Source organism: Bradyrhizobium sp. Y36 (genome assembly GCF_002531575.1).
GTDB lineage: Bacteria > Pseudomonadota > Alphaproteobacteria > Rhizobiales > Xanthobacteraceae > Bradyrhizobium.
Genome location: NZ_NWTI01000011.1, coordinates 1 through 214,428 on the forward strand (window position 1 = coordinate 1; position 214,428 = coordinate 214,428).

Consider the following 214,428-nt stretch of genomic DNA (forward strand, 5'->3'; position numbering starts at 1 on the left):
AGCCTCCATTGGGAAGCCTTGAATCACTCCGGCTCAGCGGCGACAAGGGGGTTTGAGTACAGAACCTAGATTCTGGTTTTGACGCGTTTTCCTGACGCGAACCGGTCCCCACTTCGCTCGAAAACGCTCTAGCGCTTCGTCAGGCCCTTGCCCTGCATACGCCAGACCAGCAAATCGATGCGGTCCTGGCCGAAGAACGGCTCGTTCTCGAACACGAAGGTCGGCACGCCCCAATGGCCTGATGCGGCGTGATCCTTCTCGTTCGCCGCGATGACCTGCTCGTAGCGATCCGGATCGGCGCTGATCGCGGCGTCCATCGCGGCGAGATCGAAGCCCGCGGCTTCGGCGGCGCGTGCGAGATGATCGCCCTCGTTCCAGCCCGCGACCGAGCCGTCCCACAGCACGCGCGCGATCGCATATGCAAATTCGAGCGCGCGTCCCTCGAGCTGCGCCATGGCGCCGAGCCGGGTCAGACGGTGGATGTAGGGCTGCTCGGCCGCGACATCGAAGGTGGTCTTGTCCTGCACGATCGGATCGGGCCGGGGAAAGCGGAACGGAATGCCCTCGTGCTGTGCGACGCGCGTGCTGTCGAGCACGACATAGCGAATGAAGCTCGGGCTGGCCTTCTTGAAGAATCCGGGCACGCGCACCGCGAGCGGGTAGACCGGCCGCAGGTTCACGGTGAGATCGTATTGCTCGACGAGCTTGAGCGTCTTCGGCAGCGCCAGATAGCTGAACGGACTGCGGAAGGAGTAGAAGAGGTCGACCGACAGGGTCATCGGGCCGGCTCCACGATGCATCCCATCATGCTGCGGGCCACGAGCTTGTGGAACGGCACGATCAGCGAGAGATAAGCCCGCCCGAGCAGATTGTTGGTCCGCACCAATGTGGTCAATGTCACCCGCCGGTCCGCCGCGTCGCCGGCGACGTCAACCACGACGCGGAAATCGAGATGGTAGTCGTCAAAGCCGGCGATCAGCCGCTCCGGTGTTTCGCTCAGGACCGGAAACAGGCCGACCATCCCGTGCGGCGCCGGGGCACCGTCGCCCGACGTCTTCAGCCCGAAGGGCTTCACCAGGATGTTGCGCAAGCGCGTCAGCGCGTCGACCCAGCGCGGCCCGTGCAGCACCATCCGTGTGCAGGCCTCGCGGGCACTCACGCTGGTCGCGCCGACGTCCGCGCGAAATGCGTCGATGAACTGCGCGCCTGCCAGCACCGTGCCGGCGTCGACATCAGGGGTGATTTCGCGGACCGTGGCGATCATGCCGCCAGTTTGCGCGTCAACATCCGGAAGCGCAAGATCAGCAGGCCGGCATAGACGAATGTCCCCACCGAGAACCCGACCCAGACGCCGACCGCGCCCAGCCCCGTGTGGAAGGCAAGAATCCAGGCGACGGGAAAGGAGATGCCCCAATAGCCGATCGCAGCGAACGCCAGCGTCATCCTTGTGTCGTTGAGGCCGCGTAGCGCGCCGCCCATGATGGTCTGGAGCCCGTCGGCGATGAAGAAGGTGGCGCCGACCAGCAGCAGCGTCGCGGTCAGCGCGACCGTGGGCGCGCTGGCTTCTCCGGCGCCGAAGAACAATCGGCCCAGCTCGTAGCGGCCGAGGACGATGGCAAGCGTCAGGGCCGAGACCAGCGCGATGCCGAGCACGGCGGCGGCCAGCCCGGCGCGCTTCACCGCCGCCGGCTCGCCGCGGCCGAAGGCGTGGCCGACCCGCACCGTCGCCGCCATACCGATGCCGAGCGGCACCATGAACAGCACGGCAGTGACCTGGAGCGCGATCTGGTGTGCGGCAATCGCGGTGGTCGAGATCAATCCCATCAGCAGCGCGGCCGAGGAGAACAGGCCATATTCCAGCAGCAGGGAAAACGAGATCGGCGCACCGACCGCGATCAGCTGCCGCATCAGCGGCCAGTCGATCCGCCACAGATGGGCGAGCAGGCGGTAGTCCACGAACGGCTTCCGCCATGCGGCGATGGCGAGAGTCGCGAGGAAGGTGCCGAGATTGACCATCGTGGTCGCAAGCCCGGCCCCGAACAGGCCGAGCTCCGGCAGGCCGAACAGACCGTGGATCAAGGCATAGACCAGCGCGGCATTGACCGGGATCGCGGCTACCGTGATCCACAGCGGTGCCTGCGGCCGGTTCATTGCGCTCATCATGCTGCGCAGTGCGATGAAGCCGAGTGCGGGCGCGATGCCCCAGGCGAGGCCGTTGAGATAGCGCTGGGCGAGCGCGGCCGATTGCGGCAGCTGGCCGAGCGCGATCAGGATCTGCTCGCCATAGAGCGGCGAGGCCATCATAGGCAGCGAGATCAAGAGCGCGACCCATAGCCCGACGCGCAGGGAGTGGCGGATGCGCCTGACGTCGCCGGCGCCGAATGCCTGCGCGGCCAGCGGCGACACCGCCGACATCAGTCCGAGCCCGAAGGTGAAGCTGACGAAGTAGACCGTATGCGCCAACGCCGCCGCCGCCACCGCGCCCTCGCCGAGCCGGCCGATCAGCGCGAGATCGGTCGTGATCATCGCGATCTGTCCGAGCTGCGTCAGCATCAGCGGCACGGCCAGCCGCAGCGTCTCGACGAATTCCTGCGCGAGATGGTTTTGTGGCGCGCCGGTTTGCGGCTGCGCGTGATGTTGGACGGTGTCGAGCATGGCGGCTCATTAGCACAGCCGGGCGACCAAAACATGGCTCGTGAGAACGAGAGGTGAGATGCTCTATCAGCCCGCTCGGTCTCGTGGGCAAAGGCGCATTTGCGCCGTGCCCACGACCTATTCATTGGTCCAAAGAAAGCCGTGGGCACGCTTCGCTTTGCCCACCCTACGAGACTGTGCGAGGAGAACCGACCGTCTCCTGGAAGGAGAGAAGACTCAGCCCTTCCGCTCCGGCACGCGCTTGATCTTCGCGCCCAGCGCGTTCAGCCGTTCCTCGATACGCTCGTAGCCGCGCTCGATCTGGTCGGCGTTGTTGATGGTGGAGGTGCCCTGGGCGCATTCGGCGGCCAGCAGCATCGCCATGCCGGCGCGGATGTCGGGTGAGGTCATGGTCGCGCCATGCAGGCGGCTGGGACCCGCGATGATCGCGCGGTGGGGGTCGCACAGCACGATGCGCGCGCCCATCGCGATCAGCTTGTCGACGAAGAACATCCGGGATTCGAACATCTTCTCGAACATCAGGATCACGCCCTCGCATTGCGTGGCGGTGACGATCGCGATCGACATCAGGTCAGCCGGGAAGGCCGGCCAGGGCTGGTCCTCCAGCTTCGGCACGTGGCCGCCGAAATCGTCCTGGATCTTCAGGGTCTGGTTCGAGGGAACGATGAGGTCATCGCCCTCGACGCGGCAGACGATGCCGAGCCGCTCGAAACCCATGCGGATCGAGCGCAGATGCTCGACGCCGGCACGGGTGATGCGCAGCGGCGAGCGCGTCACGGCGGCAAGGCCGATCAGCGAGCCGACCTCGATGTGATCGGGCTGGATGCGGTAGGTCGTTGCCCCCAGCGTCGCCGGCCCGTGCACGATCATGGTGTTGGTGCCGATGCCCTCGATCCTGGCGCCGAGCGCGACGAGGAAATTGGCGAGGTCCTGCACATGCGGCTCAGAGGCTGCGTTGCGCAGATAGGTGACGCCGTCGGCGGCGACCGCGGCGACCAGCGCGTTCTCGGTTGCGGTCACGCTCGGTTCGTCCAGGAACACGTCGGCGCCGGCGAGCCTGGCCGCGCGGAATTCGAGCCGGTCGGTCGCGGTGACTTTCGCCCCTAACTGCTCCAGCGCCAGCACATGGGTGTCGAGCCGACGCCGGCCGATGACGTCGCCGCCCGGCGGCGGCAGCATCACTTCGCCGCAGCGGGCGAGCAGGGGGCCTGCGAGCAGGATCGAGGCGCGGATGCGCACGCACAGCTCGGGATCGAGGTCGGCCGCGCGGATGCTCTTGGCGTGGATGTGAAGCGTGTTGCGGGCGGTCCATTCCGCGGCCGCGCCGACCGAGCGGATCAGCTCGACCAGCGTCTCGGTGTCGCGGATGCGCGGCACGTTCTCCAGCGTCACCGGATGTTCGGTGAGCAGCGCCGCGGCGATGATCGGCAGCGCCGAATTCTTGTTGCCGGACGGCTCGATCGAGCCCGAGAGCCGGTGACCGCCCTCGACGATGTATTGGATGGGCGCCACGGGATTTCTCCGTCCTGATGGGTTGGGGCGGGCTGCTTTGGAGGCGGAAACTATAGGGAATTGAGCGCGGTAGCAATTGCGCTGGGTGCGGGCTCCAGGGGCCGCCGGCTGCCTTCTGCGGGGGGCTCAGAGCAGGCCGATGATGTTCCCCACCACATAGAGGATCGCGATCAGGATCAGCGCGCCGATCATGACGAAGGAGATTTCGATCGCGATCGCGCCGGTGCCGAGGAGGGCCGCGACGCCGGCGAGGAGCCGCTCTTCCCTGAAGACCAGCGAGAGGACCGACAGCAAGATGGCGAGCAGGCCGAGCGAGATCGCGGTGGCGGAAGCGGCTTCGCTCCAGCTGCGTCCGGCCGATTTCTCGACCTTCGGGGCCTGATACTCGATCCCCTTCACGCGCGCCATCACGCGGTCCTTGATGCGATGGCCGGTGTCGACGATGACCTGGTCCGCCGGCGGCGGCGGAAACACCATCGGCACCACCCAATGCGGCAACACGGCCGCCATCAGCGCCAGCACACCGACAATGCTGCCGATAATGCCGAGACGGCGGGATGGCACGGCGGAGCTGGTCGGTGCAGAGGCGGTCATGGCGTGACACTTCCCGGCCGGGATTGGCCTTGTCATGCCCCTTCGTCGCGATGGCGGGTGGCGAGGTTCAGGGAGCTAGACGGGGCTTCAATTGCGAAGCCAATTGATCGCACCGCCCTCGCCTTTGACTTCGAAGTACATGAGGTCGATGTAGATGGCCGCTGCGAGAACCAGCGCTCGCTCATCTTCGGTCAGGCCGGGGTCCAGATATTCCACGAGAAAACTATCGCGGTCCGTAAACAGTTCAGAGCCGAGGCCGGACCATTTTTTCGCAACGCGCGCGTGCTCGTGCGCTCCGCGCATGAACGGAAATGTCCACACGCGCCAAAATGGCGAGCTGACTTCGAGCAACACTCTCCCCTGCGCATCGCGCACATGGAAGGTCTTGGTGAGAATCGAAAACTGACGCTCGATGGTTCCGATCAGGCGGCTGTCGCGCGAATGCAGCTCCAGACACTGAAAGAACCAGCGGAAGGGATGAATCCCGCGCATGACCTGCTGTCGGGCATTGTCGAAAAAAAGGATCTCAAAAGCGCGCCAATGCCCAAATACCTGGCGCCCCAGGAAGCCGAGAAGTCCCTTTTGCTGCTCGGCCGCATAGAGCAGATCGCGACCATTTTGATCGCAGATGCGGTATTTGTTGCGGGTTTCGAGACCGAAGAGCTCGGCCAATTCGAAGGCCTGCTGCACGTACATTTGGCGCTGGTTAGCTAAAGTCGACAACATTCGCTCGGACCTCTCCCAGTGCCAGCTACGCCATTTTGTCGCAGTGGCCAGTGGGGAGGTTCAGGGGGTGGGATTGGTCTCGCCGCCATGCCCAGGGCTTGTCCCGGGCATCCACGTCTCGTTTCTTCGGAGCAAGGCCGTCGATGGCCGGGACAAGCCCGGCCATGACGCTGTTGCGCCTCAGATATCGATCGTCGCGCTCAGCGAATGTTCCTGGATGAAGTCGCGGCGCGGCTCGACCACGTCGCCCATCAACTTGGTGAAGATGTCGTCGGCCTCATCGACCTCCTTGACCTTCACCTGCAGCAGCGAGCGCACCTCGGTGTCGAGCGTGGTCTCCCAGAGTTGCTCGGGGTTCATCTCGCCGAGACCTTTGTAGCGCTGCAGCGTGATGCCCTTGCGCCCGGAGTCGGTGACCGCCTCGAACAGGTCGGACGGGCCGTGCACCACATGCTCGCTATCCTTCCGCCGCAGCTTGCCGGAGCGGGCATAGACGTCCTGGAGCTTGGGCGCGTACTCGTCGAGCTTGCGGGCTTCCACCGAGCCGAGCAGCGCATCGTCGATGATGGCCGCTTCCTTGACGCCGCGCACGGTGCGCTCGAACAGGAAGCCCTGGCCTTCGACGAATTGGCCGACCCAGCCGCGCTCGACCTCCTCGGCCTGGCTGTCCAGCCGGGTCGCGATATACTGCGCAGCCGCCGCGGCGTTCTCGGGATTGCCGTAAACCGATTTGTTCAGCACGCCGGTGATCGCGGCCTGCTCGACCACCTTGCGGTTATAGCGGCTGTGCAGGTTGCGCAGGATGCTGCGAACGACGCGCGCGTCGTCGACCAGCGCGCGCAGATCGCGCCCCGAGCGGTCGCCGCCGGTGCCGGGGATGTACACGCAGTCGTCGAGGCCGGCGTCGATCAGATAGTCTTCCAGCGCGCGCTCGTCCTTCAGGTATTGCTCGGACTTGCCTCTGGAGACCTTATAGAGCGGCGGCTGCGCGATATAGAGATAGCCGCCGTCGATGATGTCGCGCATCTGCCGGTAGAAGAAGGTCAGCAGCAGCGTACGGATGTGGGCGCCGTCGACGTCGGCGTCCGTCATCACGATGATCTTGTGATAGCGCAGCTTCTCGATGGAGAACTCGTCGCTGATGCCGGTGCCGAGCGCGGTGATCAGCGTGCCGATCTGCTCCGATGACAGCATCTTGTCGGGGCGGACGCGTTCGACGTTCAAGATCTTGCCGCGCAGCGGCAGCACGGCCTGGAATTCGCGGTTGCGGCCCTGCTTGGCGCTGCCACCTGCCGAGTCACCCTCGACGATGAACAGTTCGGACTTGGCCGGATCCTTTTCCTGGCAGTCGGCGAGCTTGCCGGGCAGCGAGGAGACCGAGAGCGGGCTCTTGCGCGTCAGCTCGCGCGCCTTTCGCGCGGCTTCACGCGCGGCGGCAGCCTGGATCACCTTGCCGACGATCATCTTGGCTTCGGTCGGATGTTCCTCGAACCAGGCTTGCAGCGCCTCGTTGAGCACGTTCTCGACCACGGGGCGCACTTCCGAGGACACCAGCTTGTCCTTGGTCTGCGACGAGAATTTCGGATCGGGCACCTTCACCGACAGCACGGCCGTGAGGCCTTCGCGGCAGTCGTCGCCGGTCAGCGCGATCTTTTCCTTCTTGGCATTGGCTTCGGCATAGCCGTTGACCTGGCGCGTCAGCGCGCCGCGGAAGCCTGCGAGATGGGTGCCGCCGTCACGCTGCGGGATGTTGTTGGTGAAGCACAGCACGTTCTCGTGGTAGCTGTCGTTCCACCACAGCGCGGCCTCGACGCCGATGCCGTTGGCCTCGGCGCGCACCATGATCGGCGCCGGCACGATCGCCTTCTTGTTGCGATCGAGATATTTGACGAATTCCTCGACGCCGCCGGAATAGTGCATCTCCTCGCGCCTCTCGACCGCGTGACGCATGTCGGAGAGCGCGATGTTGACGCCGGAATTGAGGAAGGCGAGCTCGCGCAGCCGATGCTCCAGCGTCGCGAAATCATACTCGATGTTCTTGAAGGTCTCGGTCGAGGCGAGAAACGTGACCTCGGTGCCGCGCTTGCCCGGCGCATCGCCGACCGTCTTGAGCGGCGCCACGGCATCGCCATGGGCGAACTCGATATAGTGCTCCTTGTTGTCCCGCCAGATGCGCAGGCCGAGCTTGCTCGACAGCGCGTTGACGACGGAGACGCCCACGCCGTGAAGACCGCCCGAGACCTTGTAGGAGTTCTGGTCGAATTTTCCGCCGGCGTGCAACTGGGTCATGATGACCTCGGCCGCCGAGATGCCTTCGCCCTTGTGGATGTCGACGGGAATGCCGCGGCCGTCGTCGCGCACGGTGACGGAATTGTCGGAATTGAGCACGACGTCGACGCGCGTGGCGTGGCCCGCCAGCGCTTCGTCGATTGCGTTGTCGACGACCTCGTAGACCATGTGGTGCAGGCCGGAGCCGTCGTCGGTGTCGCCGATATACATGCCGGGGCGCTTGCGGACGGCATCGAGACCCTTGAGCACGCGGATCGATTCCGCACCGTATTCGCTCGGATTGGAGGGCTCGTTTTCGGCAGCGGGCTGCCGAGCAGGTTCTGTCATGAGAGGCCTTCGAAATGTCGCCCGAATCAGCGGCGCAAAAGGCGCTGACTTGCAGGCTATTTGTGCCATGAAAGAGGGATTGCGCCTAGCGCAAAGTATGCTGTCGCAACCCTTTGAGCAGATAGGGTTTTTTGGTTGGTTTTCAAGGCGTGGGAAGGCCGATTTCGGGGCCCGTGAAAAGCCCGATTCGAGACCCCGTTCCGGGTCCGCGAAGGCGTGGATTTTGCGGGCACGGAGGCTTGTTCAAGGGGGCCTTGGCGCCGCGGAGCGGGCCGCTGGGTCAGTAGATCTGGTCCGACTTGCTGTCGTCGTCGCTCAGCCTCAGGAACCACGCCTGGCCTGCGGCGAGGGTGATGGTGTCGGTGCGCACCAGATGACCCGACACGTGCAGTTCGTAGGAATATGAGCCGGGCGGCAAGTCCAGCGTTTGCGGATGGTTCAAGCCGCCCTCGATCTTGATGGTTCGATCATCGATCGAAAGCGAAGCCACATCAGGCACGAGATAGCCGAAGATCAGCCGCGCCTGTCCTGGCATTGGCAGGAAGTTGGCCTTGGCCACGGCCTCCGTATTTCGCTGCACGAGGTCGATAATGGTCTCGCCCTTGGCGCGATCAAGCGCCAGCATGCCCGGCCCCTTCGGGGAGGCGAAAACGAGCCGGGCGCGATCGGCGCCGACCATCGCGCCGTCAGGCCTTTCCTGCCAGCCGCGCTTTCCGAGCTCCGTGCGGTAGAAGGAGAGCACGTCGCTGAGGTCCGCGGGCACTTGGGCTTTGAGCTCGCGCCGGAGCGGGACTTCGACGCCGTTCACGCTGGTGCTGCTGAAGCTCGCGTGGCTGGCTCGCGTCGGCACGGGCATGTCGGGGTGGGCATCTGCTGCGGTCAGCGGCTCCTGGGAGCAGCTCACAAGCAGAGTGAGGCTGCAAACCAGCAACCGCCATCGTGCCGGGACCTTGGCCCCGCGCCTTGCCGTCGTCATGCCCGTTCTCCAGGAATGTCGCGCGTTGTGATCTTCGCGCGTTGCGGCGGCCGCGACCCGGTCGCCAGCGCCTCCGATCGACTAGTCGCCTTCCGAACCGCACAGGTTCACGCCTGCCATGACAAGCGCGGATGCGGCATCAGTACATCTGCAGCGGCAGCACGTCGCCGCCCGGACCCACCATGAGGCCCCAGGCGTCGCCGGCGGCGACCGTCAGGGTGTCGGTGCGGGCGGGCCGCCCCGGCACACGCAGCGCGTACTGGTATTTGCCTGGCGGCAGATCCAGCATCGGGCCCTTCGGCGATTGCGGGCCGCCGGCGCCGGCCGCGATCTTGACGGTCTGCTTGTTGATCGTGAGCGAGGCTTCTTTCGGCCCGATATTGCCCAACATCACCTTGGCCTGGCCCGCCTTCGGCATGATGTCGGCCTTGGCGGCGGCATCCGGATTCTTCTGCGCCAGATTGACCGTGGTCTCGTTCCTGGCGCGACCGAGCTTGAGGACGGCCGGGCCTTGCGGCGAGGTGAAGTCGATCTGCGCGCGCTCCGCGGACACGGCCGCGCCGTCGGCCTTTTCCTGCCAGCCCAGCTTGGAAAGCTCCGTGCGGTAGAACGCCAGCACGTCGTTCAGCGGGGCCGGGATGCTGGCCTCCAGCTCACGGCGGAACGGCGTATCCGTGCCCGGCAACTTGGTGGTGGCGAGCGAGGTCGACGACCGCTGGGTCGGTACCGGCAGCGGGGATTCGGTGTCGGGCTTGAGCGGCTCGGAGGATTTCGCCTGCACCTCCGGAATGGGGGCCGGCTTGGCTGCCGCCATCACCAGGGCCGATCCGCTCGCGCTGACACTCACCTTCGGGCCCATCTGCATCACGGTCATCGAGATCGACTTGCCGCCCTTGGAAAATTCCATCACCGCCATGTTCGGCTGATTGATGACGGAGGGCTGCTCCTTCCAGCCGGCCGGATTGAGCGAGGCGCGATAGAATGCGGTGAGCGCCTTGACGCTCGAGGTGGAGGAGAATTCGAGGTGGCCGCCATCGCCTTCGAATTTCACGCCTTCGGCGGTCTCGGGCAGGGGCACCGGCGTCTTGCTGTCGGCAAGCGCGCCGAGTGGCGCATCGGACAGGGCGGCCGCCTGCACCTTGCGCCGCGCTTCGTCGGCGGCGATGACCTGCTTGGCCATCGCCTCGGCGTCCTTCATGAACTTCTCGTCCGCTTCCTTCTTCGCCTTGGCGCGGGCGGCGAGGGCGGATTCCTTCACCTGCGCGGTCAGGCTGACCATGGTGAAATCGTATTTGCGGCCGAGCCGCAGCACGCCGGCTTCATCAGTGTTGGAGATCTTGATCGCCACCTCGTCGCCGGGCGCGAGCGGCGCGCTGCCGTCCTCCTGCCAGCCGCGCGCGGCAAGTTCGCGATGATAGAAGGCGAGCACCGCGGGCAGCTCGGCCATCGCGGCGGCCGACATTTCGCGCTTGTTGGAGCTCGCGCTGCCGAGGCCTCTCGACGTCTTGGTGAACGTCGGCCGCGGCAGGCCGGCGGCGTCGCTGTCGGCCTTGAGCTCGCCGGGCAGGGCGAAGGGCGCGACGCGGATGTCCACGATGGTGCGGCCGTCGTCGCCGCGCGTCAGCGTCAGCATCACCGGCTTCTGCTGGTAGAAGCCGGTCTCCCTGCTGTCGGCGTGGGCGTAATACGCGCGAAAGCCGTTGGGAACGGTCTCATCCAGGCTGGTTGTCCAGCGTGCGGCCGTTTCCTGCGTGAGCTTCTGCCAGCCGATCGCAGCCATCTCGCGGCCGTAGAATTCCGATGTGGCCTCGAGCGCTGCTGGCGCGATGCAGCCCAGAAAGGGTCTCGTGCCATCGAACACGATCTCGCTCGCGCCGTCGGGAAACGGCACGTTGCCGTAGATGCGATCGTCCGTGTAATACACCACGGACTGATCGGGCCGGCCGAGCGCCTGCGTGAAGTGAACGGACAGGCCCTGCCGTCCCTTCTTGAATTTCAGCGTGGTGTTCTTCTCCTCCAGCGGCAGCACATAGGGCACCCAGCCCTCGGCGATCAGGAGTTTTCGCACCGCCTGCGACGTCACGACCGGCGGCGTCGGCACGCGATATTCGACGCGGTAGGGATCGGGGCGCGAGGTGTCCTCCACCGCGCCTTCGAGCTGCGGCAGCGCGTGGACGTCGACGATACCCGCATCGGCGGCGGCTGCGATCGAGCAGCTCGCCACCAAGAAGAGGCCGCATGCAAGCAGCCGCCAGCGTGCCGGGACCTGCGTCCCGCGCGTCATCCTCGACATTGTCACGTCTCCAGGGGCGTGGCGCGGCGCATCGGCTCGCGCGCAATTGCAGGCTGCGACACCGTCGGCGCGGCCTATGACCAGAAGTCGCGGCAGGAACCCGTGAGGTTCAAAGATCGCGCCAGGCTTGGGGGGCTGCGAAGGCTCAGTAAAGCTGCAGCGGTGGCCAGGCGTCGCCGTCTCGCCCGACCGTGAGCTCCCAGGCATCGCCGGCGGCAACGGTGAGGGTCTTCGTGGTGGCTGAGCGGTCGGGCACGCGCAGCTCGTAGGAATACTTGCCGGGCGCCAGATTCAGCGACACCGCGTGCGTGCCGGCGGCGCGCGTGACGGTCCGCGCATCGATCGTGAGCATGGCGTCGGTCCCGCTGATATTGCTGAACACCAGCTTTGCCTGGCCGGGCTCGGGCAGGACGTTCGCCCGAGCCGCCGCATCAGCATTCTTCTGCACGAGATGAATAGCGGTGCCGCCGTCCTTGCGGGCGAGCTCCAGTGCGGCCGGTCCCAGCGGGGAGGCGAAGGCGAGCTGGACGTGATCGGCCGCCGTCTCGGCGCCCTCGGGTTTTTCCTGCCAGCCGAGCTTTCCGAGCTCGGAGCGATAGAAGGTGAGGACGTCGCCGAGCTCCGCGGGCACGCGGGCTTCGAGCCGCGTCCGCAGCGGCGTCTCGACGCCGGGCATCACGGTGGTGTGGATGCCGCGGTAGCTGAAGCGGGTCGGCGCGGGCAGCTTGGCATCGGGGTCCAGCGTGAGTGTCGCCGAGAACAGCGGCGGCAGATTGGACACGAAGGCGCCGGCACTCGCCGCGAGCAGGCAACTTGCGAGCAGGACAAGGCCACACGCAAACAACTGCCATCGTGCCGGAGCTTGCGCCCCATGCCTCGTCGTCGTCATGCCGATGCTCCAAGGATACTGCCAAGAATAGCGCGGGTGTCCGAGATATTCGCGCGATGGCCGCGTGTGGCGGCCTCATGCAGCTAGTCGCAGACGGAAACGGGCGGGTTCAATGCCGCCTCTAGCGCCGGGCGGAGACTCTTCCGCTCTCAACGTCAAACACTTCGCCTCCGGCGCCGATCTCGGCGAAGGCCGCCGGGTCCGCGCCGGTCAGCCAGACCTGCGCGCCGAGCTTTTTCAGCTCGTCGAACAGCGCGGCCCGACGGTTCGGGTCGAGATGCGCCACGACCTCGTCGAGCAGCAGCAACGGCACGATGCCGGTCATCTCCGCGACCAGGCTCGCATGCGCCAGCACGAGGCCGATCAGAAGCGCCTTCTGCTCGCCGGTGGAGGCGTCGCGCGCCGGCATGCTTTTCGGCGCATAGACTACCTGGAGGTCGGTGAGATGCGGACCGTCGGTGGTGCGGCCGGCGATGGCATCGCGGGGGCGGTTGTCGCGCAGGATCAGGCGGTAGCGGTCCTCGACCGAGGTCGCAGTCTCGGTCAGCAGCGCGTTCTCCATCCAGCCGTCGAGCGCGATTTGAGCCGAGGGAAAGGCGGAGGCCTGCGCCCGCGCATTCAACATGCCGGTCAGCCGCGCCGCGGTCTGGCCGCGTGTCGCCGCCACCGCCACCGCAAGCTCCGCAGTCTCGCGCTCGATCGCGTCACACCAATGGTCGTCGTAATTGCGCGTCTCGAGCAGACGGTTGCGCGAGCGCAAGGAGCGCTCCAGCGCGTTGATGCGGCTGGAATGCTCGTTGTCGATGGCCAGCACCAGGCGGTCGAAGAAGCGCCGGCGCTCGGAGGCGGCGCCCATGAACAGCCCGTCCATCGCCGGCGTCAGCCAGACCATGCGGATGTGGTCGCCGAAGGCGCTCGCCGAACCCACCGGTTCGCGGTCGATGCGGCAGCGCCGGCTCACCGCGCTGTCGGCCCGCGGCGCATCGATGCCGGTGCCGAGCGTCGCCAGCCCCAGCGCGCCCTCGACCTGCGCCGACACCGCCCAGGAGCCGTCGCCCTGGTTGTCGGCGACGTCCTCCAGCGTGGCGCGCCGCAGACCGCGCCCGGGTGAGAGAAACGAGATCGCCTCGATGCAATTGGTCTTGCCCGCCCCATTCGGCCCGACCAGCGCCACCAGGTCAGCCGCCGTCTCGAGCCCCCCCGCCCGATAATTGCGAAAATGCGTCAGCGTCAGGCGATGAATGCGGGAGGGGGTCATGTTTCCTTGTCATTGCCGGGCTTGACCCGGCAATCCATCGCCCGCGTCAGCGGGCAATTTCATCATAAAGGTCTTGCCACGCGGGATTGCTCTTCACGATCAGATCGATCTTCCACTCGCGCGACCAGTGCTTCATGTTCTTTTCGGGCTGGAGGGCAGCGGAAATCGTGTCGTGTGCCTCGAAATACACCAGGGTCTTCACCCCGTAGCGTTTGGTGAAGCCGTCCGCCAGGCCTTCACGGTGCTCATAGACGCGTCTGACCAGATTGTTGGTGACGCCGATGTAGAGTGTTCCACCGGGCTTGCTGGCGAGGATGTACACCCAATAAGTCATCTTGTTTGATGGATGGCCGGGTCAAGCCCGGCCATGACGGGAAGAGAAAAAAGCCCCTCACACCCGCATCGGCATCAGCACGTACAGCGCGCTCTTGTCGTCCTTGTCCTGCACCAGGGTCGGCGAGCCCGGGTCGGCGAGCTTGAGCGTTGCGACGTCGCCTTCGATCTGGGCGGCGATGTCGAGGAGGTAGCGGGAGTTGAAGCCGATATCGAGGGCGTCGGAAGCGTATTCGACCTCGAGCTCTTCGGTCGCGCTGCCGGAATCCGGATTGGTCACCGACAGCACCAGCTTGCCCGGCGACAGCGACAGCTTCACCGCGCGGCCGCGTTCGCTGGAGATGGTGGAGACGCGGTCGACCGCGTTCTCGAAGTCCTTCTTGTCGACGACGAGCTCCTTGTCGTTGCCTTGCGGAATGACGCGGCCGTAATCGGGGAAGGTGCCGTCGATCAGTTTCGAGGTCAGCACCACGTTGCCGATGGTGAAGCGGATCTTGGCCTGCGACAGCTCGATCGTCATCTCGGCGTCGGCGTCCTCGATCAGGCGCTGCACCTCGCCGACGGTTTTCCGCGGCACGATCACGCCGGGCATGCCTTCGGCCCCCTTGGGCTGCACGAGGTCGAGCTGGGCGAGGCGGTGGCCGTCAGTGGCGACGCCGCGCAAGGTCGCGGCTTTCGCGGTGCCGGCGGCGTGCAGATAGATGCCGTTGAGATAGTAGCGCGTCTCTTCGGTCGAGATCGCGAACTGGGTGCGGTCGATCAGCCGCTTGACGTCCTTGGCGGCGAGCGAGAAGGAATGCGACATGTCGCCCGCGGCCAGATCCGGGAAGTCATTCTCGGGGAGCGTCTGCAGGGTGAAGCGCGAGCGGCCGGCGCGGATCGCCAGCACGGCGCGGTCGCCGTCGGCCTCCAGCACGATCTGCGAACCATCCGGCAGCTTGCGCACGATGTCGTAGAACATGTGTGCCGGCACGGTGGTGGAACCAGCGGTCGCGGTTTCCGCCGGAAGCGTCTCGGTCACCTCGAGGTCGAGGTCGGTCGCCTTCAGCGACAATTTGGCGTTCTCGGCGCGGACCAGCACGTTGCCGAGGATCGGAATCGTGTTGCGGCGCTCGACCACGCGGTGGACATGGCCCAGTGACTTCAGGAGTTGCGCGCGTTCGACCGTAACCTTCATTGCACTACTCGCCCGATCCCCAAGAGAACTTCACGGAAAACATCATGTTGAAGAAGCCGGGCGGTCGAAAAGCCCGCCGCGGCGCCGCTGACCCCGCCAGCCGGGGTCAGCCGACCGATATGACCAAAGCCGTCAGGGTCGCGCAAGGTGGCGCGGAAAGTCATCCAGTTCAAGGGATTGGGGGCCAGTTCCCCACGATTTACCGCCCAAAACGAAGGCCGCCGCCCAGGCATGGCCGGAGCGGCGGGAGAATGGCGGGAGGCCTAGGCGTTTATTCCTGAAGCTGGCGCTTCAGCGACTCCACCTCTTCGGACAACGCGGTGTCCTTGGAGACCAGGGCCTCGATCTTGCGCACGGCGTGCAGCACCGTGGTGTGGTCGCGTCCGCCGAAGCGGCGGCCGATCTCGGGCAGCGAGCGCAGGGTCAGCGTCTTGGCGAGATACATCGCGACCTGGCGCGGGCGCACCACATTGGCGGTGCGGCGCGAGGAGAGCAGGTCGGAGCGGCTGACGTTATACTGCCGTGCCACCACACGCTGGATGTCCTCGATCTTGATCCGCTTCGGCTCCTGCGGCCGGACCAGATCGCGCACCTCGCGCTCGGCCATCTCCAGCGTCACCGGCTGGTTGTTGAGCTTGGAATGCGCCAGCAGGCGGTTGATCGCGCCCTCGAGGTCGCGGCCGTTATGGGTGATGGTGCGCGCGAGATAATGCAGCACCTCCTCGGGTACGTCGAAAGTCGCATGATGGGTGCGGGCGGCTGCGACGCGCGACTTGAGAATGCCGTGGCGCAGCTCCTCCCCAAGCGAGCCCATCTCGACCACGAGACCGCCGGCAAGCCGCGAGCGGACGCGGTCATCGAGGCTTTCGAGATCGGACGGCGGACGGTCGGCTGCGATCACGACCTGGCGGCCGGCGTCGATCAGCGCGTTCAGCGTGTGGCAGAACTCGGCCTGGGTCGATTTGCCCTGCAGGAACTGGAGATCGTCGATGACGAGCACGTCGATGCCGCGCAGCGCTTCCTTGAACGCCAGCGCCGTCTGCGTCTTCAGCGCGGCGACGAAGCCGTACATGAATTTTTCTGCCGTGAGATACAGCACCTTGCGCTCGTTGCCGGAATTGCCGGCCCAGGTCACGGCCTGGAGCAGGTGCGTCTTGCCGAGGCCGACGCCGGCATGGATGTAGAGCGGGTTGAACATCACGGGGTCGCCGCGGCGACCTTCCGCGACCTGTCGCGCAGCCGCATGCGCCAGCGTGTTGGAGCGGCCGACGACGAAGCTCGCGAAGGTCAGGCGCGGATCGAGCGGCGAGCCGCCGAGCGCGTCATGATTGGCCGAGACCGGCGCGGTCGCGGTCGAGCGCAGCTCGGGCGCGGGCGTACGGCGCGTCTCGACCGGCGCAGGGGCTTCCTTCGGCTGCGCCACCGGGCGCACCGCCGAGCGAACGGTAAGATCGATACGATGCACTTCCGGCATCTCGGCCTGCCAGCACGACAGCACGCGCTCGGCATAATGGGCCTGGATCCAGCTCTTCAGAAAGCGCGTGGGCACCGAGAGCCGCACGCTCTCGTCCTGCACGCCTTCGAGATCCATGCGTGCAAACCAGCTCGTGTAGATGTCTTCGCCAACGTTCGAGCGCAGCCGGCTCTTCACGCGTGACCAGCGATCCTGTTCCATTGTCATCGTCAGAAAACTTCTCTTGAGAGATAAGGTTGCGTGGTGAGCGCCATGCAGGGCTTCCTGTCATGGCGCGACCTCAAGCGAGTCCATCATCAGGCATGGCTCGACCGTTCGGCGGAAATGCGCCGCGGGTCAGATCAGCGATGTCGGAGATGGAGAGTTCGCGAGGTCAGCGCGTACTCGACGCGCCCTCGCACGTCGGAGGCTGAACGCAGGACGGATCGGAGACGGCATCGTTGAGCGATGAAACTTGTGTCAATACCGCGTTGAATCCGTAGGACATGATACCTCCCCGTCCCGCCGTGATCGCTCACGGCAAGGTCCTGCGTGTGAAAGACAACCGCCGCTGAAACGCTTCAGTCGCGGATGTCCCGCCCGTCTGTACTAATCGTCCGCTCGGCTTCGCCGCCTTGCCTGCCGGGGTAGCTTTGCGATGTCTCTCATGCGCACCGGGCGCGAGGCGGGAAGATCCCGCTTGGAGACATTCAGACAAAGAACTACCGTTCCCATATTACTATGGGTTTTGAACCGACATCGCTTGTTGAAGCGTCGCCTACGTGCACATCGCCGCCGATTTGCACGCTCGCCCCGTTTCCTAAACCGCGCTGGTCTGAAGATCGTGGGCGCCGCTGACGACTTAAGGAATACACTAAGCGGAAAGACTCGCAACGAATTGATTCACACTCGAGCCACCAAAAAAACTTGACGTCGGTTAACGTCACGCGCGACTTGTACACAGGCTTCGGAGCAAGTTTTTGGATTCGTGCACAGAATCGAGGACGCCACACCTCATGTGACAATTCTCCGCCACCGCCAAAATTTTTTAACAAAATCTTCATGTGCGCGACGCGCGAGCGAATTTTCCAAATGCTTGCGGTCGCTATGTCGATAAGTGATTAGCGAGACATCGTTTTTTGAGTCTCGTTTCACAGGGTAACTCCTCGATAATGTGCATTCCTGTGAATCTACGGTGTGTAGAACTTTCGTCGTCTGCCGATTCAATTCGAGCCCGCCGCACAGGGGTTTTTGCAACGCGGTGAAAGTTTCCGCTGTTTCAGCACCGGCAAGTAGAACTACGGAACGAAGAATAGCGCAGGCGGTGCAAACCTTCCTATCGAAGATCGGTCGTGCGTGCCCGCTTGCGGGAATATGGCAGGCAACAAAAAAGCCCGGCGCGGTGCCGGGCTGTTTGACGTGTGCGATGATCGATCGGCCGATCGGTCCGCCGTGACTTGGCGGGTTACTTGGCTCGTTACTTCGCGAGCTTGGCGATCTGCGCGGTGAGACGCGAGACTTTGCGGCTGGCGTTGTTCTTGTGAATGATGTTGCGCTGGGCGGCACGCATCAAGGCGGGCTCGGCATTCGCCAGCGCCTTCACGGCAGCGGCGCGATCGCCGGTCGCGATGGCTTCCTCGACGGTGCGCACGGCGCCGCGCATCTGGGTGCGGCGCGACTTGTTGACGGCGGTGCGGCGGGCGATCTTGCGCGTCGCTTTCTTGGCGGAAGTGGTATTGGCCATGGTCTCAATATCCTTTGCGGGTCCGGTCGCGTCTTGGTCGGGTAGCGCCGGCTTGCTTGACCGCGGAATCGACGCTCGGATTTAGGGTGTTCGGTTGCTGGCCGTCCCCGGAACATGAGGCTTCAAAAAGCCTGCAACTGCTCAAAGAACAGCGGCGGCAGGATTGCGCCCGCCGCCAGTTGGCGCCCTTATAGAGAGGGTCTTCGGCACCGTCAACGCTTTCCGGGCTGGAAAAGCGGGCCAGGGAGGCGTGAGCGGGCGCCGTAACGCCCTGAAGAGGTTGAATTTCTGCCGTCGGCCGGCTATTGGCTGGCGGCGTTTAGTCAGGTCCTCCGATCGGACGACCATATAAGGTGAGGCATGATCCGCGGCTTTTTCCGACTGATTGGGCTGTTGCTGCTCGCCGGCGGGTTCATCTTCATGGTCTATGACGGCGCCCGCTGGGTGGCCGACCAGACCCTGCGGTTCACCCGGTTCGGCCAGTTCTGGAACGACGTCAATCAGGCCAGCCAGTCCGCCTTCCGCACCTGGGTCGAGGCCAAGGCGCCCTGGCTCTGGACCTCGGTGATCCGCCTGTTGCTGGATCAGCCGGTCTTTGCCGTCCTCGGCATTCTCGGCATTGTGCTGATGCTCCTGTTCCGCCCGCGGAAACCGCTGATCGGCTATTCCCGGGATTGAACTTCAAGTCCCGCCGGGATTGATCTTCAAGTCCCGCCGGGATTGATCTTCCAATTCCCGGGATGAAGGTTTCAAGCCCTGCGACCGAACCTTGCGAAGGGCGCGGCGTAACAGGGCTGCCCTCGCCACCGTAGATCCCTATATTCCCACTTCATCGCGAGCACGGCGCCCGAGCATCTGGCTCGCGCGACGGACAGCTCGTTTCGGAGACCATCATGCTGTTCATGCGCAAAACCACCGCATTGCCGAGCGCAGCTGAGGCGCTGCCCGGCCGCACGCAAGCCATTCCGACCGCCACCACTCATTTCGTCAACGGCAGCAAGCTCAAGCCGCCTTATCCCGCCGGCCTCGAGCAGGCCGTGTTCGGGCTCGGCTGCTTCTGGGGCGCCGAGCGCAAATTCTGGCAGCTCGGCGACGGCATTTACACCACGGCTGTCGGCTATGCCGGTGGCCACACGCCGAACCCGACTTATGAAGAGACCTGCTCGGGCCGCACCGGCCACACCGAAGTGGTGCTGGTGGTGTTCGATCCGAGCAAGATCTCCTATGCGACGCTGTTGAAGACGTTCTGGGAGAGTCACAACCCGACGCAGGGCATGCGTCAGGGCAACGATGTCGGCACGCAGTATCGCAGCGCGATCTACACGCATTCCGATGCGCAGAAGAAAGCGGCCGACGAGTCGAAGGCGCTCTATCAGAAGGCGCTCGCAGCCAAGGGCCTCGGCGCCATCACCACCGAGATCGCGCCGTCAGGCGAATTCTATTTCGCCGAGGACTATCACCAGCAATATCTGGCGAAGAACCCCGCCGGCTATTGCGGGCTCGGCGGCACCGGCGTGTCCTGCCCGATCGGCGCCGGCGTGAGCGCGTAAGTCGCAAACTTATCGCGCCGCGCGTGTTTCTTACCCTCCCCTGGAGGGGGAGGGTCGGCACGCGTTCGAGCGAAGCGAGATTGCGTGACGGGGTGGGGTGATCTCTCCACTCGGGCACTGTTCGTTGCCGCGAGACTGTCACCCCACCCCGCTCGCGCTGCGCGCGATCGACCCTCCCCCTCCAGGGGAGGGTAAGCCCTTCCGATCCCCGCAAACGCTTTATTAACCATAAGTGGTGCATCACTGGAGCCGTCTCGTTTCGAGGGATAGGTCCGGTGCCAGTTGCACGCGCGTTTCGATCGTCGATCTCGGCAGTGGCCTTGGCAGCGTCCGCCGCGCTGACCCTTGGCGGCTGCATGCAGACCGTCGGCCCCGTCGCGGTGATGCAGCCCCGCGCCGATCTCGACTCCATGGCCTATGGCCAGCCCTACGGCGCTCCGCAGCCGGTCGTCGTTGCCAACAACGGCGGCGGCGCCATCGCGGCGCTCAGCAATTCCTTTGCCGCTTCGCCCGCCCCCATGCCGGTCGGCTACGCCGCGCCGATGCCGGCACCGGCGCGTTACGATGCCTCCTACCATCTCGATGCCGGCGACAAGCTGCGCGTCGTGGTCTACGGCCAGGAGGGTCTCACCAACAGCTACGCCATCGATGCCGGCGGCTCCATCACCATGCCGCTGATCGGCGCGGTGCCGGCCCGCGGCCGCACCACGGCGGGTCTTGCCGGCGAGATCGCCGCGCGCCTGCGCAACGGCTACATTCGCGAACCCTCGGTCGCGGTGGAGATCGAGTCCTATCGCCCGTTCTTCATTCTCGGCGAAGTCACCGCGCCCGGCCAATATCCTTACGTGCCGAACATGACGGTCGAAAGCGCGGTCGCCATCGCCGGCGGCTTCTCGCCCCGCGCCAAGCGCGACGTCGTCACCGTCACGCACACCGAGAACGGCGGCTCCATGCGCGCCGTGGTGCCGCTCGGTACCCCCTTGAACCCCGGCGACACCGTGTTCGTCGGCGAGCGCTGGTTCTAGGACTTCAGCCCGACCCTCCCCTCGTCATTCCGGGGCGCGCGATAGCGCGAGCCCGGAATCCATAACCCCGATCGGGAGTATGGATTCCGGGCCTGCGCCTATCGGCGCATCCCGGAATGACATTCGAGAGAGGCGCGCCTTACTTCAAATGCTTCGCGAAAAATTCCATGCTGCGCGGCCAGGCGATGCCGGCGCTGGTCTTGTCGTAGCTGGCGCGCTCGTCGCAATGGAAGCCGTGCTGGGCGCCGGGATAGATGAAGACCTCGACATCCGGCCGCTTCGACTTGATGGTCTCGACATCGGTCAGGGGGATGCCCGCGTCCTTCTCGCCGAAATGCAATTGCGTCGGCACCTTTGGTGTTTCGTCGGCAAAGCGTACGACGGCGCCGCCATAATAGCCGATCGCGGCCTTGAGGCCGGTCAATCGCGTTGCCGCGACGAAGGCGATGCTGCCCCCCAAGCAAAAGCCGATGATGCCGACCGGGCCCACGCTCTTCACCGCGTCGATCGCGGCCTGGGTGTCACGCAGCATCGCGGCCCAATCGGGACTGGCGACGAACTTGCGCGCCTCCGCGATCTCGTCCGGCGAATAGCCCGACTGGAAGTTCGGCGCGGTGCGGTCGAAGATCGAAGGCGCGATCGCGACATAGCCTTCTCCGGCGAGGCGGTCGCAGACCGAGCGGATGTGGTGATTGACGCCAAAGATCTCCTGGATCACCACGACCGCGCCCTTCGGCTTGCCTGAGAGGTCGGCGCGATAGGCGCCAAGCTGGAAATTGTCGGACGCCGTCAGCTTGATGTCTTGTCCCACGCGGGTTGTCCTTCTTGGTTGCTACGAATTCCTACTCTCTCTCCTCACCAAGAGGAGATATCCCTCACTCCCACATCCAGTTCTCGCCGTAATCCTCCTTCCATCCCGCCAGCCGGCCGTGGCGGAATTGCAGGAACAGGCGGTGGCGGGTGGGGATCAGCCTGCTGCCGCCGATGTTGCGCAAGGCGAGAAAGATCTCGTTGCCGGGCCGCCCCCGCACATATTGCAGGGGTTGCCCGAGGGCGCGGGCGGTTTGCTCGGCATCCATGCCGAAGGCGAGCGGAATGCTGTTCGACGAGGTCGTGACGAAAGGCCGGCGCGCCGGCATCCCGCCGAATGGTTCGGCCGGTGCCGCCGACGACAGCAGCGTCACCATTGCGACCGCCGCCAATATCGCTCGCATCATGGTCCTGCGTCCTGATTGCCCGTCCTATGCCGGCAAGTTCTTCAGGAAAGGCTCGACGGCGTCAACAAAAGCCTTGGGCTGATCGATGTTGACGGCGTGACCGGACGCGGGGATCACGACCTTTTGTGCGCCGGGGATTTTTGCCGCCATGTAGTCGGACGCGGCGAGGAACGGCGTGTCGTCGGCGCCGACCACGATGAGTGAGGGCACCTTGATGTCGGGCAGCAGCTCCATCACACGGGCGTCGCGCTGGGTCAGCATGCCCCGTGCCGCGAGCGCCAGTCCCCTGGCGTCACGATGACTGGCGGTGGCGCGCTCGCGCGTGGCTGACTTCAGCATCGCAAGTCCTTCCCGATCCAGCCTGTCGGCGGTGGCGAGCGCCCGCGCGTTCCAGGCCTCGCGCGCGTCGTCCTTTTTGAAGCCGGGGCCGGTGTCGACGATCAGCAGCGCGCGAACGCGCTCTGGATGGGCGCGGTAGAATGCGAGCGACATGTAACCACCAAGCGACAGCCCGCCGATGACGGCGCGCTTCGCGCCGACGGTATCCAGGATCGCCGCCATGTCGCCGACCGTGAGCGCTTCGCTGTACGCGTTGGGATCATCGGGATAGTCGGACTGGCCGTGGCCGCGCATGTCCCACAGGATCAATGTGTGATCCTTCGCGAACGCGTCGACTTGCCCATGCCACATCGTCGAGGTCGAGGAGTAGCCGTGCGTCAGCAGCAGCGGCGGACCCTCGCCGTGAACCTCATAGTAGATCCCGACGCCCTCCCGCTCGATCTTCGGCATTGTTTCCCGCCCTTTCTTTTCTTTCGCCGCTAACGCGGTGCTTTACCCTCCCCCCTCCAGGGGAGGGTAAAGGTCTGCGTGCGGCTGCACTCTAGCCCTCCAAGTTACCTTGAAGAAACTGCCTGATTGCGATGGCGCGCATGCAGGCGCTCTGCTTGTTGCGTCCAGTCGCTGGACAAAACCCCGCTCTCGCAACGCACAACGTGTCGACGTCGTGTTTGTTTCGACTCGTTCCAAATTGCATTTGCCACGGCAACCGAACGCGATCATTCTTGCGGCCAAGGCGGGCCGCCAGCCCGGTGGGCGTCCGCCATTCAAGTTGCCGCCGTAAGCGGCTTCATGCACCGGCAGGGGAAGACGCCTATGCCAACTCTCACCATCAACGGGCGGAGTCTGTCCGTGGATGCGGCGAACGACACGCCGCTCCTCTGGGCGATCCGCGAGCAATTGCAGATGACCGGCACCAAGTTCGGCTGTGGCGCCGGACTCTGCGGCGCCTGCACCGTGCACGTCAACGGCGAAGCCGTGCGCTCGTGCCAGACCATGGTCGGCGACGTCGCCGGCAAGAAGATCACCACCATCGAAGGCCTCTCCACCAAGGGCGATCATCCCTTGCAGAAGGCCTGGGTCGCCGAGCAGGTGCCGCAATGCGGCTACTGCCAGTCCGGGCAGATCATGCAGGCAGCCTCGCTGCTCGCGAAGAATCCCAATCCGACCAAGGAAGAAGTGGTCGCGCACATGGACGGCAATCTGTGCCGCTGCATGACCTATTCGCGGATCCAGAAGGCGATCATGCGCGCCGCATCCGAGATGCGCACCGCGTCGGCCACCTCCAGCGAGCGGAGGCCCACATGAACGAGCATGTGAAGAACGTGACTCCCGAGATGACCGATCTCAGCCGCCGCTCCTTCCTCGTCGGCACCGCCGCGACCGGCCTCGTGCTCGGCTATGCCGGCGTGCCCGGCATCGATTCCGCGGCCGCTGCGGCGCCGGCCAGTTTCGAGCCCAGCGTGTGGTATTCGATCTCGCCGGATGGTCTCGTCACCGTGACCTGCGGCAAGGCCGACATGGGCCAGCACATCGCTTCCACCATGGCACAGATCGTCTGTGAGGAGCTCGGTGCGAAATGGAGCGACATGCGCGTGCAACTCGCCTCCAACGATCCGAAGTTCAACGATCCCGTGCTCGGCGCGCAGATCACCGGCGGCAGCTGGTCGACCATGATGAACTTCGAGGCGATGAGCCGTGCGGGCGCCGCTGGCCGCATCGCGCTGAGCGAGGCCGCCGCGGCGGCCATGGGCCTGCCGCCCTATTTCAAGGAAGAGCTCGTGGTGCGCGACTCCGTTGTATCGCACCCGAAGTCGAAGAAGCAGATGAGCTTTGCCGAGATCGTCAAGAGCGGCAAGGCGACCAAAACCTTCACGCCGGACGAGCTGAAGGCGATCAAGCTGAAGACGCCCGACCAATACACCATGATCGGCGTCTCGGTGCCGCAGCTCGACATCCCCTCCAAGACCAATGGCACCGCCAAGTACGGCATCGACGTGATGCTGCCGGGCATGGCCTACGGCAAGGTGGTGACCCCGCCGGTGCGCTTCGGCGCCACGGTGAAATCGGTCGACGACAGTGAAGCCAAGAAGGTGCCCGGCTTCATGAAGGCCGTCATCCTCGATGACAAGACCGGAACCACGTCCGGCTGGGTCGTCGCGGTGGCCAACACCTATGCCAACGCCCGCAAGGCGGCGGATGCGCTGAAGATCGCCTATGACGGCGGTCCCAACGCGAAGCTGTCGAGCCAGTCGTTGCTGGATGAGGCCAAGCGGCTTCAGGGCCTGGAGGATTCCGGCCAGTTCTTCGTCAAGGACGGCGATCCCAATGCGGCCTTCGGTTCGGCGGCGAAAGTGGTCGAGGCCGAGTACACCACCAGCATCAATATCCATGCGCCGCTGGAGCCCATGAACGCCACTGCGGAGTTCAAGGGCGACATCCTGCATATCTATTCCGGCAACCAGTTCGCGACGCGCTCCGGCGCGATCGCTGCGGGCGCGGCCGGGATCGATCCCAAGTTCGTGGTGATGCACCAGCATTGGCTGGGCGGCGGCTTCGGCCGGCGACTCGATGCCGACATGATGATCCCCGCGGTGCAGGCGGCGAAGGCGGTCGGCAAGCCGGTCAAGGTGATCTACTCGCGCGAGAACGACATGACGATGGATTTCTCGCGTCCGCTCACCTATCAAAAGGTCAAGGCCGGCGTGGACGGCGACGGCAAGCTCGTCGCGCTCAGTCACGACGTCGTCTCGGCCTGGCCGACCGCGCGCTGGGGAATCCCCGATTTCCTCACGCCTTCGGTCGACAAGAAGGGCCCGCTCGACAGCTTCACGGTCAACGGCGCGGACTTCTTCTACACCGTGCCCAATCACTATGTGCGCGCGATCAAGAACGAGCTCGCGCACAATGCCACGCCGTCCGGCCAGCTTCGTTCGGTGGCACCGGGTTGGACCTTCTGGGCGGTCGAAAGCATGATCGACGAGATCGCGGCCGCCACGGGCAAGGATCCTGCCCAGTTCCGCATCTCGCTGCTCGACGGCGCCGGCAAGAACGACGGCGGCGCGCAGCGCTTGCGCAACACGCTGCTCGCCGCGATGGGACTGTCGGGTTACGGCACCAGGCCATTGCCGAAAGGCGAGGGCATGGGGGTCGCCTGCGTCTCGTCACAGGAGCGCGCGACCGCGAGCTGGACGGCGTGTGTCGCCCATGTCGCGGTGGCGCCGTCGGGAGCGGTGACCGTGAAGAAGCTCACGGTCGCAACCGACGTCGGCACGCAGGTGCATCCCGACAACATCCGGGCCCAGGTCGAGGGTGCGGCGCTGTGGGGCCTGTCGCTGGCGATGTACGAGAAGGCGACGCTGAAGGACGGTGGTATCGAGCAGACCAATTTCGACACCTACCGGCCCTTGCGCATGAGCCAGATGCCCGAGGTCGCGGTTGCCGTGATCGCCAATGGCGAGAAGGCCACCGGCGTCGGCGAGCCCGCGGTGACGGTAGTCGCCCCGGCCATCGGCAACGCCATCTTCAATGCGAGCGGTGCCCGCGTGCGCGCACTGCCGATCACGGCGGAAGCGGTGAAGGCGAGCATGAAGGCGTAAGCCGAACTGCGATTGCCGAATGAGACGATCCGCCGGAGGCAATCTCCGGCGGATTTGTTTTGAGACTGTTTCTCCATAGTCGCTGTCATTCCCCGCGAAGGCGCGCGAAGGCGGGGAATCCAGTAAGCCGTGGCTTCTCGGTTCAAGCCGCGCTGTCTCGGAATACTGGATCGCCCGCCTGCGCGGGCGATGACAGCTGCGCCGAAATTCCCCTTTGTTATCAATGTCGTTCTACTGTGCATGGGGTTGTTTTCGCACTTTTGCTTTGGAGCCCCTGCGGAACCCGAAATCCGTAAAATTGCGCCGAATTCCGCAAAGTTCCATTGAGCACGCCTCTTAAGGGCCAGAGAACCTGATCCGGCTTAGGCTGACGCCAAATCCAGTCCCATGTTTTGGGGAAGTCATGAACGCGCCAGCCAAAACCGCCGCCAAACGCCGGCTTCTGCTCGCCTCCGACCGGAGCGACGAGAGCACCGAGCTCGCCAGCATCCTGAAGGCGGTCGGCGAGGTCTCGACGGTGACCACCCAGGGCATCCCCGAGCAGCCGGCGCGCGATCTCTCCGGCCTCGTGGTCGACATCAACCTGCGTTCGCCCGAGAGCGTGCAGCGGGTGCGCAACAAGCTGCGCGGCGACGCCTATCGTTCGATGCCGCGGCTGTTCGTGCTTGCCGATGCTCTGCATCACGGCACCATGCAGGCTTGGGCGCTCGGCGCCACCGACACCATTTCGCGGCCGCTGCAGGCCGACGCCATCCTTCAGCGCATCCGCGCCGCCTTCCCGGACACCGCCGTCTATGACGCCACCGATCGCGGCAAGACGCTCAACCGCGGCGTCGAGGCGGCGCACGCGGTGCTCGCCAAGATGTTCGAGAAGCTGCCGCTCGGCGTGCCCTTGACCTTCGACGACGTCATCGCCGCCGAGAGCAAGATCCTGAAGGCGATCAAGCACTCCTCGCTGCGCGAATGGCTCACCACGGTCGGCTGCCATCATGTCGGCAGCTATCGCCACTGCCTGTTCGTCACGGGTTTTGCCGTCGCCTTCGCGCAGCATCTCGGCATGCGCGAGGACGATCAGCGCCGCCTGACCCGCGCCGCGCTGCTGCACGACGTCGGCAAGGCCTTCGTTCCCTCCGCGCTGCTCGACAAGCCCGGCAAGCTCACCGATGAGGAGATGTCCGAAGTTCGCCAGCATCCGCGCCGCGGCTATGACGCGCTCGCCGCCCAAGGCGGCTTCCCGCCGGAGATGCTCGATGTGGTGCTGCATCACCACGAATTCCTCGACGGCTCCGGTTATCCCAACGGCCTGTCGTCGAACCAGATCAGCGACATCGTGCGCCTGACGACCATCGTCGACATCTACGCGGCGCTCGTCGAGAAGCGCGCCTACCGCATGCCCTTCACGCATTCGCGCGCGTTCGGGATGATGGAAGGGATGGGCGGCAAGCTGGATCAGCAGCTGTTGCAGGCGTTCCGCCCGGTGGCACTGGGGTCGTTCTGATAATTTAGCCCGTCATTCCGGGGCGCGCGTAGCGCGAACCCGGAATCTCGAGGTTCCGGGTTCGGTGCTCCGCACCGCCCCGGAACGACTGGTGTCACCCCACCATCTTCCGCAGCTCCGCCTTCGCGACCTTCTCCAGCGTCGAGCGTGGCATGTCGTCGACGAGCCTGATCTCGCGCGGCAGCTTGAAGTCGGCGAGCCCCTTGCGGCAGGCGGCCATCACGCGGTCCTGCAGATCGGGCGCGGCACCCGCGACGCCGCCGTGCGGAATGATGAAGACGACGGGCACCTCGTCCAGCATCGGATGCCTCTTCGCCACCACGGCGGCCTCGCGTACGCCCGGCACGACCGCGATCACCTGCTCGATCTCCGACGCCGCGACGTTCTCGCCGCCGACCTTCAGCATGTCCTTGGCGCGGTCGCCGAACTTGATGAAGCCGTTCTCCAGCCGATCGACCCGGTCGCCGGTCAGGAAGAAGCCGTGGTCGTCGAAGCTTTCGCGCGTGGCCTTTTCGTTGTGCAGATATTCGGCGAACAGCGACAGGCCGGGGATGCCCCTGATCGCGAGATTTCCGGTGCCGCCGACCTCCGTCGGCCGGCCGTCATCGTCGGTGATGCGGATCTCGTACTCCGGCGCTGCGCGGCCGATCGACATCGGGATATTGGGCTGATCGACCTCGCCGACGATGCCGTGGGTGATGGTCTCGGTCATGCCCCACCAGCCGATCATCTTGATGCCGAACGCGGCGAAGGCCGGCGGCTCGTTGATCGCGGTGCCCCACAGACGGAATTTGTGATCCCCGGGGATCTCGTGCTCCAGCAACGCCTTCATGCAGAACGGGATCGTCGAGGTCCAGGTCGCGCCGTGCTCGCGCGCGACGCCCCAGAACCGGCTCGCGGAAAAGCGCGGCTGGATCACGCACGTCGCGCCGACCCACAGCGTTGCCAGCATGGAGTAGGCGAGGGCGTTGGTGTGGAACAGCGGCAGATAGGCCTGGTGCACGTCGCTCGCATGCAGGTCTTCATGCGCGGCGTTGATCTTGGCGCCCCACAGCGCGTTGGCATGAGTCCACAGCACCGCCTTCGGCCGCGACGTCGTGCCCGAGGTATACTGCACGCTGCATGGCGCGAGCGGATCGGTTACGCGTTTCGGACGGTCCGCGCTGTCGGCGAACAGGGAGTCGAAACTGTCGCCACGCGAGACCACCTGCGCCGGCGCCACGCCCGCGTCATGCGAGGTCACCGCCATCCAGCGGATGTTGCGGCAGTTCTGCGCGACGATCTCCGCATAGGCCGGCTGGGTGATCGCTGCGACGGCGCCGCAATGATCGGCGAAATATTCGATCTCGGCCGGCGCCGAGCGGGTGTTGGTGGTGACCGCGATGGCGCCGAGCTCGACACAGGCAAACCACGCCAGCATCGCCTCGATGCAATTGTCGAGATGAATGAGCACATATTCGCCCGGCTTGACGCCGCGCCTTGCAAGGCCCGCCGCGAGCGCGCCGACCCGCTCGTGAAATTCGCCATAGCTCCAGCGCCGCGCCGGCGCATCGAACGGCGCCCAGATCAGGAACGGATGATCGCGCCGGACCTCGGCGCGCAGCTTGAGCAGCCAGGGGACGTCGAGCCCGTCGAACGGTCCGACAATTCCGGCGGTCTGATGAACTGACATGGCTCCTCCCCGTGCAGCCTGCATCTTGCTGGCGGCTGTCTTTTGATGATTGCGTCTTCCTGCCATCGGATGACGCGGGGCGCAAATCGGGGATGCGTTGGCGTGCTGTGAGGAGTGCTCTCTTCTCCCTCACGGCCGGGCTTGACCCGGCCATCCACGTCTTGCCACGCGAAGAACGTGGATGCCGGGGCCTTCGCCGCGCCGAAGCGGCTTCGGCCGCGCAGGCGGGACAAGTCCGGGCATGACGATGGAGTATCTTCGCGCCAGGCGAACTTAGTCCTCGTACGACGAGATCTCGATCAGGCTGCCGTCGGGGTCCCGGCAATAGACCGAGCGCAGCGTGCCGCGCGCGCCCTGCTTGGGAACCGGGCCTTCCTCAATCGCGACGCCGTGTGCCTGCAAATGCGCCACCACTTCGTCGGGCGCAGCCGAGGTGAGGAAGCAGAGGTCCTCGCTGCCCGCGGTCTGATGGTCCGCGGTGAACCACTCCACCTTGTCGGCATCGCGCGGCCGGACGTTGATCTTCTGGTTACCAAACACGAGCGAAGTCCGCGGCGCTTTGCCGCCGCCCGGATCGAACACCTTGACTTCCATGCCGAGAATCCTGCGGTACCAATCCGTGGTGACCGTGACGTCGGCGACGTTGATGACAAGATGATCGAGGGCTTCGACCTTGACCGGCATGCCTTATCCTTTCGTCGCGTTGCGCCCCGCGCACTTTCCGCCTGCAGCAAGCTTTGTTACAACCCCACCGACGCCGGTTTCAAGCTATCTGGCTTCAAGAACAACACGTTGGGAGAACCCTTGAGATGATCACTCGCCGTACCGCGCTGGGCCTGCTCGCCGCCAGTCCGCTTGCAGCCACCCCGCTGTCGAAGGCTCTTGCCGCCGATTATCCGGCCCGGCCCGTGAAATGGGTGGTCGGTTATCCGCCGGGCGGGGCGACCGACATCCTGGCGCGACTGATCGGCCAGAGACTCTCGGAAAAGCTCGGCCAGCAATTCGTGATCGAGAACAAGCCGGGCGCCGGCAACAACATCGGCACCGAATCGGTCGTCAACGCCGAGCCCGACGGCTACACGCTGCAGCTGGTCAATCCGGCCAACTACATCAACGCCTCGCTCTACAAGAATCTCAAGTTCAACTTCGTGAACGACATCGCGCCGGTCGCCTCGTTCCAGCGCGTGCCGAACGTGATGACCGTCAACAAGGACGTGCCGGCCAAGAACGTTGCCGAGTTCATCGAATACGTGAAGGCCAATCCGGGCAAGGTCAACATGGCTTCGTCCGGAAACGGCACCTCGGTGCATCTGTCCGGCGAGATGTTCATGGCCATGACCGGCTGCAAGATGCAGCACGTGCCCTATCGCGGCGCCGCGCCCGCGATCACCGACATGCTCGGCGGCCAGGTGCAGGTGATCTTCGACAACATGCCCTCGATCATCCAGCACATCCGGTCCGGCTCGCTCCGTGCGATCGGCGTCACCACGACGGAGCGCTCGCCGCAGCTGCCCGACGTGCAGCCGATCGCCGACACGGTGAAGGGCTATGAGGCCAGCGCACTGTTCGGCATGGGCGCGCCGAAGAACACGCCGAAGGACATCATCGCCAAGCTCAACAGCGAGATCAACACGCTGATGAAGGAGCCCGACATGACCAAGCGCCTGGTCGAGCTCGGCGGCGAGCCGCGGGTGCAGACCCCGGAGGCGTTCGGTGAGGAGATCAAGGCCGAGACCGAGAAGTGGAAAAAGGTGGTCGAGTTCGCCGGCCTCAAGGTCGAGTAGCGATCTTGTGATATCAGGGATTGGAGCCCCGCCGTTCGGCGGGGCTTTTTTCTTGCGTGCGTTGCCTCGTTGATCTGGAATAAAACGGCGCTGCGAAACCTGATAATGATGGCATCCGTAACTCGTGCCAGCTGAAGAGGAGTTGGATCATGCGCAAGACGCAATTGGTGCTGTTGACGTTCAGTGCGGCGGTCCTGGCCGGCTTCGCCACCGTCACGCCGGCGGCCGCGCGCGACTATCCATGGTGTGCCCAGGGCGGTGAATACGACTATCCCGGGGAGTGCTCCTACAGCAGCTATGAACAATGCCAGGCCAGCGTATCCGGCCGGCTGCTGTACTGCGACCGCAACCCGCGCTTCGCCTACGGCCAGGGGCAGCCGCAGCAACCACGGCCGCCGCGGCGCGTGCGGCCCGTCGCGCCTTATTGAGAGCCGCGACCTACCGCTTCGCGTCCGCCTGCTCCGTGCCGGTACACGAGATCAGCATCGTGTAGGCGCGCGCGTTGGCCGCGATGTCGGTGGTCTTCAGCTCTCCCTTGGGCTCTGCGGTCTGGTAGGGCACAACGGAATTGTCGAGGAAGTCGCGCAGCGCGCCGGTCTTGATGGCAAAGTTGATGTTCTCGGGGATATTGCCGGTTGCGACCGCAATCCTGAGATTGTCGAGCTTTCCCGTGACCACGCCGACGATCTGCCCGGTGGTGTCGAACAGCGGGCCTCCGCTGTTGCCGGGCTGCACGGGCGCACTGATCTGCAAGAAACGCGAATCGTTGCGCATGCCGCTGAGCGAGCTCACGATACCGGTGGTCACGGTGAAGTCCGAGCTCAGCAGCCCGCGGTAGGGAAAGCCGATCGCGACCACGGAATCGCCGGAGCGGATTGAGCGATCGCGGATCCGGGCGACCTCCTTGAACGTCGCCGTCGACGGCGCCTGCAAGAGGGCGAGATCGTTGGTTGCATCGCTCGATACGACGCGCAACGCCATTGCCGCCTCGCCGGTCAGATTGCCCTTGAGGTCGCTGCAACCCTCGATCACATGGTTGTTGGTGACGATGTGTCCGTTGGCGCTGACAACGAAGCCGGTGCCGCTCTTGGACTTGACGGGCTTGCCGGCGGGCGGTGAGGCCTGCTTCTCCGCCGTGGCGGCCGGCCTGGCCGCACCCTTGGCGAAGTCGCCGGCCTTTTCGAGCCCGTCGGCTTTCACCTTCGTCACGCAATTGGCCAACGCCGCGATGACCGGCCCGGTCGAGGTCAGGTCGAAATTCAGGACGGCGCGGCCGGCCGTTGCGACCATCAGGCTCGCCTTCTGGAACGTGCGCACGACATTGAGTGGCATGATAGCGGTGAGCATGTTGGACTGATACGCCGTGGCGTACAGCCTGGCTTGCTCCTGCCCGTCAAAGGTCAGGTCGATTGCGGCGTTCTCGCCCTTGTTGAAGCGGTAGCCGGGACTCGCAAACGCGAGCGACCAGGTGCCGGCGGCATTTTGGCTTACGACGAGGATGACGCCGTTCGCGTAGGGCGTCGTCGCGGCGCAATGGGAGAAGGCCCCCGTCTGGTCGTTGCTGAACGCGCCGCCGATCCAGTTGCCGACATTGACGCTGCCGAACGGTCCCGCCGCATGCGCAGCTCCCGCGACGCCAACCTGCAATAAAGACGCGATGACTAAAGATCTGAGCCACATACCAGCCCCCCGGACGCTTTTGGGCGCATCTTATCTGCGGGACCACGGCTAGTGCAACCGGCAGTTGTTTGCTGCGGCGTAAATCCTCTCGCTGCCAATTCGCGCTTGCGTTTACTTTGCATCGCTATATACTTTGCGATACAAAGTATCGGGACGAGCAATCCCGGAAATGCGCTCGGAGCGAGGTTCTGGCGTTGCGCGATCTCGACAAGGCACTGGCCGACATCGTGGCGATCCGCAGTCAGATCGCGGCCGGTACCGCGTTCCGCGGCTACGGCCCGGCGACGATGATCGCGACCGCCGCGGTCGCATTGCTCACCGCAATCCTGCAATTCTGGCTATTGGGCGATCCCACCGGCGAGCCGCTCGGCTTCTTTATCGGCTGGTTCATCGCCGCTGCGCTCTCCGTCCTGATGATCGGAATTGAGATGCGTGCGCGCTCGCACCGCCATCATTCGGGTCTGGCGGATGCCATGATCCATCAGGCGGTCGAGCAATTCCTGCCCGCCGGCGTTGCCGGCGTGTTGCTTGCGGTGGTGATGTGGAAGTTCGCGAGCGAGACGTTATGGCTGTTGCCGGGCCTGTGGCAGATCCTGGTGTCGATCGGCATTTTTGCATCCGTCCGCTCGCTGCCCCGCACCGTCGCGCTCGCCGGTGCCTGGTATTTCGTGTCCGGATTCGCCGTGGTCGTGCTTGCGAGCCAGACCCACACGCTGTCGCCATGGACCATGGGGCTACCCTTCGTGATCGGGCAATCGGTGATGGCGGCCATTCTGCATTTCGCGTCCGGAGACCATGATGTCGAAGACTGACAGCGCACCCTTCTCCTACGAAGGGCTCGACCGCGTGATCCACGAGAAGGCGAGGCTCGGGCTCCTGACCTCGCTGATGGCGCATCCCAAGGGATTGGCATTCGCCGATCTCAAGCAGCTCTGCGGTCTCACCGACGGCAATCTCAGCCGGCATCTTGCCGTGCTCCAGGAGGCCGGCCTCGTCGACGTGACCAAGGGCTACGAGGGCAATCGCCCGCACACCACGTGCCGTCTCACCAAGACCGGCCGCCGCCGTTTCCTCGACTATCTCGCCGTGCTCGAGCGCCTGGTGCGCGACGCCGCCAAGGCCGCCGGCCGCGAGGCGCCGCCGCTCGGCCGCCTCGGCATCCTCTCGACCTGATCTTCCCCTTTTTTTGACCGGAGACTTTGCAATGCAAAGTGATGCATCCCGCAACGAAAAGCTTCATGTCGGCATCATCATGGACGGCAACGGGCGATGGGCGACGCGGCGCGGCCTGTCGCGCGTGCGTGGCCACGAGGCCGGCGTCGAAACCATTCGCCGCATCGTCGAGGCCGCGCCAAAACAGGGCATCGGCACGCTGACGCTCTACGCCTTCTCCACCGACAATTGGCGAAGGCCGAAGACCGAGGTCGCGGCGCTGATGACCCTGCTTCGCTTTTACCTCGCGAATGAAGTCCAGAGCCTGGTCAAGAACGGTGTGCGCCTCACCGTGATCGGCCGCCGCGACCGCCTGCCTGAAGGCATCGCCACGGCGATCTCGCGCGCCGAGGAGGCGACCGCCGATGGTGCCACGCTGCACCTGCGGATCGCGGTCGACTATTCCGCGCGCGACGCCATCCTCAATGCTGCGGCGAAGGCGGCGGCGTTGACCAGCATCACCCGCGAAGCCTTCTCGCAGCTCGTCACCGGCGAAGCCGGCCTGCGCGACGTCGACCTCATCATCCGCACCTCGGGCGAGAAGCGGCTGTCGGACTTCCTGCTCTGGGAGGGCGCCTATGCCGAGCTGCACTTCACCGAGCGGATGTGGCCCGAGTTCGACGCGAGCGATCTCGCCGCGGCGCTGGCCTCCTTCCATGGCCGCGAGCGCCGCTTCGGCGGCCTTCAGGCGATCATGCCCGAGGAGGTGCCGTCGCTCTCGCGTGTGTGACGCGCGGCACACGAAAACGCCTTGTTCGTTTTCATCCGCATGATTGGCAGACGCGTCCAAGCGGATGGAGCGCTGCCTCGGCTAGGTCTGCAAGTCCCAGCAACCTGCCGAAAGCATCACGCATGTCACAGCTGTTTCCGGGAGCGGTCGTCGAGCCGGTCGAACTGGCCGACGCGAAGGGCATGGTCTGCATCAGGACCGCCGGCGCATCCGACGTGGAGAATCTGTCGGTCTATTTCACCGCCCTTTCCACGACGTCACGCAACAAGCGGTTCAGCGGCGCGCGATCTGATCCCGGCGTGATTGCGGCCGAATGCATCGCCAGGAGCATCGACCTCGACAACTTCACCTTGCTCGCCGAACTCAGGGAGGACGGGCAGGGCAGGATCATCGGCGAAGCGCTCTATGCCTACGACGCGAGGGCCCGGCATGGCGAATTCGCCATCTCGATTGCCGATGCCTTCCAGCGCAAGGGCCTTGGTCTTCAGATGATGACGGCGATGGAAACGCGTGCGCTCGATCTCGGGCACGAGATGATTGCCGCCGAGACGGCGCGCACCAATGCCGAAATGCGCGGCCTCGCCAAGAAGGCGGGCTTCAACGACACCGGGCTCGGAGACTGGCAATCGGTCCACCTCGCCAAGCGCCTGTCGCGCTAGTTAGCCCGCGCTGGCGGGCGCAGATGGCCCCCGGCTGGGCCGGGCGGTCACGCCAGCACCAGGGCTGGACTGGATCGACGAATTCTGATGTCGTGGCGGGCGCTCAACCGCTTGTGTCCGCATGCCCTCCTTCAAGACCATTCGTGCCCGTGCCGAGAAGCGCAAGGGCGGGGCCAAGGCCCTGGAAAAGCTGATGCCGGCAAAGCCAGATCTGAAACGGCTTGCGAAGCTCGGCGACGACCGCGTCCTCGCGGAGATGACGAAGCGGGTGTTCTGCGCCGGCTTCGCCTGGAGCGTGATCGATTCGAAATGGGATGGCTTTGAAGAGGCTTTCCTGCATTTCCAGCCGGCGAAGCTCAGCTTCCAGCCCGAGGACTATTGGGAAGGCCTGTTGCGCGATGTGCGTATCGTGCGCAACGGCGCCAAGATCATGTCGGTGCGGGACAATGCCGGCTTCGTGCAGGAGATCGCGAAGGAGCACGGCAGCTTCGGCAAGTTTCTGGCGAAATGGCCCTCGTCCAACGAGATCGGCCTGCTCGATCTCCTGACCAAGCGCGGCAGCCGGCTTGGTGGCAACACCGGGCAGATGCTGCTGCGATTCCTCGGGTGGGACGGTTTCGTGACGTCCGGGGACGTGGTGGTTTGCCTGCGCGATGCCGGTCTCGACATTGCCGAGGAGGTCAAGTCGAAGGGTGATCTTGCCAAGGTGCAGGCGCAGTTCAACGCCTGGGCCGAGGAGACCGGTTTGCCCTATACCTATCTGTCACGGATCTGCGCGCTGTCGGTCGGCGAGAACCGCAGCGAATAACACATACGACAACCAGGGGAAGAACATGGCCAAAGCCTATTGGGTTGCGACTTATCGCGCGATCAAGAACCCCGATGCGATGGCGGCCTATGCCAAGGTGTCGCGCCAGGCCATCGAAGCGGCGGGTGGCCGCGTCGTCGCGCGCGGCATGCCCGCGGCCGTCTTCGAGCTCGGCCAGATGGAGCGCGTCGTTCTCATCGAGTTCGACAGCGTCGCGAGCGCCAAGGCGGCATATGAGAGCCCGGCCTACAAGGCCGCGCACGACCTGCTCGGTGATGGCGCGGATCGCGATATCCGGATCGTCGAAGCTGTCGATTAGCGGACTCGGTCGGCGAATCGTGTGCATCTTGTGGCGATCTCTTGCCGCGCGCGCGGCGGATGGAACGCGCGATCACGAAAAACATTTCACCGGAACATTCGTACGCAGCACCCGTTCGGGAGTCTGAGCCAGGCGACATCGGCGCAGGGAGCGCCTGCTTTGGCTCAACTCACTGAAACCGACGTGACAGAACGGAGCAGCTCATGAAGCTCACATCCGACCAGGTGAAGCAGACCGTCAATCAACTCGGCGCTCAGGTGCTGCCCGATGAGCATCCCGCCATGCCCCAGCTCAACAGCATGTTCGGCGAACACACGTTCTTCGTCGACGAGATGGGCCTCAAGGTGCTCGAGCCCACGGCCTCGCTGGCGGCCGATCGTCAGAGCGGCGAAGTCGTCAGCCTCGCCGATTGGGGCGATTCCGAGCTGACGCGCCTGATGGCGCACGAGCCCGAGCCGACCGGCGTCATCGTGGTGTTCGAGCACATGAGGCATTGAACGGCCGGGCTGAACGATTCCTGGCGGTGGCGGGTTGGAAAATTCCGCCGCCGTCTATCACGGGTTCGGAGCCGGGTTGCCGAAGGGGATGCCGCCGTTCGCGGAGGGCATCTCCAATCCGGCTCAAATGCCCAGCGTCAGCTGCGGCTCCGCATCGTCCCCGGCCTGAAGGGCGGACAGCGAGACCCCGAGCAGCCTGACGCGCTTGGGCAGCGGCATCTCGACCTCGAGCAGGCCGCAGGCCAGCCGCCCCAGATCGTCGCGGGTCGCGACCGCCGCGGCGGCGGATCTGCTGCGCGTGATGATCTCGAAATCGGCGAACTTGATCTTCAGCGTGACGGTGCGGCCGCGATTGCCGGTGGCCTCGCAATGGCGCCAGACCTTGTCGACGAGAGGTCCGAGCTCGGCGGCCAGCGCGCCATATTCGGCAAGGTCGGTCGAGAAGGTGGTCTCAGCGCCGATCGACTTGCGGATCCGGTTGGCCCGGACCGGCCGTTCGTCGACGCCGCGCGAGATCCAATAGTAATAGGCGCCGGACTTGCCGAAATTCGCGTTCATGAACTCCAGCGTCTGATTGCGGATGTCGAGGCCGGTGAACAGGCCGAGCGCGTTCATCTTCGCGGCCGTGGCCGGGCCGATGCCGTGGAACTTGCCGACGGGCAGCGTTTCGACGAAGGCCGCGCCCATTCCGGGGGCGATCACGACCTGACCGTTCGGCTTGCGATGATCGGAGGCGAGCTTTGCCAGAAACTTGTTGTAGGAAACGCCCGCCGACGCGTTGAGACCGGTCTCGGCCTTGATCTTCTCGCGGATGCGCAGGGCAATGTCCCGCGCCAGCGGGATGCCTTGCAAATTCTCCGTGACGTCGAGATAGGCCTCGTCCAGCGACAACGGCTCGATGATCGCCGTGTGCTCGGCAAAGATGTCGCGGATCTGCCGGGAGATCGCCTTGTAGACCTCGAAGCGCGCCTTGACGAAGATCAGGCCGGGACATTGCCGCTTCGCCGTCACCGACGGCATGGCGGAGCGAACACCGAACTTGCGCGCTTCGTAGCTCGCGGCCGCGACGACGCCGCGCTCGGCCGAGCCTCCGACCGCAACCGGCTTTCCGCGCAGCTCCGGATTGTCGCGTTGCTCCACCGACGCATAGAAGGCATCCATGTCGATATGGATGATCTTGCGGAAAGGCGGGGCTTCGCCGATCACAGTGTCGGATTCGCTCATGGAAAGATGATACAATTGCGTAATGATATGCGCGAGGTGAGGGATGTTTCAGCTGTTGGGCTTCGTGGTGGGCGTGGTCGGTATCGGATGGTTGATCGGTGCGACCAATCTTCCTGGCGCGTGGTATGCCGGCCTCGCCAAGCCGGATTTCGTGCCGCCCAACTGGGCATTCCCGGTGGCCTGGACCATCCTTTACATCATGATCGCCATCGCGGGCTGGCGGACCTTTCGCCGCGAGCCGTCAGGCAAGGCCATGCTGGCCTGGGCTGCGCAACTCGCGCTGAACTTCGCCTGGTCGCCGGTCATGTTCACGATGCACCAGATCGGCGCCGCGCTCGTCGTCCTCGTCGGCATGTTCGTCGCGATCGCGAGCTACATCGGCATCGAGGCATCACGAGACAGGCTGGCCGCCGCATTGTTCGTGCCCTACGCAGCCTGGGTCGCGTTTGCCGGCGTGCTCAATGCGGCCATCTGGCGTTTGAATTGAGACATCCGGTCTCGACCAGTTCAAAGAGCAATCTCAGGCTTGTGAGTGGCAAGCATGGTCACGCGGCCTAATATGAGCTCGCGGAGGACAGCCCATGCAATACAGCTCCGAGCTCATTCAGACGATGCGTCAAGCGCTGGAGACGGTGATGGCGAGCGTACCGGCCCATCAATCGGTGTTCGGCCTGAAAGCAGCCGTAGCCGAATGCATCCTGAACGCCGCCGCGCACGGCCAGACGTCATATGACGGATTGGTTTCGTCGGCCTCCGACCAGATCCAGGCGATTGTCGCGATGCTGACGTGAGCTCGGCCTGCAAGGGCGACAAGATTAGCGCCGCGCCAAGCGATGATGAGAACTACGTCTACGCCATAGCCCTCCTTTAAGCTGCTTCGAATGCTCTAGAACCCGCTGAGCGGGTCACCGTTTGGATGCGCGGGCGCCAGCCTTTCGCCGTTCGTCGGCGCAAGCCTCGCGGATCATCCCGCGCAACCACCGATGGGCAGGATCGGCCTCGAGACGGGGATGCCAGGCGAGTGACACCGCGAGCGCGTCGGTCGTCACCGGCAGTTCGAAACTGCGAAGACCGGCGCGCGCCCGTTCCGTGAGACGGGCCGGGACGGCGGCCACATGGTCGGAGGTTCTGATGATTGCCAGTGCGTCGGCGAAATTCGCCACCGCGATCGACACGAAGCGCGTGAGGCCCTGCGCCGTCAGCGCCTCGTCGATCGGACCGGAGAAGCGTCCGCGGCGTGAGACCGAGACATGCGGGAAGGCGGCGAAGCTCTCGGGCGTGACGCCGTCCGTCAGCGGATGGCCGGGACGCACCACGCCGACGAAGCGATCATGGAACAGTGCCTGTAGTCGAATTTCCGGTCCCATGGCGCCGATGACGCCGATATCGGCATCGACACGGCCCTCCCGCAAGGCCTCGACATCTTCTTTGTCCTGATGGGCGAAACGCAGCCGAACCTGCGGCGCCTGTCGGGCAGCGAGCGACGCCAAGGCCGCCCCGAAGGTGCCGACGAAGCCGTCATTGGCACGAATGACAAAGCTCCGGTCCAGCCGGGCGAGATCGAGCTCGTCCTCGCCGCGGACCAGCGCCTCGGCCTCCATCACGAGGCCGTGCAAACGTTCACGCAGCGCTTCAGCCCGCGGCGTCGAAACCAGCCCGCGTCCGGCACGCACGAGAATCGGATCGCCGAAGAGATGCCGGATACGCGAGAGCTGACGGCTCATGGCCGGTGCGGACAGGTTCAGCCGCTGTGACGCCCCCACGACGCTGCCTTCCGAGAGCAGGGCATCTAGGGTTACCAGCAAATTCATGTCGAGTGGCGGGACAGGGCGCTTGGCTGCGGATTTGAGGGGCATGATGGCCGGCGCTCATTCGTGCTTCTGATGCAATCATATAATAGCGTCATTGCACTGTATGCAATATGGGGCCGGCACTATCGAAGGATGAACCCAACCCTCCCGGAAGGGACATCTTCGATTGGACCCCGATATGCCTCAAAATACACATCCCCTGGCGTCGCAGCCGCAGGAAGCGGCACGTGCGGCACCGCAACCGCATCCGCACGTGGTGTATCCCCACCACCGGCTCGTCCGTACGGGCATGGTGCTGACCGGCTTGTCGCTTGCAATCCTGCTCTCCCAGCTCGGCACCAACATCATCAATGTCGCTCTGCCGACCCTGGTGAAGGATCTCGGCGTCGAGTTCAGCGCGGTGCAATGGGTCGTGGTGAGCTATCTGCTCGTCGTCACCGCGCTCATCGTCGGCGTCGGCCGCTTCGGCGACCAACTCGGCAAGAAGCGGCTCTATCTCTGGGGCCTCGCCATCTTCATGGCGACCTCCATCGTCTGCGCGCTGTCATCCAATCTCGCACTCCTCATCGCCGGCCGCGCCGGGCAAGGGTTGGGCGGCGCGATCCTGATGGCGCTGTCCTTCGCCTTTGTCGGCGAGGTCTTCCCCAAGGAGCGCGCCGGTTTCGCCATGGGCGTGCTCTCCACCATGGTGTCCTTCGGCATCGCGCTCGGGCCGTCGCTCGGCTCGTTGGCGCTCGCCGCCTTCGGTTGGCAGGCGGTGTTCTGGGTGAACCTGCCCTTCGGCCTGCTGGCCTTCCTGCTGATCAGCCGGTACCTGCCGAATGCCGTCGATGCGCCGAAGCATCCTGCTCCCTCCGCAGGGTTCGACTGGCTCGGGACGATCCTGCTCGCTCTGACGCTCGGCGCCTATTCGCTCGCCATGACGTTCTCCGGCAAGCAAGGATTCGGCTCGCAGCTGGTGCTGCAGCTCGGTCTCGGCGCTCTCGTCGGCCTCGTGCTGTTCCTCGCGGTGCAGGTCAAGGCGCGTTCACCGCTCCTGAAGCTCTCCATGTTCCGCAATGCGCTTCTCTCGTTGAGCATGGTGATGAGCGTGCTGGTCTATGCAGTGATGATGGCGACGCTGGTGCTTGGGCCGTTCTTCCTCTCGAAGGCGCTCGGTCTCGACACCCGCATGGTTGGCCTCGTCATGACCGTCGGGCCGCTTGCCGCAGCGATCATGGGCGTGCCGGCAGGAATGATCGCGGACCGGATCGGCGCCAAACTCGCCATGGTCATCGGGTTGGCAATCTTTGCGGTCGGCGCCTTGGCGATGTCCTGGGTGTCGCTGAGCGGCGGGGTCGCCACCTATATCTTCGCGATCCTGTTCATCAGCGTCGGCCTTGCCTTCTTCCAGACCCCGAACAATACCGCCGTCATGGCCGACGCCCGGCCCGAACAGCGCGGACTCGTCTCCGGCCTGCTGGCGCTCGCCCGCAATCTCGGCCTGATCACCGGCGCTTCGCTGATGGGCGCGCTCTTTGCCCATGTCGTCGGCGGCGACACCGCGGCCGCCACACCCGAGATGGTGACGGACGGCATGCGCTTCGCCTTCCGCATCGCGGCGGCTATGGCGGCGGCCGCCTTCCTCATCTCCCTCACCACACTTGTCCGGCGTCGGCATCGCGCCTGATCCGGCAGCCAGGGAACACGCACATGCAAAATCATCTTTCACCGACATCGGGCGCCGAGCGCCAGATCCCGCCCGAACGCCGCCTGCGCGTGGCCGAGGTGCGCAAGACAACGCCCATCACGCCACACATGCGGCGCGTCACCCTCGCGTCGACGGCATTGATGAATTTCCCCGTCCGCCGCCCGGCGCAGTGGGTCAAGCTCTTCGTCCCAACAACTGAGAACGAGAAGCCGAGCGGGCGCGCCTATACCATCCGCCACTTCCGCGAAAGCCCGTGCGAGATGGATATCGACTTCGTTCTTCACGGTGACGGGCCGTGCTCGACCTGGGCTCAGTCCGCCAAGCCTGGGGATGTCGTCCAGATAGCCGGTCCGCGGTCCGGCTTCCGGATTGACCCACGGGTCACGCATCTGCTGATCGGTGGCGACGAGACTGCACTGCCCGCCATCGGTGCGATCCTCGAAGCTCTGCCGGCCGGGCTTGCCGTCGAGGCATTCGTCGAAATCCCCGAGGACGCCGACGCCCAGATCATCCACTCGAAAGCCGATGTCGAGGTGGCCTGGCTTCCCCGAAACGGCCGTGACGCGGGGACCGCGACCGATCTTTCCGCAGCGATGATGATGGCGGACCTGCCGGACGAGAACAGCGAGGTATGGTTCGCGGCCGAAGCCTCGGTCGTCCGAACCGTCCGCCGCCACTTCCAACTCGACCGCACCATGCCGCGCAACCGCCTCACGATGTCCGGCTATTGGAAGAAGGGTGAGACGGATTTCCGCGACAGCGACGGAGACCAATGACCGTTCATGGGCGGCGAAGAGGCACTGTCGCCCGGCCGATCGTCGTCGATGTCGCGATGAGGCTATGGCGAGCCATGGTGTGAAATGGCCGGCATTGGGAAATGGCCGGCATTTGGCGCACCCGACACGATTCGAACGTGTGACCTTTGCCTTCGGAGGGCAACGCTCTATCCAGCTGAGCTACGGGTGCAGTGCTCGCTCGTTTAGCCGATTGGGGCGGGGCGGGCAACCGGTTCTCGGCACATTGCGTTCTAAGCCGTTTTGCGTCGGGAAGGGGCCGGAACCGCCGCCGCCTCCCGGCCGAGGCTTGCGAACTCGGCGAGCACCCTTTCGGCGCAGATGACGCGGTTGCGGCCGAGGCGTTTGGCCACATAGAGCGCCTCGTCGGCCGCGCCCAGCAGCCGGTCGGGGCCGCCGTCGACCGCACCGGGAATGTGGCTGGCGACGCCGACGCTGAGGGTGACGTGGTCGCCGGCGCCCGCGGCGCCATGGGCGATCCGCAAGGCCAAGACGGCGCCGCGGATCTCCTCGGCGACGACGCAGGCGCTGTCGCAATCCAGATCGGGCAGGATCAGCGCGAACTCCTCGCCGCCGTAGCGGCTGGCGAGATCGAGCGGGCGCACGGCGTGCCGGCTGACGACGGAGGCGACCGCGCGCAGGCATTCGTCGCCGATCTGGTGGCCGTGGTGGTCGTTGAACAGCTTGAAATGGTCGACGTCGACGAACAGCAGCGCCAGCGGCTTCTGCGTGCGATGGGCGCGGGCCCACTCGCTCATCAGCATCTGGTCGAACGATCGGCGGTTCGACAGGCCGGTCAGACCGTCCTTGGTGGCGAGCTCCTTGAGCGCCATCTCGGCGCGCTTCTGGTCGGTGAGGTCGCGCAGCGTCTCCACCACCGCGATCAGATGTCCGGCCTCATCATGGATGGGGCCGGCGTCGATGGCGAGATAGAGCTGGTTGCCGAGCTTGGGCATCGTGCACCAGTTCTCCGCGGAAAAGCCGAGCCCGTTATGACCCCGCGCGGCATATTCCGAATAGAATTCCGGCAGCTGCTCGGGACGATCGAGCGCGACGAGGTCGGCAAGGCAGGGGCGCCTGGTCTCATAGAAGCCCTGCCAGTGCCTGTTGGTGCCGATCACCTCGGAGGCGGCAAGGCCGGTCAGCCGCTCGCAGGCCCTGTTCCAGATCACGACGCGCCGCTTGGGGTCGATCACGAAGGTCGGCACCACCAGATGCTGCATCAGCCGCACGGCATAGGAGTCCGCGACGTCGACGGACTTGGTCGATCTCTGGCCTGGGGTCTTGGTCGAGGTCTTGGTCAAGGTCTTGGTCAAGGTCTTGGCCGAGGTCTTTCCTGACGGCTTCACCGGCTTTGCCATCACGCCACCGCCGCCACCGGCAAGATTCCGGGCAAGCCGTCGCCAGCGCCGAACAGCTTTCGCACCTCAATGGCGGGCTTCGGCGCGCTGAACAGATAGCCCTGCATCTGCGTGCAGCCGAGTGCGCGCAGCATCTCGCGCTGCGCTTCGGTTTCGACGCCCTCGGCGACCGTGGTCATGCTGCTGGCGGCCGCGATGTTGACCACCGCCTGCACGATCACGGGCGCGCCGCTGCTCTCGGCGATGTCGGCGACGAAGCAGCGGTCGATCTTGATCTTGTCGAACGGGAATCGCTTGAGATAGCTGAGCGAGGAATAGCCGGTGCCGAAATCGTCGAGCGCGATACGCACGCCGATCGAGCGGAGCTGGTGCAGGATCGAGAGTGCGGCCTCGTCGTCGCGGATCAGCACGGCCTCGGTGATCTCGAGCTCGAGCCGGCGCGGATCCAGTCCGGAGGCGGCGAGCGCCCCCGCGATCCGCAGCGCCAGCGTGTCGCATTTGAGCTGTACCGGCGAGACGTTGACCGCGACGCGGATATGCGTCGGCCAGGTTGCGGCCTCGTTGCAGGCCATGCGCAGCACCCAGTCGCCAAGCTCGGTGATCAGGCCGGTGTCCTCGGCGACCGGAATGAACTCCGCGGGCGAGACCATGCCGCGCTCGGGGTGGCGCCAGCGCAGCAGTGCCTCGCAACCGGTGACGACGTTGGTGTGCAGGTCGACCAGCGGCTGATAGTGGATCTCGAAGCCGCCATTCACCAGCGCCTGCCGCAGATCCTGCTCCATGCTCAGGCGCGCCCGCGCGCTCGCATCCATCTCCGGCTCGAAGAAGCGGTGGGTGCGGCGCCCTTCGGCCTTGGCGCCGTACATCGCGAGGTCGGCGTTCTTGACGAGCTGGTCGAGATCGGTGCCGTCCTGCGGCGCCAGCGCGATGCCGATGCTCGCATCGGTGGAGAGCTGATGACCGAGACAATGATAGGGCTGTCGGATCGCCTGGTAGATCCGGGTCACGAACGACAGCACCTCGGCAGAGGACTGGATGCCGGTCTGGATCACCGCGAATTCGTCGCCGCCCAGGCGCGCGATCAGGTCGCCCTCCTTGAGGCAGCCGCGCAGGCGGCTTGCGATCGCCTTCAAGAGCTCGTCGCCGACGTGATGACCGAGCGAATCGTTGATGCCCTTGAATTCGTCGACGTCGATGTAGAGCAGCGCAAACTGATCCCCGCCGGCGACCTTCGCCAGCTCGCGCTCGATCTGCTCGCGGAACAGCGTGCGGTTCGGCAGGTCGGTGAGCGCATCGTAATGCGCCATATGCGCGATCTTGTCGTCGGCCCGGCGTCGTTCGGTGACGTCGTCGATGACGTGAATGAGATAGCGCGGCTCGCCGGCGTCGTCGCGGATGCCGATCCGCGTCGACGTGATGTAGCGCAGCCCCATGCCCGGCATCTGCCAGGCGTGCTCGTCCTTGAACAGTCCCTTGGCCGATTGCAGCGCGCTGCTGTCGTCCGCGGTGATGTGGGCAGCGTGCGCCTCGGGGAAAATGTCGAAAGCGGTCTTGCCCATGACCTCCTGGCGCGACCGGCCGAACAGCTGTTCGGCGACGCCGTTCAGCAGGAGGTATTGCCGCGTGCGGGCATCTTTCACCGTGATCTGCGACGGGATATGGTCGATGATCTCACGCAGGAAGGTGTGGTTGCGGTCGCGCTCCTGCTCGAGACTGCGCCGCTCCGTGATGTCCTCGATCGTGGCGACCCAGCCGCCTTGTGCGAGCGGCGTGTTGATGACCTGGAAGGCGCGGCCGTTGGCGAGCTGATGCGTGCGCGTGGAGACCGTGCCTTCGGCCACGACCCTCATGACGTCGGCGCAAAACGCCTCGACGTCGCCGTCGAACGCATCGCGCTCCTTGCGATGGTACATCGCCTCGCGGATGTGGCAGCCGGGCTTGATGACGTCGTGGGAGAGGCCGAACATGTCGGCGTAGCGGCGGTTGCAGGTGACGATGGTGCCGTTCGCATCGTAGAGGATCAGTCCCTGCGACATGTTGTTCAGGGCGGTGTCGAGCCGCAGCCGCTCCGCCTCCAGCCGTTGCTGCGCCTCATGGTTCTGCCGGCCGATCTGGCGGATGATCAGGTAGAGGATCAGCGCGATGACGGCTGCCGAAAGCGCGGCGGTCGTCACCATGAAGCCGGTCTGCTGGCGCCAGTCGGCCAGCGCCGCGGCCGTGGTGTTGGTGGCGACGATGACGAGCGGGAAGTGCGTCAGCGACGCGGCCGAGCCGAGCCGTTCTTCGCCGTCGATCGGGCTCCTGACGCGAAGCGCCTGCTGGCCGCCCTCGGTCAGCACCTTCTGCATCAGCGGCGCATCCTTGAAGCTCCGGCCGATCAGCTCTTCGCGGTGCGGATAGCGGGCCAGCATCTTGCCCTCGCGATCAAACAGCGAGATCGCCGTGCCCTCGGCGAGCGCGACGGAGGCGAAGTAGTGTTGATAGCTGTCCGGATCGATCCGGCGGACCATCGCGCCGAGGAAGGTGCCGTCCGCGCCGTTCAGGCGGCGCGCGACGATCGTGGTCCATTTGTTGATGATGAAGCTGCGGACGGATTCCAGCAGCACCGGCTCGGACCGCGGATCGGTCTTGAATGTCTGAAAGTAGGCTCGGGACGAAACGTTGATCTTGGGCAGCGGCTGGGCCCGCGACCAGTTGATCAACTCACCGTCGGCATCGTAGAGCGCGATATCGCCGAGATAGGACACGGAGCTGATCTTGCTGCGCAGCATCTGGTTCGCCGCAGATCCGGACATCCGCTCGCGGAACATTGCCGGCGAGGTGATCTCCGTCAGGCTCATCTGTCCGATCAGGTCGGCGGCGACAGCGTCGGAATCCTCGAATTGCTGATCGAAGTGCCGCGCGATCAGCTGCACGGTGTTCTCCAGCTCACGTTCGCGATTGGCCAGCGTGCGTTCGCGAAACTCGCCGACGGCCATGGCGGTCACGCCGAAGATGCCGGCGACCAGAAACACGCCACACAGGGTCAACCACAGGACGGGGCCACGCCGCGTCAAAGCCTCCCAGCCGTTCCTTGCGGCTCGAGACAATCCGGTTGCCACCGTGGAAAAAACCTGGCGCATTCCCCCTCCCTGGAGGAACACGAATACACCGCACAAATGGCCTAAACCTTAGGAAAGCCAGTTACCTAAGCATTAATCGGGTTGCGTGGCTGCGCCCCTATTCAGCGGGGCGGGAATCACGTCGCGGTTGCAGGGCGTGCACCGTCAACGCTGCGTTGCATCATGAATCGTGTGTTAATGCGAGCCGCCGCCCTTGTCGCCGGCCGGATTCCGCAGCCGCCCCACCACGCCCGTCGGAAAGAAATAGACACTGGCGATGAACAGCAGGCCAAGCCAAAGCAGCCAGCGGTCTGGGTGCAGCAATCCCGGCAGCAATGGCAGGCCGGCTTCCGAGGCAGCCTTGGACGCGACGCCCATCAACGACTGCAAATAGTTCTGGGCGAGGATGAAGATGCTGGCGCCGATGATCGCGCCATAGATCGTGCCCATGCCACCGATCACGACCATCAGCAGGATGTCCAGCATGATCGAGAAGCTGAGCGAGGTATCGGGGCCGGCATAGCGCAGCCACAGCGCGTTCAAAATGCCGGCGCCGGCGGCCACCAGCGCGGCGAGGCAGTTGGCGTAGGTGAGATGAAACACCGTGCGGAAGCCAAGCGCCTCGGCGCGAAAGCGGTTCTCGCGGATGGCCTGCAGCACGCGCCCGAACGGCGAGTTCACGACGCGGAGCAAGGCGAGGATCATCAAGGCCGAGACGGCGAACACCAGATAGAAGGTCAGGATGCGGCCGTTGATCTCGAAGCCGAAGAGGCTCTTCGAGATCAGCACCGTGCCGGGGCGAAGCAGCTCCGGCAGCTGAAAGCTTCGTCCGTCCTCGCCGCCGGTCAGCCAGGACAATTGCGAGGCCAGGACCTGGAAGGCGGAGGCGACCGCGAGCGTGATCATGGCGAAGAAGATCGCCGCAACGCGCAGCGAGAACAGGCCGATGGCAAGCGCGAGCAGGGCTGCGAGCGGCAGGCCGACAACGATGCCGGTGGCGACCGCAGCCCAGTTCGGGCCCATGCCGTACAGCGCGATTGCGATCGCGTAACTGCCGATGCCGTAGAACATGGTATGGGCGAACGACACCGAGCCGGTATAGCCGAGCAGCAGATCGTAGGAGGCGACCAGTGCGGCGAAGACGCAGATCTTGGCCGCGACGTTCAGCGCCTTCGCTCCCGGAAACAGGAACGGCGTCGCCGCCAGCGCCAGGATGATGACGACGAGAACGAGCGTGAGGACGCGGCTACGCGGCGGATCGCCTGAGAGGATCATCATCGGCTGGTCACCGCATAGAGGCCGCGCGGCCGCCACATCAGAATGGCGACCATCAGCAGGATGTTGGACACGAGGGCGAGTTTCGGCACCAGGAAGCCGCCGTAGTTGGCGACCATGGCCACGAGGATCGCGCCGATGAAGCAGCCGCCGATCGACCCCAGACCACCAATGATGACGACGATGAAGATCAGCACGGTGAGGTCGTCGCTCATGGAGGCGTGGACCTGCTCGCGATAGAGCGCCCACATCACGCCGCCGAGGCCGGCCAGCGCCGATCCCGTCATGAAGACGCCGAGGAACAGGCGGCGGATGCGGTAGCCGAGCGCCTCGACCATCTCGCGGTTCTCGACGCCGGCGCGGATCAGGAGCCCGAGCTTGGTGCGATTCAGCACGAGCTGGATCGCGATGAAGACGGCAAGGCCGATCAGCATCGCCAGCACGCGGTACTTGGCGATCGCGACGTCACCGAGAATGAAGGAGCCGCGCAGCGAGGCCGGCAGCGGCATCGGGATGATCTGCGGCCCCCACAGCGCATACATCGTCTGCTCGGCGACGATCAGGCCGCCTGTCGTCATCAGGATCTGCTTCAGGTGCTGGCCGTAGACCGGCAGGATCAGCACGCGCTCGACGACGAGGCCGAGCGCGCCCGACACCGCCATCGACAGCAGCGCGGCCGGCGCCAGCACCGCAAGGTTCATCCAGAGCGAATCGGCCTGAATGGAGGCCGCGAACGGCGCCAGCACCAGGGTCGCGACATAGGCGCCGACGGCGATGAAGGCGCCGTGGCCGAAATTGAGCACGTCCATCAGGCCGAACACCAGCGTCAGGCCCGAGGCCATGATGAAGATCATCATGCCCATCGCAAGGCTCGCGGCGGTCAGCGTCAGCCAGGAGGAGGTCGAGCCGATCAGCGGGATCATCAGCAGCGCGAGCGCCACCGGCAGCAGGATCGGCGCGAGATCGCGCTTCGGCTTCGGCAGCGGATCGGTTGCGGCAAGGTCAGTCACTGGGGTGCCTCCAGGCTCAGGCCGAGCAGCCGCTCCTGCAGCGGCACGTCGGCGGCCAGCGCCGCCATCTCGCCGCGGTGGACGATGGTGCCGTTGTCCATCACCAGCACCTTGTCGCCGAGCTCGCGGGCGGCGAAGAAATTCTGTTCGACCAGAAGGATCGTCGCGCCCTTGCGCTTGATCTCCTTCAGGCACTCGATCAGCGCCATCACGATGGCCGGCGCCAGGCCCTTGGTCGGCTCGTCGATCAGGAGCAGCTTGCGCGGCTCGATGATGGCGCGCGCGATCGAGAGCATCTGTTTCTGTCCACCTGAAAGGCTGCCCGCGCGCGACAGCCAGAAGCGGCGCAGCGCCGGGAAGAAGCCGAAAATCCATTCCAGCTGCTTGTCGTCCATCGCAGCATCTCGCGCCGCCAGCACGAGGTTCTCCTTCACCGTGAGATCGGAGAACACCGCCATGCTCTCCGGCACATAGCCGACCCCGAGCCGGGCGATGTCGGGCGTCGCGCGGCTCTCGATACGCATCCCGGCGAGGCTGATCTCACCGCTTGAAGCCTGCCACAGGCCCATGACGGTGCGCAGCGTCGTGGTCTTGCCGGCGCCGTTGCGGCCGAGCAGCATCGTGACCTGTCCTTGGGGGACGGCGAGGTCGATGCCCTGGAGGATGTGGTAGCGGCCGATATGGGTGTGCACGCCGGAGAGTTTCAAGAGATCGGTCATGCGGCGCTCTCTGCAGCAGTCTTGGGAGCAACGCCGAGATAGGCCTCCTGCACGATCGGCGAGGCGATCACCTCGGCCGGGGGGCCGTCGGCGACGAGCTGGCCGTTATGCAGCACGATGATGCGGTCGGCGAGCGAGCGCACCACGTCCATCTTGTGCTCGACCAGCAGGATGATCTTGCTCTTGTCCTGCTTGAGCTGTGCGATCAGGTTGAGCACGACCGGCACCTCGTCGATGCTCATGCCCGCGGTCGGCTCGTCGAACATGAAGACCTTCGGCTCGAGCGCGATCATCAGGGCCACCTCGAGCTTGCGCTGGTCGCCATGCGACAGCGCGGTAGCCGCGACGCCGCGGCGGCTGCCGAGCGCGACCTGGTCGAGGATGGCATCGGCGCGCGCGATCAGGTCGCGGCGCACCATCCAGGGTCGCAGCATGTCGTAATGGGTGCCGTTCGCCGCCTGCACCGCAAGCCGGACGTTCTCCTCCACGCTGAGGTTTGGAAAGAGATTTGTCAGCTGGAACGCGCGTCCGAGGCCCGCGCGGGTCCGCATCGGCGCGGACTGCTGGGTGATGTCGGTGCCGTCGAACAGGATGCTGCCGCTGGATGCGCGCAGCTGGCCCGAGATCAAATTGAAATAGGTGGTCTTGCCGGCGCCGTTCGGCCCGACGATCGCGGTGAGCTCGCCCGGGCGGAACGTGCAGGTCACGCTGTTGACCGCCACATGGCCACCGAAGCGGATGGTGAGGTCGCGGGTTTCGAGGGAGAACGTCATTGAGAATCTACAAATGATGAAACCGAATATATCCGCAGGTCACGCTGCGCTCCCTCCCCCGCTTGCGGGGGAGGGGTGGAGGGTCCACTGGCGAGACCCCCAAAGAGGTGAAGCAAGACGGCTTACCGCTTGTTGCGAACGGGAACGTCCATGTCTTCGATCTTCAGCTCGCGCACCGGCTCGAGGATGGCCCAGGCGACATTCGGATCGACCTTGACCTTGAAGGCGTACATGCTCTGCAGCGCCTGATGGTCTTCTTTGCGGAACACCATCTTGCCCTTCGGCGTGTCGAACTCCAGGCCCTCCATCGCCGTGATCAGCTTCTCGGAGTCGGTCGACTTGGCCTTGGTGACGGCGGCGACGACGGACATCGCGGCAGCAAAGCCGCCCGCGGTGAAGAAGTCCGGCGGCGCATTGAAGCGCTTCTGGTGCTCGGCGACCAGCCAGTCGTTCACAGGGTTCTTCGGGATGTCGTAGTAGTAATAGGTCGCGCCTTCCATGCCCGGCAGGCCCTTATAGGCAGCCAGCGCCGGCAGGATGTTTCCGCCGGTGGACAGCTCGATGCCGTAGCGCTTCGGGTCCATGTCCTGGAGCTTCGCCAGCGGATTGCCGGCGCCGGCCCAGATCACCCAGATCACCTTGCGGCCCGGCTTGTCCTTCAGCGCATCGAACAGGCGCTGGCCGACCGCGGTGAAGTCGGTGGTGCTGGTCGGAGCATATTCTTCCGCGGCCAGCGTCGCGCCGGTCTTGGCGAGCGCCTCCTTGAAGGCGGCGACGCCGTCGCGGCCGAACGCATAATCCTGCGCCAGGGTTGCGACGGTGACGCCCTGCTTGCCGATCGCGACCGCGTTCGAGATCGCGTCCTGCGACGAGTTGCGCGCGGTGCGGAAGATGTAGCGATTCCACTTCTCGCCGGTAATCTGGTCCGCGACCGCGGGCTCGACGATCAGGATCTTTTTGTTCTCCTCGGCGACAGGGAGAATGGCGAGCGCGGCGGCCGACGAGGTCGTGCCGATGGCGATGTCGGCCTTGTCGTCCTGATAGGCCTCGGCGAGCGCGGCCTTGGCGAGATCCGGCTTGCCCTGATCGTCCTTGGTGATGATGACGATCTTGCGACCGTCGAGCGTCATCGTGCCCTTGGTGGCGTATTCAAAGCCCATTTTCAGGCCAGTCTCGGTCTGCTTGGCGTAGGCTTCGAGCGGGCCGGTCTTGCCGTAGATCAGCGCGATCTTGAGATCGTCGGCCTGCGCGGAGGCGCCCGCGCCGAGCGCGAGAATGGTTGTTGTTATGATGAGTGATCGACGCACGATGGTCCCTCCTGATTCAACGTTTCTCGACGACAGCGATTTGCACAAGCTCACGAACATTGCAATCGAACCTTCCGGCCGACCGCGTCGGCCTTTATAGCCTGCATCATTTTTGGGCCCGCCGCGCCTCGCCGGCTCCCTCGGCCTGACGCCGGTCCGACTGCGCCTCGTCGGCGCTTTCGAAAATATGCGGCGCGACGCCGCGCTTCTCCAGGGCTTCGCCGAGCTTGATGCGCAGGAAGCCCGACGTGGTGTAGCGCGACACGCCGGAGTAGAAGCGATCGACCAGGCTACGCACCATGGCCGAATAATCGTCCATCAGCTCCGGCAGGATGGAAAAATTGTCATAATTGACGATGGCGTAGACCCGGCGTCCGAGCGGCGCGAGCTTGGCCTCGACGATCGCTGCGATGGTGTCGATCTCGGCCTTGCTGTGCAGCGGATAGCGCTCGAGATTGACGAAGAACAGGTTCTGCTGCTCGTCCAGCGTGAAGCGCTGGTCGAGCGGGATGGTGAGCAGGCGCTCGCGCAGATCCATCAGGCCCTCGCGGAAGATGCGATCGTCCATAGCTGCGGGATCGTGCGGGATCAGCGGCTTGAAATCCATCAAGCGCAGAATGTCGCGCTCGATGTCGATGCCGGGTGCGATCTCGGTGAGCTCGAGCCCGTCGGGCCTGAGCTCGAACACGCATCGCTCGGTAACGTACAGCGCGCGCTGCCTGCGCGCGGCGGCGAACGGGCCGCTGAAGGTGACGTGCTCGACGTGATCCACGAACTTGCGCGACTTGGCCTCGTCGAGAATGACGAGCTTGCCGTCGTTCACTGCAATGCGTTGCTTGCCCGCGCCGAAGGTGCCGACGAAGATGACTTCCTTGGCGTTCTGGCTGATGTTGATGAAGCCGCCGGCGCCCGCGAGCTTCGGTCCGAACTTGCTGACATTGAGGTTGCCGGCGCGATCGACCTGGGCGAGCCCGAGAAAGGCCGAATCGAGGCCGCCGCCGTCGTAGAAGTCGAACTGATAGGGCTGGTCGATCACGGCCTGCGTGTTGATCGCCGCGCCGAAATCGATGCCGCTCGCGGGAATGCCGCCGATCACGCCGGGCTCCGCCGTCAGCGTGATGAGATCGATGATCCGCTCTTCATTGGCGACCGAGGCGATCCCCTCTGGCATGCCGATGCCGAGATTGACGACGCTGTTGGCCTTGAGCTCGAGCGCGGCGCGCCGTGCGATGATCTTGCGCTCGCTGATAGGCATGACCGGCAGGGAAGCTGCGCGGACGCGGATCTCGCTGGAGAAGGCGGGATTGTATGGCGTGCCAAAAGTCTGCCAGTGGTTCTCGGGCTTTGCCACCACGACGCAGTCGACGAGGATGCCGGGAATTTTCACCTGGCGCGGGTTGAGGCTGCCGGCTTCGGCCACGCGCTCGACCTGGGCGATGACGATGCCGCCGGAATTATGCGCTGCCATCGCGATGGCGAGCGCTTCCAGCGTCAGCGCCTCCTTCTCCATGGTGAGGTTGCCGTCGGGATCGCCCGTGGTGGCGCGGATGATTCCGACATTGATGGGAAAGGTCTTGTAGAGCAGGCACTCCTCGCCGCTGATCGTGATCAGCTCCACGAGGTCCTCGGTGGTGCGGGCGTTCAGCTTGCCGCCGCCGTGCCTGGGGTCGACGAAGGTGCCCATGCCGACGCGGGTGACATGGCCGGGCCGGTGCGCGGCGATGTCGCGGAACAGATGCGTGATGACGCCCTGCGGCAGGTTGTAGGCCTCGATCTGGCCCGCGATCGCGAGCTGCTGCAATTTCGGCGCAAGCCCCCAATGTCCCCCGATCACGCGCCGGACCAGGCCTTCATGCGCGAAATGGTTGAGGCCGCGATTCTTGCCGTCGCCCTGGCCCGCCGCGTAGACCAGCGTCAGGTTGCGCGGCTTTCCTTGCGTATAGGGCGCGTCGCCCTCATGGGAGAGGTAAAGCTCCTCCAGCGCGACCGCGATCTCCTCGGCAAAGCCGATGCCGACGAAGCCGCCGGTCGCCACGGTATCGCCGTCGCGGATCAGCATGACCGCCTCGGTCGCCGTGACGACCTTGCCTTTTTCGGAATTGCGCAAGTAGGGCAGAGCTGGATGATGGCTCACGGCGTTCCTCCCGATCCCCTGGACCGCATGCCGTTGTTGCTTGATCCTATCGCGAGGAGCAGCCGTGGAACAGCTTGCTCCTCGCGACGGACGACATGATCAGGACGTTCAGCCCTGAACTATCTTGCGTGTTTCGGTGGCGAAATAGACCGAGACGATTGTGATGAGCGCGAGCGCGATCATGTAGAGCGAGATCGGCCACGTCGCCGGCGCGTAGGCCGTCATCAATCCCGTCGCAATCAGCGGCGACAGCGCGCCGGCGAAGATCGAGGCGAGGTTGTAGCCGAGCGAGACGCCGCTATAGCGCACCTTGGTGCCGAACAGCTCCGACAGGAAGCTCGCCTGCGGCCCGTACATCGCGGCGTGACCGATGGCGAGGCCGAGCACGATCGCGATCCAGGCATATTGCGGGTTCTTGGTGGCCAGCAGCATGAACAGCGGGAACGACATCAGTGCCGAGAACACCGCGCCGAAGATGTAGATCGGCCGGCGCCCCAGCCGGTCGGAGAGTGCGCCGAAGGCCGGGATGGTGAAGGTCTCGATCGCGGCGCCGATCAAGACGCCGTTGAGCATGTCCTGCTTGTTCATGCCGAGCGATTGCGTGGCGTAGGCGAGCACGAAGGTGGCATAGATGTAGAAGAAGCCGTTCTCGGCGAAGCGCGCGCCCATCGCCAGCAGGATGTTCTTGGGATACATGCGGATCGCCTCGACGATCGGCATCTTCACGTCCTGCTTGGTGTCCTTGACCTTCTGGAACTCCGGCGATTCCGCGATGGTGAAGCGGATCCAGAGGCCGACCAGCACCAGCGCGATCGAGAACAGGAACGGGATGCGCCAGCCCCAGGCATAGAGCTGCGCGTCGGTCAGCATTGCCGAGACCACTGAGAATACCAGCGTGCCGAGCACGAGGCCAAGCGGCGCGCCGAGCTGTGGCCAGCTGCCGTAAAAGCCCTTCTTGTCCGCGGGCGCATGCTCGACGGCCATCAGCACTGCGCCGCCCCATTCGCCGCCAAGGCCAAAGCCCTGGATCAGCCGGCAGGTCACGAGCAGGACCGCAGCCCAGATGCCGGCGGTCTCGTAAGTCGGCAGGAAGCCGATCGCGGCCGTCGCCGCGCCCATGATCAGCAGCGTCAGATACAGCATGGTCTTGCGGCCGATCTTGTCGCCGTAATGCCCGAACACGACGCCGCCGAGCGGGCGCGCGATGAAGCCGAGCGCGTAGGTCGCGAACGCCAGCAGCGTTCCCATCATCGGGTCGAAGGTCGGAAAGAACAGCTTGTTGAAGATCAGTGCGGCAGCGGTGCCGTAGAGGAAGAAGTCGTACCACTCGATGGCCGTGCCGATCAGGCTCGCGGTGGCGACCGTGACGTGCGAGGGCTGTCTCGCCTGAAGCTGATGGACCGAGATCGCTTCACTCATCCTGCGTCCTCCCTGGTTTGAGAATGCGCATGTGCAGCATGCGTCATTGTGCAAAGCGAAGAGCAAGGTCCGCGCCAGATGCGGAGGGTTTGCGCAAATCGGCTGAAAACACGGCAATTCCCGCCGCCACGGACGAACGAGCGGCGCTGCGCCGTGTCCGGAATCCGAGACTCCGGACACGTTCGTGTCTCGAAACTCAGACGGAGGCCGGCCCTGTGGCGAGGCCGAACTTGGCGAGCTTCTTGTAGAAGGTCGCGCGCGAGATCCGCAGCATTTTGGCGGCCTCGGTGATCTGGCCGTTGCTGGCGGCGAGCGCCTGCTCGAGCGTGTGCTTCTCGAATTCCGCTTCGGCCTCGGCATAGGGCACGACTGCCGCGACCGGCCGCTCGGATGCAGCGGGCCTGAGCTCCGTGCCCAGGGGGAGGATGCGCGCGACATCCTCGCCGGTCAGCCGGCCGGAATCGCTGAGGATCAGCGCCCGCTCCAGGATGTTGCGGAGCTCGCGAACGTTGCCCGGCCAGTCGTAGCGCGCGAGGGCGGCGAGCGCGCTCGGGGTGATCTTCGCCTTGACGTAGTCGCCGGAGGCGCTGATGTCCTCGAGCAGCCGGGCGCAGATCTCGGGGAGATCGTCGAGGCAGTCGCGCAAGGGAGGCAACTCGATCGAGAGCACGTTCAGGCGATAATAGAGGTCGGGCCGGAACGCGCCGTCGCTGACGCGCTTGCGCAAATCCACATTGGTCGCCGCGACCACGCGCACGTCGATCTTGGAAATCTTGTCCGAGCCGAGCGGCTCGATCTCGCGCTCCTGCAGCACGCGCAGCAGCTTGGCCTGCAATTGCAGCGGCATCTCGCCGATCTCGTCGAGGAACAGCGTGCCGCCGTCGGCGACGCGGAACTTGCCCTCGCGTCCCTTGCGGTCGGCGCCGGTGTAGGCGCCGGGCGCGGTGCCGAAGAACTCCGATTCGATCAGCGTGTCCGGGATGGCCGCGACATTGACGCTGACGAACGGCTTGTCCGCGCGCGAGGAGGCGTTGTGAATGGCCTGCGCCAGCATCTCCTTGCCCGTTCCGGTCTCGCCGGTGAGCAGCACGGTGACGCTCTGCCGCGCGGCGCGGCTTGCGAGCGCCTTGGCCTGGGCGATGCCGGGCGTCGTGCCGACGAAGTCGGCGAAGGTGAAGCGCGCGGCGCGGGCGTTGGACAATTGCCGCCGCGCCAGCCGCAGATCGCTCTCGAGCTGGGCGACACGGGCGAGCAGCGGCTTCAGGCTTTCGAGGTGGTCATAGAGCACGAAGCCGATCGCGCCGATCACCGTCCCGTTCTCGTCCTCGATCGGCATGCGCGTGACGACGAGCTGCTCGCCGCCGAGCTCCATGATGTCGAGCAGGATTGGCTCGCCGGTTTCGACAACCTTCCGCATCAGGCTGTTCGGAATGATCTCCTCGATCGGCCGGCCCATCGCCTCGCTGATGCGCTTGAGGCCGAGCGCGGCGAGATATTTTTCGTTGACGTAGACGACCCGCCCGCCGCGGTCGATCGCGATCGCGCCCTCGCACAGCTTTTCCAGCCGCTCGAACAGCGTCTCCATCGCGCGCGCACGGAGGTAGGCGGGGTCGCTGATCGAGGGAGAGGCGGACATGACATATCCCGGCGGAAGTCCGCTTGTGTATTACCAAAAGGCCAGCAATTTCAAAGGGGGAAATGGGGGCCTTGAGGTGCCGCCCCATCTCCACTGTCATGCCCCGGCTTGACCGGGGCATCCAGTACGCCGCGGCCTCTCGGTTCAATAACGACTGTCTCTGGAATACTGGGTCGCCCGGTCAAGGCGGGCGACGACAGCGAGACTGGAGCGCCGCTTGCGTCCTACCGCCGATAGCCGCTCGCCCGCGAATAGCCCTGGCGGTTCTGCTGGTGCGGGCGGCTTGCAACGGCCGCGCGCGATTCGCTGGACGCCGGCGTTCCCAGCTTCAGCTCCTCCAGGAAGATCGGGCGGGAGAAGTAGTAGCCCTGCGCGTAGCGGATCTTGGTCGCGGCCTGGAGATAAGCGAGCTCTTCGTAGGATTCGAGGCCTTCGGCGATCACGGTCATGCCGAGCGCTTCGCTCAAGGATTCGATCGCGCGCAAGATGCCCTGGCTGCGCGGGCGCTTATGGATGTCGGTGATGAAGGAACGATCGATCTTGATCTCGTCCGCCGTGATGTCGGCGAGCGCCGACAGCGAGGAATAGCCGGTGCCGAAATCGTCGATCGAGATGCCGACGCCGAGCTTGCGAAACATCGGCAGGATCTCGGCCTGGAAATGATTCTTGGCGACGAAGGCGTCTTCCGTCACCTCGATCATGAAGCGTTGGGGAAAGCCGGTCTCTTCCAGCGCCCGCGCGAAGCTGCGCATGAATTCGGGATTGCCGGCCTGCTTGGCGGCGACGTTGATGCTGATGGTCGCTTCCGGGCCGAACGTCTCGTTGATCAGGTCGATCGATTTGACGATCTCCGCGAGCACGAGGTGAGTGAGCTCGTCGATCAGGCCGAGCTCGCCGGCGAGATTGATGAACGAGCCGGGCGCCTGGATCACGCCTTCGTCGTCGCGCAGGCGTACCAAGGCCTCGATGCCCTTCACGGCCTGCGTGCGGATGTCGACCTTGGACTGGAAGGCGCAGCAGAAGCGCTTCTCCAGGATGGCGAGCCGCAGCGACTGCTCGATCTTCATCCGCGCCAGCGCCTCGCGCTCCATGCTGGAGTCGAAGAAGACGGCCGATCCCTTGCCGTCGTTCTTGACGCGATACATCGCGATGTCGGCATTCTGGCGCAGCGTCTCGAAGCTTCGGCCGTGATCGGGATAGAGGCTGATGCCGACGGAGGTGGAGGCGAACACTTCCGAATTGTCGATGAAGAACGGCGCCGTCAGCCGCTCCAGCGTCGACTGCATGAATTCGGCGACCTCCTCCTGGCTCTGGATCGGGGAGAGCAGCAGCAGGAATTCGTCGCCGGAGATGCGCGACAGCATGTCCGAATCTCGCAAGTCGCGTCCGAGCCGCTTCGACAGCTCGACCAGCAGCGCGTCGCCGACGGCGTGGCCATAATAGTCGTTGATGTGCTTGAAATTGTCGACGTCGAGGAAAGCCAGCGCGAAACGCTCGCTGCCGCTTCTGTCAGATAGCAGGCCGTTGACGCGATGTTCGATTACGCGCCGCGAGGGCAGCCCGGTCAGCTCGTCGAAATAGGCCGAGCGGAACAGCTGGTCCTCGAAATTCTTCTGCTCGGTGATGTCGGAGGATGCCGAGATCAGGAGCTCGCGTCCGGCGAGGCGGACGGGACGATGGGTGGTGAGAAGCACTTGTCGGGCGCCGCTGCCATGAAGCGCCTCCTCGGTGACGACGGGCTGGCCGGCACTCAGAGCCTGACGGCAGGCTTCGCGGCGCGGCGAAAGATCGGGTGAGGGACGGCTGCCGTCCATGCCGAGCTGCGCGGCCGCGGCGTCGTTAACCAGCAGAAGCTCGCCATCTGCATCCTGCACGGTCAGGCCGGCCGGCAGCATTCTAACGATTTCCTTGAGAAATCCGAGTTCGGCTTCACTCGCGCCGGAATATTTGTTGTCGTTCATAGAAGTCATGAATCTTGTTGTTTCAGCGCGTTTTGCAATGAGCACAATCTTGCGTGGTTCCCTCTTAAGTTTGGTTAAGGGCTCCGGAGAAATACGGGGGTGTTTTGGGGGAAACTTGCGACGATGTGAGGTGCGCCGACGATCGTCATTAACAGAGCGTCAACGGCGCGTGCGAAACGGCGGGCAGCCCGCGGGTTGCGCTTTCGCTTGGCGCGCGATGCTATTCGCTTCGCGGGATTCGACATTGCATGATGCAATGCAGCCCGGTCTTCAGATAGGAGATCTCGGTCCTGCCGTCGAAAGCCGACAATGCCGATTTCAGCAGCTTGGTGCCGAAGCCGGGTTCGGACACCTTGTCCACGCTCGGCCCCTCGTTTTCGTCCCAGGTGACGGTCAGGCGGTCGTCGCTGACGGTCCACGAGACCTGCAACAGGCCGCGTGGCGAGGAGAACGCACCATATTTTCCTGCATTGGTGGCGAGCTCGTGAAACATCAATGACAGCGTGACTGCGAGCTTCGGCGGCAGGAACAGCCGATCGCCATTGAGGGTGAAGCGGACGTGGCCGTAGGGGCCGAGCTCCGAGATCAGGAGGTCGCGAATGTCGCAGCCGGCCTTGTCGATCCGCGAGATCAAATCGTCGGTCGCGGCCAGCGAGCGGAGCCGCGGATCGATCCGGGCCCAGACCAGCGGCTGGTCATGCAGCACCTGGTGCAGCACGGCGTGCACGGTCGACAGCTTGTTCTTCAGCCGGTGCTGGAGCTCGTCGACCAGCAGCTTGCGATACTCTTCTTCCTCGATCAGGCGCTTGGAGATCCGGCGCTGCTCCGCCAGCATGGTGCGATAGTGCTCGACGCCCCAGATGGTGAGTGCGCAGACCGCCCAATAGAGTGCAAGCAGGGCAAACCGCGCGCGATCGGCGAAGGCATCGCCGAAATTCACGACGACGCCGAGCACGCCGCCGACGAGCGCGGTCACGATCCCGATCCGGAAGCCGCCGAACGCTGCGGCAAAGAACACGGCCGGAAAGTAGGGCGTGAAGTAGACGTCGGGCCGCACATGGGCCAGCGCCCAGCGTGCCAGCGTCGCAACCAGCAGGCAGGCCGCCGCAAACGCAATGCTCAGCCCGACGGATGGCGGCGCCGCGCCCTGCCAGCCCTTGCGGAATTCGTCGATCAGCTTCCCCATGCGCAGCTCAGTTGCGATAGGCGTTCGAAATTCGATCGGTTCATGAGGATGTTACGCATCCCGCTCGCCCAAGCATAGCTTGCCTTGCCGGAGGCAGGCGGGGATAGTGGCCGCAGCGGCGACGGCAGCGGTCGATGTTCGCCATTTGTCATCAAATCGTTCGAAAACAGGAACATTCCATGGGCAGGCTGGACGGCAAGGTTGCGGTGATCACGGGAGCGACGAGCGGGATTGGATTGCGCACTGCGGAAGTCTTCGTTGCCGAAGGTGCCAAAATTGTGATCGCGGGCCGACGTGTACCGGAAGGCGAGGCGCTGGCGAAGCAGCTCGGGTCGAACTGCGTTTTCCGTCAGACCGACGTGACCGTCGAAGCGCAGATGCAGGCCCTGATTGCACTCGCCGTGGACAAGTTCGGCCGGATCGACTGCCTGTTCAACAATGCCGGCGGCCCGGCGCAGACCGGCGGCATCGAAGGCCTCGAGGTCGAGCGCTTCGACGCGGCGATGGCGACCCTGGTGCGCAGCGTCATGCTCGGCATGAAGCATGCCGCGCCTCATATGAAGAAGCAGGGCAGCGGCAGCATCATCAACAATGGCAGCATTGCCGGACGTCTCGCCGGCTTCTCGTCCTCGATGGTCTATAGCGCGGCCAAGGCGGCGGTGATCCACCTCACCAAATGCGTGGCGATGGAGCTCGGCGAGTCCAATGTGCGCGTCAACGCGATCTCGCCCGGCGCGATCGCGACCGGCATCTTCGGCAAGGCGCTGGGTCTGTCGACCGATGCCGCGGAGAAGACGCCGGCAGTGATGCGCGAGGTCTACAAGACCGCGCAGCCGATCCCGCGTGCCGGCCTGCCCGACGACATCGCCCAGGCCGCAGTGTTCCTGGCCAGCGACGAATCCAGCTTCATCAACGGCCACGACCTCGTCGTCGATGGCGCCATGACCGGCGGCCGCAACTGGAGCCAGCAACAGCAGGGCTACGTCGCGCTGCGCAAGGCGTTCGATCAGGGAGCGTAGGGGCAAATCATATTCTGTCATTCCGGGCTCGCACTTCGTGCGCCCCGGAATGACGGAATTTATCACACCGCCTTCACCCGCACCTTGAGCCCGTCCCGCGGCTTGGGGATCGGCCACATCTGCCAGTCCGGCTTGTAGCCCTCCTCCAGCGACACCTCGATGTTCTGCAGGAAGTGCCGCGCGAAGCATTTCGCCTGCATGTAGGCGAAATGCAGGCCGAGGCACATATGCGCGCCGCCGCCGAATGGGACCCAGGCGAAGCGGTGGCGGTTGCGCTGCGCCTCCTCGGTGAAGCGCAAGGGATCGAAGCGGTCCGGCTCCGGCCAGATGTCCTTCATGTGATGGGTGTAGAGCGGGTTGACGCCGACCGCCGTGCCGGCGGGAATCGTAAAGCCCTTGAAGGTGAAATCGCGCATCGCGCGGCGCGGCATCGAGGGCACCGGCGGCTTGATCCGCAGCGCCTCCTTGAAGGCCATTTCCGACAGCTGCATCTTCTCGAGATCGTCGAAACTGCTCGGCGCGCCCGGCGCGAGCCCGAGCGCCAGAACCTCCGCGCGCAGCCGGTCCTGCCAGTCCGGATTGGCGGCGAGCTCGCCGACAAAGGAGGTCAGCGACGAGGTCAGCGTGTCATGCGCCGCCATCATCAGGAAGCTCATGTGGTCGATGATGTCCTGCTCGGACAGCAGCGCGCCGTCCTCATGGGTGGCGCGGCACAGCTGCGAGAACAGATCATCGCCGCCGTGGTTGCCGCGTCGCAGCGGGATCTGCTCGCGAAAATAGGCGACGATGCGTTTGCGCCCTCTGACGCCGGCGGCCATCTGGGTGCCGGGCAGGGGGCGGCGGATCGGCGCGACGGCAGCCGCGACCATGTCGACGAAGGCTCGGTTGATCTCGTCGACTTCCGGCCCGATATCGGCGCCGAGGAAGGACGCCGCCGCGAGATCCAGCGTGAGCTGCTTCATCGCGGGGTAGAGCTGCATCTCGCCGGGCTTGGCCTTCCATTGCGCGACCCGGGCGGAGATGCCGCGGTCGAGATCGGCCAGATAGGATTTCATCGGCCCCGACTTGAACGCGACCGATAGCGCCTTGCGGTGCAGCCGGTGCTCGTCGAAATCGAGCAGCATCAATCCGCGCGGGAACAACAGGCCGAGCACCTTGTTCCAGCCGTGGGTCGACGAGAACAGCTTCTGCTGGTCGAACATCACGAGTTCGTTGGCCTCGGGTCCGAGCAGCACGACGTTGGTCTCGCCAAACACATGGGTGCGGTAGACCGGGCCGTATTTGGCGCCGTTCGCCTCGATATGGCCTTTGGGATCGGCCAACACCTGAAAGGTCTTGCCGATGATCGGCCAGCCTTCGTCGCCGGGAATGTGCGTCAGCGCGTTGCGTTTGGGCGCGGTGTAGTCGGGCGCCGTTGCGGCCACATTCTGCATCGACATGACGATTGCTCCGGTAGGCAGGCTCCGCGAACATAGCATGGTCCGGCCGCGATAATCTGCGGCCGTCTTGCGCACCAAATCGTCACACCCGCCGCTCGTCGTCCCGGCTTTGCGCTGCACGCGCGCCGGGACGATGAGCTGAGTGCGTCTTATCGCTTCGCCGCTTCTTTCTGCAGATCCGGCGCGTTGACGGCGGGAATGGCGACCCGGCCGGGGCCGGTCACCTTCAGCGCTTCGGCGGCTTTTTCGTTCTCCATGATCTTGGCCATCACGGCCTGACCGGCACGCTCGAAGATCGCGCGGTTCTCGATCACGAATTTTTGCGACCTGCGCAGGCCGTCGATATAGCCGTTGATTTCCGGCACGACGTAGCGCGCGACCATGTCCCAGCTGCGGCGCGTCGCCTCCGGATTGGCCCAGTCGTGCACGAAGCCGATGATGGCGCCGACGCCGCCGGAGACCTGCATCACGTTCTTGATGGTTTTGACCAGATCGTCGGGCGTGCCGATGGTGGACGCCGCGCCCTCGACGAAGGCGGTCTTGTCCACGGCTTCATCCGGCGAAGAGAACGCGGTGAGGCCCGGCCGCTGCAGCGTGCCGACATTATATTCGTTGTGCCAGCGCATCAGCCCGGCGCCGGCCTCCTTGCGGGCCTGCTCGCGGGTCTCGGCGATGTGGAAGGTCAGCAGCACGCGCCAGTCGGCGCGGTTCACTTTCGTACCGTGCTTCTTCGCGGCGTCCTCGGCGAACTGCCATTGCTGCTGCAGCGACATCAGCCCCTGCGTCGTCATCGAGCCCAGCGAGATGATGCCGCAGCCGTATTTGCCGGCGAGCGTCATGCCCGAGGGGGAGATCTGCGACGCCACCACGAACGGCATCTCCTCCTGCAGCGGCAGGATCTGCAGCGCGGCGTCGTTCATGGTGAACCACTCGCTCTTCGCCGTGACGCGCTCGCCGTTGAAGAGGCGGCGGATGATGCCGATCGCCTCGTCCTGGCGGTCGCGCTGCGTCATCGGGTCGATGCCGAGCGTATGGGCGTCAGAAGCCAGCGCGCCGGGGCCGGAGCCGAAGATGGCGCGGCCGCCGGTCATGTGGTCGAGCTGCACCATGCGCTGGGCGACGTTGTAGGGATGGTGATAGGGCAGCGACACGACGCCGGTGCCGAGCTTGATCCGCTTGGTGCGTTCGCCGGCCGCGGCCAGGAACATTTCGGGCGAGGCAATCATCTCCCAGCCTGACGAATGATGCTCGCCGCACCAGAACTCGTCATAGCCGAGCGCGTCCAGCTGCTCGACCAGGTCGAGGTCGCGCCGGAACTGGAGCATCGGATGCTCCCCGATCGGGTGATGCGGGGCAAGGAAGGCTCCGAACTTCAGACGCGCCATGACGTTTTCTCCGGCTTTTGATTTTCTGTTTGTTGAAGCCACAAGGCTACGTGCCCGGGGGCTCGAACGCAATCGCGCGGTGTCCCGTGCTGCGGAATGCAGGCATGCGATGAAGCCGGGTTCTTCGTCATGGCCGGGCCTGGAGCCCGCGAATCTGACCTCCGAGGTAATCGCGACGCCGTCCACGATTTGAAATCATCGGGCAACGATAGTCCCGAGTTCTGCGCCGATGCATCAGATCGTCACGCAACAAGTCGATTCCTCCCGCCGCTGGTGGGTGCTGGCGATCGTCGTGGCTGCCCAGTTCATGTTCGGCGTCGATGCCTTCATCGTCAACGTCGCCATTCCCACCATCGCGGTCGAGCTGCGTGCGACGCCGGCGGAGATCGAATCCGTGATCGCGATCTACCTGATCGCCTACGCGACGCTGGTCGTCACCGGCGGCCGTCTCGGCGACATCCACGGCACGAAGCCCGTATTTCTCGCCGGGGTGCTCGGCTTCACCCTGACGTCGCTGTGGTGCGGCCTCGCGCAATCGGGCGCGGAGCTCATCATCGCCCGGCTGGCTCAGGGCGCGACCGCGGCGCTGATGGTGCCTCAGGTGCTGGCGACGCTGCATCTGTTGTTCACCGACGAATCGCGCGGCCGCGCCTTCGCCATCTACGGCATCGTGCTCGGGCTGGCCGGCGCCGCAGGCTTCCTGCTCGGCGGCCTGTTGATCACTGTCGACCTCGCCGGCAGCGGCTGGCGGTCGGTGTTCTTCGTCAACGTGCCCTGTGGCCTCATCATTGCTTTTGCCGCCTGGCGCATCATGCCGTCGGCGCCGCGGCGATCGGGGACGAGGCTCGATATCAAAGGCAGCTTGGTCCTGTTCGCGGGGCTGCTGTGCCTGATCGGTCCGCTGCTGTTCGGCCACGATGCCGGCTGGGCGCCCTGGCTGTGGGCCGTGATGGCGGCCGGTGGCGTCACCCTGGCCGCGTTCCTGAAGTTGGAGCATGCGGTCGCGCGTGCCGGCGGCCTGCCGCTGATCGACCTCACGCTGCTGGCGGACGCCGCTTTCCTGCGCGGGCTCGGCGCCGCCTTCTTCTTCTTCCTCGCCAATCTGTCTTTCTACCTGGTCATGACGCTGTTCATGCAGCGAGGGCTCAACATCCCGCCGCTTTCCGCCGGCTTGGCCTTCGTTCCGCTTGCGCTCGCGTTCGTCGTAGCATCGCGCCATAGCGGCGCGCGGGCGCGGCATCGCGGCACCAAGGTGCTGATCGAAGGCTGCGCGGTCCAGATCGCAGGCCTCGCCGCGCTCGCGCTCGTCGCAGGCTTTGTCGAGGCGCCGTCGCCGCTCCTGCTCGGCTTCACCATGATTGTCTTTGGCTACGGCCAGGGATTGGTGATGGCACCACTGTCGGGCGCGGTGCTCTCGACCGTGAAGCCCGCCGCCGCCGGCTCGGCCTCCGGCATCTACGGCACCACGGCGCAGATCGGAAATGCGGCCGGAGTGGCCGCAATAGGCGCGGTATTCTTCGCGCTGGAGGCGTTGCAATCAGCGCGCGCAGGTTTTCTGGTCTCGCTCGTGCTGTTTGTGACACTCATCATGATCTGCGCCGCATTTTTGTCGTGGCTCCGCCGCGCATCTGCATGAAGTTGGGGCATTCTGGTTAATACGTGCGGATTCCCCGGGGATTGCCGGTGATTTTCATCGGATTGACAGCGCACGGTCTTTTTATTTTGCAATGCAGCAACTATCTGGTTTGGCTGGACGTTGAACGTCGCCCACCAGGAAGTTGCCGTGTCGTTAGCCAGAAATGTTGATCTGTTGAGACGTCTGCCGAGGCTGGACGGTCTGCGCTTTGCCGAGCTCGGTCGCCGCGCGGATGCGTCCAGTCCGTTGGAAGAGGTCACGGGCTTCGGCGACAATCCCGGAGCCTTGCGCATGTTCGCGTTTGTCCCGGCGCAGTTGCAGAAGCCGCGCGCGCTGGTCGTCGTGCTGCATGGCTGCGGCCAGACCGCCGCGGCTTACGATCTCGGCGCCGGCTGGTCGACGCTGGCTCGGCACTACGGCTTCGCGCTGCTGATGCCCGAGCAGCAGCGCATCAACAACGCCAATACCTGCTTCAACTGGTTCAGCCCGGAAGACACGGCGCGAGGCAGCGGCGAGGCGCATTCGATCCGCGAGATGATCGCGCATATGGCCGGAGCGCACCGCATCGATCCGAGGCAGGTCTTCATCACCGGCCTGTCCGCCGGCGGCGGCATGACGTCGGTGATGCTCGCGACCTATCCGGAAGTCTTCGCGGCCGGCGCGGTCATTGCGGGATTGCCCTATGGCATCGCCTCGAATCTGCGCGAGGCGCTCGACGGCATGTTTCATTCCCCGGCGCGTCCGGCGCGCGAGCTCGGCGATCTCGTGCGGAACGCCTCGGATTACCGCGGCCCCTGGCCGAAGATCTCGGTCTGGCACGGCAGCGCCGATCGCACCGTCAATCCCGGCAACGCCAACGAGATCGTCAAGCAGTGGCTCGATCTGCACGATCTGCCGGAAGCGCCGATGGCGGAGACCAATGTCGACGGCTATCCGCGTCAGGCCTGGTGGGGCAAGGACGGCGAGACGCTGGTCGAGTCCTACGCCATCACCGACATGGCCCACGGCACGCCGCTTGGGCTTGCCGACAACGATCAGCGTTATGGCGTCGAAGGCGCATTCCTGATCGAGGCCGGTATTTCCTCCTCCTATCACATCGCAAAATTCTTCGGCCTCACGGACTGGATTGCCGACGCTGCAAAGGCGGACACCAAGTCGGCGCTCTCGCCCGCGCCGCATCTCGCCCGCTCGATCCGCGCGGCAGTCTCCGAGCAGCAGGCCGCGCCGAAGCGCGAGGAATCCCGCGGCTTCGATCTCGGCCAGATCATCACCCGCGCCCTGACGGCGGCGGGATTGATGAAGTAGCTCCGCCCCCAACTCGTCGTCCCGGACAAGCGCGCCCCAAGCGCGCGCCGATCCGGGACCCATACTCCCAGGACTAAGTGAGGCGCGAAGGCGCAACGCCGAGTCCCCGTAACCACGTCTCCCTGTGGTGATGGGTCCCGGCCTTCGCCGGGCGACAGCGGAATTTGTGGCTACCCCGTCTGATCGATCCACTCGATCGGCGTCGCCGTCACCTCGCCGCCGGAGACTTGCCGCGTCATCGCCGAATAGTGCTTGAAGAAGTCACGCGACTGCAGTGCCTTCTGCGCATCTTCGTCGGCGACGCTGGCGAGATGGAAGTAGTGACCGTCCTCGCTGTTCTTCAGCACGCGATAGCCGATCCGCCCTTTCAGCTCCGGATCGTTGTCGATCGCCTTGATGAATCGACCGATCTCCTGATGCCAGGCGTCCGTCGTGCCGTTTTTGAATTCGTACCGGATCATGAAGTGCTTCATGTGACGCTCCCTGTTCGTCATGTGCGTCATCATCTGCGGCGTGCGAGCGATCCTGCAAGTATGGACAAAATTGATAGTATGGACTTTTTCGAAGCCGCTCCTATTTTGACGTCGCGCACATGGAGGAGACGACATGGCACGAGCGCTTCCCGCACGCAGCTGTCCGGTCTCGGCATTTCAGAAAATGATCAGCGGCAAGTACAAGCTGCGCATTGTCTGGGATTTGAAGGACGGTCCGCGCCGCTATGGTGAGATCCGCAGCGGCCTGCTGCGCGGCGCATCAGGCAGCGCCGAGATCACGCCGCGCGTGCTCAGCCGCGAATTGAAAGCGCTGACGGAGAGCGGCCTGATCGACCGCAAGGATTTCGGCGAGGTGCCGCCAAAGGTCGAGTATCGCCTGACCCGCAAGGGCAAAAGCTTTGTGCCCGTCGTCGCCGCGATCCGCGACTGGGGCGAACGGCACCTCAGTGAAGCGCCGGCGCTCACCGAGGCCGCCGAGTAAGGCGGTTACATCTCGCCGGTGATGAACGGATTGGTCATCCGCTCCTGGCCGATGCTCGAGCCGGCGCCGTGGCCGCAGATGAAGCCGACATCGTCGCCGAGCGGCAGCAGCTTGGTCAGGATCGAGTTGATCAGCGTCGCGTGGCTGCCGCCGGGCAAATCGGTCCGCCCGACCGAGCCGGCGAACAGCACGTCGCCGACATGGGCAAAACGCAAGTCCTTGTTGAAGAACACCACGCTGCCCGGTGAGTGGCCGGGGCAATGCAGGATGTCGAACGAGAGATCGCCGATCGACACGGTGTCGCCCTCGGCGAGCCAGCGGTCCGGCGCAAAATTGCGTACGCCGGTCATGCCGAAGCGCGCGCCGCTCTCGACCACATTGTCGAGCAGGAATTTGTCCGCTTCGTGCGGGCCCTCGATCGGCACCTTCAGGGCATCGCGCAAATCGGCGGCGCCGCCGACATGGTCGATATGGCCATGAGTCAGCCAGATCTTCTCCACGGTGACGCCGGTCTGCTTGATGGCGTCCAGGATCTTCGGCACGTCCCCGCCCGGATCGATCACGACGGCCTTCTTGGACGGCTCGTTCCAGATGATGGTGCAGTTCTGCTCGAACAGCGTCACCGGGACGATGATCGCGCCGGCCTTGGCTTGCGAGGAGTCTTGGGTGTCATTTTGCTCGGTCATGGCGCCACAATGCCGATTTTTGCCATGCCGCCAAGCAAAAGATTCGTGCCAAGGAACAGGAAACGACCCGGGGAACGATCGCTCCCCGGGCTCCCACGATTACCGCTTGATCTGCGCCTTCAACGTCTCCCGGACGACGCCATCGAAGGACGAGGCCTTGGGCGATTTCGCAGCCTGCTCGGCGATGTACTTGTCGCGCTGGCCGACCAGCGCGGTGAGCTTCTCGTTCAAAACCTTGCGCTGCCCGACCTGCTTGGCCACCTCGGCCTCGCGCTGTTCTGGCTTCATGGCGCGCAAATTCTCGGGCAGGTCCGAATCCTTGACCGCGCCGACGTTGGTCGTACCCTTGGCGGCATCGGCGACGAGATCGCCGCCCCCGGTGACCGCTTCGGAGGTCGCCGCAGATCGCTTGTTGATGTAGCTCGCCATGTCGGTGGCGCTGGCCGGCGCGGCCGCCGCGATGCTGGCGGTCTGCCGCATCTTCATCTCGGTGTGCCGCTGCCGCTCGCGCGGACCATAGGGGATCACCGTGTCGTTGAGCTGCTGTTGCAGGATGATGATGTCCTGGTCGTACGGCGTCTCGATCACCACGACCTTGCCGCCGTCCTGCGGGATCGGGATGAAGCGGCCGCTGCCGATCTGGGCGATGTCGCGCCACACCCGCTCGGTGTCACGGGCATCGCCGGCGAGCACGGCATTGACGATGATATCCTTTTGTTTGGCGACCGCGAGCGTGGTCGGATATTTGGTGTCCTGCGCGTAATCCATGTGCGGCGGGGCGTCGCCGACCAGGAAGACGATGTGCCTGACGTCGTTGCCCGCGGTCCATTGCAGCTTGTTGACGGCGACGTCGAGCGCCTCGTTGACGCTTTCGGGCCAGTCGCCGCCGCCGCGCGCCTTCAGCTCCAGCAGATTGGCGTAGAGATCCTGGATATCGCGGGTCAGCTCGATCTTCGAGGTCACGTAATCGTCGCCGATGTCGCGATAGGCGACGAGGCCCATGCGGATGTCGGCGTCCGGATTGGAATCGACGATCGTGGTGGCGATCGACCAGATCTTGCGCTTGGCGCCTTCAATCAGCCGGGCCATCGAGCCCGTGGTGTCGAGCACGAAGGCGACTTCGACGGTCGGCTTGGCGTGGGCGGGAGATAGTCCTGCCGCGAGCGGCATGGTGGCGAGTGCGAAGGCGAGCGAGCACAGTGTGATGCGTGACCTCATGGGTCTCTCCAGTGGTTTCGTCCCTCGGAACCGAGGTTCCACTGGCATCGCGGTGGGCTGAGGCCGGAACGAAGGCGCAACCGGCGCGAAATTGCAGCGTTTCCCGGGGAACCCTGAGCAGGCGGCGCCGGACGACGGCCTGCCGCGCTGCACGCGTCACATCGCCGTCCCAAAGCCCTGTTCGTTTGTCCGTTCCTGTGAACCGCTGGCGCGATCCGGCGTTGCTGTCCGCGCGAAGGACATTCGGGGGACGATTTGGCTCAGGGCGACGACAATTGGTGGCGCGACGGCATCTTCTACCAGATCTATCCGCGCTCCTTTCAGGACAGCGACGGTGACGGCGTCGGCGACCTCGCCGGCATTTTGCGGCGGCTGCCTTATGTGAAGTCCCTCGGCGTGGACGCGATCTGGCTGTCGCCGATCTTCCCCTCGCCAATGGCCGATTTCGGCTACGACATCTCGGACTACACCGGGATCGAGCCACTGTTCGGCACGATGGCGGATTTCGATGCGCTGATCGCGGCCGCGCACGACAACGGCCTGAAGCTGATCCTCGATCTCGTGCCGAACCACACCTCCGACCAGCATCCCTGGTTCGTCGAGAGCCGCGCCTCGCGCGACAATCCCAAGCGCGATTGGTACGTCTGGCGCGATCCTGCGGGCGATGGCGGAGTGCCCAACAACTGGCTGTCCGAATTCGGTGGCAGCGCGTGGGCTTTCGATGAGACCACGGGGCAATATTACTATCATGCCTTCCTCGCCCAGCAGCCGGACCTGAACTGGCGCAACCCGGATGTCCGCAACGCCATCTACGACGTGATGCGGTTCTGGCTGGAGAAGGGCGTCGACGGCTTTCGCGTCGACGTCATCTGGCATTTGATCAAGGACGCCGAATTCCGCGACAATCCGCCGAACCCGCATTATGTCGAGGGCCGGCCGCCGAACGAAAAGATCCTGACACAATATTCCACCGACCAGGACGAGGTGCACGATGTCATCGCCGAGATGCGACGCGTCACGGATGCCTATTCCGCCCGCGTCCTGATCGGCGAGATTTATCTGCCGCTGCATCGCCTGATGGCCTATTACGGCAACGACCTCACCGGCGCGCAGATGCCGTTCAACTTCGCGCTGCTCTCGACCTTCTGGAGCGCGCGCTCGATCGAGAAGATCGTCGACGATTATGAAAAGGCGCTGCCGCGCGGCGCCTGGCCGAACTGGGTGCTCGGCAACCACGATCGCCCGCGCGTGGCGAGCCGCGTCGGCACCGAGCAGGCCCGCGTCGCCGCCATGCTGCTGCTGACGCTGCGCGGCACGCCGACGCTCTATTACGGCGACGAGATCGGGATGCACCAGGTGGCGATCGCTCCGGAGGACGTGCGCGATCCCTTCGAGAAGAACGTGCCGGGCATCGGCGTCGGCCGCGACGGCTGCCGTACGCCGATGCAATGGGATGCTTCCGCATTCGCGGGCTTCTCCGCGGTTCGGCCATGGCTGCCGCTGCCGGAGCACTATGTGCGTGACAATGTCGTCAATCTAGAAGCCGATGCTCGCTCGATCCTCAGCCTCTACAAGCGCCTGATCGGCCTGCGGAAGAGCTGCCCACCGCTGGTCGCAGGCGAGTATCATCCGATCGCCGCACAAGGCGATCTGCTGGTCTATCGCCGCGAGGCCGGGGGCCGGGCGGTGATCGTGGCGCTCAATCTCGGTCCCGACCCGATCGCGGTGACGACGAGCGCGATCCGTTTCGGCAGCACGATCCTGCTGTCGACATTCCTGGATCGCGAGCGCGAAGAGGTCGAGGGCGTGCTCGATCTCAGGGGCAATGAGGGGGTGATCGTATCGCCGCCCTAGCTGTCGTCCCGGACAAGCGCAGCGTGAGGGTGGTCGGGATGGCCACCGCTATCTCCACGTCATTGCGAGGAGCTTTTGCGACGAAGCAATCCAGAATCCCTCCGCGGTAGCTGTCTGGATTGCTTCGCTGCGCTCGCAATGACGAGTGTGGGGGCACCAGCGCCCACATCACCCCGGATGCTTATTTCCCTTCGCCGTATTCCCGTCGATGTCGCTCCGCTTCAGCAGATAATCCAGTCCGCCGACCCGGTACCAGCGATAGCCGTAGGCCTCCAGCACGACCCGGTGCTGGCCGCGCTTGTCGGCGTGGCTGTGGTCTTCGGCGAGCAGGTTGATGAGGTGCGCGCCGGCATCCCCTGACAGCCCGGTCGAAAACGCGACCTCGCGCGGCGTCTCGTCGAGATTGTGCACGAATAGCACCGAATTGTTGCGCCAGTCGTAGCGCATGATGAACACGGCGGGATCGCGCGTGGCGATGATCGTAAAATCGCCCCAGCCGATCTCGGGCACTTCCTTCCGCATCCGCACGATGCGCTCGGTCCAGTTCAGCATCGAGTTGGGATCGCGCCGTTGCTTGGCGACGTTGAGATGCGGATAGCCGTACGGTCCCTCGTCGATCACGGGGCAGGCGGGCCTGTCGCTCTTGGTGAAGCCGCCATGGGGCTCGGTCGACCATTGCATCGGCGTGCGCGCGCAATTGCGTTCGGGCAGCGAGAGGTCGTCGCCCATCGCGATCTCGTCGCCATAGCGGATCACGGGCGTTCCCGGCAGCGTGCACATCAGGCTGTAGGCGAGCTCGAGCCGCCGGCGGTCGCCGCCCAGCATCGGCGCGAGGCGGCGGCGGATGCCGCGGTCGTAGAGCTGCATGTCCTTGTCGGGGCCGAACGATTTGAACACGGCATCGCGCTGCGCCTTGGTCAGCCGTCCGAGATCGAGCTCGTCGTGATTGCGCAGGAAAAGGCCCCATTGCGCCGAGGCCGGCCGCGGCTTGGTCGCCTTCAGAGCCTTCGCCAGCGGGCGCGAATCGGCGGATGCCAGCGCATAGAACAGATGCTGGTTGACGTGGAAGTTGAACATCATGTGCATGCGGTCGGCATCCTTGCCGAAATATTCCATGTCGGTTTCCGGCAGCACGTTGGCTTCGGCGAGGATGATGGCATCGCCCTGCCGCCATTGCAGGAATTCGCGGAACGCGCGCAGCATGTCGTATTGCTCGACCGGCTTCTTCACCTTCGCGCCCTTGGTCGCGATCACGAAAGGCACGGCGTCCATGCGGAAGCCGGAGACGCCGAGCTGGATCCAGAAGCCCATGATCTTCAGGATTTCCGCCTGCACGTGCGGGTTCGAGGTGTTGAGGTCGGGCTGGAAATCGTAAAAGCGATGGAAGTAATAGGCGCCGGCTTCCTTGTCGCGCGTCCAGGTCGATTTCTGCACGCCGGGAAACACCATGCCCTTGTTGGCGCCGGCCGGCTTCTTGTCGGACCACACATACCAGTCGCGATACGGCGAGTTCTTGTCGCGCCGCGCCTCCTTGAACCATTGATGCTGGTCCGAGGTGTGGTTGACGACGAGGTCGATGATGACGCGGATGCCGCGCTGCTTGCAGCCATGGGTGAACTCGACGAAATCGCCGAGCGTGCCGTAGCGGGGATCGACGCTGTAATAATCCGCGATGTCGTAGCCGTCGTCGCGGCCCGGCGAGGTCTGGAACGGCATCAGCCAGATCGTGGTGATGCCGAGGCCGTGGAGATAATCCAGTCGGCGCAGCAAGCCCTTGAAATCGCCGATACCGTCGCCGTTGGCGTCCATGTAGCTGCCGACGGACAGGCAGTAGATCACGCCGTTCTTGTACCAGAGATCGTCGATCATGGGCCGCTGCCTGCGTGGTTCCGCCCGGGTGCGGCGGCTGCGTGATAAGTGTTAAGGGCAAGAGCAGTTCCGCACTCTGCAGTCGTCCCGGGGCGCTCGAAGCGCGAGCCCGGACCCACAGGGAGAAGCTTTGCGATGATTCGGAGTGACTTGCTCGTCCCGGCACCTGCTTTTCGTGGTTATGGATTCTCAGATGCGCAATTGCGCATCATAGCTCGCGCTGCGCGCGTCCCGGAATGACGGGCGGGACGGAATCGGCTATCTTCCGCCCATGGACAGCCCCGCCCGCAACATCGCCCTCGTACCGCCGCCCGACCGTCGCCAATCCGAGACGGCGCTTGCGATCGCGCGCGGCACGTCGCGGCTGTTACGCTCGCTCGGTTTCTCCTGCATCAGCGAATTGCCGCTGCCGTCGGGCCGGCGCGCCGATCTGGTGGCGCTGAACGAGCGCGGCGAGATCTGGATCGTCGAGATCAAATCGTCGGTGGAGGATTTGCGCGCCGACCAGAAATGGCACGAATACCGCGCGCATTGCGACCGGCTGTTCTTCGCCTTCACGCAGGATCTGCCGTGCGAGATCTTTCCTGCGGAGACCGGCCTGATCGTGGCCGACGCCTATGGCGCGCACATGCAGTGCGAGGCGCCCGAGCACAAGCTCGCCGCCGCCACGCGCAAGCAGATGACGGTACGGTTCGGAATGGCAGCGGCGCTGCGCATCAACCGGCTGGTCGATCCGCAAGGCCATGCGGAGTTCTGGGAATGAAGTAGGGTGGGTTAGCCGAAGGCGTAACCCACCTTGTCTCTCAATGCGGACAGCATAGAGGTGGATTACGCCTTCGGCTAATCCACCCTACGAGACCGTCACCGCGGCGCGCGCTTGGCGAGAATGCGCTGCAAGGTGCGCCGATGCATGTTCAGCCGGCGTGCCGTTTCCGAGACGTTGCGGTTGCACATCTCGTAGATGCGCTGGATGTGCTCCCAGCGCACGCGGTCGGCCGACATCGGGTTGGCCGGCAGCTCGGATTTCTCCGCGCTGGTCGACAGCAGCGCGGCGACGACGTCGTCGGCATCCGCGGGCTTGGAGAGATAATCGATCGCGCCCATCTTCACGGCGGTGACGGCCGTGGCGATGTTGCCATAGCCGGTCAGCACGATCGCACGCGCATCCGGGCGCTTCTTCTTCAGCGCCGAGACCACGTCGAGGCCGTTGCCGTCGCCGAGCCGCAGGTCGACCACGGCGAATGCGGGCGCCGCCTTGCCGATCTGGGCAAGCCCGTCCGAGACGGTGTCGCATGACGTCACCGCAAAGCCGCGCGTCTCCATGGCGCGCGACAGGCGCTCCAGGAACGGCTTGTCGTCTTCCACGATGAGCAGCGAGCGATCGGTCTGTTCGTTCAGTTCGGCGATGGCGTTCAAGGTTTTTTCCTCTCTCCAACGCGTCTACATATGGCCTCGCAATCGGGCGGTGCCAAGGCCGCCGATAGTCGATCGGCCCCGTCGTGCGACGCAAGGTCGCGGCCTATCCTATTGTTTCTTCGAGCATCTCGATAGCCTCAAAACGCTCTCGCGGCCACGTGATGTGGACCACCGCGCCGTGTTCCGGGAACGTCCGGTTGGTAAACGAGACCTTGGCGCCGGTGCGCTCCAGCAAGGTGCGCGCGATGAACACCCCGAGCCCCAGGCCACGCCGCTCGCCGCCGCCGTCATCCTGGGGGCGCCGCCGCGACAGATAGGGCTCGCCGATCCGGTTCAGGATGTCGGGCGGAATGCCGGGGCCGTCGTCGGAGATCACGAGCTCGATATTGTCCTTGTTCCACCACGCATTCACCTCGACGGTGGTATGGGCGAAATCGACCGCGTTCTCGACGATATTGCCGACGCCGTAGAGGATCGCCGGATTGCGCGAGCCGACCGGCTCGGACACGGCGGCGACCGCGATCCGCACCTTGATCTCGACGCCGAAATCGCGGTGCGGGGCCACCACTTCCTCGATCAGCTCCGACAGCTTCATGCGGTCGAACGGTGCGTCGGTGGAGAGCTGGGTGATCTTGCTCAGGATGTCGCGGCAGCGCTGGGTCTGCTCGCGTAGCGTCTTCAGGTCGGCGGCGATGCTGGCGTCCTTCACCGTCTTTTCCAGCTCGCGCGAGATCAGGAAGATCGTGGCGAGCGGCGTACCGAGCTCGTGCGCGGCGGCAGCGGCAAGCCCGTCGAGCTGGGTCAGGTGCTGCTCGCGCGTCAGCACCAGCTCGGTCGCGGCCAGCGCGTCCGCGAGCTTGCGCGCCTCCTCCGTCACCTGGAACGAGTAGAGGCTGGTAACGCCGATCGCGAGCACGATCGAGAGCCAGACGCCGACCAGATAGATCGGCGGCAGCACCAGCGGATCGTCGGAATCCCAGGGCAGCGGCAGATGGAAGAAGAACAGCACCGAGGCGCAGGCCACGGCGAGGACGCCGAGGCCGAATGTGAAGCGCGCCGGCAGCGCCGTGGCCGAGATCAGCACCGGGGCGAGGAACAGGAACGAGAACGGGTTCTGCAGGCCCCCGGTGAAATACAACAGGCCGGCCAGTTCCACGATATTCAGCGCGAGCAGTCCGGCCGCCTGCATCGGCTCCAGCCGGTGCATCGGATTGGCTGCGGTCTGGAGTGCCAGATTCAGCGATGCCGACAGGGCGATGATGCTGACGCAGGGGACGATCTCGACGTTGAATTCCAGCCCCTGCGCCACGATGAAGATCGCGGCCAGCTGGCCCAGCACCGCGAGCCAGCGCAGCCGCAGGATCGTATCGAGGCGGATATGCCGCTGCGCATGGCGGAAGTTGGAGGCGGCGATTTCGGTCATATCGGCCAATGTGGCGGTGCCTTCTAAGCTCACAAACGCTGGGCTCGCGGAACCACCGGATTACAAGCCTTGCGCTCCCTGCCGCAATAGCAGAAGAACGGTCAGCATGACGGAGAATGACGAGGCTTCAAGTCGGCCGACTGTCGCGGAGCGCAGCTTGCCCGCGGCGATCGCCGTCGATCACCTCGTCAAGGTCTACAAACAGACCCAGGCCGTCGACGACATCTCCTTTGTCCTGCCGCGCGGCAGCATCACCGGGCTTCTGGGCGGCAACGGCGCCGGCAAGACCACGACCATCGCGATGATCATGGGCCTGGTGCTGCCGACCTCCGGCCGCGTGCAGGTGCTCGGTCATGAGATGCCCGAGCAGAGCGCTTCCGTGCTGGGGCGGATGAACTTCGAGAGCCCCTATGTCGACATGCCGATGCGGCTCACGGTGCGGCAGAACCTCACCGTGTTCGGCAAGCTCTATGCGGTGAAGAACCTCGCCGGCCGCATCAAGGAGCTCGCCGACGATCTCGATCTCACCGATTTCATCGACCGCGCCAACGGCAAGCTGTCTGCCGGGCAGAAGACCCGCGTCGCGCTGGCAAAGGCGCTGATCAACCAGCCCGAGCTGTTGCTGCTGGACGAGCCGACCGCCTCGCTCGACCCGGATACCGCCGACTGGGTGCGGGCGCATCTGGAGCGCTATCGCAAGGACAACAACGCCACCATCCTTCTGGCGTCGCACAACATGCTCGAGGTCGAGCGGCTCTGCGACCGCGTCATCATCATGAAGCGCGGCCGCATCGAGGACGACGACACGCCCGAGGCGATCATGGCCCGCTACAACCGCACCACGCTGGAGGAGGTGTTCCTGGACGTCGCGCGCGGCCGGGTGAACGGGGCGAAGGAGGCGGTGAGGTGAGCAAATCTCTGAATGGCTGCCGTAGCCCGGATGGAGCGAAGCGTAATCCGGGACCGTTCCATCCCGATGTGACGGCGCCGGATTTGGCCTCGTCATTCCGGGGCGCGCAGAGCGCGAACCTGGAATCCATAACCACGGGATCGAGTTTGACGACGACTCGGAGTTACCTGTCTCGCCCTACAACAGCCGCCTGTGGTTATGGATCCCGGGCCCGCGACTACGTCGCGTCCCGGGATGACAGTTTCCATCCGGGCCGCGGATCACCCCCATGACCGACATCTCCGCCCACCGCGGCATATCAGCCCATCGTATCGGCGCGATGATCCTGCGGTATTGGTACCTGCTGCTGTCGTCCTGGCCGCGGCTGCTCGAGCTGTTGTACTGGCCGGCGCTGCAGGTCATCACCTGGGGCTTCATCCAATATTACATCGCCGAGAATTCCAACTTCTTCGCGCGCGCCGGCGGCACGCTGATCGGCGCCGTCATCCTCTGGGACATCCTGTTTCGCGGCCAGCTCGGCTTCTCCATCTCGTTCCTGGAGGAGATGTGGGCGCGCAATCTCGGCAACCTCATGATGAGTCCGCTCCGGCCGATCGAGTTTCTGCTGTCGTTGATGGTCATGAGCCTGATCCGGCTCGCGATCGGAATCATTCCGATGACGCTGCTGGCGCTGTTCCTGTTTCACTTCAACGTCTATGCGCTCGGCCTGCCGTTGATCGCCTTCTTCTGCAATCTGATCTTCACGAGCTGGTCGGTCGGCATCTTCGTGTCGGGCCTCGTGCTGCGCAACGGCCTAGGCGCCGAGAGCATCGTCTGGACCTTGATGTTCGCGATCATGCCGCTCGCCTGCATCTACTATCCCGTCAGCGTGCTGCCGGTTTCTTTGCAATACGTCGCCTGGACGCTGCCGCCGACTTACGTGTTCGAAGGAATGCGCGCGCTCCTGATCGAGAACACCTTCCGCGCCGACCTGATGCTGGCTGCATTGGCCATCAATTCCGTGCTTCTGGTTGCATCTTTTGGGGCATTCCTTGCCCTTCTGCGCAGCGCCAAGCGACAGGGCTCGCTGCTGTCCGGCGGCGAATAGTGTCACTTTCTCGTGGATTCGGGCAGGTTTAGCCGTTTCGGCCACGTAGATGTACGGAACCATGCATTGACGCAATATTACGCATTCGGCAGTATGTTGCGATGCGAAGAGGAAGATAGCGATGCCTATTGGTGAGTTTGGCGGCGCGCCGCCCCTGGCGGCCGAAGGCAGTCCGGTCCTGACGACGCCGATGTACTGGATGTACGAGATGGCGCACGCCGCTCTCAATCCAGCGCGTGCCGTTACGGACGCGACCAAGCTGCTGTTTCAAAATCCGCTCAATCCCTGGACGCGCACCGAGGTCGGCAAGTCGGTCGCCGCGGCCTGCGAATTGTTCGAGCGAACCACGCGCCGCTACGGCAAGCCGGAGTGGGGCCTCAACGACACCGAGGTCAACGGCATCCGCGTCCCCGTCGAGGTCCGCCCGGTGTGGGAAAAGCCGTTCTGCCGGCTGCTCTACTTCGATCGCAAGTTCGCCCGCCCGCTGCGCAGCCCGCAGCCACGCGTGCTGATCGTCGCGCCGATGTCCGGCCATTACGCGACGCTGCTGCGCGGCACGGTCGAGGCCTTCCTGCCCGCGCATGAGGTCTACATCACCGATTGGGCCGACGCCCGCATGGTGCCGCTCAGCGACGGCCGCTTCGACCTCGACGATTACATCGATTACGTCATCGAGATGCTGCATGTGCTCGGCGGCAACACCCACGTCATGGCGGTGTGCCAGCCCTCCGTGCCCGTCGTTGCCGCGGTCTCGATCATGGAGGCGCGGCGCGATCCCTTCGTGCCGACCTCGATGACGCTGATGGGCGGCCCGATCGACACCCGTCGCAATCCGACCGCGGTGAACAACCTCGCCCAGGAGCGCGGCATCGACTGGTTCCGCAACCACGTCATCACCAAGGTGCCGTTCCCGCATCCGGGCATGATGCGCGACGTCTATCCGGGATTCCTGCAGCTCAACGGCTTCATCAGCATGAATCTCGACCGGCACATGGATGCCCACAAGCAGCTCTTCGCCCATCTGGTGAAGGGCGACGGTGACCTCGTCGACAAGCATCGCGAGTTTTACGACGAATACCTCGCGGTGATGGACCTCTCCGCCGAGTATTACCTCCAGACCGTCGACACCGTGTTCGTGAAGCACTCGCTGCCCAAGGGCGAGATGACCCATCGTGGAACACGCGTCGATCCCTCCAAGGTCACGCGCGTCGCGTTGATGACGGTCGAGGGTGAGAATGACGACATCTCCGGTCTTGGTCAGACCGAAGCGACGCACACATTGTGCAGCTCGATTCCCGATCATCGCCGTGTGCATTACGTCCAGAAGGGCGTCGGACATTACGGCGTGTTCAACGGCTCACGCTTCAAGTCGGAAATCGTGCCGCGGATTCATGATTTCATGGTCTCAGCAGCGAATCCCAGCTCGTTGCAGGCACGCGCAGCGGAATAACCTCTCGTTTCGGCTTTCCCGTCGAAAAATCAGGCTCCGCCGGAGGCTCCGGAGGGGCCGAGTTCCCGCCAGATTCGCGGTATTTAGGTAGCCTTATAGGAGTGAGTCCCCCCTCAGCCCTTGGGGGTGTCGCATGCGTCCAGCGGGGGCGAAAAAAGCCGGTTCCGACCCCAGTCTGTAGGGTCTCCCGGACGCCAGACCGCTGTATATTGGGCAAATGATTTGTTTTTGCGCCGAGCGCTTTCCCTGGCGGCGGTTATGGCAGAATCCGGGCGCCCTCCTGCCCCCCGGACTGACAGACATGGCCACTCGCGCTCTCCTCTATCGGCGGCCCCACGAACCGAAGACCCTCGTCATCACCCACGGATCGCAATTTTTTGCCATCCGATTGCGCCGGCATCGCCGCGCGCGCCGCTATACGCTCAGAATTCATCCGAGCGATCGCGAAGCCATCCTCACCATGCCACCGCGCGGCACGCTGGCCGAAGCCAAGGACTTCGCGCAGCGTCACGGTGCTTGGATCGCCGCACGTCTCGGTCGTTTGCCGAAGGCCGCGCCGTTCCAGCCGGGCACGGTGATACCGCTGCGTGGCACGCCGCATCGTATCGTTCATCGCGCCGGCACACGCGGCACGGTGTGGACGGAGGTGCGCGACAGCGGTGAACGCATCCTCTGCGTTGCCGGCGGACTCGAACATGTCGACCGCCGCGTCAGCGATTTCCTCAAGCGCGAAGCACGCCGCGATCTGCAGCGTTCGGCGGAGGCCTACGCCGCCGAGCTCGGTGTCAGGGTCAAGCGCCTCTCGATCCGCGACCAGTCCAGCCGCTGGGGTTCCTGCACCTCGGCCGGCTCGCTGTCGTTCTCCTGGCGCCTGATCCTCGCGCCGCCCTTCGTGCTCGACTACCTCGCCGCGCACGAGGTCGCTCATCTCGTCGAGATGAACCACTCGGCCCGCTTCTGGCGCGTCTGCGGCAAGGTCTGTCCGTCGATGGAGCGCGCCAAGAAGTGGCTCGACACGTATGGCAACGATCTGCACCGGTACGGCGTCGAGGATTAGGGCTCGCTGCTGACGTCTTGAAAGGTGTCATCGCCCGGCTTGACCGGGCGATCCAGTATTCCGAGACGGCGCTGATTGAATCGTGAAGCCGCGGCGTACTGGATTCCCCGCCTTCGCGGGGAATGACGGCGAGAGTGGAGCTGCATCAAGCAACCCTCACGCACTGAAATCGGCGCTCGTCCCCGCCTGCGTGCCTGAAGCCAGATAGGCCGATTGCGACCGCGCGCTGGCCTTCTGCCCCTCGGCCAGCATCGCCTGAAAGGCGGCGTCGAGCTGCTCGCGGCTATAAGCCGTGGACGCGCTTTCGCGCGGCGTCCATTGCGATTGCGTGATCGCGGTGGAAGCCTTCTCGATGGTGCCGCCAAGCCGCTCGGCGTAGTTGTCGGCCCGCCACTGCGCCAGATCGGGTCCACTGAGGCCGGGAGGATCTTCCAGCTTGCCGACCTTTGCGGCCGCCGCGTTGGTCATCGCCGAAGCCCCGCTGTTGTACAGCGTGGCCACCACCTTGCCGTCGACTTTCACCTGGGCGTAGGCGTTCTCCGGTGCATTGTCCGCGACCTCCGATTGAGGGGCACGCGTATCGTGCGTCATCAGCCAGTTCGTCGCCATCAGGTCGCGCAGGACGGGATGATCCGCCGCGGCTATCGGCGTGGCACCTTGCAGCGGCTTGACCTGCGAGACGTCGATTCGGAAGCCGCTGGTCGGTGCGTCAGTCGCATCCGATACCACCGGCTGGAGACTCGATGCCGTGTTTGAAGTGGGCGTTGATGCAGGACGCAGATGAGGCAACGTCATGCTGGATAGACTTGGAATCATGGAACGCTCCCCCGGACTCGCTCAACCTATGAGAGCAAATTCCGGGCCGCTGACGGGACCTTGAAGAAGTTGGTGTTTTTGCTTTCGGGACGTCGCGGGCGCCGGTGAATCTTGCCGCCATAGGCAGGACTTGCCGAAGTGGCGGAGCAGGCTTCCCAGCGCACTTCGGGTGTTCTGAGCGGCCCGTGCAAGCCGTTGATTTCGCTATCCTCGGCTACTGTGCATGGGGTTGTTTTCGCAGTTTTTGTCTTGAGGCCGCAGGCGACCTCAGGCGGAGCCTATCGGTTTCCGCCAAACAGCCGGTCCATCAGCCAGCCATCGAGCCCTGCCGCAGCCTCGGGCCGCACATTGGCGCGTGTGGGGGGCGGCGGGCGATAACCGCCGCTATTCGCCGTTGCCGGTGCGGGCGCCGCCGCTGTCGGCGGCGACACCTGCGATGCGGCCTGCGCGAGATTTGACAGGCCCCAGCCACCGGGCACGCTCGGCAGGGCCGCCACCGGCACGCCCTCGTGCGCCGTCTTCATGAAGCGCGTCCAGACTTCCACCGGCAGGCCGCCGCCGGTGGCCTTCTTCGTCGGCGAGTTGTCGTCATTGCCGAGCCAGACGCCGGTGACGAGATTGGCGGTGTAGCCGATGAACCAGGCGTCGCGATAATCCTGGCTGGTGCCGGTCTTGCCGGCCGCCGGCCAGCCGGGGATCTCCGCCTTCTTGGCGGTGCCCGAGATCAGCGTCTCCCGCATCATCGTGTTCATCATGCCGACATAGCGGGGGTCGATGACCTGGGTGTGCTCGTCCGGCTGGCGCATGTAGAGCAGCTTGCCGCTGAGCGTCCTGATCCGCGTCACGACATGCGGCGCCACCGCGAAGCCTCCGTTGGCGAAGGGCGCGTAGGCGCCGACCAGCTCGACGACCGAGACTTCCGAGGTGCCGAGCGCGATCGAGGCGTTGGGCTCGAGTTTTGAGGAGATGCCGAGCCGGTGCGCGGTGCGCACCACATTCTTCGGTCCAACCTCGAGACCGAGGCGGATGGCGACGGTGTTGAGCGACATCGCCAGTGCTTGCGTCAGCGTCACCGCGCCGAAATATTCGTGGGTGTAGTTCTCGGGTTTCCAGCCCTTGACCTCGATCGGCGCATCCTGGCGCGTCGTGTCCGGCGTCAGGCCCTGCTCCAGCGCGGTGAGATAGACGAACGGCTTGAACGAGGAGCCCGGCTGGCGCTTGGCGGTCACCGCCCGATTGTACTGGCTCTCGGAATAGTTCCGTCCGCCGACCATGGCGCGCACCGCGCCGTCGGGCGTCATCGCCACCAGTGCGCCCTGGCTGACGTTGAACTTGACGCTCTTGGCCGCGAGCTCGTCGATGATGGCGGCTTCCGCAACGCTTTGCAGCTTGGGATCGATCGTGGTCTCGACCTTGATGCTCTCGTCGATCTGGCCGACCAGGTCGTCCAGCACCTCGCCGATCCAGTCGGCGACGTAGTTGACCGTGCCGGCGCCGACCGGCTTCACATTGTAGGAGGGATGGCCGATCGAGGCCTGCGCCTGCGCATCGGTGATGAATTTCGCGTCCGCCATCGCCGCGAGCACGATCTGCGCGCGGGCTTCGGCGCCTTCCGGATTGCGGTTCGGCGCAAGGCGCGAGGGCGACTTGACGAGGCCGGCGAGCATCGCGGCCTCGGCGATGGTGACGCTCCTCGCCGACTTGCCGAAATATTTTTGCGCGGCGGCTTCGACGCCGTAGGCGCCGGAGCCGAAATAGACGCGGTTGAGATAGAGCTCCAGGATCTCGTCCTTGGAATGCTTGCGCTCCAGCCAGATCGCGAGCTCGGCCTCCTGCAGCTTGCGCTGCATGGTGCGTTCCTGGGTCAAGAACAGGTTCTTCGCCAGCTGCTGCGTCAGCGTCGAGCCGCCCTGCGACACGCCGCGATGGAGCACGTTGGTGACGAGGGCGCGCAAAATGCCGACGGGGTCGATGCCGAAATGAGAATAGAAGCGGCGGTCCTCGATGGCGATGAACGCTTTCGGCAAGTAAGGCGGCAGGTCCTTCAGCGCGATATTGGCGCCGGCCATCTCGCCGCGCTGCGCCAGCACGCTGCCGTCGATGCCGACGATCTGGATCGTCGGCGGGCGCTTGGGGATCTCCAGCGACTGGATCGCCGGCAGATGGGCGCCGACATAGATCACGACGCCGACCACGGCGATCACGCCCCACAGGCTCAGCACGGCACCCCAATAGACCAGGCGGCCGAGGCTGAACCCGCCGGATTTCGCGCGCCGTTTGGCGCCGCTGCGGCCGGCTGGTGCCTTGCGCTCGCGCGGCGGCTCGCCGCCGGCATCCTCGCTCTTGCGCTTGGCGGATGGTTTCGTCGATTTCTTCGGCTTGTCCTCAGTCGCGTTGGGAATGCGATCGGCGGCAGTCAGGCGCAGATCGGCGAGCGCCGCCGGCAAGCCGAACATCGGCTCCTTCCGCCCTCCCTTTTTCTTTCCCCACGCCATACGCAAATGCCCGGTCAGCCCGCCCCGCCGCACGCTAGCGGTCGCTGTTTAAGGCCCGGTTACCCCGGCGTTAACGCGCGATTAGGAGGTGGGGCATTCGCACCCCGCAGTTCCGCTCCTTTGGCACCGGAGCTAGGATCGCCGGCACAAAAAGAGGAAGCACGCAGAGGAAACCCACATGGGCCATATCGATCCGACCAAGGAGATCTTCGCGCAGTTCCGGGAGAACGACCGTCCCGGTCCGATCCACATGCTCAACCTGGTGCGGTTGCGGAAAGAGGCGGCCTATCCGGACGGTCGCAAGGCGAGCGGCGCGGAAGCCTATGCCGCCTATGGCCGCGAGAGCGGCCCGGTGTTCGAGCGCCTCGGCGGCCGCATCGTCTGGCAGGGCAAGTTCGAGCTGATGCTGATCGGTCCGCAGGAGGAGCGCTGGGACCATTGCTTCATCGCGGAATATCCGAGCGTTGCAGCCTTCGTCGAGATGATCCGCGATCCCGCCTATCGCGAGGCCGTGAAGCACCGTCAGGCCGCGGTGGAGGATTCCCGGCTGATCCGGCATGCGGTGCTGCCGGTGGGCAAGAACTTTGGGGAGATACCGGAGTAGACGTCTGTCTCGGTCGTCATGGCCGGGCTTGACCCGGCCATCCACGATTTCTCATTCAGTCATTCCGGGTTCGATGCTGTCGCATCGCCCCGGAATGACGGCGATGGAAACTAGCCCGCCGGACCCGTATCCTCCAGGATCGGGCCGAACAGCTCCCAGCGCTCGCCGTTGAACTTCATCATCTGAAGCTGCTTGTTGACGCGGTAGTCGGTCGGCGAGGTGTTGACCTTGATGCCGGGCAGTGCGGTGTCGGTGGCGAAGTCCTTCACCGAGGCGGCCTGCTTCATGACGTTGTCGCGGGTCAGATCGTCACCGCACTGCTTCAGCACATGCACCAGCAGCTGTGCCGTGCTGTAGCCATAGGTGTTGAAGTTCGAGTCCTTGTCGCCGTCGGGATAGTACTTCGCCATGAAGTCGAAATACTTCTTCAGCCCGGCATCGTCCTTCCAGGTCGGATCGAGCGGCTCCTTGCCGTAATTGACGCTGATCAGGCCCTTTGCGGCGTCGAGGCCAGCGGGCTTCAGCACCGCGCCGACCGAGGTGGCGTTGATGTCGACGATCTGAACCGGATGCCAGCCGATTTCGGCGATCTTCTTGATCGCCTGCGCGGCCTGCTTCGGCGTGCTCGCGCTGAAGAACAGGTCGGCGCCGGCGTCCTTGATCTTGAGGATCTGTGAGTCGACGGTCGGATCGGACACCTCATAGGACGCCTCGGTCACGATCATCTTGGCGGCCTTGTCGCCGAGGCCGGCCTTGAGTCCGTTCAGGTAGTCCTTGCCGAGGTCGTCGTTCTGGTAGAGCACGCCGATCTTGGCGTTCGGATGCTCCTTCAGGATGTACTGGCCGTAGATGCGGCCCTCGACGAAGTAGTTGGGATTGAAGCCCATGGTCCACGGAAAGTTCTTCGGGTCGGTGAACCTGGAGGCGCCGGTCGCCGCGAACAGCTGCGGCACCTTCTTGGCGTTCAGATATTTCTGCACGGCCGCGTTCACGGGCGTGCCGATGATCTGGAAGGTCAGCAGCACCTCGTCGCTCTCGACCAGCTTGCGGATCTGCTCCACGGCTTTCGGCGGCGAATAGGCGTCGTCATACTGGATCAGGTTGATCTTGCGGCCGTTGATGCCGCCCTGGTCGTTGATCATCTTGAAATAGGCGGCCTGCGTCTTGCCGATCGACGAATAGGCCGACGCCGGTCCCGAGAACGGCATGGTCTGTCCGATCTTGATCTCGGTGTCGCTGGCGCCTGGATCGTATTTCTTCTGGGCATTGGCCGCTGAAATCGACAGCGCCAGAGCAAGCGCCGTGGCCAGATGCAGCTTTCCATTCCTCATTCGCAATTCCCTCAGTCTGTTTTTGCCGATGATCTCTCGGCGCGCGCTTGCGCGTCCGATGCCACCGCTGAGGGCGAGTGTGGAGGAACGATTGTTGCGATGCAAGGCGGGGGAGGCCCGCAGTTCGTAGGGTGGGTTAACCGCCCGGCTGCACGAAGCGCAGCCGCTGGCGGAACCCACCCTGCGTCGTCCCTAACCCGCGGGTCCGGAGTCCTCGATGATCGGTCCGAACAGCTCCCAGCGTTCGCCGTTGAACTTCATCATCTGCATCTGCTTGTTGACGCGGAAGTCGTTCGGCCCGGTGTTGATCTTGATGCCGGGCAGGGCGAAGCTCGGTGTGAAGTCCTTGATGTTGGCGACCTGCCTCATGATGTTCTCACGCGTCAGATCGTCGCCGCATTGCTTCAGGACCTGCACCAGCAGCTCCGCCACCGAATAGGCATAGGTGTTGACGGTGTTGAGCTTGTCGCCTTCCGGGAAATACTTGTCCATGAAGGCGAAGAAGGCCTTCACGCCGGGATCGTCCTTCCACTGGGGATCGCTGGGCTCCTTGCCGTATTGGGTCGAGATGATGCCCTTGGAGATGTCGAGGCCGGCCGGCTTCAGCGTCGCCGAGATCGGGCTCGCATTGATGTCGAGGATGTGCACCGGCGTCCAGCCGAGGTCGGCCAGCTTCTTGATCGCCTGTGCCGCGAACTTCGGCGTCGAGGCGTCGAAGAACACGTCGACGCCCATCGACTTCAGCTTGACCACCTGGGAGTCGACGGTGGGGTCGGTGACCTCGTAGGAGACTTCTCCGACGACCATGCTGGCGGCCTTGTCGCCGAGGCCGCTTTTCAGGCCCGCGAGATAGTCGCGGCCCATGTCGTCGTTCTGGTAGAGCACGCCGATCTTGGCGTTGGGATGCTCCTTGAGAATGTATTTGGCGTAGATCCGTCCCTCGGAGACGTAGTTGGGATTGTAGGCGATGGTCCAGGGATAGTTCTGGGGATCGTTGAAGCGCGCCGCGCCGGTCGAGGCCAGCAGCTGCGGCACCTTCTTGCCGTTGAGATATTTCTGCACGGCCGCGTTGGCCGCGGTGCCGATCAGCTGGAAGGTGAACAGCACCTCGTCGCCCTCGACGAGCTTGCGCACCTGCTCCACCGTTTTCGGCGGCGAGTAGGCATCGTCATACTGGATCAGATTGATCTTGCGGCCGTTGATGCCGCCCTGATCGTTGATCATCTTGAAATAGGCGGCCTGGGTCTTGCCGATATTGGCGTAGACGGAATAGGCGCCGGAGAACGGCACGGTCTGGCCGATCTTGATCTCGGTGTCGGTTGCGCCGGTGTCGTATTTCTTCTGGGCAAGCGCCTGGCTTGCGGAGAACGCGAAGGCGAGCGTCGCCGTGGCAGCTATGAAGGCTCTGCGATTGTTCATCTTGGTTGTTCCTCCTGACGGAATTTTCGGTCGACGGTCTTTTCCCGTTGATTGCAACGGTCGCCATCGCTGCCGAAGATTGTGGAGGAAGGCTCGACGCTGCGCAAGGATCGCAGCGCTGCGCCGTAGCGTCTCAGGTCAGGAACACTGCCGCCAGCGCGATTGCCGCCGGCAGTGCCTGCACCATCAGGATGCGGCTGCTGACGGTCGCGGCGCCATAGGCGCCGGCAACGATCACGCAAAGCAGGAAGAAAGCCTTGATCTGGAATGCGAAGGCCGGGTTGCCGTGGACGAGGCCCCAGACCAGGCCCGCGGCGAGGAAGCCGTTATAGAGCCCCTGATTGGCAGCCAGCACCTTCGTGATCGCGGCCTTCTCCGGCGTGTTGCGGAAGACCTTCAAGCCCTGCGGCTTGTCCCAGAGGAACATCTCCAGGATCAGGAAGTAAGCGTGCAGTGCGGCGACCAGCGCCACCAGGACATTGGCGATCAAGTTCAAGGTGAGCTCCCCCAAAAGCGTCAGCTTTCGGGTGGACGATAGCATGACCGGCGTGTCAAACGCGACGGCGTGTTTCGATGCAATGGTGCCAGCATGCCTGCGCGATCAATCAAACCGTCTGTAAGCTTTGGCCTCGATCGCCTGGCGACGCCGATCGGGATTGCCCTGCTCGTCACCGATGCCGAGGGTGTGCTGCGCGCACTGGACTGGGAAGACTATGAGCACCGCATGCGCGAGCTGTTGCGCTTGCACTACGGAGCGGTCGATCTCGGTGACCACCCTGCGCCTGCGTCCATGCGGACGGCGCTGTCGGCCTACTTCGAAGGCGATCTTGGTCAGCTCTCGAACGTCACATGGCGCGTCGCCGGCACGCCGTTCCAGCAGAAGGTCTGGACCGCGCTCGCGGAAATCTCGGCGGGTACCACGATGAGCTACGGCGCGCTCGCCGCGAAGATCGAGATGCCCAGGGCCATTCGCGCCGTCGGTCATGCCAACGGCTCCAACCCGATCAGCGTCGTGCTGCCGTGCCATCGGCTCATTGGCGCCGACGGCTCGCTGGTGAAATACGGCGGCGGCCTCGCGCGCAAGCGCTGGCTGCTGCGGCATGAGGGGGTGGAGGTTTGAGGCCCGGCCTGAGGACCTTTCGAGTGAATCGTGCCTGGGGCCGCACCTGCCTCAGGGAGGCCGCCTTGCCGTAACCGAATCCGTCAGACTTTCGACGTCATCACTTTTTGCGCTATTTTCCAGGTCCCGTTCACCTTCAAGCACGACAACAGGTCCGTGAAGGTGCGCGGCGGAAGGCGTAATTTGACCTTCAAAAGCGCGAGCTCTCCGTCAACGTCGATTGACAGGATCTGGTCTTCTCGCTCGAAACCCTGTTGCTTCGGAGCTTTCGTGTTGCGAACCACCGCCAGCCAGGACGCAATCGGCGTCACGCCCACGTCGCCGCCCTCGGCGACCTTCGTCACGGAACTCGAGGGGTGAAATATGGATGCAAATCTCTCGGCATCCATTTCATAGGCGGCATCGAAATAGGTCTGCGCTAGGGAGCGCAAGGCAAGCACGTCCGTGTCCATTGTGATCCTCAAGGCTCTTGCACCGGACTCATTCATGCGGTCCGGGCAGCTGTGTCGAGCGGCGACCCGCCTCGCGCAGAAGAGTTCTGCAGGTCGTCTCCCGTGCTCGCGCAAAACCTACGGCAAGGTCACTTATGAGACTAGTCATCTTGAATGGCATGAGCTCATGAGCAATATTCATGATGATGACAGACGAAATGAACGACCTCGCCACGTTTGCAATCGTGGCCCGTGAACGAAGCTTTACGCGCGCTGCGATGAAACTCGGTGTGTCTCAGTCTGCCCTGAGCCACACAATCCGGAGGCTTGAGCAGCGGCTCGAGTTGAAGCTGCTCGCGCGAACGACCAGGAGCGTTGCGCCGACCGCCGCGGGAGCAGCTCTCCTGGAAGATCTGTCTCCGGCGCTCGAGCAAATTCGGCATGCGCTCGACAAAGCCCGAAGCATTCGGAGCCGGCCCGAAGGTCGTCTTCGAATTGTCATGTCGCGATCGGCTGCGGTGATGGTCTTGCTGCCGCGGCTCAGAGCTTTCGCTGAGGCCTACCCCGACATCGTTCTGGACGTCGTCACCGTCACGGGCCCGGTGGACCTCGTTGCAGGCGAGTTCGATGCCGGCATTCAGCTTGGCGAGTACATTCAAAAGGACATGATCGCCGTTCGTGTCACGCCCGAATTGCGATTGGCTGTGATAGGATCGCCTCGCTATTTCGCCTCACGGCGCATTCCCGAAAAGCCGAGGGATCTGAGCGATCATCGATGCATTACCCTGCGTCTTGCAGGTGGCCCGTATCGCTGGGAGTTTGAGCAAGGACGAAAGTCGGTCACGATCAACGTGAATGGCCCGCTCGTCATTGACGACACTCACCTGGTGATTCAGGCAGCGCTCGCCGGAGTTGGTATCGGACTCGCCTATGAAGAGCAGGTCGCCGAACATATTGCGAAGCGCCGCCTTATTCGGGTGCTGGAGGATTGGACGCCGCCAATTCCCGGCTTCTTCATGTATTATCCCAGTCGTCAGCACCAACCAGCCGCGCTGTCTGCGCTCGTGAACGCGCTACGACACTCTGAACAAAAGTCGGCGCGATCGTAGTCAAGAGGGCAGAGCTCGTTAGCCGCGAGCGCGGGATGACGAGAAAACTCACGCGGCCGGCTGAACCGCCTTGTCGCCGGCCATCACATGGGTCAGCGCGCTCTTGATCGCGGCCTGCCGCGTCGGCGCGTTGATCTGTGCGCCCAGGAGATCGGTGACGTAGAACACGTCGCGGGCGCGCTCGCCGAAGGTCGCGACGTGGGCTGAGGCAATGTTGAGGTTGAGCTTCGAGATCGCGGTGGTCAGCTCGTAGAGCAGGCCGGGCCGGTCGAGGCCGGAGACCTCGATCACGGTGTAGCGGTCGGACCATTGGTTGTTGATGGTCACCTCTGGCTCGATCACGAAGGGCCGCGCCTTGCTGCGCACGGTGCGCCGCGCCACCACTTCGGGCAGGCGCAGCTTGCCTTCCAGCACGTCCTCGATCATCTCGCCGATGCGCGTGGCGCGGCGTCCCTCGTCCTCGTCGCGGTCGTATTCCCGGGAGATCGAGATCGTGTCGAGCGCGCGGCCGTCCGTCGTGGTGTAGATCTGGGCGTCGACGATATTGGCGCCGGCCGAGGCGCAGGCGCCCGCGATGATCGAGAGCAGCCAGGGATGGTCGGCCGCGAAAATCGTCAGCTCGGTGACGCCGCGCACCTCGTCGAAGCCGACATTGATCGCGAGCTTGTGGCCGGCCTGCTCGCTGGAGCGGACGAAGCGGGCGTGGCGGATCTTGCGCGGCAGCTCGACCTTGAGCCAATAGGCCGGATAGTGCCGGCCGATATAGGCGTCGAGCTCCTCCGCCGGCCATTCGGCGAAGGCGTTACGGAATTCGGCATAGGCAGCGGTGAGGCGCTTGCCGCGATCGACCTCCGAGAAGCCGCCCGTGAGCACCGGCTCGGTTTCGTAATAGAGCGAGCGCAGCAGCTGTGCCTTCCAGCCGTTCCATACGCCGGGCCCGACGCCGCGGATGTCGGCGGTGGTCAAAATCGTCAGCAGCTTCATCTGCTCGACCGACTGCACCACGGCTGCGAAATTCTCGATGGTCTTGCGGTCGGAGAGGTCGCGCGACTGCGCGACGGTGGACATCGTCAGATGCTCCTCGATCAGCCAGGCGATGAGCTCGGTGTCGGCGGCGCTGAAGCCGAGCCGCGGGCAGAGCCGCCGCGCCACCTTGGCGCCGGCGATCGAATGATCCTCGGGCCGGCCCTTCGCGATGTCGTGCAGCAGCGTCACGATGTAGATCACCGCCCGATGTTCGGGCCGGATCTTGCGCATCAGGTCGCTGGCGAGCGCGAATTCATCGAGGCCGCCGCGCTCGATGTCCTGGAGGAAGCCGACGCAGCGGATCAGGTGCTCGTCGACGGTGTAGTGATGATACATGTTGAACTGCATCATCGAGACGATCTTGCCGAAGGCGCGGATGAAATGGCCGAGCACGCCGGTCTCGTTCATCCGCCGCAGCACGATCTCGGCGTTGTCGGAGGTCAGGATCTCCATGAACAGCCGATTGGCCTCGGGATTTTCGCGCATCTGCGCGTTGATGAGGCCGAGCGAGCGCGTCACGTCGCGCATCGCATCCGGATGGAAGGCGAGGTTGTTCTTCTGCGCGAGGCGGAAGATGCGGATCAGATTGACCGGGTCGTGCTTGAAGACGTCGGGCGCGGCGACGTTGATGCGGTTGTTGTCGACGATGAAGTCGTCGCTGTCGGGGACGCGCCGCTTCGCCGCGGTCGGGCGCAGCCGCGCCATCATCCGGCTCAGCACCGGGGCGGGCTTGGCCTGCTGGTCCTCGAGCTTGGCGCACAGGATGGCGGTGAGGTTTCCGACCTCCTTGGCGACCAGGAAGTAGTGCTTCATGAAGCGCTCGACGTCCTGCATGCCGGGATGCGAGGTGTAGCCGAGCCGCACCGCGATCTCGCGCTGGAGGTCGAAGGAGAGGCGCTCTTCGGCGCGGCCGGAGTAGAAATGCAGATTGCAGCGCACCGACCAGAGGAAATCGGCGCAGCGGCGGAAGCTGCGATATTCCTGCGCGTCGAACACGCCGCGCTCGACCAGCTCGCTGGTGTCGCGCACGCGGTAGACGTATTTGGCGATCCAGAACAGCGTGTGCAGGTCGCGCAGCGCGCCCTTGCCGTCCTTGACGTTGGGCTCGACCAGATAGCGCGACTGGCCGCCGCGGCGATGCCGCTCCTCGCGCTCGGCGAGCTTGGCGGTGACGAATTCCGAGGCGGTGCCCTGCACCACCTCCTTGTCGAAGCGCGCGACAAGCTCGTCATAGAGCGGCCTGTCGCCGGTCAGGAACCGCGTCTCCAGGATTGCGGTGCGAATGGTCATGTCGCCGCGCGCCTGCCGGATCGACTCGTCCACCGATCGCGTGGCGTGGCCGACCTTCAGTCCCATGTCCCAGAGGCAATAGAGGATGGCCTCTGCCACCTGCTCGCCCCAGGCGGTCTGCTTGTAGGGCAGGATGAAGAGCAGATCGATGTCGGATTCGGGAGCCATCAGGCCGCGGCCGTAGCCGCCGGTCGCCACCACCGCCATGCGCTCGGCGCCGCTCGGGATCGGCGAGCGGTAGAGATGGCGGGTCGACGCCGAATAGAGAATGCGGATGATCTCGTCCTGGACATGGCACAGCCGCTCGGCACAGCGGCGGCCGTGGCGGTCCTTCAGGAGGATCTCCTGCGCCGCGGCGCGCGCCGCGATCAGCTCGGCCTTGAGCAATTGCGCCATGGCCGTGCGGAACGCGTCCTCGCGTCCCTGGTGCTTCTCGGCGAGCGCATCGACTGCGGCGGTGATCCGCGCCGTGTCGAAACGATCATCCACCTCGGGCCTGTGCTCAGTTGCGACGCTGTCCATGTCTCACCGGATATAAGAGGTGACAGGCGCTGTCACCCGCCATTCTCTGGCAATAGTCGTTCCATGCTGGAAAGCTGCGGCTTCGGGCAAATCTGTTCTCAGCCGGGGGGCTTTCAAGGGGCGGATTTTCTCGTTGACCTCTAGATATAACTCATTGAAAAACAATGAAGTTTTGGAGGAGGCTGGGCATGACCAAAATTTCACGGCGCATTCTGTTGGCAGGAGCGGTGGCGCTCGCCATGACGCCTGCGGCTAAGGCGGCAGATGCACTCAAGGAGATCCGCATCGACTGGGCGACTTACAATCCGGTGTCGATGGTCCTGAAGCAGAAGGGCCTGCTGGAGAAGGAATTCGCCAAGGACGGCATCACCGTCACCTGGGTGCAGTCGGCCGGCTCCAACAAGGCGCTCGAATTCCTCAATGCCGGCTCGATCGATTTCGGCTCGACGGCGGGCTCGGCGGCGCTGGTGGCGAAGATCAACGGCAACCCGATCAAGTCGATCTATGTGTATTCGCGTCCCGAATGGACCGCGCTGGTGACATCAAGGGATTCCAAGATCGCCGGCGTGGCCGACCTCAAGGGCAAGCGCGTCGCGGTGACGCGCGGCACCGATCCGCACATCTTCCTGGTGCGTGCGCTGTTAGGGGCGGGCCTCACCGAAAAGGACATCACGCCGGTGCTTCTGCAGCATGCCGACGGCAAGACTGCGCTGATCCGCGGCGACGTCGACGCCTGGGCCGGTCTCGACCCCATGATGGCGCAGGCCGAGGTCGAGGAGGGCGCAAAGCTGTTCTACCGCAAGGCCGACGCCAATACATGGGGCATTCTCAATGTGCGCGAGCAGTTCCTGAAGGATTATCCCGACGCCGCCCGCCGTGTGCTCGCGGTGTACGAGGAGGCGCGGAAGTATTCGCTGGCGAATTACGACGAGCTGAAGAAGACCTTCATTGCGGTGACCAAGCTTCCCGAAGCCGTCGTCGACAAGCAGCTCAAGGAGCGCACCGAGCTCACCCACAGCCGCATCGGCTCGCCTCAGCGCGAGTCGATCCTCGCGGCAGGCCTTGCGTTGCAGCAGGCCGGCGTCGTCGATGCCAAGGTCGACGTCAAGGCGACGCTGGATGCCCTGATCGACGACCAGGTCCCGCTGCCGACGAATTAGTTGGGCAAGGAAGAGGCAAGCGCGCGCACCACACTCCGCCGTCGTCCCGGGGCGCGAAGCGAACCCGGGACCCATAGCCACAGGGAGTGGTTTGAGGCGAAGACGGTCACTGCGAGTCCCCGCAACCATGCCTTCCTGTGGTTATGGATCCCGGATCTGCGCGCGCTTGGGGCGCGCTTGTCCGGGACGACGGCGGAGGCGCGGCAATAGTGGTGTTGCATTCCCCGTCCAGACGCGCTTGCTAATGGCCATGATCTCCGACGCGCCAGCCTTGCAACAGACTTCAGAACCGGCCGAAAGCGCTGCTGCGCCGTCGCGCGTTGCCCGCTATGCGCGGCCGCTGCTGGGGTTGCTTCTGCCGCTGACGCTCGCGCTCGGCTGGGAGCTCGTTGTCTGGCTCGGCTGGTCCAATGGCCGGCTGGTGCCGCCGCCCTCGCGCGTGTTTGCCACCATCGCCGAGCTCGCCCGCTCCGGCGAGCTGGTCCGTCACATCGTGGCGACGCTGTGGCGCGTCTCGCTCGGCTTTGCCTTCGGCGTGGTCGCGGGCACGCTGCTGGGCGCCGTCTCCGGCTATTGGTCGCTGGCGCGGCGGCTTCTTGACCCCACCGTACAAGCCTTGCGCGCGATCCCCTCGCTCGCCTGGGTGCCATTGTTCATTCTCTGGCTCGGCATTTTCGAGACCTCGAAGGTGGTGCTGATCGCGGTCGGCGTGTTCTTCCCGGTCTATTTGGGGGTGATGGGCGCGATCCTCTCGGTCGACCGCAAGATCGTCGAGGTCGGCCGCACCTTCCGCCTCTCGGGCTTTGCGATGATCCGCCGCATCCTCTTGCCCGCCGTGCTGCCGGCCTATGTGGTTTCCTTGCGCGTCGGGCTCGGTCTCGGCTGGATGTTCGTGGTGGCGGCGGAGCTGATCGGCGCTTCCGAAGGCCTCGGCTATCTCCTGCTCGACGGCCAGCAGCTCGGCAAGCCCGCGCAGATCCTGGCCGCCATCGTGATCTTCGCGATCCTCGGCAAGCTCACGGACTGGCTGATCGAGGTCGCCGCCGCGCCGTTCCTGCGCTGGCAGGACGCCTTCGGCCGGGCAAAGGGAGCGTAATGCGATGCTGGCGCTCGACCGGGTCAGCAAGACCTATCCCAACGGCGTCGCGGCGCTCGCCCGCTTCTCCGCCGAGATCAGGCAGGGCGAGATCATCGCCATCATCGGCGGCTCCGGCTGCGGCAAGTCGACATTGCTCCGCGCCATCGCCGGGCTCGATCGCGCCAGCTCGGGCACGGTGACGCTCGACAATGAGGCGATTGCCTCGCCGCACGCCAAGATCGGCATCATCTTCCAGGAGCCGCGGCTGCTGCCCTGGCTCAGCGTCGCCGACAATATCGGTTTTGGCCTCGCCGACCTGGCTGCCCCGGAGCGCCGCGAGAAGGTGGCGCGTGCGCTCGAGCGCGTCGGGCTGGCCGACAAGGCGCAGGCCTGGCCGCGCGAGCTCTCCGGCGGGCAGGCGCAGCGCGTGGCGATCGCCCGCGCGCTGGTGCCGCAGCCTGAAGTGCTCCTGCTCGACGAGCCGTTCTCCGCGCTCGACGCCTTCACCCGCCGCGACCTGCAGGATCATCTGCTCGACCTCTGGGCCGACACGCGCCCGACCTTGATCCTCGTCACGCATGACGTGGATGAAGCCGTGGTGCTGGCCGATCGCGTGCTGGTGATGCGGCCGCGGCCGGGCCGGCTGTTCGACCAGATCGAGATCAATCTCGCCCGCCCGCGCGACCGTCATTCGCCGCTATTCGAGAACTTCAAGCGAAGTGTGCTGACGTCACTCGACCGTTCGCTCGATCGCAGCGTGCCCGACCGTGACGCAACCCAGGGTCCCGGGCAGGCCATGTGGTGGTGACAATGTCCCTCCGAGCCGGTACATCGGAGGGCAATTTCCCGGGAGAGAACAACATGGACGCCGCCCAACTGCGCCAGATGCAGGCTCCGATCAAGGAGCGCTACAAGACCGATCCCAAGACCGCACTGATCACCCTGAAGGCCAAGGGCTCCACCGATAGCGAAGGCATCGCCTGCAAGGTCGAGACCGGCCGCGCCATCGCAATGGCGGGCCTGCATCCGGCGACCGGCGGTTCCGGCCTCGAGCTCTGCTCGGGCGATATGCTCCTGGAAGCCCTGGTCGCCTGTGCCGGTGTCACGCTGAAATCTGTCGCGACCGCGATCGAGGTGCCGCTCAAGACCGGGAACGTCTATGCCGAGGGCGATCTCGATTTCCGTGGCACGCTCGGCGTCGACAAGGAGACCCCGGTCGGCTTTGCCGAGATCCGCCTGCGCTTCGAGGTCGACACCGACGCGCCGCAAGACAAGCTCGATCTCCTGCTGAAGCTCACCGAGCGCTATTGCGTGGTCTACCAGACCATCAAGAACGGTCCGAAGGTCTCGGTGTCGATGCAGCGGATGTGAGGCGACGACCGCAGCCTGACAATCGGTGCCGTGATCTAGGACCGTCGTAGCTCCAGCCTTCCAGAACAATCACGGCCTGTGGTTATGGATTCCGGGCTCGCGCTTCGCGCGCCCCGGAATGACGGACAAAATGCCTTCTATCCGGATCTGCGCTCCGCTTGCCCGGGACGACAAAACAAAAATGTCCCTCGACCTTCACTTCCTCCTCATCCTCCTCCTGCGCATGGCGATCTCGGCGGCGTTCGTCGTGACGGCGTCGATCATCACCGAACGCGCCGGTCCGGTGATCGGCGCGCTGGTCGCGACCTTGCCGATCTCGGCCGGCCCTTCCTACGTCTTCCTCGCACTCGACCACGACGCCGCCTTCATCGCGCAAGGCTCGCTCGCAAGTCTTCCGATCAATGCGGCGACGATCTTCATGTGCCTCACTTACGTCGTGCTGGCGCAGCGGCACACTCTTCTGGTGAGTGGTGGAAGCGCGGTCGCGGTCTGGATCGTGCTGGCTTCGATCATCCGTCAGTTCGACTGGCCGCTCACCGCGGGACTCGCTGCAAATCTGATCGCCTTCGGCATCTGCATCCCGCTGCTGGCGCGCTATCGCTACGTGAAAATGCCGCTGGTGACGCGGCGCTGGTACGACGTGCCGATGCGGGCTGCCTTGGTCGCGACGCTGGTCGCGATCGTTGTCTCAACCTCGGGTTGGGTCGGCCCGCGCATCAGTGGCATCATCGCGCTATATCCGGTGGTGTTCACCAGCATCATGGTGATCCTGCATCCACGCATCGGCGGCCGACCGACCGCCGCCGTGCTCGCCAACTCCGCCTGGGGTTTGCTCGGATTCGGCACGGCGATCGCCGTCTTGCACGTTGCAGTGGTGGCGTTCGGCTCCGTCGTCGGACTGTGTCTCGCGCTCGGCACCTGCATCGTCTGGAATCTGACGCTGTGGGGAATCGGCCGGCGTGTTAAGCGGTAAAGGGTCGCGCATTGAGCGGAAGTGGCCGATTGCGACGGCGCACGCCGCTCCCCACTGATTTTCGATAAGCATATTAGAAATTTGTTTGAACTTGTTGGCTAAGGTGGGTCGTTAGTTCCCGTCCAGTGCTCAATACGTCATCGCGTCCCGTAAAGTTACGGTGCGCATCAATGCACAACCGGATTGATACGGAGAAATTTATGTTCAAGCGCAAGTCGAATTCCGATGCATTGACGTTGATGGCCGCCAAGGTCGTGAGTGCCAACCTGATGGTCGCGGATAACGACCTCAACATTGTCTACATGAACAACGCCGTGACGGAATTGCTTCGCGCTGCCGAGGCCGATCTCAAGAAAGAACTTCCGCACTTCAACGTGAACACGCTGGTCGGGACCAACATCGACGTGTTCCACAAGAATCCCAAGCATCAGCGTCAGATGCTGGCGAGCCTCAACGCGGTGCATCGCGCGACGATCCAGATCGGCGAACACAAATTCGACCTCGTTGCCACGCCCGTCAAGGGCGAGGACGGCAGCCGGGCGGGAGTCGTGGTGGAATGGTCTGATGCCTCGATCCGCCTGCAGAACCTCGACTTCGGCGCGCAAGTCGCCGCCGCGAACCGCTCGCAGGCCGTCATCGAGTTCAACATGGACGGCACGATCATCAATGCGAATGCCAACTTCCTCGGTGCGCTCGGCTATTCGCTGGGCGAGATCAAGGGCAAGCACCACAGCATCTTCGTCGAGCCGTCAGAGCGCGACAGCGCCGCCTACGGCGAATTCTGGGCCGCGCTCAATCGCGGCGAATACCAGGCGGCCGAATACAAGCGCATCGGGAAGGGCGGCAAGGAGGTCTGGATCCAGGCCTCGTACAATCCGGTCTTCGATGAGAAGGGCAAGCCCTTCAAGGTCGTGAAGTTTGCGATCGACGTCACCGCGCAGAAGCTGAAGAACGCCGATCTCGCCGGCCAGATCTCGGCGATCGACAAGGCCCAGGCCGTGATCGAGTTCAACATGGACGGCACGATCATCACCGCAAACGCCAACTTCCTCGGCGCGCTCGGCTATTCGCTGGCCGAGATCAAGGGCAAGCACCACAGCATGTTCGTCGAGGCGTCGGAGCGCGACGGCAGCGGCTATCGCGAGTTCTGGGCTGCGCTCAATCGCGGCCAGTACCAGGCGGCCGAATACAAGCGCATCGGCAAGGGCGGCAAGGAGGTCTACATTCAGGCTTCCTACAATCCGATCCTCGACCTCAACGGCAAGCCGTTCAAGGTCGTGAAATATGCGACCGACGTCACCAAGCAGGTGCTGGTCCGCATGGGCAACGAGCGGGTCCGCGGCATGATGGAATCGGTCGCGGCCGGCTCGGAAGAGCTGAACGCCTCGGTGCGGGAGATCTCCGAAGCGATGACCAAATCCCGCGAAACCGCAATGAGCGCGGTGGATCAGGTCGCCTCCGCGGACGCGCAGGCCCAGCGGCTCACTGAAGCCGCCCAGGCGATGAGCGGCATCGTCGAGCTCATCAACAACATCACCGGGCAGATCAACCTGCTCGCGCTGAACGCGACGATCGAATCCGCCCGCGCCGGCGAGGCCGGCCGCGGCTTCGCGGTGGTCGCCTCCGAAGTGAAGAGCCTCGCCAACCAGGCCAAGCAAGCCACCGACAAGATCGGCCAGGAGATCGGCAGCCTCAACGGCATCTCAGGCGACGTCGTCAGCGCGCTCGGCTCGATCAAGCAGGCGATCAACAATGTCAGCGAATACGTGACCTCGACTGCGGCCGCCATCGAGGAGCAGAGCACGGTGACGAACGAAATGTCGACCAGCATGCAGCGCGCCGCCGCGGAAGCCGCGGCGATCGCGGCAAGGGCGTAAGCTCAGCGCTCGGGAATCGTAGGGTGGGCAAAGGCGCGCGTACTTCGCGCGCCGTGCCCACCATCTCTCTCGATCGCGAAAAATGCGTGGGCGCGCTTCGCTTTGCCCACCCTACGGCACTGCCCCGTCGCCTCACGGCTTCGGCAGCTTGGCCTTCAGCGCATAGAGCGCATCGAGCGCCTCGCGCGGCGACATCTCGTCGGGGTGCAGCGCCTTCACGGCTTCCATCAGCAGCTCCGCTTCGCTCGGCGGCGCCGCTTCTGCGGCGGCGCGCGAGGGCACTGCAAACAGCGGCAGATCGTCCACCAGGGCGCGCGCGGTCTGGCCGCGGTCCTGCGCCTCCAGCTTGGACAGCACGGATTTCGCGCGCGTGATCACGGCCGGCGGAAGGCCGGCGAGCTTCGCCACCTGAATGCCATAGGAGCGATCGGCCGAGCCCGGCAACACCTCGTGCAGGAATATGACATTGCCCTGCCATTCCTTGACCCGTACCGTCGCATTGAACATGCGCGGCAGCTTGGCGGAAAGCGCTGTCAGCTCGTGATAATGCGTCGCGAACAAGGTGCGGCAGCGGTTGCTCTCGTGCAAATGCTCGATCGCGGCCCAGGCAATCGAGAGGCCGTCGAAGGTCGCGGTGCCGCGGCCGATCTCATCCAGGATCACCAGCGCGCGCTCGCCGGCCTGGTTGAGGATCGCCGCGGTCTCGACCATCTCCACCATGAAGGTGGAGCGGCCGCGGGCGAGGTCGTCGGCAGCGCCGACGCGCGAGAACAGGCGGTCGACGATGCCGATCCGCGCTCGCGTCGCCGGCACGAAACTCCCGATCTGAGCAAGAAGAGCAATCAGCGCGTTCTGGCGCAGGAAGGTCGATTTGCCGGCCATGTTGGGGCCGGTGAGCAGCCAGAGCTGGCCGGATTTTTGCGCTGGCGCCGGTGAAAGGTCGCAGGCATTGGCGATGAACGGCTCGCCGCTGCGCTTCAGGGCCTGCTCGACCACCGGATGGCGGCCGGCTTCGATCGCGAAGGCGAGCGAAGAATCCACCTCGGGCCGGACGTAGTTCTCGTCGATCGCCAGCTTGGCCAGCGATGTCGCGACGTCGAGCAGTGCAAAACCTTGCGCCGCCGCGCGCAGATCGTCGCTGATCTCGAGCGCCTTGGCGCAGAGTCGCTCGAAAATCTCGAGTTCGAGCCCGAGCGCGCGGTCGCCGGCATTGGCAATCTTGGCTTCGATCTCGCCGAGCTCCGACGTCGTGAAGCGCACCTGGCCGGCCAGCGTCTGGCGATGGATGAAGGTCGCGTTCAGCGGCGCCGACATCAGCTTGTCGCCGTGCTGCGCGGTGACCTCGACGAAATAGCCGAGCACGTTGTTGTGCCGGATCTTGAGGCCCTTCACGCCCGTGTGGTCGGCATAGCGCGCCTGCATCGAGGCGACCACGAGGCGCGAGGCGTCGCGCAGGTTTCGGGCTTCGTCGAGCGCCGGCTCATAGCCCTGTCGAACGAAGCCGCCGTCGCGCTTGATCAGCGGGAGCTGCTCGTCGAGCGCGCTGGCAAATTCAGATGCGAGCTCGCGCGAGGGCCTTTGCAGCGCGGCCATCACCGCGACGATCTCCTGCGGCGGCTGATCCAATTCGCCAAGTCGCGCCAACGCCTGGTCGGCGGCGATGATGCCGTCGCGGAGCCCGGCGAGGTCGCGCGGACCGCCGCGGCCGACCGAGAGACGGGCCAGCGCCCGCGACATGTCGGGCGCGCCGCGCAATATGCTGCGGATGTCCTCGCGCGCGGCTGAATCGGCAACGAACGTGCCGACCGCATCGAGCCGTCGCGCGATGGCGGGCGCGTCCGTCAGCGGTGCGGCCAGCCGCTGCGCCAGCAGGCGCGAGCCGGCTGAGGTCACCGTGCAGTCGATCGCGTCGAGCAGCGAGCCACGGCGCTCGCCGGCGAGCGTCCGCGTCAGCTCGAGGTTGGCGCGGGTGGCCGGATCGATCGCCATCGTCGCGCCCGAGGCTTCGCGCGCGGGCGGCGACAGCGGCGGGTGCTTGCCGACCTGGGTGCGGTCGACATAGGTGACGGCGGCGGCCGCGGCGGTGGCTTCGAGACGCGTGAGCTGCGCGAGGCCGTCCATGGTCGCGACCGCGAAATAGTCGCACAGGCGCTTTTCGGCGGTGGCGCCGTCGAACACGTCGCGGGTCAGCGGCGTCACTGCCGGCAGCTCGCGCAGGGTCTGTCCGAGCTCGTTGTCGCCATAGAGCGCGTCGGTGACGATGGCCTCGTTCGGGTTGATGCGCGCCAGCGTCGCGGCCAGCTCGCCGCCCGAACATTCGGTGACCATGAATTCGGCGGTCGAGATGTCGATCCAGGCGAGGCCGAAGCGGTCGCCGCCCGCGGAGGAGCGGGCCCGCGCGATCGCCAGCAGATAGTTGTTGGCGCGCGCATCGAGCAGCGTGTCCTCGGTCAGCGTGCCCGGCGTGACCAGCCGCACCACGCCGCGGCGCACGACGCTCTTGTTACCGCGCGCCTTGGCGGCGGCGGGATCCTCGGTTTGCTCGCAGACGGCGACCCGGTGGCCGGCCGAGATCAGGCGGTGCAGATAATCCTCGGATCGCTCGACCGGCACGCCGCACATCGGGATGTCGGCGCCTTGATGCTTGCCGCGCTTGGTCAGGACGATGCCGAGCGTCCTGGAGGCGATCTCGGCGTCCTCGAAGAACAATTCGTAGAAATCGCCCATCCGGTAGAACAGCAGCAAGCCCTGATGCGCCGCCTTGATCTCCAGGTACTGTTCCATCATCGGCGTGACGCGCGCGGTGGCTTCCGCCTGGAGTGCGGGCGTTTCGTCGGGGGGCGGAACGGGGATCGGCTGTTGCATGGTCATGGGCGGCGCAACCTACAAAATTTCACCTCCTGCTCCTATCGCTTTGGCCGGGAAGGGAAGGTTTTCCACGTTGTCCGCACGATGGGATAACGAGTGCAACATATTCAGTCGTCATTCCGGGATGCGCCGGCAGGCGCAGGCCCGGAATCCATAACCCCGGCTTGTGGTTATGGATTCCGGGCTCGCGCTCCGGGCGCCCCGGAATGACGGCTGAGTTTCACGGCATCCAGTCGAATATGCCACCCGCGAAACCGTCAATTGACCTGCCGCGGGCGCGCTCCTAAAACTCCGCCGACATTGAAGAATTCTGGCCGAACCGCGGCATTCAGGGAGAACAACGATGCGTGACGTCTTTATCTGCGATGCCGTGCGGACCCCGATCGGCCGTTTCGGCGGCTCGCTCGCCAAGGTGCGTGCTGACGATCTCGCGGCGGCCCCGATCAAGGGGCTGATGGCCAAGCACCCCAATCTCGATTGGGCGCAGGTGGACGAGGTCTTCTTCGGCTGCGCCAACCAGGCCGGCGAGGACAACCGCAACGTCGCGCGCATGGCGCTGCTGCTGGCGGGACTGCCGGATTCGGTTCCCGGCCAGACGCTGAATCGGCTCTGCGCCTCCGGCCTCGATGCGGTCGGTGCGGCAGGCCGCGCCATCCGCTCCGGCGAGATCGAGCTGGCAATCGCCGGCGGCGTCGAGTCCATGACGCGCGCGCCCTTCGTGATGGGCAAGGCGCAGGAGGCCTTCTCGCGCTCCGCCGAGATCTTCGACACCACGATCGGCTGGCGCTTCATCAATCCGCTCTTGAAGGCGCAATACGGCGTCGACGCGATGCCGGAAACCGGCGAGAACGTCGCCGAGGAATTCCAGGTCTCGCGCGCCGACCAGGACGCCTTCGCGATCCGCTCGCAGCAGCGCGCGGGTAAGGCGATCGCCGCCGGCTATTTCGCGGAAGAGATCATCCCGATCACCATTCCCGGTGGCAAGGCCGGCCCGATCACGGTCGACAAGGACGAGCATCCGCGTCCCGAGACCACGCTGGAAGGCCTCGCCAAGCTGAAGCCGATCGTGCGCAATCCCGGCACGGTGACCGCCGGCAACGCCTCCGGCGTCAATGACGGCGCGGCCGCGATGATCCTCGCGTCCGAAGCTGCGGTGAAGAAGCACGGCCTGACGCCGCGCGCCCGTATCCTCGGCCTCGCCTCGGCCGGCGTGCCGCCGCGCATCATGGGCATCGGCCCGGTGCCGGCGACCCGCAAGCTGATGGAGCGTCTCGGCAAGAAGATCGGCGATTTCGACCTGATCGAGCTGAACGAGGCCTTCGCCTCGCAGGGCATCGCCTGCATGCGCCAGCTCGGCGTCGCCGACGATGCCGATTTCGTCAACCCGCATGGCGGCGCCATCGCGCTCGGCCATCCCCTCGGCATGAGCGGCGCGCGCCTCGCGCTCACCGCCGTCCACGGCATGGAGAAGCGCGGCGGCAAGCTCGCGCTCGCCACCATGTGCGTCGGCGTCGGCCAGGGCGTCGCCGTTGCGATCGAGAAGCTGAACTGACGGGGCGCGTAGCGTCTCGTCTTCCCGGGGCAGCCCGACAGGGCTGAACCCGGGATATCGAGGTTCCGGGTTCGCTCGTTTCACTCGCGCCCCGGAACGACCGGGTGGCTGGGAGACGAGCATGATCATCGAGCGCGAGCAGGACGTCACGGCCGCGGCGCTGGCGGTGATGGAGCGGACGTCGGATCCGCGGCTGCGCCAGATCATGGTCTCCCTGGTCAAGCATTTGCATGGCTTCGTCCGCGACGTCCGCCTGACCGAGAAAGAGTTTCGCGACGCGACCGCCGTCATCGCCGAGCTCGGCAAGCTGACCACCGACAGCCATAATGAAGTCGTGCTGATGGCGGGTTCGCTCGGCGTCTCGCCGCTGGTGTGCCTGCTCAACAATGGCGACCAGGGCAATACGGAGACCGATCAGTCGCTGCTCGGGCCGTTCTGGCGGCTGAACTCGCCGCGGGTCGAGAACGGCGGATCGATCGTGCGTTCTGACACGCCGGGCGCGCCGCTGTTCGTCAGCGCCCGCGTCGTCGACAGGGACGGCCGTCCCGTCGCCGGGGCTGAGGTCGATGTCTGGCACGCCTCGCCGGTGGGCCTCTACGAGAACCAGGACCCCGAGCAGGCCGACATGAACCTGCGCGGCAAGTTCGCGACCGATGCGGATGGACGCTTTTCCTTTCGTTCGGTGATGATGGTCGGCTATCCCATTCCGACCAATGGCGTGGTCGGCCGCCTGCTCGAGGCGCAAAGCCGGCATCCCTATCGGCCCGCGCATCTGCATGCCCTGATCTTCAAGCCCGGATTCAAGGTGCTGATCTCGCAGGTCTACGATCCCGCTGACCCGCATATCGACAGCGACGTGCAGTTCGGCGTGACGCAGGCGCTGATCGGCAAGTTCCAGCGCCACGACACGCCGCATCCGACCGCGCCCGACGTCGCCACGCCCTGGTATTCGCTCGACCACACCTACCGGCTCGAAGCCGGGGAGGCCGTGCTGCCGCGTCCGCCGATCAAATAGCGCGGGCCTGCCGGGCGCGGCATGGCCGCCAAACCCGCTTCCCCAAATTAGTTATATCCTATAATGATTGGCGGAAGTTGTCCGGCCGGACCGAAAATGGCCGGGGAGGAGTTCGCCTATGACATTCATCTATCCCACCGACAGCAACAAGGCGCATCCGCTGCCGCTGTCGCCCGACTACAAGAGCTCGATCAAGCGCGCGCCGAACAAGCCCTTGATCCCGATGCGCCATACGTTGTCCGAGCTGACCGGGCCGGTCTACGGCCATGAGACCGTGCGCAAGGGCGATAACGATCTCACCACCCAGCACGCGGGCGAGCCGATCGGCGAGCGCATCATCGTCCATGGTCATGTGCGCGACGAGGACGGTCGCGGCGTGCCGAACTCGCTGGTCGAGATCTGGCAGGCCAATTCCTGCGGCCGCTACGTCCATGTCCGCGACCAGCATCCGGCCCCGCTCGATCCGAACTTCACGGGCGCCGGCCGCACCGTGAGCGATGCTGCCGGCTACTACCGCTTCGTCAGCATCAAGCCGGGCGCCTATCCCTGGGGCAACCACCACAATGCGTGGCGGCCCGCGCACATCCATCTGTCGGTGTTCGGTCATTCCTTCGTCACGCGCCTGGTGACGCAGATGTACTTCCCGAACGATCCGCTGTTTCCGTTCGATCCGATCTTCAACTCGGTGCCGGACGAGAAGGCGAGGGCGCGGATGGTCTCCTCGTTCGATCTCGAGAACACCCAGCCCGAATGGGCGCTGTGCTACCGGTTTGACATCGTGCTGCGCGGCAAGAACGCCACCCCCATGGAGAACAGCTAAGTGCAGGATAATGGGATCACGCCGTCGCAGACCGTCGGCCCGTTCTTCAAGTACGGCCTGACGCCGACCGGCGAGTACGCCTGGAACGACGCATTCACCAATTCGACGCTGACGCCCGACGTCACCGGCGACCGTATCCGCATCGAGGGCCGCGTGTTCGACGGCGACGGCGTTGCCGTGCCGGATTGCATGCTGGAGATCTGGCAGGCGGACGCGCAGGGCCGCTTTGCCGACCCGCAGGACAAGCGCGCGCTGCCGAATGCGAGCTTCCGCGGCTTTGCCCGCTGCGGCACCGACAAGGACGGCAATTACGCCTTCGAGACCATCAAGCCGGGCGCGGTGCCGGATCCCGACGGCAAGCCGCAGGCGCCGCACATCCTGCTCGCGGTGTTCGGCCGCGGCATGCTGCGGCATCTCTACACCCGCATCTATTTCAGCGACGAGGCCGGCAACGCCGCCGATCCCGTGCTGGGGCTGGTGCCCGCCGATCGCCGCGCCACGCTGACCGCCGTGCGGGACGCCGGCAAGCCGGTCTACCGGCTCGACCTGCGGCTCCAGGGCGACAACGAGACGGTGTTCTTCGACGTGTGAGGCCATGCGTGCCGGGGAGGTCTCTCCTCGGCACCCTGTATCACCCGGCGCATCGACGGAGCGGCCGCGTTGTCTCAGGCCGAAACGTCTCTCCCGCACGCGTGTGCGTCAGCCTCGCTGACTCAAATACCGATAGCGCGACGTCCAAATCCCGTAATTCTGCGGGGTTCGCGCGATGCAATTCCTCCGCGAAGCAATCCGGTATTTACCGTATTCGCCTAGAGTGGCTGCAGTTTAATGCCGTTGCTCCGGATGTTTCATGAAATTTCGTCTGTCCTTGTCCTCGGCGATCGTCGCGTTCGGCATCGTTCTCGCCATCGGTTTTGCCGCCGTGGTTTCGACCAGCCTGTACGCCTTGAAAGAGCTCAAGGTCGGCGGTCCGCTCTATTCCGACATCAAGCTGGGCAACGACCTCATCGCAGACATCCTGCCGCCGCCGGAATATGTCATCGAGGCCTATCTCGAGGCGACGCTGGCCATGCGCGAGCCGGACCAGCTGGCGGCCCACGGCGAACGCCTGGTCCAGCTCCGCAAGGACTACGACGAACGCAAGGCGTTCTGGCTCACCTCCAGCCTCTCGGCCGACCTGAAGACCGCCTTGGTGTCCAAGTCCGACGCCGAGGTGCAGAAGTTCTGGAAGGCGTCGGACCAGCTCCTGCCGGCCCTCAAGGCCAAGGACGCGGCCGCTTCCGAGCGCGCCTATGCGCAGCTCAAGGACGCCTACACCGCGCATCGCGCCGTGATCGACAGCATCGTCGAGAACGCCAACAAGCAGAATGCCGCCATGGAGAAGCTGGCCGCGGACCGCGACAGCTCGATGCTCTATATCCTCCTCGGCGTCTCCGCTGCCGTCCTTGCCTTCGTTGCCGCGGGCCTGCTCGGCGTCGCCCTCGGCGTGGTGCGCCCGATCGTGCGCATGACGGGCACGATGCAGAAGCTCGCGACCGGCGATCTCGCCGCCGACATTCCTTTCGCTGACCGCAAGGACGAGGTCGGCTCGATGGCAGGGGCGCTCGTGGTGTTCAAGCAGGCGGCCGTCGAGAATGCCCGACTGCGCGAGGAGCAGTTGCGGCAGGAGCAGGAGGCGGCGCTGGCCAAGCGCTCCGCCCTGCACCAGATGGCCGAGACCGTCGAACGCGAGACCGGCCGCTCGGTCGACACTGCCGGCGCGGCGACGCAAGGCGTCGAGCGGGCGGCGTCCAGCCTGTCCGAGATCGCAAGATCGCTCTCCGCGCAGTCGCAGGCGGTCGCGGCAGCCTCCACCCAGGCCCTCGGCAGCTCGCAGACCGTCTCGGCCGCGGCCGAAGAGCTGAGCGCCTCGATCCGCGAGATCGCGAGCCAGGTCCTGCGGACCAGCACTGTGACAAAATCGGCGGTCGCCGGCCGCGAGCAGGCGCGCTCGACCATCCAGTCGCTGGCCGGATCGGTGAAGAAGATCGCCGAGGTCTCCGACCTCATCGGCGGCATCGCCGGGCAGACCAACCTTTTGGCGCTCAACGCCACGATCGAGGCGGCGCGCGCCGGCGAGGCCGGCCGCGGCTTCGCCGTGGTGGCGGCCGAAGTGAAATCCCTGTCGGACCAGACCGCCAAATCCACCGAGGAGATCACGCGGTTGATTGCCGAGATCCAGGCCTCGACGCAGGCTGCGGTCGACGCCGTCGAGACCATGGGCGGGCACATCGTCGAGATCGACGGCGTGGCGACCTCGGTCGCCGCCGCAATGGAAGAGCAGGACGCGGCGACCCGCGAGATCTCGCGGTCGATTTCCGAATCGGCGTCCGCGGCGAAGGAAGTCTCGGCCAAGATCGGCAATGTCAGCCGCGACGCCGCGTCCGTGAACGAGCGCGCCGCGGAGGTCAGGCAGGCGATCGCCGGCATGGCGGCCAATCTTGAACAGCTGCGGTCAGTCGTGGTGAGGACGGTGCGCGATTCCACCGCGGCCGCCTGACGCCGGGCACGAGGCCCGCTGCTGGTGCCCGGGAACGTGATCGTGCAGTATGGCGCGGGACAGGGGCATCGTGGTCATGACACCTCCACAATTGCCGGCGGTCGTTGAACCGGCTCGACTGACGGCTGCGCTACGCAGGGGCGGCGTGCTCGATGCCGGCGCGGTGCGCGAAGTGAAGGTGCTGCATCAGCGCGACACCGTCGTGTCGCACATCATCCGCCTCGGCCTGCGCTATGTCGGCGAATCCGCCGGCGCGCCGCAATCGCTGATCCTGAAGACCGCGAATGCCGACTTCGCCGAGAAGCTTGCCAATGGTGGCCGGCACGAGGTCGAATATTACACGCGACTGACGCCGAGCATGCCGCCGGGGCTGGTGCCCCGCTGCTTCGACGGACATTTCGACGAGGACAGCCTCGCCTGGCATCTCTTGCTCGAGGATCTCACCGACAGCCATGAGATCGCGGCGGCTTGGCCGCTGCCGCCGTCGCGCGAGCAGACGACCGCCATCGTCTCCACGCTCGCACGCTGGCATGCGGCCTGGTGGGACCATCCGGGCCTCGGCGACAGCGTCGGCACCTGGGCGAGCCCCGAGGACAGTGCGGCGCGGATGGAGACCTTCGCGGGCCATTACGACCGCTTTGCCGATTCTCTCGGTGACCGCCTCAGCGAGGAGCGGCGCATCCTCTATCGCCGCCTGATCGATCGGTCCGACCTGCTGTCGCAGCGCTACCACTCGCGCCGTCACCTCAGCATCACCCATGGCGATGCCCATGTCTGGAATTTCCTGCTGCCACGCGCCGGTGTTGCCGACACCGTGCGCATCTTCGATTTCGACCTGTGGAGCATCGACGTTCCGACCCACGACCTCGCCTACATGATGGCGATGCACTGGTATCCGGAGCGCCGGCAGGCGCTCGAACGCGCGATGCTCAACCTCTACCACGACGCGCTGATCGAGAGCGGCATCACCGGCTACACGCGCGGCGCGCTCGATCGCGACTACCGCTGGGCGGTGCTCTGGCAGATCACGCGGCCAGTCTGGCAGTGGAGCATCAACATCCCGCCGGTGATCTGGTGGAATAATCTGGAGCGGATATTCGCGGCCGTGGACGATCTGGGCTGCGAGGAGTTGCTGGGGTAGGGCCGCGCCGTTCGCTCGATGCGGTGTGAAGCGCGGTGACGGCTCAACCTTCTCGGTGTCGTCCCTGCGAACGCAGGGACCCATAACCACAGGGAGAGGTTCGGCACGAGACGGGTAACTCCGAGCCTTCGCCAAACGTCTCCCTGTGGTTATGGATCCCGGATCTGCGCGCGCTGAACGGCGCGCTTGTCCGGGACGACAGCGGAGAGTGTCGATCGTGCGGGGCTACTCGATCACCGCATGTTCCGGCCCGGCTGCCTGCTTGCGCAGCGTGGCCTTGGTCGAGCCGATCAGCAGAGCGAGCGGGATGGTGCAGAGGATGAAGATCATCACCAGCTGGTAGTCGTGCGCGAAGGCGATGATCTGGGCCTGCACGCTGACCATCCTGTCGGCCATGGCGCGGCCGGCATCGGTGGACAAATTGATCAGGCCTCGGACATCAGGCATCTGCAGGGCATGGTTGAACGGGTTGATGTGCTCGGACAGGATCGCGTAGGTCCGCCGCGTCCCCTGCGTCAGCTGCGCGATGACGACGGAAATGCCGACCGAGCTCGCGACGTTGCGCATCAGGGTCAGCATCGCGGTGCCGTCGGTGCGCAGATCGTTCGACAGCGTCAGGAACGCCACGGTCGAGAGCGGCACGAAGACGAGGCCGAAGCCGAAACCCTGGATGACGCTGACGGTGACGATCTCCGGCACCTGGGTCAGGTCGGTCCAGCCGGTCATCTGGAACAGCGAGCCTGCGGTCAGCGTCAGGCCGGAGATGATCAGCGTGCGCGCCTCGAAGTAACGCATCATGCGGCCGACCAGCATCATGGCGAAGAAGGTGCCGAAGCCGCGGCTCGCCAGCAACAGGCCGGCGGTGATGATGGGGTAGCCGATCACGTTCTGCATGTAGGGCGAGGCCAGCGCCATGGTCGAGAACAGCACGAGCCCCATCACGATCATGAACATGCAACCGGTGACGAAGTTGCGGTCCTTGAACAGCGCGAAACGGATGAACGGCGTCGAGGTCGTGAAGGAGTGCGCGAGGAAGAAGTAGAGGGCGACGGCGGAGACGATGAACTCGGCGAGGATTTCGTTGGATTCCAGCCAGCCCAATTGCTCGCCGCGGTCGAGCGCGAGCTGCAGCGCGCCGATCGCAACCGCCAGCGCGGCGAAGCCGAAGAAGTCGAACCTGAGGCTGAGATTCTTGTCGGTCTCGTCCATGAAGACGATCAGGCCGAGCACGGTGATGGCGCCGAACGGCAAATTGACGAAGAACACCCAGTGCCAGGAATAGGTCTCGGTCAGCCACGCGCCCAGTGACGGACCCATGATCGGGCCCATCATCACGCCCATGCCCCAGATCGACATCGCCTTGGCGCGCTCCTGGAGTGTGTAATAGTCGAGCATGACCGATTGCGACAGCGGCACCAGCGCCGCGCCGAACACGCCCTGAAGCAGGCGGAACAGCACCATCTGGTTGATGTCCTGCGCGAGGCCGCACAGCACCGAGGCCATGGTGAAGCCGGCCGAGCAGATGATGAAGATGCGCTTGCGGCCGAAGCGGTTGGCGATCCAGCCCACCGGCGCCGTCATGATCGCGGCGGCGACGATGTAGGAGGTTAGCACCCAGTTGATCTGGTCCTGCGAGGCCGACAGCGTGCCCTGCATGTAGGGCAGGGCGACGTTGGCGATGGTGGTGTCCAGCGCCTGCATGATGGTCGCCGTCATGGCGCAGATCGTCACCATGTTCCGGCGCAGGCCGGGGACCATCAAATTGGCGTTGGGGCCGGACATCCGATCAGTCCTCGTCTCGTCAGTCTTTGTCTTGCTGGTCTTTGTCCTGGCTCGCAGTCGCGGACAGGCCGAACAGGCCGGCGAGCGAACGCTGATGGCCGGTGTCGATGGTGGCGTAGACGCTCATGCCGGCCTTCAGCTTCCGCACATATTTGTCGGTCTCGTCGAAATAGATGCGGATCGGCACGCGCTGCACCACCTTGACGAAATTGCCGGTGGCGTTCTGCGGCGGCAGGATGGCGAATTGCGCACCAGTGCCGGGCGAGAGCGAGCCGATCTTGCCCTTGAAGACGTGGTTCGGGAACGCGTCGACCTCGAGCGTGACCGGCTGGCCCTCAGTGACGTGGGTGAGGTCGCTCTCCTTCGGATTGGCGTCGACCCAGGGGTGGGCGACGTCGATGATGGAGAACACCGGCGTGCCGGCGGTGACAAAGCGGCCGAGCTGGATCTGCTCGACCTGCGTCGCCACGCCGTCCATCGGCGCGCGCAGCACGGTGTGGTCGAGATTGCGCTGGGCATCGTCCAGCTTGGCTTTCGCCTGAGCGTAGGGCGGGAATTGCTCGAGCGGCAGATCGGGATTGCCCAGCAGCTGCGTCCTGGCGTTGGAGAGCTGCTGCTTGATGTACTGCGCCTGCGCGCCGGCGGTGACCAGCGCATTCGAGGCGTTGTCGAGATCGAGCTGCGAGCCGTAATTGTTCTTCACCAGCGCCTGCTTGCGCTCGACGTCGCGCTGCTTCAGATCGATGCCCTGCTGGGCAAGGCCGAGCATGTCGCCATAGATCTTGATGTTGGCGACGAGGTTGTCATAGGTCGTGCGCGCCTGCGCGAGCTGCGCCTTGGTCTCCTCTACCGCCAGGCGGAACGGAACAGGGTCGATCTCGAACAGCTCGTCGCCCCGCTTGACCGACTGGCCTTCCTTCACGACCACCTTCAGGATCTTGCCGGAGATGTCGGGCGTCACCAGCACCTTCTGCGCGCCGACATAGGCGTCGTCGGTGCCGACATAGCGGCCGCCATGGAGGTAGAAGGTCAGGCCGCCGATGGCGGCGGTCAGCGGCAGCACGACCAGCAGCAGGAAGCGGCGGTAACGCCGCAGGCCCGCGACCAGGCGACGGCGCGGATCGGTGCCGGCTTTCTTTGTGGGTTTGCCCCCGTCGGCCTTCTGCTCGGGCTGGAACTTGAGGACTTGATCAGCCATAGCGCTGCTCCTTGCGCGCTTGCTCCGCGCCGGATGTCTGGATCGCGGTGCGCACGTTTTCCTTGATGGTTTCGAGCTGGGTCAGGAGGCGATGGGCGTCCGCCGGTGTGATGCCGTCCAGCGCGTTGGCCGTCAGCTCGGACTTCAGCCCGCTCATCCGGCCCAGCAATTGCCGCCCGGCCTTCTTCAGATACAGCCGCTTGACGCGGCGGTCTGAAGGATCATTGCGGCGCTCGATCCAGTCGCTGTCGCAGAGCTTGTCGATCAGGCGCGTCAGCGTGATCGGCTGCATCTCGAGCAGCTCGGCGAGTTCCGACTGCTTCATGCCCTCGCTGCGCTCGACCTTGGCCAGCACCGCCCATTGCGCGCGGGTGATGCCGAACCGCGACGCCTCCTTGTCGGCATAGACGCGCAAGAGGCGGTAGAGCTCGCCAAGGGTGAAGAGGAAATTCTGGTCGACCGACCCGCGGGTCATGAGCTTTGTCTCCAATAAGCTTGAATATAATAAGCAAGCTTACGATTATTCCCACCGCGGATTAGCAGGGGCTGTCCCGCAGCGCGAGCATGGCTGGCAGCCGTTTGCCGGGTCGTGCTTTGGGTTCCCGGTCCCCAATGCTAGAATATCGCCGCATGACCCTCGCAAAGCCGGCTTTTCCCGCACCAGACCACGATCACGGCCGCTGCACCGCGGATGCGCTGGCGCATGCCGAGGAGGTCTGCGAGCAGCGCGCGCAGAAATTCACGCCAATTCGCCGCCAGGTTTTGGCTGCGCTGCTCTCCAGCCACCGCCCGCTCGGCGCCTATGAGGTGATCGACGAACTTGCCAAATCCATGCCGCGGCCGGCGCCGATCACAGTCTATCGCGCGCTCGATTTCCTGATGGCCAACGGCCTCGTGCACCGCATCGAAAGCCGCAACGCCTATCTCGCCTGTGCCGCCCATGACCACGATGCGACCTCGGCGGTGGCGTTCCTGATCTGCGAGCGCTGCGGCCTGGTCGGCGAGATCCCCTCGGCGTCATTCGCCAAGGACCTCAATGCTGCCGCGCGCAGCTCAGGCTTTGCGCCAAAGCTGTCCGTGGTGGAGATCACGGGCGTCTGCGCTCATTGTCAGAAGGCTGCATAAAGCAACAACGGCGCAAAGCCGGTTTTTCGGGAAGACATGTCCTCACCACAACCCATATCGTCCGCCGCACGTCCCCTCAGTGCCGGCGCCATCGCCCTGATGCTCATGCTGTGCCTGACCTGGGGATTCAACCAGATCGCGGTGAAGCTGGTGATGCCTGATATCCCGCCGATGCTGCAGGCCACCATCCGCTCGGCGGGCGCGCTGCCGGTGCTGTTCATCATCGGCACGCTTCGCGGCGTCAAATTCTTCGAGAACGACGGCACGTGGAAGCCGGGCCTGGTTGCCGGGCTGATGTTCGGCATCGAATTCGTGCTGATCTTCCAGGGGCTGCGCCTCACCTCGGCCTCGCGCGCGGTGGTGTTTCTCTACACCGCGCCGTTCTTCGTCGCCCTCGGCTCCTACCAGGTGCTCGGCGAGCGGCTCGGCGCCTCGCAATGGCTGGGCCTCGCCATCAGCTTTGGCGGCGTCGCACTCGCGATCGGCGTGCCGCAGCCCAATGTCGATTCGCATGTTCTGCTCGGCGATCTCATGATCGTCGGCGGTGCGGCGCTGTGGGCGGCCACCACGCTGGTCGCCAAGAGCACACGCCTGCGGTTCGCCGCCCCCGAGAAGGCGCTGGGCTACCAGGTGGCCACCTCGATCCCCATCCTGGGGCTGGCGGCCTGGCTGTTCGGCGAGACCATCACGCACACGCCGGCGCCGCTGTCGCTCGGCCTGATGGCCTTTCAGGCAATCTGGGTGGTTGGAACCACGTTCACGCTTTGGTTCGCTCTGGTGAAGGCCTATTCGGCCAGCAAATTGTCGGCTTTTACCTTCATCACCCCTTTGTTTGGCGTGGTGGGTAGTTATTTCATCATGCACGACACCCTAAGCCTGGCATTCGGGGCGGCTGCCCTCCTTGTAATTGCTGGGCTTTTTCTGGTTAACCGTCCCAGCCAAGTCGCCGCGGCGCCGGCTGATGCATTGCTGAACGTCACCAAAACCTGATATTTGGACCCCATGAACAAGCCCGAAACATCCATCGATTCCGACATCGCGGGGCCCGCACCGCGTCATCGTACCACCCAGGTCAAGGTCGGCGACGTCGCCGTCGGCGGCGGCGCGCCGATCGTCGTGCAGTCGATGACCAACACCGACACCGCCGACATCGACGGTACCATTGCCCAGGTCGCAGCGCTCGCGCGCGCCGGCTCCGAAATGGTCCGTATCACCGTGGACCGCGAGGAAGCCGCGGCGGCCGTGCCGCACATTCGCGACGGCCTCGCCAAGCGCGGTATCACGACGCCGCTGATCGGCGACTTCCACTATATCGGCCACAAGCTGCTCGCGGCCTATCCGGCCTGCGCCGAGGCGCTCGCCAAGTACCGCATCAATCCCGGCAATGTCGGCTTCAAGGACAAGCGCGACACCCAGTTCGGCGACATCATCGAGATCGCCAACAAGAACAACAAGCCGGTCCGCATCGGCGCCAATTGGGGTTCGCTCGACCAGGAACTCCTGACCAAGCTGATGGACGAGAACGCCGCATCCGCCAATCCGCGCGACGTGCGCGCGGTGACGCGCGAGGCCATGGTGCAGTCCGCGCTGCTGTCGGCCGCGCGCGCCGAAGAGCTCGGCATGCCCAAGGATCGCATCATCCTGTCGGCGAAGGTCTCGGCGGTGCAGGATCTGATCGCGGTCTATCAGGACCTCGCCAGCCGTTCCGATTACGCCATCCATCTCGGCCTCACCGAGGCCGGCATGGGCACCAAGGGCATTGTCGCGTCCTCCGCCGCGCTCGGCATCCTCCTGCAGCAAGGCATCGGCGACACCATCCGCATCTCGCTGACGCCGGAGCCCGGCGGCGACCGCACCCGCGAAGTGCAGGTCGGCCAGGAGCTGCTGCAGACCATGGGCTTCCGCACCTTCGTGCCGCTGGTTGCGGCATGCCCCGGCTGCGGCCGTACCACCTCGACCACGTTCCAGGAGCTGGCGCGCTCGATCCAGGATTTCATCCGCGACGAGATGCCGACCTGGAAGACGAAATATCCTGGCGTCGAAGAGCTCAACGTCGCGGTGATGGGCTGCATCGTCAACGGCCCCGGCGAATCCAAGCACGCCAATATCGGCATCTCCTTGCCCGGCACCGGCGAAGCACCGGCCGCGCCCGTGTTCGTCGACGGCAAGAAGTTCCGCACGCTGCGCGGCCCGACCATCTCCGCCGACTTCAAGGCGCTGGTGATCGACTATATCGAGCAGCGTTACGGCCAGGGCGCCAAGGTGCCGGTGACCGCAGCGGAGTAAGCCGCCCGGAATTTGGAATCGTAAGGCGGGTTCGCGATGCGAGCCCGCCTTATTTCTTGCGTGCGTAGCCCGGATGGAGCACAGCGAAAATCCGGGGTTCTGTCCGCGCAAGACCACCGTTCCCGGATTGCGCTTCGCGCCATCCGGGCTACGATGCCTCCCAATCAAGAATGTTCGGGAGACACGCCATGAGCTCACTCGCCGGCAAGCAGGGCCCGCGCTACCGCCACGCCGCGGAAGACGGCGCGCCTTACGAGACGATCGCGGTCGAAAAGCTCACGCCGATCATCGGCGCGGAAATCTCCGGCGTCGATATCGGCAAGCTCGTCTCCGACGATGCGCGCTCCAACCGGCAGATGGACGAGATCCACCGCGCGCTCGCCGAGAACCTCGTCATCTTCTTCCGCGACCAGAGCATCACGCCAAGGCAGCATCTGGCCTTCGGCCGCAAGTTCGGCGAGCTGCATTTCCATCCCGCGGCTCCCCACGAGGATGAAGACCCGGCCTTGATGAAGATCTACGCCGACAAGAATTCGCCGCGGGCGAACGGCGAGGGCTGGCATTCCGACGTGTCCTGCGACCTCGAACCTCCGATGGGCTCGATCCTCTACATCAAGCAGTGCCCGCCGCGCGGCGGCGACACGCTGTTCGCCAACATGTATGCGGCCTATGAGGCGCTGTCGGATCGGATGAAGGCCTATCTCGACGGGCTGACCGCCCTGCACGACGGCGAGCCGATCTATCGCGGGCTCTATGCCAATTACGGCGTCGCCGACAGGCCGAGCTACCCGAACGCGGAGCACCCCGTGGTGCGCACCCATCCGGTCACCGGCAAGAAAGCGCTCTACGTCAACCGCGGCTTCACCCGCCACATCAACGGCATCCCGCGCGACGAGAGCGACGCGATGCTGGCCTATCTCTACCAGCACGCCGAGAATCCGCTGTTCCAATGCCGCTTCCGCTGGACCGAGAACGCCATCGCCTTCTGGGACAACCGCTGCACCCAGCACCGCGCGATGTGGGACTACTGGCCGCACACCCGCTCGGGCACGCGCGTGACGGTGAAGGGGGAAAGGCCTGTGTAGGCGACAATGCCGTAGCGTGAGCCGTTCTTGCGTTGACGTCTCCGCGCTCCGGCGCCAATCTTCCCGAAAACAAATCGGGAGGATTTTCCATGCTTCACGCAGAGGACAATAAATTCCTGACCGAGTCCGGCCCCGGAACGGGCATGGGCGAATTGCTGCGCCGCTTCTGGATTCCGGTGCTCCTCTCGGAAGAGCTCCCCGAGCCCGACGGCGAGCCCAAGAAGATCGTCGTTCTCGGCGAGGAACTGCTCGCCTTCCGTGACTCCCGTGGCGTGGTCGGTGTCATCGACCAATATTGCCCGCATCGCGGCGCCAATCTCTGGCTTGGCCGCAACGAGGAGTGCGGCATCCGCTGCGTCTATCACGGCTGGAAGTTCGATACCGACGGGGCTTGCGTGGACATGCCGACCTCCTATCCCGATCTCAACGCCAAGGATCTCATCCGCATCAAATCCTATCCGGTGCGCGAATGGGGCGAGATGATCTGGGCCTATATGGGGCCGGCGGACTCGATGCCCGAGCTGCCCGATCTCGAAATGGCGCTGCTCCCGGCCTCGCACCGCTACGTCAGCAAGAAATGGCAGGACTGCAACTGGGTGCAGGCGCTGGAAGGCTCGATCGACACCGCGCATTTCACCTTCGCCCATCTGTCCTTCGACAAGGAGGAGAACGAGATCCTTGATATCAAGAAGCACTTTGTGAATCCGATCGCGCGCATGTCGAGCGATCACATGCGCTGGATCGCCGAGGACCCGCGCCCGGTGATCAAGGTCGCTCCGCACGAGGCGGGGCTGACCATCGCTGGCGGCCGGCTCACGGGCGGCGACAACATCTATTGGCGCATCGCGCAGTTCCTGATGCCGTTTCATGCTTATGCGCCGAGCGCGATGCCGGGCGAGAACATTTTTGGCCAGACCTTCGTGCCCGTCACCGACACCAATTGCTGGATCTACACCTATGCCTGGAATCCGGAGCGGCCGCTGACGCAAGCCGAGCGCGACGCCTATGACCGCGGCAACGGCGTGATCGCGGAGGTCGACGACAATTACGTGCCGCTGCGCCATAAGGGCAACGACTATCTGATCGACCGCAAGCTGCAGAAGACCCGGAGCTACACCGGCATCAAGGGCGTGTCCGAGCAGGACGCCGCCGTGCAGGACAGCCAGGGTCCGATCGCCGACCGCACCCGCGAGCATCTCGGCCCGACCGATCTCGGCATCATGCATTTCCGCAAAGTCGTGATGGATCTGGCACGCGCGCTGCAGCGGGGCGAGCCGCCGCCGCAGGCCGCGCGTCAGGATCGCTGTGCGGTGCGCTCCGGCGCCTGCGTCACCAGCAAAGCCAAGGATCTGCCGGCCGTGATGCTGGAACGGTTTGGCGACGTCGCGGGCTTTGTCGGCCGCCCGCAGATCGCAGCAGCGGAGTAACGCGTGGGGCAAGCGCGCAGCATCGTCGCCGGACTGGTCGCCGCGATCCTGTTGTCATCGCTTGCGCCGGCCGGCCGCAGCGAGGCCGCCGTGCGAAAAATCGCGAAGACCGGACCGAAGCAGGCGCAAGCGCCCGCCAAGTGCGAGATGCCGAAATTCCGGATCGTCGTCGACGTCGGCCACACGCCCGAGTCCTACGGCGCGCTCAGCGCGCGCAATGACCCGGAGTTCGGCTTCAATTTCGTGCTTGCAAGACGCATCACGGCAAAGCTCAAGTCCGAAGGTTTTGCGGCAACCCGCCTGCTCGTCACGGACGGCAAGGCGCGGCCGAGCCTGTTCAAGCGGGTCAGCGCCGCCAATGACGGCCGGGCGGATCTCTTCCTCTCGGTTCACCACGATTCGGTGCCGGACAAATTGCTCGACACCTGGGAATTCGATGGCGCGAACAGCAATTTCAGCGATCGCTTTTCGGGCCACTCATTGTTCGTGTCGCAGCAGAACCCGCACTTCACCACCAGCCTGATGCTGGCACGGATGATCGGCCGGCAGTTGAAAGAGCAGGGCCTGCACTATGCCAGCCAGTATACCTTGCCGGTGATGGGCCGCTACCGCCGCCAACTGCTCGACAAGGATGTCGGCGTCTACCGCTATGATGGGCTCGTCGTGCTGTCGCGGACCAGAGGCGCCGCCGTGTTGCTCGAAGCCGGCTCCATCATCAACCGCGACGAGGAGATGGCGATGAACTCGCCGGAGCGGCAGGACGCGGTCGCGGGGGCCGTTGCGGCTGCGATGAGGGAATTTTGCGAGAGGCGGTAGTTTGCTTCGTCGGTTCGATCCGGCGAAGCTACAGCGGCACACCCCTGTACTCCCGGTTCGCCAGGCTCGCCTCCTCCAGATCCAGATCGCGCTCGATCCGGCGCCGCGTCTCGTCGGTGATCTGGCCGTCGCGCAGGAGGTTGTGGATGAATTTTCGTTCGGCGGCGATCAGGTCCCGGGTCAGCGCAGTGCCGGCGGCGGAGACGTCGTGGTGCGTAGGGTCGAGTGAATCAGGCAGCTGAGTGACCCGGATCTCGTGACGCGCACGCAGCAGCCGCATCACCTCGTCGGAGATTTCCTTCTCCTCGGTCAGTGCGTCGAGCGATTTCAACGCGGCATCGAGCGCCTGACGCCGTGCCGTGATCTCGGCCTCATGCTCGGCGACATGCTCGTTGCGGCCGGCCTGTGCGACACCGAGCCAGCGCACCACCGGCGGCAGCGTGAGGCCGACGCCGATCAGCGTCACGAAGATGACCCCGAAGGCCACGAACAGGATCAGGTCGCGGTACGGGAAGGCGTCGCCATCGGGCAGCGTGAACGGCAGCGCCAGCGCGGCCGCGAGCGACACCGCGCCGCGCACGCCGGTGAAGGCGAGCACGAACGGCCATTGCCAGGGCGGCGACGGATCGCGCCGGCGCAGCGATTTGCTGAGCATTCGCGGCAGATAGGTTGCGGGATACAGCCAGGCGAAACGCGCGATCACGATGATCACCAGCACCAGCGCGGTCGCGATCAGGATGTCGTCGAGCGGGAACGTCTTCGATTTCTCGTAGAGCGCGCGCATCTGAAAGCCGGTGAGCAGGAACAGCACGCCTTCGATCAGATAAATCACGAGGTCCCAGAAGAAGATGCCTTGCAGTCGCGTCGCCGAGGAGATCAGCAGCGGGCCGTTCCAGCTCACATAGAGCCCGCAGGCGACGGTCGCGATCACGCCGGAGCCGCCGACATGTTCGGGCAGCCAGTAGGAGACGTAGGGCGTGATCAGCGACAGCGTCAGCTCGACCTGCGGATCCCCGGACCATTTGCGGAAGCGAAGGGAGAGCCAGCCGACGCCGATGCCGAAGGCGATCTCGCTGGCGACGATGAGGAGGAACTCGCCGGCCGCGAGCGGCAGCGAGAAATGTCCGACCATGATCGCGGCCAGCGCGAAGCGATAGAGGATCAGCGCCGTGGCGTCATTGGCGAGCCCTTCGCCCTCGAGGATGACCAGGAGCCGCCGCGGCATGTTGAGCCGGCGCGCGATCGCGAGCGGTGCCACCACGTCGGGCGGTGCGACGATGGCCCCGAGCAGGAAGCCGATGGTCCAGGGCAGGCCGATCATGTAGTGCGTGGCGGCCGCCACCAGCGCCGCGGTGAAGATCACCGCACCGACCGCGAGCAGCACGATCGGGCGCAAATTATTCCTGAACTCGCGCCAGCTCATGGCGACGCTGGCCGAATAGATCAGCGGCGGCAGCACCATCAGCAGCACCAGTTCCGGCGGCAATTCCACCGGCGGCATGCCCGGCACGAAGGCGAGGCCGACGCCGGCCAGCATCAGCAGGATGGCGGGCGCGATGTTGAAGCGGCGCGCGGCAAGCGCGGTGCCCGCCAGCACGGCGAGCAGGATGAGAAAGGTCTGAAATTTCGCTTCCATGGCGGTCTGTCTTGACCCGGAAGCGAGTGCTGCGTCAATGCGCGCGGCTCACGCCAGCCGCTCGGCCACCATGCGCCCGATGCGCGCGAATGCGGCTTCGATCTGCGCCGCATTCGGCGTACCGCCCTGGGTATAGGCCGTGACCAGGATCGGCGTCTCGGGCTTGGACCAGACAACCGCGATATCGCCTGAGGCATCCTTGCCGTTGTTGCCGGTCTTGTCGCCGATGCTCCAGCTTGCGGGGAGGCCGCCGCGCAGCCGGTTCGCGCCGGTCTTGCAGTTCACCATCCACTCCGTGAGCAGGCTGCGCGAGGCCGGCGTCAGCGCCTCGCCGAGCACCAGGCGCCGCAAATTTCCCGCCATCGCCATCGGCGTCGTGGTGTCCCGGGGATCGCCGGGCGGCGAGCGGTTGAGCTCGGGCTCGTTGTGGTCGAGCCGCGAAAGGGTGTCGCCGAGCGACCGCCAGAACGCGGTGAGCGCGGCGGGACCGCCGATCCGCGCCAGCAGCAGGTTGGCACAGGTGTTGTCGCTGAGCTCGACGATCGCCTTGCACATGTCGGTGACCGACATCGCACCCGCCGCGAGATTCTGCTTGGCGACCGGTGCATATTCCAGCAGGTCGGCCTTGCCGTAAGGAATCATCGCCGCGAGCTGCTCTTCGCCGCGATCGACCCGCGCCAGCACGCAGGCCGCGAGCGAGGCCTTGAAGGTCGAGCACATCACGAAGCGCTCGTCGGCGCGCCAGGCGAGCTTCTTGCCGGTCGCAAGGTTCTCCGCGTAAACGCCGATCCGTCCGCCGCTTTCGCGCTCGTAGGATTCGAGTTCGGGCGGCGCCTCCGCGGCAAGCGCCGGAGACGCGGCCATCCAGGCGAGTGAGGCGAGCAGAGAGCGGCGGTCGAGAGGCATGGGAGGCTTTCAGGGGAGGTGGGGTGAATGGACGCGCTATTTGCGCTGTCATTGCGAGCGCAGCCAAGCAACCCAGAATCTCTCCAGCGGAGGAATTCTGGATGGCTTCGTCGCAAGAGCTCCTTGCAATGACGTGTGGCGAGAGTTGGGCTCGTTCTGACGAAGAGAAGACGAGAGTGCCTCCCAACTCGGACAGTGGAAGGCCTTGCCGCCCCTCAATCCCTCAAATCATAACGATACGATTTCGACACGATCTGCCAGCCGTCGGCGAGCTTCATCGCCACCAGATAGTCGGTGAAATAGCGTGGCGGCAGCTGGCATCGCACCTTGATGAAGGCGGTCTTGTCGTCCGAGCGGTCGATGGTGACGATGAAATCCTCGCGCGGCTTGCCTTCGGCCTTGCCGGAGGGACGCTTGCGCACACGGTCGAGCCAGTCGGGCACGGTCAGGACCTGCAATTCGCCCTTCTCGACCCAGCGCAGATCCGCGGAGGGATGGAAGATGGCGCCGAGTTTCTCGGCGTCGCCCTCGTAAAGGCCGTCGAAATAGGATTGCACGACGGATTCGACGCTCGACCGGTTCTGGCTCATGGGTCATCCTTTTGCATGATGGCTTGGGGCGAACTTAGTCGTACGCATCGAAATGCGCTATGGGTGTGTCAGCCATTTGCGCCAGGGCATGCCATGACCGGATCAGAAAAATCGAATGCTCGTATCCTGATCGGCGAATGCTACTGCCGCACCATCAGGTTCGAGGTGGCCGACGCGTTCTCCTATGCGATGAACTGCCATTGTTCGAACTGTCGCCGGACCACCGGCTCGGCCTTCAAGCCGTTCGCCGGCATCGCGCAGGACAAGCTCCGCATCGTCAGCGGCGGCGACCAGCGGCTCATTTTCGGCGACGACACCACCCATGACGCCCATTGTGGGCGATGTGGCTCGCTGCTCTATTCCCGGGTGCGCGAAGGACAATGGGTCCACGTCGCCATGGGAACCCTGGTCGATGCCCCTTCGATCCGGCCCAGCGCCCATATTTTCGTGGCCTCGAAGGCGCCCTGGCACGAAATTACAGACGATCTGCCGCAATATCGGGGGCATATCGGCGATGGCTAAGGAAACTCGGTCGATCCGCCCGCCCGGCCGCGAACCGCGACCGCGCTGGCGCGACAAACGAAGAGGGGCTTTCGGATTGCTGTCGGCGCGGCCTTCGTGACCTCCATCACAAGCGCCGCCACCAGATCCTGCTAAAGCAGTTCCAAAGGGGCTCGAACGTCCCGAACTTCGGAAGTTGTGTCATGCGCAAACTGCTCGGACTTTGCCAGCTTCTCCTCGCCGCAGCGCTGCTGTTCGGCTCTGGTCCCGCTTTCGCGGGCAACCGCGTCGCGCTGGTGCTTGCCAACTCGGCCTACCGGCACGCGCCGTCGCTCGCCAACCCCGTCAATGACGGTGCGGTGATGGCGAAAACGCTGAAGGAGGCCGGTTTCGACGTCGTCGATTATCGGCAGGACCTGTCGGCCCAAGATACCCGGCGCGTGCTGCGCGATTTTGCCGATACGACCCGCACGGCCGACATCGCCGTGGTCTACTATGCCGGTCACGGCATCGAGGTTGAGGGCTCGAATTATCTGATTCCTGTCGACGCCAAGCTCGAGCGCGACACCGACGTTTATGATGAGGCGCTTTCGCTCGACCGCGTCCTCGTCGCCGTCGAACCGGCCAAGCAGCTTCGTCTGGTGATCCTGGATGCCTGCCGTGACAATCCGTTCGGCAAAACCATGAAGCGCACGGTGGCCTCGCGCGGCATCGGCCGGGGCCTTGCCCAGGTCGAGCCGACCAGCCCCAACACGCTGATCGCCTATTCGGCGAAGGCAGGCTTCACGGCACAGGACGGCGACGGCGCCAACAGCCCCTTTACGGTCGCGCTGTCGCGGCATTTGACGACGCCGGGTCTCGATGTCCGCCGTGCCTTCGGCTACGTGCGCGACGACGTGCTCAAATCGACCGGCAACAAGCAGGAACCGTTCGTCTACGGCTCGCTCGGTGGCGAGGATGTGCCGCTGGTTCCGGTCAAGGTGGCGGCTGCCGCGCCGGCAGCGCCTGTGGTGAACCGGCAGGCCGACATGCGCCGCGACTACGAGCTCGCGCTCCAGGTCGGCAACAAGCCGGCGTGGGAAGCTTTCCTCGCCCAGCATCCCGACGGCTTCTATGCCAACCTCGCCAAGCTCCAGATCGACAAGATCCAGGCCGAGCAGGCCCATGCGGCCGCAATCGAGAAGGCAAAGCAGGCCGAGGCCGAGCGCGACCGTCTCGCCGCTCTCGGCGCCCAGAAGGACGCGCAGGCCAAAGCTGCCGCCGATGCAAGGGCCGCCGAGCAGGCCCAGCTCGCCGCGCAGAAGGCGAAAGAACAGGCGCAGCAGCAGGCGGCCGCCGCCGAGCAGCAGCGCATCAATCTCGCGGCGGCCGCGCCGAGCGCCGCACCGGCCAGCACCGCGAGCCCGGCCGGCACCAACGTTGCATCGCTGACGCCGGCAGCCGCGCCCGCCGATCTCAGCCGCTCGGTGCAGACCGAGCTTGGCCGGGTCGGATGTTTTTCAGGGCAGGCCGACGGCAATTGGAGCACCTCCTCGCAACGCTCACTGTCGCAGTTCAACCGCTATGCCGGCACCAAGCTCGACGTGAAGGTCGCGAGCACCGACGCGCTCGATGCGGTCAAGGCCAAGCCGGCGCGAGTTTGTCCGCTGGTTTGCGAGCACGGCTTCAAGGCCGACGGCGACAAGTGCACCAAGATCGTCTGCCGTGAGGGCTATGCGGTCAATGACGACAATGAGTGCGAAAAGCAGCGCGCCGCGAAGCCGGCCAAGCCTGCTACGGCGAAGCGCGACGACGGTGACGAACGTCCCGCGCGGCAGCGTCGACAGGCCGGGGGCGCGGCAGCCGGAGGCTACGGCGCTGCGGCGGGCATTGCCGCTGCAGCTGGTGCCAGCCGTCCCTCGGGTGGCGGCCAGATGTTCTGCAACAGCACCGGCTGCCGCCCGGTCAGCCGTGGTTGCCATCTCGAATATCGCGGCGGTGGCGGTCCCGCCAACGACGCCAATGCCGAGGTCTGCAACTGATGCGTCAAGTCGTCCCGGCAATGCCGGGACGATGTCAGTTCGAGATGGCGCTCGCGGCGATGTTGACCGTCAGGGCCAGCAAGGCCGTGTTGTAGATGAACGAGACGATCCCGTGCGCCGTGGCCGTGCGGCGAATGGTCCTGTCGGTGATGCCGACATCGGAAACCTGCGCGGTCATGCCGATCACGAACGAGAAATAGACGAAGTCCCAGTAGTCGGCGTGATCTTCCTTGTCGCCGCTCGGGAATTGCAGGCCGCCGGGCTTGGCGTTGCGGTAGTAATCATGGGCGTAATGCAGCGCGAAGGTGGTGTGCACGGCGGCCCAGGACAGCGCGATGGTGGTGATCGCGATCGAGAGTTCCGTGGCGCCGCGATGGACGCCGAGTTCGGCGACGATCGCTGCGATGCTCGCAAACGCGCCGATCGCCGTGACCAGCAGGATCACGAAGCGGCCGTCGTCCTGCATCGCGGCACTGCGGCGGATGTGCTGGTGGTCATTGCAAAGCATCATCGCATAGACCAGCACGAGATAGGCCGCGATCAGCGCGTCCCAACCGAGCACGAGCCGCGTTGTCAGCCGGGGTGATCCCGGCAGGAGCAGGCCGACGAGGACGCCGATACCAAGCGATATGAACGTCCGTGGCCGCGCATAAATCAGCCGCATGGGCCGCGACATCTGGCGGAAGCGGACGAGGGCGGGATCTTCCTTCTCAGTCGCCATGATGGTGATGGCTCTCTCACAGTTGCAGCGGCGGCGATCTGCTCCCTCACCCCGCTTTCGGGGAGAGGGGCGGGGCGAGGGGAGCCTCCGCGAGGACGGTGAGAGGCGAAGCTAGGTTTTCGTCAGCTCTTCCGCTCGGCCACGAAGCGCGCGGCGGCCTGCAGCACGGCGGCGCGATCGCCGAAGATCGAGACGGCGCTGTCGGCGCGCGCGAGCAGGTCGCGAACGCGCTGCCTGGCGCCTTCGATGCCGAGCTGGGTGACGAAAGTGGTCTTGCCGAGCACGGCATCGGCGCCGGCGGGCTTGCCGAGCGCGGCCGCATCGCCCTCGACGTCGAGCAGATCGTCGGCGATCTGGAAGGCTTCGCCGAGCGCGCGGCCGTAATCGTCGAGTGCCTGATATTCCTTTTCCGAGGCCTGGCCGAGGATCGCACCGGCGATGCAGCCGTAGCGCAGCAGCGCGCCGGTCTTCATCTGCTGGATGCGGGCGACGTCGATCGGCTCGTTGCCGCCGAAACGGCCTTCACCGGCGAGGTCGAGGATCTGGCCGCCGACCATGCCGCCGATGCCGGCGCAGCGCGCCAGGGCGCGCGTCAGCAGCAGCCGTACATTGGCGTCGCGATGGATCTCGTCGCGGGTGACGATGTCGAAGGCGAGCGTCAACAGGCCGTCGCCGGCGAGGATCGCGGTGGCGTCGTCGGTCTGCTTGTGCAGGGTGGGGCGGCCGCGGCGCAGGTCCGAATTGTCCATCGCCGGCAGATCGTCATGGATCAGCGAATAGCAGTGGATGCATTCCAGCGCGGCGCCCACCAGCAGGGCTGCTTCGCGCGGCACGCCGAACACGGCTGCGCTTTCGACCACCAGGAACGGCCGCAGGCGCTTGCCGCCGTTCAGGCTCGAATAGCGCATTGCGTCCATCAGCCGCTTGGGCCGGGCGATCTCATCGTGCAGGATGTCGTCCGACAGCAGGCGCCCGAGCAGGGCCTCGGTGTCATCAGCGGTCTTGTCCAGACGTTTGGCGAAATCGGACGGGGACGTGCCGGTCATCAAGAAAGGCTCCAGAACTAAAATTCGGCGGGACAATCCTTTATGAGCCCGCCTCAGTCAATCGTTTGGAAGGCCTAAAAAGTGCTGGAAAAGGCCCGAATTATCACAGACTTAATGGCAGGATCCGTGGCCGCGTTTCATTTTGCGCCGGAAAGGTCGATTTGCGCATCGTCAAAATCCTTCTCCTGATGCTCGCGGTTGCGCTGCTTGCGCCCTATGTGATCGCGCCGTTCTACCGCATCGGCCATCCCGTTTCGACGTTGATGGCCTGGCGCTCGCTTCGCGGCGCGCCGATGCAGCGGGAGTGGATCGATCTGGCGGCGATGTCGCCCTCGCTGCCGCGATCGGTGATCGCAGCCGAGGACGCCCATTTCTGCAAGCATCACGGCATCGATTGGGGTGCGCTGCGCGAGGCGATCGACGACGCGAAGGAAGACGGTACGCCGTTCCGGGGCGCCTCCACGATCACCCAGCAGGTCGCGAAAAACCTGTTCCTCTGGCAGGGCCGGGATTTTGTCCGCAAGGCGCTCGAATTTCCGCTGGCTCTCTGGATCGATCTCGTCCTGCCCAAGCCGCGGATCCTGGAGATTTACCTCAACATCGCCGAGTTCGGTCCCCGGGGCCAGTTTGGCGTCGAGGCCGGCAGCGCCTATGCGTTCGGCAAGTCGGCGGAGGACCTTTCGCCCCGGGAGGCGGCTCTTCTGGCCTCGATCCTGCCGAATCCGGTCAAACGCAGCGCCAAAACCCCCGGCCCGGGTGTCCGGCGGCTCGCGGCCACCTATATGGCGCGGGGACAGGCAAGCGCGCTTGCGACCTGCTGGCCGGAAAATCGCTGATTTTGGGCCCATTCCGGGCGTATTTTCCGGCCCAAGAGCCTAGCTTTACGGCCAGCCTTCCTCTATAAGCCCGGCCTTGATCGGCATTCAGCTCGCCTCGTTTTGCGGGTGCTGAGCCGTCCCTTCGTGGACGATGCCCTGATGACACCAATCCCTAGAGGATATTGAAATGGCCGTTCCGAGAAGAAAAACCTCGCCGTCGCGCCGTGGCATGCGCCGCTCGGCTGACGCCATCAAGAAGCCGACCTATGTGGAAGACAAGGACTCCGGCGAGCTCCGTCGTCCGCATCATCTCGACCTCAAGACCGGCATGTACAAGGGCCGTCAGGTCCTGAAGAAGAAAGAGTCCTGAGCTCTCAGGACCTTTCTTCGGGCAGGATGATTTCGCCTGCCTGATTTCGGCCCACCCATGAGATAGACGGTGACGGCGGCGGAGCGAATGCTTCGCCGCCGCATTGTCCTGTCCGGATATCATGATCGAGAAGGCGTTTTGCCGATGGTCGGTTTTCCGCTGCTTTTGATTCCGCTCGCGGTGTACAACATCATCGCCTTCCTGATGCCGACCGTCTCCTTTACGGACGTGCTGTTCAGGGTGCCGATGATCACGGGCGAGGCCTGGCCGGTTACGCTCGCCGATCTCCTGCTCGCGCTGGGCGTCGTGCTGCTGCTGCTCGAAGTGGTCAAGGGCGCGCGGCCCGGATCGAAATTCCTGATGGATCACCTGCTGTCGCTGATCCTGTTCGGCGGAGCGGCCGCCGAATTCGTGATGTGGCCCAAATTCGGCAACTCGACCTATTTCCTGCTGGTGCTGCTCGCGATGGCGGATTTCCTCGGCGGCATTGCCCAGCGCACGCGCCGCCGCGTCACCTACGTCGCGGAAACGACGGTGCCGGCGCCGCGCAAGGCCAAGCGCCAGGCCGAGGCGCCGGCGGAGGATGCGGCGTCCGAGCGCAAGTTCGAGCCGGTGATTGCGCCACAGCCGGCAGCGGTCGAGCCTCCAGCGCCCTCGGCGCAATCCGTCGCGGAATCCGTGCTGATGGATCATCCTGCGCCCAAGCCCTTGCAGGGCGCGACGTCGCCGGAAATTCCCTCGCCGCAGCTTCAGCCGGGTAACGGCACGCCGCCGTCGTCCGACACGCCGCCGCGCTGACCAGCGTCAAGCCACCTGCCGTGTCCGCGCGCTGACGCTTTGCAGCGGGCGCTTGCTGCCATAGGCCGTCATCGCATCCTCGGAAGAGGCGCGCCGCAGCCGGCTGGTCTGGGGTGCGTGCTCGGCATTGGCGATCAACTGTGTGACGAAGCTGGGATCGGGGCGCGACAGCGGTGCCTTGTGGACCCACTGCAATGTCGGCATCAGCGGCACGAGGGCCGTGCCGGCTTGCCGCTCCATCTCTGTCGATCCATCCGCATGCACCATCACAACACCGTTCATCCGCTCGAACTGGCGCGTTTCGGGACATGGGCGCCATTGCATGTGATGTCTCGCAAGGTCCATGCCGGCCGAGCGTAATCGTTCCTGGACCTCTCGGGAACGTGGTTTCCAAATTGTTTATGAACTTTGCCTAGGGTCGAAGGCGAATCTGGCCGTATCCTGTGCCGACTCAGGACTCCCCGCTGTCCCGAAACGAGGCGATTTTGACCCCTGCATTGCCGCAAGCCTCCGACATTCTGGCCGCGCTCGGTCAGGCCGTGTTCGCCTGGGACATCGCCAGCGATGCCATCGTTTGGAGTGACCAGGCCGCGAGCGTCTTCCCGGGCATTCCCGCCGAGCGGCTGGCGACCGGCGCCGAATTCGCCAAGCTGATCGAGCCCTCGCCGTCGCTGCGGACCGCCGTGCTGGCGCAGACTTATGCCGTGCATGGCGCCGACGGCACGCCCTATCGCGTCGAGTACGGCGTCCGCATGAGCGCCGCCGATCCCGTGATCTGGATCGAGGAGACCGGCCGCTGGTTCGCGGGTGCCGACGGCCGCCCGGTGCGTGCGATCGGCTCGGTCCGCATCAACAATGAGCGCCATGCCCGCGACGAGGAACTGACCAAGCTGGCCCGGCTCGATCCGCTGACCGGCGAGCTCAACCGCTCTCACCTGATCGCGGCGCTGGCCGAGGCGATCGAGGAGACCTCCCGCTTCCGCTCGACCGCCGCCTTCATGCTGGTCGGCATCGATCACCTCGCGCGTGTCAACGACGCCTTCGGCTTCGACGTTGCAGACGCGGTGATCCTCGACATCGCCAAGCGTATCCGCTCGCGCCTGCGCGGCGGCGACGTGCTCGGGCGCTTTTCCGGCAACAAGTTCGGCCTGATCCTGAAGAACTGCACCGTCGACGACATGAATGTCGCCGCCGAGCGCTTCCTCACCGGCATCCGCCACGAGGTGGTGCCGACCAAATCCGGTCCGGTCTCGGTCACCGCATCGATCGGCGCCGTCAGCCTGCCGCGCTATGCCCGTAACACCGACGAGGCCGTCAACCGCGCTCATGAGACGCTGGACGCCGCCAAGCGCCGCCGCGCCGGCTCGTTCGCCGCATGGCGCCCCGACGCTGCGCGCGACGCGCAGCGCCGCGTCAACATCCGCGTCACCGACGAGATCGTCACCGCGCTGAACGAGCGCCGCATCAAGCTCGCCTACGAGCCGGTGGTGTCCGCCGCCTCGCGCGAGCGCGCGTTCCACGAATGTCTGGTGCGGATGGACCAGGGCGACGGCCAGGTGCTGCTCGCGCCCGACATCGTGCCGGTCGCCGAACGGCTCGGCCTGATCCGCCTGGTCGATCATCGCGTGCTTGAGCTCGTGGTCGCCGAGCTTGCGGCTGCGCCCGACATCTGCCTCAGCCTCAACATCTCGCCGGATACGACCATGGATCCGGACTGGTGGGCCGGAATCGAATCGCTGATGGTGGCCCATCCCGGGGTTGCCGAGCGGCTGATCGTCGAGATCACCGAGACCGTCGCGATTCAGGACATCGACGACGTGCGCGGATTCGTCACGCGGCTGAAGAATTTCGGCAGCCGCATCGCCATCGACGATTTCGGCGCCGGCTATACATCGTTCCGAAACCTGCGCAAGCTCGGCGTGGATATCGTGAAGATCGACGGTGCGTTCGTGCAGAACATCACCCATTCCGCCGACGACCGCGCCTTCGTGCAGACCTTGATCGACCTCGCCCGTCGCCTCGACATCAGGACCGTGGCCGAATGGGTGCAGGATGAGGAAGCCGCCAACATGCTGCGCGACTGGGGCTGCGACTACATCCAGGGCCGCCTGATCGGACTGGCCTCAGGCGAGCGCCCATGGGGCGCGCCGCCGGAGGCTGTGCTGCCTGCGGCCAGCTGAGATGCCGTAGGGTGGGCCAAGCGAAGCGTGCCCACGACCTCGCTCCAACTCAAGCAGGTCGTGGGCACGGCGCTGACGCGCCTTTGCCCACCCTACGAAATCTCCCTACGCTCCCTCATCCAGCGCCACCAGCTCGCGCTTTCTGCGCAGTGACGGCAGCAGCGGCGCAATCAGCAGCGCCATTGCGAATACGAGGCACACCGCCGAGATCGGCCGTTGCACGAAGGTCCAGAGATCGCCCTGCGACAGGATCAGCGACTTGCGCAAATTGTTCTCCATCATCGGCCCCAGCACGAAGGCCAGCACCAGAGGCGCCGGCTCGTAGCCGAGCTTGCGCATGAAATAGCCGATGATGCCGAACGCGATCATCACATAGACGTCGAACACGTTGTTGCTGGAGCAGTAGACGCCGAGGATCGTGAACAGGATGATCAGCGGGAACAGGATGTTGTAGGGCAGCTTGAGAAGCTGCACCCACATCCCGATCATCGGCAGGTTCAGGATCAGCAGCATGACGTTGCCGATATACATGCTGGCGACGATGCCCCAGAACAGGCCCGGGTTTTGGGTGATCAACAGCGGTCCCGGTTGCAGTCCGTGAATGACGAAGGCCCCGAGCAGCAGCGCCATCACCACATTCGGCGGGATGCCGAGCGTCATCAGCGGAATGAAGGCGCCGCCCGCCGCGGCATTGTTCGCCGATTCCGGGCCGGCGACGCCTTCGATCGCGCCATGGCCGAAACGCTCGGGCGTCTTCGACAGCCGTTTCTCCAGCGCATAGGACGCGAACGACGCCACCACCGCGCCGCCGCCCGGGAGGATGCCGAGGAAGAAGCCGAGGATGGTGCCGCGGCCGACCGGACCGGCGCTCGCCTTCCAGTCCTCCTTGGTGGGCATCAGATGGGTGATCCTGGTGTTGATGATGTCGCGCTTGATCGCCTGCTCGGTGTTGAGCAGCACCTCGGCGACGCCGAACAGGCCCATCACGACGGGCACGAGCCCGATGCCGTCGATCAGCTCCATGCGGCCGAAGGTCAGGCGCGGCTGCGCGGTGATGCTGTCGAGCCCGATCAGCCCGAGCACGACGCCGATGCACGCCATCAGCAGCGCCTTCGGCATCGAGCCCTGCGTCAGGAAGGTGAGCACGACGAGGCCAAGCACCATCAGGCTGAAATATTCGGCCGGGCCGAACGCGATGGCGACGCTGGCAAGCTTCGGCGCCACCAGCATCAGGGCGATCAGCGCGAACGTGCCGGCGATGAAGGAGCCGAAGGCCGAGATGCCGAGCGCCGGGCCCGCGCGGCCCTGCTTCGCCATCTGGTGGCCGTCGATGCAGGTGACGACGGAGGCCGCCTCGCCCGGGATGTTGACCAGGATCGAGGTGGTCGATCCCCCATACATCGAGCCGTAATAGATGCCGGCCATCATGATGATGCCGGATTCCGGCGTCCCCGACAGCGTCACGGGCAGCAGCAGTGACATCGCCGAGATCGGCCCGATGCCCGGCAGCACGCCGACCAGCGTGCCGATGAAGACGCCGATGAAGCAGTAGAGCAGGTTGACCGGCAGCAGCGCGACGCCGAAGCCATGCGCGACGTTGACAAGCGTATCCATGGGGTCAACCGATTCCGAACAGGCCCGAGGGCAGCTGGATCAAAAGCACGCGCTTGAGCACCCACCACATGCCCGATGGCACCAGCACGGCGATGGGAATCGCCAGCGTCCAGCGGACGGGATCGATCAAGCGCAACAGCAGCAGCATCAAGGGGATCGACGACAACAGGAAGCCGAGCGGCTCCAGCACGACGGAGAATGCCGCAAGACAGGCGATCAGCAGGAGCGGCTTGCTCCAGCGCACGTTCTCCCAGCGCGAGGCCAGCGTCGGCCCGCCCTCGGTGATCGCCGCGACGATGATGGATCCTGCGAACACGCACATCAGGATGCCCGTGTAGAACAGCACGTAGCCGGAGCCGGGATCGTTGATGGTGCCGAGCTTGAGCTTCATGCCCGACCAGATCACGAAGCCGCCGAGCCCGAGCCCGATCAGGCCGCCCCAGAGTTCGGAATTGTTGAGGCGGAGCTTGACGTTGGTTTGGTCGGTCATCGCTATCCTCTCGTGCGCCGGACGCAGCGCAGCGCCACAAGTGCGGTTGCGCACGTCTTCGACGTGCTATGGCAGGTGCGCTGCAGAGCCGGGGCCCATGAGTGTGGACGAAAAAGGGTGGGCCCGGCTCTGCGGTGTACCGCAAGAAGCGCTGCACCGCGTCCGGGACACGCTGGTGGCTCGGTCCTACTTCTTCGCGAGCCCGAGTGTCTCGATCACCTTGCGCTCGGACTCGGTGACCTCGACGACGAACTTCTTGTAGTCCTCGGTGTTCTTGTAGTTCGGCACCATGTCGTATTTGGCGAGCGTCGCCACGACGGCCGGATCCTCGACCGCTTTCTTGAAGGCGTCGTGCAATTTGGCGACGATCTTCGGATCGAGCCCCTTCGGGCCGGCGATGCCGAACGGGGAGTCATAGACCATGGGGTAGCCGAGCTCCTTGAGCGTCGGCGCGTCAGGATAGTTCGGCGAGCGCGAGCCGGTCCACACCATCAACAGGCGGAGCTTGCCGGCATCGACCAGGGGGCGCCATCCCGTGGAGTCCGCCTGGAGCATGGTGTGCTGCCCGAGCACGGCGGCGTTGGTCTCCGCGCCACCCTTGAAAGGGACCTGCGTCAGCTTGATGCCGGACATCCCGGCAATCTGCTCCATGCCGATATGCAGCGACGTGCCGGCGCCCGGCGTGGCATAGGTCACCTTGCCCGGGTTCGCCTTCGCGAACTCCACCACGTCCTTCCAGCTCTTGAATTGCGACTCCGCGCTGGTGGTCACACCGAAGGTGTAGCCGGTGAGATGGATGATGTAGGTGAAATCCCTGGCCGGATCCCACGACACGTCCTGCATCAGGGGCAGGCGGAACACGGTGATCGGAATCTGCGAGATGGTGTAGCCGTCCGCCTTCGCGGCGGCCGCCATGGTCGCCGGTCCCACCGTGCCGCCGCCGCCGGCCTTGTTGTCGATCACGATCGGCTGTCCCAGCACCTTCGAGGCGCTGTCGGCGATCGCGCGCATCGAGATATCGGTCGATCCGCCGGCCGGCCACGGCACGATCAGCGTGATCGGCTTGCTGGGATAATCCTGCGCACCGGCAGCGGTCGAGAGCAGCGCGCCCATGACAACATGCATCGCGGCAAATGCGATCGTCTTCAGCCCGTATCGCGGCATCGAAATTCCTCCCTCGCGGCAGCCTCGTCGGGGCCGCCGTCCTTCGTTCTTGTGAGAGGATTGTTCCCGAAATCGAAGGAGAAGAAAAGCGCATTGCGCAGACCGCGGGCAGCGGCGGGTGCAGCAATCCCGGCAGAACCGGAACATGCGACAATTGGTCGTTTGGCCGCGTGCCGAGAGGCGGAATTTGAAGGACCAGCGGCCGCTCTATGCCACGCGCCGCACCGTGTTCAGCGTCTCGATGGTGTGCCCGACCTCCGATGCCGGGCAGGGCTTGCCGAAATAATAGCCCTGCACGGCCGTGCAGCCGCATTCGCGCACGAAGTCGAGTTGCTCCTCGGTCTCCACGCCCTCCGCCGTGGTCTCGACGCCGAGCACCGAGCCGAGGCTTGCGATGGTGCGGACGATGGCCACGCTCTCCGGGCTCTCGCCGAGCGTGCCGACGAAGGAACGGTCGATCTTGATGCGGTCGAACGGAAACTTGCGCAAGTAGCTCAGCGAGGAATAGCCGACGCCGAAATCGTCGAGACTGACACGGACTCCCAGTGAGCGGAGCTGGTGCAGGATCTCGATCGTCGCCTCGCTGTCGTCGAGCAGGGCGGTCTCGGTGACCTCGAGCTCGAGCCGCTGCGGCGGCAGGCCGGCTTCAGCCAGCGCGCTTGTCACCATCGCGACCAGCCCGCGCGAGCGAAACTGCACCGGCGACAGGTTCACCGCGACGGCCACACCGGGCCAGGAGGCGGCGGTCGCACAGGCGCTGCGCAACACCCATTCGCCGATCGGAACGATCAGCCCGTTCTCTTCCGCGATCGGAATGAACTCGGCCGGCGAGATGAAGCCGCGCGACGGATGCTTCCAGCGCAGCAGCGCCTCGAAGCCGGTGAGCTCCGACGAATCGAGCCGCACCTGCGGCTGGAACACCAGGTGGAATTCGCGCGCTTCCAGCGCGCCGCGCAGATCCTGCTCCAGTGCGTGCCGGCTGCGTGCCTCTTCCTCCATTTCGGGCTCGAACAGCTGGTAGGCCCCGCGCCCCTTCGCCTTGGCCTGATACAGCGCGAGGTCGGCGCATTTCATCAGCTCGTCGGCATCAAGCCCGTGGTCGGGCGCGATCGCAATGCCGACGGAGGCGCCGACGTGAATCGACTGGCTTTCCAGCGGCGGCGGACGGCCGATGACTTCGACCAGGCGCCGGGCGAGCTTCTCGGCCGATTGTGGCTGGGGTCCGCGCTGCAGCACGGCGAACTCGTCGCCGCCGAGGCGCGCGACGGTGTCGTGCTCGCCGACATTTTCCTTCAGGCGCGCTGCGACCCAGCGCAGCAGGCGGTCGCCTGCGGCGTGGCCGAGGCGGTCGTTGACGGTCTTGAAATTGTCGAGGTCGAAGCACAGCACCGCCATCGCGCCGCCGGCGATCGCGACCTGGTTCAGCCCCTCGCTCATCTTCTCGCGGAACAGCGTGCGGTTGGGCAGGTCGGTCAGGGAGTCGTGCCGCGCCATGTGCGCGACGCGGGCCTGGGCCTTGTGGCGCTCGGTGACATCCTCGTAGGTGACGACCCAGCCGCCTTGCTCCATGCGCTTGTGATTGAGCTTGATGATGCGGCCGTCGTTCAAATGCCGGTGCAGCGTGTGCTCGCCCTCGCGCAGCCGCTCGACATAGTCGGCATAGAGCTTGGCGCCCGTCGTGTTGGGGTGGATGCCGAGCTCGCAGCTGTGCTCCATGATCTCGCGCATGGAGACGCCGGGCCTCACGACATCAGGCGACAGGCCGTACATCTCGATATAGCGGCGGTTACAGACGATGACGCGCAGGCTCGCATCGAGCATGCACAGACCCTGGCTCATGTTGTTCAGCGCCGCGTCGAAGCGGCGGTACTGTTCGCTCAGCTCTCCGATCGCATGTTCCCGCTCGGTGATGTCCTCGTAGGTGGCGACGAAGCCGCCCTCGGCCAAGGCGCAATAGCGCACCGAAATGACGGTGTTGTTCGACATGCTCCGCCGCATCGGCGAGCAATCGCGGCTCGTGATCCGCGCGCGGGCGGCTTCCAGGATCTGCTGCGGAGTGTATTCCGATGCGAACGCACCGTTCGCCATCGAACGCTCGATCAGCTCGGCGAGGTGCGTGCCGGGGCGGGTCTCCTCTTGCGACAGCCGATAGATCGTGCGGTAAGTGGTGTTGCAGACGCGAAGGCGCATGTCGCTGTCATAGAAGGCGAGCCCGTGCGCCATGTTCTCCAGCGCCGCATCGAGGATGAAGTTCTGCTGCCTCAGCGTTTCCTCGTATTGCAGCCGCTCCGTGACGTCCTCGTGCACGGTGACCCAGCCGCCGTCGGGCAGGAAGCGGGAGACGGTCTGCACCATGCGTCCGTCAAAACGCATCACAAGCAGGGATTTCGCGCGTCTGGTGCGCACGTCCTCCAATCTGGCGCTATGGAATTCGTCGGCCGGCATGCCCGGCAAATTGCCGCGCGATACCCAATGGTCGAGCACCGTACGATGCGAGGCCCCCGGCTTCACGATCGCAGGATCGAGATTGTAGAGATTCAGGAAACGATCGTTGCAGACGACGACGTGGCTGTCGGCGTCGTACATGATGAGACCGTGCGACATGTTCGACAGCGCGTGCTGGCTGCGCTCGGTCTGCACGCGCAATTCTGCTTCGAGCCGGGCGAGGCGGGTGACATCGTCGCAGATCGTCATCCAGCCGCCGCCGGGAAGCGGCTTCAGCTCGAGCGACATGACGAGGCCGGTCGCCAGCCGCTGTTCGGTCCGAAACGGCTTTCCCCCCGCGATCTGTGCGATCCGCGCCGAATAGAGCGCGTCGAGCTCGCTTTCCGGAAAGTTGCCGCGCCCGGCGCTGTGCGCGAGCACCTCGCGGTAGCTCGTGCCCACGCGCACGATGTCGGCCGACATGTCGAACAGAGACAGGTACCGCTGGTTAACCAGCACGATCCGGTTGTCGGCATCGTAGACGCAGACGCCCTGTTCCATATGGTCGAGCGCAAGCTGGCTCAACGCGACCAGGGCTTCCGGCCCCTGCTCGCGGCGTGCACCAAGCTCGTTGTCGCGGGTCGAAATCATGGGATTGGCGGGATCTCGGCGAGCAATAGACTTAACGCAACCCAATTCAGCAGCCGAGGGTAACGAGGAGGGCGGAAAATTCCCTTAAGCGCAGTAGTTTACGGAGGGTGACTGGCGGTGGAGAGCGTATCGGAAATGCGGAGGTGCAGGCGAGAGTTGGCCGAGAGGGTGGGCGGCCAGGTTCGCCGGACGACAAGACAATCTACGGCCCGTACAGCACGAGCTCCGTGTCCGTGAGGTCGCCGAGCTGTGGCCGGTGCGGGCCCTTGAAATATTTGCGGCCGCGCCGCTCGGTGTAGAAACCGACAAGGCCGGGTATCGGTCCATTGGTATCGACTGCGACCGCGATCTTGCCGAGCCGAAGCAGCAGCCGGCCGATACGGCCGGCGCAGGCGGCATATTCCGCCGCGTTCCGGCAATAGATCAATTTCATCGCGGGTGGCGCAATGAAGCCCCGGCGGATGCGCACCGGTTGCAGGATGAAGGGAAACGCTCCCTTCGGCGTGCGGCAGACGAGGCTGAGGCAATTGTACCGCGCATGCCGCGTCAGCAACTCGGTCTCGGCGTCGGAAAGCCCCTCGATCGTCTTGGCATGAGGCGAGATGACCTCGATCTCGCTCCAGCGGGGAACGCGCGTTAGTGCGGGTACCGAGAAGAATATGCCGCGACAATAGGCACGAAAGCCCTGGGTCTCGATGATCGGCCAGGTCCACGGCGCCGGGCTGATGTTGAAATAGGTCACGTCCTTGTGCCGCTGGGCGATCTTGGTCAGCAGCGGAGCGTAGTTGCGGAAGGCCGGATCGACATACCAGCTCGACAAATTGCACTGGATGGCGGTCTCTTCGCCGTTCTTGCGGGCCGTGTAGATCAGTAGCAGCACGCCGACCGGCGTGCCATCATTGTCGAGCATGTAGCCGAAGCGCGGATAGCCCTCCGGTACGGACCGGAAAGCCTGCCGGCGCAGGCCCTGGATCCAATAATTGCGCGACCGGCCCACGAAGCCGCGCGTCAGCAAGTCCGCGACCGCCTCTGCGTCGGACTCGGTGATCTCGCGGCATCTGACCTTGGTATGGATCACGCTCGTCTTACCCGTGGAAATGACCGGCCTCGTGGAGTTTATCTTTTGAACATGGTCTCGGCGGACAGCCGTTTCACACTTTTCCGGATCATGCCCTAGCGCCAGCCTTCGCCATGGGCATCGGCCGTGACCGGCGGCTGCAGGCCCAGGAGGTCCCGCACCTTGGCGGGCCAGGCCGAGAGGTCGGTCCCGTGGGTGTGGAACATGGCGACGGCCAGGCGATCCATGCCGAAGGCGACGCAGCCCGTGTGCGCCGGTTCGCCATCGGCGTCCTGAATGCCCCAGGTCGTGCCGAAATGCTCGCGGTGATAGTTGAAGCTCATGCAGGCGGTCGGCTGCTCTTCCGAGCGCAGCGGGATGAGGAGCTCGAACTTGAGCTGCTGCTGCTTCTGGCTCACCGCCTTCATCTGGCCGACGCGGCCGAAGAACGGATCGCTGGCATAGTCGACGCGGAAGGTGAGCCCGAGATCGGTCGCGATCTTCTGCGCACGCACCATCCAGCGTTCGCGGAAATCGGCGACGTCGTCGGGGCTGCCGATGCAGACATATTCGCGCATCCGGAACGATTGCAGCCGGTCGAGATGCTTCGACGGCTCGCGGCGGAAGCAGTCGGCGGCAACGTCGAAGCGCAGCCCGCCCTTCGGCAATTGGCCACGGCTCGCCGCGATCGGATAGACCGGATAACAGGCGGCCGGTGACAGCACGAGGTCGGCGGGCGACAGCGAGGTGGTCCAGTCGCCGCCGGCATCGAAGCGGCTCACTGCGGCATTGATCTCGCGCTCGGTCCCGTGCAGGCCGCAAACGCAGCCGAGCAGGTTCGGAAAGCTCTTGAGATAGCCGGATTTCTCCAGCTGGGCCCGGCTCATCACCGGCGGGAAGCGCATCACTTCGGTGCCGGCCTCGCGATGGCCAGTGATCAGCGCGGCCAGCTTTTCGACGACGCCTTCATAGAGCGCGGTGCGGGCGTAGACGCCGTCGGCGCCCATGCGATGGAACAGCTTGTCGGCGAGATGATCGAGCGGATCGATCATCTGCGGTGCGGTCGCGGGCGAGTCGGGGAGGACGGCAATGTTCATGGGTCGATGTCCTGCTATTTGAAAATTGTTCTTGTTGGTTCAGTCGCTAGGCAATTAGTCACGAAGGCTTGACGGCACGCCGCTCATCAGCGTCGATGTCGCGGCATTGGCCAGAATGCGGTCGTTGTTGATCATGATCGGGGACGACAGCACGTCGCGCAGGTGCCGGCCCATGGTGAACTCGCCGTCGTTGCGGTAGCCGGAAAGGCCCGCGGTACGCATCGCATGCATCACGGTCTCGACCGCGAGCTCGGAGGCCTGCACCTTTAGAAGCGTGATCGACGACTGGAAGTCGAGCGAGCTCAGCGCGCGTTCGTCATGCTCTGCGCGGGAGAACGCGTCGATGTTGGCCGAAATCAGCGCGCGCAGCCTGGCCAGCGACATCTTCGCGGCGGTGAAATGCGCGGCGGCCGGCGGCATCTGCCCGCCGGACGTGCGGGCCGCTTTGCGGATGAAGGCCTGCGCGCGGGTCACGGCCGCGGCCGCGATGCCGGCCCAGGCGGAGGACCAGCACAGATGCGCGAACGGCGTCATGGTCTGGGCGTGGATCTTGTCGTAGGCCTCCGGGAAGACGCGGTCGGCGGGGCAATCGACCTTCAGCTCGAAGCCGGTCGAGCAGGTGCCGCGCATGCCGAGAGTTTCCCAGCCCTGGGTCTGCTTCAGTGAATAGTCGTCCTTGGCCAGCGCCAGCAGGACCTGGTCGGAAGCTGCGGCGGTGGTGGCGCGGCGGGCGATGGTGACGAGGCCGTCGGCTTCGGCGCCGTAGGAGATCACGGTGGCGTCGCGCACCAGCGAGACGGTGTCGCCGGCATGGTCGACGGCAGCCGCGCTGGCGCGGATGTTGCCGCCGTTCTGGCCTTCGGTGGTGGAGGAGGCGAGCAGCCACTGGTCGCGGGCGACCCGGCGCATCATGGTCTCCATCCAGGGGATGCCGTGACCATGCCTGATGACGCAGGCAACCTTGGTCTGGTGCATCGCGTAGATCATCGCCGTCGAGGCGCAGGCGCGTCCGAGCGTGTAGCAGATGTCGGTGACGTCGTAGATGGAGGCGCCGAAGCCGCCGAACTCGACCGGGATCATGACGCCGAGCAGCTTCTGCTCGCGGGCGACCTCGAAAGCCTTGTGCGGGAAGCGGGCGTTGCGATCGACCTCGTCGGCGTCAGCCGCCGCCGCAGCGGCGGTCCGGGCGGCACGTTCGATCAGGGAAGGGCCCTGCTCGAGGAAGCTGGTCTGTGTTTCGTCGACAGTGAGGACTGCTTCACGCACGTTCATACTCGTCCGCCTCCGGTTTGCCGTTCGAGATCGCCGGCATCATTCGCGACGCCGCTTGAAGCGATCCTCCGGTCATCTTTGCTTGTGAGACGAGGCTACGGATTTAATTCAAATTCGTCGATGAAATAGAGGGTAAACAAAACCCAATTCCGCATGAACAGTTAAGGTCGGGTTGTTTGCATCTGCCGATTTTCGGGCATCGCGTTAGGAATCCGGAAGAAGCCGGAATTTCAGACAATCTGAGTCATCGTTTACTAAGAAACGCGAAGTAATGGTGTCGCCCATTGCGGGAGCGGCGGGCCGCGCCCATCGTAGCCGGAAAGCCGGTCCGACCTTTGACAGACAGACGGGAATTTGCCGATGCACGCCTTTGATACCGAATTGCGCAATCGCATCATCAAGCTGGTGAAGGGCCTGCTCGAACAGAATTCGCTCGGTGCGGACATCACTGCGTCGGCCAAGCTCGTCGATGCCGGCCTGACCTCGATGGACATGGTCAATCTGATGCTCGGGGTCGAAGCCGAGTTCGACTTCACCATCCCGCAGTCCGAGATCACGCCGGAGAATTTCCAGTCGGTCGAGACGCTGGAGCGGATGGTCGCGACCCAGCTGCGGCTGGCGAACGCAGCTTAAGGCGGGCGCGCGCCTCCCACCATCCCCACCATCCCACCACCCCCGTTCCAAAACCCCCGCAAAACTGGCATAGCTTAACCATGTCGCACGTGGCGAACAGGGTGGAGCGGGCATGACGCAGGCGGTATTGGGCATCATCGGCGGCTCGGGCATCTATGACCTGCCGGGTCTCGAGGGTGCGCGCGAAGAGGTGATCGGGAGCCCCTGGGGCGAGCCGTCGGCGCCCGTGCGCCGCGGCACCATCGCCGGCCTGCCGATCGTGTTCCTGCCGCGGCACGACAAGGGTCACCGTCTGTCGCCCTCCGACATCAACTATCGCGCCAATATCGACGTGCTGAAGCGCGCCGGCGTCACCGACCTGATCTCGCTGTCGGCCTGCGGCTCCTTCAAGGAGGAACTCCCGCCCGGAACCTTCGTGCTCGTCGACCAGTTCGTCGACCGCACCCACAAGCGTGAGAGCTCGTTTTTCGGGCGGGGCTGCGTTGCGCATGTCTCGATGGCGCATCCGGTCTCGCCGCGACTGCGCATTCATCTCGCAGCCGCCGCCGAAGCCGAAGGCATCGCGATCGCACGCGGCGGCACTTACGTTTGCATGGAAGGTCCGCAATTCTCCACCTATGCGGAGAGCATGACCTACAAGACATCAGGCTATTCCGTGATCGGCATGACCAACATGCCCGAGGCGAAGCTCGCGCGCGAGGCGGAGATCTGCTACGCAACCGTCGCGATGGTGACGGATTTCGATTGCTGGCATCCCGACCACGATGCCGTCACCGTGCAGGACATCATTCGCGTGTTGACGTCGAACGCCGACAAGGCGAAGGCGCTGGTGTCGCGGCTGGCAAAGGATTTCCCGCGCGAGCACGAGCCGTGCCCGATCGGTTCGGACCGCGCGCTCGACAGCGCGCTGATCACCGCGCCCGAGGCGCGCGATCCCGAGCTTCTGAAGAAGCTCGACGCGGTGGCCGGGCGCATCCTGCGCGGTTGAGGCTCAAGGCGGATTACGAAAAGGCAGAATGCCATGAAGGTCGACGGCAAGCATTTCCGCAGCATCTGGCGTGAGCGTGACGGCTGGTCGGTCGGCGCCATCGACCAGCGGCGGTTGCCGCATGAATTCGTCGTCGCGAGGCTGACATCGTGCGAAGACGCAGCCCTCGCGATCCGCGACATGCTGGTACGCGGCGCGCCGCTGATCGGCGCGACCGCGGCCTATGGCATGGCGCTCGCGATGCGCGAGGACGCGACCGACGCCGGCCTGAAGCGGGCCTATGATACGCTCGTCGTGGCACGGCCGACGGCGATCAATCTGAAATGGGCGCTGGACGAGATGCGCATAGCGCTCGCGCCGGTTGATCCGCTGGAGCGGGCCGAGGCAGCCTACGCCCGCGCCGACGAGATCGTCGAGCAGGATGTCGAGATCAACCGCGGCATCGCCGGCAACGGTCTGAAGCTGATCGAGGCGATCGCGGCGAAGAAACCCGGCGAGACGGTCAACGTGCTGACCCATTGCAACGCCGGCTGGCTCGCCACCGTCGACTGGGGCACCGCGACGGCGCCGATCTATCTTGCGCATGAGCGCGGCATCAAGATCCATGTCTGGGTCGACGAGACGCGGCCGCGCAACCAGGGCGCCTCGCTCACCGCCTGGGAACTCGGCCATCACGGCGTGCCGCATACGGTGATCCCCGACAACACCGGCGGGCATCTGATGCAGCACGGCATGGTCGACCTCGCCATCGTCGGCACCGACCGCGTCGCCGCCAATGGCGACGTCTGCAACAAGATCGGCACGTATTTGAAGGCCCTCGCTGCGCACGACAACGGCGTGCCGTTCTACGTCGCGCTGCCGTCGCCGACGATCGATTTCGCCGTCGATGACGGTATTCGCGACATTCCGATCGAACAGCGCAGCGGCATTGAGGTCACCGACATGACCGGTCGCACCGCTGACGGGCGGCTGGAGACGGTGCGGATCGTGCCGGAGGGCTCGCCGGTCGCGAACTACGCCTTCGACGTCACGCCTGCGCGGCTGGTCACGGGGCTGATCACCGAGCGCGGCGTGCTGAAGCCGGATCGCGCCGCGCTCGCGGCAGCGTTTCCCGAGCGGATCGCGGCTGCAGCGGAGTAGGTTTCGGAGGGTGGGCAAAGGCGCGGAAGCGCCGTGCCCACGATCTGCTGGAGGTAGGCACGCTTTCGCTTTGCCCACCCTACGGCATTTGCGAACTATGTTAGCTTCAGCCCCGTCGCGGCCTCGAGCTCGGCGATCGCCTGCGCGCCGCTCGCTACCTTGATCGTGGTCATGCCCATCGCGCGCGCCGGCTTCAGGTTGACGCCGAGATCGTCGAGATAAACGCATTTGGCCGGATCGACCTTCAGCGTCTCCACCATCAACTTGTAGATGCGCGGGTCGGGCTTGCGCAGGCCGATCTTGGCGGATTCGATGACGTGGTCGAACAGCACCATGACTTCGGCGATGTAGAGCGAACGCCCGGTCAGGCTGCCGATCGCATTGGCCGGGAGGTTGTTGGTGATGCAGCCGGTCTTGAATTGTCCCTTGATGCGCTTCAGCGCCTCGACCATCTCGGGACGCAGATGGCCCTGCAGCAGCGGCAGCACGTCGCGGCCGAGCACCTCCGCGCCGAGTGCGAGCGATTCCGTGGCGAACAATTCGTCGAAGGCATCGATATCGATCTCGGCGCGCTCGAACCTGGCCCAGGCGTTCTCCAGATGGTTGGCCGCATTGGTGCGCCGGATGATGTCGGCCGGCAGGCCGCGCTCGGTCTCGAACCGCGTGAACGCCTCGAAGGGCGAGCTCGTCAGCACGCCGCCAAAATCAAAGATCACCGCCTCGATCGTCAAGATCCCACCCTCGTCAATTCCTTTCCAAGAGGGCTAGCATGCGCTATCGGCAAGGACCAGTCCGAAGCAATCTGCCGCCGCCAATAGCGAAGCGTGTTCCCATGAAGAAGCCTGCCATTCTCGTTGCCGCCGCGCTGCTCGCGACGCCCGCTCATGCCATCGTCGGCGGAGGCACGCCGCAGGCCGACGGCGTCGCGCGTGCGGTCGTCACCATCGTCGGCTCGCGCGGCAATTCCTGCACCGGCACCCTGATCGCGCCGACGATCGTATTGACCGGCGCGCACTGCGTGCCGCCGGGCGCGGACTACAAGATCGTTGATCGCAGCGGTGGCGCACCGCAATTGCTGAACGTGCGCACCGTCGCGATCCATCCCGGCTACAAAGCGCAGGTCCATCGCGCCGGTGCAGACGTGGCGCTGTTGCAATTGGAAATTCCACTCAAGGGAAAATCGGCGGTGCCGGTCGGCGCACCGAATATTCCAATCCGGGTCGGCAGCCGTTTCGTCATTGCCGGTACCGGTGTCACCGTGCGCGGTGACGGCAGGAGCGGCGGGACCACGCGCGTCGCGGGACTTGTCGTCACGGGCCAGCCCGGCACGCTTCAGATCCGCCTGGTCGATCCCGTAACCAACGGTGTTCGCGACGGAATTGGCGCTTGTACCGGCGATTCCGGCGGTCCCGTGTTCGAGGACAGGCCGAACGGTGCCGTGCTTGTCGGTGTCATCAGCTGGGCGACGGGACCGAACGCCGGCGATGGCTGCGGCGGATTGACCGGCGTCACGCCGCTCACGCTCTACCGCGACTGGATCTTGCAGACCGCGCGGAGCTGGGGTGCGGCGCTGTGATTTGACCGCGACTTGATCTATGTCATTTTGGAGCTGAAGCGCGGCGGACGATGATGCCGCGGAGGAAACGCGTCGTCCGTCAAGGGCGGCCACAAAACAACCAAGGCATAGAAGCAACAATGAATGTCGCCGTTCGCGGTCACACCGCTACCAAGCAAGCTTCCGAACATTTCGACGTGCTGATCGTCGGCGCCGGCATCTCCGGCATCGGCAGTGCCTATCACATCGAAAAGCAGCTGCCGGGCACGAGCTACGTCATCCTGGAGACCCAGACGACGTTCGGCGGCACCTGGAGCACGCATCGCTATCCCGGCATCCGCTCCGACAGCGACCTCCACACCTTCGGCTACAGCTTCAAGCCCTGGGTCGGCCCGCCCATCGCAACCGCCGAGGAAATCCTCTCCTACATGAAGGAGGTCATCGACGACAACGATATCGCCCGGCACATCCGCTACGGGCACAAGATCAATTCCGCGAGCTGGTCGAGCGAGCAGAATCTCTGGACCATCGAGGCGACGACGACCGATACTGGCGAAGCAAGGACCTTCACCGCTAACTTCCTCTGGATGTGCCAGGGCTATTACCGCCATTCGGAGGGCTACACGCCCGAATGGAAGGGCATGGATCGCTTCGAGGGAAGCATCGTTCATCCCCAGACCTGGCCCGATGATATCGACCTCACGAACAAGAAGGTCGTCGTGATCGGCTCGGGAGCGACGGCAGCGACGCTGGTGCCGAACATCGCGGACAAATGCGCGCATGTCACCATGCTGCAGCGCTCGCCGACCTATTTCCGGCTCGGCCGCAACGCCATCGAGATCGCGGAGGAGCTGCGCCGGCTCCAGGTCGACGAGGCCTGGATCCACGAGATCGTCCGGCGGAAGATCCTGTTCGAGCAGGATGCCTTTACGAAGCTCTGCGTGTCCAAGCCGGAGCAGGTGAAGAAGGAGCTGATCGGCCAGATCAGCGCCGTGCTCGGCCCGGATTACGACGTCGAAACGCATTTCACGCCAACCTACCGGCCGTGGCGGCAGCGCATTGCCTTCGTGCCGGATGCCGACCTGTTCAAGGGTATCGCGAGCGGCAAGGCGTCCGTCGTCACCGACGAGATCGAATGCTTCGTCGAGAACGGCATCCAGCTCAAATCGGGCAAGCTGCTGGAGGCCGACGTCATCGTCACTGCGACCGGCTTCAACCTTGCCGCGCTCGGCGACATCGCCTTCGAGATCGACGGCAAGCCGCTGGCCTTCGGCGACACCGTCACCTATCGCGGCATGATGTTCACGGGCGTTCCGAACATGGTCTGGGTGTTCGGCTACTTCCGCGCCAGCTGGACGCTGCGCGTCGATCTCGTCGCCGATTTCGTCTGCCGGCTGCTCGGCCACATGAAGGCCAAGGGTAAGAAGAAGGTCGAGGTCAGGCTGCGACCCGAAGACCACAACATGCCGATCCTGCCCTGGATCGATCCGGAAAACTTCAACCCCGGTTACATGATGCGCAACATGAACCTGCTGCCGAAGCGCGGCGACAAGCCGGAATGGCAGCACAGCCAGGATTACTGGACCGAGAAGGACGAGATCCCGAAGACGGATCTGGACGACAAGGCGTTCGTGTATGAGTGAGGGTGTGCGTGGGTGCAGGCTCGTGTGAGGGGCGGCGACACTTGTCACACACGCCGCTGTCGTCCCGGGGCGCGAAGCGAACCCGGAACCCATAATCACAGGCAGTAGTTTTGGAGCGAACTGGTCACTCCGAGTCTTCGCCAAACATCTCCCTGTGGCTATGGTCCCGGATCCGCGCTTCGCTTGTTCGGGACGACACTGGTTGTGGGATCGGCGGCGCGTCAACTCATACGCACTGCGCTAAGAGTTCCGTCGCGTCGCATTCGACGCAATCGCCGCCGCTGCCGTCCGGTTCTCCACGCCGAGCTTCGCGTAGATCTGCTCCAGATGCTTGTCGACCGTGCGGGGGCTGAGGCCCAAAATCTGGGCGATGTCGCGATTGGTCTTGCCTTTGCTGAGCCAGGCCAACACCTCGCCTTCCCTGGTGGTGAGGCCGAGCTCGCTGGTGAATTCCGGCGGCAGCGCAGTGCCGGATTCCCTGGAGAGCCGCAGCAGAAACTCGTTCGGCGCGGTCTCGCCCATGTAGAAGAGCCGAAGCTGCGGATTGCCCGGCAAAGGGATCGCCTGAGACTTCGAGCTGCCCTTGACCTTGGCCCGCTCCAGCCATTGCAGCAGCCCCGTCGACAGGACGAAGTCGTCGGCCTGCGCCCCCTGATGGTCAGACAGCAGTTTCTGCGCCTGCGGTGTCGCCCATAGCAAATGACCCTGGCAGTTGACCGCGAACAGGAAGCGACCGGAGACGTCGAGCGCGGCGCGCGCGCTCTGCGTCAGGCGGGCGTTGCCGAGATGGACGCGAATGCGCGCCAGCATCTCCTCGATCACGATCGGCTTTGTCACGTAGTCGACGCCGCCGGCCTCCAGCCCGCGTACGATGTGCTCGGTTTCGGCGAGACCCGTCATGAAGATGACCGGGACATTCGTAAGATCCGCGTCGCGCTTGAGCCGGCGGCAGGTCTCGAAGCCGTCGATGCCGGGCATCACGGCATCGAGCAACACGATGTCGGGCGTGATCTGGTCGACGATGCGCATCGCGGCCGCGCCGTCGAGTGCCACCATGACCGTCATGCCGGCGCCATCCAGCGCATCGGTGAGCAGCCGGAGCGTCTCCGGCGAATCATCGACAACGAGCGCGATGTCGCGCTTCTTCGCTTCAATGTTCATGCGCATGCAACGTCTTCAATGTGGCCATGTACAGGTCGAGATCGAAGCGATCGACCAGCGATCGCATTTGCGCGACGAAGTCGGCATGCTCCGGATGCTCACTGCCGATCTCGTCCAGCTTCAACTGGATGCCCTTGACGTAGCCGATCTGGCCGAGCCCGATCAGCGCTTCGATGTGCCGCGCCGGCGGCTTCGATCCGCTTTCGGGGCGCCAGAACGACACCGCGATATCGTCCGGGCCGTATTGCCATTCGATCCTGAGAAGCTGGCGGATCGTCTCCAGCAACCGCGGGATGTCGATCGGCTTCATCAAATAGCCGTCGTGGAAGGTCTGTGCCAGCGGCGTGCCGTGGGCCTCCAACGCGCTTGCCGACACCATCAGGATGCGCGCCTGATGGTGGCCGCTTGCGCGCAAGGCCTCGGCCACCGACCAGCCATCCATGGCGGGCATCGAAATGTCGAGCAGGAACAAATCGGGCCGGCAGTGCTGCGCCAGCGCAAGGCAGCCGGGACCGTCGGGGGCGCTGAGCAGGATGAAGCCGAGCGGCGTCAGCACCTCGCGCAGGAGGTCGCGATGCACGGGATCGTCGTCGGTGATGAGGATGGTCTTGCGCGCGCCCTGATAACCGGAGATCGGGGCCTCGACCGGCGCGATGCGCTGCGGGTTGGTGACCTCCGAGAGCAGGATCTTGACCTTGAAGGTCGAGCCGGTGCCGACCGTGCTCGTGACCTTGATATCGCCGCCCATCACGCCGGCGAGCAGGCGGCTGATGGTCAGGCCGAGCCCGGTGCCGGTCTGCGGCTGCGAGACGCCGAGGGCCCCGCGCTCAAAGGGTGCGAAGATGCGCTCGAGATCATCGCCCCGGATGCCGGGCCCGGTGTCGATCACCTCGAACTCGGCCACGGGGCTGCGATAGTGCACGACGAACTGCACGCTGCCGGTCTGGGTGAACTTGATGGCGTTGGACAGCAGATTGATCAGCACCTGCCGCAGCCGCTTCTCGTCCGCATAAACGACGACCGGCAGGTAGGACGGCCGCCGGAACACGAAGTCGATGCCCTTGGCCGCGGCCTGGAGGCGGAACATGCCGACGAGCTGGTCGAGGAATTCGCTGAGCCGCACCTCGTCGCGCGACAGGTACAGCCGCCCCGCCTCGATCTTGGAGATGTCCAGAATGCCGTCGATCAGGCCGGAGAGGTGGTCGGCGCTGCGGCGGACGACGCGGACCTGGTCGCGCGGCTTCGTGCTCAACGTCGTATCCTGCTCCAGCAGCTGGGCATAGCCGCTGATCGCATTCAGTGGCGAGCGCAGCTCGTGGCTGAGGCCCACCACATAGCGGCTCTTGGCGAGGTTGGCGGATTCGGCGACCTCCTTGGCGCGCTGCAGTTCGGCGTCGGTGCGCTTGTGGGCGTCGATCTCCTGGATCAGAAGCGCAGTCTGCCGCCGCGTCTCGGCTTCGGCCGCGCGGCGGCTCTGCTGGGCCAGCACGAACAGCCAGGCCACCACGCCGATGATGATGCTGAGCGAGAAGAACACCTTCCAGAGCACGTCGGAGACGAGCGCGTTCTCGCCATGCACGCTTGCCGACGTTTGCAGATAGATCAGGCCCAGCACCAGGGCGACGAGGCCGGCGGAGACCACGAACACGCCGACATAGTGGCCGAGTTGCGAGTTGATGCGCGCGTAGATCGGCTGCGGCATCAGCTTGCCCAGCGTCTCCGATACCTGCGCCTGAATCCGCGCATGCGGCTTGCAAAGATCGTGGCATCGCGCGTCCAGCGAACAGCACAGGGAGCAGATCGGCCCGGCGTAAGCGGGGCACGAGGCCATGTCCTCCGGCTCGAACGCGTGCTCGCAGATGCAGCACTGGATCGCCTCGAGATCCTGCCAGCTCCGCTTCGGCTTGCGCGCGATGTAGTATCTGCCGTCCGTGGCCCAGGCGATCAACGGCGCGGCAATGAAGGCAACCGCCAGCGCGATGAAGGCCGACAGCGCCTTCGCGGTAGGCCCGAACAGGCCGTAAAAGGCGCTGATCGAGACGATGGTCGCGATCGTCATTGCACCCACGCCGACCGGATTGACGTCGTAGAGATGCGCGCGCTTGAATTCGATCTGCTGTGGCCGCAATCCGAGCGGCTTGTTGACGACGAGATCGGCGACCAGTGCGCCGACCCAGGCGATCGCGACGTTGGAATAGAGCGCCAGAGTTTGCTCGAGTGCCTTGTAGACGCCGATCTCCATCAAAAGCAGCGCCACGATGACGTTGAAGACCAGCCAGACCACACGGCCGGGATGGCTGTGGGTGAGGCGCGAGAAGAAATTCGACCACGCGATCGAGCCGGCATAGGCGTTGGTGACGTTGATCTTCACCTGCGACAGGATCACGAAGGTGCCCGTCAACGCCAGTGCGAGGTCGGGCTGCGACAGCACGTAGCGAAACGCTTCGAGATACATATGCGCCGGCTCGGCAGCCTCCTCGGGCGGTACCCCGTGGCTGAGCGCGAAGAAGGCGAGGAACGAGCCTGCCAGCAGTTTCAGCGCGCCGAGCACGATCCAGCCTGGTCCAGCACTCATCAGCGCCAGCCACCAGGAGGCCCTGGACGCACGGCGGTCGCGCGGCAGGAATCGCAGGAAGTCGACCTGCTCGCCGATCTGCGCCACCAGCGAGAATACCACCGAGGCCGCAACACCGAACAGCAGCAGGTCGAAATGCCCGCTGAGGTCGCCGTGCTCACCGGCAAATTTGCGCCATTCCGTAAAGGAGTGCGGATTGTGCCAGGCGATTGCCGCGAACGGAATGATGTGCAGCACGATCCATAGCGGTTGTGTCCACAATTGGAAGCGGCTGATCAGCGTGATGCCGTAGGCCACCAGCGGGATGATCACGACGGCGCTGATGAGATAGCCGATCGGCCGCGGGATCCCGAAGCACATCTCGAGAGCCGACGCCAGGATCACGGCTTCGATCGCAAAGAAGATGAAGGTGAAGGACGCGTAGATCAGCGAAGTCACGGTCGAGCCGATGTAGCCGAAGCCGGCGCCCCGCGTCAGCAGGTCGATGTCGATGCCGCATTTGGCGGCATAATAGGCGATCGGCACGCCACAGCAGAAGATGATGAGGGAGACCACGAGGATGGCGGCGGTCGCGTTGGTGACGCCGTAGTTCAGGGTGATGGTGCCGCCGATCGCCTCCATCGCCAGGAACGAGATCGCGCCCAGCGCGGTGTTGGCAACCCGGGCGGCGGACCAGCGGCGCGCGCTCTTGGCGGTAAAGCGGAGCGCGTAGTCCTCCAGCGTCTGGTTGGCGACCCACTGGTTGTACTGGCGCCTGACGCGGTCTATTCGCTGCCGCCCTGCCACGCTCTACCCCACTCCCGATACGGACCCCGAGCCCTCGCAAATTCCGTACCAAAAGCCTACGTCGGCATTTTGCGGTGCAGTATACGCGATCTTGCGTATGCTTCCGCTGCCCAGATCCGAGCCATCCTCACGGCGCCAATCGCGTGTTCTCGAACAAAAAGTGGGGTGCTCATGTCGGACGAAGCAAATAAGGGCCTGTTGTCGCCGCTTCGGCGCAAACTATTGATGGGAATGGCCGCCGTGCCGGCCATCACGATGCTGCCGCGGGGGGCATTTGCCCAGGCCCCGGCGACCTCGGCGGTCAACACCACGGGCCTTGCCGTCACCGACACCGAAGTGACGGTCGGCATCCTGCACTCGGCGACCGGCACCATGGCCATCTCCGAAACCGGCTCGATCCAGGCCGAAAAGCTCGCGATCGAGCAGATCAACGCCGCCGGCGGCGTGCTCGGGCGCAAGATCAAGTTCATCCAGGAAGACGGCGCCAGCGATTGGCCGACTTTCGCGGAAAAGGCCAAGAAGCTCCTGGTCAACGACAAGGTCGCCGCGATCATGGGCTGCTGGACCTCGGCCTCGCGCAAGGCGGTGCTGCCGGTCGTCGAGCAATATAACGGCATGCTCTACTATCCGACCTTCTATGAAGGTCTCGAGCAATCCAAGAACGTCATCTACACTGGCCAGGAAGCGACCCAGCAGATCCTCGCCGGCCTGAACTGGATCGCCAAGGAGAAGAGCGCCAAATCGTTCTTCTTCATCGGCTCCGACTACATCTGGCCGCGCACCTCGAACAAGATCGCGCGCAAGCACGTCGAAAACGTGCTGAAGGGCAAGGTTGTCGGCGAGGAATATTATCCGCTCGGCAACACCCAGTTCAATTCTGTCATCAACAAGATCAAGCTGACCAAGCCCGACGTCATCTTCACCGACGTCGTCGGCGGCTCGAACGTCGCGTTCTACAAGCAGCTCAAGGCCGCGGGCATCGACCTCTCCAAGCAGGCGCTGCTGACCATCTCGGTGACCGAAGACGAAATCGACGGCATCGGCGGCGAGAACATCGCGGGCGCTTATGCCTGCATGAAGTACTTCCAGTCGCTCGACAATGCCAACAACAAGGCCTTCGTGTCCGCGTTCAAGAAGATGTGGGGCGAGAAGACCGTCATCGGAGACGTCACCCAGGCTGCCTATCTCGGCCCGTGGCTGTGGAAATTGACGGTCGAGAAGGCCGGCTCCTTCGACGTCGACAAGATCGCCGCGGCCTCGCCGGGCGTCGAGTTCAAGGGCGCGCCGGAAGGCTATGTGCGCATCCACGAGAACCATCACCTCTGGTCGAAGACCCGCGTGGGCCGCGCCAAGCTCGATGGCCAGTTCGAGCTGATCTACGAGACCGCCGATCTCGTCGAGCCGGATCCGTTCCCCAAGGGCTACCAGTAAGGCGCCTGCCAGTAAGGGACGCGGCGTCCGCCGCACCTTCCCTCACGACCAACCCGCTCCCTGGCGTGGATCGCAAGTCCATGCCGCAAGACCCCGCGTCGCGACTCTGCATCGCGACGCGGGACCCTTATCCCCGACGGAGGACATCGATGTTCGGCGACTATTCGCTTGGTGATCTCGGCTCCATCTTCGTCATGCAGGGCTTTGCCGGACTGATCCTGTTCTCGGTCTATGTCCTGATGGCCCTGGGGCTCGCCATCATCTTCGGCCAGATGGGCGTCATCAACATGGCCCATGGCGAGTTCATGATCCTCGGGGCCTACGTCACCTGGATGACCTCCAACCTGTTCCAGGCCTATTTGCCGAGCCTGTTCGCCGGCTACTTCTTCCTCGCGATGATCCTGGCCTTTCTCGCATCGGGCGCGCTGGGAATGCTGGTGGAATGGGCGCTGATCCGGCACCTCTACAAGCGCCCGCTCGATACGCTGCTCGCCACCTGGGGCCTCAGCCTGATGCTGCAGCAGGCCTATCGTTCCGTGTTCGGCGCGCGCGAGGTCGGCGTCGAGCTGCCGCAATGGATGCTCGGCTCGTTGCATGTGACGGACAGCATCGAGGTGCCGATCAACGGCGTCTTCGTGATGTGCCTCACCCTGCTCATCACCATCTCCGTCGCCTACGTCCTCTACATGTCGCGCTGGGGCCGCCAGGTGCGCGCCGTCGTGCAGAACCGCATCATGGCCGGCGCCGTCGGCATCAACACCGAGAAGGTCGATCGCCTCACCTTCGGACTCGGTTGCGGCATCGCGGGGGTCGCCGGCAGCGCCTTCACCATGATCGGTTCGACCGGACCGACGTCGGGACAGCTCTACATCGTCGATACCTTCCTGGTCGTCGTGTTCGGCGGCGCCGCCAGCCTGCTCGGCACCATCGCCTCCGCCTTCTCGATCTCGCAGACGCAATCGACGCTCGAATTCTTCATGTCGGGCTCGATGGCCAAGGTGCTCACGCTGCTCGCGGTGGTCGGCATCCTGATGCTGCGGCCGCAGGGTCTCTTCGCCCTCAAGGTTCGCAAATAACGGGAAGCAGGCAAGTCATGATCATCAACTCACGCTTCTTCAATCGATCCGAACTCATGGGCTTCATTGCCCTGGCCGCGGTGCTGTTCGTGATCCTGCCGCTGACGCTCGACGTGTTCCGCCTCAATCTGGTCGCGAAATACCTGACCTACGCCTTCGTCGCGCTCGGCCTCGTGCTGTGCTGGGGCTATGGCGGCATCTTGAGCCTGGGGCAGGGCGTGTTCTTCGGCCTCGGCGGCTATTGCATGGCGATGTTCCTCAAGCTCGAGGCCTCGAGCGTCGAGAACACCAAGATCCAGTCGACGCCCGGCATCCCCGATTTCATGGACTGGAATCAGATCACGGCGCTGCCGTTGTTCTGGCAGCCGTTCCACAGCCTTACCTTCACCATCCTCGCCATCATCCTGGTTCCCGGCCTGTTCGCCCTGATCATCGGCACGGCGATGTTCAAGCGTCGCGTCGGCGGCACCTATTTCGCGATCATCACCCAGGCCGTCGCCGCCATCCTCACCATCCTGATCGTCGGCCAGCAGGGCTATACCGGCGGCATCAACGGCATGACCGATCTGCGTACGCTCAAGGGCTGGGACATCCGGCCCGACCACGCCAAGATCATCCTGTACTTCGTCGAGGTGGTGCTGCTGTTCGCCTGCATCGGCATCGCGCAGTTCATCCGCCTGACCAAGCTTGGTCGCATTCTGGTGGCGATGCGCGAGCAGGAGGATCGGGTTCGCTTCTCCGGTTACAGCGTCGCCAATTTCAAGATCTTTGCCTTCTGCATGGCGGCGGTCTTCGCCGCGATCGGCGGCGCCATGTTCGCGCTCAATGTCGGTTTCATGTCGCCGTCCTTCGTCGGCATCGTGCCGTCGATCGAGATGGTGATCTACACCGCGGTCGGCGGGCGCATGTCGATCTTCGGCGCGATCTGGGGCGCCATCCTGGTGAATTTTGCCAAGACCAGCCTGTCGGAATCCTTCCCGCAACTCTGGCTGTTCGGTCTCGGTGCGCTGTTCATCGCGGTCGTGCTCGCCTTCCCGAACGGTCTATCCGGGCTGTGGGCCGACTATGTGCAGCCGCGCATCGATCGGCTGTTCGCCTCGCGCAAGTCGAAGTCGGACTGGAACGGCAATTCGGTCGCCGACGGCGCGCCGGCAGAGTGAGGAGGTGAGCATGCTTATCGGTCATCAGCCCAAGGACTTCCTGCTCGCGGTCTCCGGTCTCACCGTCTCGTTCGACGGCTTCAAGGCGGTCAACGATCTCTCCTTCTACGTCGAGGAGAACGAGATCCGCGTCATCATCGGTCCCAACGGCGCCGGCAAGACCACGGTGCTCGACCTGATCTGCGGCAAGACCAGGGCGACCTCCGGCTCGATTCAGTTTCGTGGCAAGGAGCTCACGAAGATGAGGGAGAACGAGATCGTGCAGACCGGCGTCGGGCGCAAGTTCCAGACACCGTCGGTGTTCGAGGACCTCACCGTGTTCGAGAATCTCGAGATCTCGTTTCCGCGCGGCCGCACCGTGTTCGGCTCGCTGACCTTCCAGCGCGACCAGCTCGTGAAGGACCGGGTCGAGGAGGTCGCGGAAATGATCTTTCTCAAGGACAAGCTAAACACTTACGCCGACGAGCTCAGCCACGGCCAGAAGCAGTGGCTCGAGATCGGCATGCTGCTGATCCAGGACCCCGACCTGTTGATGCTGGACGAGCCGGTCGCCGGCATGAGCGTGTCCGAACGCGCCAAGACCGCCGAATTGCTCAACCGCATCATCAAGAACCGCTCGGTGCTCGTGATCGAGCACGACATGAAATTCGTCGAGGACATCGCGCACAAGGTCACCGTGCTGCATCAGGGCCAGATCCTCTCCGAAGGCACCATGGAGAAGGTGAAGAACGATCCCAAGGTCGTCGAAGTCTATCTCGGTCACTAGCGCATGATCCCGGAACGTGGAGTCCGGTTTCCGAACAAGATCATGCGTAAGAAATAAGGAGCGCGTCATGCTGGCAATTTCCGATCTCCATGTCGCTTACGGCCAGAGCGAGGTGCTGCACGGGCTCAACGTCAAGGTTGCGCCCAACGAGATCGTCGCGATCATGGGCCGCAACGGCATGGGCAAGACCACGCTGATGAAGTCTCTCATGGGCATCCTGCCCGCGAAGAGCGGATCGGTGACCATGGACGGCGCCGAGCTCGGCGGCCTCAAGAGTTATGAGCGCGTCGCCAAGGGCCTCGCCTACGTACCGCAGGGCCGCATGATCTTCTCCACCATGACCGTGAAGGAGAACATCGAGACCGGCCTCGTCGTCGCGGGCGAATCCGAGGTGCCGGGCGACATCTACGAGCTCTTTCCGGTTCTGCTGGAGATGAAGGGCCGCCGCGGCGGCAATCTCTCCGGCGGCCAGCAGCAGCAGCTCGCCATTGCCCGCGCGCTTGCGACCAAGCCGAAGGTGCTGCTGCTGGACGAGCCGACCGAAGGCATCCAGCCCTCGATCATCAAGGACATGGCGCGCACGCTCAAGCGCATCCGCGACGAAAAGGGGCTCTCGATCGTCGTCTCCGAGCAGGTCCTGAGCTTCGCCCTCGAGATCGCCGACCGGGTGCTGGTGATCGAGAACGGCGAGATCGTGCGTGACGATCCGCGCGACGCCGTCGATGCCGCGCAGGTCTCGAAATATCTGTCCGTCTAACCAACCGTAGTCAAAGGGGAGCATCTCGATGCCAGAGACACTGATCAAGGTCGATCTCACCAAGTCGGCCTATGAAAATGACATGGTGCATAACCGCTGGCACCCCGACATTCCGATCGTGGCCTGGGTCAACCCCGGCGACGATTTCATCATCGAGACCTATGACTGGACCGGCGGCTTCATCAAGAACAACGATTCCGCCGACGACGTGCGCGACATTGACCTGTCGATCGTGCACTTCCTGTCCGGCCCGATCGGCGTCAAGGGCGCCGAGCCCGGCGATCTCCTCGTCGTCGACCTGCTCGACGTCGGCCCGATGAAGGAGAGCCTGTGGGGCTTCAACGGCTTCTTCTCCAAGCAGAATGGCGGCGGCTTCCTGACCGACCATTTCCCGCTGGCGCAGAAGTCGATCTGGGACATCAAGGGCCTCTACACCTCGTCGCGCCATGTGCCCGGCGTCAACTTCGCCGGCCTGATCCATCCCGGCCTGATCGGCTGTCTGCCCGATCCGAAGATGCTGGAGACCTGGAACAAGCGCGAGGCCGAGCTGATCTCGACCAACCCGACCCGCGTGCCGGGCCTTGCCAACCCACCGTTCGCGGCGACAGCCCATGGCGGCCGCGCCAAGGGCGACGTGAAGGCCAAGATCGGCGCCGAGGGCGCGCGCACCGTGCCGCCGCGCGAGCATGGCGGCAATTGCGACATCAAGGATCTCTCGCGCGGCTCGAAGATCTACTTCCCGGTCTATGTGCCGGGCGCCGGCCTGTCGATGGGCGACCTGCATTTCAGCCAGGGCGATGGCGAGATCACCTTCTGCGGCGCCATCGAGATGGCGGGCTGGCTGCATCTGAAGGTCGAGGTGATCAAGGACGGCATGTCGAAATACGGCATCAAGAATCCGATCTTCAAGCCGTCGCCGATCACGCCGAACTACAAGGACTACCTGATCTTCGAAGGCATCTCGGTGGACGAGGCCGGCAAGCAGCACTATCTCGACGTCCACATCGCCTATCGCCAGGCCTGTCTCAACGCCATCGAATACCTGAAGAAATTCGGCTATTCCGGCGCGCAGGCCTATTCGATCCTCGGCACCGCGCCGTGCCAGGGCCACATCTCCGGCGTGGTCGACGTGCCCAACGCCTGCGCCACGCTGTGGCTGCCGACGGAGATCTTCGACTTCGACGTGATGCCGTCGGCGGCTGGACCCATCAAGCACATCACCGGCGATATCCAGATGCCGATCTCGCCGGACAAGTGACGACGGCGCTTCCTCTCCCCGTTCTTGCGGGGAGAGGGGCTCCGCACACGCGCTCATCAAATGCGTAGGGATCAACAATGCCGGTCTACGAATATCTCTGTGACGATTGCGGTCCGTTCAAGGATCTGCGCCCGATGGCGGAATGCGACGATCCGCAAAGCTGTCCGCATTGCGAGACCATGGCGCCGCGCGTCATTCTGACCGCGCCGAATTTCTTCTGCATGCCGTCAGACAAGCGCAAGGCGCACGCCGTCAACGAGCGCAGCTCGCACGCGCCGCAGACGCTGGCGCAATACAAGGCTTCGCACGGTCCCGGTTGCGGCTGCTGCTCGTCGGGCAAGACGGTGAAGGACAAGAGCTCGGCGGACAAGAAGAAGCCGGCGCGGCTGGTGACCAAGACGAAAAGCGGCGCCAAGGGCTTTCCGACGGCGCGCCCCTGGATGATCAGCCACTAACGCACCTCAAACCAATAAAAGACAGGAGCGCCCAACATGCTTCACGGTGACATCTCCAGCAGCAACGACACGGTCGGCGTCGCGGTCGTCAATTACAAGATGCCCCGCCTGCACACCAAGGCCGAGGTGCTCGACAACGCCCGCAAGATCGCCGACATGATCGTCGGCATGAAGGTCGGCCTGCCCGGCATGGACCTGGTGATCTTCCCGGAATATTCCACGCAAGGCATCATGTACGACTCCAAGGAGATGTACGAGACGGCGTCCATGGTGCCGGGCGAGGAGACCGCGATTTTCGCCGAGGCCTGCCGCAAGGCGAAAGTGTGGGGCGTGTTCTCGCTGACAGGCGAGCGCCACGAGGAGCATCCGCACAAGGCGCCCTACAACACCTTGATCCTGATGAACGACAAGGGCGAGATCGTCCAGAAATACCGCAAGATCATGCCGTGGGTACCGATCGAGGGCTGGTATCCCGGCAATTGCACCTATGTCTCCGAGGGTCCGAAGGGCCTCAAGGTCAGCCTGATCATCTGCGACGACGGCAACTACCCGGAGATCTGGCGTGACTGCGCCATGAAGGGCGCCGAGCTGATCGTGCGCTGCCAGGGCTACATGTATCCGGCCAAGGAGCAGCAGGTCATGATCTCCAAGGCGATGGCGTGGGCCAACAATGTCTATGTCGCGGTCGCCAACGCCGCCGGCTTCGACGGCGTCTATTCCTATTTCGGTCACTCCGCGATCATCGGCTTCGACGGCCGCACGCTCGGCGAATGCGGCGAGGAGGATTACGGCATCCAATACGCGCAGCTGTCGAAACATCTGATCCGCGACGCGCGCCGCAACGGCCAGTCGCAGAACCATCTCTACAAGCTGGTCCACCGCGGCTACACCGGCATGATCAATTCCGGCGACAGCCCGCGCGGTGTCGCGGCCTGCCCGTATGATTTCTACAAGAACTGGATCAAGGATCCCGAGGGCACGCGGGACATGGTCGAGGCGATGACCCGCGCGACGCCGGGGACCGATGAATGTCCGATCGACGGCATCCCGAACGGGTCGTCGGCCTCGAATTATTGAGCTGCGTGCGATCCCCCTTTGATGCGCGGATTGGGAATTTCGCGGTGAAAACCGTGGCGCAGTTGCAACATGATCGCCGGATTCCGCCTTGGTTGCGGATCAAACGGGCGGGTCCGGCCGGTCCGTAGTTCTACGGGACCCCCTCATGGCCTAAGTTCCCTGCCGGAACTGGCTGGGGAGTGTGGCGTGAAGGGCGATAAGCTATCGAGGCGGCACGGTCGGCGCTGCGGCGCTGCTTTGGCCGCCGGCGTCGCCGCGCTCCTGTTGGGGCTCGTCCTGAACGTCTCGCCGGCCCATGCAGCCTGTACGCCTGATCCCGCCACGAGCGGCCAGACTGTGACCTGTACGGGTACCGACACCGACGGCTTTCAGGCCGGAGGCGGTGTCGATAGCCTCAATGTCAACGTGCTCTCAGGCGCGACCGTGAACGACAACGGCGCCGTCTCGATCGGCGTCAACGATACGAGCAGCGTCACCAACAACGGGACCGTGTCAGCAGGTTCGGGCCTCACCGGCATCGCTGTCGGAAATTCCAACACGGTGGTCAACAACAGCATCATCACGGTGCTCGGCAACGGTCTCGGCATCCAGGCCATCAATCAAAACGTCATCACCAATGCCGGAACGATCACGACCGGCGACAACGGCGCCGCGATCTCGGTTGGCGACAACAACACGGTCACCAACAGCGGCGCACTCTCGGTCGGCGTGTCGGGCTTCGGCGTCTTCGCCGGCCAGAACAACACGATCACCAACGCCGTGACGGGGACGATCACGGGGGGCGACGGCGCGAGCGGCATCTTCGCGGTTGGTGGTGCGACCATCACCAATGCCGGCGCGATCACGGTCGGCGATTCCGGAGGGTTCTCAGGCGGCATCCTGGCCATCGGCACCAACAATCTGGTCACCAACACCGCTACCGGCACCATTACGGTCGGGCAAAATGCTGCGGGTATCTTCCTGCAGGGTAACGTCCAGACCGCCAGCAATCTCGGCACGATCACGGCCGGCGACCTTGCCGTCGGCATTGCCGTGCAGGGCGACGATTCCAAGGTCACCAACGGCGGCACGATCAGCGTGGGTGGGAGCGGCTCGGCCGGCATTTCGATGCAGGGGGACCGGGCAACGATCAGCCAAAGCGGCACGATCAATGTCGGCACGGGCGGGGTCGGTATCCTCTATGGTGGCTCGTCCTCCACGATCACCAATGCTGGAAAAATCGCGGGCGCCGACGGTGCCGAAGGCATCGTCGTGCTCGGCGATTCCAACACCGTCACCAACAGCGGAACGATCACCGTCGGCGCGCTCGGCGTCGGCATCGACGCCAGCGCGTTCTCGACGATCAACCAGATCGTCAACACCGGCACCATCACCGTCGGCGCCAACGGCACCGGCATCCTGGTGAGCAACAGCGGCAGCGTCTTCAACTCCGGCACCATCAACGCCGGTGCATCCGGCGCCGTCGCGATCGACTTCTGCGGCTGCGGCAACAACACGCTCACCCTCGGCCCCGGCAGCGTGATCAACGGCCAGGTGCTGGCGTCCGGAACGGACACTTTCCAGCTCGGCGGCACCGGCAAGGGTGCCTTCCAACTCGACCTGATCGGCACCGGTCTCCAGTACGATGGCTTTGCGACCTTCAACAAGGTTGACAGCTCGACCTGGACCGTTACCGGCACCGGCAATCAGGACTGGAACGTGCTGGGCGGCACGCTGATGCTTGCCGGCACCATCAACGGCACCGTGAGCATCGCCGCTGGCGGTACGTTCGGCGGTATCGGTACGGTCGGCACCATCGTCGTCAGCGGCGGCGCGCTGGCACCAGGCAATCCAACCGGAACGCTGAACGTCTCCGGCGATCTCTCGTTCACGTCGGCGTCGAGCTACATGGTGCAGGTCTCGGGCGCCAACAACGGCCTCGCGGTCGTGACCGGCACGGCGACGCTCAATGGCGCGACCGTGGTCGTCGTTCCCATCGGCTCGATTGCGAAGCACTACACGATCCTCAACGCCGGGACGCTGCCCGATACCTTCAATCCCGTCGTCGCAGGCCTGTCGTCCAACCTGCACGCCACGCTCAGCTACGACCCCAACAACGTCTATCTGGACCTTGCGTTGGGTTACGGCAGCGGGCTCAACATCAATCAGCAGAACGTCGCCAACGTGCTGACCAAATATTTCAACAGCACCGGCAGCTTGCCCGTCCCGCTCGCCAATCTTTCGCCGGCGGGCCTGACGCAAGCCTCCGGCGAGTCGGCGACGGGGTCTCAGCAGACGACCTTCGAGGCGATGAACCAGTTCATCAATCTGCTGACCGACGTGTTCGGCTCGGGGCGCGGTGGCTCGCCCGGCGCGACGCCCTTTGCCGACGACCCGAGCGCGAGAGCCTATGCCGCGACGCGCACGAGCGCGCGCGACGCCTTCGCTTCGATTGCCCACAAGGCTCCGGCCGCGTCGTTCGAGCAGCGCTGGGATGTGTGGGCGGCAGGCTTTGGCGGCTCGCAGACCACCGACGGCAATGCCGGCCTCGGCTCGAACAACACGGCCAGCAACGTCTATGGCACGGCCGTGGGTCTCGATTACCGCTTCTCGCCGTCGACGATTGCGGGCTTTGCGCTCGCGGGCGGCGGGACCGGCTTCAACGTCAGCGGTCTCGGTTGGGGCCGCTCCGATCTGTTTCAGGCCGGCGCGTTTGTGCGTCATACGGCCGGGCCGGCCTACATCACGGCGGCGCTCGCCTACGGCTGGCAGGACGTCACGACCAATCGCGTCGTGACGGCTGCCGGTTACGACCAGTTGCGCGCGCAGTTCAACGCCAACGCGGTCTCGGGCCGCATTGAAGGCGGCTATCGCTATGCCATGCAATGGGCCGGCGTCACGCCCTATGCCGCGCTCCAGGCCACCCTGTTCAGCCTTCCCGGTTATGCCGAGTCGGCCGTGGTCGGCAGCAACGTCTTCGCGCTCAACTATGCCGCCAAGGACGTGACCAGCACCCGCACCGAGCTCGGCCTGCGCGCTGATCGCTCGTTCGCCGCGGCTGGCGGCCTCATGACCCTGCGCGGCCGCCTCGCCTGGGCGCATGATTACAATCCGGACCGCACGGCCGCAGCGGTGTTCCAGACGCTGCCGGGGTCGGCCTTCGTCGTGAACGGCGCTGCCCAGGCGCGCGATTCGGCCCTGACCACCGCATCAGCGCAGATGAACTGGATGAACGGTTGGTCCGCATCGGCGACCTTCGAGGGCGAGTTCTCCAACGTCACGCGCTCCTACGCCGGCAAGGGCCTCGTGCGCTACGCCTGGTGAGACGTCGTCACCGCGAGATCAAGCGGGAGGGCACACCCTCCACGGGGGAGGATAAGAAAGAGGCCGCTACTGCTTCTTCTGCGGCGGCTTGCGCGGTGGGCGCGGGGCGGCGGCTGGTGTCGGGATCCCGCTCATCTTGTTGGCGGCCTCGCTGACGTCGAGCAGCGAGCGACGGATGTCCTCGAGATAGCCCGCCGATTTCTTCCTCATGACGTCGGCAAGCTCGCGTAGTCCCTTGATCTTCTCGAACAGCTCGTCGGCCTTGCCGTCGACGAAGCCGGGCATCACACCCTCGACCTTCGTGACCGCCTTGTCGAAACCCGCGAAGGCGCTGTCGACCTTCGCCATGACGGAATCGATCTCGCCACCCTTGCTGCGGAGATCGGCGGTGTAATTTTCGAACGTGCGCAGGCCGTCCTTGATGGCGGGGGCATTGCTGACGATCGTACGGTCGACGCTGTGGAGCGTCTCGACGATCGATTCGGCGTCGCTGAGGTCGGCGGTCAGCACGGGGATGCCGTCCGCGTCCAGCGGCACCGGGGGCGCGGAGGGAGCCCCCCCGATCAGCGAGATCGCGGCAACGCCGGTGAGGCCCTGGAACTCGATGCCCGCCACGGTGTCCTTGCGGATCGGCGCGGTGTTGTCGAGCATCACCAGCGCCACGATCCTGCGCGGATTGTCCAGCTTGATCGACAGGATCTGCCCGGCCGGGACACCGTCGAAATTGACCGGCCCGCCGCGGCGCAGACCGCTGGCGGACCCGCCCTCGAACACCACGCGCAACTGGCTGCGGCTCTGGATGGTGCGCCATTTCTGAACACCGAGCACGCCGCCGAACGCCACGGCGATCACCGCCAGCGTCGCCGTTCCGATCACCAGATTACTCGCGCGTGCCATTCGGTTGCGATTCTACGACCAAAGCGGGGAAGTTGGAAGAAGGCCGCAATGGTAAGTAGGACGAGTTAGCGAAGCGTAACCCGCCGTTTTCGCCTCAATGAGCGGACCGGTTGGCGGATCATGCGGAGCCCGTCATCGGGCCGCGCGTGGCGCGGACCCGTGACCAATCCGCTCCACGCGACATCAATGGCTTGCCGCGCGCTTTGCCGCAGCATTGTTCAGCACGATCAGGGCATCGACGGCCACGCCCGTCTTGATGTTGATCAGGAACGGGTTGATGTCGATCGAGGCGATTCGGTCGCCGGCATCCGCGATCAGATTGGACAGGCCGACCAGCACTTTCACCGCGGAAGCTTCGTGCAAGGCCGGCTTGCCGCGATAGCCGCGCATCTTGATCCCGGCCTTGGTGCGGCCGATCAGGAGCCGCGCCTCGGCCTCGTTCAGCGGCGCGCCGGCGAGCGCGACGTCCTTCATCAACTCGATCTCGATGCCGCCGGTGCCGAACAGCACGACCGGTCCCATCTCGGCATCGAGCGAGGCCCCGACGACGAGCTCGAGCTCGGCCTTGACCTGCTGCGCGATGAGGATGCCGTCGAGCTTCGGCTTGCCCTTCAGCTTCGCGACCCGTGCGGTGATGTCGGCGAAAGCCTTCTTCACCTCGGCTGTGCTGTTCAGGTTCAACACCACGCCGCCGATGTCGGATTTGTGCAGGATATCGGCGCTGACGACCTTTGCGACGACCGGAAATCCGATCTGCTTTGCGATCTTGGCGGCTTCTGCTGCCGTCTGCGCAATCGCCTCCTTCGAGATCGGAATGCCGTAGGCCTTCAGGAGCTTCTTCGAGGCGACCTCGTCGAGCGCGGCGCCGTTGGCCGATCTCAGCGCCTTCTCCAGCACGGCGCGCGCGGCGGGCTTCGAACTCGAGACGATGTCGGGTACCTCTTTTTGCAGCTTCGCATAGGCGAGCAGCGATTTTATCGCGGTCACCGCCCGGTCCATGCCCTGCATGACGGCGAGATGCGGCAGCGACTTGCGCAACGATTTGGTGAATTCGGTGAAGCCGATCGACATCGCGCTGACATAGATTACCGGCTTCGAGGCCCGGCTCGCCATCTCGTTGACGATGCGCAAATTGCGCTCGCGAACCTCGTGCGGGGCCTTCGGCAGCTCGGCATCGATGATGACGATGTCGATGTCGGGATCGTCGATCATCAGCTTGATCGACTTCATGTAGACGGAGGGATCGACCACCGCGGCAAAGCCGGCGTCCAGCGGATTGCCGACGATCGACCCCGGGCCGAGCATCTTGGCCAGCTCGGAGCCGACATGCGGGCTGAGCGGCGCAAAGTTCAGGCCCTCGGCGTAGAAGGCATCCAGCAGCATGCCGCGCTTGCCGCCGGACAGCGTGACGGCGGCGAGCCGGTCACCCCTGGGAACGGCGGAGTGAACGAAGCACTCGGTGGTCTCGATCAGTTCGTCGAGGCCACCCACGCGGATCACGCCTTCGCGCGTCGCGATGGCGTCGAATGTCTCGATCGAGCCTGCCAGCGCGCCGGTGTGCGCCATTGCCGCGGCGCGTCCGCCCTCGGACGAGCCGAGCTTGAGCGCGATCACGGGCTTGCTCGCCGCGCGCGCCGCCTTGCAGGCTTCGCGAAAGGCCTTGGTGTTGCGCACGCCTTCGAGGTAGACGACGATCACCTTGATGCTCGGATCCTCGGCGAAATAGCGCATCAAATCCGGCGTCTCGAGTCCGGCCTCGTTCCCGGTCGTGACCATGTAGCCGACACCGACGCCCCGATCTTCCAGCGCCTGGCGGATCGCCATGACGATCGCGCCGGATTGCCCGGCGATCGCCACCGCGCCCTGTTCCATGGTGACGATGCGGTCGTCGATGTTGGTGAACAGCTTTTCGCCAGCGCTCAGATTGCCGAGGCAATTCGGCCCGGTGACGGCAAGCCCCGTTTCGCGTATGGCCGCCTGCAATTCGGCGGCGAGCTTCTGGCTCTCCTCGTCCTGCAATTCGCTGAAGCCCGAGGTGACGATGGTCGCCGAGCGCGCGCCGGCCGCGGCGGCGTCGCGGATAACCTGCACGGCAAAGCGTGCCGGGACCAGCACCAGGACGTGGTCGGGCTTTTCCGGAAGGCTGGCGAAATCCTTATAGCAAGGCACGCCCCAGATGGTGTCGCGCTTGGCGTTGACCGGATAGAGCCCGCCCTCGAAACCGTATTTGACCAGATTGTTCCAGATGCGCTCGGCATAATTGCCGGGCTTGTCGGTCGCGCCGACCAGCACGATGTTGTGCGGGTGCAGCATGGCGTGGATGCCCTTGACGATGTCTCCGGCATCGGGCGATGGAGACCATGAGCGCTGGGAAACCGATGCGGCAGGCACTTGAGCTTCCATGCGCTTCCCTCACTTCTTGTTCTTGTTGCAACGCGCTGTCGCGCGCTGGCTTCGGAGGCTGATCGTTGCGGGCGCCATGCCGCGAGACGGAATGGGCAAGGTCTGACGACAAGACCTGATCATGAGGCTAGCATCACGAGACTTTTGGCGAAAGTGCGAACGGTCCGGCAAGATGCTAGGAAACCGTGACGCATATTCTCTCAATTGGTGATCATGCCGCTTCTGTCCATCGTGGTGCCGACCCTCGATCGTCCCGACACGCTTCGCCACGCGCTCGCGACCATGGCGTGCCAGCCTGCGCAAGCCGATTGCGAGTTCATCGTTCAGAACAATGGCGGCAATCCCGAGATCGCGAAGATGGTCGCAAACTTCCGGGACGAGCGCTTCAGGCATTTTGCCAGCGAATCCGTCCTGACCATGACCGACAATTGGGAGGCGGCGCTCGGCCATGCCTCGGGCGAGTATATCGCCTTCCTCGGTGACGACGACGGATTGATGCCCTATGCGGGCGCCACGGCAACGGACATGCTGTCCGGCCGGAAGATCGATCTGCTGAGCTGGGATGCCTACAGCTATTACTGGCCGGGCTACTACCATCCGGCCTTCCGCAACCGGCTGCTCGCCGAGATCGATCTGACGTCGTCGGCAAGGCGCGTCTCCTCTCGAGGCGAGCTGGCGCGCATCTTCGGCTTCCAGGCCCACTATGCGCGTCTGCCGATGATCTACAATTCGTTCGTCCGCCGCAGCGTCGTCGACCGGATGCGCGCGGCCTGTGGCCGCTACTTCATCGGCCTCTCGCCCGACGTCGCATCCGGTATCGCCAACGCCGCGCTGACAGAGAGTTTCGTTCGGCTGTCACGGCCTCTGAGCATGGCCGGATTTTCGCAGCACAGCACCGGCCATGCTCTGTTCTTCGAGACCACGAACTTGCTCGAAACGTCACGGGGTGCGCGCGATTTCGGACCCATTGACGACGATCTTCAGCTCCCCGATCTCAATGCTCTCCAGCTCTTCATCGCCAAGGACATGCTCGACCTCAAACGTCTTCTGCTGGCGGATGACGACGGGATGCGGCTCGATTTCAAGGCGCTGGCGCAAGCGCTCGCGACCGATATCAACAATCGACCGCCCCTGTATGACCGGACCGTGCAGACCATCGGCGAACTTGCCCGTATGCACGGCTTCGATGTCGCCGACATCATCATTCCTGTCCGTCTTGCGGATCGGCCGCCCCCCGGACAGGGTACTTCCGTCGTCGGACAGAACCGCGTGCTCTACGAGCTGGATGGTTCTGCGCTCGGGCTCAACTCGATTGCGGATGCCGTGCGCGTGATCGCCCAGTTCGTTCCGGATCAGGCGCCGTTCGATCCGGCTGCTCTGGAGACTGCCGGGCTCGCGCCGGTGCTCGGCCCGGAGGAGCTCGATTTCAGCCGTGGCGGGGCGGGGACCGCCGCGCTGATCGAGGGGTGGAGCGAGCCGGAGCAATGGGGCACCTGGTCCATCGCGAGGAATTGCGTGCTGCGCTTCGCGATGGATCCCATCCCGTCACGGCCGGTCGCGCTCGTGCTGGCGTGCCGGGCGTTCGTTTCGGATGGGAATCCACGACTGCAAGCGATTTGCCGCGTCGGCAACGGACCGCAGCAGCAATTGTCGTTTTCGAGAGGTTCGTTCGCGGGCCAGCGCAGGTTGATGCTCGATCCCGCCGCAATTGCCGCCGACGGGACGCTGACCATCAGCCTGTCGCTATCCGATCCGCGCTCGCCCGCTGATCTCGGCTTGAGTTCCGACGCGCGCCCCCTTGGCATCGGCCTCGAGCGGGTCTGGCTTGATGACGATGCCCGTGCGTGATGAGGGCGCTGATCGCCGCCGGCTCAGTAACGCAACAGGCTCAGCTTGTGGGCGTAGTGAAAGACGACCTGTCTCGCGAGATAGGGCGCGATGGCGCGGCGGATCTGCATCTGTGTCGGATCGAAGCCGAGCACACGGCGCCGCAGGATGCCCATCTCCCTGACGCCGATCGCGTAGGTCGATGCCGTCTTCTGGGCGTCGTGGATTCGGAAGCAGGCGAGAAATCGCGGCAGGCGCACGAATTTGAAACCCGCTTCCTGCGCCCGCAGGATGAAGTCCCAATCCATGGCATAGTGGAAGCTTTCGTCGATCGGCCCGATCTTGTCCCACACGCGCCTGCGCCAGAACATCGTCTCCTGCGGGATGTAGTCGGCATATTGCAGCGCGCGTCCGTCATGGGGCGGCAGTACGGCACGGCCGACCTCGAGCCCTTCGCGATCGACGAAGACGCGATGGCCATAGACGATGTCGACATTCGGGTGCGCCATGAAGTAGTTGGCGACATAGGCCAGCGTCCCCGGCAGCAGCATGTCGTCGCTGTTGAGATAAGCCATGATCTCGCTGTCGACCCCGGCGAAGCCGAGATTGATGGCGTTCGACTGCCCGCCGTCGGGTTCGCTCTTCCAGCTGATGCTCTCGCCGCAGCTCTTCAGGAGATCGACCGTGCCGTCGATGGAGGCGCCGTCCTGCACGTGATAATGCAGGTTCGGATAGTTCTGGCCGACGATGCTCTCGATCGTGGCGCCGAGATATTGCGCCTGGTTGTAGCTCGGCGTGACCATCGCGATCCGCGGCGCGTCGCCGCCGATCGAAGGGGCTGGCAGGAAGGTCGTCAAATTGAGCAGGCGCGGCTGATATTGCTCGAAGGTCCACATCGGCGGGCGGCGCCACAGGCTCCGGAGCGAGGATCGTCTTTGCCCGGCGGCGATGAGATCCAGATTCCTTTCCAGGAGCGCGACGCGATTTTCGAGCTGCTCCAATCGCTGTTCGAGGCGCGGCCTGAACTCGTCGTCCATCTATCGTTCTTTCACAAATCACAACGTACAAAATCAATGGGTCATTCTTACAGGGCTCCGGTCGGCCGCGCCAGTTCACGGTCTCCCGTCAACGCGATTTCCCGGCAGGTCCGGCTTGATTTGAGAGGGCTCGATCGATCCGTAACAGGCGGATTGCGAACGGCTATTCACCTGTTTCAATCGAGGTGGCGTGCAGGACATAGCGCTCCGGGCCGGGCGTAATCGCGTCGAACGGCCAGCATGTCGTGAGCACGAGTTCCACACCCCGCGCGGTGCGATCGATGCCCGACGCGTCGGCATCGACAACGGCCGAATAGTCTGCCCGGTAGCGGAAATGCTTGCCGTCGCGGCGGGTGATCTCAATGACGTCTCCGACGGAAACATTCCGCAAGAACCGGAAATGTGTGTCGCGATGAGCTGCATATACGGCAACTCCGCGTTCGCCGGCATCCGCCGTTTGGTGGATATGGCCGGGCCCGAAAGCGAGCGCCTGGCCGCTGGTGCCTTCCAGAACGATGGCGCTGGCGCCGATCCGCTTCACCTCGATCCGCGCGACCGGCCATGTGTCGGCCCATGACCATGGCTTGATCACCTCGCCCGTCGCAACGCTTCTGTCGAAGGCGCGCTCCAGCAGCATTTGGGCAAGCCACGCCTTGGCATGGATGTAGGCGCCATCGCCGAACAATAAGAGTCCGATCAGGGCCAGAACCAGAGGAGAGGCGAGTCGGGGCATTTGTGTCTGCGCTCGCAGTGACCCAAAAAGACGCGCGCGGCCGTTGTGTACGGGACGGGCGACCGCGCGCGCTAACAGAGGAGTTCGGGGAGACTCCTCTCTCAAGCAGCGTCGGTGAGCAAGGGCCGACGCCGGTTGAACACGAACAGGATCAGGGCGAGCACGAGCAAGACGAAGCCTGCGATCATCTTCAACTCGGCCGATGTCGCCGTCTTGGGCAGGCGGATCGCATCGGGCGCGGCAGGCGCCGGGCGCCGCGCGGCCGGTGAAGTCGCCGCATCGGCATGGCGCTCACGCAGCTGCGTCGGGACCTGCGGGCGCTCGCCAAACACCTTCTCGAAATCCCAGCCGGCGGGCAAGTTGATCGGCAATTCGCTGAGCTTGAGCGCCGCGCCATCGGGGCGGCTCGGCGTCTTGTCGACGGCGACAAGGCTGGTCAGGCGCGTGACGATCTGGTGATCGAGTGCCAGCGCCAGGATCGCCTTGTCGGCATCCTCCGGCGTAAGCTCCCGCATGGCCCGCGCGACCTCCGCGTCACCGATCTTGCGCCTGGCCCAGAGTTTCGACAGGCCCGTGCCCTCAGCGGCATTTTGCAGCGGCAGCGTCACCGACCATGGACGATCCCCGACGCGCCCCTTGATCTCGAGCGAGCCTGCAAGCTTGTCGAGCTTCGCCGCCAGCACCAGCGGCTCGTCGCGATAGACGTCGGGAATGATCGCAGGCGTGACGTCGGCCTTGGCCTCGGAGAATTTCGCGGAAAGGCCGGTCACAGCCGGGTTTTCGAGCTTGGCGAACAAGCCGCGCATGCGCTCCTCGACCTGCTCGACGGAGCCGATATGGGTGAAGGCACCACGGCCGAGCTCGGCGGCGCGGGTCATCAGATAGGTGTTGGGCGCCGACCCGATGCCGACCATGAAGACGCGCGAGCGGCCGCGCATCGCCGTGATGGTTTCGAACAATTGCTGTTCATTGCCGATCGCGCCGTCGGTCAGGAAGACGACCTGGCGAACCATGCCGGTGTCGCCGAGCTTGTCGGCCAGCGCGGCGCGCATCGCCGGCACCATCTCGGTGCCGCCGCGCGCCTGCAACGCGCTCACGAACGAGGTGGCCTCGCCGACATGCGCGGCGTCTGCGGGCACGGAGGCCGGAAACAGCACGTCCATGGTGTCGTCGAAGCGGATGACGTTGAAGCGGTCGGCCGGCTGAAGGCGGGACAGGGCGTAAGTGAGGCTCGCTTTGGCCTGCACGATCGAGGTGCCACCCATCGATCCCGAATTGTCGATCACGAACACGACCTCTCGCGGCAGCGGCTTTTGTGTCGCCTGCTCGGCGCTGGGCGGGGTGACGAAGGCGAGCAGATAGTCGGAATCGCCGACATGCTCGCGGAACAGGCCGATCGAGGGCGCCTTTTCGGCGGCGGGCTTCCAGGTCAGCTCGAAGTCGCGGTCGGCGGGGACGACACCGTCGGCGAGCGTGACGACGCGTGCCATGTTGTCCGGACTCTCGATCTTGACCTTATGATGGGAGCTCTTGACCTCGCCAAGCGCGAAGCCGGCCTTGAGGTGCACCGTGATGGTGGTCGGGTTGACCGGTGCAGAATTGGCGGGATCGAGCACGGGCGGCGAGATGCGGTCGCGGTCCGGCACCGGGTCCGAGGTCGCAGCGCCCCAGCCGGAGCCATCCTTGCGGAAGTCGACGCTCTGGACGATCGGCGCCGGATTGTAGCGCGATCCGACCACCAGCGGCAGGCGGAGCGAATATTCGTTGCCGGATTGATGCACGGGCTCCTGATATTCGATCTGCACCAGCACGGTTTCGCCGGGACCGATATTGGCGACCGAGTTGGTGAAGATGTTCGGCCGTTCCTGTTCGGTGAGCGCGGCCTTCTGACCGGCGCGGCGCGCTTCTTCGTAGATCACGCGGGCCTGCTGCCGCTCCTTGATGTCGCCGACGATGATGCGGTCGCCGACCACCATCTTCAGCGTGTCGACGGCGCCGCCGGTCGCGAGCGGATAGACGTAGGTAGCTTCGACCCAATCCTGGGTGGGGTTGCGGAAGATCTGGGTGACCCGGGCGCGCAGGGTCGGGCCGGAAACCGTGACATCGACGTCGATGCCGAGACGGATCGCTTCGGTGGTGGCGCCGTCGTTCTTCAACAGCAGGCTGCCGGATTTGGCGTCGCCGGGCTGCAGCAGGCTGGCCTGCTCGGTCGTTGCCGACCAGCTCGTCCCGAAGCTGACGAGCAGGGCCACGAAGGCCATCAGCATCACCGCGATGCTCTGCGCGAGAAGAAACAATCCAAGCTTGATCAGCCCCTTCAACACGGGATGATCGTCGGTGTCGGCTGTGTCGTAGGTGTCCATTTGGCTTGCTCCCGAAGGACCGTTTGCTGGCTCCGAGCATTCGCCGGGAAGGGCCGATCTCGCGAGCAGAATGATCGGCAATGTTCCGCCACGGCCGGCCGGGCGCGCCGCGGTCGGGGCGGCCATGTGCGGTTTTGTGCTGGTTTGTCCGGCCTGCTAGAATGGCCCTCCCAAGGCAGGGCTAATGATGCAGACGCAGGACAAACTCACCGACAAGCAGCTTTCGGACGAGCAGAGCCGCGAGATCGCGGAGACCATTCGCGAGGAGCTTGCGAGGCGCCGGATCTCCCGGCAGACGCTGGCCGAGCAGGCCAAGCTCAGCCTGTCGACGCTCGAGAAGGTGCTCGGCGGCCGGCGGCCGTTCACGCTGGCGACGACGGTCCGGCTGGAGCAGGCGCTGGGCGTCTCCTTGCGCAGACATCCCGTCGTGGCGTCGCCTCCGCCTGCCAACGACGTCGCTCCCGACAGCCTCGGCTCCTATGCGCATCGCGCCGTGACCTGGATCGAGGACGTCTACATCACGTTGCGGCCGTCGTTCGGCGACAAGGACGCCATCTTCGCCTACCGCACCGAGATCGTCTGGGAACCCAAGGTCTCCTCGCTGGTTTTCCGCGAAGGCGAGCGGACCGATGCGGCTTATGAGCATACCGGCGAGGTCGCCGTCCCCCATCAGTCCGGCTTCATCTATCTCGTCATCATCAAGCACGGCCAGCACCGCGTGATCACGGTTTCACGGCCGACGGTGTCCGGCGAAATGTACGGCATCATTTCGACGCTGCGCGCGGGCCCCGGCTCGCAGCTCACGCCGATCGCGGCGCCGATCGCCTATGTGCCGCTCCGGAACGTTCCGAAGCCGACATTGGGACGGATTGCGGCGGATGATGCCAACCATGCCTTGTATCGAAAGCACCTGCGCCGCACGGTAGAAGAGCCCTTTGCACTATTTTTGACGTTATAGTCCGCAAGAAATAGTCCTGCTGCGGCCTCGCATGCGTCTATAAGGGGCAACCATGCAGGATGCACCCGGGCGATACGACGGCGGATCTCCGCTATTCTCCATCATCATCCCGCTCGAGTATCATCGCGGGCAATGGGAGCAGTCCTGGCTCGGCTGGACCTCACAGACCGCGGACAAATCGCTCTACGAGATCATCCTGGTCGTGCCGCCGGCTTTCAGGGCGCGCGAGGAGTTGATGGCGCTGGCCGGCAATGAGGCCCGCCTCGAGTTCACCGATTCCGAGCACGATATCGGGCTCTGCGCATTCGGTGCGACCAAAGCCCGCGGCAGCCATCTGTTCTTCACGGAGTCGCATTGCTGGCCCGAGCCCGACGTGATCGAGCAGTGCATCCGTGCCATCGAGGTTCATCCCGACTGGGCCGGCTTCTCCTGCCATTCGGTCCCGATCTGCCACAATCGGCTCTCGAAGGCCGAGGCCGCGATGTACCAGGCCGACATCGAGTTCGGCATGAAGCAGCATCCCTGGCGCAAGGTGCTCGATCAATGCTTCGTGACGCGGCGCGACGTCTATTGGGAATGCGGGGGCCTTCGCGAGGAGCTTGGTCATTTCGCCGAATGGGTGCTGGCTGCGGCCTATCACGCGAGAGGCCATACCATCGGTTATCTGCAAGAGGCGCGCTTTCACCACTATTACGTTGGCGAGATCGGCGAGCTGAAGACGTTCACGCTCGATTTCGTTGAGGGCGAGATCCGCTATCTCGGCGAGGCGCGTCGCGATCCCGGCAACGAGCTGCTCGAAGTGCCGGTCGAATGGGTTGAATGGGCCGCGTTCGACCGATCGCTCGCCCGCGCGGCGTTGGGTGCGCTCGTCCATTACAGTTTTGCAGGCCGCGGCTGGAGGCGGCCCGGCGAAAAATTGCACGCCTTCTGGCATTGGGGTTCGCTTGTCTTGTTCGGTGATCTCCTGGCGCGTCTCTCCGCGCGCCTCGAGGCCTTGCGCGCGCGTGTCGGCCTGAGCGCGCTGACCCTGGTCGGGTCGAGCGAAGCGATCGCGCGGTGGATGAGGCGCTACATCGCCTCGCTGATCCATCTGCAGAGGCTTGAATGCATCCGCTCCATTCGCGACCGCGCCGGGCCTGCGTCGAGATTCCTGGGAGATCACGTTCTCGGGCAAGCCGGCTTCCATGCGCTCGAATCGTCGGCGGGGCACATCTTCCGCTGGAGCGAGCCGCAGGCTGCCGTTCGCATCCAGGGAAGCGCAGGCCGCAATGTCGTTCGCATCCAAAGTCCGGCCCTGCGCGCGCCGCTGCGCGCCATCGGAGCACATTTCTATCTCGACGGCGTGCGCGTGGACGGCGCCGCAATCGCAATCGCCGCCGACAGCTATACGCTCGATCTCGATCTGCCGCCCTCGGGCATCGCCATCCTGGCATGGTCGTGCCCGGTGCTGACAGGCGTTGGCGATTCCCGTCGCCTTGGCCTTGCCGTGGCCTCCATCGAGGTGAGCCAGGATACCGCCGTCTCACTTCAGCCCGAGCCAGGCGAGGGCAAAGCCGAGTTGTCGCCTGTCCGGTGAGGCCGGATCGCGGTCGCACGGGCTGCCCATGACGGGACAATGGACTGCTCCCGTTCGTGCCAGCCGTGACCCTGCAACGGCTGGTCGGGCGTGAAGCAGCCCGCCGCGAGCGGCGTCGCGAGCGTTGCGGAGCTGGCTTCGTCCGGCACGGCATCCAGCTTCAGGTCGAGCAACCGACATGCCTCGGCATAGAGCCGGAAATCCAGTTCATTCCAGGATCGCAGGGTCTCGCGGGAATCCGCGTCGATCGCGGATCGTTGCGGCAGCGGCGTGCGATTGAGGTGAGGCAGGGGGCCGGACGCGCCCCAGCCCATCATCCGCCCGAGCAGCCGCAGAGTGTCCTGCTCGTGTTCGAGGATGCCGGCGAGATCGATCCGCGCCAGATGCCGCAGCGCTGCGTCCTGCAGGCGCGGATATGAAAAAAGAAAAACGGCCTTTCGGCCGTTGTTTCAGCATCGTACGGAGCCGCCCCGGACGAGCGCGGCTCCGGATCTTTCGGCAGGGACATGCGCGAAGCGCTAGCCTCCGGTTTCGGCGCTGATGATATCACCAAACAGCTCCCATTGGCCCTTCTTGAAGCGCCACATCTTGAGCTGCTCGATCGGCGCGAAGTCCGTAGCCGAGGTGTTGATCTTGATGCCCGGGATCAGGGTATCCGGCACGAAGTCTTTCAGGCTGGCCGCCTGCTTCATGACGTTCTCGCGGGTCAAATTGTCGCCCGACTGTTTCAGCACCTGCACCATGGTCTGGGCCGCGGCATAGGCGTAGACGAGATTGGCGTCCGAGATGTTGGCGCCGGGCATGTACTTGTCGATGAAGGTCATGAACCGCTTCATGCCCTCGTCGTCCTTCCACTGCGGATCCGATGCATCCTTCAGGTATCCGGCCGACAGCACGCCTTCAGAAGCCTCGAGACCGGCGGGCTTCATCACCGCGCCGATCGACACCGAGACGTCGGTCATCAGGTGCATCGGCTTCCACTCCAGCTCCGCGATCTTCTTGATCGCCTGTGCCGCGAATTTCGGCGTGGCGATGTTGACGAAGACGTCGGCGCCGGTGCCCTTGAGCTTGACGATATGGGCGTCGATCGACGGCTCCGACGTCTCGTAGCTCTCCTCGGCCACGATCAGCTTGGCGGCCTTGTCGCCGAACACGTCCTTGATGCCGGCGAGGTAGTCTTTGCCGAAGTCGTCATTGGCATAGAAGACCGCGACCTTGGCGTCGGGCTTTTCCTTCAGGATGTACTTTGCGAAGATCTGGGCTTCGACCCGGTAGCTGGGCTGGAAGCCCATGGTCCACGGAAAATTCTTCGGGTCGTTCCACTTGCTGGCGCCGGTGGCGAGGAAGAGCTGCGGCACCTTCTTGGCGTTGTGATATTTCTGCACGGCGGTCTGGGTCGGCGTGCCCAGCGCGTTGAACACCAGGAACACCTCGTCGCTCTCGATCAGCTTGCGGATCTGCTCCACGGTCTTGGGCGGCGAATAGCCGTCGTCGTAGGAGATCCAGTTGATCTTGCGGCCATTGATGCCGCCCTGGTCGTTGATCATCTTGAAATAGGCTTCCTCGGTCTTGCCGATGACGCCGTAGGCCGAAGCCGGGCCGGAATAGGCCTCGACATTGCCGATCTTGATCTCGGTGTCAGTGACGCCGGTGTCGTACTTCTTCTGCGCCTGGGCGGACTGGGTCGCAATCAGCGTCATCGCCGTTGCTGCGGCAAGCAGTGCAAGTTTCTTGTTCATGAAAATTCCTTGGGTGCTTCTTTGGGTTTCTTCTGGGTTGGCAGGCACGTCAAAAAGAAAAAGCGCCCGCGAGGGGCGCTTCGATCAGGCATTGGCGACTTTCTTGTCGACCTCGGAGGCGACCGAGAATTCATTGCGCAAGGTCGGCTTGTGGATCTTGCCGGTGGCGTTGCGCGGCAGCGCGTCAACGAAGCGGATCTGGCGTGGGCATTTGAAGCGCGCCAGATTGGCCGCGCAATGCGCGAAGACGTCGGCCTCGGTCAGCTTCTGGCCTGGCTTGACCGCGACGATGGCAAGGCCGACCTCGCCCCATTGCGGATCGGGAATGCCAATCACGGCAGCTTCGGCGATGGCATTGAGCTGATGCAGGACGTTCTCGACCTCGGCCGGATAGACGTTCTCGCCGCCGGAGATGTACATGTCCTTCCAGCGGTCGACGATGTAGTAGAAGCCTTCCTCGTCGACGCGCGTCGCATCGCCGGTGTGCAGCCAGCCGTCGGTGAAGGAGGTCTTGTTCGCCTCAGGCCTGTTCCAGTAGCCGGGTGTGATGTTGGGTCCCTTGACCCAGAGTTCACCGAGCTCGCCGACATCGGCATCGCTGCCGTCGGGGCGCACGATGCGGACTTCAGTATGCAGCACCGGCTTGCCGGCGGAGCCTGCTTTCCGCGCCGCATCCTCTCGGTCGAGCACCAGCACGGCCGGCGAGGTCTCGGTCATGCCGTAGCCCTGCTGCAGCGCGACGCCGCGCGCTTCCCACACCTTCAGCAGCGGCACCGGCATCGGCGCGCCGCCGACACCACCGACGATCAGCCGGCCAAGGTCAGTCGTCGCGAAGGCCGGGTGTTGCGCCATGAACTGGTAGATCGCGGGCACGCCGAAGAACACGTTGATCCCTTGCGCGGGATCGTTGATCAGGCCGAGCGCGATGCCGGGATCGAAGGCGCGCATGATCATGACGGTACCGCCGGCGTGCAGCACCGGATTGGTGTAGCAATTCAGCCCGCCGGTGTGGAACAGCGGCAGCACGGTGAGCAGCACCGAGGCCGGGCCGATGCAGGCGGGGCCGCCGAGATTGACGCAATTCCAGAAGGTCATGCCATGGGTGATGGTGGCGCCCTTCGGATGTCCCGTCGTGCCCGACGTGTACATGATGGTCGAGACGTCATCGAGCGTGACCTCCTCGGCGCGTGCGAGCGGCTTTGCGGCGGCGATGCCGGCCTCGTAGGATCCGCCGGGACCGAGCAAGAGGCTGGTCGGGATGTTGCAGAGCTTTGCCACGCTCAGCGCCGTCTCGGCGAGATCGGTATCGTGGATCATCACCTTCGGCGCGCAGTCGCCGGTGATGAACTGGAGCTCGGGAACGGTGAGGCGGGTGTTCAGCGGCACGAAGATCGCGCCCAGGCGGCCGCAGGCGAACTGCACCTCCAGCGTATCGGTCGTGTTCAACGCCAGCACGGCGACACGGTCGCCGCGCGCAACGTTCAACGTGGTTCGCAGGAACGAGGCGAGGCGCGAGACACGGCCGTCGAGCTGCGAATAGGTGAAGCGGCGCTCGCTCGCGAGGTCGATCACCGCAACCTTGTCAGGCGTGCGGCGGCCATGGTGGATGATCCAGTCGTAGTAACGAACGGCCAAAATTCCTCCCTCGGCGGTCTTGTGCCGCCCTCTTTCTTATTGCCCGTGCACCATGCCCGGCGTGGCCCTGAGGCCAGCCGGAGTCTGTGCAGCAACGCTTTTTTGCGCCAGAGTTGGCCTGCGTGCGGGGAAAATCGTCTTGCGTTGAGTTGCTAGGCTGCTTCCGCACCGGGGGCCTCCGCTCCAGTCAGCCACTCCGCGCAAGTGAGCCGCCAAGGTTCCAGCCATGGTTGCGGCGACGAATCCGTCCTTGAGGCGAGAGTGCGATGAGAAGCCCGTTCTATACCGCCGAGCATGACGCCTTCCGCGAGGTGATGCGCCGCTTCGTCGAGAAGGAGATCACCCCGTTCGCCCATGAGTGGGACGAGGCCGGCGAATTCCCGCGCGTGCTCTATCGCAAGGCGGCCGAGATCGGCCTGTTGGGACTGGGATTTCCCGAGGAATATGGCGGGATCGCCGCCGACCAGTTCATGAAGATCGTGGCCAGCCAGGAGCTGGCGCGGGCCGGCGCCGGCGGCGTCAGCGCCAGCCTGATGAGCCACACCATCGGCTCGCCGCCGATCGCGCGGGCCGCGCGCCCCGAGGTGAAGGCCCGCGTGCTGCCGCAGGTGTTGGCGGGCGACAAGATCTCCGCGCTCGCGATCACCGAGCCCGGCGGCGGCTCCGATGTCGCAAACCTCCGCACCCGGGCGCGGCGCGACGGGGATCACTACGTCGTGAGCGGCGAAAAGACCTTCATCACGTCAGGCGTCCGCGCCGATTATCTGACCGTTGCGGTGCGTACGGGCGGCGAGGGCGCCGGCGGTGTCAGCCTGCTCCTGATCGAAGGCGACACGCCCGGCCTGTCGCGGACAAAACTGAAGAAGATGGGCTGGTGGGCCTCCGACACCGCGACGCTGCATTTCGACGAATGCCGCGTGCCGGCCGAAAACCTGATCGGCGAGGAGGGCCAGGGCTTCAAGATCATCATGCAGAACTTCAACAGCGAGCGCATGGGCATGGCGGCGGGCTGCACCGGCTTCGCCCGGGTCTGCCTCGACGAGGCCATCGCCTATGCCAAGGAGCGCAAGACCTTTGGCAAGCCGCTCGCCCAGCACCAGGTCATCAGGCACAAGATCGTCGACATGGCGCAGAAGGTGGCGGCCTCGCAGGCGATGCTGGAGATGCTGGCCTGGCGCCTCGAGCAGGGCGAGAGCCCGGTCGCCGAGATCTGCATGATGAAGAATCAGGCGACGCAGACCATGGCGTTCTGTGCCTCGGAGGCCGTTCAGATCTTCGGTGGCGCCGGCTTCATGCGCGGCATCAAGGCCGAGCGCATCTACCGCGAGGTCAAGGTCAACGCCATCGGCGGCGGCACCGAGGAGATCATGAAGGATCTGGCGTCGCGGCAGATGGGGTTGTGACAATCGTCGTCCCGGGGCGCGCGAAGCGCGAACCCGGGACCTGGAGCTGAGTCCTGACATATCGAGATTCCGGGTTCGGCGCGGTGCGCCGCCCCGGAATGACGAAGAGGAAAGAATGCTATTCACCGCCGACCACGACGACATCCGCCGCAGCTTGCAAAAATTCATCGCCAACGAGATCAATCCTCATGTCGATGACTGGGAGAAGGCCGACATTTTTCCGGCGCACGAGCTGTTCAAGAAGATGGGCAGCCTTGGCTTCCTCGGCCTGAACAAGCCGGTCGAATTCGGCGGCTCCGGCCTCGATTATTCCTATGCGCTGATGATGGCCGAGGAGCTGGGCGCCATCACGTGCGGCGGCGTGCCGATGGCGATCGGGGTGCAGACCGACATGGCAACGCCGGCGCTCGCACGCTTCGGCTCCGACGAGGTACGGCGCGAATTCCTGGCGCCCTCGATCTCCGGCGACTTCGTCGCCTGCATCGGCGTCTCCGAGCCCGGCGCCGGATCGGACGTCGCCTCGATCAAGACGCAGGCGCGCTCCGATGGCGACGATTACGTCATCGACGGCGGCAAGATGTGGATCACCAACGGCACCCAGGCCGACTGGATCTGCCTGCTCGCCAACACCGGCGACGGACCAATTCACCGCAACAAGTCGCTGATCTGCGTGCCCATGAAGAGCAAGGGCGTCACGATCGCGCGCAAGCTGGACAAGATGGGCATGCGCTCGTCGGATACGGCGCAGATCTTCTTCGACAATGTCCGCGTGCCCAAGCGCAACCGGATCGGGGAGGAAGGCAAGGGCTTCACCTATCAGATGATCCAATTCCAGGAGGAGCGGCTGTGGGGCGCGGCAGCCTGCCTGAAGGCGCATGAGTACATCATCGCGCAGACCATCGAATACACGCGCAACCGGAAGGCCTTCGGCCAGAGCATCCTCGACAACCAGGTCGTGCACTTCAAGCTCGCGGAGATGCAGACCGAGGTCGAGCTGTTGCGCGCGCTGATCTATCGCGCCGCGGAGCAACTGGTCGCCGGCGAGGACGTGACGCGGCTCGCCACCATGGCCAAGCTGAAGGCCGGCCGGCTCGGACGCGAGCTCACCGACGCCTGCTTGCAGTATTGGGGCGGAATGGGCTTTACCAACGAGACGCCGGTCAGCCGGGCCTATCGCGACAGCCGCCTGACCTCGATCGGCGGCGGCGCCGACGAGGTCATGCTGATGGTCCTGTGCAAGATGATGGGTACGCTGCCCGGCAGCAAAGGAAGCTCCTGATGATCACGCTCTATCATTGCGATGCCGCACGCTCGTTCCGTCCACTCTGGATGCTGGAGGAGATGGGGCTGCCCTATGAGCTGAAGATGCTGCCGTTCCCGCCGCGGGTCTTCGCCAAGGAATATCTGGCGATCAATCCGCTCGGCACGATTCCCTTCATGGTCGACGGCGAGACGAAGATGACGGAGTCCTCCGGCATCTGCCATTACCTCGGCACGAGATATGCTCCGACGCCCTTGATGGTGGACGTCGCGGACCCCGCCTACGGCGCGTTCCTGAACTGGATGTATTTCAGCGACGCCACGTTAACCTTTCCGCAGACGCTGGTGCTCAGATACACCCAGCTCGAGCCGGAGGAGCGGCGCAATCCGCAGGTCGCGGGCGACTACGCAAAATGGTTCTTGGGCCGCCTGCGCGCCGTCGAGGCAGCCACCGCAAATGCTGAAACCTTGTGCGCCGGTCGGTTCACCGCCGCCGACATTGTCATCGGCTACGCACTTCGGCTGGCCGAGAATATCGGCCTCGCCAAGGATTTCGGGCCAAATGTCGCAGCCTATTGGGGGCGCTTGCAGCAGCGCGACGGGTTCAAGCGCGCCGTTGCTGCGGAGCAGAAGGCCGGCGCCGAGCAGAATGTTGCGCCGCGTGTGAGGGCGTAAGGGATGCTGTCATTCCGGTAGCGCGCAATAATGCGCCCCCGGAAGCTCGAAGTTGTCGCGCGAGGTTCCGGGCCGCCCTTCGGTTGTCCCGGAACGGCGCTTTTTTGCGCGTCCATGACAGCGCTATCCCGTCGTGACAGCGCCCAAATTTCCGCTAAGGTGACCTCCGTCCGCAGCGGCCAGAGAGCCGCGCGAGGAGGAGCCCAATGGAATATAACGGTCGCGAATCCGACCATCTGATGCTGATCACACCGGAGCGGGTGTTTTATGCGGGCCTGCTCGGTCGCCCCCGTAAGCGGACCCCGGGCTGTTGCCATGTCTATGTGGCGGTGAAGGGCAATCTGCACCTGACCATCGACGACGTCCTCGCCACCGGCGAGCTGTTCGTCACCCTGCCGAACCAGCGGCATTCCATTGCCAGCGACTATCGCACCGCGATCAGCGTGACGCTCGAGCCCGAGAGCATGCCGGATGGCGTGATCGAGGCCCTGGCCGCACGGCTGACCGGGCCCGATCAGGCCGTCTACGCCCGAAAAGTCCTCGCCGCTTACACATTGCTGCGCCAGCGCCGTTACGGCGACATCACCACCGCCGAGTTCGACGAGATGTGCTTCGGCGAGGCGCTGCCGCGCCGCGTGCTCGATCCGCGCGTGATGCGCGCGGTTGCGCGCATCGGGCGTTTCTCCGGCGAGCCGGTGACGGCCGACACCTGCGCGGCCGAAGCCGGGCTCTCGGCCTCGCGCTTCCTGCATCTGTTCAAGGAGGAGACCGGCATCTCGTTCCGCTCCTTCCGCGCCTGGAAGCGTGCGCGGCATCTGCTGCACTTCGCCAACCAGGATCTCAACCTCGCCCATCTCGCACAGGACATCGGCTATCCCGACTCCACCCATTTCAGTCACTCGATCCGCCGTTTCTACGGGTTGAAGCCGCGCGCGATCTTCGTCGGCTCGCGGGATCTTGCGATCTATCGCAGCACCGAGACGGTACGATTGGCGGAAGCGAGTTAACGCTGCTCCCGTAGGGTGGGCAAAGGCGCTCTTGCGCCGTGCCCACCACCTTTCGGAAATTGGCAAAGACGTGGGCACGCTTCCGCCTCCGCTCTTCGAGCTACGGCGGACAAGTCGCTTTGCCCACCCTACGAATTCCTGCCCATTTTTCAGCTTCTCCGCGCAAGAAGCCGCATGCCCTGCATCACATGATCGCGTTCGTTGAATTCTCAACGTGCGAGACATTTTTGGCATGAGCGACAAGGCCGTCATCACCTGCGCGCTGAACGGCGTGCTCACCGACCCCAAGCAGCACAACGTGCCCGTGACGCCCGAGCAAATGGCGCGCGAGGCCAAGTCTGCGTTCGATGCCGGTGCGTCCGTCATGCACATCCATCTGCGCCAGCAGGCGCCGGGCAAGGGGCATCTGCCGTCCTGGGAGGTCGCGGTCAGCAAGGAGATTCAGCAGGCGATCCGCGAGGCCTGCCCCGGCGTCATCATCAACCACACCTCCGGCGTGTCAGGGCCGAACTATTCCGGCGCGCTCGACTGCATTCGCGAAACGAAGCCGGAGATCGCGGCCTGCAACGCCGGCTCGCTGAATTACCTGAAGGTCAAGGCCGACAACACCTGGGCCTGGCCGCCGATGATGTTCGACAACGCCGTCGAGAAGGTGAAGGACTATCTCGACGTCATGAACGCCGTCGGTACCATTCCGGAGTTCGAGTGCTTCGACGTCGGCATCGTCCGCTGCGTCGGCATGTACCACCAGGTCGGGATGTACAAAGGACCCCTCGAATACAATTTCGTCATGGGCGTCGCCTCCGGCATGCCCGCTGATCCTGAATTGCTGCCGATCCTGATCAAGCTGAAACGGCCGGAAGCGCAGTTTCAGGTCACCGCCATCGGCCGCGAAGAGATCTGGCCACTGCACCAGCGCTGCGCCGAGCTCGGCGGCCATCTGCGCACCGGCCTCGAAGACGCCTTCTATCTCGCCGATGGCAAGAAGGTGACGTCGAACGGCCAGCTGATCGAGGCCATCGCCGCCTGCGCGCGCCGTGCCGGTCGCGAGATCGCGAGCCCCGCCGAAGCGCGGAAGATCTTTGGGACGAATCGCTAGTCACATCCTGTCATTCCGGGGCACGCGAAGCGTGAACCCGGAATCTCGAGGTTCCGGGTTCGATGCTGTCGCATCGCCCCGGAACGACGGAGCAAGTTGAACGTGTCCATTCTCGAAAACACCATCTCCCCCGGCAGTGCCGCCTACCACGCCAACCGCGACGGCATGCTCGGCTTGATCGACCGCATGCGCGCGCTGGAAGAGCGCACGCGGGCGGCGTCGGCGGCGGCAAAGGACCGCTTCCACAAGCGCGGCCAGCTGCTGCCGCGCGAGCGCGTGGCGCTGGTGCTCGATCCCGGTGCGCCCTTCATCGAGCTGTCGACGCTCGCCGGCTACATGTTCGACGTGCCGGACGCGAACAAGAGCGTGCCGGGCGGCGGCGTCATCGCCGGCATCGGCTTCGTCTCGGGCATCCGCTGCATGGTCAGCGCCAATGACGCCGGCATCGATGCCGGCGCGCTGCAGCCTTTCGGCCTCGACAAGACGCTGCGGGTGCAGGAGCTGGCGCTCGAGAACAAGCTGCCTTACGTCCAACTGGTCGAGAGCGCCGGCGCCAATCTGTTGCGCTACCGCGTCGAGGACTTTGTCCGCGGCGGCAACATTTTTCGCAATCTGGCGCGACTCTCGGCGGCCGGACTTCCCGTCGTCACCGTCACGCATGGCTCGTCCACTGCGGGCGGTGCCTACCAGACCGGCCTGTCCGACTACATCGTCATGGTGCGCGGCCGTACCCGCGCCTTCCTTGCCGGGCCGCCGCTACTGAAGGCCGCGACCGGCGAGATCGCGACCGAGGAGGAGCTCGGCGGCGCCGAGATGCACACGCAGGTTTCGGGCCTCGGCGACTATCTCGCCGAGGACGATCGCGACGCCTTGCGCATCGCCCGCGAGATCATGGCGGCGATGCAATGGGAGCGGCCGGGTCGGGTGGCGCCGGAATTCAAGCCGCCACGCTACGAGCAGGACGAACTGCTCGGCATCATGCCGATGGACCACAAACGCCCGGTCGACATGAAGCAGGTGATCGCGCGCATCGTCGATGATTCCGATTTCACCGAGATGGCGCCGAATTACGGCCCGGCCACCGTCTGCGGCCATGCCCGCATCGAGGGCCAGGCCATCGGCATCATCACCAACAACGGGCCGCTCGACCCCGCCGGCGCCAACAAGGCGACGCATTTCATCCAGGCCTGCTGCCAGACCCGCACGCCGATCCTCTATCTCAACAACACCACGGGCTACATGGTCGGCAAGGCCTATGAGGAAGCCGGCATGATCAAGCACGGTTCCAAGATGATCCAGGCGGTGACCTCGGCAACGGTGCCGCAGATCACCATCTATTGCGGCGCCTCGTTCGGCGCCGGCAATTACGGCATGTGCGGCCGCGGCTTCCATCCGCGCTTCTGCTTCTCATGGCCGAACGCCAAGACCGCGGTGATGGGCGGCGAGCAGGCGGCCGAGACCATGGCCATCGTCACCGAGGCCGCCGCCGCCCGTCGCGGCAAGCCGATCGAGAAGGACAAGCTGGACGCCATGAAGGCGCAGATCATCGGCGTGTTCGATGGGCAGATGGATGTGTTCTCGACCAGCGCGCGCGTGCTCGACGATGGTGTGATCGATCCACGCGACACCCGCGCGGTGCTGTCCGAGGTGCTCGCAATCTGCCGCGAGGGCGATGCGCGCACACCTCAGCGCATGCAGTTTTCGGTGGCCCGCCCATGAGGAACGGATCAGTGCAGCATCGCCCGTTCTTCAAAGTTCTGGTCGCCAACCGCGGCGAGATCGCACTGCGCGTCATGCGCAGCGCGCGGCAGCTCGGCCTTGGCGTCGTCGCGGTCTATTCGGACGCGGATCGCGATGCGCTCCATGTGCGGCAAGCCGATCAGGCCGTGCGCATCGGCGAAGCCTTGCCGGCGCAATCCTATCTCAACATTCCCGCGATCATTGAAGCCGCGAAAGCCAGCGGGGCGGACGCCGTGCATCCCGGCTACGGCTTCCTCGCCGAGAACGAAGACTTCGCGCAAGCCTGCAAGGACGCCGGCCTCGTCTTCATCGGTCCGTCGCCGCAGGCGATCGAGGCGATGGGCAACAAGGCCGGTGCCAAGGAGATCATGAAGAAGGCCGGCGTTCCCTGCGTGCCCGGCTATCAAGGCGCGGACCAGAGCGACGAGGTCATGCTGGCGGAGGCCAGGAAGATCGGCTTCCCCGTGATGATCAAGGCGGTCGCGGGCGGCGGCGGTCGCGGCATGCGGCTGGTCACGGATGCTGCTTCGTTTGCGGATGCGCTGCGCAGTGCGCGCTCGGAGGCCAAGGCCGCGTTCGGCGATCCCACCGTGATCCTCGAGCGCGCCATCCAGAATCCGCGGCACATCGAAATTCAGGTGTTCGGCGACAGCCACGGCAACGCCATCCACCTCGGCGAGCGCGATTGCTCCGTGCAGCGGCGGCACCAGAAGCTGATCGAGGAAGCGCCGTCACCCGCGGTGACGCCGGAGCTGCGCGCGAAAATGGGCGAGGTCGCGGTCGCGGCGGTGAAAGCGCTGCGCTACGAGGGCGCTGGCACGCTGGAATTCCTGCTCGATGCCGGCGGCGAATTCTACTTCATGGAGATGAACACGCGGCTCCAGGTCGAGCACCCCGTGACCGAGGCGATTACCGGGCTCGATCTGGTCGAACTGCAGTTGCGGGTCGCGCGCGGCGAGGCGTTGCCGGTCAGGCAGCAGGACATCAAATTCTCCGGCCACGCCATCGAGGTGCGGCTGTGCTCGGAAGATGCCGCGCAGGATTTCATGCCGCAGTCGGGCCGCGTGGCACGCTGGCAGGTGCCGGAGGGCATCCGCGTCGAGCACGCGCTGCAATCGGGCTCGGAGATTCCCCCGTTCTACGATTCCATGATCGCCAAGGTGATCAGCCATGGCGCGACGCGCGAGGAGGCGAGGGGGCGGCTGATCGTCGGCCTCGAGCAGCTCACCGCCTTCGGCGTGACCACCAATCAGTCGTTCCTGATGTCGTGTCTGCGTCATCCCGGCTTTGCCAAGGGCGAGGCGACGACCGCTTTCATCGGTGTGCACCGCGACGAGCTGTTGGCGCCGCGGGCGGATGCGAATTTCGATACGGCGCTGGCGGGCCTGCTGCTCTACGTCACCAATCCGCGCGCGCCGTCCTGGCAAACTGGCCGGAGCCTGTCGGCAACGTTCCCGCTGCCGGCGAAGATCGAGATCGCCGGCCGGACGCTGGAGCTTGAAATCACCCGCGACCGCGACGGCAGCTACACGGTTGCTGCCGACGGCCGCCAGGACAGGTTCGAGATCGACCAGCTCGACGCCGACACCATTCGCTTCCGCCATGACGGCGTGATGGATAGTGCAAGGTTCCTGCGCGATGGCGATCGGCTCTATCTGCAGCACCGCGGCCTCTCGCTCGCGATTGCCGATCTCACCCTTGCCGCGCCGAAGGCCGCCGCTGCCAACGGCGGCGATGGCAAAGTTCGCGCCGCCATGAACGGCCGCGTGGTTGCGGTTCTGGTCAAGCCGGGCGACCGCGTCGCCGCCGGTCAGCCGGTGCTGACGCTGGAAGCGATGAAGATGGAGCACGTCCACAAGGCCGGCATCGACGGCGTGGTCGCCGCGATCGACGTTGCCGAGGGCGAGCAGGTCACCACAGGCAGGATCGTGGCGGAGATCGGTGTTGCTGCGCCGGCCGCGTGAGCGGCTACGAACACTTCCTGAAATAGCGGTAGATGTCAGGCGCCCGCATCCAGATGAAGTCCTGGGTGAGGCCGCCATGGGCATTGATCCAGGAGGTGATGTCCGCCGAATAGGCACGGCGCAGCGTCGTCGTGGCGTCAGCCCGGTGCGCCAGATGGAAACCGAAACTCGCCTCCGGGGTGACGCAGATCCGGCTGCGGGGAATGCGGCCCAGCAGAACGGTGCAGGCGGACTGGCAGGAGCCGACGATGCGGACGTTCACGCCCTGACGCGCGAGTTCGGTCCAGCGCGCATTGTAGGCCGCGACCGATCCACCGTGATTGTCGGAGACGTCGATCGTCTCCGCGCGGGCGGCGGTGCAACTGGCTGACATGAAAAGGAGGCCAACCAGGCCGGTCAGGAATTTGGATAGAGGCATCACCGGATCCATCCGTTGAAGAGCGCGTCGATCATGGCACAGCAAGCCTGACACCAAATGGATCGATCGCGTGTGTGCGAACTCACAAGCAGATCTTTCCGCCGAGCCTCCGCTTCCCGCAAAGGGGCCGGAATTCCCAATAATTTCAATTGGATTCGTGCCTCAGAGAGCGGTCGGTCAAAATCGATATTGAACAACGTTCAATATCTGGCTATAGATATTGAACAATGTTCAATTTGGGAGCCTTCCATGCGCGCCGATGACCCCGCCGAAGCGAATGCCGCCACGCTTCCCTCCATCACGCGCCGGCTCCCGGTCGGCACGCTGGCCGCCCGTGAAAAATATCTGATCGGCGGCCTCGTCGTCCTGGCACTGGCGGCGCTCCTGGCACCCCCGCTGCCCGCCGCCGCCTGGCACATCCCGCACTTCGTCGATGGCCGCGCCTGGCTCGGCGTGCCCAACGCCGGCGACGTCTTGAGCAATCTCGCCTTCCTCGCGATGGGCGTCTGGGGCTCGGAGCGGCTGCGCGGCCGCGTTGACGCGCCCGTCGGGGCAAGCTGGTTCTTCGTGGGGCTGATCCTCACCTGCCTGGGCTCAGGCTTCTATCATCTCGACCCCGACGTGCCGCAGCGGCTCATCGCCGATCGTCTGGGCATGGCCGTGGCGTTCGCAGGATTCCTGGGCATCGCGGCCAGCGAGCGCATCAGCCTGCGCGCAGGCGAGGCGGTGCTGGTGCTGATGATGATCGCGGGCCTGTTGGCTGCCTGGGTGGCCCGCGACAATCTCACGCCGTGGGTGGCCGTGCAGTTTGGTGGCATGGCGCTCGCCATGGGCCTGGCGTTGACGCCTCCCCGGCTCGATGCGCTCGGCCTGCCGCTCCGCGGCGTGATTGTCTTCTACGTGCTGGCCAAGCTCTTCGAGCTGGGTGACGCGATGATCTTCGAAGCGACCGGGCACATCGTTTCGGGCCACACACTCAAGCATCTCTCTGCTGCGCTCGCAGCGTGGCCGGTGATCAGGTCGCTGGCGCCATCTGGCTCCGCCCCGTTCCGTCGCTGAGCAAGCACGCTACTTGATGCCCGTCGCCCGTCTCCTGCAGCGCCGGCCGCTCCGTCTTGCATCGCTCCATCGCGAACCGGCAGCGGGTGTGAAACGCGCAGCCTGGCGGCGGATTGACCGGGCTCGGCACGTCGCCGTCGACCAGCGGCGTAAGCCTCTTCGCCAGCGGATTGGCGATCGGCACCGAGGCGAGCAGGGCCTGCGTATAGGGGTGCCTGGGGTTGCGGAACAACTCGTCCTTGCCGGCGATCTCGACGATGCGGCCGAGATACATCACGGCGACGCGGTGGCTGATATGGGCGACCACGGCGAGGTCGTGCGCGATGAAGAGATAGGAGAAGCCGTGCTGCCGCTGCAGGTCGATCAGCAGATTGATCACCTGCGCCTGGATCGAGACGTCGAGCGCGGACACCGGCTCGTCGCAGACGATCAGGCGCGGCTCCAGCGCAAGGGCCCGCGCGATGCAGATGCGCTGGCGCTGGCCGCCGGAAAACTGATGCGGGAAATTGCGCATCTGGTCGGAGCGCAGGCCGACTTGCTCGAACAGCCTCGCGACGCGCGCTTCCAGCTCCTTGCCGCTCGCAAGCCTGTGCACGGCGAGCGGCTCGCCGACGATGTCGCCGGCCGTCATGCGTGGATTGAGCGAGGCAAACGGGTCCTGGAACACGATCTGCATCGAGCGGCGATGCGGCCGCAGCGCCGTCTTGGAGAGATGCGTGATGTCCTCCCCGTCGAGGCGGATCTGCCCCGAGGTCGGCTCGACCAGCCGCAGCACGCTGCGCGCCACCGTCGACTTGCCGCAACCGGACTCGCCGACGAGCCCGAGCGTTTCGCCGGCATGAAGGGAGAACGAGACGCCGTCGACCGAGTGCACGATGCCGACCTGCCGGCGCAGCACGCCGGCGCGCACCGGATAATGTTTCTTGAGATCGGTGACTTCGAGCAGCACCTCGGTCATGCCACCTCCGCGACTTCTTCTGCGCGCCAGCAGGCGGCGAGATGGCCGCCTCCCCAATCCGCCAGCGGCGGATATTCGGCCTCGCAACGCTTGATGGCGAGCTTGCAGCGCGGCGCGAAGGCGCAACCCCTGGGCAGCCGCACCAGCGACGGCACCGTGCCGGGTATTTCGTTCAGCCGCGCCGGCGCGGCGACGCCGGGGACGGGGACCGCGGGGATCGAGGCCATCAGCCCGCGCGTATAGGGGTGCTTGGGCGCCGCGAACAGCGCTTCGACGCTGGCCTCCTCGACCTTCCGTCCCGCATACATCACGATCACGCGCTGCGCGGTCTGGGCGACAACGCCGAGATCATGGGTGATCAGCACGAGCCCGGTGCCGAGCTCCTTCTGGAGATCGAGGATCAGCGCCAGGATCTGCGCCTGGATGGTGACGTCGAGCGCGGTGGTCGGCTCATCCGCGATCAACAGCGCCGGCCGGCAGGCCAGCGCCATCGCGATCATCGCGCGCTGGCGCATGCCGCCGGAGAGCTGATGCGGATATTCGCGCGCCCGCCGCGCCGGCTCGGGGATGCGCACCAGCCGCAGCATCTCGACGGCGACATCGCCGGCTTCCTTGCTCGACAGCTTCCGGTGCAGCCGCACGGCCTCGACGATCTGGTCGCCGATCCGCATCACGGGGTTGAGCGAGGTCATCGGCTCCTGGAAGATCATGGAGATGCGGTTGCCCCTGACCGCGCGCATCTCCGCTTCATCCAGCGTCAGCAGGTCGGTGCCTTCGAGCGAGACGGAGCCGCCGACGATGCGACCGGGCGGATCGGGCACCAGCCGCATCAGCGACAGCGCCGTGACGCTCTTGCCGCAGCCGGATTCGCCGACGATCGCCAGCGTCTCGCCACGCTTCACGGTGAAGGAGACGTCGTCGACGGCCTTGAACAGCCCTGAGTTGGTGAAGAACACCGTCTGCAGGTTCTTCACATCGAGCACGAGGTCGGATTTGTCAGCCATCAGCCGCGCTGCCTCGGATCGAGAATGTCACGCAGGGCGTCGCCGAACAGATTGGCGCCGAACACGGCGAGGCTGATCGCGATGCCCGGGAAGATCACGAGCCAGGGCGCGGTGCGGACATATTCGGCGGCGGACTCCGAGAGCATGCGGCCCCACGACGGATAGGGCTCGGGAATGCCGAGGCCAAGGAAGGAGAGTGAGGCTTCGGTCAGGATGGTGGAGCCGAGCTGGGCGGTCGCGAGCACGATCAGCGGTGCCAGCGTGTTCGGCAGCACATGGCGAAGCGCGATGCGGACCTCGCTCATGCCGATCGACTTGGCGGCTTCGATGAAGGGAAGCTCGCGCAGCGCCAGCGTGTTGGCGCGAATGACGCGCGCGACCGTCGGGATCAGCGGAATGGCAATCGCGATGATCACGTTCGGCAGTGACGGGCCGAGCGCCGCCGTCATCACCAGCGCCAGCACCAGCAGCGGCAGCGCCTGGAGGACGTCGGAGACGCGCTGGAACACGAGATCGACCCAGCCGGCGAGATAGCCTGACGTGAGCCCGACGATGATGCCGATCGTGCCGCCGAGCGCGGTCGAGCCGATCCCGACCGCGAGCGAGATCCGCGCGCCGTGGATGATGCGGCTGAAAACGTCGCGGCCGAACGAGTCTGTCCCCATCCAGTGGGCCCAGCTCGGGCGAGCGAGTGCTCGCGCCGAATCGATCGTCAAGGGATCATAGCGCGCGATGAAATCGGCGAAGATGGCCGTAAACACGAACACGGTCATGATGACGAGGCCAGCGGCGCCCAGCACATGCCGCTGCGCCAGGAACAGCACGCGCCTCCAGCCGCCGGTGGCATGCGAGCCCGCCCGCCTCAGTTCGAGATCGTAGTCGATCGCAGCCAAGCTGATCTCCTAGTCGGTATACCGGATGCGCGGGTCGAACACGGCGTAGAGCATATCGACGATGAAATTCGCGCTCACCACCACGACCGCAATCAGCATCACGAGGTTCTGCACGATGGGATAGTCGCGCCAGCGGATCGCCTCGACCAGGAAGCGGGCGACGCCGGGGATGTTGAACACGGTCTCGGTGACGATCAGGCCACCGATCAGGAAGGCGGCCTCGATGCCGATCACGGTGATGACGGGCAGGATCGCGTTCTTCAGCGCGTGCTGGTAGTTCACGGACGTCTCGGACGCGCCCTTGGCGCGCGCGGTGCGGATGTAATCCTGCCGCAGCACTTCCAGCATCGAGGATCGGGTGATGCGCATGGTCAGCGCCGCGCTGCGGAAGCCGACGGCGGCGGCCGGTACGGCGTAGGTTGCGAACGCCTCCAGCCAGGTCTGCGGATTCGGGTTGAAGATCGGCATCTGGCCGAACATCGCCACGGAGGCGGTGAGGATGAGCAGGCCGAGCCAGAACGAGGGCAGCGACAGGCCGCTGAGGCTGACGACGCGCAAGGCGTAGTCGAGCCTGGTGCCTTGCTTCACCGCGCTGATGACGCCCAGGGGAATGCCGATCGAGGCCGAGAACAACAATGCGAGGCCTGCGAGCCGCGCCGTGATCGGAATCCGCGGCAATATCTCCTGCAGCGCCGGCTTCTCGGAGACGTAGGAGTAGCCGAAGTCGCCGCGCAGAAAGCCGCTGATCCAGTGCCAATATTGCACGATCAGCGGCTGGTCGATGCCGAGCTCCTTCTCCAGATTTGCCTTGTCGGCGGGATCGACATAGCCGGCGGCGGCGAACAGGATGTCGACGATGTTGCCGGGCACGATGCGCAGCAGGACGAAGATGACGACCGAGATCCCGAACAGGGTCACGAGCATCAGGAACAGGCGTCGCACCAGATAGGCAAGCATCCTTCGCCCTCCGCGAGCCGCTAGTCTTCAGCCTGACGTGCTACTTGTCGAGCCACAGATCCTCGTAGCGGAAGCCGTTATAGGAGCTGTTCGACATGATCGTGACGCCTTTGACATAGGGTTGCCAGCACGTGCCGGCCCGCGCGTGGAAGATGATGGGACGGGCGACATCCTCCTGCAGCTTCTTGTCGATCTCCCACACCAGCGGCTTGCGCTTGGCAAGGTCGATCTCCTGCGACTGCACGTCGAACAGCTTCTCGATCTCCCTGTTGCAGTAATTGGTGTAGTTCCGCTCCGAGCCGCAGGAATAGTTCTCGTAGAACGACTGGTCGGGATCGTCGACGGAATTGCCGGTCAGGTTGAGGCCGAGCATGTAGTCCTTGCGCGCCACTTTCGGGAACCAGTTCGCGGTCTCCACGACGTCGAGCTCGCCGTCGATATAGATGCTCTTGAGCTGGTCGATCAGGATCACGGCGGGGTCGCGATATTCCGCGAGGTTGCGCGTCGAGACCTTCACGGCAAGATGCTTGTCGGGGCCGTAACCGGCCTTCTGCATCAGCTTCTTCGCCTCCTCGCGGTTCGCTTTCACGTCCGGGCCATAGCCGGGAATGGTCGCCAGCTTGTCCTTGGGCATGCCCCAGATGCCCTGAGGTGGCGGCAGCATGGTGCCGCCGATATCGGCCTGGCCTTCGAACAGGATGTCGATGAAGGCCTTGCGGTCGAGTGCAAGTGCCACCGCCCGGCGGATATCGATGTTGTCGAACGGCGCCGAAGTCGAATTGACGATGATGTTGGTCGACACGTTGGTCGGCTCGACGACGCAGGTCGCGTTCGGCGCCTGCGACTTGATGTCCTTCAGGAGCGGGATCGTGATGTGCGTCGGGAAGGTCATGTCGAACTTGCCGGCGACGAAAGCGAGAATCGCGGTCGAGCGGTTCGGAATGATCGTGTACTCGATGCCGTCGAGATGGGGCAGGCCCTTCTTCCAATAGTCCGGATTCCGCGTCAGCTTGATCGATTCATTGGCCTTGAACTCGACGAACTTGAAGGGGCCGGTCCCGATCGGATGGGTGCGCATGTCCGCCGGCGAGACATGACAGGGATAGACCGGCGTATAGCCGGACGCGAGCATCGCCAGCAGCGAAGGCTGCGGCCGCTTCAGGTTGAAGGACACCTCGAGATCGCCGCTCGTTGTGATCTCGTCGACTTCGCTGTACCAGGCCTTGCGCGGATTCTGCCGCAGCTTCTGCTGCGACTTGCCCATCAGGAGGTCGAAGGAGCATTTGACGTCGGCCGACGTGAACGGCTTTCCGTCGTGCCATTTGACACCCTGGCGCAGCTTGAACGTCAGCTTCTTGTTGTCGCTGCTCCAGGACCAGCTTTCGGCGAGCTCGGGCCGGAGCGTATCGGGGCTGTTCTGCGCGATGTGCTGGTCATAGATGACGAGATTGTTGAAGACCCCCATGAACGGCACGTTGACCGAATAGGTGGCGCCTTCGAGGATGGACGCGTTGGCCGGACTGTCGCGGTGATACATTCGCAGGACGCCGCCCTGCTTGGGCTCGCCGGCGAGCGTGGCGGTTGAGGCCGTCAGCACAGATAGCGCCGCCATTGCGGCGAGCGCCCACACGCTCCGCATGCTCATCCTCCCTGGACATCGGCCTTTGCGGCCTGTTTGAGCTGACGATAGCACGCAAGTCGAGCGAGGCAACCGCTAAGGCCACATGCCGCCTCGACAATTCGGATGACGGAAGGCCGCAGGGTTTGATCATCCCACAATGTGAGAGTGCAGTGCGAAGAGATGGTCCCTGCGCTGACGTTGCGCGCGGTCGCATCAACAAATTCCGCTGTCGTCCCGGACAAGCGCGCCTCAAGCGCGCGCCGATCCGGGATCCATAGCGACAGGGAGGAGTTTTGCGAAGACCCGGAGTTGTCGGCGCGCGCGCCAACTACTTCCTGTGGCTAAGGGTCCCGGGTTCGCTTCGCGCCCCGGGACGACAGCGAGCTTGCAGCCGCGCCCTCACACGATCCGCGACGCCTTGTTCCCCCAGTAGCGATCGCGCAGCAGGCGCTTGTACAGCTTCCCGGTCGGCAGCCGCGGCAATTCCTTCTCGAAATCGACCGAGCGCGGCACCTTCTGCCGCGACAGCGACGTCGCGCAGAACGCGATCAACTCTTCGGCGAGCGCCTCGTCCGGCATGATGCCCGGCATCGGCTGCACCACCGCCTTCACCTCTTCGCCGAGATCGGCATTGGGCACGCCAAACACGGCGGCGTCGGCGACCTTCGGGTGGGTGATCAGGAGGTTCTCGCATTCCTGCGGATAGATGTTCACCCCGCCGGAGATGATCATGAAGGTGGCGCGATCGGTCAGGTAGAGGAAACGATCGGCATCGACATAGCCGACATCGCCGACCGTGCTCATGCTGCCGTCGGCCGAGCGCGCTTCCTTAGTCTTCTCCGGATCGTTGAAATATTCGAAGGGCGAGGCGGTCTTGAACCAGACCTGGCCCGGCGTGCCGATCGGGCACTCCCGCATGTTCTCGTCGAGAATATGGAGGTCGCCGAGCAGCACCTTGCCGACGGTGCCGCGATGGCTCAGCCATTCCTCGCTGTTGCAGGCGGTGAAGCCGAGGCCTTCGGTGGCGCCGTAATATTCGTGGATGATAGGGCCCCACCATTTGATCATGTCGTCCTTGACCAGCGCCGGGCAGGGGGCGGCGGCATGGATCGCGATCTCCAGCGACGACAGGTCGTAGCGCCTGCGCACCTCCTCCGGCAGCTTCAGCATGCGCGAGAACATCGTCGGCACGAGCTGGGTATGCGTGATGCCCCAGCGCTGGACCAGCTCGAGGTAACGCTCGGGATCGAAACTCTCCATGATGATCACGGTGCCGCCCATGCGGATCGTGAGGTTCACGGCGGCTTGCGGCGCGGAATGATAGAGCGGAGCCGGCGAGAGGTAGACCATGCCTTCGCGGTAGTGCCAGAGCTTGGTCAGGAAATCGAACAGGGGCAGATTGTGCTTCGGCGGCTCCTCCGGCAGCGGACGCAGGATGCCTTTCGGCCGTCCCGTCGTGCCCGACGAATAGAGCATGGCGGTGCCGAGCCATTCGTCGGAGATCGGTGTCGCCGGCAGACCAGCGGTCACGTCCGCAAGCCCGACGATGCGCTCGCTCTCGCCGGGGCCGTCGGCGACGATGCAGAGCTTGATGTCCGGGCAGGCCTGGATCGCCTCGCGCGCGATGCCGAGCTTGGCCATGGACGTGATCAGGATCTTCGACTGGCTGTTGACGAGGAGATAGGCAAGCTCGCCCGGCGTCAGGAAGGAGTTGATGCAGGTGTAGTACAGCCCGGACCGCTCGCCGGCGCCGCAGGCCTCCAGATAGCGCGAATTGTTCTCCATGAAGATCGAATAGTGGTCGAGCCGCTTCAAGCCGTGCTTGCGGAACAGGTGCGCCAGGCGATTGCTGCGCGCATCGAGCTCGCGATAGGTGACGGCCTCGCCGGTCGAGGCCATGATGAAGGCGGGCTGCAGCGGGCGCAGGCGGGCGTGGTGACCTGTGTACATCTATCCTCCGGCTTGGATCACGCAGCGAGAAGCAGGATTTCGCGCACGTCCGCGGGACCCTCGATCTTGCGCGGGTTGCGCGGGATCCAGTTCGTGCGCATGGCCTGCTCGGCGATGGCCTCGAAATGCTCGGGCGAGACGTGGACGTCGCGAAGGCTGCGCGGCATGCCGAGCGAGCGGATGAAGGCATCGAGCACGTCGGCGGCGGCGTGGCCGGGATAGCCCATGGCGGCGGCCACGATCATCTGCCGCTCGGCATTGTCGCGCGCGTTCCAGCGCATCACCGCCGGAAGCATGACGCAGGAGGTGTAGCCGTGCGGCACGTCGAAGCCTGCCCCCAGCACGTAGCCGATGCCGTGGCTCGCGCCCATCGGCACGCCGGCTGAAAGCGCACCCATCGACAGCCAGGTGCCGATCTGCGCGTCCATGCGCGCGTCGAGATCGGACGGGTCCGCCTTCACCCGCGGTAGCGCGTCGGCGAGCATGGCGAGGCCCTTCACCGATTGCGCGTCGGCATAGGGATGCGTCTCACGCGAGCAGATCGCCTCGACGCAATGGTCGATGGCGCGGATGCCGGTCGACAGGAACAGCCATTCCGGCGTGTGCACGGTGATGGCGGGGTCGAGAATGGTTGCGCGGGGGACGCTGAGTGAATGCCGCAGCATCTGCTTCACATGCGTGCTGCGGTCGGTGACGCCCGCGATCGCGCTGAATTCGCCGCCGGCGATCGTGGTCGGCACGCTGATCTGCCGCACCGTCGGCGCAATCATCTCGGGCGCAACGCCCTTGTGCACGCGGATGCGGTCGATGCCGTCGATCGTGTCGATGCCGTTGGCGAGGCAAAGCTGCACCGCCTTGGCGCCATCGGTGATCGAGCCGCCCCCGACGGTGACGATCAAATCGGCCCCCGCTTCGCGCGCCGCATTCGTGGCCGCGATCACCGCCTCGCGCGGCGTATGCGCCGGCATGGCGTCGAACAGGCCGGCGCAGCGGGCGCCCAACGCTTGCTTGATCTTCTCGATTTCGTCGGTCTGCCGGTTGAGCGTGCCTGACACCATCAGGAACGCGCGGCGCGTTCCCAGCCGGTCCATCTGCGCGACGACGGCGCCGGCCGCAGGATGGCCGAACACGACCTCCTCGATCGCGCCGAAAACGACACGTCCTTGATGCACGCCTGTCCTCCCGGACAATTGGTCTTGTTTTATGCGGGTAATCTAGCCGAGCCCGGCGCGGCCGTCATGTGTGAAGGCGCTGATTCCAATTCTGACCCTCCCGGGGAGGGGCAGCTGAGCGCTCCCGTCGCGATCGCTCCATTCATGAGCCCGGCGAATAACGCCATTCGCAATCCGCCTGCTAATCGCCTCGTGCGGAGCCGACTATCTGGCTGTCAACCCGCCATCCGGCCAGGGCGGTCTTCCGAGCCTTGCGCGCATCGCGGACTTGAAGAGTTCATCCAGGCCACCCATCTTGTGGCGCCCGCAGGTAGGGGCGTACCCTGCATTTTCTGCGGCTTTTGTGCGAGGACCTGGGATGAGCGGACCGGATGGAAGCGAGCGGCTTGTCAAAAAGCACGATTTCGTTGTGACCCGATTGAGTGCAATCGGCGCGCTTATCACCGGGGCTTTTGTGCTCACCGGTTGCGGGGAGCCGGCCTCGCAAGCGGCTGCCCCGCCCCCGGCGCCGGTGACGGTCGCCCAGCCGGTCAAGCGGACCGTCACCGATTGGGATGAGTTCACCGGGCGCTTCGAGGCGGTGGAGGAGGTGCAGGTGCGCCCGCGCGTCGGCGGCTTCGTCAACTCGGTCGAATTCCAGGACGGCGCCATCGTGCATCAGGGCGACCTGCTTTACGTGATCGACCCGCGCCCGTTCGAGGCGGTGGCGACGCAGGCGGAGGGCCAGCTGTCGGATGCGCGGGCCAAGGTGGAGCTTGCCAAGCGCGAGCTCGATCGCGGCCTCAGCCTGGTGCAGAGCAGCGCCGTCTCCGAGCAGGTGGTCGATCAGCGGCGTCAGGCCCTGCAGGCCGCGCACGCCGCCGAGATGCAGGCCGAAGGCGCGCTGAAGGTGGCTCGCCTCAACATCGAATTCACGCATGTGACGGCGCCGCTCACGGGCCGCGTCGGCCGCCATCTGGTCAGTCCCGGCAATCTCGTGCAGGGCAGCGATACCGGCACCTCGACGCTGCTGACCTCGATCGTCACGCTGGACCCGATCTACGTCTATTTCGACATGGATGAAGCCACCTTCATCAAATACAGCAAGCTGTGGTTCGAAGGGCGGCGCCCGAGCTCGCGCGACACCGCGAACCCGGTACAGGTGACGCTCGCCGGTGAGACCAAGCCGTCGCATGAAGGCACCATCAACTTCCTCGACAACCGCCTCGACGTCTCGACCGGCACGCTGCGCAGCCGCGCGGTGATCAAGAACACCGATCTGTCGATCCTGCCCGGCCAGTTCGGCCGCGTCAGGCTGATCGGCAGCGCGCCCTATGAAGCGCTGCTGATTCCGGACGTCGCCGTCGCGACCGACCAGTCCCGCAAGATCGTGTTCGTGGTGAAACCCGACGACACCGTCGAGGCGCGTCCCGTGGTGCTCGGCCCCCTGGACGACGGCTTGCGCGTGATCCGCGACGGATTGAAGGCGGAGGACCGCGTCATCGTCAACGGCATCCAGCGTGCCCGTGTCGGCGCCAAGGTCGCGCCGAAGACCGCCCAAGCTCCAGCCGGTGGAAAGTCATGAATCTCGGCCGTCTCTCCATCAACCAACCCATCCTGGCGATGGTGCTGTCGATCGTGCTCCTGATCGTCGGCGCGCTCGCCTATACCACGCTGCCGGTCTCCGAATATCCGCAAGTGGTGCCGCCGACCGTCGTGGTCACCACGCAATATCCCGGCGCCTCCGCCCAGACCGTGTCCGACACGGTGGCAGCGCCCATCGAGCAGGAGATCAACGGCGTCGAGGACATGCTGTATCTCTACAGCCAGGCGACCTCGAACGGCCAGCTCACCATCACCGTCACCTTCAAGCTCGGCACCGATCTCGACAAGGCCCAGGTGCTGGTGCAGAACCGCGTCGCGATCGCACAGCCGCGCCTGCCCGAGGAAGTCCAGCGCAACGGCGTCACCACGCGCAAGAACTCGCCCGACATCCTCATGGTCGTGTTCATGCTGTCGCCGGACGACACGTTCGACCAGCTCTACATCTCGAACTATGCGCTGCTCCAGGTCCGCGACCAGTTGCTGCGCCTCGACGGTGTCGGCGACATCCAGATCTTCGGCGCGCGCGATTACTCGATGAGGTTGTGGCTCGATCCTGACCGGATCGCCAATCTCGGACTGACCTCGGCCGAGGTGCTGGCCGCGATCCGCGCCCAGAACGTGCAGATCGCGGGCGGCCAGATCGCCGAGCCGCCGATCGCCGATCGCGCCTTCCAGCCAAACCTCACCTTCACCGGCCGCCTGAAGGACCAGAAGCAGTTCGAGGACATCCTGATCAAGGCCGGCTCCGACGGCCGCGTGGTGCGGCTCCGCGACGTCGCCCGCATCGAGCTTGGCGCGCTCTCCTACACCACCAACAGCTTCCTGCTGCGCAAATCCGCGGTCGCCATGCTGGTGACGCAGCGGCCGGGATCGAACGCGCTCGCCACGGCTAAGAACATCACCGACACCATGACGAGGCTGAAGGAGAGCTTCCCCAGGGGCCTCGACTACAACATCGGCTACAATCCGACCGAGTTCATCGCCCAGTCCGTCCACGAGCTGATCAAGACCATCTACGAGGCCATGCTGCTGGTGGTCGTCGTGGTGCTGGTGTTCCTGCAGGGATGGCGGCCCGCGATCATTCCGATCATCGCGATCCCGGTATCGCTGGTCGGTACCTTCGCGGTGATGGCGGCGCTCGGCTTCTCCATCAACAATCTCACGCTGTTCGGCCTCGTGCTCGCCGTCGGCATCGTGGTCGACGACGCCATCGTGGTGGTCGAGAATGTCGAGCGGCATCTCGAGCACGGCCTGAGCCGGCGCGATGCCGCGCTCAAGACCATGGAGGAGGTCGGCGGCGCGCTGGTCTCGATCGCGCTGGTGCTGTGCGCGGTGTTCGTGCCGACGGCATTTCTCGACGGAATCTCCGGACAGTTCTTCCAGCAATTTGCCGTCACGATTGCGGTTGCGACCGCCATCTCCTGTTTCTGCTCGCTGACCCTGTCGCCAGCGCTGGCCTCGCAGATCCTCGTCCCGCACAAGGAGAAGAAGCCGCCCGCCGCCTGGAATGTCATCGCACGGGCGTGGGGGGCCTTCACCGGCGTGTTCAACCGTGTGTTCGACCGGCTGGCGCACGGCTATGCCGGTCTTGCCAATTTCGTCATTCGGCACGCGGTGGTGATGATCCTGATCTACGTCGTGCTGATCGGCAGCGCCGGCTGGCTGATTGCGACCACGCCGCAAGGCTTCATCCCGGCGCAGGATCGCGGCTACGTCATCGTCTCCGTGCAACTGCCCGGCGCGGCCTCGCTGGCGCGCACCACCGAGGTCGTGCGCGAGATCGAGCGGATCGCGCTGGATACGCCCGGCATCATCCGCGTCGCGGCCTTTGCCGGCTTCTCCGGCGCCACGCGCACGCAGGCGGGTAACGCAGCGGCGCTGTTCCCGGTGTTCGACGAGCCGGAGGCGCGGATCAAGAAAGGACTGACGGCCAATGCCATCACGGTCGAGCTGCGCAAGCGCCTGTCCGCGATCCAGGGCGCCTTCATCATCGTGATTCCGCCGCCGGCCGTGCCGGGCATCGGCACCGGCGGCGGATTTACCATCCGCATCCAGGACCGCCAGGGCCGCGGGCCCGAGCTGCTCGCTGCGGCCACCGACGAGCTTGTCGCCGCGGCGCGCAAATCGCCCTCGCTGCTCGCCCCCTCGGTGTTCTCGCCGTTCACCGCCAACACGCCGCAACTCTTCGTCGACATCGACCGCACCAAGGCGCAGAAGCTCGGCGTGCCGATCTCCGGCATCAACGAGACGATCCAGAGCTATTTCGGGTCGACCTACGTCAACGACTTCAACCTGTTCGGTCGTACCTACCACGTCACCGCGCAGGCCGATTTTCCGTTCCGGAAGGAGCCGAGTGACCTTGCACGCCTGCGCACCCGCAACGCCGCGGGCGACATGGTGATGCTCGGCAGCGTGGTCGAATTCAAGGACGTCTCGGGTCCCGATCGCGTGGCGCGCTACAATCTCTATGCGGCCTCCGAGCTCCAGGGCGAGCCGGCACCCGGCACCAGCTCGACCACGGCGCTCAACGCCATCAAGAAGCTGGCGGATGACACCTTGCCGAGCGGCTTCACTTTCGAGTGGACGGATCTGTCGTATCAGCAGATCACCGGCGGCAATGCCGGCCTCTACGTGTTCCCGATCTGCGTGCTGTTCGTTTATCTCGTGCTCGCCGCGCAGTATGGCAGCTGGACCCTGCCATTCGCCGTGATCCTGATCGTGCCGATGTGCCTGCTCGCCGCCACCATCGGCGTGCGGCTGATGGGTCAGGACGTCAACATCCTCACCCAGATCGGCTTCGTCGTGCTGGTGGGATTGGCGGCCAAGAACGCGATCCTGATCGTCGAGTTCGCGCGCGACATCGAGAACGAGGGCAAGCCGCGGCTGGAGGCCGTCATCGAGGCCTGCCGCCTGCGCCTGCGGCCGATCCTGATGACCTCCTTCGCCTTCATCCTCGGCGTCCTGCCGTTGGTGATATCAAGCGGCTCCGGCTCGGAGATGCGGCAGGCCGTCGGCGTCGCCGTCTTCTTCGGCATGATCGGCGTCACCCTGTTCGGGCTGCTGTTCACGCCGATCTTCTACGTGGTGGTGCGGAACCTGGCGGAAGGGCGGAACGAGGGGAAGAAGCCGGAGGTGGCCTGACGCTGTTTATGGCCGTGGACGTCTCCATACCCTCCGTCGCCTCCACATCCTCCGCCGTCATCCCCGCGAACGCGGGGATCCATAACCCCAGGCAGGAGTTTGGCGAGACGTTGGCAACTCCGAGTCTTCGCCAAACTCCTCCCTGTGGCTATGGATCCCGGATCTGCGCGCGCTTGAGGCGCGCTTGTCCGGGACGACAGCTCATTTGTCGCGCCATCCTCGATGCCAATTGGCGCGCCCCCGCCCATACTAACGACCAAGTTGAAATGGATGGGCAGGCCCGGGGTTCTTCCCTAATATCCGCGCGATTTCAAAACAGAAAACTGCTGGGAGCTAACAGATGAAATCAGCACTTTTGGCCGCCGTCGCAACCTCTGCCCTGGTGCTGGCGGCGCCGGCCTCCGCGCAAGGCGTCAAGATCGGCATCCTCAACGATCAGTCCGGCGTCTACGCCGACTACGGCGGCAAATGGTCGGTCGAGGCGGCCAGGATGGCGATCGAGGATTTTGGCGGCGAGGTGCTGGGCCAGAAGATCGAGCTCGTCACCGCCGACCACCAGAACAAGCCTGACCTTGCGACCTCGATCGCGCGGCGCTGGTATGACGTCGAGAACGTCGACATGATCACGGAGCTGACGACCTCCTCGGTCGCGCTCGCGATCCACGAGCTCTCCAAGGAAAAGAAGAAGATCGACATCGTCGTCGGCGCCGCGACCTCGCGTCTCACTGGCGATGCCTGCCAGCCCTACGGGTTCCACTGGGCCTACGACACCCGCGCGCTCGGCGTCGGCACCGGCGGTGCACTGACCAAGGCCGGCGGCGACACCTGGTTCTTCCTCACCGCCGACTATGCCTTCGGCTACGCGCTGGAGAAGGACACCAGCGAGATCGTCACCGCCAATGGCGGCAAGGTGGTCGGCTCGGTGCGCGTGCCGCTCAACTCCTCGGACTTCTCCTCCTTCCTGCTGCAGGCGCAGAGCTCCAAGGCCAAGATCGTCGGCCTCGCCAATGCCGGCCTCGACACCACCAACTCGATCAAGCAGGCGTCCGAGTTCGGCATCGTCTCCGGCGGACAGAAGCTCGCCGGCCTCCTGATGACGCTCGCCGAAGTGAACGGCCTCGGCCTGCAGGCCGCGCAAGGCCTGGTGCTGACGGAAGGCTATTACTGGGACGTCAACGACAAGAGCCGCAATCTCGGCGAACGCTTCCTCAAGCGCACCGGGCGGATGCCGAACATGATCCAGGCCGGCACCTATTCGGCGACGCTCAGCTATCTGAAGGCCGTCAAGGCCGCCGGCACCAAGGATCCCGATGCCGTCGCCAAGAAGCTGAAGGAGCTGCCGGTCGACGACGATTTCGCGCAAGGCGGCAAGGTGCTCGAGAACGGCCGCATGGTCCACGACATGTATCTGTTCGAGGTCAAGAAGCCCTCGGAGTCGAAGAAGCCCTGGGACTATTACAAGCTGCTCGCCACCGTCCCGGGCGACAAGGCCTTCTTCACTGCCAAGGACAGCGGCTGCCCGCTGACGAAGTGAGGGGAAAGGGCACGGCGAGCGCCACAAACTCCCTGTCGTCCTCGCGAAAGCGGGGACCCATAACCCCGGGGAGGAGTCGTTGCGTGAGCCGATGACTCCGAGTCATCGTCAAACTCCGCCCTGTGGGTATGGGTCCCGGGCTCGCTTCGCGCCCCGGGACGACGGCGGAATGTGTGGCGGCAGATCGTCTTACACCAGCCGCAGCAACACCGCCCCCAGCGCGCCCGCCCACAGCGCCATCGCGGCGATGCCCTGGATCGCAAAGCCCGGGCCGCGCTTGGCCGCCGCCTTCGAATAACCTACGAAGTAGACGATGCGGCCGATGATCCAGACCGCGCCGATCCCCGCTGCGATGCCGTCGCCGATATAGACCGCAAACAGCCACAGCGCGGGAAGGAAGATCGGCATCCATTCCAGCGTGTTCATCTGGATGCGGAAGGCGCGCTCGAAGTCCGGATGGCCTGACATCGCCGGCACCTTGACGCCGGTCTTGGTGCGTGCGCGCGAGACGTTGATCGCGGTGAAGAAATAGAAGGCGATCGCCAGCAGCGTGACGAGGGCGGTGAAATGATACATCGCTTGGTTCCCTGAACTGATCGCGCTTCAATAGCCGGTCAGCTCGAGATAGCCAACGCCGTCATGTGTCCCGGCAAAGTGGATCGGTCCCTCCCAATAGGAGAAGCCGGTCCCCATCCACGCTCCGGGATTGAGCGGCTTGCAGACAATCGCGAACGATCGTGACGGGATCGCAATCTGCCATTCCACCGGCAGCTTGCGTCCCGCAACCTCTGTCGTCGCCTTCGGAAGCATCTGGATGTCATTCCCGGCGATCATCTGCGTCTCGCCGGCGGCGCTGATCCAGTTGCCGAACGGATAGTCCCTGCCGTCCTTCTGCCGCAGCCGGTACAGCATCAGCTTGTCGCCGGATGATAGGTGCAGCGACAGCCAGTCCCAACCGGTCTGATCAGTGTCCAGCGGCTGGCTGCTCCATTCCCGGTCCATCCAGGCCTGGCCTGTGACATCGGCCGGCTTGTCGTCGATGGTGAGCGTGCCGCGGGCGCGGTAGAACGGCTGGCTGTAATAATAGGAGGCCTGGCCGCGCTCCGACTTGCGGCTGTAGCCGCGATCGCCCTGAAGCACCACCGGACGGTCGGCCTCGAGCGTCAGCGCGTAGCTGAAATCTGTGCTGGACGCCTTCAGCGTCAGCGGCGCCAATGTGCGATCGTCGGTGCGCTCAAGAGCCTTCATCTCCCAATCGTCGATCCAGGCCGCAAACGGCGTTGCCGTGACGCCGGCTTGGCCCACGCCGCCGCGCGAAAAGACCTCGTTGAAGCGGTGAGTGCCGGCGCGCGTCACCGCGGCATGGGCCATCCAGATTTGCTGATTGGCCCAGCCCTCGCCTTGCGGGCCCGCCTGCGCCGCCTGCCGGAACAGCGTCCATTGCAGGCCGCAAGCCGTGCCGCCGGCATCGACCAGGTTTGCCGTGAGATACCACCACTCGATCCGAAACCCCGGATGCGGCCCGTGATCGGCCGGAAAGGTAAACAGCTTTCCCGGCGTCACCTTCGCAAAGCCATCCGCTTTCTCACCCAGCCCCGCATAGCCCTGCGCACCGGCGCGTCGTGCGAGCGCCAGCGCAGCGATGCCGCCGGCAAAGGCCCGGCGCGACATTCGATCAGCGCTCATTGGCAAACACCTTGACCAGATTTGCCGGCTGCATCCGCGCCAGCCGGACGACCGGCAGCAGCGCCGCCAGCAGCGAGGCCAGCAGCGCCACCGCGACCAGCGCGATCAATTGCGACGGAAACACATGGAACGGCAGCCGCCAGCCGAACGCCTTCACGTTCACGATCGCGATCAGGCACCACGCCACCAATAGCCCGAGTGGCACGGCGAGCAACGACGTGAACAGCGCCACCGACAGCGTCTTGGTCAATTCGATCGCGGCAAGGCGCGGCCGTGTGATGCCGATCGCCCACAGCGGCGCAAGCTGCGGGAGGCGGGAATTGGCCAGCGTCAACAGGCTCGTGAACAGCGCGATGCCGGCGACGCCGAGCGTGAACGCGTTCAGCGCGGATGTCACCGCAAAGGTCCGGTTGAAGATGCGGATCGATTCCGCCTTCACCGTCGCCTGGTCGGCGACGCTGCGGTCGCCGAGCGCGAACTGCTTCTGCAGGGCCGCGATCAGGCCGGGAATGTTCTCCTTGGCGACGATCAGGCCGATCCGCGTCTGCGGCGTCTGCGGAAATTGCCGGATCAGCGCCCCGACGTTCACGGTCAGCTGCCCCCTGGGATTACCGTAATCGGCATAGATGCCGACGATGTCGAGCTCCCAGGTCCCGCCCGGCGCCGGCACCTCGACGACGTCGCCGATGCGCACATTGAGCCGGCGGCTGAGCTGCTCGCTGATGAAGGCGGCATTGCCCGGCACCAGCCGGGTCCAGGCGCGCGGCACGGCGTCCAGCAGCGGCCACCGCTCGTGATAGAGCGCGTGATCCGGCAGGCCGAACAGCTCCACCGGCTGGCCCTGAAGCTGGACCTCGGCGCGGCCGCCCGACAGGATCGCCTGCACGTCGCTGCGCTCCTTCAGCCAGTTGCGGATCGCCGTGCCTTGCGCGTTGTCCGAGGCGCTGATGTAGACATCGGCGGCGAGCCGTCCGTTGAGCCAGCCGATGAAGGTCCGGCTGAACGTCTCCACCATGGTGGAGACCCCGACATTGACGGCGAGCGCGAGCAGCAATGCCATCAGCGCCAGCGACAATCCGGAGAGCTGCTGCCGGCTATCCGCCCAGAACCACAGCGCAAGCGGTCTTCGCGCGAGCCATTGCCCTGCGAGCAGGAGGAGCTCGAGGAAGGCCGGCAGGATCAAGGCCGCGCCGAGCATCAAGGCCGCCAGCACGCCAAAGCCCGCAATCAGCGATTCGCCATAGCGCAGCAGCAGCAGCGCGACCGCGAACACGGCAGCGGCCGCACAGCTTTGCAGGATCAGCCAGCGCCGCTGCCGCTGCTGCCAGGCGCGCGGCTGCGCGGTCGCCAGCACCGGCATCCTGATCGCCTTGATCAGGCTGGTCGTTGCCGCAACGAGCGCGCCCGCGATGCTGATGCCGATGCCGGCGAGCCACCACTCCGGCCGCAAGCTGAGCTGCCCCGGGATCTGCGCGCCGTAGAGCCCGCGCAGCGACGCCGCGACGTCGGGCAACAGCGCCGCCGCGATGAAATAGCCGCAGGCGAGTCCGATCAGGCCGGCGACCAGCGCCAGCGCGACGAGCTCGATCACCAGCACGGTGTTGACGAGCCGCGCCGAGGCGCCGCAGGCGCGCAAGGTGCGCAGCATCGGCAGCCGCTGCTCGAAGGCAAGCCCAACGGCCGAGTTGACGATGAAGAGGCCGACGAAGAACGACAACAGGCCGAACGCGGTCAGGTTGAGATGAAAGCTGTCGGTGAGGCGTTCCAGCTCGGTTTCCGCGTCAGGCTCGATCAGCTGCAATCGGTCGCCGACGACGCTTGCCAGCGGCGCGGGCTTGCTCTTCGGCTTGCCGATCAGAAGCCGCGACACATGATCCGGCTTGCTCAGCAGGCGTTGCGCCACGCCGATATCGACCACCAGCACGTCGGGCACGAGCTGCGGCAGCACGCGCAACGGCGGCAGCTTTGCGCCGTTGCTGATCGGCGGCGCCGCGCCTTCCGTTTCCTGCAAGTCGCTCAACGTCTCCCGTGCCACCAATGTCTGGCCCGGCGGCGCCACGAAGCTGCCGAGGTCCGAGGCCCCGAGGCGCGGCGCGTTGCCCACGTCGACCGGCAGCGTCACCGGCTCGATGCCGAGCAGCCGCACCGAGCGGCCGTTGATCTGGACCCGCCCCTCCAGCACCGGCGACACCGGCCACCCGGCGCGGCGCAGCTTGACGAAGAGGTCCTGCGAGAACGTGGCTGCATTCGGCGCAACCAACATCGCGGTGCGTGTGCCGCCGAACGTCGCCGCGGCGCGGTCATAGGCGTTGCGGGCCTGCTGGTTGATCGCTTGCACGCCGCTCCACAGTGCGGTCGCCGCGATCAATCCGACCAGAAGCGTCGCGAACTGCATCTTATGACGCCGCCAATGGCTGAGCAGCACCGCGAGGATCCAGAGCGCGCGCCTCATGCGATCCGCCCCGCATGCAGAGTGAGGTGGCGGTCGAGCGTGCCGGCCAGATGCAGGCTGTGCGTCACCATCAGGAAGCCGCAGCCGGTGCGCGCGACGAGGTCGCGCGTCAGCGCCAGCACCTCCTCTGCCGTGGTTTCATCCAGATTACCGGTCGGCTCGTCCGCCAGCAGCAGCGAGGGCTTTGTCGCCAGCGCCCGGCCGATCGCGACCCGTTGCTGCTGTCCGCCGGACAATTGCTCGGGATAGCGCTTCAGGAGGCTGCCGAGCCCGAGCCGTTCCACCAACTCCTTCGTCCAGGCAGCGTCATGCCGGTCGGCGATCCGCGCCTGAAAGGCCAGATTGTCCGCGACCGACAGGCTCGGGATCAGGTTGAACTGCTGAAACACCAGGCCGACCCGGTCTCGCCGCAAGCTGGCGCGCCCCGCGTCGGAGAGATTGGTGACCTCGACGTCCTCGAGCCGGATCGTGCCGCCATCGGCCGCATCGAGCCCGGCGATCAGGTGCAGCAGCGTGCTCTTGCCGCTGCCGGACTCGCCGGTCAGCGCAACGCGCTCGCCGGCTTTGAGGTCGAGATCGACGCCGCGCAGCACATGGACCGGTTCGCCGGCCGAGGAAAAGGTTTTCGAGAGGTTTCGGATGCTCAGCACGATGAATGGCGCCGGACGGAATTAGCGGAATTGTTGCGTAGCACACTTGCTGCGGAAATGCCGGGTTGCGTTGGTCTCGAAGCCGTTGTTAGCTTCCAGCACGGCCAAATCAAAAAAGTGCCATAAAGGACATGCGGGGAGAACGATGAGCGCTCAGGGAACGCCTGAAACGGCGGGCAGGACGGCAGGGGTGTCAGGGAATTCGGCAAAGCCGACGCCGAAGGGCGCCTGGACCGTCACGTTTCTCCTCTTTCTCTTCATGGTCGTGAACTTTGCCGACAAGATCGTCGTCGGCCTCGCCGGCGTTCCGATCATGACCGATCTGAAGCTCAGCCCGGAGCAGTTCGGCCTGCTCGGCTCCTCGTTCTTCTTCCTGTTCTCGATCGCGGCCATCGTGGTCGGCTTCGTCGTCAACAAGGTGCCGACGCGCTGGGTGCTGCTCGTGCTCGCGGTGATCTGGGCGCTGGCGCAGTTTCCGATGGTCGGCACCGTCTCCTTCACCACGCTGTTGATCTGCCGCATCGTGCTGGGCGCGGGCGAAGGCCCGGCCTTCTCCGTCGCCGCGCATGCCATCTACAAATGGTTCCCCGACGAGAAGCGCACGCTGCCGACCGCGATCCTGTCGCAGGGCTCGGCCTTCGGCGTCATCCTCGCGGTGCCGGCGCTGAACTGGGTCATCGTCAATCATTCCTGGCACTATGCCTTCGGCGCGCTCGGCGTCGTCGGCCTGATCTGGGTCTGCGCCTGGCTCGCGCTCGGCAAGGAAGGGCCGCTGGAGGACACGCAGGTGCTGGCCGCGTCCGAGCAGAAGATCCCGTACCTGCAGCTTCTCACCTCGCGCACCTTCATCGGCTGCGTCGCGGCAACTTTCGGCGCCTATTGGGCGCTGTCGCTCGGCCTGACCTGGTTCACGCCGTTCATCGTCAAGGGGCTCGGCTTCTCGCAGAGCCAGGCCGGCTTCATCTCGATCCTGCCCTGGGTGTTCGGTGCCACCACCGTCATTCTCACCGGATGGATCTCGCAGGTGATGATGGCGCGCGGCTACAACACCCGCGTGGCGCGGGGCGTGCTCGGCTCGGTGCCGCTGGTGATCGGCGGGCTGATCCTGGCGACGATGCCGCATGTTCAGGGCGCCGGCCTGCAGATCGCGCTGCTCGTGATCGGCTCTGGCCTGTGCGGAGCGATCTATGTGGTCTGCCCGCCGATGCTCGGCGAATTCACGCCGACGTCGCAGCGCGGCGCCATCCTCGCCATCTATGGCGCCCTCTACACCCTGGCCGGCATCATCGCGCCGGCCGTGATGGGGGCGATGATCCAGCGCGCCGGCAGCACGATCGACGGCTACATGACCGGCTTCACGATCAATGCCGTGATCATGGTCGGCTCCGGCCTGCTCGGCCTGCTGCTGCTCTGGCCGAACACGGAAAAGGCGCGGCTGACCCGTGGCGCGGCCGCGCAAAGCGCCGAACTGAAGGGTGCGGTGACGCTGACGTAAGTGCTCCTACCCTCCCCTGGAGGGGGAGGGTCGATCGCGCGAAGCGCGAGCGGGGTGGGGTGATCCCTCAACACGGGCACTTTCTCGTGCGGAGAGACTGTCACCCCACCCCGCTACGCATTCCGCTTCGCTGCATGCGTAGCGACCCTCCCCCTCCAGGGGAGGGTAAGCGGCAACAACCGCCTAATTCACTCCCTGCGCGCCGCGAACCAGCTTGCCTGGCCGCCGTCCCGTGGCCTCGCCTTGCCGCCGCGTCACCACGCCCGAGACGATCGTGGCGTCATAGCCGTCAACGTCCTGCAACAGCCTGCGACCACCGACCGGCAGATCGTAATGCACCTTGGGCGGATGCAAATGCAGCCGGTCATAGTCGATCACGTTGACGTCGGCCTTGTAGCCGGGCGCGATCAATCCGCGGCCGGTGAGACCGACCGAGAGCGCGGTCTTGCGCGACTGCGCCGCGACCACGAACGGGATCGTCAACTTCTCGCCGCGCTTCCGGTCGCGCGTCCAGTGCGTCAAGAGATAGGTCGGGAAGCTGGCATCGCAGATGATGCCGCAATGCGCGCCGCCGTCGGACAGGCCCGGCACCGATTGCGGATCGATCAGCATCTCGCGCGTCGCATCGAGATTGCCGTCGGAATAGTTGAGGAACGGCACATAGAGCATGCCGCGGCCTTGGTCCGACAGCATCGCATCATAGGCGAGCTCCTCCGGCTGGCGTCCCTGCCTGCGCGCCTGCGGGCCCAGCGCGTTCTCCGGCGGCTGCTCGTAATCGGGGGGATCGCCGAGCAAGAACATCTTGTCGTAGTTGGGACGGAAAAACAGCGGATCGTCGGTCGCGGTCGCCGTCTCGCTCAGGATCGCCTTGCGCACGTCGCTCTGATGCAGCCGCGCCAGCCGTTCTCCAAGCGGAAGATGCGCGATCGCCTTGTAGCTCGGATGGGTCTGGAACGGATTGCGTGACAGCTCGAGCCCGAGCAGCAGTCCAACCGGGCGCGCCGCGATCTGTGCAGTGATGGAAAGGCCGCGCTTGGCCGCCGCGTTGATCTCGTCCAGCGTCTGGCGCCAGCGGTTCGGCGATCTGTCGTTCTGCGTGATCGAGAACGAGATCGGGCATTTGGTGGCGTCCGCCACCCGCAGCATCATCGGCAGGTCTTCGTGGATGGTGGAGAGGTCGAGCACGAATTGCAGCACGCTGCGGCCCTGCCGGTGCATCGCGCCGGCGATCGCGGTGAGCTCGTCCTCGCCGGCCTTCAAGGTCGGCGTGAAATCGCCGGTCGAGGTGCGGTGGTTGAGCGTGCGCGAGGTCGAGAAGCCGAGCGCGCCGGAGCGTACCGCTTCGCCCGCGAGCCTGGCCATCGCCGCATTATCCTCCGCGGTCGAGGGATCACGGCGCGCGCCGCGCTCGCCCATGACGTAGACCCGCAGCGCCGCATGCGGCAGCTGCGCGCCGACATCGATGTCGAAATCGCGCTTGGAGAGCCACTCCATGTAATCCGGAAAGCTCTCCCAGGCCCAGGGAATCCCGGCGCTCAGGACAGGCTCGGGAATGTCCTCGACACCTTCCATCAGCTGGATCAGCCTTGTGTGGTCGGCCGGCTTGCACGGCGCGAAGCCGACGCCGCAATTGCCCATGATCGCGGTGGTGACGCCGTTCTGCGATGACGGCGTGATGTCATGGCTCCAGGTGACCTGGCCGTCATAGTGCGTGTGCACGTCGACGAAGCCCGGCGTCACCAGCTTTCCGCGCGCGTCGATCTCCTCGCGACCCTTCGAGGCGACCTTGCCGACCTCGGAAATTTTGCCGGCCGTGATGGCGACGTCGGCCTCGAACAGCTCGCCGCCATTGCCGTCCGCAACGGTGCCGCCGCGGATGACGAGATCAGGGGTGCTCATGGTGTTTCTTCCCGGTTTGTTGTTTGTTATTTTGCTCGTCATCCCGGACAAGCGCAGCGCAGATCCGGGATCCATAACCACAGGGGGATGTTTGGCGAAGGCTCGGAGTGACCAGCTTCGCGCCGCAATTTCTCCCTGTGGTTATGGGTCCCCGCGTTCGCGGGGACGACGCGTGAATTTGTGGCAGCCGCTCTCGTAACTCACGAACCGCCTTCCCGCTTCCGCTCCGTGAACGGCGACAGCACCACCGTCGCCAGCATGAAGATCACCGACGCGCCGAACACCCAGTGCGGCGCGTTCTGGTCCATGATCCAGCCGAACAGCAGCGGTGAGACGATGCCGCCGAGATTGAAGCCGGTGGAGACGATGCCGAAGGCGCGCCCCGCGGCGCCCGCGGGCGCGGCGTTGCGCACCAGCATGTCCCGCGACGGGGCGATCACGCCGGAGAGGAAGCCTGCCGTCGCCATCGCGGCGGTGAGCGCCCAGCCCGGCAGCGTGGCCAGCGCGATCAGCAGCACGAGCGCTGCATTCACGGCAAAACAGGCGGCGGCGACATAGCCATGGCGCTCGGTGTGGTCGGCGAGGAAGCCGCCGGCGAGCACGCCCGCGGCGCTGCAGCCGAGGAACGCGGTCAGCATGACGTTGGCCGAGGAATAGGACGCGCCATAGCCGCTCATCAGCGCGACCACGCCGAAATTGTTGATGCCGGCGACCGACAGGCTGAGCAGCATGAACAGCGCGGTCAGCATCATCAGGGCCGGCGTGATCACGGCCTGCTTCGGTGCGTTCTCCGCGCCCGGCTTCTTCCTGCTGGCGCCGGCGTCGGGAATGTTCATGGCGAGCAGCAGCAGCGCCACCAGAATGCCGATCGCACCCGATGCGACCAGCGCGCCGACACCGCCGGACAGGGTGACGAGCGCCGCCACGATCGCCGGCGCCACCGCGCCGCCGAGAAAGCCGGCGAAGGTGTGGATCGAGAAGGCGCGGCCCATCCGCGCCTCGTCCATGTGCTCGGCGAGGATCGCGTAATCCGCGGGGTGATAGACGCTGTTGGCCAGCCCGAGCAGCACGGCGCAGGCGATCAGCGAGGCGTAGCTGAGGTGCAGGCCGAGCAGGATCAGCGCGCAACCGCCGAGCGTCAGCCCGATCAGCAGGATCCTGCGTGCGCCGAAATGGTCGACGAGATAGCCGGTCGGCGCCTGCGTCAGTCCGGATACCACCGCGAACACGGTGAGCGCGAAGCCGAGCTCGATATAGCCGACGCCAAGCTGCGTCTTGAGAAACGGGAATAGCATCGGCAGGACCAGCAGATGAAAATGGCTGACCCAATGCGCGATCGAGATTCCCGTCAGCGTGCGCAGCGCGCTGTCCGCCTTGCCTTGCTGCGGTGCGGCGAGAACGTCGACCATTGCAATTCCGTTTCACTCCCGAATGTCGCGGAAACTATCGGGCAGAGCGGTTATTTGTCCATGAACAGAGGCGCATGGCAGGTAGCGCGGGCCCATCTGTCGTCCCTGCGGAAGCAGGGCCCCATACCGCGTGATGTCTCGATTGTGATCGGCCACAGTACCGTACTGCGACCGCTCGCCAAACTCCTCCCTGTGGTAATGGGTCCCTGCTTCCGCAGGAACGACAGCGGAGCTTGGGGTCGCACCCTCACAACGGCTCGTCGTCGACGCCGTAGCGGTCGCGTTTGGGCGTTGCGATGTCGCCGTCCTCGTAGTCGTCGTCATCGAGAGGCGGCGGAGGCGTCTTCGCCTTGCCTTCCGCCGGCTTCTTCTCGGCGGCCTTGTTCTCGGTTATCTTGGGCGGCTCGCCCGGTTTGCAGAGCTTGCTCATGGCTGGTCCCGGATGGTGATGCTGCATCCGATCCTACACCGGAAATATGAGCCGTCCCTGACTTAGCGCAACAATCGCGCCCGCGGCCGGTGCGCGGCCGTCAGTGCACGAGCGGCCCGCCGGCCTTCTTCCAGGCATCCAAGCCGCCGGCGATGTGTGCCGTGTTGGAGAGGCCGGCCGCCTTGGCGGCGGCCACCGCCATCGCCGAGCGCTCGCCGAAGGCGCAGAAGAACACGACGCGGCGGCCGGTGGCGGCTGCGACCTCGCGCAGCATGCCACCGGGTTTCAGGCTCTCCTCGACCGACGGATAGGGCGTATGCAGCGCGCCTTCGAGCATGCCGTGTTTCATCCGCTCGTTGGTCTCGCGCAGATCGACCAGCAGCATGTCGGGCCGGCCGAGAATGCGGATCGCCTCGACCGCGCTGAGTGCACGGCCTTCCTTCTCCAGCTCCTCTTGATGCAGGCCGACATGCATGTTGGCGGGCACCGCCACGTCCATCATCTTCGGATTGGGCAGCTTCAGGTTCGCCATCAGCTCGATATATTCGTCGACCGAGCGCACCTGCAGGCGCGGGTTGTAGCGCTTCTCCTCGCCGATGGTGGAGACGGTGTCGCCTTTGTAGTCGTGCGCCGGAAACACCATCGTCTCATCCGGCAGCTTCAGCAGCCGGTTGAAGATCGAATCGTATTGCGCGCGCGACGAGCCGTTCTGGAAATCGGTGCGGCCGGTGCCGCGGATCAGCAGCGTGTCGCCGGTGAAGACGCGATCGCCCATCAAATAGGAATAGGAATCGTCGGTATGGCCGGGCGTGTACATCACGTCGAGCGACAGGCCTTCGATCGTCACCTTGTCGCCGTCGGCGACGCGCATCGCCACCACGTCGGCCTTGGTCTGGTCGCCCATCACGGTCATGCAATGGGTGCGGTCGCGCAGCTCGCCGAGGCCGGTGACGTGATCGGCATGCAGATGGGTATCGACCGCCTTGACCAGCTTGAGGTCGAGCTCGCGCAGCAATTGGCAGTAGCGGTCGACCTTCTCCAGCACGGGATCGAGGATCAGCGCCTCGCCGCCGGGCCGGCTGGCGAGGACGTAGCTGTAGGTGCCCGAAACGCTGTCGAAGAGCTGGCGGAAGATCATGGCAGAAGGCCCGGCAGTGGAACTCGTTATGAGGATTCTACTACGTTCGGGGCTAAGAGGAGAAGTATTTTGCTGCTAGGCAAGGGACATTTGGAAGATTCTTATTCAACTGCGCTCTGGTGGTGGTTTGGGCGCTGACCGGTCCACAAATTCGCCGTCGTCCCTTGCGAACGCAGGGACCCATAACCCCAGGGAGGAGTTTGGCGCGGAATAGCAGTTAGGTACGCCTGCCGCCGCGAAGGATGGATCACGCGGTATGGGTCCCTGCGTTCGCACTAGGGCATGCACAAATCTGGTTTGGCAGGAAGTTGCCGGGGGGATTCC

The 214,428-nt window shown here is 64.9% G+C and carries 179 protein-coding genes and 1 tRNA gene; 86 read left to right on the forward strand and 94 right to left on the reverse strand.

The annotated features are described in order from the left end of the window. Positions 1–128 precede the first annotated feature (128 nt). The 15 genes from CO669_RS19015 to rpsT form a co-directional block, all read right to left on the reverse strand. Positions 129–779: a 2-hydroxychromene-2-carboxylate isomerase gene (locus CO669_RS19015; protein ID WP_097661474.1), complete on the reverse strand. Its 651-nt coding sequence runs from the start codon at positions 777–779 to the stop codon at positions 129–131. Further along, positions 776–1,264 (reverse strand): DUF2867 domain-containing protein, encoded by a 489-nt coding sequence (locus CO669_RS19020; RefSeq protein ID WP_097661475.1) that lies wholly within the window; start codon positions 1,262–1,264, stop codon positions 776–778. Before CO669_RS19020 ends, CO669_RS19015 begins: the two co-directional genes overlap by 4 nt. After that, a complete protein-coding gene (locus tag CO669_RS19025) occupies positions 1,261–2,655 on the reverse strand; it encodes an MATE family efflux transporter (protein ID WP_097661476.1) in 1,395 nt (464 codons plus the stop codon). The genes CO669_RS19020 and CO669_RS19025 overlap by 4 nt, the downstream gene beginning before the upstream one ends. 216 nt (positions 2,656–2,871) lie before the next feature. Continuing rightward, positions 2,872–4,167 carry a UDP-N-acetylglucosamine 1-carboxyvinyltransferase gene (murA, locus tag CO669_RS19030; protein ID WP_097661477.1) on the reverse strand — a complete coding sequence of 432 codons (1,296 nt, stop codon included), beginning with the start codon at positions 4,165–4,167 and terminating at the stop codon, positions 2,872–2,874. A gap of 126 nt (positions 4,168–4,293) precedes the next feature. Beyond that, positions 4,294–4,761, reverse strand: coding sequence for an inner membrane protein YidI (yidI, locus tag CO669_RS19035; RefSeq protein WP_097661478.1), 468 nt, complete (start codon positions 4,759–4,761; stop codon positions 4,294–4,296). An 87-nt stretch (positions 4,762–4,848) separates the two neighbouring features. Continuing rightward, positions 4,849–5,487: a phospholipid scramblase-related protein gene (locus tag CO669_RS19040; RefSeq protein ID WP_097661479.1), complete on the reverse strand. Its 639-nt coding sequence runs from the start codon at positions 5,485–5,487 to the stop codon at positions 4,849–4,851. 180 nt (positions 5,488–5,667) lie between these two features. After that, entirely contained in the window at positions 5,668–8,103 is a 2,436-nt protein-coding gene (gene gyrB, locus CO669_RS19045; protein WP_097661480.1) for a DNA topoisomerase (ATP-hydrolyzing) subunit B, read from the reverse strand. A gap of 280 nt (positions 8,104–8,383) precedes the next feature. Next, on the reverse strand, positions 8,384–9,079 hold the full coding sequence (locus CO669_RS19050; RefSeq protein WP_097661481.1) for a hypothetical protein: 696 nt from the start codon (positions 9,077–9,079) through the stop codon (positions 8,384–8,386). Between the two features lie 139 nt (positions 9,080–9,218). Further along, complete coding sequence (locus tag CO669_RS19055; protein ID WP_097661482.1) at positions 9,219–11,372, reverse strand: hypothetical protein; 2,154 nt, start codon at positions 11,370–11,372, stop codon at positions 9,219–9,221. Between the two features lie 145 nt (positions 11,373–11,517). Then, positions 11,518–12,261 carry a hypothetical protein gene (locus CO669_RS19060; protein WP_097661483.1) on the reverse strand — a complete coding sequence of 248 codons (744 nt, stop codon included), beginning with the start codon at positions 12,259–12,261 and terminating at the stop codon, positions 11,518–11,520. Between the two features lie 121 nt (positions 12,262–12,382). Next, positions 12,383–13,519: a DNA replication/repair protein RecF gene (gene recF, locus CO669_RS19065; RefSeq protein WP_097661484.1), complete on the reverse strand. Its 1,137-nt coding sequence runs from the start codon at positions 13,517–13,519 to the stop codon at positions 12,383–12,385. A gap of 46 nt (positions 13,520–13,565) precedes the next feature. Continuing rightward, positions 13,566–13,853 (reverse strand): GIY-YIG nuclease family protein, encoded by a 288-nt coding sequence (locus tag CO669_RS19070; protein ID WP_097661485.1) that lies wholly within the window; start codon positions 13,851–13,853, stop codon positions 13,566–13,568. A 57-nt stretch (positions 13,854–13,910) separates the two neighbouring features. After that, the gene (gene dnaN, locus CO669_RS19075) at positions 13,911–15,029 is read right to left on the reverse strand and encodes a DNA polymerase III subunit beta (RefSeq protein WP_097661486.1); all 1,119 of its coding nucleotides are present in this window, start codon (positions 15,027–15,029) and stop codon (positions 13,911–13,913) included. 271 nt (positions 15,030–15,300) lie between these two features. Beyond that, positions 15,301–16,710, reverse strand: a complete 1,410-nt coding sequence (dnaA, locus tag CO669_RS19080) for a chromosomal replication initiator protein DnaA (RefSeq protein ID WP_097661487.1) — start codon at positions 16,708–16,710, stop codon at positions 15,301–15,303. A gap of 1,249 nt (positions 16,711–17,959) precedes the next feature. Beyond that, complete coding sequence (gene rpsT / locus CO669_RS19090; protein ID WP_027563963.1) at positions 17,960–18,226, reverse strand: 30S ribosomal protein S20; 267 nt, start codon at positions 18,224–18,226, stop codon at positions 17,960–17,962. A gap of 360 nt (positions 18,227–18,586) precedes the next feature. Here rpsT and CO669_RS19095 point away from each other — a divergent pair, with 360 nt between their 5' ends. The 3 genes from CO669_RS19095 to CO669_RS19105 all read left to right on the forward strand — a co-directional run bounded on the left by CO669_RS19095 (position 18,587) and on the right by CO669_RS19105 (position 20,801). After that, complete coding sequence (locus CO669_RS19095) at positions 18,587–18,904, forward strand: hypothetical protein (protein WP_097661488.1); 318 nt, start codon at positions 18,587–18,589, stop codon at positions 18,902–18,904. Positions 18,905–19,119: 215 nt separating this feature from the next. Beyond that, complete coding sequence (msrA, locus tag CO669_RS19100; RefSeq protein WP_097661489.1) at positions 19,120–19,776, forward strand: peptide-methionine (S)-S-oxide reductase MsrA; 657 nt, start codon at positions 19,120–19,122, stop codon at positions 19,774–19,776. Between the two features lie 275 nt (positions 19,777–20,051). Continuing rightward, entirely contained in the window at positions 20,052–20,801 is a 750-nt protein-coding gene (locus CO669_RS19105) for a polysaccharide biosynthesis/export family protein (protein ID WP_097661490.1), read from the forward strand. 139 nt (positions 20,802–20,940) lie between these two features. Here CO669_RS19105 and CO669_RS19110 read toward each other — a convergent pair whose 3' ends face one another. From CO669_RS19110 to CO669_RS19120, 3 genes are all read right to left on the reverse strand, one after another. Further along, positions 20,941–21,612 carry a dienelactone hydrolase family protein gene (locus CO669_RS19110; protein WP_097661491.1) on the reverse strand — a complete coding sequence of 224 codons (672 nt, stop codon included), beginning with the start codon at positions 21,610–21,612 and terminating at the stop codon, positions 20,941–20,943. Between the two features lie 64 nt (positions 21,613–21,676). Next, complete coding sequence (locus CO669_RS19115; protein WP_097661492.1) at positions 21,677–22,018, reverse strand: DUF2057 domain-containing protein; 342 nt, start codon at positions 22,016–22,018, stop codon at positions 21,677–21,679. A 24-nt stretch (positions 22,019–22,042) separates the two neighbouring features. Next, entirely contained in the window at positions 22,043–22,807 is a 765-nt protein-coding gene (locus CO669_RS19120) for an alpha/beta fold hydrolase (protein WP_097661493.1), read from the reverse strand. Between the two features lie 363 nt (positions 22,808–23,170). Between CO669_RS19120 and CO669_RS19125 the strand changes: the two genes are divergently transcribed. From CO669_RS19125 to CO669_RS19135, 3 genes are all read left to right on the forward strand, one after another. Then, a complete protein-coding gene (locus tag CO669_RS19125; RefSeq protein ID WP_198964101.1) occupies positions 23,171–23,662 on the forward strand; it encodes a (2Fe-2S)-binding protein in 492 nt (163 codons plus the stop codon). Beyond that, positions 23,659–25,953, forward strand: a complete 2,295-nt coding sequence (locus tag CO669_RS19130) for a xanthine dehydrogenase family protein molybdopterin-binding subunit (protein WP_097661494.1) — start codon at positions 23,659–23,661, stop codon at positions 25,951–25,953. The genes CO669_RS19125 and CO669_RS19130 overlap by 4 nt, the downstream gene beginning before the upstream one ends. A gap of 403 nt (positions 25,954–26,356) precedes the next feature. Further along, a complete protein-coding gene (locus CO669_RS19135; protein ID WP_097661495.1) occupies positions 26,357–27,451 on the forward strand; it encodes an HD-GYP domain-containing protein in 1,095 nt (364 codons plus the stop codon). Between the two features lie 94 nt (positions 27,452–27,545). Here the strand turns inward: CO669_RS19135 and CO669_RS19140 are convergent, their stop codons facing one another. After that, positions 27,546–29,123 carry an AMP-binding protein gene (locus CO669_RS19140; RefSeq protein WP_097661496.1) on the reverse strand — a complete coding sequence of 526 codons (1,578 nt, stop codon included), beginning with the start codon at positions 29,121–29,123 and terminating at the stop codon, positions 27,546–27,548. A gap of 273 nt (positions 29,124–29,396) precedes the next feature. After that, the gene (locus tag CO669_RS19145) at positions 29,397–29,807 is read right to left on the reverse strand and encodes a VOC family protein (protein WP_097661497.1); all 411 of its coding nucleotides are present in this window, start codon (positions 29,805–29,807) and stop codon (positions 29,397–29,399) included. A gap of 125 nt (positions 29,808–29,932) precedes the next feature. On the opposite strand from CO669_RS19145, the gene CO669_RS19150 reads away from it, so the two are divergent. Together CO669_RS19150 and CO669_RS19155 are read left to right on the forward strand one after the other, a co-directional pair. Beyond that, positions 29,933–30,907 carry a Bug family tripartite tricarboxylate transporter substrate binding protein gene (locus CO669_RS19150; protein ID WP_097661498.1) on the forward strand — a complete coding sequence of 325 codons (975 nt, stop codon included), beginning with the start codon at positions 29,933–29,935 and terminating at the stop codon, positions 30,905–30,907. Positions 30,908–31,056: 149 nt separating this feature from the next. Beyond that, positions 31,057–31,335 (forward strand): DUF3551 domain-containing protein, encoded by a 279-nt coding sequence (locus CO669_RS19155; RefSeq protein ID WP_097661499.1) that lies wholly within the window; start codon positions 31,057–31,059, stop codon positions 31,333–31,335. A 10-nt stretch (positions 31,336–31,345) separates the two neighbouring features. Here CO669_RS19155 and CO669_RS19160 read toward each other — a convergent pair whose 3' ends face one another. Next, the gene (locus CO669_RS19160) at positions 31,346–32,587 is read right to left on the reverse strand and encodes a S1C family serine protease (protein ID WP_097661500.1); all 1,242 of its coding nucleotides are present in this window, start codon (positions 32,585–32,587) and stop codon (positions 31,346–31,348) included. Between the two features lie 194 nt (positions 32,588–32,781). Between CO669_RS19160 and CO669_RS19165 the strand changes: the two genes are divergently transcribed. The 7 genes from CO669_RS19165 (at position 32,782) to CO669_RS19195 (ending at position 36,812) form a co-directional block, all read left to right on the forward strand. Further along, positions 32,782–33,399, forward strand: a complete 618-nt coding sequence (locus CO669_RS19165; protein ID WP_097661501.1) for a hypothetical protein — start codon at positions 32,782–32,784, stop codon at positions 33,397–33,399. Next, positions 33,386–33,760: a transcriptional regulator gene (locus CO669_RS19170; protein WP_198964102.1), complete on the forward strand. Its 375-nt coding sequence runs from the start codon at positions 33,386–33,388 to the stop codon at positions 33,758–33,760. The genes CO669_RS19165 and CO669_RS19170 overlap by 14 nt, the downstream gene beginning before the upstream one ends. 31 nt (positions 33,761–33,791) lie before the next feature. Then, the gene (locus CO669_RS19175) at positions 33,792–34,529 is read left to right on the forward strand and encodes a di-trans,poly-cis-decaprenylcistransferase (RefSeq protein WP_097661503.1); all 738 of its coding nucleotides are present in this window, start codon (positions 33,792–33,794) and stop codon (positions 34,527–34,529) included. A 122-nt stretch (positions 34,530–34,651) separates the two neighbouring features. Then, a complete protein-coding gene (locus tag CO669_RS19180) occupies positions 34,652–35,188 on the forward strand; it encodes a GNAT family N-acetyltransferase (protein ID WP_097661504.1) in 537 nt (178 codons plus the stop codon). Positions 35,189–35,309: 121 nt separating this feature from the next. Continuing rightward, a complete protein-coding gene (locus CO669_RS19185; protein WP_097661505.1) occupies positions 35,310–35,996 on the forward strand; it encodes a DNA-3-methyladenine glycosylase I in 687 nt (228 codons plus the stop codon). A gap of 25 nt (positions 35,997–36,021) precedes the next feature. Further along, positions 36,022–36,315, forward strand: a complete 294-nt coding sequence (locus CO669_RS19190; protein ID WP_097661506.1) for a DUF1330 domain-containing protein — start codon at positions 36,022–36,024, stop codon at positions 36,313–36,315. 203 nt (positions 36,316–36,518) lie between these two features. Next, positions 36,519–36,812 carry a hypothetical protein gene (locus CO669_RS19195; protein WP_097661507.1) on the forward strand — a complete coding sequence of 98 codons (294 nt, stop codon included), beginning with the start codon at positions 36,519–36,521 and terminating at the stop codon, positions 36,810–36,812. A 123-nt stretch (positions 36,813–36,935) separates the two neighbouring features. On the opposite strand, the gene dinB is transcribed toward CO669_RS19195, so the two are convergent. Beyond that, positions 36,936–38,036, reverse strand: coding sequence for a DNA polymerase IV (gene dinB / locus CO669_RS19200; protein WP_097661508.1), 1,101 nt, complete (start codon positions 38,034–38,036; stop codon positions 36,936–36,938). A gap of 43 nt (positions 38,037–38,079) precedes the next feature. Between dinB and CO669_RS19205 the strand changes: the two genes are divergently transcribed. Next, positions 38,080–38,523, forward strand: coding sequence for a TspO/MBR family protein (locus CO669_RS19205; RefSeq protein WP_097661509.1), 444 nt, complete (start codon positions 38,080–38,082; stop codon positions 38,521–38,523). A 94-nt stretch (positions 38,524–38,617) separates the two neighbouring features. Next, positions 38,618–38,827, forward strand: a complete 210-nt coding sequence (locus CO669_RS19210; RefSeq protein ID WP_097661510.1) for a hypothetical protein — start codon at positions 38,618–38,620, stop codon at positions 38,825–38,827. Positions 38,828–38,941: 114 nt separating this feature from the next. Here CO669_RS19210 and CO669_RS19215 read toward each other — a convergent pair whose 3' ends face one another. Further along, positions 38,942–39,892 carry a LysR family transcriptional regulator gene (locus CO669_RS19215; RefSeq protein ID WP_097661511.1) on the reverse strand — a complete coding sequence of 317 codons (951 nt, stop codon included), beginning with the start codon at positions 39,890–39,892 and terminating at the stop codon, positions 38,942–38,944. Positions 39,893–40,025: 133 nt separating this feature from the next. On the opposite strand from CO669_RS19215, the gene CO669_RS19220 reads away from it, so the two are divergent. Then, positions 40,026–41,516, forward strand: coding sequence for an MFS transporter (locus tag CO669_RS19220; RefSeq protein ID WP_097661512.1), 1,491 nt, complete (start codon positions 40,026–40,028; stop codon positions 41,514–41,516). Positions 41,517–41,539: 23 nt separating this feature from the next. Beyond that, complete coding sequence (locus CO669_RS19225) at positions 41,540–42,313, forward strand: siderophore-interacting protein (RefSeq protein WP_097661513.1); 774 nt, start codon at positions 41,540–41,542, stop codon at positions 42,311–42,313. Between the two features lie 113 nt (positions 42,314–42,426). Here the strand turns inward: CO669_RS19225 and CO669_RS19230 are convergent. From CO669_RS19230 to CO669_RS19290, 13 genes are all read right to left on the reverse strand, one after another. After that, a tRNA-Arg gene (locus CO669_RS19230) sits at positions 42,427–42,503 on the reverse strand. Positions 42,504–42,564: 61 nt separating this feature from the next. Beyond that, positions 42,565–43,554: a sensor domain-containing diguanylate cyclase gene (locus CO669_RS19235; protein ID WP_245444391.1), complete on the reverse strand. Its 990-nt coding sequence runs from the start codon at positions 43,552–43,554 to the stop codon at positions 42,565–42,567. 137 nt (positions 43,555–43,691) lie between these two features. After that, a complete protein-coding gene (locus tag CO669_RS19240) occupies positions 43,692–46,814 on the reverse strand; it encodes an EAL domain-containing protein (protein ID WP_198964103.1) in 3,123 nt (1,040 codons plus the stop codon). A gap of 174 nt (positions 46,815–46,988) precedes the next feature. Continuing rightward, positions 46,989–48,071 carry a branched-chain amino acid ABC transporter permease gene (locus tag CO669_RS19245; RefSeq protein WP_198964104.1) on the reverse strand — a complete coding sequence of 361 codons (1,083 nt, stop codon included), beginning with the start codon at positions 48,069–48,071 and terminating at the stop codon, positions 46,989–46,991. Then, on the reverse strand, positions 48,068–49,078 hold the full coding sequence (locus CO669_RS19250) for a branched-chain amino acid ABC transporter permease (RefSeq protein WP_097661516.1): 1,011 nt from the start codon (positions 49,076–49,078) through the stop codon (positions 48,068–48,070). The genes CO669_RS19245 and CO669_RS19250 overlap by 4 nt, the downstream gene beginning before the upstream one ends. Further along, positions 49,075–49,797 carry an ABC transporter ATP-binding protein gene (locus CO669_RS19255; RefSeq protein ID WP_097661517.1) on the reverse strand — a complete coding sequence of 241 codons (723 nt, stop codon included), beginning with the start codon at positions 49,795–49,797 and terminating at the stop codon, positions 49,075–49,077. Before CO669_RS19255 ends, CO669_RS19250 begins: the two co-directional genes overlap by 4 nt. Further along, the gene (locus CO669_RS19260; RefSeq protein ID WP_097661518.1) at positions 49,794–50,570 is read right to left on the reverse strand and encodes an ABC transporter ATP-binding protein; all 777 of its coding nucleotides are present in this window, start codon (positions 50,568–50,570) and stop codon (positions 49,794–49,796) included. The genes CO669_RS19255 and CO669_RS19260 overlap by 4 nt, the downstream gene beginning before the upstream one ends. A gap of 122 nt (positions 50,571–50,692) precedes the next feature. Beyond that, positions 50,693–51,877 carry a substrate-binding domain-containing protein gene (locus CO669_RS19265; protein WP_198964105.1) on the reverse strand — a complete coding sequence of 395 codons (1,185 nt, stop codon included), beginning with the start codon at positions 51,875–51,877 and terminating at the stop codon, positions 50,693–50,695. Positions 51,878–51,983: 106 nt separating this feature from the next. Then, entirely contained in the window at positions 51,984–54,011 is a 2,028-nt protein-coding gene (locus CO669_RS19270; protein WP_097661520.1) for an acyl CoA:acetate/3-ketoacid CoA transferase, read from the reverse strand. A gap of 108 nt (positions 54,012–54,119) precedes the next feature. Continuing rightward, positions 54,120–55,430 (reverse strand): MFS transporter, encoded by a 1,311-nt coding sequence (locus CO669_RS19275; protein ID WP_097661521.1) that lies wholly within the window; start codon positions 55,428–55,430, stop codon positions 54,120–54,122. Positions 55,431–55,626: 196 nt separating this feature from the next. Then, positions 55,627–57,066 carry a sigma-54 interaction domain-containing protein gene (locus tag CO669_RS19280; protein WP_097661522.1) on the reverse strand — a complete coding sequence of 480 codons (1,440 nt, stop codon included), beginning with the start codon at positions 57,064–57,066 and terminating at the stop codon, positions 55,627–55,629. A 224-nt stretch (positions 57,067–57,290) separates the two neighbouring features. Further along, positions 57,291–59,027 (reverse strand): putative bifunctional diguanylate cyclase/phosphodiesterase, encoded by a 1,737-nt coding sequence (locus CO669_RS19285; protein WP_198964106.1) that lies wholly within the window; start codon positions 59,025–59,027, stop codon positions 57,291–57,293. 220 nt (positions 59,028–59,247) lie between these two features. Next, complete coding sequence (locus CO669_RS19290; RefSeq protein ID WP_097661524.1) at positions 59,248–60,213, reverse strand: sensor histidine kinase; 966 nt, start codon at positions 60,211–60,213, stop codon at positions 59,248–59,250. A gap of 179 nt (positions 60,214–60,392) precedes the next feature. On the opposite strand from CO669_RS19290, the gene CO669_RS19295 reads away from it, so the two are divergent. Continuing rightward, positions 60,393–61,232, forward strand: a complete 840-nt coding sequence (locus tag CO669_RS19295) for an SDR family NAD(P)-dependent oxidoreductase (protein ID WP_097661525.1) — start codon at positions 60,393–60,395, stop codon at positions 61,230–61,232. 62 nt (positions 61,233–61,294) lie between these two features. Here the strand turns inward: CO669_RS19295 and CO669_RS19300 are convergent, their stop codons facing one another. Together CO669_RS19300 and CO669_RS19305 are read right to left on the reverse strand one after the other, a co-directional pair. Beyond that, positions 61,295–62,671, reverse strand: a complete 1,377-nt coding sequence (locus CO669_RS19300; protein WP_097661526.1) for a cytochrome P450 — start codon at positions 62,669–62,671, stop codon at positions 61,295–61,297. Positions 62,672–62,820: 149 nt separating this feature from the next. Continuing rightward, entirely contained in the window at positions 62,821–64,056 is a 1,236-nt protein-coding gene (locus tag CO669_RS19305; RefSeq protein WP_097661527.1) for an LLM class flavin-dependent oxidoreductase, read from the reverse strand. A 229-nt stretch (positions 64,057–64,285) separates the two neighbouring features. On the opposite strand from CO669_RS19305, the gene CO669_RS19310 reads away from it, so the two are divergent. Together CO669_RS19310 and CO669_RS19315 are read left to right on the forward strand one after the other, a co-directional pair. Next, positions 64,286–65,692, forward strand: a complete 1,407-nt coding sequence (locus tag CO669_RS19310; RefSeq protein ID WP_097661528.1) for an MFS transporter — start codon at positions 64,286–64,288, stop codon at positions 65,690–65,692. Between the two features lie 147 nt (positions 65,693–65,839). After that, positions 65,840–66,997 (forward strand): extracellular catalytic domain type 1 short-chain-length polyhydroxyalkanoate depolymerase, encoded by a 1,158-nt coding sequence (locus tag CO669_RS19315; protein ID WP_097661633.1) that lies wholly within the window; start codon positions 65,840–65,842, stop codon positions 66,995–66,997. A gap of 170 nt (positions 66,998–67,167) precedes the next feature. Here the strand turns inward: CO669_RS19315 and CO669_RS19320 are convergent, their stop codons facing one another. Then, complete coding sequence (locus tag CO669_RS19320) at positions 67,168–67,470, reverse strand: hypothetical protein (protein ID WP_245444387.1); 303 nt, start codon at positions 67,468–67,470, stop codon at positions 67,168–67,170. Positions 67,471–67,603: 133 nt separating this feature from the next. Between CO669_RS19320 and CO669_RS19325 the strand changes: the two genes are divergently transcribed. Further along, on the forward strand, positions 67,604–67,972 hold the full coding sequence (locus CO669_RS19325; protein ID WP_097661530.1) for a winged helix-turn-helix transcriptional regulator: 369 nt from the start codon (positions 67,604–67,606) through the stop codon (positions 67,970–67,972). Positions 67,973–67,977: 5 nt separating this feature from the next. Here the strand turns inward: CO669_RS19325 and CO669_RS19330 are convergent, their stop codons facing one another. Both CO669_RS19330 and CO669_RS19335 read right to left on the reverse strand, forming a co-directional pair. Beyond that, positions 67,978–68,658, reverse strand: coding sequence for an MBL fold metallo-hydrolase (locus CO669_RS19330; protein ID WP_097661531.1), 681 nt, complete (start codon positions 68,656–68,658; stop codon positions 67,978–67,980). A gap of 99 nt (positions 68,659–68,757) precedes the next feature. Next, positions 68,758–69,876 (reverse strand): vWA domain-containing protein, encoded by a 1,119-nt coding sequence (locus CO669_RS19335; RefSeq protein WP_097661532.1) that lies wholly within the window; start codon positions 69,874–69,876, stop codon positions 68,758–68,760. 255 nt (positions 69,877–70,131) lie between these two features. Here CO669_RS19335 and CO669_RS19340 point away from each other — a divergent pair, with 255 nt between their 5' ends. Then, positions 70,132–71,730 (forward strand): alpha-amylase family glycosyl hydrolase, encoded by a 1,599-nt coding sequence (locus CO669_RS19340; protein WP_097661533.1) that lies wholly within the window; start codon positions 70,132–70,134, stop codon positions 71,728–71,730. 168 nt (positions 71,731–71,898) lie between these two features. On the opposite strand, the gene CO669_RS19345 is transcribed toward CO669_RS19340, so the two are convergent. After that, positions 71,899–73,599: an alpha-amylase family protein gene (locus CO669_RS19345; protein WP_097661534.1), complete on the reverse strand. Its 1,701-nt coding sequence runs from the start codon at positions 73,597–73,599 to the stop codon at positions 71,899–71,901. A 271-nt stretch (positions 73,600–73,870) separates the two neighbouring features. On the opposite strand from CO669_RS19345, the gene CO669_RS19350 reads away from it, so the two are divergent. Further along, complete coding sequence (locus CO669_RS19350; protein ID WP_097661535.1) at positions 73,871–74,362, forward strand: MmcB family DNA repair protein; 492 nt, start codon at positions 73,871–73,873, stop codon at positions 74,360–74,362. A 98-nt stretch (positions 74,363–74,460) separates the two neighbouring features. On the opposite strand, the gene CO669_RS19355 is transcribed toward CO669_RS19350, so the two are convergent. Continuing rightward, entirely contained in the window at positions 74,461–75,015 is a 555-nt protein-coding gene (locus CO669_RS19355; protein ID WP_097661536.1) for an ActR/PrrA/RegA family redox response regulator transcription factor, read from the reverse strand. Between the two features lie 103 nt (positions 75,016–75,118). Then, on the reverse strand, positions 75,119–76,438 hold the full coding sequence (locus CO669_RS19360; RefSeq protein WP_097661537.1) for an ActS/PrrB/RegB family redox-sensitive histidine kinase: 1,320 nt from the start codon (positions 76,436–76,438) through the stop codon (positions 75,119–75,121). A gap of 106 nt (positions 76,439–76,544) precedes the next feature. Here CO669_RS19360 and CO669_RS19365 point away from each other — a divergent pair, with 106 nt between their 5' ends. The 4 genes from CO669_RS19365 (at position 76,545) to CO669_RS19380 (ending at position 80,942) form a co-directional block, all read left to right on the forward strand. Further along, on the forward strand, positions 76,545–77,348 hold the full coding sequence (locus CO669_RS19365; RefSeq protein ID WP_097661538.1) for an ABC transporter ATP-binding protein: 804 nt from the start codon (positions 76,545–76,547) through the stop codon (positions 77,346–77,348). Positions 77,349–77,616: 268 nt separating this feature from the next. Continuing rightward, positions 77,617–78,435, forward strand: a complete 819-nt coding sequence (locus tag CO669_RS19370) for an ABC transporter permease (protein WP_097661539.1) — start codon at positions 77,617–77,619, stop codon at positions 78,433–78,435. Positions 78,436–78,556: 121 nt separating this feature from the next. Beyond that, complete coding sequence (locus CO669_RS19375) at positions 78,557–79,885, forward strand: polyhydroxyalkanoate depolymerase (protein ID WP_097661540.1); 1,329 nt, start codon at positions 78,557–78,559, stop codon at positions 79,883–79,885. A 217-nt stretch (positions 79,886–80,102) separates the two neighbouring features. Further along, complete coding sequence (locus CO669_RS19380; protein ID WP_097661541.1) at positions 80,103–80,942, forward strand: M48 family metallopeptidase; 840 nt, start codon at positions 80,103–80,105, stop codon at positions 80,940–80,942. A 156-nt stretch (positions 80,943–81,098) separates the two neighbouring features. Here the strand turns inward: CO669_RS19380 and CO669_RS19385 are convergent, their stop codons facing one another. Together CO669_RS19385 and CO669_RS19390 are read right to left on the reverse strand one after the other, a co-directional pair. Beyond that, the gene (locus tag CO669_RS19385; protein WP_097661542.1) at positions 81,099–81,758 is read right to left on the reverse strand and encodes a hypothetical protein; all 660 of its coding nucleotides are present in this window, start codon (positions 81,756–81,758) and stop codon (positions 81,099–81,101) included. A 278-nt stretch (positions 81,759–82,036) separates the two neighbouring features. Next, positions 82,037–84,253: a transglycosylase domain-containing protein gene (locus tag CO669_RS19390; protein WP_097661543.1), complete on the reverse strand. Its 2,217-nt coding sequence runs from the start codon at positions 84,251–84,253 to the stop codon at positions 82,037–82,039. A gap of 178 nt (positions 84,254–84,431) precedes the next feature. On the opposite strand from CO669_RS19390, the gene CO669_RS19395 reads away from it, so the two are divergent. Beyond that, positions 84,432–84,857, forward strand: a complete 426-nt coding sequence (locus CO669_RS19395; protein ID WP_097661544.1) for a DUF1330 domain-containing protein — start codon at positions 84,432–84,434, stop codon at positions 84,855–84,857. 110 nt (positions 84,858–84,967) lie between these two features. On the opposite strand, the gene CO669_RS19400 is transcribed toward CO669_RS19395, so the two are convergent. The 3 genes from CO669_RS19400 to CO669_RS19410 form a co-directional block, all read right to left on the reverse strand. Next, positions 84,968–86,188: an ABC transporter substrate-binding protein gene (locus CO669_RS19400; protein WP_198964107.1), complete on the reverse strand. Its 1,221-nt coding sequence runs from the start codon at positions 86,186–86,188 to the stop codon at positions 84,968–84,970. A gap of 192 nt (positions 86,189–86,380) precedes the next feature. After that, positions 86,381–87,607 carry an ABC transporter substrate-binding protein gene (locus CO669_RS19405; RefSeq protein WP_097661545.1) on the reverse strand — a complete coding sequence of 409 codons (1,227 nt, stop codon included), beginning with the start codon at positions 87,605–87,607 and terminating at the stop codon, positions 86,381–86,383. A gap of 133 nt (positions 87,608–87,740) precedes the next feature. Then, positions 87,741–88,097: a DUF1304 domain-containing protein gene (locus CO669_RS19410; protein WP_245444395.1), complete on the reverse strand. Its 357-nt coding sequence runs from the start codon at positions 88,095–88,097 to the stop codon at positions 87,741–87,743. Positions 88,098–88,196: 99 nt separating this feature from the next. On the opposite strand from CO669_RS19410, the gene CO669_RS19415 reads away from it, so the two are divergent. Beyond that, the gene (locus CO669_RS19415; protein ID WP_097661546.1) at positions 88,197–88,727 is read left to right on the forward strand and encodes a methylated-DNA--[protein]-cysteine S-methyltransferase; all 531 of its coding nucleotides are present in this window, start codon (positions 88,197–88,199) and stop codon (positions 88,725–88,727) included. Between the two features lie 83 nt (positions 88,728–88,810). Here CO669_RS19415 and CO669_RS19420 read toward each other — a convergent pair whose 3' ends face one another. After that, the gene (locus CO669_RS19420) at positions 88,811–89,179 is read right to left on the reverse strand and encodes a nuclear transport factor 2 family protein (RefSeq protein ID WP_097661547.1); all 369 of its coding nucleotides are present in this window, start codon (positions 89,177–89,179) and stop codon (positions 88,811–88,813) included. Between the two features lie 182 nt (positions 89,180–89,361). Here CO669_RS19420 and CO669_RS19425 point away from each other — a divergent pair, with 182 nt between their 5' ends. After that, positions 89,362–90,267, forward strand: a complete 906-nt coding sequence (locus CO669_RS19425) for a LysR family transcriptional regulator (protein ID WP_198964120.1) — start codon at positions 89,362–89,364, stop codon at positions 90,265–90,267. Positions 90,268–90,315: 48 nt separating this feature from the next. On the opposite strand, the gene CO669_RS19430 is transcribed toward CO669_RS19425, so the two are convergent. Then, on the reverse strand, positions 90,316–93,105 hold the full coding sequence (locus CO669_RS19430) for a [protein-PII] uridylyltransferase (protein ID WP_097661549.1): 2,790 nt from the start codon (positions 93,103–93,105) through the stop codon (positions 90,316–90,318). A 188-nt stretch (positions 93,106–93,293) separates the two neighbouring features. Here CO669_RS19430 and CO669_RS19435 point away from each other — a divergent pair, with 188 nt between their 5' ends. From CO669_RS19435 to CO669_RS19460, 6 genes are all read left to right on the forward strand, one after another. Continuing rightward, entirely contained in the window at positions 93,294–94,265 is a 972-nt protein-coding gene (locus CO669_RS19435) for an aliphatic sulfonate ABC transporter substrate-binding protein (RefSeq protein WP_198964109.1), read from the forward strand. Between the two features lie 250 nt (positions 94,266–94,515). Then, positions 94,516–95,361 (forward strand): ABC transporter permease, encoded by an 846-nt coding sequence (locus CO669_RS19440; RefSeq protein WP_198964121.1) that lies wholly within the window; start codon positions 94,516–94,518, stop codon positions 95,359–95,361. A gap of 4 nt (positions 95,362–95,365) precedes the next feature. Continuing rightward, a complete protein-coding gene (locus tag CO669_RS19445; protein ID WP_097661552.1) occupies positions 95,366–96,151 on the forward strand; it encodes an ABC transporter ATP-binding protein in 786 nt (261 codons plus the stop codon). Positions 96,152–96,204: 53 nt separating this feature from the next. After that, positions 96,205–96,714, forward strand: coding sequence for an OsmC family protein (locus CO669_RS19450; protein ID WP_097661553.1), 510 nt, complete (start codon positions 96,205–96,207; stop codon positions 96,712–96,714). A gap of 181 nt (positions 96,715–96,895) precedes the next feature. Then, positions 96,896–97,687 carry a hypothetical protein gene (locus CO669_RS19455; protein WP_097661554.1) on the forward strand — a complete coding sequence of 264 codons (792 nt, stop codon included), beginning with the start codon at positions 96,896–96,898 and terminating at the stop codon, positions 97,685–97,687. A 200-nt stretch (positions 97,688–97,887) separates the two neighbouring features. Further along, on the forward strand, positions 97,888–99,564 hold the full coding sequence (locus CO669_RS19460; protein WP_097661555.1) for a methyl-accepting chemotaxis protein: 1,677 nt from the start codon (positions 97,888–97,890) through the stop codon (positions 99,562–99,564). A 132-nt stretch (positions 99,565–99,696) separates the two neighbouring features. Here the strand turns inward: CO669_RS19460 and mutS are convergent, their stop codons facing one another. Then, complete coding sequence (gene mutS, locus CO669_RS19465) at positions 99,697–102,435, reverse strand: DNA mismatch repair protein MutS (protein ID WP_097661556.1); 2,739 nt, start codon at positions 102,433–102,435, stop codon at positions 99,697–99,699. 340 nt (positions 102,436–102,775) lie between these two features. Here mutS and pcaF point away from each other — a divergent pair, with 340 nt between their 5' ends. From pcaF to CO669_RS19495, 6 genes are all read left to right on the forward strand, one after another. Then, positions 102,776–103,984, forward strand: coding sequence for a 3-oxoadipyl-CoA thiolase (gene pcaF / locus CO669_RS19470; RefSeq protein ID WP_097661557.1), 1,209 nt, complete (start codon positions 102,776–102,778; stop codon positions 103,982–103,984). 121 nt (positions 103,985–104,105) lie between these two features. Next, positions 104,106–104,999, forward strand: coding sequence for a dioxygenase family protein (locus tag CO669_RS19475; protein ID WP_097661558.1), 894 nt, complete (start codon positions 104,106–104,108; stop codon positions 104,997–104,999). A gap of 118 nt (positions 105,000–105,117) precedes the next feature. After that, positions 105,118–105,819, forward strand: coding sequence for a protocatechuate 3,4-dioxygenase subunit beta (gene pcaH, locus CO669_RS19480; RefSeq protein WP_097661559.1), 702 nt, complete (start codon positions 105,118–105,120; stop codon positions 105,817–105,819). Next, a complete protein-coding gene (gene pcaG, locus CO669_RS19485; RefSeq protein ID WP_097661560.1) occupies positions 105,820–106,410 on the forward strand; it encodes a protocatechuate 3,4-dioxygenase subunit alpha in 591 nt (196 codons plus the stop codon). It abuts the gene before it with no gap. Between the two features lie 259 nt (positions 106,411–106,669). Continuing rightward, on the forward strand, positions 106,670–108,358 hold the full coding sequence (locus CO669_RS19490; protein ID WP_097661561.1) for a methyl-accepting chemotaxis protein: 1,689 nt from the start codon (positions 106,670–106,672) through the stop codon (positions 108,356–108,358). 49 nt (positions 108,359–108,407) lie between these two features. Further along, entirely contained in the window at positions 108,408–109,499 is a 1,092-nt protein-coding gene (locus CO669_RS19495; RefSeq protein ID WP_097661562.1) for a phosphotransferase, read from the forward strand. A 225-nt stretch (positions 109,500–109,724) separates the two neighbouring features. Here the strand turns inward: CO669_RS19495 and CO669_RS19500 are convergent, their stop codons facing one another. From CO669_RS19500 to CO669_RS19510, 3 genes are read right to left on the reverse strand one after another with little or no spacing between them, the layout of a single operon-like run. Further along, positions 109,725–111,281, reverse strand: a complete 1,557-nt coding sequence (locus tag CO669_RS19500; RefSeq protein WP_097661563.1) for an MDR family MFS transporter — start codon at positions 111,279–111,281, stop codon at positions 109,725–109,727. 19 nt (positions 111,282–111,300) lie between these two features. Further along, complete coding sequence (locus tag CO669_RS19505; protein WP_097661564.1) at positions 111,301–112,479, reverse strand: HlyD family secretion protein; 1,179 nt, start codon at positions 112,477–112,479, stop codon at positions 111,301–111,303. Next, positions 112,472–112,954 (reverse strand): MarR family winged helix-turn-helix transcriptional regulator, encoded by a 483-nt coding sequence (locus tag CO669_RS19510; RefSeq protein ID WP_097661636.1) that lies wholly within the window; start codon positions 112,952–112,954, stop codon positions 112,472–112,474. Before CO669_RS19510 ends, CO669_RS19505 begins: the two co-directional genes overlap by 8 nt. 155 nt (positions 112,955–113,109) lie before the next feature. On the opposite strand from CO669_RS19510, the gene CO669_RS19515 reads away from it, so the two are divergent. From CO669_RS19515 to CO669_RS19540, 6 genes are all read left to right on the forward strand, one after another. Then, a complete protein-coding gene (locus CO669_RS19515; RefSeq protein ID WP_097661637.1) occupies positions 113,110–113,604 on the forward strand; it encodes a Fur family transcriptional regulator in 495 nt (164 codons plus the stop codon). Positions 113,605–113,640: 36 nt separating this feature from the next. Then, positions 113,641–114,594 (forward strand): DMT family transporter, encoded by a 954-nt coding sequence (locus tag CO669_RS19520; RefSeq protein WP_097661565.1) that lies wholly within the window; start codon positions 113,641–113,643, stop codon positions 114,592–114,594. Positions 114,595–114,606: 12 nt separating this feature from the next. Next, a complete protein-coding gene (gene ispG / locus CO669_RS19525; protein ID WP_097661566.1) occupies positions 114,607–115,890 on the forward strand; it encodes a flavodoxin-dependent (E)-4-hydroxy-3-methylbut-2-enyl-diphosphate synthase in 1,284 nt (427 codons plus the stop codon). 188 nt (positions 115,891–116,078) lie between these two features. Next, positions 116,079–116,975: a TauD/TfdA dioxygenase family protein gene (locus tag CO669_RS19530; RefSeq protein ID WP_097661567.1), complete on the forward strand. Its 897-nt coding sequence runs from the start codon at positions 116,079–116,081 to the stop codon at positions 116,973–116,975. 89 nt (positions 116,976–117,064) lie between these two features. Further along, positions 117,065–118,402 carry a Rieske 2Fe-2S domain-containing protein gene (locus CO669_RS19535; RefSeq protein ID WP_097661568.1) on the forward strand — a complete coding sequence of 446 codons (1,338 nt, stop codon included), beginning with the start codon at positions 117,065–117,067 and terminating at the stop codon, positions 118,400–118,402. 3 nt (positions 118,403–118,405) lie between these two features. Then, on the forward strand, positions 118,406–119,218 hold the full coding sequence (locus CO669_RS19540; protein WP_198964110.1) for an N-acetylmuramoyl-L-alanine amidase: 813 nt from the start codon (positions 118,406–118,408) through the stop codon (positions 119,216–119,218). Positions 119,219–119,246: 28 nt separating this feature from the next. On the opposite strand, the gene CO669_RS19545 is transcribed toward CO669_RS19540, so the two are convergent. From CO669_RS19545 to CO669_RS19555, 3 genes are all read right to left on the reverse strand, one after another. Continuing rightward, positions 119,247–120,854, reverse strand: a complete 1,608-nt coding sequence (locus CO669_RS19545) for a Na+/H+ antiporter (protein ID WP_097661569.1) — start codon at positions 120,852–120,854, stop codon at positions 119,247–119,249. A 48-nt stretch (positions 120,855–120,902) separates the two neighbouring features. Further along, on the reverse strand, positions 120,903–121,760 hold the full coding sequence (bla, locus tag CO669_RS19550; protein ID WP_097661570.1) for a class A beta-lactamase: 858 nt from the start codon (positions 121,758–121,760) through the stop codon (positions 120,903–120,905). A gap of 215 nt (positions 121,761–121,975) precedes the next feature. Further along, positions 121,976–122,350, reverse strand: coding sequence for a nuclear transport factor 2 family protein (locus tag CO669_RS19555; RefSeq protein WP_097661571.1), 375 nt, complete (start codon positions 122,348–122,350; stop codon positions 121,976–121,978). 93 nt (positions 122,351–122,443) lie between these two features. Here CO669_RS19555 and CO669_RS19560 point away from each other — a divergent pair, with 93 nt between their 5' ends. Both CO669_RS19560 and CO669_RS19565 read left to right on the forward strand, forming a co-directional pair. Beyond that, positions 122,444–122,872, forward strand: a complete 429-nt coding sequence (locus CO669_RS19560) for a GFA family protein (RefSeq protein ID WP_097661572.1) — start codon at positions 122,444–122,446, stop codon at positions 122,870–122,872. A gap of 182 nt (positions 122,873–123,054) precedes the next feature. Next, positions 123,055–124,872 (forward strand): caspase family protein, encoded by a 1,818-nt coding sequence (locus tag CO669_RS19565; RefSeq protein ID WP_097661573.1) that lies wholly within the window; start codon positions 123,055–123,057, stop codon positions 124,870–124,872. A 34-nt stretch (positions 124,873–124,906) separates the two neighbouring features. Here CO669_RS19565 and CO669_RS19570 read toward each other — a convergent pair whose 3' ends face one another. Both CO669_RS19570 and CO669_RS19575 read right to left on the reverse strand, forming a co-directional pair. Beyond that, positions 124,907–125,593, reverse strand: coding sequence for a DUF1345 domain-containing protein (locus CO669_RS19570; RefSeq protein WP_198964111.1), 687 nt, complete (start codon positions 125,591–125,593; stop codon positions 124,907–124,909). Between the two features lie 122 nt (positions 125,594–125,715). Further along, a complete protein-coding gene (locus CO669_RS19575; protein WP_097661575.1) occupies positions 125,716–126,639 on the reverse strand; it encodes a polyprenyl synthetase family protein in 924 nt (307 codons plus the stop codon). 161 nt (positions 126,640–126,800) lie between these two features. On the opposite strand from CO669_RS19575, the gene mtgA reads away from it, so the two are divergent. The 3 genes from mtgA (at position 126,801) to CO669_RS19590 (ending at position 128,625) form a co-directional block, all read left to right on the forward strand. Then, on the forward strand, positions 126,801–127,475 hold the full coding sequence (mtgA, locus tag CO669_RS19580; RefSeq protein ID WP_097661576.1) for a monofunctional biosynthetic peptidoglycan transglycosylase: 675 nt from the start codon (positions 126,801–126,803) through the stop codon (positions 127,473–127,475). A gap of 169 nt (positions 127,476–127,644) precedes the next feature. After that, the gene (rpmF, locus tag CO669_RS19585; RefSeq protein WP_007598106.1) at positions 127,645–127,827 is read left to right on the forward strand and encodes a 50S ribosomal protein L32; all 183 of its coding nucleotides are present in this window, start codon (positions 127,645–127,647) and stop codon (positions 127,825–127,827) included. 144 nt (positions 127,828–127,971) lie between these two features. Continuing rightward, positions 127,972–128,625 (forward strand): hypothetical protein, encoded by a 654-nt coding sequence (locus CO669_RS19590; RefSeq protein WP_198964112.1) that lies wholly within the window; start codon positions 127,972–127,974, stop codon positions 128,623–128,625. Between the two features lie 6 nt (positions 128,626–128,631). Here CO669_RS19590 and CO669_RS19595 read toward each other — a convergent pair whose 3' ends face one another. Beyond that, a complete protein-coding gene (locus CO669_RS19595; protein ID WP_097661640.1) occupies positions 128,632–128,892 on the reverse strand; it encodes a hypothetical protein in 261 nt (86 codons plus the stop codon). Positions 128,893–129,110: 218 nt separating this feature from the next. Between CO669_RS19595 and CO669_RS19600 the strand changes: the two genes are divergently transcribed. Further along, a complete protein-coding gene (locus CO669_RS19600; RefSeq protein ID WP_198964113.1) occupies positions 129,111–130,805 on the forward strand; it encodes a GGDEF domain-containing phosphodiesterase in 1,695 nt (564 codons plus the stop codon). A gap of 105 nt (positions 130,806–130,910) precedes the next feature. On the opposite strand, the gene CO669_RS19605 is transcribed toward CO669_RS19600, so the two are convergent. The 7 genes from CO669_RS19605 to CO669_RS19635 form a co-directional block, all read right to left on the reverse strand. Then, positions 130,911–132,419 (reverse strand): tripartite tricarboxylate transporter permease, encoded by a 1,509-nt coding sequence (locus CO669_RS19605; protein ID WP_097661578.1) that lies wholly within the window; start codon positions 132,417–132,419, stop codon positions 130,911–130,913. A gap of 4 nt (positions 132,420–132,423) precedes the next feature. Beyond that, entirely contained in the window at positions 132,424–132,909 is a 486-nt protein-coding gene (locus tag CO669_RS19610) for a tripartite tricarboxylate transporter TctB family protein (RefSeq protein ID WP_097661579.1), read from the reverse strand. A gap of 186 nt (positions 132,910–133,095) precedes the next feature. Continuing rightward, entirely contained in the window at positions 133,096–134,073 is a 978-nt protein-coding gene (locus CO669_RS19615) for a tripartite tricarboxylate transporter substrate binding protein (protein WP_097661580.1), read from the reverse strand. A 207-nt stretch (positions 134,074–134,280) separates the two neighbouring features. Continuing rightward, positions 134,281–137,148 (reverse strand): PAS-domain containing protein, encoded by a 2,868-nt coding sequence (locus CO669_RS19620; RefSeq protein ID WP_097661581.1) that lies wholly within the window; start codon positions 137,146–137,148, stop codon positions 134,281–134,283. A gap of 202 nt (positions 137,149–137,350) precedes the next feature. Next, positions 137,351–138,226: a GNAT family N-acetyltransferase gene (locus tag CO669_RS19625; RefSeq protein WP_097661582.1), complete on the reverse strand. Its 876-nt coding sequence runs from the start codon at positions 138,224–138,226 to the stop codon at positions 137,351–137,353. A gap of 95 nt (positions 138,227–138,321) precedes the next feature. After that, entirely contained in the window at positions 138,322–139,302 is a 981-nt protein-coding gene (locus tag CO669_RS19630; RefSeq protein WP_097661583.1) for an amino acid--[acyl-carrier-protein] ligase, read from the reverse strand. Positions 139,303–139,356: 54 nt separating this feature from the next. Next, the gene (locus CO669_RS19635) at positions 139,357–140,574 is read right to left on the reverse strand and encodes an acyl-CoA dehydrogenase family protein (protein ID WP_097661584.1); all 1,218 of its coding nucleotides are present in this window, start codon (positions 140,572–140,574) and stop codon (positions 139,357–139,359) included. A gap of 360 nt (positions 140,575–140,934) precedes the next feature. Here CO669_RS19635 and CO669_RS19640 point away from each other — a divergent pair, with 360 nt between their 5' ends. The 3 genes from CO669_RS19640 to mtnA all read left to right on the forward strand — a co-directional run bounded on the left by CO669_RS19640 (position 140,935) and on the right by mtnA (position 143,335). Further along, positions 140,935–141,207 carry a phosphopantetheine-binding protein gene (locus CO669_RS19640; RefSeq protein ID WP_097661585.1) on the forward strand — a complete coding sequence of 91 codons (273 nt, stop codon included), beginning with the start codon at positions 140,935–140,937 and terminating at the stop codon, positions 141,205–141,207. Positions 141,208–141,319: 112 nt separating this feature from the next. Continuing rightward, positions 141,320–142,195: an S-methyl-5'-thioadenosine phosphorylase gene (locus CO669_RS19645; RefSeq protein WP_097661586.1), complete on the forward strand. Its 876-nt coding sequence runs from the start codon at positions 141,320–141,322 to the stop codon at positions 142,193–142,195. A gap of 33 nt (positions 142,196–142,228) precedes the next feature. After that, positions 142,229–143,335 (forward strand): S-methyl-5-thioribose-1-phosphate isomerase, encoded by a 1,107-nt coding sequence (mtnA, locus tag CO669_RS19650; protein ID WP_097661587.1) that lies wholly within the window; start codon positions 142,229–142,231, stop codon positions 143,333–143,335. Between the two features lie 95 nt (positions 143,336–143,430). Here the strand turns inward: mtnA and CO669_RS19655 are convergent, their stop codons facing one another. Beyond that, positions 143,431–144,066 carry an HAD-IA family hydrolase gene (locus CO669_RS19655; protein ID WP_198964114.1) on the reverse strand — a complete coding sequence of 212 codons (636 nt, stop codon included), beginning with the start codon at positions 144,064–144,066 and terminating at the stop codon, positions 143,431–143,433. 101 nt (positions 144,067–144,167) lie between these two features. On the opposite strand from CO669_RS19655, the gene CO669_RS19660 reads away from it, so the two are divergent. Further along, on the forward strand, positions 144,168–144,911 hold the full coding sequence (locus tag CO669_RS19660; RefSeq protein ID WP_198964115.1) for a S1 family peptidase: 744 nt from the start codon (positions 144,168–144,170) through the stop codon (positions 144,909–144,911). 119 nt (positions 144,912–145,030) lie between these two features. Continuing rightward, complete coding sequence (locus CO669_RS19665) at positions 145,031–146,533, forward strand: flavin-containing monooxygenase (RefSeq protein ID WP_198964116.1); 1,503 nt, start codon at positions 145,031–145,033, stop codon at positions 146,531–146,533. A gap of 240 nt (positions 146,534–146,773) precedes the next feature. Here CO669_RS19665 and CO669_RS19670 read toward each other — a convergent pair whose 3' ends face one another. Both CO669_RS19670 and CO669_RS19675 read right to left on the reverse strand, forming a co-directional pair. Beyond that, complete coding sequence (locus CO669_RS19670) at positions 146,774–147,700, reverse strand: response regulator (protein ID WP_198964117.1); 927 nt, start codon at positions 147,698–147,700, stop codon at positions 146,774–146,776. Further along, entirely contained in the window at positions 147,684–151,055 is a 3,372-nt protein-coding gene (locus CO669_RS19675) for a hybrid sensor histidine kinase/response regulator (protein ID WP_097661590.1), read from the reverse strand. The genes CO669_RS19670 and CO669_RS19675 overlap by 17 nt, the downstream gene beginning before the upstream one ends. Before the next feature lie 171 nt (positions 151,056–151,226). On the opposite strand from CO669_RS19675, the gene urtA reads away from it, so the two are divergent. The 9 genes from urtA to CO669_RS19720 all read left to right on the forward strand — a co-directional run bounded on the left by urtA (position 151,227) and on the right by CO669_RS19720 (position 162,338). Continuing rightward, complete coding sequence (gene urtA, locus CO669_RS19680) at positions 151,227–152,486, forward strand: urea ABC transporter substrate-binding protein (RefSeq protein ID WP_097661591.1); 1,260 nt, start codon at positions 151,227–151,229, stop codon at positions 152,484–152,486. Between the two features lie 149 nt (positions 152,487–152,635). Continuing rightward, on the forward strand, positions 152,636–153,562 hold the full coding sequence (urtB, locus tag CO669_RS19685; protein WP_097661592.1) for an urea ABC transporter permease subunit UrtB: 927 nt from the start codon (positions 152,636–152,638) through the stop codon (positions 153,560–153,562). A gap of 17 nt (positions 153,563–153,579) precedes the next feature. Continuing rightward, positions 153,580–154,722, forward strand: coding sequence for an urea ABC transporter permease subunit UrtC (gene urtC / locus CO669_RS19690; protein WP_198964118.1), 1,143 nt, complete (start codon positions 153,580–153,582; stop codon positions 154,720–154,722). Between the two features lie 10 nt (positions 154,723–154,732). Then, positions 154,733–155,488, forward strand: coding sequence for an urea ABC transporter ATP-binding protein UrtD (gene urtD, locus CO669_RS19695; RefSeq protein ID WP_097661643.1), 756 nt, complete (start codon positions 154,733–154,735; stop codon positions 155,486–155,488). A 67-nt stretch (positions 155,489–155,555) separates the two neighbouring features. After that, positions 155,556–156,245: an urea ABC transporter ATP-binding subunit UrtE gene (gene urtE, locus CO669_RS19700; RefSeq protein ID WP_097661593.1), complete on the forward strand. Its 690-nt coding sequence runs from the start codon at positions 155,556–155,558 to the stop codon at positions 156,243–156,245. A gap of 28 nt (positions 156,246–156,273) precedes the next feature. After that, complete coding sequence (fmdA, locus tag CO669_RS19705) at positions 156,274–157,503, forward strand: formamidase (protein ID WP_018316778.1); 1,230 nt, start codon at positions 156,274–156,276, stop codon at positions 157,501–157,503. A 77-nt stretch (positions 157,504–157,580) separates the two neighbouring features. Beyond that, positions 157,581–157,958, forward strand: a complete 378-nt coding sequence (locus tag CO669_RS19710) for an FmdB family zinc ribbon protein (protein WP_097661594.1) — start codon at positions 157,581–157,583, stop codon at positions 157,956–157,958. A gap of 36 nt (positions 157,959–157,994) precedes the next feature. Beyond that, the gene (locus CO669_RS19715; protein WP_097661595.1) at positions 157,995–159,035 is read left to right on the forward strand and encodes an aliphatic amidase; all 1,041 of its coding nucleotides are present in this window, start codon (positions 157,995–157,997) and stop codon (positions 159,033–159,035) included. 186 nt (positions 159,036–159,221) lie between these two features. Further along, complete coding sequence (locus tag CO669_RS19720; RefSeq protein ID WP_097661596.1) at positions 159,222–162,338, forward strand: autotransporter outer membrane beta-barrel domain-containing protein; 3,117 nt, start codon at positions 159,222–159,224, stop codon at positions 162,336–162,338. 66 nt (positions 162,339–162,404) lie between these two features. On the opposite strand, the gene CO669_RS19725 is transcribed toward CO669_RS19720, so the two are convergent. Next, positions 162,405–163,235, reverse strand: a complete 831-nt coding sequence (locus CO669_RS19725; protein WP_097661597.1) for an MlaD family protein — start codon at positions 163,233–163,235, stop codon at positions 162,405–162,407. Positions 163,236–163,418: 183 nt separating this feature from the next. After that, a complete protein-coding gene (locus CO669_RS19730; RefSeq protein ID WP_097661598.1) occupies positions 163,419–165,638 on the reverse strand; it encodes an acetate--CoA ligase family protein in 2,220 nt (739 codons plus the stop codon). 213 nt (positions 165,639–165,851) lie between these two features. Between CO669_RS19730 and CO669_RS19735 the strand changes: the two genes are divergently transcribed. Then, positions 165,852–167,486 (forward strand): glycosyltransferase family 2 protein, encoded by a 1,635-nt coding sequence (locus CO669_RS19735; RefSeq protein ID WP_097661645.1) that lies wholly within the window; start codon positions 165,852–165,854, stop codon positions 167,484–167,486. 23 nt (positions 167,487–167,509) lie between these two features. Here CO669_RS19735 and CO669_RS19740 read toward each other — a convergent pair whose 3' ends face one another. The 3 genes from CO669_RS19740 to CO669_RS19750 all read right to left on the reverse strand — a co-directional run bounded on the left by CO669_RS19740 (position 167,510) and on the right by CO669_RS19750 (position 171,598). Continuing rightward, positions 167,510–168,502, reverse strand: a complete 993-nt coding sequence (locus CO669_RS19740; protein WP_097661599.1) for a glycosyltransferase family 2 protein — start codon at positions 168,500–168,502, stop codon at positions 167,510–167,512. Positions 168,503–168,665: 163 nt separating this feature from the next. Beyond that, positions 168,666–169,235: a class GN sortase gene (locus CO669_RS19745; protein WP_097661600.1), complete on the reverse strand. Its 570-nt coding sequence runs from the start codon at positions 169,233–169,235 to the stop codon at positions 168,666–168,668. Between the two features lie 101 nt (positions 169,236–169,336). Then, the gene (locus CO669_RS19750) at positions 169,337–171,598 is read right to left on the reverse strand and encodes a marine proteobacterial sortase target protein (protein WP_097661601.1); all 2,262 of its coding nucleotides are present in this window, start codon (positions 171,596–171,598) and stop codon (positions 169,337–169,339) included. A 187-nt stretch (positions 171,599–171,785) separates the two neighbouring features. Between CO669_RS19750 and CO669_RS19755 the strand changes: the two genes are divergently transcribed. The 3 genes from CO669_RS19755 to CO669_RS19765 are packed head-to-tail and all read left to right on the forward strand — an operon-like array spanning position 171,786 to position 174,551. After that, complete coding sequence (locus tag CO669_RS19755; RefSeq protein WP_097661646.1) at positions 171,786–172,556, forward strand: helix-turn-helix domain-containing protein; 771 nt, start codon at positions 171,786–171,788, stop codon at positions 172,554–172,556. Between the two features lie 52 nt (positions 172,557–172,608). Further along, positions 172,609–174,132: a glycosyltransferase family 2 protein gene (locus CO669_RS19760; RefSeq protein ID WP_097661602.1), complete on the forward strand. Its 1,524-nt coding sequence runs from the start codon at positions 172,609–172,611 to the stop codon at positions 174,130–174,132. A 56-nt stretch (positions 174,133–174,188) separates the two neighbouring features. Then, entirely contained in the window at positions 174,189–174,551 is a 363-nt protein-coding gene (locus CO669_RS19765; protein ID WP_143278697.1) for a hypothetical protein, read from the forward strand. A gap of 99 nt (positions 174,552–174,650) precedes the next feature. Here the strand turns inward: CO669_RS19765 and CO669_RS19770 are convergent, their stop codons facing one another. Then, entirely contained in the window at positions 174,651–175,871 is a 1,221-nt protein-coding gene (locus CO669_RS19770; protein ID WP_097661604.1) for an ABC transporter substrate-binding protein, read from the reverse strand. Between the two features lie 84 nt (positions 175,872–175,955). Beyond that, positions 175,956–177,506: an acyl-CoA synthetase gene (locus CO669_RS19775; RefSeq protein WP_097661605.1), complete on the reverse strand. Its 1,551-nt coding sequence runs from the start codon at positions 177,504–177,506 to the stop codon at positions 175,956–175,958. Positions 177,507–177,772: 266 nt separating this feature from the next. On the opposite strand from CO669_RS19775, the gene CO669_RS19780 reads away from it, so the two are divergent. The 7 genes from CO669_RS19780 (at position 177,773) to CO669_RS19810 (ending at position 186,654) form a co-directional block, all read left to right on the forward strand. Continuing rightward, the gene (locus CO669_RS19780) at positions 177,773–178,909 is read left to right on the forward strand and encodes an acyl-CoA dehydrogenase family protein (RefSeq protein WP_097661606.1); all 1,137 of its coding nucleotides are present in this window, start codon (positions 177,773–177,775) and stop codon (positions 178,907–178,909) included. Between the two features lie 115 nt (positions 178,910–179,024). Further along, positions 179,025–180,188 (forward strand): acyl-CoA dehydrogenase family protein, encoded by a 1,164-nt coding sequence (locus CO669_RS19785; protein ID WP_097661607.1) that lies wholly within the window; start codon positions 179,025–179,027, stop codon positions 180,186–180,188. Beyond that, the gene (locus CO669_RS19790; RefSeq protein ID WP_097661608.1) at positions 180,188–180,844 is read left to right on the forward strand and encodes a glutathione S-transferase family protein; all 657 of its coding nucleotides are present in this window, start codon (positions 180,188–180,190) and stop codon (positions 180,842–180,844) included. The genes CO669_RS19785 and CO669_RS19790 overlap by 1 nt, the downstream gene beginning before the upstream one ends. Positions 180,845–181,050: 206 nt before the next feature. Next, positions 181,051–181,851: a helix-turn-helix domain-containing protein gene (locus CO669_RS19795; protein ID WP_097661609.1), complete on the forward strand. Its 801-nt coding sequence runs from the start codon at positions 181,051–181,053 to the stop codon at positions 181,849–181,851. A gap of 232 nt (positions 181,852–182,083) precedes the next feature. Beyond that, positions 182,084–182,950, forward strand: a complete 867-nt coding sequence (locus CO669_RS19800) for a beta-keto acid cleavage family enzyme (RefSeq protein ID WP_097661610.1) — start codon at positions 182,084–182,086, stop codon at positions 182,948–182,950. Between the two features lie 102 nt (positions 182,951–183,052). Then, on the forward strand, positions 183,053–184,669 hold the full coding sequence (locus CO669_RS19805; protein WP_097661647.1) for an acyl-CoA carboxylase subunit beta: 1,617 nt from the start codon (positions 183,053–183,055) through the stop codon (positions 184,667–184,669). Further along, positions 184,666–186,654, forward strand: coding sequence for an acetyl/propionyl/methylcrotonyl-CoA carboxylase subunit alpha (locus CO669_RS19810; RefSeq protein WP_097661611.1), 1,989 nt, complete (start codon positions 184,666–184,668; stop codon positions 186,652–186,654). Before CO669_RS19805 ends, CO669_RS19810 begins: the two co-directional genes overlap by 4 nt. A 4-nt stretch (positions 186,655–186,658) precedes the next feature. Here CO669_RS19810 and CO669_RS19815 read toward each other — a convergent pair whose 3' ends face one another. Continuing rightward, positions 186,659–187,027, reverse strand: a complete 369-nt coding sequence (locus CO669_RS19815) for a hypothetical protein (RefSeq protein WP_245444389.1) — start codon at positions 187,025–187,027, stop codon at positions 186,659–186,661. A 294-nt stretch (positions 187,028–187,321) separates the two neighbouring features. Here CO669_RS19815 and CO669_RS19820 point away from each other — a divergent pair, with 294 nt between their 5' ends. After that, positions 187,322–188,131, forward strand: coding sequence for a hypothetical protein (locus CO669_RS19820; protein WP_097661612.1), 810 nt, complete (start codon positions 187,322–187,324; stop codon positions 188,129–188,131). Here the strand turns inward: CO669_RS19820 and CO669_RS19825 are convergent. From CO669_RS19825 to CO669_RS19855, 7 genes are all read right to left on the reverse strand, one after another. Beyond that, the gene (locus CO669_RS19825; protein WP_097661613.1) at positions 188,088–189,089 is read right to left on the reverse strand and encodes an ABC transporter ATP-binding protein; all 1,002 of its coding nucleotides are present in this window, start codon (positions 189,087–189,089) and stop codon (positions 188,088–188,090) included. The genes CO669_RS19820 and CO669_RS19825 overlap by 44 nt on opposite strands. Then, positions 189,086–190,093 carry an ABC transporter ATP-binding protein gene (locus CO669_RS19830; RefSeq protein ID WP_097661614.1) on the reverse strand — a complete coding sequence of 336 codons (1,008 nt, stop codon included), beginning with the start codon at positions 190,091–190,093 and terminating at the stop codon, positions 189,086–189,088. The genes CO669_RS19825 and CO669_RS19830 overlap by 4 nt, the downstream gene beginning before the upstream one ends. Further along, positions 190,093–190,986 (reverse strand): ABC transporter permease, encoded by an 894-nt coding sequence (locus CO669_RS19835; RefSeq protein ID WP_097661615.1) that lies wholly within the window; start codon positions 190,984–190,986, stop codon positions 190,093–190,095. Before CO669_RS19835 ends, CO669_RS19830 begins: the two co-directional genes overlap by 1 nt. Positions 190,987–190,995: 9 nt before the next feature. Continuing rightward, the gene (locus CO669_RS19840; protein WP_097661616.1) at positions 190,996–191,943 is read right to left on the reverse strand and encodes an ABC transporter permease; all 948 of its coding nucleotides are present in this window, start codon (positions 191,941–191,943) and stop codon (positions 190,996–190,998) included. A gap of 40 nt (positions 191,944–191,983) precedes the next feature. Next, positions 191,984–193,582 (reverse strand): ABC transporter substrate-binding protein, encoded by a 1,599-nt coding sequence (locus CO669_RS19845; RefSeq protein WP_097661649.1) that lies wholly within the window; start codon positions 193,580–193,582, stop codon positions 191,984–191,986. Positions 193,583–193,963: 381 nt separating this feature from the next. Continuing rightward, positions 193,964–195,514: an AMP-binding protein gene (locus tag CO669_RS19850; RefSeq protein WP_097661617.1), complete on the reverse strand. Its 1,551-nt coding sequence runs from the start codon at positions 195,512–195,514 to the stop codon at positions 193,964–193,966. A gap of 17 nt (positions 195,515–195,531) precedes the next feature. After that, complete coding sequence (locus CO669_RS19855) at positions 195,532–196,686, reverse strand: iron-containing alcohol dehydrogenase (RefSeq protein ID WP_097661618.1); 1,155 nt, start codon at positions 196,684–196,686, stop codon at positions 195,532–195,534. A 358-nt stretch (positions 196,687–197,044) separates the two neighbouring features. On the opposite strand from CO669_RS19855, the gene CO669_RS19860 reads away from it, so the two are divergent. The 3 genes from CO669_RS19860 (at position 197,045) to CO669_RS19870 (ending at position 202,945) form a co-directional block, all read left to right on the forward strand. Then, positions 197,045–198,250 carry an efflux RND transporter periplasmic adaptor subunit gene (locus tag CO669_RS19860; RefSeq protein WP_198964119.1) on the forward strand — a complete coding sequence of 402 codons (1,206 nt, stop codon included), beginning with the start codon at positions 197,045–197,047 and terminating at the stop codon, positions 198,248–198,250. Further along, on the forward strand, positions 198,247–201,411 hold the full coding sequence (locus tag CO669_RS19865) for an efflux RND transporter permease subunit (protein ID WP_097661620.1): 3,165 nt from the start codon (positions 198,247–198,249) through the stop codon (positions 201,409–201,411). The genes CO669_RS19860 and CO669_RS19865 overlap by 4 nt, the downstream gene beginning before the upstream one ends. Positions 201,412–201,751: 340 nt before the next feature. After that, the gene (locus tag CO669_RS19870) at positions 201,752–202,945 is read left to right on the forward strand and encodes an ABC transporter substrate-binding protein (protein WP_097661621.1); all 1,194 of its coding nucleotides are present in this window, start codon (positions 201,752–201,754) and stop codon (positions 202,943–202,945) included. A 189-nt stretch (positions 202,946–203,134) separates the two neighbouring features. Here CO669_RS19870 and CO669_RS19875 read toward each other — a convergent pair whose 3' ends face one another. From CO669_RS19875 to CO669_RS19890, 4 genes are read right to left on the reverse strand one after another with little or no spacing between them, the layout of a single operon-like run. Beyond that, on the reverse strand, positions 203,135–203,521 hold the full coding sequence (locus CO669_RS19875; RefSeq protein WP_097661622.1) for an MAPEG family protein: 387 nt from the start codon (positions 203,519–203,521) through the stop codon (positions 203,135–203,137). A 27-nt stretch (positions 203,522–203,548) separates the two neighbouring features. Further along, complete coding sequence (locus CO669_RS19880; RefSeq protein ID WP_097661623.1) at positions 203,549–204,631, reverse strand: lipocalin-like domain-containing protein; 1,083 nt, start codon at positions 204,629–204,631, stop codon at positions 203,549–203,551. Beyond that, positions 204,621–207,083, reverse strand: coding sequence for an ABC transporter permease (locus tag CO669_RS19885; RefSeq protein WP_097661624.1), 2,463 nt, complete (start codon positions 207,081–207,083; stop codon positions 204,621–204,623). The genes CO669_RS19880 and CO669_RS19885 overlap by 11 nt, the downstream gene beginning before the upstream one ends. Continuing rightward, entirely contained in the window at positions 207,080–207,733 is a 654-nt protein-coding gene (locus tag CO669_RS19890) for an ABC transporter ATP-binding protein (protein ID WP_097661625.1), read from the reverse strand. The genes CO669_RS19885 and CO669_RS19890 overlap by 4 nt, the downstream gene beginning before the upstream one ends. 145 nt (positions 207,734–207,878) lie before the next feature. On the opposite strand from CO669_RS19890, the gene CO669_RS19895 reads away from it, so the two are divergent. Further along, on the forward strand, positions 207,879–209,228 hold the full coding sequence (locus tag CO669_RS19895; RefSeq protein WP_097661626.1) for an MFS transporter: 1,350 nt from the start codon (positions 207,879–207,881) through the stop codon (positions 209,226–209,228). A gap of 183 nt (positions 209,229–209,411) precedes the next feature. Here CO669_RS19895 and CO669_RS19900 read toward each other — a convergent pair whose 3' ends face one another. The 4 genes from CO669_RS19900 to CO669_RS19915 all read right to left on the reverse strand — a co-directional run bounded on the left by CO669_RS19900 (position 209,412) and on the right by CO669_RS19915 (position 214,104). Continuing rightward, a complete protein-coding gene (locus CO669_RS19900; RefSeq protein ID WP_097661627.1) occupies positions 209,412–211,127 on the reverse strand; it encodes an N-acyl-D-amino-acid deacylase family protein in 1,716 nt (571 codons plus the stop codon). A 200-nt stretch (positions 211,128–211,327) separates the two neighbouring features. Then, positions 211,328–212,536, reverse strand: coding sequence for an MFS transporter (locus CO669_RS19905; protein WP_097661628.1), 1,209 nt, complete (start codon positions 212,534–212,536; stop codon positions 211,328–211,330). Positions 212,537–212,783: 247 nt separating this feature from the next. Continuing rightward, positions 212,784–212,966, reverse strand: coding sequence for a hypothetical protein (locus CO669_RS19910; RefSeq protein WP_097661629.1), 183 nt, complete (start codon positions 212,964–212,966; stop codon positions 212,784–212,786). Positions 212,967–213,066: 100 nt separating this feature from the next. After that, positions 213,067–214,104, reverse strand: coding sequence for an MBL fold metallo-hydrolase (locus CO669_RS19915; RefSeq protein ID WP_097661630.1), 1,038 nt, complete (start codon positions 214,102–214,104; stop codon positions 213,067–213,069). Positions 214,105–214,428: the final 324 nt, after the last annotated feature.

What these genes read in the sequence shown, in the direction of transcription:
- CO669_RS19360 (WP_097661537.1), bottom strand. Translation starts at nt 76,438, where the DNA reads ATGACCGAAATCGCCGCCTCCAACTTCCGCCATGCGCAGCGGCATATC.
- CO669_RS19795 (WP_097661609.1), top strand. Translation starts at nt 181,051, where the DNA reads ATGGAATATAACGGTCGCGAATCCGACCATCTGATGCTGATCACACCG.
- CO669_RS19590 (WP_198964112.1), top strand. Translation starts at nt 127,972, where the DNA reads ATGGTCGGTTTTCCGCTGCTTTTGATTCCGCTCGCGGTGTACAACATC.
- CO669_RS19150 (WP_097661498.1), top strand. Translation starts at nt 29,933, where the DNA reads ATGATCACTCGCCGTACCGCGCTGGGCCTGCTCGCCGCCAGTCCGCTT.
- CO669_RS19645 (WP_097661586.1), top strand. Translation starts at nt 141,320, where the DNA reads ATGACGCAGGCGGTATTGGGCATCATCGGCGGCTCGGGCATCTATGAC.
- CO669_RS19415 (WP_097661546.1), top strand. Translation starts at nt 88,197, where the DNA reads ATGCCTGCGCGATCAATCAAACCGTCTGTAAGCTTTGGCCTCGATCGC.
- CO669_RS19830 (WP_097661614.1), bottom strand. Translation starts at nt 190,093, where the DNA reads ATGGCTGACAAATCCGACCTCGTGCTCGATGTGAAGAACCTGCAGACG.
- CO669_RS19745 (WP_097661600.1), bottom strand. Translation starts at nt 169,235, where the DNA reads ATGCCCCGACTCGCCTCTCCTCTGGTTCTGGCCCTGATCGGACTCTTA.
- CO669_RS19235 (WP_245444391.1), bottom strand. Translation starts at nt 43,554, where the DNA reads ATGCAGCATCTGGTGGTGCCGACCTTCGTGATCGACCCCAAGCGGCGC.
- CO669_RS19260 (WP_097661518.1), bottom strand. Translation starts at nt 50,570, where the DNA reads ATGACGTTCTCCCTCGAAACCCGCGACCTCACCATCCGCTTCGGTGGC.
- CO669_RS19330 (WP_097661531.1), bottom strand. Translation starts at nt 68,658, where the DNA reads ATGACCGAGCAAAATGACACCCAAGACTCCTCGCAAGCCAAGGCCGGC.
- CO669_RS19185 (WP_097661505.1), top strand. Translation starts at nt 35,310, where the DNA reads ATGCCCTCCTTCAAGACCATTCGTGCCCGTGCCGAGAAGCGCAAGGGC.
- yidI (WP_097661478.1), bottom strand. Translation starts at nt 4,761, where the DNA reads ATGACCGCCTCTGCACCGACCAGCTCCGCCGTGCCATCCCGCCGTCTC.
- CO669_RS19135 (WP_097661495.1), top strand. Translation starts at nt 26,357, where the DNA reads ATGAACGCGCCAGCCAAAACCGCCGCCAAACGCCGGCTTCTGCTCGCC.
- CO669_RS19565 (WP_097661573.1), top strand. Translation starts at nt 123,055, where the DNA reads ATGCGCAAACTGCTCGGACTTTGCCAGCTTCTCCTCGCCGCAGCGCTG.
- CO669_RS19815 (WP_245444389.1), bottom strand. Translation starts at nt 187,027, where the DNA reads ATGTCAGCCAGTTGCACCGCCGCCCGCGCGGAGACGATCGACGTCTCC.
- CO669_RS19400 (WP_198964107.1), bottom strand. Translation starts at nt 86,188, where the DNA reads ATGAGGAATGGAAAGCTGCATCTGGCCACGGCGCTTGCTCTGGCGCTG.
- ispG (WP_097661566.1), top strand. Translation starts at nt 114,607, where the DNA reads ATGAACAAGCCCGAAACATCCATCGATTCCGACATCGCGGGGCCCGCA.
- CO669_RS19125 (WP_198964101.1), top strand. Translation starts at nt 23,171, where the DNA reads ATGCCAACTCTCACCATCAACGGGCGGAGTCTGTCCGTGGATGCGGCG.
- CO669_RS19670 (WP_198964117.1), bottom strand. Translation starts at nt 147,700, where the DNA reads ATGCGCATGAACATTGAAGCGAAGAAGCGCGACATCGCGCTCGTTGTC.
- CO669_RS19545 (WP_097661569.1), bottom strand. Translation starts at nt 120,854, where the DNA reads ATGGAAGCGAAATTTCAGACCTTTCTCATCCTGCTCGCCGTGCTGGCG.
- CO669_RS19095 (WP_097661488.1), top strand. Translation starts at nt 18,587, where the DNA reads ATGATCCGCGGCTTTTTCCGACTGATTGGGCTGTTGCTGCTCGCCGGC.
- CO669_RS19900 (WP_097661627.1), bottom strand. Translation starts at nt 211,127, where the DNA reads ATGAGCACCCCTGATCTCGTCATCCGCGGCGGCACCGTTGCGGACGGC.
- CO669_RS19255 (WP_097661517.1), bottom strand. Translation starts at nt 49,797, where the DNA reads ATGACCGATCTCTTGAAACTCTCCGGCGTGCACACCCATATCGGCCGC.
- CO669_RS19665 (WP_198964116.1), top strand. Translation starts at nt 145,031, where the DNA reads ATGAATGTCGCCGTTCGCGGTCACACCGCTACCAAGCAAGCTTCCGAA.
- CO669_RS19025 (WP_097661476.1), bottom strand. Translation starts at nt 2,655, where the DNA reads ATGCTCGACACCGTCCAACATCACGCGCAGCCGCAAACCGGCGCGCCA.
- dinB (WP_097661508.1), bottom strand. Translation starts at nt 38,036, where the DNA reads ATGAGCGAATCCGACACTGTGATCGGCGAAGCCCCGCCTTTCCGCAAG.
- rpmF (WP_007598106.1), top strand. Translation starts at nt 127,645, where the DNA reads ATGGCCGTTCCGAGAAGAAAAACCTCGCCGTCGCGCCGTGGCATGCGC.
- CO669_RS19840 (WP_097661616.1), bottom strand. Translation starts at nt 191,943, where the DNA reads ATGCTTGCCTATCTGGTGCGACGCCTGTTCCTGATGCTCGTGACCCTG.
- rpsT (WP_027563963.1), bottom strand. Translation starts at nt 18,226, where the DNA reads ATGGCCAATACCACTTCCGCCAAGAAAGCGACGCGCAAGATCGCCCGC.
- CO669_RS19345 (WP_097661534.1), bottom strand. Translation starts at nt 73,599, where the DNA reads ATGATCGACGATCTCTGGTACAAGAACGGCGTGATCTACTGCCTGTCC.
- CO669_RS19790 (WP_097661608.1), top strand. Translation starts at nt 180,188, where the DNA reads ATGATCACGCTCTATCATTGCGATGCCGCACGCTCGTTCCGTCCACTC.
- CO669_RS19860 (WP_198964119.1), top strand. Translation starts at nt 197,045, where the DNA reads ATGAGCGGACCGGATGGAAGCGAGCGGCTTGTCAAAAAGCACGATTTC.
- CO669_RS19190 (WP_097661506.1), top strand. Translation starts at nt 36,022, where the DNA reads ATGGCCAAAGCCTATTGGGTTGCGACTTATCGCGCGATCAAGAACCCC.
- CO669_RS19245 (WP_198964104.1), bottom strand. Translation starts at nt 48,071, where the DNA reads ATGATGATCCTCTCAGGCGATCCGCCGCGTAGCCGCGTCCTCACGCTC.
- CO669_RS19515 (WP_097661637.1), top strand. Translation starts at nt 113,110, where the DNA reads ATGACCCTCGCAAAGCCGGCTTTTCCCGCACCAGACCACGATCACGGC.
- CO669_RS19440 (WP_198964121.1), top strand. Translation starts at nt 94,516, where the DNA reads ATGATCTCCGACGCGCCAGCCTTGCAACAGACTTCAGAACCGGCCGAA.
- urtD (WP_097661643.1), top strand. Translation starts at nt 154,733, where the DNA reads ATGCTTATCGGTCATCAGCCCAAGGACTTCCTGCTCGCGGTCTCCGGT.
- CO669_RS19225 (WP_097661513.1), top strand. Translation starts at nt 41,540, where the DNA reads ATGCAAAATCATCTTTCACCGACATCGGGCGCCGAGCGCCAGATCCCG.
- CO669_RS19430 (WP_097661549.1), bottom strand. Translation starts at nt 93,105, where the DNA reads ATGGACAGCGTCGCAACTGAGCACAGGCCCGAGGTGGATGATCGTTTC.
- CO669_RS19300 (WP_097661526.1), bottom strand. Translation starts at nt 62,671, where the DNA reads ATGTCGATGCAGAATGTGGCCGCAACGGCGCCCGACTACACCGCGCCC.
- CO669_RS19570 (WP_198964111.1), bottom strand. Translation starts at nt 125,593, where the DNA reads ATGGCGACTGAGAAGGAAGATCCCGCCCTCGTCCGCTTCCGCCAGATG.
- CO669_RS19845 (WP_097661649.1), bottom strand. Translation starts at nt 193,582, where the DNA reads ATGCGGAGCGTGTGGGCGCTCGCCGCAATGGCGGCGCTATCTGTGCTG.
- CO669_RS19040 (WP_097661479.1), bottom strand. Translation starts at nt 5,487, where the DNA reads ATGTTGTCGACTTTAGCTAACCAGCGCCAAATGTACGTGCAGCAGGCC.
- CO669_RS19520 (WP_097661565.1), top strand. Translation starts at nt 113,641, where the DNA reads ATGTCCTCACCACAACCCATATCGTCCGCCGCACGTCCCCTCAGTGCC.
- CO669_RS19460 (WP_097661555.1), top strand. Translation starts at nt 97,888, where the DNA reads ATGTTCAAGCGCAAGTCGAATTCCGATGCATTGACGTTGATGGCCGCC.
- CO669_RS19605 (WP_097661578.1), bottom strand. Translation starts at nt 132,419, where the DNA reads ATGGATACGCTTGTCAACGTCGCGCATGGCTTCGGCGTCGCGCTGCTG.
- CO669_RS19115 (WP_097661492.1), bottom strand. Translation starts at nt 22,018, where the DNA reads ATGATGCGAGCGATATTGGCGGCGGTCGCAATGGTGACGCTGCTGTCG.
- urtA (WP_097661591.1), top strand. Translation starts at nt 151,227, where the DNA reads ATGTCGGACGAAGCAAATAAGGGCCTGTTGTCGCCGCTTCGGCGCAAA.
- CO669_RS19220 (WP_097661512.1), top strand. Translation starts at nt 40,026, where the DNA reads ATGCCTCAAAATACACATCCCCTGGCGTCGCAGCCGCAGGAAGCGGCA.
- dnaA (WP_097661487.1), bottom strand. Translation starts at nt 16,710, where the DNA reads ATGACAATGGAACAGGATCGCTGGTCACGCGTGAAGAGCCGGCTGCGC.
- CO669_RS19390 (WP_097661543.1), bottom strand. Translation starts at nt 84,253, where the DNA reads ATGGCGTGGGGAAAGAAAAAGGGAGGGCGGAAGGAGCCGATGTTCGGC.
- CO669_RS19420 (WP_097661547.1), bottom strand. Translation starts at nt 89,179, where the DNA reads ATGGACACGGACGTGCTTGCCTTGCGCTCCCTAGCGCAGACCTATTTC.
- CO669_RS19445 (WP_097661552.1), top strand. Translation starts at nt 95,366, where the DNA reads ATGCTGGCGCTCGACCGGGTCAGCAAGACCTATCCCAACGGCGTCGCG.
- CO669_RS19710 (WP_097661594.1), top strand. Translation starts at nt 157,581, where the DNA reads ATGCCGGTCTACGAATATCTCTGTGACGATTGCGGTCCGTTCAAGGAT.
- CO669_RS19800 (WP_097661610.1), top strand. Translation starts at nt 182,084, where the DNA reads ATGAGCGACAAGGCCGTCATCACCTGCGCGCTGAACGGCGTGCTCACC.
- CO669_RS19375 (WP_097661540.1), top strand. Translation starts at nt 78,557, where the DNA reads ATGCCTATTGGTGAGTTTGGCGGCGCGCCGCCCCTGGCGGCCGAAGGC.
- CO669_RS19750 (WP_097661601.1), bottom strand. Translation starts at nt 171,598, where the DNA reads ATGGACACCTACGACACAGCCGACACCGACGATCATCCCGTGTTGAAG.
- CO669_RS19310 (WP_097661528.1), top strand. Translation starts at nt 64,286, where the DNA reads ATGCATCAGATCGTCACGCAACAAGTCGATTCCTCCCGCCGCTGGTGG.
- CO669_RS19280 (WP_097661522.1), bottom strand. Translation starts at nt 57,066, where the DNA reads ATGTCCGCCTCTCCCTCGATCAGCGACCCCGCCTACCTCCGTGCGCGC.
- CO669_RS19740 (WP_097661599.1), bottom strand. Translation starts at nt 168,502, where the DNA reads ATGGACGACGAGTTCAGGCCGCGCCTCGAACAGCGATTGGAGCAGCTC.
- CO669_RS19210 (WP_097661510.1), top strand. Translation starts at nt 38,618, where the DNA reads ATGCAATACAGCTCCGAGCTCATTCAGACGATGCGTCAAGCGCTGGAG.
- CO669_RS19865 (WP_097661620.1), top strand. Translation starts at nt 198,247, where the DNA reads ATGAATCTCGGCCGTCTCTCCATCAACCAACCCATCCTGGCGATGGTG.
- CO669_RS19640 (WP_097661585.1), top strand. Translation starts at nt 140,935, where the DNA reads ATGCACGCCTTTGATACCGAATTGCGCAATCGCATCATCAAGCTGGTG.
- CO669_RS19320 (WP_245444387.1), bottom strand. Translation starts at nt 67,470, where the DNA reads ATGAAGCACTTCATGATCCGGTACGAATTCAAAAACGGCACGACGGAC.
- CO669_RS19395 (WP_097661544.1), top strand. Translation starts at nt 84,432, where the DNA reads ATGGGCCATATCGATCCGACCAAGGAGATCTTCGCGCAGTTCCGGGAG.
- CO669_RS19500 (WP_097661563.1), bottom strand. Translation starts at nt 111,281, where the DNA reads ATGTCCGGCCCCAACGCCAATTTGATGGTCCCCGGCCTGCGCCGGAAC.
- CO669_RS19735 (WP_097661645.1), top strand. Translation starts at nt 165,852, where the DNA reads ATGCCGCTTCTGTCCATCGTGGTGCCGACCCTCGATCGTCCCGACACG.
- CO669_RS19905 (WP_097661628.1), bottom strand. Translation starts at nt 212,536, where the DNA reads ATGGTCGACGTTCTCGCCGCACCGCAGCAAGGCAAGGCGGACAGCGCG.
- pcaF (WP_097661557.1), top strand. Translation starts at nt 102,776, where the DNA reads ATGCGTGACGTCTTTATCTGCGATGCCGTGCGGACCCCGATCGGCCGT.
- CO669_RS19170 (WP_198964102.1), top strand. Translation starts at nt 33,386, where the DNA reads ATGTCGAAGACTGACAGCGCACCCTTCTCCTACGAAGGGCTCGACCGC.
- CO669_RS19850 (WP_097661617.1), bottom strand. Translation starts at nt 195,514, where the DNA reads ATGTACACAGGTCACCACGCCCGCCTGCGCCCGCTGCAGCCCGCCTTC.
- CO669_RS19915 (WP_097661630.1), bottom strand. Translation starts at nt 214,104, where the DNA reads ATGATCTTCCGCCAGCTCTTCGACAGCGTTTCGGGCACCTACAGCTAC.
- CO669_RS19455 (WP_097661554.1), top strand. Translation starts at nt 96,896, where the DNA reads ATGTCCCTCGACCTTCACTTCCTCCTCATCCTCCTCCTGCGCATGGCG.
- CO669_RS19810 (WP_097661611.1), top strand. Translation starts at nt 184,666, where the DNA reads ATGAGGAACGGATCAGTGCAGCATCGCCCGTTCTTCAAAGTTCTGGTC.
- CO669_RS19335 (WP_097661532.1), bottom strand. Translation starts at nt 69,876, where the DNA reads ATGAGGTCACGCATCACACTGTGCTCGCTCGCCTTCGCACTCGCCACC.
- CO669_RS19160 (WP_097661500.1), bottom strand. Translation starts at nt 32,587, where the DNA reads ATGTGGCTCAGATCTTTAGTCATCGCGTCTTTATTGCAGGTTGGCGTC.
- CO669_RS19450 (WP_097661553.1), top strand. Translation starts at nt 96,205, where the DNA reads ATGGACGCCGCCCAACTGCGCCAGATGCAGGCTCCGATCAAGGAGCGC.
- dnaN (WP_097661486.1), bottom strand. Translation starts at nt 15,029, where the DNA reads ATGAAGGTTACGGTCGAACGCGCGCAACTCCTGAAGTCACTGGGCCAT.
- urtC (WP_198964118.1), top strand. Translation starts at nt 153,580, where the DNA reads ATGATCATCAACTCACGCTTCTTCAATCGATCCGAACTCATGGGCTTC.
- CO669_RS19175 (WP_097661503.1), top strand. Translation starts at nt 33,792, where the DNA reads ATGCAAAGTGATGCATCCCGCAACGAAAAGCTTCATGTCGGCATCATC.
- CO669_RS19725 (WP_097661597.1), bottom strand. Translation starts at nt 163,235, where the DNA reads ATGGCACGCGCGAGTAATCTGGTGATCGGAACGGCGACGCTGGCGGTG.
- CO669_RS19610 (WP_097661579.1), bottom strand. Translation starts at nt 132,909, where the DNA reads ATGACCGACCAAACCAACGTCAAGCTCCGCCTCAACAATTCCGAACTC.
- CO669_RS19240 (WP_198964103.1), bottom strand. Translation starts at nt 46,814, where the DNA reads ATGCGCCAGGTTTTTTCCACGGTGGCAACCGGATTGTCTCGAGCCGCA.
- CO669_RS19785 (WP_097661607.1), top strand. Translation starts at nt 179,025, where the DNA reads ATGCTATTCACCGCCGACCACGACGACATCCGCCGCAGCTTGCAAAAA.
- CO669_RS19490 (WP_097661561.1), top strand. Translation starts at nt 106,670, where the DNA reads ATGAAATTTCGTCTGTCCTTGTCCTCGGCGATCGTCGCGTTCGGCATC.
- CO669_RS19660 (WP_198964115.1), top strand. Translation starts at nt 144,168, where the DNA reads ATGAAGAAGCCTGCCATTCTCGTTGCCGCCGCGCTGCTCGCGACGCCC.
- bla (WP_097661570.1), bottom strand. Translation starts at nt 121,760, where the DNA reads ATGCCTCTCGACCGCCGCTCTCTGCTCGCCTCACTCGCCTGGATGGCC.
- CO669_RS19405 (WP_097661545.1), bottom strand. Translation starts at nt 87,607, where the DNA reads ATGAACAATCGCAGAGCCTTCATAGCTGCCACGGCGACGCTCGCCTTC.
- CO669_RS19530 (WP_097661567.1), top strand. Translation starts at nt 116,079, where the DNA reads ATGAGCTCACTCGCCGGCAAGCAGGGCCCGCGCTACCGCCACGCCGCG.
- CO669_RS19715 (WP_097661595.1), top strand. Translation starts at nt 157,995, where the DNA reads ATGCTTCACGGTGACATCTCCAGCAGCAACGACACGGTCGGCGTCGCG.
- urtE (WP_097661593.1), top strand. Translation starts at nt 155,556, where the DNA reads ATGCTGGCAATTTCCGATCTCCATGTCGCTTACGGCCAGAGCGAGGTG.
- CO669_RS19875 (WP_097661622.1), bottom strand. Translation starts at nt 203,521, where the DNA reads ATGTATCATTTCACCGCCCTCGTCACGCTGCTGGCGATCGCCTTCTAT.
- CO669_RS19615 (WP_097661580.1), bottom strand. Translation starts at nt 134,073, where the DNA reads ATGCCGCGATACGGGCTGAAGACGATCGCATTTGCCGCGATGCATGTT.
- CO669_RS19350 (WP_097661535.1), top strand. Translation starts at nt 73,871, where the DNA reads ATGGACAGCCCCGCCCGCAACATCGCCCTCGTACCGCCGCCCGACCGT.
- mtnA (WP_097661587.1), top strand. Translation starts at nt 142,229, where the DNA reads ATGAAGGTCGACGGCAAGCATTTCCGCAGCATCTGGCGTGAGCGTGAC.
- CO669_RS19635 (WP_097661584.1), bottom strand. Translation starts at nt 140,574, where the DNA reads ATGAACGTGCGTGAAGCAGTCCTCACTGTCGACGAAACACAGACCAGC.
- CO669_RS19555 (WP_097661571.1), bottom strand. Translation starts at nt 122,350, where the DNA reads ATGAGCCAGAACCGGTCGAGCGTCGAATCCGTCGTGCAATCCTATTTC.
- CO669_RS19825 (WP_097661613.1), bottom strand. Translation starts at nt 189,089, where the DNA reads ATGACCGAGGTGCTGCTCGAAGTCACCGATCTCAAGAAACATTATCCG.
- CO669_RS19780 (WP_097661606.1), top strand. Translation starts at nt 177,773, where the DNA reads ATGAGAAGCCCGTTCTATACCGCCGAGCATGACGCCTTCCGCGAGGTG.
- CO669_RS19120 (WP_097661493.1), bottom strand. Translation starts at nt 22,807, where the DNA reads ATGCCGAAGATCGAGCGGGAGGGCGTCGGGATCTACTATGAGGTTCAC.
- CO669_RS19880 (WP_097661623.1), bottom strand. Translation starts at nt 204,631, where the DNA reads ATGAGCGCTGATCGAATGTCGCGCCGGGCCTTTGCCGGCGGCATCGCT.
- CO669_RS19560 (WP_097661572.1), top strand. Translation starts at nt 122,444, where the DNA reads ATGACCGGATCAGAAAAATCGAATGCTCGTATCCTGATCGGCGAATGC.
- CO669_RS19730 (WP_097661598.1), bottom strand. Translation starts at nt 165,638, where the DNA reads ATGGAAGCTCAAGTGCCTGCCGCATCGGTTTCCCAGCGCTCATGGTCT.
- CO669_RS19505 (WP_097661564.1), bottom strand. Translation starts at nt 112,479, where the DNA reads ATGGCTGATCAAGTCCTCAAGTTCCAGCCCGAGCAGAAGGCCGACGGG.
- CO669_RS19895 (WP_097661626.1), top strand. Translation starts at nt 207,879, where the DNA reads ATGAGCGCTCAGGGAACGCCTGAAACGGCGGGCAGGACGGCAGGGGTG.
- CO669_RS19885 (WP_097661624.1), bottom strand. Translation starts at nt 207,083, where the DNA reads ATGAGGCGCGCGCTCTGGATCCTCGCGGTGCTGCTCAGCCATTGGCGG.
- CO669_RS19910 (WP_097661629.1), bottom strand. Translation starts at nt 212,966, where the DNA reads ATGAGCAAGCTCTGCAAACCGGGCGAGCCGCCCAAGATAACCGAGAAC.
- CO669_RS19015 (WP_097661474.1), bottom strand. Translation starts at nt 779, where the DNA reads ATGACCCTGTCGGTCGACCTCTTCTACTCCTTCCGCAGTCCGTTCAGC.
- CO669_RS19145 (WP_097661497.1), bottom strand. Translation starts at nt 29,807, where the DNA reads ATGCCGGTCAAGGTCGAAGCCCTCGATCATCTTGTCATCAACGTCGCC.
- CO669_RS19325 (WP_097661530.1), top strand. Translation starts at nt 67,604, where the DNA reads ATGGCACGAGCGCTTCCCGCACGCAGCTGTCCGGTCTCGGCATTTCAG.
- pcaH (WP_097661559.1), top strand. Translation starts at nt 105,118, where the DNA reads ATGACATTCATCTATCCCACCGACAGCAACAAGGCGCATCCGCTGCCG.
- CO669_RS19285 (WP_198964106.1), bottom strand. Translation starts at nt 59,027, where the DNA reads ATGAACGACAACAAATATTCCGGCGCGAGTGAAGCCGAACTCGGATTT.
- CO669_RS19055 (WP_097661482.1), bottom strand. Translation starts at nt 11,372, where the DNA reads ATGTCGAGGATGACGCGCGGGACGCAGGTCCCGGCACGCTGGCGGCTG.
- CO669_RS19130 (WP_097661494.1), top strand. Translation starts at nt 23,659, where the DNA reads ATGAACGAGCATGTGAAGAACGTGACTCCCGAGATGACCGATCTCAGC.
- CO669_RS19195 (WP_097661507.1), top strand. Translation starts at nt 36,519, where the DNA reads ATGAAGCTCACATCCGACCAGGTGAAGCAGACCGTCAATCAACTCGGC.
- fmdA (WP_018316778.1), top strand. Translation starts at nt 156,274, where the DNA reads ATGCCAGAGACACTGATCAAGGTCGATCTCACCAAGTCGGCCTATGAA.
- CO669_RS19060 (WP_097661483.1), bottom strand. Translation starts at nt 12,261, where the DNA reads ATGACGACGACGAGGCATGGGGCGCAAGCTCCGGCACGATGGCAGTTG.
- CO669_RS19370 (WP_097661539.1), top strand. Translation starts at nt 77,617, where the DNA reads ATGACCGACATCTCCGCCCACCGCGGCATATCAGCCCATCGTATCGGC.
- CO669_RS19290 (WP_097661524.1), bottom strand. Translation starts at nt 60,213, where the DNA reads ATGGGGAAGCTGATCGACGAATTCCGCAAGGGCTGGCAGGGCGCGGCG.
- CO669_RS19475 (WP_097661558.1), top strand. Translation starts at nt 104,106, where the DNA reads ATGATCATCGAGCGCGAGCAGGACGTCACGGCCGCGGCGCTGGCGGTG.
- CO669_RS19050 (WP_097661481.1), bottom strand. Translation starts at nt 9,079, where the DNA reads ATGACGACGGCAAGGCGCGGGGCCAAGGTCCCGGCACGATGGCGGTTG.
- CO669_RS19770 (WP_097661604.1), bottom strand. Translation starts at nt 175,871, where the DNA reads ATGAACAAGAAACTTGCACTGCTTGCCGCAGCAACGGCGATGACGCTG.
- mutS (WP_097661556.1), bottom strand. Translation starts at nt 102,435, where the DNA reads ATGACCATGCAACAGCCGATCCCCGTTCCGCCCCCCGACGAAACGCCC.
- recF (WP_097661484.1), bottom strand. Translation starts at nt 13,519, where the DNA reads ATGACCCCCTCCCGCATTCATCGCCTGACGCTGACGCATTTTCGCAAT.
- CO669_RS19630 (WP_097661583.1), bottom strand. Translation starts at nt 139,302, where the DNA reads ATGAACATTGCCGTCCTCCCCGACTCGCCCGCGACCGCACCGCAGATG.
- CO669_RS19620 (WP_097661581.1), bottom strand. Translation starts at nt 137,148, where the DNA reads ATGATTTCGACCCGCGACAACGAGCTTGGTGCACGCCGCGAGCAGGGG.
- CO669_RS19295 (WP_097661525.1), top strand. Translation starts at nt 60,393, where the DNA reads ATGGGCAGGCTGGACGGCAAGGTTGCGGTGATCACGGGAGCGACGAGC.
- CO669_RS19385 (WP_097661542.1), bottom strand. Translation starts at nt 81,758, where the DNA reads ATGATTCCAAGTCTATCCAGCATGACGTTGCCTCATCTGCGTCCTGCA.
- gyrB (WP_097661480.1), bottom strand. Translation starts at nt 8,103, where the DNA reads ATGACAGAACCTGCTCGGCAGCCCGCTGCCGAAAACGAGCCCTCCAAT.
- CO669_RS19155 (WP_097661499.1), top strand. Translation starts at nt 31,057, where the DNA reads ATGCGCAAGACGCAATTGGTGCTGTTGACGTTCAGTGCGGCGGTCCTG.
- CO669_RS19215 (WP_097661511.1), bottom strand. Translation starts at nt 39,892, where the DNA reads ATGCCCCTCAAATCCGCAGCCAAGCGCCCTGTCCCGCCACTCGACATG.
- CO669_RS19435 (WP_198964109.1), top strand. Translation starts at nt 93,294, where the DNA reads ATGACCAAAATTTCACGGCGCATTCTGTTGGCAGGAGCGGTGGCGCTC.
- CO669_RS19275 (WP_097661521.1), bottom strand. Translation starts at nt 55,430, where the DNA reads ATGAGTGAAGCGATCTCGGTCCATCAGCTTCAGGCGAGACAGCCCTCG.
- CO669_RS19365 (WP_097661538.1), top strand. Translation starts at nt 76,545, where the DNA reads ATGACGGAGAATGACGAGGCTTCAAGTCGGCCGACTGTCGCGGAGCGC.
- CO669_RS19820 (WP_097661612.1), top strand. Translation starts at nt 187,322, where the DNA reads ATGCGCGCCGATGACCCCGCCGAAGCGAATGCCGCCACGCTTCCCTCC.
- CO669_RS19020 (WP_097661475.1), bottom strand. Translation starts at nt 1,264, where the DNA reads ATGATCGCCACGGTCCGCGAAATCACCCCTGATGTCGACGCCGGCACG.
- CO669_RS19760 (WP_097661602.1), top strand. Translation starts at nt 172,609, where the DNA reads ATGCAGGATGCACCCGGGCGATACGACGGCGGATCTCCGCTATTCTCC.
- CO669_RS19070 (WP_097661485.1), bottom strand. Translation starts at nt 13,853, where the DNA reads ATGACTTATTGGGTGTACATCCTCGCCAGCAAGCCCGGTGGAACACTC.
- msrA (WP_097661489.1), top strand. Translation starts at nt 19,120, where the DNA reads ATGCTGTTCATGCGCAAAACCACCGCATTGCCGAGCGCAGCTGAGGCG.
- CO669_RS19180 (WP_097661504.1), top strand. Translation starts at nt 34,652, where the DNA reads ATGTCACAGCTGTTTCCGGGAGCGGTCGTCGAGCCGGTCGAACTGGCC.
- CO669_RS19870 (WP_097661621.1), top strand. Translation starts at nt 201,752, where the DNA reads ATGAAATCAGCACTTTTGGCCGCCGTCGCAACCTCTGCCCTGGTGCTG.
- CO669_RS19380 (WP_097661541.1), top strand. Translation starts at nt 80,103, where the DNA reads ATGATTTGTTTTTGCGCCGAGCGCTTTCCCTGGCGGCGGTTATGGCAG.
- CO669_RS19205 (WP_097661509.1), top strand. Translation starts at nt 38,080, where the DNA reads ATGTTTCAGCTGTTGGGCTTCGTGGTGGGCGTGGTCGGTATCGGATGG.
- CO669_RS19140 (WP_097661496.1), bottom strand. Translation starts at nt 29,123, where the DNA reads ATGTCAGTTCATCAGACCGCCGGAATTGTCGGACCGTTCGACGGGCTC.
- urtB (WP_097661592.1), top strand. Translation starts at nt 152,636, where the DNA reads ATGTTCGGCGACTATTCGCTTGGTGATCTCGGCTCCATCTTCGTCATG.
- CO669_RS19510 (WP_097661636.1), bottom strand. Translation starts at nt 112,954, where the DNA reads ATGACCCGCGGGTCGGTCGACCAGAATTTCCTCTTCACCCTTGGCGAG.
- CO669_RS19595 (WP_097661640.1), bottom strand. Translation starts at nt 128,892, where the DNA reads ATGGTGCATGCGGATGGATCGACAGAGATGGAGCGGCAAGCCGGCACG.
- CO669_RS19535 (WP_097661568.1), top strand. Translation starts at nt 117,065, where the DNA reads ATGCTTCACGCAGAGGACAATAAATTCCTGACCGAGTCCGGCCCCGGA.
- CO669_RS19755 (WP_097661646.1), top strand. Translation starts at nt 171,786, where the DNA reads ATGCAGACGCAGGACAAACTCACCGACAAGCAGCTTTCGGACGAGCAG.
- CO669_RS19575 (WP_097661575.1), bottom strand. Translation starts at nt 126,639, where the DNA reads ATGACCGGCACGTCCCCGTCCGATTTCGCCAAACGTCTGGACAAGACC.
- CO669_RS19425 (WP_198964120.1), top strand. Translation starts at nt 89,362, where the DNA reads ATGATGACAGACGAAATGAACGACCTCGCCACGTTTGCAATCGTGGCC.
- CO669_RS19305 (WP_097661527.1), bottom strand. Translation starts at nt 64,056, where the DNA reads ATGGCGCGTCTGAAGTTCGGAGCCTTCCTTGCCCCGCATCACCCGATC.
- CO669_RS19495 (WP_097661562.1), top strand. Translation starts at nt 108,408, where the DNA reads ATGGCGCGGGACAGGGGCATCGTGGTCATGACACCTCCACAATTGCCG.